At 62.0% G+C, this 185575-nt stretch carries 176 protein-coding genes, 3 tRNA genes and 2 pseudogenes; 84 read left to right on the forward strand and 97 right to left on the reverse strand.

Annotation, left to right across the window (positions count from 1 at the left end):
• Positions 1-147 precede the first annotated feature (147 nt).
• Positions 148-531 carry a hypothetical protein gene (locus NKJ80_RS26555; protein WP_502902230.1) on the forward strand — a complete coding sequence of 128 codons (384 nt, stop codon included), beginning with the start codon at positions 148-150 and terminating at the stop codon, positions 529-531.
• A gap of 9 nt (positions 532-540) precedes the next feature.
• Here NKJ80_RS26555 and NKJ80_RS26560 read toward each other — a convergent pair whose 3' ends face one another.
• The 3 genes from NKJ80_RS26560 to NKJ80_RS26570 form a co-directional block, all read right to left on the reverse strand.
• A complete protein-coding gene (locus NKJ80_RS26560; protein ID WP_023740923.1) occupies positions 541-1098 on the reverse strand; it encodes a TIGR02281 family clan AA aspartic protease in 558 nt (185 codons plus the stop codon).
• A 129-nt stretch (positions 1099-1227) separates the two neighbouring features.
• Positions 1228-1857 (reverse strand): uracil phosphoribosyltransferase, encoded by a 630-nt coding sequence (gene upp / locus NKJ80_RS26565; protein WP_023671129.1) that lies wholly within the window; start codon positions 1855-1857, stop codon positions 1228-1230.
• A 149-nt stretch (positions 1858-2006) separates the two neighbouring features.
• The gene (locus NKJ80_RS26570) at positions 2007-2978 is read right to left on the reverse strand and encodes an adenosine deaminase (protein WP_023671130.1); all 972 of its coding nucleotides are present in this window, start codon (positions 2976-2978) and stop codon (positions 2007-2009) included.
• Between the two features lie 134 nt (positions 2979-3112).
• Between NKJ80_RS26570 and ubiE the strand changes: the two genes are divergently transcribed.
• The 3 genes from ubiE (at position 3113) to coaBC (ending at position 7029) form a co-directional block, all read left to right on the forward strand.
• On the forward strand, positions 3113-3889 hold the full coding sequence (gene ubiE / locus NKJ80_RS26575; protein WP_023671131.1) for a bifunctional demethylmenaquinone methyltransferase/2-methoxy-6-polyprenyl-1,4-benzoquinol methylase UbiE: 777 nt from the start codon (positions 3113-3115) through the stop codon (positions 3887-3889).
• Between the two features lie 31 nt (positions 3890-3920).
• The gene (gene ubiB / locus NKJ80_RS26580) at positions 3921-5495 is read left to right on the forward strand and encodes a 2-polyprenylphenol 6-hydroxylase (RefSeq protein ID WP_352498607.1); all 1575 of its coding nucleotides are present in this window, start codon (positions 3921-3923) and stop codon (positions 5493-5495) included.
• Between the two features lie 67 nt (positions 5496-5562).
• Positions 5563-7029: a bifunctional phosphopantothenoylcysteine decarboxylase/phosphopantothenate--cysteine ligase CoaBC gene (gene coaBC / locus NKJ80_RS26585; RefSeq protein ID WP_352498608.1), complete on the forward strand. Its 1467-nt coding sequence runs from the start codon at positions 5563-5565 to the stop codon at positions 7027-7029.
• Positions 7030-7151: 122 nt separating this feature from the next.
• Here the strand turns inward: coaBC and NKJ80_RS26590 are convergent, their stop codons facing one another.
• From NKJ80_RS26590 to NKJ80_RS26625, 8 genes are all read right to left on the reverse strand, one after another.
• Complete coding sequence (locus tag NKJ80_RS26590) at positions 7152-8588, reverse strand: MFS transporter (protein WP_352498609.1); 1437 nt, start codon at positions 8586-8588, stop codon at positions 7152-7154.
• A gap of 193 nt (positions 8589-8781) precedes the next feature.
• Positions 8782-9261, reverse strand: coding sequence for a DUF992 domain-containing protein (locus tag NKJ80_RS26595; protein WP_352498610.1), 480 nt, complete (start codon positions 9259-9261; stop codon positions 8782-8784).
• A gap of 89 nt (positions 9262-9350) precedes the next feature.
• Entirely contained in the window at positions 9351-9824 is a 474-nt protein-coding gene (locus NKJ80_RS26600) for a DUF992 domain-containing protein (RefSeq protein ID WP_023671136.1), read from the reverse strand.
• Positions 9825-10083: 259 nt separating this feature from the next.
• The gene (locus tag NKJ80_RS26605; RefSeq protein WP_352498611.1) at positions 10084-10938 is read right to left on the reverse strand and encodes a tetratricopeptide repeat protein; all 855 of its coding nucleotides are present in this window, start codon (positions 10936-10938) and stop codon (positions 10084-10086) included.
• A gap of 203 nt (positions 10939-11141) precedes the next feature.
• Positions 11142-11420: a 30S ribosomal protein S21 gene (rpsU, locus tag NKJ80_RS26610; RefSeq protein ID WP_023671138.1), complete on the reverse strand. Its 279-nt coding sequence runs from the start codon at positions 11418-11420 to the stop codon at positions 11142-11144.
• A 176-nt stretch (positions 11421-11596) separates the two neighbouring features.
• Positions 11597-11983 carry an SET domain-containing protein gene (locus NKJ80_RS26615; RefSeq protein ID WP_023671139.1) on the reverse strand — a complete coding sequence of 129 codons (387 nt, stop codon included), beginning with the start codon at positions 11981-11983 and terminating at the stop codon, positions 11597-11599.
• 105 nt (positions 11984-12088) lie between these two features.
• Entirely contained in the window at positions 12089-12847 is a 759-nt protein-coding gene (locus NKJ80_RS26620) for an SDR family oxidoreductase (RefSeq protein ID WP_023725218.1), read from the reverse strand.
• A gap of 135 nt (positions 12848-12982) precedes the next feature.
• Positions 12983-13255 (reverse strand): DUF2568 domain-containing protein, encoded by a 273-nt coding sequence (locus NKJ80_RS26625; protein ID WP_352498612.1) that lies wholly within the window; start codon positions 13253-13255, stop codon positions 12983-12985.
• Between the two features lie 297 nt (positions 13256-13552).
• Here NKJ80_RS26625 and NKJ80_RS26630 point away from each other — a divergent pair, with 297 nt between their 5' ends.
• Genes NKJ80_RS26630 through NKJ80_RS26655 form a run of 6 tightly spaced genes read left to right on the forward strand, consistent with a single transcriptional unit; the run spans position 13553 to position 19402 of the window.
• Positions 13553-14806: a sarcosine oxidase subunit beta gene (locus tag NKJ80_RS26630; RefSeq protein WP_023686460.1), complete on the forward strand. Its 1254-nt coding sequence runs from the start codon at positions 13553-13555 to the stop codon at positions 14804-14806.
• Complete coding sequence (locus NKJ80_RS26635) at positions 14806-15228, forward strand: hypothetical protein (RefSeq protein WP_023686459.1); 423 nt, start codon at positions 14806-14808, stop codon at positions 15226-15228. The genes NKJ80_RS26630 and NKJ80_RS26635 overlap by 1 nt, the downstream gene beginning before the upstream one ends.
• Positions 15229-15240: 12 nt before the next feature.
• Positions 15241-15552 carry a sarcosine oxidase subunit delta gene (locus NKJ80_RS26640; protein ID WP_352498613.1) on the forward strand — a complete coding sequence of 104 codons (312 nt, stop codon included), beginning with the start codon at positions 15241-15243 and terminating at the stop codon, positions 15550-15552.
• The gene (locus NKJ80_RS26645; RefSeq protein ID WP_352498614.1) at positions 15549-18542 is read left to right on the forward strand and encodes a sarcosine oxidase subunit alpha; all 2994 of its coding nucleotides are present in this window, start codon (positions 15549-15551) and stop codon (positions 18540-18542) included. The genes NKJ80_RS26640 and NKJ80_RS26645 overlap by 4 nt, the downstream gene beginning before the upstream one ends.
• Complete coding sequence (locus NKJ80_RS26650; RefSeq protein WP_023691852.1) at positions 18535-19119, forward strand: sarcosine oxidase subunit gamma; 585 nt, start codon at positions 18535-18537, stop codon at positions 19117-19119. Before NKJ80_RS26645 ends, NKJ80_RS26650 begins: the two co-directional genes overlap by 8 nt.
• 52 nt (positions 19120-19171) lie before the next feature.
• Positions 19172-19402: a hypothetical protein gene (locus tag NKJ80_RS26655; protein WP_023691851.1), complete on the forward strand. Its 231-nt coding sequence runs from the start codon at positions 19172-19174 to the stop codon at positions 19400-19402.
• Between the two features lie 140 nt (positions 19403-19542).
• On the opposite strand, the gene NKJ80_RS26660 is transcribed toward NKJ80_RS26655, so the two are convergent.
• Both NKJ80_RS26660 and NKJ80_RS26665 read right to left on the reverse strand, forming a co-directional pair.
• Positions 19543-19776 (reverse strand): DUF680 domain-containing protein, encoded by a 234-nt coding sequence (locus tag NKJ80_RS26660; protein WP_023671148.1) that lies wholly within the window; start codon positions 19774-19776, stop codon positions 19543-19545.
• A 186-nt stretch (positions 19777-19962) separates the two neighbouring features.
• Positions 19963-20607, reverse strand: a complete 645-nt coding sequence (locus NKJ80_RS26665; protein ID WP_023671149.1) for a TetR/AcrR family transcriptional regulator — start codon at positions 20605-20607, stop codon at positions 19963-19965.
• Here NKJ80_RS26665 and NKJ80_RS26670 point away from each other — a divergent pair.
• On the forward strand, positions 20601-21557 hold the full coding sequence (locus NKJ80_RS26670; RefSeq protein ID WP_156932556.1) for a hypothetical protein: 957 nt from the start codon (positions 20601-20603) through the stop codon (positions 21555-21557). The genes NKJ80_RS26665 and NKJ80_RS26670 overlap by 7 nt on opposite strands.
• A 240-nt stretch (positions 21558-21797) precedes the next feature.
• Here the strand turns inward: NKJ80_RS26670 and NKJ80_RS26675 are convergent, their stop codons facing one another.
• From NKJ80_RS26675 to NKJ80_RS26685, 3 genes are read right to left on the reverse strand one after another with little or no spacing between them, the layout of a single operon-like run.
• Positions 21798-22832 carry a phosphotransferase family protein gene (locus tag NKJ80_RS26675; RefSeq protein WP_023686454.1) on the reverse strand — a complete coding sequence of 345 codons (1035 nt, stop codon included), beginning with the start codon at positions 22830-22832 and terminating at the stop codon, positions 21798-21800.
• Entirely contained in the window at positions 22829-23344 is a 516-nt protein-coding gene (locus tag NKJ80_RS26680; protein WP_280940371.1) for a MaoC family dehydratase, read from the reverse strand. Before NKJ80_RS26680 ends, NKJ80_RS26675 begins: the two co-directional genes overlap by 4 nt.
• Positions 23341-24156, reverse strand: a complete 816-nt coding sequence (locus NKJ80_RS26685) for an SDR family oxidoreductase (protein ID WP_023671153.1) — start codon at positions 24154-24156, stop codon at positions 23341-23343. Before NKJ80_RS26685 ends, NKJ80_RS26680 begins: the two co-directional genes overlap by 4 nt.
• Before the next feature lie 127 nt (positions 24157-24283).
• Between NKJ80_RS26685 and NKJ80_RS26690 the strand changes: the two genes are divergently transcribed.
• Genes NKJ80_RS26690 through NKJ80_RS26700 form a run of 3 tightly spaced genes read left to right on the forward strand, consistent with a single transcriptional unit; the run spans position 24284 to position 26776 of the window.
• The gene (locus tag NKJ80_RS26690; protein WP_352498615.1) at positions 24284-25522 is read left to right on the forward strand and encodes an acyl-CoA dehydrogenase family protein; all 1239 of its coding nucleotides are present in this window, start codon (positions 24284-24286) and stop codon (positions 25520-25522) included.
• A complete protein-coding gene (locus NKJ80_RS26695) occupies positions 25425-25727 on the forward strand; it encodes a zinc-binding dehydrogenase (protein ID WP_084558271.1) in 303 nt (100 codons plus the stop codon). The genes NKJ80_RS26690 and NKJ80_RS26695 overlap by 98 nt, the downstream gene beginning before the upstream one ends.
• Before the next feature lie 11 nt (positions 25728-25738).
• Positions 25739-26776: a zinc-binding dehydrogenase gene (locus NKJ80_RS26700; protein WP_023755046.1), complete on the forward strand. Its 1038-nt coding sequence runs from the start codon at positions 25739-25741 to the stop codon at positions 26774-26776.
• 181 nt (positions 26777-26957) lie between these two features.
• Here the strand turns inward: NKJ80_RS26700 and NKJ80_RS26705 are convergent, their stop codons facing one another.
• The 3 genes from NKJ80_RS26705 to NKJ80_RS26715 all read right to left on the reverse strand — a co-directional run bounded on the left by NKJ80_RS26705 (position 26958) and on the right by NKJ80_RS26715 (position 32245).
• A complete protein-coding gene (locus NKJ80_RS26705) occupies positions 26958-30089 on the reverse strand; it encodes an efflux RND transporter permease subunit (protein WP_023704042.1) in 3132 nt (1043 codons plus the stop codon).
• Complete coding sequence (locus NKJ80_RS26710; protein WP_023691844.1) at positions 30086-31249, reverse strand: efflux RND transporter periplasmic adaptor subunit; 1164 nt, start codon at positions 31247-31249, stop codon at positions 30086-30088. The genes NKJ80_RS26705 and NKJ80_RS26710 overlap by 4 nt, the downstream gene beginning before the upstream one ends.
• Positions 31250-31420: 171 nt before the next feature.
• Complete coding sequence (locus NKJ80_RS26715; protein ID WP_023671160.1) at positions 31421-32245, reverse strand: MurR/RpiR family transcriptional regulator; 825 nt, start codon at positions 32243-32245, stop codon at positions 31421-31423.
• 147 nt (positions 32246-32392) lie between these two features.
• On the opposite strand from NKJ80_RS26715, the gene NKJ80_RS26720 reads away from it, so the two are divergent.
• From NKJ80_RS26720 to NKJ80_RS26790, 15 genes are all read left to right on the forward strand, one after another.
• Positions 32393-33211 (forward strand): N-formylglutamate amidohydrolase, encoded by an 819-nt coding sequence (locus NKJ80_RS26720; RefSeq protein WP_023671161.1) that lies wholly within the window; start codon positions 32393-32395, stop codon positions 33209-33211.
• A 17-nt stretch (positions 33212-33228) separates the two neighbouring features.
• Complete coding sequence (locus tag NKJ80_RS26725) at positions 33229-34773, forward strand: amino acid permease (protein WP_352498616.1); 1545 nt, start codon at positions 33229-33231, stop codon at positions 34771-34773.
• 78 nt (positions 34774-34851) lie between these two features.
• Positions 34852-36408: an amino acid permease gene (locus tag NKJ80_RS26730; protein ID WP_023691841.1), complete on the forward strand. Its 1557-nt coding sequence runs from the start codon at positions 34852-34854 to the stop codon at positions 36406-36408.
• Positions 36409-36488: 80 nt separating this feature from the next.
• Positions 36489-37859 (forward strand): glutamine synthetase family protein, encoded by a 1371-nt coding sequence (locus NKJ80_RS26735; RefSeq protein ID WP_023701008.1) that lies wholly within the window; start codon positions 36489-36491, stop codon positions 37857-37859.
• Positions 37860-37949: 90 nt separating this feature from the next.
• Positions 37950-38405: a DUF7662 domain-containing protein gene (locus NKJ80_RS26740; protein ID WP_023671165.1), complete on the forward strand. Its 456-nt coding sequence runs from the start codon at positions 37950-37952 to the stop codon at positions 38403-38405.
• Positions 38402-38821 carry a type II toxin-antitoxin system VapC family toxin gene (locus NKJ80_RS26745; RefSeq protein ID WP_023804693.1) on the forward strand — a complete coding sequence of 140 codons (420 nt, stop codon included), beginning with the start codon at positions 38402-38404 and terminating at the stop codon, positions 38819-38821. The genes NKJ80_RS26740 and NKJ80_RS26745 overlap by 4 nt, the downstream gene beginning before the upstream one ends.
• Before the next feature lie 13 nt (positions 38822-38834).
• Positions 38835-40220, forward strand: a complete 1386-nt coding sequence (locus tag NKJ80_RS26750; protein WP_352498617.1) for an aldehyde dehydrogenase family protein — start codon at positions 38835-38837, stop codon at positions 40218-40220.
• Between the two features lie 18 nt (positions 40221-40238).
• Complete coding sequence (locus NKJ80_RS26755; RefSeq protein ID WP_352498618.1) at positions 40239-41411, forward strand: iron-containing alcohol dehydrogenase; 1173 nt, start codon at positions 40239-40241, stop codon at positions 41409-41411.
• Positions 41412-41650: 239 nt separating this feature from the next.
• The gene (locus tag NKJ80_RS26760) at positions 41651-42757 is read left to right on the forward strand and encodes an ABC transporter substrate-binding protein (protein ID WP_023814634.1); all 1107 of its coding nucleotides are present in this window, start codon (positions 41651-41653) and stop codon (positions 42755-42757) included.
• Between the two features lie 63 nt (positions 42758-42820).
• Positions 42821-43735, forward strand: coding sequence for an ABC transporter permease (locus NKJ80_RS26765; protein WP_023671170.1), 915 nt, complete (start codon positions 42821-42823; stop codon positions 43733-43735).
• Positions 43732-44523 (forward strand): ABC transporter permease, encoded by a 792-nt coding sequence (locus tag NKJ80_RS26770; protein WP_023671171.1) that lies wholly within the window; start codon positions 43732-43734, stop codon positions 44521-44523. Before NKJ80_RS26765 ends, NKJ80_RS26770 begins: the two co-directional genes overlap by 4 nt.
• Positions 44524-44553: 30 nt before the next feature.
• Complete coding sequence (locus NKJ80_RS26775; RefSeq protein WP_023701013.1) at positions 44554-45618, forward strand: ABC transporter ATP-binding protein; 1065 nt, start codon at positions 44554-44556, stop codon at positions 45616-45618.
• A gap of 148 nt (positions 45619-45766) precedes the next feature.
• Positions 45767-47320, forward strand: coding sequence for a cation:proton antiporter (locus NKJ80_RS26780; protein ID WP_023814633.1), 1554 nt, complete (start codon positions 45767-45769; stop codon positions 47318-47320).
• Positions 47321-47408: 88 nt separating this feature from the next.
• Positions 47409-48317 carry an endonuclease/exonuclease/phosphatase family protein gene (locus tag NKJ80_RS26785; RefSeq protein WP_023814632.1) on the forward strand — a complete coding sequence of 303 codons (909 nt, stop codon included), beginning with the start codon at positions 47409-47411 and terminating at the stop codon, positions 48315-48317.
• Positions 48318-48324: 7 nt separating this feature from the next.
• Positions 48325-49170, forward strand: coding sequence for an EamA family transporter (locus NKJ80_RS26790; RefSeq protein ID WP_023683217.1), 846 nt, complete (start codon positions 48325-48327; stop codon positions 49168-49170).
• A gap of 12 nt (positions 49171-49182) precedes the next feature.
• On the opposite strand, the pseudogene NKJ80_RS26795 reads toward NKJ80_RS26790, so the two are convergent.
• The 14 genes and pseudogenes from NKJ80_RS26795 to NKJ80_RS26860 all read right to left on the reverse strand — a co-directional run bounded on the left by NKJ80_RS26795 (position 49183) and on the right by NKJ80_RS26860 (position 65302).
• Positions 49183-50400: pseudogene (locus tag NKJ80_RS26795) on the reverse strand (MFS transporter).
• 89 nt (positions 50401-50489) lie between these two features.
• A complete protein-coding gene (locus NKJ80_RS26800; RefSeq protein ID WP_023683219.1) occupies positions 50490-50807 on the reverse strand; it encodes a Dabb family protein in 318 nt (105 codons plus the stop codon).
• A gap of 20 nt (positions 50808-50827) precedes the next feature.
• Positions 50828-52456 (reverse strand): GMC family oxidoreductase, encoded by a 1629-nt coding sequence (locus NKJ80_RS26805; protein WP_023671177.1) that lies wholly within the window; start codon positions 52454-52456, stop codon positions 50828-50830.
• 12 nt (positions 52457-52468) lie between these two features.
• Positions 52469-53230: a 3-ketoacyl-ACP reductase gene (locus NKJ80_RS26810; RefSeq protein WP_023671178.1), complete on the reverse strand. Its 762-nt coding sequence runs from the start codon at positions 53228-53230 to the stop codon at positions 52469-52471.
• Positions 53227-54729: a GMC oxidoreductase gene (locus NKJ80_RS26815; RefSeq protein ID WP_352498619.1), complete on the reverse strand. Its 1503-nt coding sequence runs from the start codon at positions 54727-54729 to the stop codon at positions 53227-53229. Before NKJ80_RS26815 ends, NKJ80_RS26810 begins: the two co-directional genes overlap by 4 nt.
• 5 nt (positions 54730-54734) lie before the next feature.
• Positions 54735-55850 carry an ABC transporter ATP-binding protein gene (locus tag NKJ80_RS26820; RefSeq protein ID WP_023671180.1) on the reverse strand — a complete coding sequence of 372 codons (1116 nt, stop codon included), beginning with the start codon at positions 55848-55850 and terminating at the stop codon, positions 54735-54737.
• Positions 55851-55870: 20 nt separating this feature from the next.
• A complete protein-coding gene (locus tag NKJ80_RS26825) occupies positions 55871-56830 on the reverse strand; it encodes a carbohydrate ABC transporter permease (RefSeq protein WP_352498620.1) in 960 nt (319 codons plus the stop codon).
• Positions 56827-57777 carry a carbohydrate ABC transporter permease gene (locus NKJ80_RS26830; protein WP_352498621.1) on the reverse strand — a complete coding sequence of 317 codons (951 nt, stop codon included), beginning with the start codon at positions 57775-57777 and terminating at the stop codon, positions 56827-56829. Before NKJ80_RS26830 ends, NKJ80_RS26825 begins: the two co-directional genes overlap by 4 nt.
• A gap of 252 nt (positions 57778-58029) precedes the next feature.
• Entirely contained in the window at positions 58030-59283 is a 1254-nt protein-coding gene (locus tag NKJ80_RS26835) for an ABC transporter substrate-binding protein (protein WP_027049809.1), read from the reverse strand.
• 58 nt (positions 59284-59341) lie between these two features.
• Positions 59342-60853: an aldehyde dehydrogenase family protein gene (locus NKJ80_RS26840; protein ID WP_352498666.1), complete on the reverse strand. Its 1512-nt coding sequence runs from the start codon at positions 60851-60853 to the stop codon at positions 59342-59344.
• Between the two features lie 10 nt (positions 60854-60863).
• The gene (locus NKJ80_RS26845) at positions 60864-61640 is read right to left on the reverse strand and encodes an enoyl-CoA hydratase/isomerase family protein (protein ID WP_023671185.1); all 777 of its coding nucleotides are present in this window, start codon (positions 61638-61640) and stop codon (positions 60864-60866) included.
• The gene (locus NKJ80_RS26850; RefSeq protein WP_352498622.1) at positions 61633-63234 is read right to left on the reverse strand and encodes an acyl CoA:acetate/3-ketoacid CoA transferase; all 1602 of its coding nucleotides are present in this window, start codon (positions 63232-63234) and stop codon (positions 61633-61635) included. The genes NKJ80_RS26845 and NKJ80_RS26850 overlap by 8 nt, the downstream gene beginning before the upstream one ends.
• Positions 63231-64247, reverse strand: coding sequence for a Gfo/Idh/MocA family protein (locus tag NKJ80_RS26855; protein ID WP_352498623.1), 1017 nt, complete (start codon positions 64245-64247; stop codon positions 63231-63233). The genes NKJ80_RS26850 and NKJ80_RS26855 overlap by 4 nt, the downstream gene beginning before the upstream one ends.
• Positions 64244-65302 (reverse strand): LacI family DNA-binding transcriptional regulator, encoded by a 1059-nt coding sequence (locus tag NKJ80_RS26860; RefSeq protein ID WP_352498624.1) that lies wholly within the window; start codon positions 65300-65302, stop codon positions 64244-64246. Before NKJ80_RS26860 ends, NKJ80_RS26855 begins: the two co-directional genes overlap by 4 nt.
• Positions 65303-65530: 228 nt before the next feature.
• On the opposite strand from NKJ80_RS26860, the gene NKJ80_RS26865 reads away from it, so the two are divergent.
• The 7 genes from NKJ80_RS26865 to NKJ80_RS26895 all read left to right on the forward strand — a co-directional run bounded on the left by NKJ80_RS26865 (position 65531) and on the right by NKJ80_RS26895 (position 70885).
• Positions 65531-66685, forward strand: a complete 1155-nt coding sequence (locus NKJ80_RS26865; RefSeq protein WP_352498625.1) for a dihydrodipicolinate synthase family protein — start codon at positions 65531-65533, stop codon at positions 66683-66685.
• A gap of 104 nt (positions 66686-66789) precedes the next feature.
• Entirely contained in the window at positions 66790-67860 is a 1071-nt protein-coding gene (gene gmd / locus NKJ80_RS26870) for a GDP-mannose 4,6-dehydratase (RefSeq protein ID WP_352498626.1), read from the forward strand.
• A 9-nt stretch (positions 67861-67869) separates the two neighbouring features.
• Positions 67870-68838, forward strand: coding sequence for a GDP-L-fucose synthase (gene fcl, locus NKJ80_RS26875; RefSeq protein WP_352498627.1), 969 nt, complete (start codon positions 67870-67872; stop codon positions 68836-68838).
• A gap of 81 nt (positions 68839-68919) precedes the next feature.
• Entirely contained in the window at positions 68920-69126 is a 207-nt protein-coding gene (locus NKJ80_RS26880) for a hypothetical protein (protein WP_081731494.1), read from the forward strand.
• Positions 69127-69531: 405 nt separating this feature from the next.
• On the forward strand, positions 69532-69996 hold the full coding sequence (locus NKJ80_RS26885) for an Hsp20 family protein (RefSeq protein ID WP_023671192.1): 465 nt from the start codon (positions 69532-69534) through the stop codon (positions 69994-69996).
• Positions 69997-70059: 63 nt separating this feature from the next.
• On the forward strand, positions 70060-70485 hold the full coding sequence (locus tag NKJ80_RS26890; protein ID WP_352498628.1) for a DUF982 domain-containing protein: 426 nt from the start codon (positions 70060-70062) through the stop codon (positions 70483-70485).
• Between the two features lie 112 nt (positions 70486-70597).
• Entirely contained in the window at positions 70598-70885 is a 288-nt protein-coding gene (locus NKJ80_RS26895; RefSeq protein WP_245260022.1) for a DUF982 domain-containing protein, read from the forward strand.
• A gap of 207 nt (positions 70886-71092) precedes the next feature.
• Here the strand turns inward: NKJ80_RS26895 and NKJ80_RS26900 are convergent.
• Positions 71093-71167: transfer RNA gene (locus NKJ80_RS26900), tRNA-Val, on the reverse strand.
• Positions 71168-71539: 372 nt separating this feature from the next.
• On the opposite strand from NKJ80_RS26900, the gene NKJ80_RS26905 reads away from it, so the two are divergent.
• The 3 genes from NKJ80_RS26905 (at position 71540) to NKJ80_RS26915 (ending at position 75562) form a co-directional block, all read left to right on the forward strand.
• A complete protein-coding gene (locus NKJ80_RS26905) occupies positions 71540-73651 on the forward strand; it encodes a phage/plasmid primase, P4 family (protein WP_352498629.1) in 2112 nt (703 codons plus the stop codon).
• Positions 73652-73922: 271 nt separating this feature from the next.
• Complete coding sequence (locus tag NKJ80_RS26910) at positions 73923-74465, forward strand: hypothetical protein (protein ID WP_352498630.1); 543 nt, start codon at positions 73923-73925, stop codon at positions 74463-74465.
• A 146-nt stretch (positions 74466-74611) separates the two neighbouring features.
• Complete coding sequence (locus NKJ80_RS26915) at positions 74612-75562, forward strand: HNH endonuclease (RefSeq protein ID WP_352498631.1); 951 nt, start codon at positions 74612-74614, stop codon at positions 75560-75562.
• Between the two features lie 556 nt (positions 75563-76118).
• On the opposite strand, the gene NKJ80_RS26920 is transcribed toward NKJ80_RS26915, so the two are convergent.
• From NKJ80_RS26920 to NKJ80_RS26930, 3 genes are all read right to left on the reverse strand, one after another.
• Entirely contained in the window at positions 76119-76337 is a 219-nt protein-coding gene (locus NKJ80_RS26920; protein WP_352498632.1) for a hypothetical protein, read from the reverse strand.
• Positions 76338-76348: 11 nt separating this feature from the next.
• Positions 76349-76516: a hypothetical protein gene (locus tag NKJ80_RS26925; protein WP_352498633.1), complete on the reverse strand. Its 168-nt coding sequence runs from the start codon at positions 76514-76516 to the stop codon at positions 76349-76351.
• Between the two features lie 205 nt (positions 76517-76721).
• On the reverse strand, positions 76722-77276 hold the full coding sequence (locus tag NKJ80_RS26930; RefSeq protein WP_352498634.1) for a recombinase family protein: 555 nt from the start codon (positions 77274-77276) through the stop codon (positions 76722-76724).
• A 122-nt stretch (positions 77277-77398) separates the two neighbouring features.
• On the opposite strand from NKJ80_RS26930, the gene NKJ80_RS26935 reads away from it, so the two are divergent.
• From NKJ80_RS26935 to NKJ80_RS26960, 6 genes are all read left to right on the forward strand, one after another.
• The gene (locus tag NKJ80_RS26935; protein ID WP_352498635.1) at positions 77399-79156 is read left to right on the forward strand and encodes an ATP-dependent nuclease; all 1758 of its coding nucleotides are present in this window, start codon (positions 77399-77401) and stop codon (positions 79154-79156) included.
• A 41-nt stretch (positions 79157-79197) separates the two neighbouring features.
• On the forward strand, positions 79198-79605 hold the full coding sequence (locus NKJ80_RS26940; protein ID WP_352498636.1) for a hypothetical protein: 408 nt from the start codon (positions 79198-79200) through the stop codon (positions 79603-79605).
• Between the two features lie 81 nt (positions 79606-79686).
• The gene (locus NKJ80_RS26945) at positions 79687-80019 is read left to right on the forward strand and encodes a hypothetical protein (protein WP_352498637.1); all 333 of its coding nucleotides are present in this window, start codon (positions 79687-79689) and stop codon (positions 80017-80019) included.
• Positions 80012-80884 (forward strand): lysozyme inhibitor LprI family protein, encoded by an 873-nt coding sequence (locus tag NKJ80_RS26950; RefSeq protein ID WP_352498638.1) that lies wholly within the window; start codon positions 80012-80014, stop codon positions 80882-80884. Before NKJ80_RS26945 ends, NKJ80_RS26950 begins: the two co-directional genes overlap by 8 nt.
• 81 nt (positions 80885-80965) lie before the next feature.
• Positions 80966-81601, forward strand: coding sequence for a hypothetical protein (locus tag NKJ80_RS26955; RefSeq protein WP_352498639.1), 636 nt, complete (start codon positions 80966-80968; stop codon positions 81599-81601).
• 2 nt (positions 81602-81603) lie between these two features.
• Positions 81604-82146 carry a hypothetical protein gene (locus NKJ80_RS26960; protein ID WP_352498640.1) on the forward strand — a complete coding sequence of 181 codons (543 nt, stop codon included), beginning with the start codon at positions 81604-81606 and terminating at the stop codon, positions 82144-82146.
• 23 nt (positions 82147-82169) lie between these two features.
• On the opposite strand, the gene NKJ80_RS26965 is transcribed toward NKJ80_RS26960, so the two are convergent.
• Together NKJ80_RS26965 and NKJ80_RS26970 are read right to left on the reverse strand one after the other, a co-directional pair.
• Positions 82170-83441 carry a hypothetical protein gene (locus tag NKJ80_RS26965; RefSeq protein WP_352498641.1) on the reverse strand — a complete coding sequence of 424 codons (1272 nt, stop codon included), beginning with the start codon at positions 83439-83441 and terminating at the stop codon, positions 82170-82172.
• Between the two features lie 217 nt (positions 83442-83658).
• Complete coding sequence (locus NKJ80_RS26970; RefSeq protein WP_352498642.1) at positions 83659-84453, reverse strand: hypothetical protein; 795 nt, start codon at positions 84451-84453, stop codon at positions 83659-83661.
• A gap of 303 nt (positions 84454-84756) precedes the next feature.
• Here NKJ80_RS26970 and NKJ80_RS26975 point away from each other — a divergent pair, with 303 nt between their 5' ends.
• The 4 genes from NKJ80_RS26975 to NKJ80_RS26990 all read left to right on the forward strand — a co-directional run bounded on the left by NKJ80_RS26975 (position 84757) and on the right by NKJ80_RS26990 (position 87882).
• Positions 84757-85224, forward strand: coding sequence for a UPF0149 family protein (locus NKJ80_RS26975; RefSeq protein WP_352498643.1), 468 nt, complete (start codon positions 84757-84759; stop codon positions 85222-85224).
• A 208-nt stretch (positions 85225-85432) separates the two neighbouring features.
• Complete coding sequence (locus NKJ80_RS26980; RefSeq protein WP_352498644.1) at positions 85433-86173, forward strand: hypothetical protein; 741 nt, start codon at positions 85433-85435, stop codon at positions 86171-86173.
• A 185-nt stretch (positions 86174-86358) separates the two neighbouring features.
• Complete coding sequence (locus NKJ80_RS26985) at positions 86359-87429, forward strand: hypothetical protein (protein ID WP_352498645.1); 1071 nt, start codon at positions 86359-86361, stop codon at positions 87427-87429.
• A gap of 84 nt (positions 87430-87513) precedes the next feature.
• Positions 87514-87882: a hypothetical protein gene (locus NKJ80_RS26990; RefSeq protein ID WP_352498646.1), complete on the forward strand. Its 369-nt coding sequence runs from the start codon at positions 87514-87516 to the stop codon at positions 87880-87882.
• 618 nt (positions 87883-88500) lie between these two features.
• On the opposite strand, the gene NKJ80_RS26995 is transcribed toward NKJ80_RS26990, so the two are convergent.
• From NKJ80_RS26995 to cpdR, 3 genes are all read right to left on the reverse strand, one after another.
• Complete coding sequence (locus NKJ80_RS26995) at positions 88501-89493, reverse strand: site-specific integrase (RefSeq protein WP_352498647.1); 993 nt, start codon at positions 89491-89493, stop codon at positions 88501-88503.
• Positions 89494-89601: 108 nt separating this feature from the next.
• Positions 89602-89676, reverse strand: a tRNA-Val gene (locus NKJ80_RS27000).
• A gap of 115 nt (positions 89677-89791) precedes the next feature.
• Positions 89792-90154 carry a cell cycle two-component system response regulator CpdR gene (cpdR, locus tag NKJ80_RS27005; RefSeq protein ID WP_023671195.1) on the reverse strand — a complete coding sequence of 121 codons (363 nt, stop codon included), beginning with the start codon at positions 90152-90154 and terminating at the stop codon, positions 89792-89794.
• Positions 90155-90318: 164 nt separating this feature from the next.
• Between cpdR and NKJ80_RS27010 the strand changes: the two genes are divergently transcribed.
• Positions 90319-91260 carry an N-formylglutamate amidohydrolase gene (locus NKJ80_RS27010; protein ID WP_023733490.1) on the forward strand — a complete coding sequence of 314 codons (942 nt, stop codon included), beginning with the start codon at positions 90319-90321 and terminating at the stop codon, positions 91258-91260.
• A 335-nt stretch (positions 91261-91595) separates the two neighbouring features.
• A complete protein-coding gene (gene hisN / locus NKJ80_RS27015; protein ID WP_023671197.1) occupies positions 91596-92369 on the forward strand; it encodes a histidinol-phosphatase in 774 nt (257 codons plus the stop codon).
• 12 nt (positions 92370-92381) lie between these two features.
• Here hisN and NKJ80_RS27020 read toward each other — a convergent pair whose 3' ends face one another.
• From NKJ80_RS27020 to NKJ80_RS27035, 4 genes are all read right to left on the reverse strand, one after another.
• The gene (locus NKJ80_RS27020) at positions 92382-93212 is read right to left on the reverse strand and encodes a helix-turn-helix domain-containing protein (protein ID WP_023714041.1); all 831 of its coding nucleotides are present in this window, start codon (positions 93210-93212) and stop codon (positions 92382-92384) included.
• Between the two features lie 126 nt (positions 93213-93338).
• Positions 93339-93578, reverse strand: a complete 240-nt coding sequence (locus NKJ80_RS27025) for a DUF1127 domain-containing protein (RefSeq protein ID WP_023686421.1) — start codon at positions 93576-93578, stop codon at positions 93339-93341.
• 3 nt (positions 93579-93581) lie between these two features.
• Positions 93582-93752: a hypothetical protein gene (locus NKJ80_RS27030; protein WP_023683236.1), complete on the reverse strand. Its 171-nt coding sequence runs from the start codon at positions 93750-93752 to the stop codon at positions 93582-93584.
• 161 nt (positions 93753-93913) lie between these two features.
• Positions 93914-94873, reverse strand: a complete 960-nt coding sequence (locus NKJ80_RS27035) for an alpha/beta fold hydrolase (RefSeq protein ID WP_023686420.1) — start codon at positions 94871-94873, stop codon at positions 93914-93916.
• Between the two features lie 458 nt (positions 94874-95331).
• On the opposite strand from NKJ80_RS27035, the gene NKJ80_RS27040 reads away from it, so the two are divergent.
• Both NKJ80_RS27040 and NKJ80_RS27045 read left to right on the forward strand, forming a co-directional pair.
• The gene (locus NKJ80_RS27040; protein ID WP_023671202.1) at positions 95332-95799 is read left to right on the forward strand and encodes an Hsp20 family protein; all 468 of its coding nucleotides are present in this window, start codon (positions 95332-95334) and stop codon (positions 95797-95799) included.
• A gap of 203 nt (positions 95800-96002) precedes the next feature.
• Positions 96003-96722 (forward strand): sulfite exporter TauE/SafE family protein, encoded by a 720-nt coding sequence (locus NKJ80_RS27045; protein WP_502902231.1) that lies wholly within the window; start codon positions 96003-96005, stop codon positions 96720-96722.
• Here NKJ80_RS27045 and NKJ80_RS27050 read toward each other — a convergent pair.
• Entirely contained in the window at positions 96719-97615 is an 897-nt protein-coding gene (locus NKJ80_RS27050; RefSeq protein WP_352498649.1) for an MBL fold metallo-hydrolase, read from the reverse strand. The genes NKJ80_RS27045 and NKJ80_RS27050 overlap by 4 nt on opposite strands.
• An 18-nt stretch (positions 97616-97633) precedes the next feature.
• Positions 97634-98683 carry a threonine aldolase family protein gene (locus tag NKJ80_RS27055; protein ID WP_023710937.1) on the reverse strand — a complete coding sequence of 350 codons (1050 nt, stop codon included), beginning with the start codon at positions 98681-98683 and terminating at the stop codon, positions 97634-97636.
• A gap of 509 nt (positions 98684-99192) precedes the next feature.
• Here NKJ80_RS27055 and gltB point away from each other — a divergent pair.
• Together gltB and NKJ80_RS27065 are read left to right on the forward strand one after the other, a co-directional pair.
• On the forward strand, positions 99193-103944 hold the full coding sequence (gene gltB / locus NKJ80_RS27060) for a glutamate synthase large subunit (protein WP_352498650.1): 4752 nt from the start codon (positions 99193-99195) through the stop codon (positions 103942-103944).
• 140 nt (positions 103945-104084) lie between these two features.
• The gene (locus NKJ80_RS27065; protein ID WP_023686414.1) at positions 104085-105539 is read left to right on the forward strand and encodes a glutamate synthase subunit beta; all 1455 of its coding nucleotides are present in this window, start codon (positions 104085-104087) and stop codon (positions 105537-105539) included.
• Here NKJ80_RS27065 and NKJ80_RS27070 read toward each other — a convergent pair.
• Both NKJ80_RS27070 and NKJ80_RS27075 read right to left on the reverse strand, forming a co-directional pair.
• On the reverse strand, positions 105536-106741 hold the full coding sequence (locus tag NKJ80_RS27070; protein WP_023686413.1) for an SGNH/GDSL hydrolase family protein: 1206 nt from the start codon (positions 106739-106741) through the stop codon (positions 105536-105538). The two genes, NKJ80_RS27065 and NKJ80_RS27070, sit on opposite strands and share 4 nt — an antisense overlap.
• A gap of 104 nt (positions 106742-106845) precedes the next feature.
• The gene (locus tag NKJ80_RS27075; protein ID WP_023686412.1) at positions 106846-108069 is read right to left on the reverse strand and encodes a lytic murein transglycosylase; all 1224 of its coding nucleotides are present in this window, start codon (positions 108067-108069) and stop codon (positions 106846-106848) included.
• A 207-nt stretch (positions 108070-108276) separates the two neighbouring features.
• Here NKJ80_RS27075 and galU point away from each other — a divergent pair, with 207 nt between their 5' ends.
• Positions 108277-109182 carry a UTP--glucose-1-phosphate uridylyltransferase GalU gene (galU, locus tag NKJ80_RS27080; protein WP_023671956.1) on the forward strand — a complete coding sequence of 302 codons (906 nt, stop codon included), beginning with the start codon at positions 108277-108279 and terminating at the stop codon, positions 109180-109182.
• Here galU and NKJ80_RS27085 read toward each other — a convergent pair whose 3' ends face one another.
• A complete protein-coding gene (locus NKJ80_RS27085; protein ID WP_352498651.1) occupies positions 109183-110967 on the reverse strand; it encodes an outer membrane beta-barrel protein in 1785 nt (594 codons plus the stop codon).
• A 150-nt stretch (positions 110968-111117) separates the two neighbouring features.
• On the opposite strand from NKJ80_RS27085, the gene NKJ80_RS27090 reads away from it, so the two are divergent.
• Complete coding sequence (locus tag NKJ80_RS27090; protein ID WP_023671954.1) at positions 111118-112113, forward strand: KpsF/GutQ family sugar-phosphate isomerase; 996 nt, start codon at positions 111118-111120, stop codon at positions 112111-112113.
• Between the two features lie 87 nt (positions 112114-112200).
• On the opposite strand, the gene NKJ80_RS27095 is transcribed toward NKJ80_RS27090, so the two are convergent.
• From NKJ80_RS27095 to NKJ80_RS27150, 12 genes are all read right to left on the reverse strand, one after another.
• The gene (locus NKJ80_RS27095; RefSeq protein WP_352498652.1) at positions 112201-112665 is read right to left on the reverse strand and encodes an NfeD family protein; all 465 of its coding nucleotides are present in this window, start codon (positions 112663-112665) and stop codon (positions 112201-112203) included.
• A 96-nt stretch (positions 112666-112761) separates the two neighbouring features.
• A complete protein-coding gene (locus NKJ80_RS27100; RefSeq protein WP_023701037.1) occupies positions 112762-113712 on the reverse strand; it encodes an SPFH domain-containing protein in 951 nt (316 codons plus the stop codon).
• 158 nt (positions 113713-113870) lie between these two features.
• On the reverse strand, positions 113871-114935 hold the full coding sequence (hemH, locus tag NKJ80_RS27105; RefSeq protein ID WP_023828224.1) for a ferrochelatase: 1065 nt from the start codon (positions 114933-114935) through the stop codon (positions 113871-113873).
• Positions 114936-115091: 156 nt separating this feature from the next.
• Positions 115092-117119, reverse strand: a complete 2028-nt coding sequence (locus tag NKJ80_RS27110; protein ID WP_023832932.1) for a bifunctional metallophosphatase/5'-nucleotidase — start codon at positions 117117-117119, stop codon at positions 115092-115094.
• Positions 117120-117316: 197 nt separating this feature from the next.
• Entirely contained in the window at positions 117317-117694 is a 378-nt protein-coding gene (locus NKJ80_RS27115; protein WP_023683250.1) for an Omp10 family outer membrane lipoprotein, read from the reverse strand.
• Positions 117695-117882: 188 nt separating this feature from the next.
• Positions 117883-119328 (reverse strand): homospermidine synthase, encoded by a 1446-nt coding sequence (locus NKJ80_RS27120; protein ID WP_023804714.1) that lies wholly within the window; start codon positions 119326-119328, stop codon positions 117883-117885.
• Positions 119329-119454: 126 nt separating this feature from the next.
• Positions 119455-120693, reverse strand: coding sequence for a hypothetical protein (locus NKJ80_RS27125; RefSeq protein WP_352498653.1), 1239 nt, complete (start codon positions 120691-120693; stop codon positions 119455-119457).
• A 2-nt stretch (positions 120694-120695) separates the two neighbouring features.
• Positions 120696-121619, reverse strand: coding sequence for a heme-dependent oxidative N-demethylase family protein (locus tag NKJ80_RS27130; RefSeq protein WP_023671946.1), 924 nt, complete (start codon positions 121617-121619; stop codon positions 120696-120698).
• A 52-nt stretch (positions 121620-121671) separates the two neighbouring features.
• Complete coding sequence (locus tag NKJ80_RS27135) at positions 121672-122334, reverse strand: aminotransferase class IV family protein (protein WP_031201292.1); 663 nt, start codon at positions 122332-122334, stop codon at positions 121672-121674.
• On the reverse strand, positions 122283-123428 hold the full coding sequence (locus tag NKJ80_RS27140) for an aminodeoxychorismate synthase component I (RefSeq protein WP_023671944.1): 1146 nt from the start codon (positions 123426-123428) through the stop codon (positions 122283-122285). Before NKJ80_RS27140 ends, NKJ80_RS27135 begins: the two co-directional genes overlap by 52 nt.
• Before the next feature lie 163 nt (positions 123429-123591).
• Positions 123592-124308, reverse strand: a complete 717-nt coding sequence (locus tag NKJ80_RS27145) for a helix-hairpin-helix domain-containing protein (protein WP_023671943.1) — start codon at positions 124306-124308, stop codon at positions 123592-123594.
• A 412-nt stretch (positions 124309-124720) separates the two neighbouring features.
• The gene (locus NKJ80_RS27150) at positions 124721-126559 is read right to left on the reverse strand and encodes a M3 family oligoendopeptidase (RefSeq protein ID WP_023671941.1); all 1839 of its coding nucleotides are present in this window, start codon (positions 126557-126559) and stop codon (positions 124721-124723) included.
• Positions 126560-126704: 145 nt separating this feature from the next.
• On the opposite strand from NKJ80_RS27150, the gene NKJ80_RS27155 reads away from it, so the two are divergent.
• The 3 genes from NKJ80_RS27155 (at position 126705) to NKJ80_RS27165 (ending at position 130653) form a co-directional block, all read left to right on the forward strand.
• Positions 126705-128243, forward strand: coding sequence for a sigma-54-dependent transcriptional regulator (locus NKJ80_RS27155; RefSeq protein WP_023825450.1), 1539 nt, complete (start codon positions 126705-126707; stop codon positions 128241-128243).
• Positions 128244-128632: 389 nt separating this feature from the next.
• On the forward strand, positions 128633-130459 hold the full coding sequence (gene mepK, locus NKJ80_RS27160; protein ID WP_023817275.1) for a peptidoglycan L,D-endopeptidase MepK: 1827 nt from the start codon (positions 128633-128635) through the stop codon (positions 130457-130459).
• Positions 130460-130579: 120 nt separating this feature from the next.
• Positions 130580-130653 (forward strand) — tRNA-Gln (locus NKJ80_RS27165).
• 138 nt (positions 130654-130791) lie between these two features.
• Here the strand turns inward: NKJ80_RS27165 and NKJ80_RS27170 are convergent.
• Entirely contained in the window at positions 130792-131430 is a 639-nt protein-coding gene (locus NKJ80_RS27170; RefSeq protein ID WP_023817276.1) for a 2-dehydro-3-deoxy-phosphogluconate aldolase, read from the reverse strand.
• A 174-nt stretch (positions 131431-131604) separates the two neighbouring features.
• On the opposite strand from NKJ80_RS27170, the gene trhO reads away from it, so the two are divergent.
• Positions 131605-132531 carry an oxygen-dependent tRNA uridine(34) hydroxylase TrhO gene (trhO, locus tag NKJ80_RS27175; RefSeq protein ID WP_352498654.1) on the forward strand — a complete coding sequence of 309 codons (927 nt, stop codon included), beginning with the start codon at positions 131605-131607 and terminating at the stop codon, positions 132529-132531.
• Positions 132532-132554: 23 nt separating this feature from the next.
• Here trhO and NKJ80_RS27180 read toward each other — a convergent pair whose 3' ends face one another.
• Positions 132555-132917 carry a YybH family protein gene (locus NKJ80_RS27180; protein ID WP_023817278.1) on the reverse strand — a complete coding sequence of 121 codons (363 nt, stop codon included), beginning with the start codon at positions 132915-132917 and terminating at the stop codon, positions 132555-132557.
• Between the two features lie 205 nt (positions 132918-133122).
• On the opposite strand from NKJ80_RS27180, the gene NKJ80_RS27185 reads away from it, so the two are divergent.
• Complete coding sequence (locus NKJ80_RS27185; protein WP_352498655.1) at positions 133123-133860, forward strand: tellurite resistance TerB family protein; 738 nt, start codon at positions 133123-133125, stop codon at positions 133858-133860.
• A 357-nt stretch (positions 133861-134217) separates the two neighbouring features.
• Entirely contained in the window at positions 134218-134979 is a 762-nt protein-coding gene (locus tag NKJ80_RS27190) for an SDR family oxidoreductase (RefSeq protein WP_023710952.1), read from the forward strand.
• 12 nt (positions 134980-134991) lie between these two features.
• Here NKJ80_RS27190 and NKJ80_RS27195 read toward each other — a convergent pair whose 3' ends face one another.
• Positions 134992-136176, reverse strand: a complete 1185-nt coding sequence (locus tag NKJ80_RS27195) for a pyridoxal phosphate-dependent aminotransferase (protein ID WP_023701048.1) — start codon at positions 136174-136176, stop codon at positions 134992-134994.
• 83 nt (positions 136177-136259) lie between these two features.
• Here NKJ80_RS27195 and NKJ80_RS27200 point away from each other — a divergent pair, with 83 nt between their 5' ends.
• From NKJ80_RS27200 to denD, 4 genes are read left to right on the forward strand one after another with little or no spacing between them, the layout of a single operon-like run.
• Positions 136260-136946 carry a GNAT family N-acetyltransferase gene (locus tag NKJ80_RS27200; RefSeq protein WP_023701049.1) on the forward strand — a complete coding sequence of 229 codons (687 nt, stop codon included), beginning with the start codon at positions 136260-136262 and terminating at the stop codon, positions 136944-136946.
• 15 nt (positions 136947-136961) lie between these two features.
• Positions 136962-137933, forward strand: coding sequence for a cation diffusion facilitator family transporter (locus tag NKJ80_RS27205; RefSeq protein ID WP_023695719.1), 972 nt, complete (start codon positions 136962-136964; stop codon positions 137931-137933).
• A gap of 58 nt (positions 137934-137991) precedes the next feature.
• Positions 137992-138198 carry a hypothetical protein gene (locus tag NKJ80_RS27210; protein WP_023701051.1) on the forward strand — a complete coding sequence of 69 codons (207 nt, stop codon included), beginning with the start codon at positions 137992-137994 and terminating at the stop codon, positions 138196-138198.
• 12 nt (positions 138199-138210) lie between these two features.
• Positions 138211-139194, forward strand: a complete 984-nt coding sequence (denD, locus tag NKJ80_RS27215; RefSeq protein WP_352462019.1) for a D-erythronate dehydrogenase — start codon at positions 138211-138213, stop codon at positions 139192-139194.
• 10 nt (positions 139195-139204) lie between these two features.
• On the opposite strand, the gene NKJ80_RS27220 is transcribed toward denD, so the two are convergent.
• The 4 genes from NKJ80_RS27220 to NKJ80_RS27235 all read right to left on the reverse strand — a co-directional run bounded on the left by NKJ80_RS27220 (position 139205) and on the right by NKJ80_RS27235 (position 143245).
• On the reverse strand, positions 139205-140377 hold the full coding sequence (locus tag NKJ80_RS27220; RefSeq protein WP_502902232.1) for a nickel/cobalt transporter: 1173 nt from the start codon (positions 140375-140377) through the stop codon (positions 139205-139207).
• Between the two features lie 8 nt (positions 140378-140385).
• Positions 140386-141054: a DUF1007 family protein gene (locus tag NKJ80_RS27225; protein WP_023804726.1), complete on the reverse strand. Its 669-nt coding sequence runs from the start codon at positions 141052-141054 to the stop codon at positions 140386-140388.
• Positions 141055-141143: 89 nt separating this feature from the next.
• Complete coding sequence (locus NKJ80_RS27230; protein WP_023671925.1) at positions 141144-142043, reverse strand: LysR family transcriptional regulator; 900 nt, start codon at positions 142041-142043, stop codon at positions 141144-141146.
• Between the two features lie 2 nt (positions 142044-142045).
• The gene (locus tag NKJ80_RS27235) at positions 142046-143245 is read right to left on the reverse strand and encodes an amidase (RefSeq protein ID WP_023820666.1); all 1200 of its coding nucleotides are present in this window, start codon (positions 143243-143245) and stop codon (positions 142046-142048) included.
• A 539-nt stretch (positions 143246-143784) separates the two neighbouring features.
• On the opposite strand from NKJ80_RS27235, the gene odc2 reads away from it, so the two are divergent.
• Together odc2 and NKJ80_RS27245 are read left to right on the forward strand one after the other, a co-directional pair.
• Positions 143785-144918, forward strand: a complete 1134-nt coding sequence (gene odc2 / locus NKJ80_RS27240) for an ornithine/lysine decarboxylase (protein WP_023703997.1) — start codon at positions 143785-143787, stop codon at positions 144916-144918.
• 144 nt (positions 144919-145062) lie between these two features.
• Entirely contained in the window at positions 145063-145605 is a 543-nt protein-coding gene (locus tag NKJ80_RS27245) for a GNAT family N-acetyltransferase (protein WP_023804728.1), read from the forward strand.
• 72 nt (positions 145606-145677) lie between these two features.
• On the opposite strand, the gene NKJ80_RS27250 is transcribed toward NKJ80_RS27245, so the two are convergent.
• From NKJ80_RS27250 to NKJ80_RS27265, 4 genes are all read right to left on the reverse strand, one after another.
• Positions 145678-145962, reverse strand: a complete 285-nt coding sequence (locus tag NKJ80_RS27250) for an SCP2 sterol-binding domain-containing protein (RefSeq protein WP_023683274.1) — start codon at positions 145960-145962, stop codon at positions 145678-145680.
• Between the two features lie 195 nt (positions 145963-146157).
• The gene (locus NKJ80_RS27255; protein ID WP_023703995.1) at positions 146158-146706 is read right to left on the reverse strand and encodes a hypothetical protein; all 549 of its coding nucleotides are present in this window, start codon (positions 146704-146706) and stop codon (positions 146158-146160) included.
• Between the two features lie 28 nt (positions 146707-146734).
• The gene (locus tag NKJ80_RS27260; protein ID WP_023671919.1) at positions 146735-147151 is read right to left on the reverse strand and encodes a hypothetical protein; all 417 of its coding nucleotides are present in this window, start codon (positions 147149-147151) and stop codon (positions 146735-146737) included.
• 13 nt (positions 147152-147164) lie between these two features.
• Positions 147165-147737, reverse strand: a complete 573-nt coding sequence (locus NKJ80_RS27265; protein ID WP_023686383.1) for a rod-binding protein — start codon at positions 147735-147737, stop codon at positions 147165-147167.
• 281 nt (positions 147738-148018) lie between these two features.
• On the opposite strand from NKJ80_RS27265, the gene NKJ80_RS27270 reads away from it, so the two are divergent.
• Positions 148019-149269: a glycosyltransferase family 4 protein gene (locus tag NKJ80_RS27270; protein WP_081727269.1), complete on the forward strand. Its 1251-nt coding sequence runs from the start codon at positions 148019-148021 to the stop codon at positions 149267-149269.
• Here NKJ80_RS27270 and NKJ80_RS27275 read toward each other — a convergent pair.
• The gene (locus tag NKJ80_RS27275) at positions 149211-150293 is read right to left on the reverse strand and encodes a glycosyltransferase (RefSeq protein WP_023814603.1); all 1083 of its coding nucleotides are present in this window, start codon (positions 150291-150293) and stop codon (positions 149211-149213) included. The genes NKJ80_RS27270 and NKJ80_RS27275 overlap by 59 nt on opposite strands.
• A gap of 237 nt (positions 150294-150530) precedes the next feature.
• On the opposite strand from NKJ80_RS27275, the gene NKJ80_RS27280 reads away from it, so the two are divergent.
• From NKJ80_RS27280 to NKJ80_RS27295, 4 genes are all read left to right on the forward strand, one after another.
• Entirely contained in the window at positions 150531-151334 is an 804-nt protein-coding gene (locus tag NKJ80_RS27280; protein ID WP_352498656.1) for a hypothetical protein, read from the forward strand.
• Between the two features lie 21 nt (positions 151335-151355).
• Entirely contained in the window at positions 151356-151871 is a 516-nt protein-coding gene (locus tag NKJ80_RS27285; RefSeq protein WP_352498668.1) for a glycosyltransferase family 4 protein, read from the forward strand.
• Between the two features lie 202 nt (positions 151872-152073).
• Positions 152074-153177 carry a glycosyltransferase family 4 protein gene (locus NKJ80_RS27290; RefSeq protein ID WP_352498657.1) on the forward strand — a complete coding sequence of 368 codons (1104 nt, stop codon included), beginning with the start codon at positions 152074-152076 and terminating at the stop codon, positions 153175-153177.
• Positions 153178-153257: 80 nt separating this feature from the next.
• Positions 153258-153935 carry a polysaccharide deacetylase family protein gene (locus NKJ80_RS27295; RefSeq protein WP_023804733.1) on the forward strand — a complete coding sequence of 226 codons (678 nt, stop codon included), beginning with the start codon at positions 153258-153260 and terminating at the stop codon, positions 153933-153935.
• Here the strand turns inward: NKJ80_RS27295 and NKJ80_RS27300 are convergent.
• A complete protein-coding gene (locus NKJ80_RS27300; RefSeq protein WP_352498658.1) occupies positions 153865-154824 on the reverse strand; it encodes a glycosyltransferase family 2 protein in 960 nt (319 codons plus the stop codon). The genes NKJ80_RS27295 and NKJ80_RS27300 overlap by 71 nt on opposite strands.
• A 231-nt stretch (positions 154825-155055) precedes the next feature.
• Between NKJ80_RS27300 and NKJ80_RS27305 the strand changes: the two genes are divergently transcribed.
• Positions 155056-155820, forward strand: coding sequence for a Stf0 family sulfotransferase (locus tag NKJ80_RS27305; protein ID WP_023814599.1), 765 nt, complete (start codon positions 155056-155058; stop codon positions 155818-155820).
• A 140-nt stretch (positions 155821-155960) separates the two neighbouring features.
• On the opposite strand, the gene NKJ80_RS27310 is transcribed toward NKJ80_RS27305, so the two are convergent.
• From NKJ80_RS27310 to flhA, 3 genes are read right to left on the reverse strand one after another with little or no spacing between them, the layout of a single operon-like run.
• Complete coding sequence (locus NKJ80_RS27310; protein WP_023814598.1) at positions 155961-156344, reverse strand: hypothetical protein; 384 nt, start codon at positions 156342-156344, stop codon at positions 155961-155963.
• A 1-nt stretch (position 156345) separates the two neighbouring features.
• A complete protein-coding gene (fliR, locus tag NKJ80_RS27315) occupies positions 156346-157098 on the reverse strand; it encodes a flagellar biosynthetic protein FliR (RefSeq protein ID WP_023691740.1) in 753 nt (250 codons plus the stop codon).
• A complete protein-coding gene (gene flhA, locus NKJ80_RS27320) occupies positions 157095-159182 on the reverse strand; it encodes a flagellar biosynthesis protein FlhA (RefSeq protein WP_023671908.1) in 2088 nt (695 codons plus the stop codon). The genes fliR and flhA overlap by 4 nt, the downstream gene beginning before the upstream one ends.
• Positions 159183-159305: 123 nt before the next feature.
• On the opposite strand from flhA, the gene NKJ80_RS27325 reads away from it, so the two are divergent.
• The gene (locus tag NKJ80_RS27325) at positions 159306-159605 is read left to right on the forward strand and encodes a putative quinol monooxygenase (RefSeq protein WP_023691739.1); all 300 of its coding nucleotides are present in this window, start codon (positions 159306-159308) and stop codon (positions 159603-159605) included.
• A 39-nt stretch (positions 159606-159644) separates the two neighbouring features.
• On the opposite strand, the gene NKJ80_RS27330 is transcribed toward NKJ80_RS27325, so the two are convergent.
• Entirely contained in the window at positions 159645-159959 is a 315-nt protein-coding gene (locus tag NKJ80_RS27330; protein ID WP_352498659.1) for a hypothetical protein, read from the reverse strand.
• Between the two features lie 170 nt (positions 159960-160129).
• On the opposite strand from NKJ80_RS27330, the gene NKJ80_RS27335 reads away from it, so the two are divergent.
• From NKJ80_RS27335 to NKJ80_RS27370, 8 genes and pseudogenes are all read left to right on the forward strand, one after another.
• Positions 160130-160399, forward strand: coding sequence for a hypothetical protein (locus tag NKJ80_RS27335; protein ID WP_023740977.1), 270 nt, complete (start codon positions 160130-160132; stop codon positions 160397-160399).
• 90 nt (positions 160400-160489) lie between these two features.
• On the forward strand, positions 160490-161143 hold the full coding sequence (locus tag NKJ80_RS27340) for a helix-turn-helix domain-containing protein (protein WP_027049833.1): 654 nt from the start codon (positions 160490-160492) through the stop codon (positions 161141-161143).
• Positions 161144-161180: 37 nt separating this feature from the next.
• Positions 161181-162257 carry an extracellular solute-binding protein gene (locus tag NKJ80_RS27345; RefSeq protein WP_023728389.1) on the forward strand — a complete coding sequence of 359 codons (1077 nt, stop codon included), beginning with the start codon at positions 161181-161183 and terminating at the stop codon, positions 162255-162257.
• Positions 162258-162279: 22 nt separating this feature from the next.
• Positions 162280-163153: pseudogene (locus NKJ80_RS27350) on the forward strand (ABC transporter permease).
• On the forward strand, positions 163153-163950 hold the full coding sequence (locus tag NKJ80_RS27355) for an ABC transporter permease (RefSeq protein ID WP_023695739.1): 798 nt from the start codon (positions 163153-163155) through the stop codon (positions 163948-163950). Before NKJ80_RS27350 ends, NKJ80_RS27355 begins: the two are co-directional and overlap by 1 nt.
• Positions 163947-165062 (forward strand): ABC transporter ATP-binding protein, encoded by a 1116-nt coding sequence (locus tag NKJ80_RS27360; protein ID WP_352498660.1) that lies wholly within the window; start codon positions 163947-163949, stop codon positions 165060-165062. Before NKJ80_RS27355 ends, NKJ80_RS27360 begins: the two co-directional genes overlap by 4 nt.
• 50 nt (positions 165063-165112) lie before the next feature.
• A complete protein-coding gene (locus NKJ80_RS27365) occupies positions 165113-166498 on the forward strand; it encodes an NAD(P)/FAD-dependent oxidoreductase (RefSeq protein ID WP_352498661.1) in 1386 nt (461 codons plus the stop codon).
• A 58-nt stretch (positions 166499-166556) separates the two neighbouring features.
• Entirely contained in the window at positions 166557-166925 is a 369-nt protein-coding gene (locus tag NKJ80_RS27370) for a cupin domain-containing protein (RefSeq protein ID WP_081725355.1), read from the forward strand.
• A 23-nt stretch (positions 166926-166948) separates the two neighbouring features.
• On the opposite strand, the gene NKJ80_RS27375 is transcribed toward NKJ80_RS27370, so the two are convergent.
• The 17 genes from NKJ80_RS27375 to NKJ80_RS27455 form a co-directional block, all read right to left on the reverse strand.
• The gene (locus NKJ80_RS27375; RefSeq protein WP_023671898.1) at positions 166949-168592 is read right to left on the reverse strand and encodes an MFS transporter; all 1644 of its coding nucleotides are present in this window, start codon (positions 168590-168592) and stop codon (positions 166949-166951) included.
• Between the two features lie 223 nt (positions 168593-168815).
• Positions 168816-170684, reverse strand: a complete 1869-nt coding sequence (asnB, locus tag NKJ80_RS27380; protein ID WP_352498662.1) for an asparagine synthase (glutamine-hydrolyzing) — start codon at positions 170682-170684, stop codon at positions 168816-168818.
• A gap of 71 nt (positions 170685-170755) precedes the next feature.
• Positions 170756-171022 carry a flagellar biosynthesis protein FliQ gene (gene fliQ, locus NKJ80_RS27385; protein ID WP_023671896.1) on the reverse strand — a complete coding sequence of 89 codons (267 nt, stop codon included), beginning with the start codon at positions 171020-171022 and terminating at the stop codon, positions 170756-170758.
• A gap of 24 nt (positions 171023-171046) precedes the next feature.
• Positions 171047-171454 carry a flagellar hook assembly protein FlgD gene (flgD, locus tag NKJ80_RS27390; RefSeq protein WP_023671895.1) on the reverse strand — a complete coding sequence of 136 codons (408 nt, stop codon included), beginning with the start codon at positions 171452-171454 and terminating at the stop codon, positions 171047-171049.
• On the reverse strand, positions 171454-171897 hold the full coding sequence (gene flbT / locus NKJ80_RS27395) for a flagellar biosynthesis repressor FlbT (protein ID WP_023671894.1): 444 nt from the start codon (positions 171895-171897) through the stop codon (positions 171454-171456). Before flbT ends, flgD begins: the two co-directional genes overlap by 1 nt.
• On the reverse strand, positions 171894-172241 hold the full coding sequence (flaF, locus tag NKJ80_RS27400; protein ID WP_023671893.1) for a flagellar biosynthesis regulator FlaF: 348 nt from the start codon (positions 172239-172241) through the stop codon (positions 171894-171896). Before flaF ends, flbT begins: the two co-directional genes overlap by 4 nt.
• A gap of 30 nt (positions 172242-172271) precedes the next feature.
• Positions 172272-173315, reverse strand: coding sequence for a flagellar hook-associated family protein (locus NKJ80_RS27405; protein ID WP_023671892.1), 1044 nt, complete (start codon positions 173313-173315; stop codon positions 172272-172274).
• A 3-nt stretch (positions 173316-173318) separates the two neighbouring features.
• Positions 173319-174773, reverse strand: a complete 1455-nt coding sequence (gene flgK, locus NKJ80_RS27410; protein ID WP_023686357.1) for a flagellar hook-associated protein FlgK — start codon at positions 174771-174773, stop codon at positions 173319-173321.
• Positions 174774-174949: 176 nt separating this feature from the next.
• Entirely contained in the window at positions 174950-176203 is a 1254-nt protein-coding gene (locus tag NKJ80_RS27415) for a flagellar hook protein FlgE (RefSeq protein WP_023691731.1), read from the reverse strand.
• Between the two features lie 91 nt (positions 176204-176294).
• A complete protein-coding gene (locus tag NKJ80_RS27420) occupies positions 176295-176963 on the reverse strand; it encodes a response regulator transcription factor (protein WP_023683295.1) in 669 nt (222 codons plus the stop codon).
• A gap of 220 nt (positions 176964-177183) precedes the next feature.
• Positions 177184-177771 (reverse strand): transglycosylase SLT domain-containing protein, encoded by a 588-nt coding sequence (locus NKJ80_RS27425; RefSeq protein WP_502902233.1) that lies wholly within the window; start codon positions 177769-177771, stop codon positions 177184-177186.
• Complete coding sequence (gene fliK, locus NKJ80_RS27430; protein ID WP_023695746.1) at positions 177704-179086, reverse strand: flagellar hook-length control protein FliK; 1383 nt, start codon at positions 179084-179086, stop codon at positions 177704-177706. The genes NKJ80_RS27425 and fliK overlap by 68 nt, the downstream gene beginning before the upstream one ends.
• Positions 179083-180513, reverse strand: a complete 1431-nt coding sequence (locus NKJ80_RS27435; protein ID WP_023695747.1) for a MotC family chemotaxis protein — start codon at positions 180511-180513, stop codon at positions 179083-179085. The genes fliK and NKJ80_RS27435 overlap by 4 nt, the downstream gene beginning before the upstream one ends.
• On the reverse strand, positions 180510-181856 hold the full coding sequence (locus tag NKJ80_RS27440) for a MotB family protein (RefSeq protein WP_023683299.1): 1347 nt from the start codon (positions 181854-181856) through the stop codon (positions 180510-180512). Before NKJ80_RS27440 ends, NKJ80_RS27435 begins: the two co-directional genes overlap by 4 nt.
• A gap of 31 nt (positions 181857-181887) precedes the next feature.
• Positions 181888-182514 carry a hypothetical protein gene (locus NKJ80_RS27445; protein ID WP_352498663.1) on the reverse strand — a complete coding sequence of 209 codons (627 nt, stop codon included), beginning with the start codon at positions 182512-182514 and terminating at the stop codon, positions 181888-181890.
• Positions 182515-182517: 3 nt separating this feature from the next.
• Positions 182518-184158, reverse strand: coding sequence for a flagellar basal-body MS-ring/collar protein FliF (fliF, locus tag NKJ80_RS27450; protein WP_352498664.1), 1641 nt, complete (start codon positions 184156-184158; stop codon positions 182518-182520).
• A 192-nt stretch (positions 184159-184350) separates the two neighbouring features.
• On the reverse strand, positions 184351-185235 hold the full coding sequence (locus NKJ80_RS27455) for a flagellin N-terminal helical domain-containing protein (protein ID WP_352498665.1): 885 nt from the start codon (positions 185233-185235) through the stop codon (positions 184351-184353).
• Positions 185236-185575 lie beyond the last annotated feature (340 nt).

Raw genomic sequence — 185575 nt, forward strand, 5'->3', positions numbered from 1 at the left:
ATTTTTTTTTTACACCCCCCAGCCGCAAACCCACCTCCCCCGCGGTCTGGGGGGTGGGGATATGTTTATAAGACCCATAATCCGCCCGGTCTCCGGCGCGCGCCCGACCCGCGGGCGGGCGGCCGCGCGGCGGCCGCCTTCGCACGTATGGTCGCAGCCCTTGGCGGTCCCGCCGATTTCGTCGAGAAGCCGGAAAAATACCTGCCGAAAGCGGCGGTGGAGTTTGCGGTCAAGGCGGCAGGCAACGGCTTTGCCACCGGCATTGCCACCCGCGATATCGGCCTTGCCGTGGTCGGGCTCGGTGGCGGGCGTACGCGGCCGGACGACAGGATCGACCATGCGGTCGGCATCACCAGGCTGCTGCCGCTCGGCGCCGAGGTGCGGACCGGCGAGCCGCTGGCGCTCGTCCACGCCCGCACGCAAGCGGAGGCCGAAGCGGCCGCAGCCGCCGTGCTTTCGGCCTATACGATCGGGGCGTCGAAACCAGCCGCCGACAAGACTGTCATCCGGCGCGTGCTGCCGCGCGGGTAGCGGAAGGCGCTACTGCACCAGCAACAGTGTGCCGTTTTCGACCTGGTATTTTGCCAGCCGCTGCAAAAAGCTCATGCCGATCAGGTTGGTGCGCAGCGCCTTGTCGTCGAGGACCACGGCCTGGATGTTGTCGACGCTGATCTTGCCGATCTGCAGGCGGTCGATGTTGACCACAGCGGCCCTGATCGCGCCATTGGCGGTGTTGACCTGATGGCTGAAATCCGACGGGTTGAGCGAGATGCCGATGCGGCGCGCCGTCGAGGTGTTGATGGCGACCAAAGTGGCGCCGGTGTCGATCATGCCGTCGACCTGGCGGCCGTTGAGCTTGAAGGCGGAGGTGAAATGGCCGCGCTCGTCGGCCGCCACCAGGACCTTGCGACCGGTGGGCAGCGGTGCGGCCGGCTTGTCGGGAACCGAGGCGAGGCTCAGCTCGGGCTGCGGTTGCGGCTTGCCGGCGACGGTCGACTTCAACAGGTTGTCGAGAATCTGCGGGTTCGACTGATAGACGATCGGGATCGATGCCGACGTTCCGGCGAACACGCCCAGAATGAGAAGCTTGCGCAGCATGAATGGACCTTCGTGAAGGCCCATTTTTGCCCACGTATGGTGTGTGCCGCTTTAACGCCAACCCGAAACCGCGGCTTTGCGTAAACGGGCGGTAAACGACTGGATGCCAGCTGGCCTTGCCAGCCGCCGTCATTTGGTTCCGTACATGCGGTCGCCGGCATCGCCGAGGCCGGGCATGATGTAGCCCTTCTCGTTGAGCTGGCGGTCGATGGAAGCGGTAAAGACCGGGACATCCGGATGCGCCTTGGTGAAGCGCTCGATGCCTTCTGGCGCCGCCAGCAGGCAAAGGAAACGGATGTTGGTGGCTCCGCGCTCCTTCAGCTTGTCGATGGCCGCGATGGCCGAGTTCGCGGTCGCCAGCATCGGATCGACGACGATCACCAGCCGGTCGGCGAGATCGCTCGGCGCCTTGAAGAAATATTCCACCGCCTCCAGCGTTTCGTGATCGCGGTAGAGGCCGACATGCGCGACGCGGGCCGCCGGGACCAGGTCGAGCAGGCCTTCGAGCAGGCCATTGCCGGCGCGCAGCACCGAGGCGAAGACCAGCTTCTTGCCCTCCAGCGTCGGCGCTTCCATGGTTTCCATCGGCGTTTCGATGGTCGTCGTCGTCAGTTCGAGGTTGCGGGTGACCTCGTAGCCGAGCAGGAGCGAGATCTCGCGGAGCAGTCGCCGGAAGCCGGCGGTCGACGTCTCCTTCTTGCGCATGATGGTCAGCTTGTGCTGGACAAGCGGGTGGTCGACGACGGTGACGCCCTGCATGGGTTGCTCCAGTGAATGGTGAATGGTGAATAGTGAATAGTGAATAGTGAGCAGGTTTGCGAGTCCCGATGGATCGATCATTGCCGTTGACAGGCCGAACCGCCGGCAAACCAATCACCAATCACCAATCACCAATCACCAATCACCAGTCACCTCTTCGCATCGAGCCGGGCAAGCAGCGCGCTTTTCGTCTTCCTGTCGACGAAAGCCGCTTCGATCGCCGTCCTGGTGACGGCGGTCAAAGCTTTTTCATTCATGGAGAAATGCTCGGCGGCGATGTCGTATTCGCGCTTCAGCGAGGTCCAGAAATAGGGTGGGTCGTCGGAGTTCAGCGTCACCTTGCAGCCGGCCGCCTGCAGGGCAGGCAAAGGGTGATCGGCGAAACTGTCGTAGACTTTGAGCGCGATGTTGGAGCCGGGGCAGCATTCGAGCACGATGCCCTCATCGGCGATGCGGCGCACCAGGTCGGGATTTTCGATGGCGCGCACGCCATGGCCGATGCGCGAGGGGCGGATGTGGTCGAGTGCGGCCTGCACCGTCTCCCACCCGGTCAACTCGCCGGCATGGATGGTGATGCCAAGGCCGGCTTCGCGGGCGATCTCGAAGGCCCTTACATAATCCTCCATCTCGCCCATGCGCTCGTCGCCGGCGACGCCGAAGCCGGTGACCAGCGGATTTCCGCAGCGCGCCGCAAAGCGCGCCGCCTGCTCGATCGACTCGACGCCGACATGGCGTACGCCGGTGACGATCATGCGGCCCTCGATGCCGGTCTTGGCTTTGGCGCGCAGCATGCCTTCGCCGAGCGCATCGGTATAGGCCTTGGGCGACAGGCCGGCCCTGACGGCATGGTCGGGCGAGGTGAAGACCTCGGAATAGATGGCGCCGTCGCGGGCAAGGCTGGTCAGATAATGGTCGGCGAGGCGGGCATAATCCTCCTCGGTGCGGAACAGGTCGGCGGAAAAATCATAAGCCGCCAGGAACGAGGTGAAATCATGCCAGACGAAGGAGCCGTTCTGGATATAGGGCGAGGTGTCCTTGCCGTATTTCTGCGCCTGACGGATGACGAGTTCGGGCGCCGCTGCCCCCTCGATGTGGCAGTGCAGTTCTGCTTTCAAAGGCATGCAGTTATCCCGTCTCATCAGTCCAGGCCGTAAAGCCCACCACCTGGAAGCGCGGCCGAACACCGCGCCTTAAACAATAGCGCCCGCACCATCGATCGGCTATGGTCCCGCCGGTTTTATGACGGATCAAAATAATGTCAGTTGAGAGAACCACGGCCGCGGGCGGCATGGAAACCTCCTATGGTTTCAAGAAGGTAGGGCCAGGCGACAAGCAGCCTCTGGTCAACGATGTTTTCCACAAGGTGGCGAACCGCTACGACCTGATGAATGACCTGATGTCGGCCGGGCTGCACCGGCTGTGGAAGGATGCCATGGTGACATGGCTCAATCCGCCGAAACGTCCGGGCTGGAAAGTGCTTGACGTGGCGGGCGGCACCGGCGACATCGCCTTGCGCATTGTAGACGCCAGCCAAGGCAACGCGCATGCCACGGTGCTCGACATCAACGGCTCGATGCTCAGTGTCGGCCGTGACCGCGCGGAGAAAAAGGGCCTGTCCGGCAACACCGATTTCGTCGAGGCCAATGCCGAGGAACTGCCTTTCACCGATAGCACCTTTGACGCCTACACCATCGCATTCGGCATCCGCAACGTGCCGCGCATCGATGTCGCGCTGACGGAAGCCTTTCGCGTGCTGAAGCCCGGCGGACGGTTCCTGTGCCTGGAGTTTTCCGAGGTCGAGATGCCGCTGCTGGACAAGGTCTACGAAGCCTGGTCGTTCAACGCCATTCCGCAGATCGGCAAGATGGTGACGGGCGAGGGCGAACCCTATTCCTACCTGGTCGAATCGATCCGCAAATTTCCCAATCAGCAGAACTTTGCTGCCATGATCACCCGCGCGGGCTTCGAGCGCGTGTCGTTCCGCAACTATTCCGGCGGCATTGCCGCCCTGCATTCGGGCTGGAAGCTTTGAGGCACCACAGTTTGCAGCAGCAGGGTAGGCGATGAGCAGCGTCGGCGCCGCCTTTCGGCTCGCGCGGGCCGGCTGGGTGCTGGTCCGCGAGGGCGTGATCGCAGCACTGCCGGGCGACGAACTCGGCGGCCTGCCGAAATTCGGCTGGCGCATGGCCCGGCTCTTCACCCGCCGCCGCGCACTCGCTTATGAGCGCAGCGACCGGCTGGCCAAGGCGGTGGTCCGGCTCGGACCCTCCTACGTCAAGCTCGGCCAGTTCCTGGCGACGCGGCCTGATGTCGTCGGCAACGACATGGCGCTCGACCTCGCCATGCTGCAGGACAAGATGCACACTTTTTCGCAGGCGGAAGCGGTGGCGGCGATCGAGGGCTCGCTCGGGCGCAAGATCGGCGAACTCTATACGCAGTTCGGCGGGCCGGTCGCGGCGGCCTCCATCGCCCAGGTCCATCCCGCGCAGGCCATGCATGACGGTGTCGATACCAAGGTGGCGGTGAAGGTGATCCGGCCTGGCGTGCGCCGCCGCTTCTTCCAGGATCTCGAAAGCTATTTCCTCGCCGCCCGGCTGCAGGAGAAATACATCCCGTCGTCGCGCCGGCTGCGGCCGGTCGAGGTGACCGAGACGCTGGCGCAGACCACCAAGATCGAGATGGATCTTCGCCTCGAGGCGGCCGCACTTTCGGAACTGGGCGAAAACACCAAGGACGATCCGGGCTTCCGCGTGCCGTCGGTCGACTGGGAGCGCACCGGGCGCGATGTGCTGACCATGGAATGGGTCGACGGCGTCAAGATGAACGACATCGCCGGGCTCGCTGCGGCGGGGCACGATCTGAAGGCGATCGCCACCAACCTGATCCAGTCGTTCCTGCGTCACACGCTGCGGGACGGCTTCTTCCATGCCGACATGCATCCAGGCAATCTGTTCGTCGAGGCCAATGGCAATATCGTCGCCGTCGATCTCGGCATTGCCGGACGGCTCGGCAAGAAGGAGCGCCGGTTCCTCGCCGAAATCCTCTACGGCTTCATCACGCGCGACTATCTGCGCGTCGCCGAGGTGCATTTCGAGGCCGGCTACGTGCCGCGCCAGCACAATGTCGCGGCTTTCGCGCAGGCCATTCGCGCCATCGGCGAGCCGATCCATGGCCAGCCGGCTGAAACCATCTCGATGGCGAAGCTTCTCACGCTGCTGTTCGAGGTCACCGAACTGTTCGATATGGCCACGCGGTCGGAACTGATCCTGTTGCAGAAGACCATGGTGGTGGTCGAAGGCGTCGCGCGCACGCTCGACCCGGCCTTCAACATGTGGAAGACGGCCGAGCCGGTGGTCGGCCAGTGGATCGCCGGCAATCTCGGGCCGAGCGGCCTGCTGATGGACGCACGCGACGGCGCCAAGGCGCTGCTGGCGCTGGCCCGCCAGGCGCCCGATCTTGCCGCCCGCACCGAACGGCTGTCGCGCGAGATCGATTTTATGGCCGAACACGGCCTGCGCTTCGACGAAGCGACATCGCGCGCCATCGGCAAGGCCGAAGCGCACTACTCCCGCTCCGGCCGGATGGCGCTGTGGGTCATCGCGCTGACGCTGGTGTATATCGCGTGGAAGTTGCTCTGATCGCTTGCAACGCTAGCAATTGTGGTGCTAGCGTTGCAGTCGCGCTATTGATGTCGCGGAGCAAGTCATGGGCACCATTACTGTCCGCAATCTAGCTGACGACGTGAAGCAGAAATTGCGTGAGCGCGCTGCGGCGCGCGGGGTGTCGATGGAGGAAGAGGCGCGTGATGCGCTTGCCAAAAGCGTGCTGTCGGCGGAAGCCGGCATGCCCGAGAGCGAAACCCTCCATGCAACAATCCGCCGCTTGGTTGAGCCTCATGGAGGTTTTGACATCGATCTGCCCCAGCGTGGTCAATCCACAAAAACGCACAAAACCCTCGACGGCAAGCGCATCCTGCTGATCATCGGCGGCGGCATCGCCGCCTACAAGGCGCTGGACCTGATCCGCCGGCTGCGCGAGCGCGGTGCGGCGGTGCGCGTCGTGATGACATCGGCGGCGCAGGAGTTCGTCACCACGCTTTCGGTCGGCGCGCTTTCGGCCGACCATGTCTTCACCGAACTGTTCGACCGCAATGACGAGCACGATGTCGGCCATATCCGACTGTCGCGCGAGGCCGACCTTCTGGTGGTGGCGCCGGCCACTGCCGATCTGATGGCCAAGCTCGCCAACGGCCATGCCAACGATCTGGCCTCGACGGTGCTGCTCGCCACCGACAAGAAGGTGCTGATGGCGCCGGCGATGAACCCGAAAATGTGGTCGCATGCCGCGACGAGCCGCAACCGGGCGACGCTCGCCAAGGATGGCATCGCCTTCGTCGGCCCGGCCAAGGGCGAGATGGCGGAAAGCAACGAGGCGGGCGAGGGCCGCATGGCCGAGCCGCTGGAGATCGTGGCAGTGATCGAGGCACTGCTCGACAGCAGGCCGAAGCCGCTGGCCGGCCGCAGGATCATCGTCACCTCGGGGCCGACGCATGAGCCGATCGACCCGGTGCGCTACATCGCCAACCGCTCTTCGGGCAAGCAGGGCCATGCGATTGCGGCAGCGCTGGCAAGACTGGGCGCGGATGTACGCCTGATCTCCGGTCCGGTCAGCATTGCCGATCCGGCCGGCGTTGTGACGACACATGTCGAGACCGCGGCCGAGATGAAGGCGGCCGTCGAACAGTTGTTGCCGGCGGACGCCGCGGTCTTCGTAGCTGCCGTCGCCGACTGGCGCACCGCTGGCACGGCCGGCGAGAAGATCAAGAAGGTGGCGGGCCAGGGCCCACCGGCGCTGCAAATGGTCGAAAACCCCGACATTCTCGCCAGTGTTGGTCATCACGGGCAACGGCCGGGGCTGGTTGTCGGCTTCGCCGCCGAGACGCAGGACCTGATTGCCAACGCCGAGGCCAAGCTGAAGAAGAAGGGCGCCGATTTCATTGTCGCCAACGATGTCTCGCATGAAAGCGGCGTCGGCCCCACCGGCGTCATGGGCGGCGACCGCAACAAGGTGCGCATCGTCTCGAAGGACGGTGTCGAGGAATGGCCTGAGATGGGCAAGGACGAGGTGGCGGCGCGGCTCGCCGCGCTCATCGCCGAGCGTTTGCAAGCCTGAGCGGCCGCCGGTTCCGCAATCAGGCACGGGCCATGGTCTTGCAAGCAGCCTTGTGGTCGAGGGCATTTGACGCCGACAGCGCCGGCGGAATGCTGTCGCCAAATTCTCCATCCGCCGTGCCCTCAGCCTGTCGCCAATTGCGGCCGGCGTGCCTCCAAAGCCATCTTCAACGCCGCCAGGCAACCGACAATGCCGAGTGGCACGAAGGCCAGGTACAGCCAGCCGGCGACGTGCGCTGCTGCCTCGCGGTTCAGCCCGTCCGAAAAGCCGCTGGCATTGGCGATGATGCCGGCCATGGCGGCGCCCACGGCGTAGCCTATGCGCTGCATGGTCGGCACGGCGGCCGAGGCGATCGTCTGCTCGCCGTCGCGGGCCGAGGCGACGATGATGCGGGTCAGGAAGGGCCATGACACGCCGAAGCCACCGCCTTGCAACAAAGCGCAGAGCAGGATCAGCGGGATCGAGCCGGCGGGGATGGCATAGGCGAAACCTGCGAGGCCGGCTGCAATCATCAGCGCGCCGATGACGAGGATCTGCCGTTCGCGCTGCAGCGGCGCATTGGCGACGGCGATCGACAGGATCGACCAGGCGATCGATTCGGCGGCGATGATGTAGCCTGTGGTCAGGATCGGGATGCCGTGCAGCGTGGTAAGCAGAAGCGGCCCGTAGATGGAAAAAGAGACTGTCGCCACCGAGAAGGCGGCAACCATGCTCATGCCGCTGCCGACCGGCGAGCGCCATGAGAACAGGCCCGACGGGAACAGTCGCGATTGCGGCTTCATGGCGTCGACGAAAACGAACAGCGCCAGGCCGGCGAGGCCGAGGACCAGCAGCAGCGACGATCGAAGCAAGGCGACGTCGACGCCTGCGGTGGCGATCAGCACGACGGCGATGGCGAGGCAGCCAAGTGCTGCATAGGGGAAGGGCGGCGAGGTGCCGGCGGCGGCTTGCGGCTTCGTCGCTTCCGGCGTGTTCAGGACGATGAAGCTTGCCGATGCCATGGCGATGCCACCCAGCACGAAGACGCCGAAGGCCCAGCGCCAGGACAGGAGCTCGACCATGATCGCGCCGAGCATCGGGCCGCTGAAGGCGGCGACGCCCCAGATCGCCGACATGATGCCGAACAGCTGTGGCCAGATGCTGCGGTTAAACAGCCGCTCGACCGAGACGAAGGCCAGCGACACCAGCGCACCGCCGCCGAGCCCCTCGACCAGACGGCCGGCAAGAAACACCGGCATGGACGGCGCGGTGGCGCAGATCAGGGCGCCCACGGCATAGAGCAGGGCGGCGACCGTGACGTTGGAGCGTAGAGCGACATAGCTGACCAGCCGCCCGGCCGCAGCGCCGGCGACAATGGCGCCGAGCTCGTAGACGGCCAGCGACCAGCCGACGAACTGCACACCGGCGAGGTCTCCGACCATGGCCGGCATGACCGTCGCCACCATCGTCTCGTTTGTGGCGTGCAGCAGGATGCCGAGGCTGATGAAGCAGAAGCGCGCCAGGTCGCCGCTTGCCCACAATGCCCGCCAGTCGACCTTGTTGCTGGTGATTTCAGTCATTCTTTTACCCTGCCTTTGCATATCTCGATCCCGGCGCATGGCGCCAGAAGCCAGTCGGGCTTTCCGGCGGGGCCATGCGCGCTGTTTCAGTCAGGCGAGTTGTAAAACCTCAAGCGCAGTTGAGCTCAAGTGGCTTTTTATCGAAGTGCAGACGGGCGAGATTGGCCGGAAGCCTCTCCGCTTAATGCGCCGGTCAGTTCTCAATGCTGCGCAGCTGGAATTGGCTGACGCCGATCGCAATGTTGATGCCGGTCTGCGTCTGCAGGCTGAGCGGCTGCAGGGTGAAGGCCTGCGAGGAGCCGCCGACCAGGAGATTGGCGCCGGCGCCGACCGCCGCCGTCACTTCGGCGCTGGCGCCGACATAGTCGCCGGCCAGCGCGCCGGGCGCATAGATGTTCCTCAGCGGCGTCAGCACCAGCCATTGCATGACGGTCTGCTTGGTGGTGCCGATGTCGAGCCCGTATTTGTTGACGGCGCCGAAATAGGCTTCCGGCGAAAAGCTCTTGTCGGCCGGCGTGAAGGTGCAGCTCAGATCCTTGCTGGAGCCGAAGATGAAGCCGGTGCCGCCGCCGATGGCGCAATCGAGCACGCCGAGTTCGATGCCCTGGTCTTGCGCTTGGGCCTGGGCGGTACAGATGATGGTGATAGCGGCGGCGATGGCTGGTTTCAGCACGGCGGATCCCCCAAAAAGCATGCGGCGCGAAACAGTAACCTGTTCCGCGCCGCGCGTAGAGGGATCAGTCGATGCTTATTTGCCGATGCTTATTTGAACGAGTGGATCAGCTCCAGGGAGGTCACGGCGACCGCTACATTGACGCCGGTCTGCGCCTGGACGCTGAGCGGCTCCAGCACAAAGGCGCCGTCCAGCCCGCCGACCAGCAGATTGGCGCCGCCGCCGGTCACCACGCTCGCCTCGGCGTTGACGCCGTAATAATGGCCGGCAAGGTCGCCCTCGTCATGGCCGCGGGTGGCGGCCAGAACCGCCCACACCAGCTGGCCCTGATGCGTCTGGCCGAGATCGACGCCGAGCTTGGAGATCATCCCCGTGTATTTCTCGGACGGCCCATGGTGATAAGGGCGGAACGTGCAGTCGACGCCCTTGTTCGACGTGATGACGTAACCGACGCCGCCGTCGATGGTGCAATCGAGCGTGCCGAGCTGAAGCTTGCCGGCGCTGGCGGGAACGGCAAGCAGCGTCGTGGCAAGTGCCGCGGCACAGATGATTTTCTTGATCATGGGTCAGTCCTTTCGAAAATGCCTTCAACAACGGTTGAATGGCCCGGAGCGTTCCGCTGAAAACTTGGCGCGATCAAGGCAGGGGTTAGCGCTTTGCCCCCGGTGGTTAAGATTGGGTGATAGTGGGGTTTTCTGGATACGCAATCCCTAGGGGAAGGGCTCTGCGCTTTCCCTTGGGAGAAACCGCTCACGCGGCGCACTGCATCAGGAATGGAACGTTGTTATAAAAGGCCGCCGATGGCGGCGCGCCGGCCGCATCTCAGCCGGCCGTGGCGCCCGATGTGCGCGACAGGCCGTCCTTGGCCGGCTGGTAGGTCGGGTCGAGATGGACGGCTTCGCGGTAGGCCTTCGAGGCCTTGACCTTGTCGCCGCGGCGCTCGTAGATCAGCGCCTGGTTGGACCAGGCTTCGGCGTTCTTGCCGTCGAGCTTGATGGCCATGTTGAAGTCGGAGAAGGCGTTGTCCTCGTCATTCATGGCGAGATAGGAGAGGCCGCGGCCGTTGTAGGGTTCGGCGGCGTCCGGCGCCAGCGAGATGGCGGTCGAGAAATCCTCGATGGCAAACTTGTGCTGGCCCTGGCTCTGATAGATCAGGCCGCGATTGTGGTAGGCACGGGCATCCGTGGTGTCGAGCTGGATCGCCTTCTGGAAATCGTTGAAGGCCTGCTGGGTCTGGCCGGCCTTGCGATAGAGGTTGCCGCGGCCGATATAGGCGGCGTCATAATTTGCATTGATCTGGATCGAGCGGTTGTAGTCGGCAAGGGCGGCCGCCTGGTTGCCGAGGAAGCGCTGGATCAGCGCCCGGTTCGAATAGGCCTGGTAGAAATTCGGGTTGAGCTGGATGGCGGTGTCGAAATCCTTCAGCGCCGCGTGATACTGGCCGCCACGGCCATAGGCCGAGCCGCGCACATTGTAGCCTTCCGGATCCTGCGGATTGCGCTGGATCACCGCCGACAGCGAGGAGATGTTCTCGCTCGAGCCTTGCGCCTTGTCGATGTTGTTGAATTCGCCGGTCGGAACGCTCTGGCAACTGGCAAGCACCAGGCCGGACATCAGGGCTGCCGCCAGGGCCAAACCGCGCATTGTGGTTCTGCGCTCTACGCCGATTGCGTTCATGTCTGCCCTGTCCTCACTTCAGCCGCGCCGTCCAGGTCCCCCTCCGGGCCGGGTCACAGATTGTCGTAACAAAATCTAGAACGCCGTTTGCGCGTTCAAGGGAACGGCCTCCAACAGAATGGCGGCGCTCAAAACAAAAAGGTGGCGGCGATTCCGCATCGCGCCACCTCTGAGTATCCTTCGAAAAGGACGAAAAATTGGCGTCAGAACCGCGGCGGACGCGGAGCACCACCAGGACCACCGGCGGCGCCGGCAGCAACCGGGCGCGGCGTCATCGGCAGCAGGCCTTCGCGCTGGGCGCGCTTGCGGGCCAGCTTGCGGGCGCGGCGAACGGCTTCGGCCTTTTCACGGGCGCGCTTCTCGGAAGGCTTCTCGTAATGGCCGCGCATCTTCATTTCGCGGAAAATGCCTTCGCGCTGCATCTTCTTCTTGAGAGCGCGAAGCGCCTGATCAACGTTATTGTCGCGGACGAGTACCTGCACGGGCAATCCTGTCTTTCGGGTTTGATATCAACAGGCAAGTGGCCATAGCCACATGCCTCCGCGGCGCTTTACACCACGAATTGTGGCGGCTGATAGCAGAATCAGGCCGCGCTGTCCACACTGGAAATGAAGGACAACCGCCAATTTGCCACGGCAGCCCCGAGATAGGGCGCCAACTAGGCGCTGGCCAGATGGAGCCGTGCGAAATCCTCGAAGAATTCGCCGTAATCGCAGGTAATTTCCTCGCCGGCTGATATATCGCGAGTGGCGGTGGCGCCGCCATATTGCGAAAAATCCGTGTTCGGCCGCTCGGCGTGGTTCATGAAGCGGCCATTATCGACTTCATAGACCATGAAGCCGGGACGGTCGGGGCTCGGATAGGCATAGCGGTCGAGCAATTCCTTGAGGTGCGGCGGCGCCGCCTCGTATTTGTCCATCGGGATCAGCCGGTCGAAATCCGGATCGAGCCGCCAGATCGAGGCGCCCTTCCTGATCGGCTCGGCGGCGAACACGCCGACGCCTTCGATTGCGCTCTGGGCGACATAGGTCCTGATCAGCAGCATGTCCGTCCTCCTCACCCGAAACCGAATCGCCAAATCGCGTGGAAAAAGCAAGTCCGGTTTCGGGTTCTATGGCTGATCGGCGCGGGCGATGACCCGCGAAATGCTTCACGTCCGGGTGATCGAGACGCCGCCATCGGCAAACAGCGCCGATCCTGTGGTGAAGCTCGACGCATCCGATGCCAGGAAGAGCGCAGCGCGGGCGATCTCTTCAGGCACAGCGACACGTTTCAAGGCATGCAGGTTTTCCACGAAAGCGCGTGATTCCGGCGTCTTGAATGTTGCCGACGGGGTGTCGGTGCCACCCGGCATCAGCGCGTTGACCCGCACGCCCCTGGGGCCGTATTCGGCGGCCAGTACCTGCGTCAGGCCGATCAGTCCGGCCTTGCTCGCGGCATAGCTGGTCATGCCCGGCATGCCGACTGTGTGACCGACGAAGGTCGAGGTGAAGATCAGCGATCCGCCGCCGCGTTCGACCATCGCCGGCACCTGGTATTTCGCGCCAAGAAAGGCGCTGGTCAGATTGGCGTCGAGCGTCTCGCGCCATCCGTCCAGCGACAGTTCCGAAATCGGACCCATCGTTCCGACGGAGCCGACATTGTTGAAGGCGATATCGAGCCCGCCGAATTTTTCGACGGCGAGATCGACGAGGGCTTTTGCATAGGCTTCGTCGCGGACATCGCCGGCAAGCGCGACTGCCGTGCCGTCGGCGTCCTCGATTTCGACGACCAGCGCATCGAGTTCGGCCTGGCGGCGGGCGGCGATGACCACCCTGGCGCCTTCTTCGGCGAAGAGTTTTGCGGTGGCGCGGCCGATGCCGGAACTGGCGCCGGTGACGATCGCTATTTTATTGGTGAGTACGAACATTTTTCTTACATCCTTTCATCGCGCCGGCTGTGCCGGCAACCGGGATGTTGATCGCAGTTCGGGACGGTGCTAGCCACCCGATACGTGCTCGACTTGCTGAATGGCTTCGCAGCGGCACAAGCGCGGCGCGCCGGACTATTGCTTCAGCAGCCAGCCGAGGCGGTCGAGCGAAAATGCGTAGCTGATGGCGATGAGCAGCGTGATGACAACGCCCGTGGTTGTGTGACCGGCGGCATAGAATCCGGCTGCACCGCCAAACAGGATGGCCAGTTCAAGCACCAGCCTGACTGCGCCTGGTACAGGAACCGGCGCGCGTCCGGACCGGCTTGGGTCGCCGCGCACCGCGAAGGTTCCCCACAGCGCAGCTGCAATGAACGGCAAGGCCATGGCGAGACCCAGCGCCACCATCCGCCGGAGAGGCTCCAGCCGGCAAAGCCGAGGCCAAGCAAGGCGGCAAGTTCCAGCAGGAAACGCAACGTCAGATTCCACCAGGCGTTGCCCATATTCGTCCTCCAGAGTCTCGCGATCGCCAGTGTGTCCGAACGCAGCCATGCCTGCCAGCCCGGGCAGGTCTTTTCCACCGCGGCGCAAAACGGCAAGCGCCGTCGCAAACAGCGCAAGGGTGGAAGCGCCGTTTCGCTAGTGATACACCTCGCGCGCCGGGGCTGCGTAAAATACCCCATCGCCATTTGCGAGGCTGGAACGTTGAAAAAATATTCGGTATTCGCCATCGCCCGCGAGGCCATGCGCGGCCACAAGGGCTGGGAGGAACAATGGTCCTCGCCGGAGCCGAAGAAGGAATATGACGTCATCATCGTCGGCGCCGGCGGTCATGGCCTGGCCACCGCCTACTATCTCGCCACCGTGCACGGCATCACCAATGTCGCGGTGCTGGAAAAGGGCTGGCTAGGCGGCGGCAACACCGGGCGCAACACCACCATCATCCGCTCCAACTACCTTTACGACGAGAGCGCCGGCATTTACGACCATGCGCTGAAGCTGTGGGATGGGCTCTCCCAGGAACTCAACTACAACGTCATGTATTCGGCGCGCGGCGTCATGATGCTGGCGCACAATGTGCACGACATCCAGGTGCTGAAGCGCCATGTCCATGCCAACCGTCTCAATGGCATCGACAATGAATGGCTGACGCCTGAGCAGGCGAAGGAATTCTGCCCGCCGCTCAACATTTCCAGGCAGGCGCGCTATCCCGTCGTCGGCGCCGCCTTGCAGCGGCGAGGCGGCACGGCGCGTCACGATGCGGTGGCCTGGGGCTATGCGCGCGGCGCTTCGGCGCGCGGCGTGCACATCATCCAGAATTGCGAGGTCACCGGCGTCAAGCGGGCGGCCAATGGCGCGGTCATGGGCGTCGACACGACGCGCGGCTTCATCGGCGCCAAGAAGGTCGGCGTGGTGGCTGCAGGCCACTCCTCGGTGATCATGAACATGGCGGGCGTGCGCATGCCGCTGGAAAGCTATCCGCTGCAGGCGCTGGTGTCGGAGCCGGTCAAGCCGGTGGTGCCTTGCGTGGTGATGTCGAACACGGTGCACGCCTACATCTCGCAGTCCGACAAGGGCGAGCTGGTGATCGGCGCCGGCACCGACCAGTATGTCTCCTATTCGCAGACCGGCGGCCTGCATATCCTGCAGCACACGCTCGACGCCATCTGCGAGATGTTCCCGATCTTCACCCGCATGAAGATGCTGCGCTCGTGGGGCGGCATCGTCGACGTGACGCCCGACCGTTCGCCGATCCTGGCCAAGACGCCGGTATCAGGCCTCTATGTCAATTGCGGCTGGGGCACGGGCGGCTTTAAGGCAACGCCCGGCTCAGGCCATGTCTTTGCCCACACGATTGCCAAGGACGATCCGCATCCGATCAACGCGCCCTTCACCATCGAGCGCTTCCGCACCGGGCGCCTCATCGACGAGGCAGCAGCGGCGGCGGTGGCGCACTGATGATGGTGGAACTGGCTGTAGCGGTGCCGCTGGTGCTGGCGGGGGAGCAGGACCTGTTCCATTTTCCGTCACCGGACGAGGTGCGGACGCAGCCGATCAGCCGCGCCGGCAACGAAGCCAATTGGCCGTTTTCGATCGACGCCGGCATTCTGGCATGCGTGTGGAGCGGTGGCCAGAAGGTGGTCATCTTCATGGAGAACAGGCCCTCCGATCTCGGCGAGGACGACACATTCGATGCGCGCAGCGTCATCGTAACGACCGATCCGTTTCAGCTCACGATCGGCAACATGGCGTATCGCGAGCTGTTTCGCCCCGCCGCAAGTGTAGAGGAGCGCATTCGGCTCGTCGCGCCTTTTGCGGCGATGGGCCAGAGGCTTTGCAACCAACCGGCCGGCGCGCATGTCGGCCACGGCGAATTGTAGGAACGAACGATAATGCTTCTCATCCGCTGCCCCTATTGCGAGGAAGAGCGCCCGGAGCTCGAGTTCCGTAACGCCGGCGAGGCGCATATTGCGCGTTCGGCCAACATGGCGGGCGAGAGCGACGACGACTTCGAAAAGTTCTTCTTCATCCGCTCGAACCCCAAGGGCATCATCTATGAGCGCTGGCGCCACATCCATGGCTGCGCGCGTTTCTTCAACGCGGCGCGCGACACCGTCACCGACAAGTTCGTCATGACTTACAAAGCCGGCGAGCCGAAACCGTCCAAGCTGCCCAAAAACTCCAACGAAATGGCTTCCAAATGAGCGGCGCGTTCCGCATTCCGAGCGCCGGCCGTCTCAGCCAGGCCAAGACCGCGCGGTTCTCTTTCGACGGCCAGTCTTACACCGGCATCGAAGGCGACACGCTGGCCTCGGCGCTGCTTGCCAATGGCGTGCATCTGGTGGGACGTTCGTTCAAGTATCACCGTCCGCGCGGCTTCCTGTCGGCCGGAGCGGAAGAGCCAAATGCGCTGGTCGAGGTCAAGCGCGACGCGGCACGCAAGGCGCCCAACATCCGCGCCACGGTGCAGGAGCTCTATGACGGGCTCGTCGCCAACTCGCAAAACCGCTGGCCGTCGCTCGCCTTCGACGTCGGCGCGGTCAACGATCTGGCATCGCCGCTGTTTTCGGCCGGTTTCTACTACAAGACCTTCATGTGGCCGAAGGCGGCCTGGAAGAGTCTCTACGAGCCGAAGATCCGCGCCGCGGCGGGTCTCGGCGTTTCGCCCGACAAGCCAGATCCCGACCATTATTCCTCGCGCTATGCGCATTGCGACGTGCTGGTGCTGGGCGGCGGTGCGGCCGGCATCGCGGCAGCGCTTGCCGCTGCCGAAACCGGCGCGCGTGTCATCCTCGTCGACGAGCAGGCCGGCTTCGGCGGCAGCCTGCGTTTCGAGAGCGGCGCCAGGATAGACGGCCATGACGGCTTTGGCTGGGCGCAAGCAGCGGTAGCCAAGCTTGCCGCCATGGACAATGTCCGTGTGCTCTCGCGCACGACGGCGTTCGGCTATTACGCGCAGAATTTCGTCGGCCTGGTCGAGCGGGTCAGCGACCATCTGCAAAACCCCGGCCACGATTTGCCGCGCGAGCGCCTATGGCAGGTACGCGCCAAGCGCGTGGTGCTGGCGACCGGCGCCATCGAACGCCATATGGTGTTTGCCGACAATGACCGGCCCGGCATCATGCTGGCCTCGGCGGCGCGGACTTATCTCAACCAGTACGGTGTCGCGGTCGGCAAAAATGTCGGCGTCTACACCGCCAATGACTCGGCCTACTCCGCCGCGATCGACCTGAAGAAGGCCGGCGTCAACGTGGCGGCGATCGTTGACCTGCGCGACCATCCGACCGGACCTGTGATCGACGAGGCGAGGGCGCTCGGGATCGAGGTCAATTTCGGCCGCGCGGTGATCCGCGCCGGCGGCAAGTTGCGCGTGACCTCGATGACGGTGCAGCCGAAGAATGGGGGCGGCGAGCGCACCATTCCGGTCGACGCCATCCTGATGTCGGCCGGCTGGACGCCGTCGGTGCATTTGTTCTCACAGTCGCGCGGCAAGGCCGCCTTCAATGACGAGACCAAGCGCTTCGTGCCGGGCATCTATGCGCAGGACTGCGTTTCGGTCGGCGCCTGCAACGGTACGGATGGGCTCTCGGCGTCGATCGACGAAGCCTATGCGGCCGGCGCCAAGGCGGCGAAGGATGCGGGCGGCAAAGTGGCCAAGGGCGTTAAGCCGAAGGTCGACGCGTCGGAAAGCTGGTCGCGCGGCATGCTGGGCGCGGCGCCCGGCGCCGGGCCGGACAAGACGGTCAAGGCCTTCGTCGATTTCCAGAACGACGTCACCGCCAAGGACATCCGCCAGGCGGTGCATGAAGGCATGCGCTCGATCGAGCACGTCAAGCGCTTCACCACCAACGGCATGGCGACCGACCAGGGCAAGACCTCCAACATGCACGGCCTGGCGATTGCCGCCGAGACGCTGGGCAAGCCGATCCCCGAGGTCGGGCTGACCACGTTCCGCGCACCCTATACGCCTGTCACTTTCGGCGCGATCGTCAGCCATTCGCGCGGTCCGCTGTTCGACCCGACACGCAAGACCGCGATCCATCCCTGGGCGGAAGCTCAAGGCGCGGTGTTCGAGGATGTCGGCCAGTGGAAGCGCGCCTGGTATTTCCCCAAACCCGGCGAGGACATGCACAAGGCGGTCGACCGCGAATGCGTCGCTGTGCGCAGCAATGCCGGCCTGTTCGATGCCTCGACGCTGGGCAAGATCGAAGTGGTCGGACCGGATGCGGCCAGGTTCATGGAACTGCTCTACACCAATCCATGGGAGAAGCTGGAACGCGGCCGCTGCCGCTATGGCATCATGCTGCGCGAGGACGGCTTCATCTATGATGACGGCGTCGTCGGCCGACTGGCGCCGGATCGTTTCCATGTGACGACGACAACCGGCGGCGCGCCGCGCGTCATGAACCACATGGAGGACTATCTCCAGACCGAGTTCCCGCATCTCAATGTCTGGCTGACGTCGATCACCGAACAATGGGCGGTCATCGCCGTGCAGGGGCCGAAGTCGCGCGACATCATTGCACCGCTGGTCGAAGGCGTCGACATGTCGGACGAGGCGCTGCCGCATATGTCGGTGCGCGAAGGCAAGATCTGCGGCGTGCCGACCAGGCTGTTTCGCATGTCGTTCACCGGCGAGCGCGGTTTTGAAGTCAACGTGCCGGCCGATCACGGCCAGGCCGTCTGGGAAGCGCTGTGGGCCGAGGGCCAAAAGCATGGCGCGACTGCCTACGGCACCGAGGCGATGCACGTGCTGCGCGCCGAAAAGGGCTACATCATCGTCGGGCAGGACACGGACGGTACGGTGACGCCGAACGATGCCGGGCTCGACTGGGCGGTCGGCAAGAAGAAGACCGATTTCGTCGGCATTCGCGGCCTGACGCGGCCCGATCTGGTCGCCAAGGGCCGCAAGCAGCTGGTCGGCTTGAAGACCAAGGACCCGAAAGTGGTGCTTGAGGAAGGCGCGCAGATCGTCGCCGACCCGAAGCAGGCGATCCCGATGAAGATGATCGGTCACGTCACATCCAGCTACTGGTCGGAAAATTGCGGTCGCTCGATCGCGCTGGCGCTGGTTGCCGGCGGGCGCGACCGGATGGGCGACACGCTCTATGTGCCGATGCCGAACGGGATGATCGAAGTGGAGGTTACCGGCATGGTGTTCTTCGACGAGACGGGAGGGCGCCTCAATGGCTAAGGCTGCTGCAAAGAAGACGGCCCCAGCTGCAGCGCCGTCGGTCGAGCGCCGCCCGGCCCTGGCTGAACGCGTCGTTTCCGCAACGGATGTCAAGGTCGAGGTGCTGCCGCCGGCGGAGCGCATGTCGCTGCGCGCGCCGGAGGCTTCCGTCGCGGCGCTGTCGAAGGCGCTCGGCCTGACCTTGCCGAAGCAGCCGAAAACTTCGGCGTCGAAGACAGGGCGCACGGCGCTGTGGCTTGGCCCTGACGAGTGGCTGGTTATCGATGAGGCTGGCAAGGATCCGCTGGCCGATCGTGCTGGGGTTGCCGCATTGCATTCGGCGGTCGGCATCTCGCACCGCAACGTCGCCTTCGCCGTCACCGGCCCGGCGGCTGCCGCCGCGATCAATGCAGGCTGCCCGCAGGATTTGTCGCTCGAGGCTTTTCCGGTGGGCGCGGCGTCGCGCACCATTCTCGGCAAGTGCGAAATCCTGCTGTTGCGCACGGCAGCCGACGCTTTCCGGGTCGAGTGCTGGCGTTCCTTCTCGGACTATGTCTTTACTTTCCTGTCGGAAGCAGCCAGCGACGCGGCGGCGTAGGAACGTTTGACGGGTCAAGCCGTTCTGCTTCCCCCATCAGGGAGAACATACGATGCCGTCGAAAGCGCCGCCGAAGTCAGCTGGCAAGACGTCCGCCGTGCGCTCACTCGAACATGAGCAGCATCACGAGGTGACTGCCGAAGAAGAGGAACTCGAGGAAGGCCTCGAGGACACGTTTCCGGCCAGCGATCCGGTGTCGATCACCTCGACCGCCATCCCAGGCGCGCCGGCAAGACCCGGCAAGGCCAAGACGGTGCCGGGTCGCAAACCGCGCAAGAAATAACCCGTTCGGCTACGCCAGGTTTGAACTCAGGAAAAGCCGGCTTGCGCTGAGGAAATGGGGGCGCTGAGGAAAAAACGGGCGGCCGGGATTATCCTGCCGCCCTTAAATTAATCGTTGTGCTGTGGTCGAGCCCGATCAACTTAGAACGTGCTCGGCACGATCCATGGGTTGATCTCGATGCCGAGACGCGGGCTCTTGGCCTTGACGTCGGACTTTTCGACCGAGCCGGTCACGGCGCAATCGAGCTTGGCATTGGTCGTGGTGTCGACGCAGGTGGCGGCGGGGGCCTGCTTGGTCGAGTGTGTGTTGTTGGCGGCGAAAGCCGAGCCGGAGAGAGCCAGCACGGTGGCGAGAGCGAGAAGGGTCTTGTTCATGTCTGTCTCCATCGGTTAAATTCTTTTCGTACATGTACGATACAACGTACACATACGCCCACCGAGATGGGTTTTCAAGTCGAAAAGCGTACGCGTACGACAAATTTTTTTGAATGCCGAAAATTGCGGCGCACTGACACAGCCGAAGCTGTCAGGCCGGACGTTGAATTGGAGGGGCGGGGATGCTCAGCAGTCGACCGGGGTCTCGGTCAGCGGCGGCACATTCTGAGTGCTGAGCGTGGCGAGTGTGAAATCGCACATCCGCGTCACGAAAGCCTGCGGATCCCCGAAGGGGTAGAACGGGAACGTGATCAAAAGCGAGATGGTGCCGTGGCCGACTGCCCAAAGCATGGTGGCGATGGCGCGCGGATCGCCCTGCAGCTTGCCTGCAGCAACGCAGGCCTCGACCCTGGATATCAGCGCTTTCATCGCCGGGTTGGCCTCTTCCATGTCCTCATAGCTTCTGCCTTCCGGCAGCTTGGTCTTTTCGGTCATGAACACGGTGCGGTATTCGTTGGGGTTGCCGAGCCCGAAGGCGGCATATTCGGTCATCACCGCACGCAAGGCCTCGATCGGATCGTCGGAAGGATGCTCCTCGATGCGGCGGGCAAGTGTTTCGAAGGCATCCTCGGCCAGCGCAAACAGGATGTCCTGCTTGTCGGCGAAGTAGGAATAGACCGACATCGGAGCATAGCCGACCCGCTTGGCCAACTTGCGGATGGTCAGCCCTTCATAGCCTTCTTCCTTGACGAGCTTGTGGGCTGCGTCGAGCAATTCGGAACGCAGTTCGGCTTTTTGTTTTTCGCGGCGTTTCTGGACGCTCAGTGGCAAGACCCGGTGCCTTTGGTTGGTTGTGCATGGCTAAATATATACGCTGTACGGAAACGGGCAAGGGCGCTGCCAGGGACATCAAAAAGCGACCTCAAGCTTTCTCTCGAATAGTCGTGTCCGTTCTGGTCTATTTCGCCAGCATCTATGTCACAGCATGTGTAACATGGGCGCTCGCAGGCAACATCGGACCGTTACAAACAAAGCCTATCTGGCGGCTCTGCAAGAAATTTCGGTTTTGGGGGGCCTCTATGGCTGCGATAGAGCTTTCGTCCGGGCTGCCGGGCGCTCATCCACTTTCTCATGGCGCCAGGCTGGCGCTCAGGCGAGTCGTGATAGTCGCATGGCTGGCGATCGCAATCGGCTTCGCCATGGAAGCGCTTATTCTGACTGCCGGATTTGCGGCAGGTTCGCACCCGGCGCCAACCCAGGTTCTGATCGACTTGGCGCAAGGCGTGACCTGGTCATTCTTCGTCTGCGCCGGCGTCAGCCTCGGCACGGCGATCACCAAGGTGCGAGCCTCGCTTGGCGGCCTGATCGCCATGATCTCGGGGCCGCTGGCCATGGGCATCGCCAAAGGTACGCAAAAGGTGATGGTGAGCGCGCTTGATGTATCGGCAAAGCCCGTGATCCTGTCGCTCACTACGCTCGGTATGTTGCGGGCGATCGAGTATGGTTTGCTGGGCTGGATGCTGGCTTCGCTGGCATCCAAGGAAGAACCTCGCTCGCTGCATTTCATGCTGGCGGGTGCCTTGGCCGGCGCGGTGTTCGGCGGCGGGATCACGGCGCTGACGATCGAGACTGCCGCAGCCAAGGACATTGCGCTGGCATTGCCGCAGGCTGTCGCCACCGGCCTCATTGAGATCGTGTTTCCGATCGGATGCTCGCTGGTCGTCTACATCGCCCTGCAAGTCAGCCGGCACATGAAGTTCATTTCCAGCGATGCGCGCTAGATTTCAGGTCGAATTGACCTGAAATCTGAATCCGGGTCTAATCAAATTGATAGAGCATGATGTCGTCCGAAAACCGCTTCACACTTTCGGCATCATGCTCTTTCTACAGACGGTGATCGGTTTGCGTACTGTTTCCAGGCCGGTTGCCACCACCTCCGTATGGGCTTGCTCCCCGGTCGGGGAACGGAACTGATCCGATCTGTCATCAAATCGCGCCGACCACAATATCTCATTGTCTACTCAGGTTCGGTCGATCAGCTTGGCGGCAAGGTGCGACAGCAGCTTCACCGCTTCGCCATAGGTCCTGGCCTTTTCGGGATTGGAGGCGTTGCCGTCGAGCGCCCGCTTGTAGACGCCCTGACAGATGGCCGCCAAGCGGAAGAAGGAGAAGGCGAGGAAGAAGCTCCAATTGTCGATGCCGGCCAGCCCGCGCCGACGGCAATACGCCGCGACATAGGCTTCCTCCAAGGGCAGGCCGAGGGCGGCGCGGTCGACGCCGCCAAGACCGCGAAAGCCCGAGGCGTGCGGCAAGCGCCATTGCATGCACTGGTAGGCGATGTCGGCAAAGGGGTGGCCAAGCGTCGACAGTTCCCAGTCGAGCACGGCCAGCACTTTCGGCTCATTGTGCGCGAAGATCATGTTGTCCAGCCGGTAGTCGCCATGCACGAGAGATTTTCGGCCGTCATCGGCCGGCATATGCGTCTCCAGCCAGGCGATCAGCCGGTCCATGTCGGCGACCGTGCCGGTCTCCGAGGCGCGGTACTGGCTGGTCCAGCGTGCCAGCTGGCGTTCGAAGTAATTGCCGGGTTTGCCGAAATCGCCGAGCCCGACCGCCTCGACATCGACATCGTGCAGGGCCGCCAGGGTGGCGTTCATGGCATCGTAGAGGGCGGCGCGCTCATCGTTGCCAGCGGCCTCCGGCACTGCCGGATCCCAAAAGATGCGGCCGTCGAGAAAATCCATGACGTAGAACATGCGGCCGATCGGCGTCGCCTCCGCCGACAGATGCAGCATCGCCGGCACCGGCACGGCGGTGCCGGCCAGCGCCTTCATGACCGTGAATTCGCGGTCGACCTGATGCGCCGATTTCAGTAACTGGCCCGGCGGCTTGGCGCGCAGGACATAGCGGCCGCTGGCCGCAGTCAGCAGATAGGTAGGGTTCGACTGGCCGGATTTGAATTTTTCGATTGCCGAAAGCCCGGCAAAACCCGGGATGTGCCCCTCGAGATAGAGCGCTAGTGGCGTCTGGTCCAGCGCGTTGGCGTCGCCACTCATGCGGTCTCCGGCTCACGCTCGATCAGCGTCAGCGTCAGCCAGCGCGCCGTCAGCGCCGGCTTCTTCGAGCCTTCGATCTCGATGGTCACGTCATGCGCCGTCTGCACCCAGCCCGACGGCCTGACCTTGACGTCGGCCAGCACGAAGCGGGTGCGGATGCGCGAACCGGTCTTCACCGGCGCCAGGAAGCGCAGCGAATCGAAACCGTGGTTGACGCCCATCTTGCCCTTTTCCAGCGGCGGCATGGTCTCGAAGGTCATCGCCGAGAGCAGCGACAACGACAGGAAGCCATGCGCGATGGTGCCGCCGAACGGCGTCTCGTTTTTGGCCCGCTCGGGGTCGCAATGGATGAACTGGTGGTCGTCGGTGGCGTCGGCGAACTGGTCGATCATGGTCTGTGTGACCTCGCGCCATGGCGAGACGCCGACTTCCTTGCCGACGCTGGCCAGAAGCACATCGAGACTGATCGGTTCCACTGCGGTGTCCTCCCCTTGCCGCCGACCGCGGCTCATTCCTTGAACAATGTCAGCCCATGCTGCACCGACTGCCCGCCGTCGATCGGCAGGATGGCGCCGGTGACATAGGAACCGGCACGGCTGCACAAATAGAGCGTTGCGCCGCCGATGTCATCCGCCACGCCGATACGGCCGATGGGGACATGGCTGCCGACATGTCTGGCCTTTTCTTCGGTGCCGGTAGCAAAGGCGGTCATCCGGCTCTGGAAGGGGCCGGGGGCGAAGGCGTTGACGGTGATGCGCCGCGCCGCGAGTTCGATCGCCAGCGTGCGCGTCAGGTGGTGAACGGCGCCCTTGGACGCGGTGTAGGAATAGGCGTCGTCGGCCAGCGGCTGCGTGCCCATCACCGAGCCCAGGTTGATGACGCGGGCCGGATCGGCATCGCTCGCGGCGGCTTCCAGCAGCGGCAGCAATTCGCGCGTCAGATGGAAGACGGCGGTGACGTTGACGGCGAACACCTTGGCCCAGCCGCTATAGGGAAAATCCTCCAGGGAGGCACCCCAGGATATGCCGGCATTGTTGACCAGAATATGCAGCTTCTCGGTGCGCGCCTTGACCTCGCCGACCAGCGCGGCAATGCCTGCTTCGCTCGAGACGTCACCGGCAAAGCCTTCGGCACTGCCGGAGCCGCCGAGCCCGTTCAACTCAGCGGCGACCTTGATGCAATCCTCGCCCTTGCGTGAAGCGATCATCACGGTGGCGCCGGCTTGGACCAAAGCGGTCGCCACCATGCGGCCGATGCCGGTCGCGGCTCCCGTCACCAGCGCTGTCTTGCCGGCGACTGAGAACAGTTCTTCCAGATAGCTCATCGGAATTCCTCCGCGCTTTTCTGCTCACGGTCCGGGGCGAAAGGGGCTCGCGTTGACAAGGCTACCCGAAGTACGGTCATCCTTGCCACGGGTAAAGTGCCCAGATGCGTGAAAGGGTTGGAGACCGATGGCGGACATGAATCTCGGCATGACCGAGCGGCTGAAGCCGATCCACGCCCGTGTCGCCGCCATGTTGCGCGATGAGATCATGCCGCTCGATCATGATTTTTTGAGTGAGGTCGGCAAGGGCGGCGACCGCTGGGTCTATACCGCGCGGCAGACCGAAATCCTCGAAGGGTTGAAGAAAACGGCCAAGGATCGCGGCCTGTGGAATTTCTGGCTGACCGGCTCCGAGCGCGGCTATGGGCTGTCAACCGTCGAATATGCCTATCTGGCCGAGGAGATGGGCAAGGCGCATCTCGGCGCGGAGACCTTCAATTGCTCAGCGCCCGACACCGGCAATATGGAGGTGCTGGAGCGCTATGGCTCGGAGGACCACAAGCAGGCATGGCTGGCGCCGCTGCTCGAGGGGAAAATCCGCTCGGCCTATCTGATGACGGAGCCGGATGTCGCCTCCTCCGACGCCACCAACATCGCCATGCGCTGCGAAAAGCAAGGCGGCGACTATGTACTCAACGGCGAGAAATGGTGGGCGTCGGGGGCCGGGGACCCGCGCTGCGCCATCTACATTGTCATGGTTCGCACCGGCGAAGCCGAGACGCAGCACCGCCGCCATTCGATGATCCTGGTGCCGTCCGGCACCAAGGGCGTGACCAAGCTGCGGCCGATGCAGGTCTATGGCGACGACGACGCGCCGCATGGCCACATGCATCTTCGCTTCGACAATGTCAGGGTGCCGGCCGGAAACCTGATCCTCGGCGAGGGCAGGGGGTTCGAGATCGCCCAGGGGCGGCTTGGCCCCGGCCGCATCCACCATTGCATGCGCGCCATCGGCCAGGCCGAAATGGCGCTGGAGCTGCTGTGCCAGCGCTCGGTGCGCCGCGAGGCCTTCGGCCAGCCCTTGGCCAAGCTCGGCGCCAATTTCGACATCATCGCCGAATGCCGCATGGAGATCGAGATGGCGCGGCTGCTCTGCCTCAAGGCGGCGTGGATGATCGACCAAGGCGATGCGCGCGCAGCCGCGCCCTGGATCAGCCAGATCAAGGTCATCGCACCGCGCGTCGCGCTCAAGGTCACCGACGAGGCCGTGCAGATGTTCGGGGCGCAAGGCATCAGCCAGGACACGCCGCTGGCACGCTCATGGACGCATCTGCGAACCCTGCGCCTCGCCGACGGGCCGGACGCCGTGCACCGCCGGCAGGTGGCGCGTACGGAGCTCAGGAAATACACGCAGGAAAAGGTCTGAGCGGATGAAGGCCATTATCGCCCGCGATTTCGCGCCGCTCGGCCAGCTCGTCCATGCCGACAATCTGAAGGAACTGGTCGGCTGGCATCTCGCCGGCAAGGTTTGGCCGGTCATCGAAGGCACTTATCCGCTGGCCGATGCCGCCGCCGTGCTGACGCGCGTGCTTGGCCGTGGCGCATCCGGCAAGCTCATCCTCAAACGTTAAGGAGCCCCGCCATGGCGATACCTTCAGACATGAGAGCACTGCTGCTGATCGGCGACGGCTACACCAGGACGCCCTCCGGCAGCGTGCTGGAGGCGATGGAGCCGTATCTCACGCTGGGCAGCATCGGCGTGCCGACGCCCGGACCGAGCCAGGTGCTGATCAAGGTCAGCCTCGCCTCGATCAACCCGTCCGACGTCATGTTCATCAAGGGCCAGTACGGTCAGCCGCGCGCCAAGGGCCAGCCGGCCGGCTTCGAGGGTGTCGGCACGGTCGTTGCCAGCGGCGACGAGCCCTATGCGAAAAGCCTGATCGGCAAGCGCATCGCCTTCACCACCGGCGTCACCAATTGGGGCGCGTGGGCGGACTATGCAGTTGCCGAAGCTGCCGGCTGCATTCCGCTGCTCGACACGGTCCGCGACGAGGATGGCGCGGCGATGATCGTCAACCCGCTCACGGCGCTCGCCATGTTCGACATCGTCAAGCAGACGGGCGAAAAAGCCTTCATCATGACCGCCGGCGCCAGCCAGCTTTGCAAGCTGATCGCGGGTCTCGCCAAGGAGGCTGGGTTCCGGCCGATCGTCACCGTGCGCCGCGACGAGCAGATTCCGCTGTTGAAGGAGATCGGGGCTGCCCATGTGCTCAACGAGAAGGCGCCGGATTTCAAGGCAGCACTACGCGATGTGGTCAAGGCCGAGCAGCCGCGCATCTTCCTCGATGCCGTGACCGGGCCGCTGGCCTCGGCGATCTTCGACGCCATGCCGAAGCGCTCGCGCTGGATCATCTATGGACGGCTCGATCCGGACACCACTGTCATCCGTGAGCCCGGCCAGATGATCTTCCAACACAAGCACATTGAAGGCTTCTGGCTGGTCGAATGGATGCGCCAGTTCCGCGACAAGCGCGGCCCGGCGATCATGGAAGCACAGAAGCGCTTTTCGGATGGGCGCTGGTCAACCGACGTGACGGCGGTGCTACCGCTGGATGAGGCGATGGCGAAGGTCCCGGCGGAGCTGGCCAAGCCGAACGGGAAGGTGTTTATCAGGCCGTGACTTTCTACCCTCCCCCTTGTGGGGAGGGTCGACGAAGAGCAATTTTGCTCTTTCGTCGGGGTGGGGGTCTTGGCTCCTACCTCTGTTATTCGCGGGAGCGCTGGACCGACGTTAGTTGGCGCTGCACCCCCACCCCGGACCTGCGGTCCGACCCTCCCCACAAGGGGGAGGGTAAGCGGAGCTACTCCGCCGGCTCGACATTGGCGTACGCCGCTTCCTCAAGCTCCCGCTTCAGCCTCGCTTCCTCATGCGTCTTCGGCGTGACGAAGCGGCCGAGCAGGAGGTAGGCGACCGGGGTCAGGAAAAGCGTCGAGACGGTGGCGAGACCCAGCCCGCCGACGATGACCCAGCCGAGCGCGATGCGCGCTTCGGCACCGGCGCCGGCGGCCAGCACCAGCGGGACCCCGCCGAGGATGGTGCAGATCATCGTCATCATCACCGGCCGCAGGCGGATGATCGAGGCCTGCTCGATCGCCTCGCGCACGCCGAGGCCGCGGTCGCGCAGTTGGTTGGCGAATTCGACGATGAGGATGCCGTTCTTGGCCATGACGCCGACCAGAAGCACGAGGCCGATCTGGCTGTAGGCATTGAGGCTGGTGCCTGACAAAAGCAGCGCAAAGATTGCGCAGGCAAGGCCGAGCGGGACCGTCGCCATGATGATGACGGCGCTGACGAAGCTTTCGAACTGGGCGGCAAGCACCAGGAGGATGATGACCAGCGCGAAGCCGAAAATGGTGATCATGGCGCTGTTGGTCTCGCCGAGCGTCGCGGCTTCGGCCAGCGGCAGGACGCGGCTGCCCGGCGGCAGCAGCGGGGCGGCGATCTGCTCGGCAACGCCGAGCGCGTCACCCAGTGCGAAATTGCCGTTCAGGTTCGAGGTGATCGCCACCGAAGGCTGCTGCTGTTCGCGGGTCAGCGACGGCGGCACGGCGCGCTCGGTCAGCGTGGCGATGGTCGACATTGGCACGAAGCGGCCGTCGGCGGTCTTCAGGAAGATGTTTTCCAGATCGGTCGGATCATTGATCGGGTTGGTGGTCGAGACCAGCTTCACGCCATAGCTGCGGTCGGCGATGTAGACATCGACGACATCGTTGCCGTCGAGCATCGCCTGCAAGGTGTTGGCGAGCCCTGATATGTCGATGCCGAGATCGGAGGCGCGCTCGCGGTCTATGGCCACCGCCAGCTGCGGCTGCGTCGGGTCGATGGAAAGCCGCGGCGTCTGGAAGCGCGGATCGGCCTGCATCCGGGCGATGATCTTCACCGCCGCGTCGCCGAGCGCCTTGCGGTCGTTGCCGACCAGCGCGAATTGCAGGCCGTTGCCGGCGCCGCGAATGCCGAGGCTATTGGCCTGCACCGGGAAGATGCGCACGGATGGCACCTGCCGGGTCAGCTGGCTTATCTGCGCCATGATCTCCTGCTGGCTGCGCGTGCGCTCGTCCCACGGCGCCAGCGTCATCACCATGAAGCCGGAATTGTAGGCGCCGTTCTGGCCGGCGTTTTCGAAGGTCGAGACGATCTCGCCGGAATCGCGCAGCGGCTGGATCAGCCGCTCGATCTTCTGCATCTGCTGCGTGGTGTAATCGAGGCTGACGCCTTGCGGCGCGTTGATGCGCAACAGCACGACGGCGCGGTCCTCGCTCGGCGTCAGTTCCTGGCGGATGGTGCCGAACAGGCTGAAGGCGACGCCCGCAAACAGCACCGCAACCAGCAGCACGATCCACGGCGCGCCGAGGCAGGCATGCAGGGCGCGCTTGTAGGCCGCGTTCAGCGCGCCACCGACGCGCGCGCCAATGCCGTGACCGCCTTCATGGTGGAGCGATGCGCCGGTCAACATGCGCGAGGCCAGCATCGGGCACAGCGTCAGCGCCACCACGCAGGAGAGCAGCACCGACATGGCGAGGACGAAGCCGAATTCGCGAAACAGGCCGCCGGTCTGTCCCGGCAGGAAGGAGATCGGCACGAAAACGGCAACGAGCGTCAGCGTCGTGGCGATGACTGCGAAGAACACTTCTTGGGCGCCGAGCACGGCGGCGGCACGAGGCCCCATGCCTTCGTTGCGCCGTCGCACGATGTTTTCCAAAACGACGATGGCGTCGTCGACGACAAGGCCGGTCGCCAGCACCAGCGCCAGAAGCGTCAGAATGTTGATGGAGAAGCCTGCGAGATAGATGGCGGCGATGGTGCCGATCATGGCGACCGGCATTGACAGACCAGGGATCAGCGTCGCGCGCCAGTCGAGCAGGAAGATGTAGATGACGATCAGCACCATGGAGATCGACAGGCCGAGCGCGATCTCGACCTCGTGCACGGCGCCGTTGACGAAGACTGCGTCGTCGCTGGTGATCTTGATCGACATGCCCTTGGGCAGGTTTTCCTGCAGCTTGGCGACGGCTGCTTTCACTCCGGTGGAAATATCCAGCGTGTTCGATTCCGCCTGACGGATGATGCCAAGGCCAATGCCGGTCTTGCCGTCGGAGCGCAACGAGGTCTGGCCGATGTCGGGACCGAGCGTGACGGTGGCGACGTCGCGGATGCGCGTCGTGCCGCCGATGATGATGTTTTCGAATTCTTCCGGCGTCGTCACATCGGCCGTGGTGCGGACGATGAGATCCTGGTTGGTGGTGGTGATCGAACCGGCTGGTGAATCGAAAGCGACCGAGGCAAGCGCTGCCCTCAGATCGGCGACAGTGAAGCCGAGGCTGGCGAGCTTGTTCTGGTCGACATCGATGCGGAAGATCTTGTCGCGGTCGCCATAGACCTGAACGTCGGCGACGCCAGGCACGGCAGCCAGTTCGTCCTCGATCTGGTCCTGGACGATCACCGTCATGTCCTGCACCGACATGGTGTCGGAGGTGACGGCCAGTCGCATCACGGCATCGGAATTGGCATCGGCCTTGACGATGCGCGGCGGGTCGGCGGTCTCCGGTATCATGTTGGCGACACGGCCGACCGCGTCGCGCACGTCGGAGGCGGCGACGTTCAAATCGACGCCGTCGTTGAACTCGATGGTGACGCGGCTCTGGCCGAAGGAAGAGGTCGACGAGATCGACTTGACGCCGGAGACGCGGGCGACCGCGCCCTCGATGGTGTCGGTCAGTTCACGGTCGACGGTTTCGGCGGCGGCACCCTCGAAGGCCGTCGACACGGTGACCACGGCGCGGTCGACATCGGGCAGTTCGCGGATTTCGACGCCATAGAAAGCGGCAAGGCCGGCCACTGCGATCAGCGTGTTCAGCACGAAGGCCATAACCGGCCTGCGGATGAAGAGTGCGGTGAAGCCGGTTTCGCTGGCGGTGCTGACGGGTGCAGTCATGAGCCTTCGGCAGCTTCCGCGGCGCGCTGATCCTGGCCGGCGATGCGGACCGCGCCGCCTTCGCTGACGCTCTGGGTGCCTTCGGTGACGACCATGTCGCCATCCTCGATCTCAGCGTCGATCAGCACCGTCTCAGTGTTGCGCTGGATGATGCGCACGGGAACGCGCCTGGCCTTGCCGTCCTCGACCTGCCAGACATAGGCGCCGTCGGAACCCCACAGGATTGCCAGCGGGCTGACGGCCGGATAGGTGTCGCCGGGGAAGCGCATGGTGATGCCGAACGACATGCCGGCGCGCAGCGAATCCGCCGGATTGGCGATTGCAGCCTTGACCAGCAGGGTGCGGCTCTTTTCGTCGATGTGGTTGTCGATGGCCGACACAGTGCCGGTATAGGCCTTGCTCGGATTGGCGATCGGCGTCGCCGACAGTTGCGCGCCGACCTTGACGGCGGCGGCGAAGCGCTCGGGCACCAGGAAATCGACCAGGATGGAGGAGCGGTCGTCAAGCGTGGCGATCGCCGACTGGCTGGTGACGTAATTGCCGGCCGATATCGGCAGGATGCCGACCGTGCCGGCGATAGGGGCGACGATCGAACGACGCTGCAAGGCGAGTTCGGCATCCTGCAGCGCCAGTTTGGCGCCGGCCAGCACCACTTGGGCATCGGCGACGGCGACCGGGGTCGCGGCGTTGGAGGCCCTCAATGATTTCACCCGCTCGAGCTTGTCCTGGGCATCCTGCAAGGCAAGCTTGGCACGATCTTGCGAGATCACCTCGGTCTCGGAATCGAGAACAGCGATGATCTGCCCCTTGTCGACGCGGGTGCCGGATTGGACGAGAAATTCAACGAGGCGCCCAGAGCTGTATGGGTTGACCGTCACCGAGGCGTTGGCGCGGCCGGTGCCGATCGCCTGCAGGCGATCGTTGATGGTGGCGGTGGTCGCCGGCAAGGCGACGACATTTGCCGGGCGGCCGGCAGCGTTGCGGCCGCCTGCCTGTTTTGTCGTGTCGACCGCACCGGTTGTGGCGGGCGCCGAAGCATAGGTCCAGTCGATGCCCCAGCGTGCTAGAACCTCCGGCGCGCCCGGGAAGAATCGCGCCCAGGCGAGGACAGCCGCGACCAGGATCACAAGCGCAAAAACGATCTGTTTCCAGGCGGCCATCGACACTCCGGTTGGCAAAACGTCTACCGGTTTCGCCAAGCAAAAAAACGCGCAGCGACGCACCCGGTATGTGCGAAGCCGCCGCAATATCATGGCTTTATGGCAATTCTGCCGCTTCCATGCACATTAAATCTGCGTAATTTTGCGCACTTGCGGCGGGGATTGAGCGTGTCAGCGCAGGCTTTCGAGGTCGCGGATGCGCCTGGCGCTGTCGGCCTCGAGCTGCCTGGTGACGGCGCCGATCAGCGTCTCGGCGACAACGAACAGAGCGGCGGAAGAGTCCCACGCCGAAGGCACGGCGGTGCGTCCGGCAATGACATGGCGGGCGAAGCGGGCGATCGGCGATAGCCACTGGTCGGTGAACAGCACGATCTGAACGCCGCGCTGATGCGCGGTCTGGGCAAAGCGGACCAGACTGTCCTGATAGCGCCTGATGTCGAAGATCACCAGCACGTCGCGCTTGCCCATGTCGATCAGCCGGTCGCGCCAGATGCTCTCCTGGCCGGCAAGGTGATAGACATCGGGCTGGATGATGGCGAGATGGGCGGCCATGTAGCGTGCCAACGGATCGGTGAAGCGGCCGCCGATCAGGAATGTCTTGCCGCGCCGGTCGGCAAGCCTTGCGGCGATGTCGGCAAGCTGTCTGTCGGAGAGATGCCTGAAGGTCTCGCGCATATTGTCCAGCGTCGCCTCCAGCATTGGCGATACTGCACCGCTTGGGGAGGCCGGGTTGAGCGTGCGCGATGCCGGCGACTGCAATTGCGCCGCCAGTTCGTCCTGCAGCGCCGACTGGAATTCGGGATAGTTCTGGAACCCCAGCCTGGAGACAAAGCGCAGGATGGTCGGCGACGATACGCCGGCGGCGGTCGAGAACTCGGCGACCGTCTTCAGCCCGATCAGCGGATAGTTCGCAATCAGTGTCTGCGCGGCGCGGCGCTCGCCGGCCGGCATCGTGCCGATGCGGTCCGAAATCAGTTCGGCAATGCTGGAAATCATCGTTTTCCCCACCCCTGAGCCCGTCCAGACCGCTTCCCCGAAATCGCATTTGACAAAGCCGGACAAACTGTATGAAATCATCCACAGGGACGCAATGAGGCAAAATACGTAACATAAGATACAGCGCTCCCCAGGGGACGGCAGACTATGGAGAGAGCACGGCCCGCCAGCCTTGCATCGTCTGATACCGTAGGGGTGACGAACCCCGGCGGGTCCAGCCCTTTCGTGCTGACCTGCGACCACGCTTCCAACTTCCTGCCGTCCGAATTCGGCACGCTTGGCCTGCCGGCCGAGGACCTCTCCCGCCACATCGCCTGGGACCCCGGCGCGCTGCCGGTGGCGCGCCGCATCGCGACCGCCCTCGATGCGACGCTCATCGAAACCCGCATCTCGCGCCTGATAATCGACTGCAACCGTCCGCTCGACGCACCGGACCTGGTGCCGCCGGTCAGCGAGACGACGGCCATTCCGGGCAATGCCGGCCTGTCGGACAGTGAGCGCGCCGAGCGCATCGCTTTGTCGTGGCGGCCGTTCCACGACACGATCGCATCGATCATCGACGACCGGCAGGCGCGTGGGCAGGACACCCGGCTGGTGTCGGTGCATTCCTTCACGCCGGTCTACAAGGGCAAGAACCGGCCCTGGCATATCGGCATCATCCATGATGACGACCGCCGGCTGGCGTCGCCGCTGATAGCGGCGCTGCAGCGGCTCTCCGGCGTCACTGTCGGCATCAACGAGCCCTATTCGCCGGCCGACCGCGTATATTTCACTTTGGAGCGCCATGCACGCTCGCGCGGCCTTGCCTGCGCAATGATCGAAATCCGCAACGACGAGATCTCCGGCGAGACCGGGCAGCGGAAATGGGCGGATCTGCTCACGGGCATTTTTTCTGACCTGGAACCCGAGGAGGCCAAGGGTTCCCGGCGACACGCAATGGGAAAGTCAGTTCAATCGGCCAGCTAGAAAAACAGGGGACGAAAATGGCAGGACCGGACAAATCAGACGCTGAAAGATCGGAGGATGTAAAAACCCTCCATAGCATGGGCTATGCCCAGGAGTTGGCTCGCCGCATGAGCGGCTTCTCGAATTTCGCAATTTCCTTTTCGATCATTTGTATTCTGGCGGGCGGCATCACGTCCTTCCCGCTGGCCATGGCGACCGGCAGCGGCTTCGAGGCGACTGTCGGCTGGGTCATCGGCGGCGTCTTTGCACTTGTCGTTGCCGCGTCCCTTGGCCAGATCGGCTCGGCCTACCCAACGGCCGGCGGTCTCTACCACTGGTCGTCAATTCTCGGCGGGCGCGGCTGGGGCTGGGCCACGGCCTGGATCAACTTGCTCGGCCTGGTCTTCGTCGTCGCCTCGGTCAATGTCGGCGTCTACGCGCTGTTCAAGGACCTTGTCTGGTCCGGCGTGTTCGGCAACGACGTCTCCGCGTGGGACTATCAGGAGCAGGTGATCGGCGTTGTGATCATCACGGTCGCACAGGCGCTGATCAACCATTTCGGTATCAGGCTCACCACCATGCTGACGGATTTCTCGGGCTACCTCATTCTGGTCGTCGCCGTCGTGTTGACCGCGATGTTCCTGATCTGGGGCGCAAGCTGGGATTTCTCGCGGCTCACCACCTTCGTCAACAACACCGGTGATCCAGGCGCAGGCTACGTTCCGACCGCACGGACGGCACTCGTCGCCTTCCTGATCGGCCTGCTCTACCCACTCTACACCATCACCGGCTTCGACGCTTCGGCCCACACGTCCGAAGAGACCCACAACGCCCGCGTGGCGGTGCCGCGCGGCATGATCCATTCGGTCCTGTGGTCGCTGGTGTTCGGCTTCGTCATGGCCGTTTCGTTCGTACTGGCCAGCCCCGATCTGGCAGCGACGGCCAAGGATGGCGCCAATGCCTGGTTCAATCTCTTCAACAAGCTGCCGGCACCATTCCTGCTGAAGAGCATCATTGCCATCGCAATCGTGCTGGCGAACTTCATCTGCGCTCTCGCCGGACTGACGTCGACCTCGCGCATGATCTTTGCCTTCGCGCGTGACGGCGGCCTGCCCGGTTCGTCGGTGTGGAAAACCGTCAGCCCGACATGGCGCACGCCGGTGGCGGCAATCTGGCTCGGAGCGGTGCTCGCGGTCGCAGCGACATTGTACTCGCCGGCTTTTGCCGCACTGGCGGCCGGCTGTGCATTGTTCCTCTACGTGTCCTACGCCATGCCCGTGGCCGCCGGCCTGCTTGCCGAGGGCAAGAGCTGGACCGAATTCGGCCCGTTCCGCCTCGGCATCTGGTCCAAGCCGTTCGCCGTCATCACGGTGCTTGGCGTTCTGGTGCTGATGTATGCCGGCATCCAGCCGCCCTTCGACATCCTGATCAACTATGCCATCGGCCTGATCGTTCTGCTCATGGTGCTGTGGTTCGGCATCGAATCGCGCCGCTTCAAGGGCCCGCCGATCGGCGCCGACATTGCTCGCCGCGCTTCCGAGATCGCGGCCGCGGAAGCAGCCGTCGGCCAGACGGCAGGCTAACAGCAAAGACTAGATGCTCCGGCCGGCGCAAGCCGACCGGGGCAGGGCCGGCCAGTTAAGAATGCAAAGGGGACTACAATGGCAGCACCGGGTTATTCAGACACAGACAAGGCGGAAGACGTAAAGCACCTCCATTCCATGGGCTACGCCCAGGAACTTGAGCGGCGGCTAAGCCGCTTCTCCAACTTCGCCGTTTCCTTCTCCATCATCTGCATCCTGTCGGGCGGCATCAATTCGCTGGCGCAGGCAACGTCGGGCGCCGGTGGCATCGGCATCGGCATCGGCTGGCTGGTCGGCTGCTTCGTCTCGCTCACCTTCGCGGTCGCCATGTCGCAGATCAGCTCGGCCTATCCGACGGCCGGCGGCCTCTATCACTGGGGTTCGATCCTCGGCAATCGCGGCACCGGCTGGGTGACGGCCTGGCTCAACCTGCTCGGCCTGATCACCGTGCTCGGCGCCATCAATGTCGGCACCTGGACGTTCTTCATCGGCGCCTTCGGGCCGACGCTCGGCATCGAGGGTACGCTGACCAATCAGATGATCTTCCTGGTCATCATCACCGGCGCCCAGGCCCTGATCAACCATCTCGGCATCAAGCTGACTGCGAAGTTGACCGACTTTTCGGGCTACCTGATCTTCTTCGGCTCGATCCTGATTGCTGTCGTCTGCCTGTTCTCCGCCGAGACCTGGGATTTCAGCCGGCTCTTCACCTTCCACAACTACTCGGGTGAGGCCGGCGCCAGCGTCTGGCCGTCCGTCTCGAACGCCTGGGTGTTCGCTCTCGGCCTTCTGCTGCCGATCTACACCATCACCGGCTACGATGCTTCGGCACACACTTCCGAGGAAACCATCAAGGCGGCCTCATCGGTGCCGCGTGCGATGGTGATGTCGGTTATCTGGTCGGCGGTCTTCGGCTATTTGTTCCTGGCCGCCTTCGTACTGATGATCCCCAACATGGACGACGCCGCCAAGCAGGGTTGGAACGTGTTCTTCTGGGCCTTCGACCAGCGCGTCAGTCCCGGCCTCAAGGAGTTCGTCTACCTCGTCGTGTTCATCGCCCAGCTGTTGTGCGGCCTCGCAACCGTCACCTCGGCTTCGCGCATGATCTTTGCCTTCTCGCGTGACGGCGGCCTGCCGGGCTCGTCTGCACTGGCCAAGGTCAGCCCGACCTATCGCACGCCGGTGGCGGCGATCTGGACGGCGTCGGTCCTGTCGGTGCTGTTCGTCTGGGGTTCGACGCTGGTTTCGGTCGCCGGCACCTCGGCCTACACCATCGTCGTGTCCTGCACCGTCATCTTCCTGTTCCTGTCCTTCACCGTGCCGATCGTGCTCGGCATGGTGGCCTGGGGAACGCCGAAGTGGGACAAGATGGGACCGTGGAACCTGGGCCGTGGCATCTTCATGCTGTTCGGCGTTCTCTCGATCGTGTCGATGATCCTGATCTTCATCATCGGCATCCAGCCGCCGAACGACTGGGCGCTGTACATCACCGTCGGCTTCTTCATCCTGACGGCGATTGTCTGGTTCGCCTTCGAGCGCAATCGCTTCCAGGGCCCGCCGCTGGGGGACATCATCGCGGCACGTCAGGCAGCGATCAAGGCCGCCGAACAGGCGGTCGGCGAAACCGGCCACTGACGTCACCATCATGGCCATGGCCGGCGTGCAGCCGGCTATGGTTTCGTCCTCAACGACCAAGCACTGGAGTGCCAAAGGAAATGGCCGGAAATTTCTCGTTCGATCAGTTGAAGAAAGCGGTCTCCAGTGGCGAGATCGACACGGTGCTGGCCTGCATCGTCGACATGCAGGGGCGGCTCGCGGGAAAGCGTTTCCTGGCGCAGTACTTTGTGGATTCTGCTCATGACGAGACGCATGGCTGCAACTATCTGCTCGCCGCCGACATCGATATGGAGCCGGTGCCGGGCTACAAGGCGGCAAGCTGGTCGAAGGGCTATGGCGACTTCGTCATGAAGCCGGACCTTGCGACGCTGCGGCGGATTCCGTGGCTGGAAAAGACCGCGCTGGTGATCTGCGACGTGCTCGACCACCACACCCATGACGACCTTCCGCATTCGCCGCGCGCGATGCTGAAAAAGCAGGTCAAGCGGCTCACCGAACGCGGCTATATCGGCTACTTCGCCTCCGAGCTCGAATTCTACCTGTTCAACGAGACCTACGATTCCGCCCGCAAGAAGCACTGGCAGGGGCTCGACACCGCGTCGCCTTATATCGGCGACTACCAGATCGGCATCACCACCAAGGAAGAAGGCGTCATGCGCCGGCTTCGCAACGAGATGGAAGCGGCGGGCATCCCGATCGAAAACTCCAAGGGCGAATGGGGCCCGGGCCAGGAAGAGATCAATGTGCGCTATGCCGAGGCGCTCGACATGGCGGACCGCCACGTCATCCTGAAGAACGGCGCCAAGGAGATTGCCGAGTCCGAAGGCAAGTCGATTTCCTTCATGTCGAAATACAATTACGGGCTCGCGGGCAACTCCAGCCACATCCACAATTCGCTGTGGAGCGCCGATGGCAAGACGCCATTGTTCTTCGACAAGAAGGCGGACTGGACTTTGTCCACGCTTGGCCAGCAATGGGCGGCTGGGCAGCTCAAATACGCCAGGGAGTTTACCTGGTTCCTGGCGCCCTACATCAACTCCTACAAGCGCTTCCAGGCCGGCACCTTCGCACCGACCAAGATCATGTGGAGCGAGGACAACCGCACCGCCGGCTTCCGCCTGTGCGGTGAGGGCACCAAGGGCATCCGCATGGAATGCCGCATCGGCGGCGCCGACCTAAACCCCTATCTCGCTTTCGCGGCGCTGATCGCCGCCGGCCTTGCCGGCATCGACGAGAAGCTCGAACTGCAGAAGCCGTTCGTCGGCGATGCCTACCAGGCCTCGCGCCTGCCGGAGATCCCGAAAACGCTGCGTGACGCCACCGAGACGCTGGCCAAGTCGAAGATGCTGAAGCAGGCGCTCGGCGACGATGTGCTCGAACATTATGTCCACACCGCAAAGTGGGAGCAGTTCGAATACGACCGCCGCATTACGGATTGGGAACTGCACAGAGGGTTCGAGCGGTACTAAAACTTTATACAGCTTTAATGTTGACAATGTGGTGAAGTTAGTACCATATGGTACCTGTAAACTGCAGTGCGCTACATTGAGGAGTTTGCAATGTCCAAATATGCGCCGCTCAAGGACTTTCTCATTGCCCAAAATGTCGATCGCGTTCCGATGTCATTCGCCGAAATCGAGAGAGTGCTCAATCTGCCGCTGCCCGCATCGAAGCAATACCCTGCATGGTGGAGCAACAATCCGAGCAACAATCCCATGACAAGGGAGTGGCTTGAGGCTGGGTTCGAGACCGAATCCGTCAATATAGGGAGTGGGAAACTGGTATTTCGCCGCGTTCGCAAAGAGCCCATTTCGGCGCCGCCCAGTGGTAGCGTGCCTGCCGCGCCAAAGGAGGCGCGCGCGGATCGCCACCCCGGTTTTGGTTTCATGAAGGGCCTAATAACGATCGAAGCCGGATTTGATATCACCAAACCTTTCGATGACGAGCCATGGGACCGGGGCTATCTGGGCGGTGAGGCTGACGCGCGTGACGGCAAACTTGCGGTGCGTAAATGAGCGAAGGGCCAAACCTGCTTCTGGATACATGTGCGATGATCTTTGTCGCCAACGATAGTCTGATCGATCCGCACGCAAGCCGGGAGATTTCGGAAGCGGCCTATGACGGCCGTCTGTATCTTTCGCCGATGTCGGCATGGGAGATCGGAATTGGCGTAGCCAAGGGCCGGCTCAATCTGCCATTGGCGCCACTCGACTTCGTGGAGCGATTCATCGAGCGAATGTCGGCAAAGCTCAGCGCTATCTCACCAGCCATTCTGATTGCGTCATCCAACCTGCCCGGTCCGCCTCATGGTGATCCCATGGATCGGATACTGATGGCAAGTGCGAGAGCGTTGGACATGGTTCTGGTGACGCGTGACGAGCCCATCCTTCGCTATGGCCGCAACGGCCATCTGCGTACGCTAGCCTGCTAAACTGGAGCATCCTTTGGAAACCGTAAAACTCAAATCGCCCATCGATGGTTCGATCTATGCCGAGCGACCGATCGCGACCGACCAGGCGATCAATGCCGCGGTCGAGCGCGCCAAAGCGGCGCAGGAGAAGTGGGCGCTGACGCCGATCGTCGAGCGCGGCAAATTTATGCTGGCGATGCTCGAAGCGCTGGTCGCGATGACCGACGAGATCGTGCCGGAGATCGCCTGGCAGATTGGGCGACCGGTGCGCTATGGCGGCGAGTTCGGCGGCGTCAGGGAACGCACCAATTACATGGTCGAGATCGCTGAAGCCGCGCTGAAATCCGTGCCGGCATCCAACCCGAAGGACGGCTTCCGACGCTATGTGAAGAAGGATCCGCTCGGCGTCGTCATGGTGATCGCGCCGTGGAACTATCCCTATCTGACCGCCGTCAACACCATCGTGCCGGCACTGATGGCCGGCAATACCGTTATCCTCAAACATGCGGCGCAGACGCTGCTGGTCGGCGAACGGTTCCAGCAGGCGTTCGACAAGGTTGGGCTGCCCAAGGGCGTGTTCCAGAATGTCGTGCTGAACCATGCCCAGACCGAGAAGCTGCTCGGCTCGGGCAAGATCGACCATGTCAATTTCACCGGTTCGGTCGGCGGCGGCCGCGCCATCGAGAAGGCGGCGGCCGGCACCTTCATGACGCTCGGGCTCGAACTCGGCGGCAAGGATCCGGCCTATGTGCTGCCCGACGCCAAGCTCGACCATGCGGTGGCCAATCTGGTCGACGGCGCCTTCTACAATTCCGGCCAGTGCTGCTGCGGCATCGAGCGCGTCTATGTGCATGAGAAGGTCTACGACCAGTTCGTCGAAGGTTTCATCGCCGAGACGAAGAATTATGTCGTCGGCAATCCGCTGGAACAGGAGACGACAATGGGGCCGATGGCGCAGGCGCGCTTTGCCGACCTGATCCGCGAGCAGAAGGCCGAGGCGCTGCGCAAGGGTGCAATCGCACACATCAATATGAAGGTGGCTAACGACAAGGCCGGCTCGCCCTATCTGGCGCCGGAAGTGCTGACCGGCGTCGACCACCAGATGAGCGTCATGCGCGAGGAAAGTTTTGGCCCGATCGTCGGCATCATGAAGGTGCGTAACGACGAGGAGGCGATCGCGCTGATGAACGACAGCCCCTACGGGCTGACCGCTTCGATCTGGACCGGCGATATCGAGCATGCGGTGGCGATCGGCGACCGCGTCGAGACCGGCACCGTGTTCATGAACCGCTGCGACTACCTCGATCCGGCGCTGGTCTGGACCGGCGTCAAGGACACCGGCAAAGGCGTCGCCCTTTCGGCGCTCGGCTACGACAATCTGACCCGGCCGAAATCCTTCCATCTGCGCGAAGCCATCTGATTTTTTGAAAGACAAGACATGTCCAAGCTGATCTCCAAATGGAACTACCCGACCACCGTCCGCTTCGGTGCCGGGCGCATCAAGGAACTGCCTGAGGTGCTCGCGGCCACCGGCATTAAGCGGCCGCTTTTCGTCACCGATCCGGGGTTGGCGAAACTGCCGGTCGTCGCTTCGACGCTGAAAATCCTCGACGACGCCAAGGTATCCTATGGCGTGTTCTCCGAGGTGAAGCCGAACCCGGTCGATTCCAACCTCACCGCCGGGATCGCCGTGTTCAAGAAGGGCAAGCATGACGGCGTCATCGCCTTCGGCGGCGGTTCAGCGCTCGATCTCGGCAAGCTGATCGCGTTCCAGGCTGGCCAGACGCGGCCGATCTGGGACTTTGAGGATGTCGGCGACTGGTGGACGCGCGCCAATTCGGATGCCATCGCGCCGATCATAGCCGTGCCGACCACTGCCGGCACAGGCTCGGAAGTCGGGCGTGCCGGCGTCATCACCAATGAGGCGACGCACACTAAGAAGGTGATCTTCCATCCGAAGCTTTTGCCGGCAATCGTCATTGCCGATCCGGAACTGTCGGTCGGCATGCCCGGCTTCATCACCGCCGGCACCGGCATGGATGCGCTGGCGCACTGCCTCGAAGCCTATTGCGCGCCGGGCTATCACCCGATGGCCGACGGCATTGCGGTGGAAGGTGTGCGCCTGGTGTTCGAGAACCTGCCCAAGGCCTACGCCAACGGCAAGGACCTTGTCGCGCGCGCCCACATGATGAGTGCGGCCGCCATGGGTGCTGCCGCCTTCCAGAAGGGTCTTGGCGCCATCCACTCGCTGTCGCATCCGATCGGCGCGCTCTACGACACCCATCACGGCATGACGAATGCGGTGTTCATGCCCTATGTCTTGGCCTTCAATCGCGACTCCATCGAGGAGCGGATTGCCCGGCTCGCTGCCTATTGCGGCATCAAGGGTGGCTTCGACGGCTTTGCCAAAGCGATCATCAAGCTGCGCAAGGAATTGAAGGTGCCGCATGCGCTGCCCGATCTGATCAAGGGGCTCGACATGGACAAGAAGCGCAAAGGGCTGATCGCCGACATGGCGGTGGTCGATCCGACCGCCGGCGGCAACCCGGTCGGGCTGACCAAAAAGGCGGCGCTGACGCTGCTCGAGAACACTATCGCCGGCACTGTCTGAGGCGGTTTCTGCGCCGGACGTGATCTAAAAACGAAGGGAAAGGAAGGGCAAGGGGGCAAAAAGCAAGGCTATAAACCATTAGCCGGGAAATTAAGTGCAGGCTAATTGCTACAGCCTGTTAAAAAGAGTTAACTTTTCGTGCCGCCGGGCGCCTGTTTCAAAAAGCTTTCATCTGGCTGTCACACGAAATCGATACCGCATCGCAGGCGTCCAGGACGCCAGTTCAACGGAGAGAACACATGTTCAAGTTTACAGGGAAAGTGCTTTCCCTTTCGGCCGTCGCCCTCATGGCGACTTCTGCTATCTCGTCGGCCCAGTCCATGGACGAACTGGTTGCCGCTGCGAAGAAGGAAGGCCAGCTCACCACCATCGCGCTGCCGCATGACTGGTGCGGCTACGGCGCCGTCATCGACGGGTTCAAGGCGAAGTATCCTGAGATCACCATCAACGAACTCAACCCCGATGCCGGCTCCGGCGACGAGGTAGAGGCGATCAAGGCCAACAAGGACAACAAGGGCCCGCAGGCGCCCGACGTCATCGACGTCGGCCTGTCCTTCGGTCCGACCGCCAAGGCGGATGGGCTGCTGATGCCCTACAAGGTGTCGACGTGGGACTCGATCCCGGACAGCGCCAAGGATGCCGATGGTTACTGGACCGGCGACTACTATGGCGTGCTATCCTTCCTGGTGAACAAGGACCTCGTCAAGGAAGCGCCTGCTGACTGGGCTGACCTGCTGAAGCCGGAATTCGCCAACACCGTGGCGCTTGCCGGCGACCCGCGCGCCTCGAACCAGGCCATCCAGGCCGTCTACGCGGCCGGCATTTCCGGTGGTGCGGCTGCCGGCGAAGCTGCTGGCACTGCTGGTCTCGACTTCTTCAAGAAGCTTAACGCCGCCGGCAATTTCGTGCCGGTCATCGGCAAACCGGCGACCCTGGCACAAGGCCAGACGCCGATCCTGGTGACCTGGGATTACAATGCACTTGCCGGTCGCGACACGCTGAAGGGCAATCCGCCCGTCGACGTCGTCGTGCCCAAGACCGGTGTCGTTGCCGGCGTCTATGTGCAGGCGATCAGTGCTTTCGCACCGCATCCGAACGCTGCCAAGCTCTGGCTGGAGTATCTCTACTCCGACGAAGGCCAGATCGGCTGGCTGAAGGGCTATTGCCACCCGATCCGCTTCAACGATCTTGCCAAGAACGGCAAGCTCCCGGCGGACGTGATGGCCAAGCTGCCGCCGGCCGAGGCTTACGCTGCCGCGGTGTTCCCGACGCTGGACGAGCAGGGCAAGGCAAAGGAAGCCGTCACCAAGAACTGGGATGCCGTCGTCGGCGCCAACGTCAAGTAAGGCTTGAAACCAACCGGGCGGCCTCGCGGCCGCCCGGTGTTCCTCGGAGACGGTAGCCGGCGCATGACAGATATCTCGCTTTCCGATCACGCAGTTGCCGGGAAGACCGCGCCCCCCAGCGAGGCGCGTGCAATGCGACTGCCGACGCAATGGCTCGGCGTTGCGCCATTCTTCATCTTCGCCATCATGTTCCTGATCCTACCCACGCTCTATCTGATGCTGGGTGCATTCCAGAACGATGCCGGCGAATTCACGTTCGAAAACATAGCAGCACTGGCGCAGCCATCGATTGTCGCCGCCTACTGGATCTCGCTCAAGGTCAGCCTTTCCTCGTCGCTGATCGGCGCCTTCGCAGGTCTCGGCATCGCCATCGCCATCGTGCGCGGCGGCCTGCCGGAGTGGATACGTTCGGCGACGCTGACATTCTCCGGCGTGGCTTCCAATTTCGCCGGCGTACCGCTGGCCTTCGCCTTCATCGCCACGCTCGGACGCCTCGGTCTCGCCACGGTGCTGCTCAACACCGTGTTCGGCCTCAACATTTATGCGCACGGCTTCAACATCCTATCGTTCTGGGGCCTGACGCTGACCTATGTCTATTTCCAGATTCCCCTAATGGTGGTCATCATCACGCCGGCGATCGACGGCTTGAAGAAGGAGTGGGGCGAGGCTGCGGCGACGCTTGGCGCCACCCAGACGCAATACTGGCGCATGGTGGTCATCCCGGTGATCTGGCCGAGTTTCCTCGGCACGGTCATCCTGCTCTTCGCCAATGCCTTCGGCGCCATCGCCACCGCCTATGCGCTGACCGGCTCTTCACTCAACATCGTGCCGATCCTGCTCTATGCGCAGATACGCGGTGACGTGCTGCACAATGCCCATCTCGGCTATGCGATCGCCTTCGGCATGATCGTCATCACCGGGCTGGCCAATGTCTTCTACATTTGGTTCCGGACGCGCTCGGAGAGGTGGCTGAAATGAAGTCCGGAAAATTCTGGGCCTGGGTCGTCTTCGGGCTGGGCGCGGCCTATTTCTTCATTCCGCTGATCGCGACGGTGGAATTTTCCTTGCGCATGCGGCGCGGCGCTTATTCCTTCGACGCCTATCAGATCGTGCTTGGCGACCCTCGTTTTCAGGCGACCTTTGGCTACTCAGTGCTTGCCGCCATCTTCACCATCATTCTGGGCGTGTTGATCGTGGTGCCCGCCGCCTACTGGATTCGACTGCGCCTGCCGCAACTGCGGCCGATCGTAGAGTTCATCACGCTGCTGCCGCTGGTCATTCCCGCCATCGTCATCGTCTTCGGCTATATCAGGATGTACGGTTCGAATTCGCCGCTGCCGTTCCTGGCCACCGACATGGGCACAAATGCCTTGCTGGTCATCGGCTATGCAATGCTGGCGCTGCCCTACATGTATCGCGCGGTCGATACCGGACTGCGCACCATCGACGTCAGGACGCTGACCGAAGCGGCGCAGATCCTTGGCGCCGGTTGGGGCACGATCATTGGTCGTGTGATCCTGCCCAATGTGCTGATCGCCGTGCTGTCGGGCGCCTTCCTTACCTTCGCCATCGTCATTGGCGAATTCACCATGGCCAGCTTGCTCAACCGGCCCGCCTTCGGCCCCTATCTGCAAAACGTTGGCGCCAACCGCGCCTATGAGCCGGCGGCGCTTGCCATCATCGCCTTCGCCATCACCTGGGGCTGTATGTCGCTGATCCAGATCCTGTCCCGTTTCGCGCCGAGATCGGCGAACCGCCCGAACTGATCGACAAAGTACTGATCGAAAGAAAAAGCCATGGCCGAACCATTCCTCTCCATCCAGCATGTGCGAAAATCCTTCGGCGCCACCACCGTGGTCGAAGATTTCAATCTTGATGTCGAGCCGGGCGAGTTCGTTTCCTTCCTTGGGCCATCGGGTTGCGGCAAGACCACCGTGCTGCGCATGGTCGCCGGTTTCGAAGAGCCGTCGGCGGGCAAGATCGTCGTCGCAGGCAAGGACATCACGAGGCTAAAGCCCAACCAGCGCAATGTCGGCATGGTGTTCCAAGCCTATGCGCTGTTCCCCAACCTGACGGTGGCGCAAAACATCGGCTTTGGCCTGAAGGTCGCCGGCATGCCCAAGGCGGACATCGACAGACGCGTGGCCGAGATGCTCGACATCATCAAGCTGCCGCAGATGGCCGACCGCTATCCCTACCAGCTCTCCGGCGGCCAGCAACAGCGCATCGCGCTGGCCCGCGCCATCGCGCCGAAGCCGAAGCTGCTTTTGCTCGACGAGCCGCTGTCGGCGCTCGACGCCAAGGTGCGCGTCTCGCTGCGCGAGGAAATCCGCTCGATCCAGAAGAAGCTCGGCATCACTACCATCTTCGTCACACATGACCAGGAAGAGGCGCTGTCGATCTCGGACCGCATCGCGGTGATGTATGGCGGCAAGGCCGAGCAGGTCGGCACCCCGTTCGAGATCTACAACCGGCCGGCGACCAAGTTCGTCGCCAATTTCGTCGGCACGCTGAACGTGCTCGAAGGCACTGTCACCGATGCCGCGTCCGGCAAGGTGCGCGTCAACACGCAGGAAGTCTCGCTAATGGGCAAGCTCAACGGCTCGAAGTCCGGTGACACGCTGTCGCTGGCGCTGCGACCGGAGGCGATTTCGCTCGGACGCCAACCCGGGCGCGATTCAAGCCTGTCGGGCGAAATCTCCGAAGTGCACTTCCTCGGCTCAGTCATTCGCGTTCGCGTCGGCATCGGCGGCAACACGGTGTCGCTCGACACCTTCAACAGCCCGGCAACGCCACCGCCCGCGGTCGGCGAGAAGGCCGACATATCGTTCTCATCAAGCGATATGCTGGTGCTGCACTAGCAAGCAGCATTTTGGCGCGACCGAGGCGGTCGATTCGAGCTGGCGCGATGAACGGCCGTATCATTGCCGGACCCCGAGTGCTGGATAATCAACAGCATCTTGCCATCCAGCCACTGCCCATGATGCCGCTTCGCCGCTACGATAGGCCATGGCGCTATTCGAACTTACCCTCATCCTGCTTCTGGCTGCCGTCGCGCTGACGGCGCTGTCGCGGCGGCTGGAAATTCCCTATCCGTCCCTGCTGGCTCTGGCCGGGGTCGCGATCGCCTTCGTACCCGGTGCGCCGACGATCGAGATCGATCCGGAACTGGCGCTTGCCCTGTTCATCGCGCCGGTGCTTCTCGACGCCGCCTATGACACGTCGCTGCGCGACCTCAAGCGCTACCGGCTGTCGCTCGCGCTGCTGGCGCTAGGCGCAGTCGTCTTCACCACCGTGGTGGTTGCCTTCGTCGGCTGGAAGATGGCCGGCCTGCCGATCGCGGCGGCAATCGCGCTTGGCGCCATCGTCGCGCCACCGGATGCGGTGGCCGCATCCGCCGTGCTCAGCCAGTTCAAGGTACCGCACCGCATCACCGCCATCCTGCAGGGCGAGAGCCTGCTCAACGATGCCACGGCGCTGCTGATCTACCGGCTGGCGGTTTCGGCGGCGCTTGGCACGATCATGCTCAGCAACGCCGTTCCGGTGATCCTGCTGGCAACGATCGGCAGTGTGATCGCGGGCTATCTGTTTGGCCGCGTCTCGCTGCTGGCGCTCGGCCGCATCGAGGATGCGGCGAGCAGCACGGTGGTGCAGTTTGCCGGAACCTTCGCCGTGTGGATCATCGCCGACAGGCTGGGCCTTTCCGCCATCATCACCATCGTCGTCTATGCCATGACCATTGCGCGCAGGGCGCCGCGCCAGTCGTCGGCGAGACGCCGCGTCAGCACCTATTCGGTCTGGGAGTCGGCCGTGTTCGTGCTCAACGTGCTGGCTTTCGTGCTGATGGGCCTGCAGGCACGCACGATCGTTGGCAGGCTGGCCGGCGACGGGCAAGGCGAAGCATTCCTTTTCGCCGCAACGGTGCTGGTCGTCGTTATCGTCGCGCGCCTTGTCTGGGTGGCGAGTTACGTCGCGATCATCCGGTGGCTTGCCCGCTTCGGCAGCCAAGAGGCAAGGCGGGAATTGCCGACGTTCGGCGGCGCCGTCATTGTCGGCTGGTGCGGCATGCGTGGGTTGGTGACGCTGGTGGTGGCCATTGCGCTGCCGGCCGATTTTCCCGGCCGCGACCCGATCGTGCTTGCCGCCTTCGCGGTGGTGCTGGGCACGCTGGTACTGCAAGGCATGACGCTGAAGCCGCTGCTGCGCTGGATCAACTTCGACCCCGATAGAACCGTCGACAATGAGGTGGCGCAGGCGCGCGTCGCCATCATGCAGGCAGCACTGGACGTGCTGAGCCGCAAGACATCTGCGGCCGCCGCCGTCGTGCGCGAACAGTATGAAGCGCAGCGCCTGATTGCGGAAAACCCGGAGGACGCTCAGGCCGCGACCGAATACGACCGGCTGCGCCTCTATGCCATCAACCGCCAGCGCGACACGCTCGAGGAGTTGCGCAGCAACGGCACGATCGGCGACGAAGCCTACCACCGGCTGGAGGAAGAGATCGACTGGGCCGAACTGGCGGCATCGCCGGCGGGCCGGTTCCAGCCGCTGACCACATCATAGACGCTGGCCCAGTTCCGCCGTCGTGCCGGTACATTGCAACCCATCTGCCGAACCGCTACTGCCAAAGCGAAATTGAGCCGGATAAGCAATGAAGCTGGTCAGCTACAACATCCAGTACGGGTTCGGCGGTGATGGCCGTTACGATCTTTCGCGCTGCACCAAGCTGGTCGACGGCGCCGATATCATCGCGCTGCAGGAGGTCGAGCGGCATTGGCAGCGCACCAATGAGGACGACCAGCCGGAGGTCCTGTCCAAGCTGCTGCCTAGCTATTACTGGGTCTATGGCCCGGCCTTCGACATGGACGCCAGTGAGCGGCGCGACGGCCGGGTCGTCAACCGCCGCCGCCAGTTCGGCACCATGCTGCTGTCGAAGCTGCCGATCGCCTGGTCGCGGCTGTACGCGCTGCCCATGCGCCGCACGCTCAAGCCGCTCAACACCCGCAATGCGGCGCTCGAATGCATGATCCGCACACCCGCCGGACCGGTAAGGGTCCTGTCGCTGCACCTCGCCCATGTCGCGGCGGAGGAGCGGCTGGAGCAGATCGACTATCTCTTGGCCGAGCATCGCCGCGCGCCGTCCGAGGGCGGCCCGTGGAGCGGCGCGGACGATGAGCCTTCGCGCAACTGGACCAGCGGCGAGGCCGAGCCGGAGAACCCGACAGCTGCGATCTGGATGGGCGATTTCAACATGGAGCCGGGCAGCGCCGAATACAGCCGCATCGTCGGCAGCACGCCCTATCATCGCGGGGCAGCTTATCTCGACGGATTTGTTGATGCCGCTGCCGTCGCTAGCGAGCCGGCTGCCGATTTCCACACCCATGTGAAAACGATCGACGGGAAAGTGGCAAAACGCCGGCTCGACCATTGCTTCGTCGGCGGTATGTTCGCGGACCGTGTGCGCTCGGTCAGTGCCGATATAGGCGAGATCGCTTCAGACCATTTTCCGGTCCGGATCGATATCGATCTCGAAACGCCTTTGAGCTCGGGAGATCGGTGAGCCCTCGATGACGCTTTTCGTCTTTTTCGCGGTGCTTGCCGCCGCCGCCATGCACGCGATCTGGAACGCGCTGGTCAAGGTGCATCTCGATCGCTTCCTGTCGATCACGCTGATGACGCTGGGCATGGGTTTTGCCGCACTGTTCGTGCTGCCCTTCGTCGAGTTTCCAAAGGCCGCGGTATGGCCCTTTATCATCGCCTCGGTGCTCTTTCACATGGGCTACCGGACCTTCCTGATCGGCGCCTACAAGGCCGGCGATTTCGCCCAGACCTATCCGCTGGCGCGCGGCACGGCGCCGCTTTTGACCGCGCTCGGCGGCGTTGTCGTGGTGCAGGAGATGCCGGCGCCGTTCGCCATCCTCGGCATCCTGCTGCTGTCGGCCGGCACGCTGGTGATGTCGTTTCGCGGCGGCGCGCATCTGGAGCGGATCAATGTGCGGGCGGTCGGCTTTGCGCTCGGCACTTCGATCTTCATATCCAGCTATACGCTCTCCGACGGCAGCGGCGCGCGGCTGGCCGCAACGGCAACGAGCTATGCCGCATGGCTGTTCATCTGCGATGCCACGTGGGCGCTGGTGCTGTGCCTCATCTTTCGCGGGCCCAAGGCGCTGCCCGTGCTGGCGCGTGACTGGAAAGCAGGCCTGTTCACCGGCGTGCTCAGCGGCGCGGCCTACTGGATCGTCATGTGGGCGATGACCAAGGCGCCGATCGCCTCGGTGGCGTCGTTGCGGGAGACGTCGATCCTGTTTGCCATGATGATCTCGGTTTTCGCGCTCGGCGAGAAAATGACAGGCTGGCGCGGCGCCGCCGCGCTCAGCATCGTCGCCGGTGTCGTGGCCCTCAGACTGGGCTGAGAGCCTGATACTTCAGCCGAGCACCGTCATCACCTGTCCGCGCCGTTCCGGACTGAAGCGGATGACGAGGATGATGCAGACGGCGACCACGCCGGCAAACAGCGCCAGCGCGTAGCCATAGCTGCCTCCAGACGCCTCGGCGATGCCGGCCTGGTAGGGACCGCCATAGGACGCCGCGAGATTGCCGGCCTGGTAGATGAAGCCGGGCAAGGTTGCCCGCACGGCGCCGGGCGACAGCTCGTTAAGATGCACCGGGATGACTCCCCAGGCGCCCTGCACCGCGACCTGCATGACGAAGGCGCCGATGGCCAGCATGAACGGTGTCGAGCTGAAGGCCCAGAGCGGAATCGAGGGCAAGGCAATCAGGCAGGCGAGCGTTATCGCGTTGACGCGGCCGATCTTCTCCGACAGTGCGCCGAACGCCAACCCGCCGACGATGGCGCCGATATTGGCGACGATGGTGATCCAGCTCACCGTGTGCGGGTCGAAGCCATGCTGCTTCTTGAGGAAGGTCGGGTAGAGGTCCTGCGTGCCGTGGCTGAAGAAATTGAAGAACATCATCAGCACGACCGCATAGACGGCGACGCCCCAGTGCTTCCGCAGCGTTTCAAGAAGGTCAGGTCTGACGGATTTCTGCGCCTCGACGAAGGCCGGCGATTCCGGCACATGCGAGCGGATGAAGAGCACGATCAGTGCCGGCAGGAAGGAGAGCAGGAACATGGCGCGCCGGCCGATCGTGTAACTACCGATCGTCTGCTGGTAGAGCACGCCGTAAACCACGGCCGCCAGAAGGTAGCCGGTGGGATAGCCGCATTGCAGGATGCCCGAGACCATGCCGCGGGCACTGGGCGGAATGGACTCCATGGCGAGCGAACTGCCCAACCCCCATTCGCCGCCCATGGCGATGCCGAACAGAGCGCGCAGCGCGAGGAAAATGCCGAGATTGGGCGAGAAGGCAGCCAGCGCGCCGATCACCGAATAGCTGACGATGTTGAGCATCAGAATGGGCTTGCGGCCATATTTGTCGGCCAGCCTGCCGAAGAAGAAGGCGCCGATGAAGCGTGTCGCCAGCGTCAGGAACAACGCTTTGGAGACTGCCGGGACGTCAGTGTTGAATCAGGTTGCGATATCGGTGAGCAGGAACGTCAGAAGGAAGAAATCAAAAGCGTCGAGCGTCCAGCCGAGGAAGGAGGCAAGGACGGTTTTCTTCTGCTGCGCGGTGAGAGCCACGACGTTCCTCCTAAACGCCCCCGGGGAACGATATGTTCCTTGGGGCGCAAAAGAGAACAGGCGTCAGCCGGCTTTCGAAAGAAGCGCGGTCACTTTTTCGTAATGTCGAGATCGAACACCATCAGCCCGTCGGTGCCGCCTTCGAGCGCTGCGACCAATCGGGCGCCGGCGCGCTGATGCGCTTCATGCACGAGATAGGCGTCGCGGGCGGCGGCATCGCGGAAGTCGATGGTGAAGGCATGGCTGAAGCCGCGCGCGAACGGCTCCGGGCTGACATTGGTGCTGAAATGGACCGTGTCCATGCCGTCGACGACGGAGCGCAGTGCTTCGAGATCGGCGTGGATTGCCGTGCGCTCGGTGGCGGGCACATCGCTGCGGAAGCGTACGAAGACGCAGTGTCTGATCATTGGTTCGTTCTCCTAAGTGGCTATGCGGCCCGATTGCCGGAGAACACCGCCGGCGGAAGCGGCTCGCGGCCGAGGATGATGTCCGCGCCTTTTTCGCCGACCATGATGGTCGGCGCATTGGTGTTGGAGGAAGGCACGCGCGGCATCACCGAGGCATCGCAGACGCGCAGGCCCTCGATGCCGCGCAGGCGCAGGTCCGGTGTGACCACCGCCATATCGTCATGGCCCATGCGGCAGGTGCCCACAGGGTGATGGTCGGTCTTGGCGGTGCGGCAGGCATAGTCGATCAGCTCGTCATCGCTGGCGAGCGATGGTCCGGGCAGCACCTCGCGCAACACGTAAGGTGCAAGCGCCTTCTGCCGCATGATCTCGCGCGCAAGCCTGAGGCCCTTGATCGACATGGCGCGGTCATAAGGGTCCGACCAATAGTTGGGATCGATCAGCGGGTGGTCGGCCGGGTCGGCGCTGCTCAGCCGCACCGTGCCGCGCGAGCGCGGGCGCAGGAAGGCCGAGTTCAAGGTCACGCCGGGGTTCTTCAACCTCTCGACGCCGGCCTCGATGCCGGAGCCGAGTCCCAGATGGAACTGGATGTCGGGCGAGGCGGCGGTCGGATCGGCGTACCAGAAGCCGCCGGTCTCGAACAGGCTGGAGGCGACCGGCCCTTTCTTCAGCAGCAGATACTGCAAGCCGGCCCACGCGGTGCGGTGCAGCTTGGCGTAGTTGTCATAGGTGTGGTCGCCGGTGCATTCGGCGATGACGAACAAATCGAGATGGTCCTGCATGTTGGAGCCGACACCGGGCAGATCATGCACCGGCGTCACGCCGACCGATTTCAGGTGATCAGCCGGGCCGATGCCCGACTGCATCAACAGCTTCGGCGAACCGATGGCGCCGGACGAGACGATCACTTCGCGCTCGGCGCGCATGATGGTCTTCTCGCCGCCGGGTTTGTCGACGATCTCGACGCCGGTGGCGCGGCCTTTCTCGACGACGATGCGGGTGACCAGCACATCGGTTCGGACCGTCAGGTTCTTGCGGGCGCGGATGGGCTTCAAATAGGCGACCGAAGCGGATGAGCGCCGGGCGTCCTTCTGGGTCAGCTGGTAGTAGCCGACGCCTTCCTGGCTAGCGCCGTTGAAATCCGGGTTGAAGGGGATGCCCATCTCTTGGCCGGCGCGGAAATAGGCTTCGCAAATCGGCAGCGGCGAAATAGGGTTCGACACGCCGAGCGGCCCCTGGTCGCCGTGAAAATCGTTGGCGAAGCGCTGGTTGTTCTCGGCGCGCTTGAAATAGGGCAGCACGTCGCGATAGCCCCAGCCCGCGAGGCCCTCTTCCTTCTCCCATGCGTCGTAGTCGCGAGCGTTGCCGCGCGTGTATATCTGGGCATTGATGGACGAGCCGCCGCCGACCACCTTCGCCTGCGTATACCAGAAGACGCGGTCCTGCATGTGCCTCTGCGGCACGGTCGACCAGCCCCAGGAAGCGATGCCCTTGGTCATCTTGGCAAAGCCCGCCGGCATGTGGATGTAGGGGTGCCAGTCCTTGCCGCCGGCCTCGAGCAGCAGCACGGAGTTCGCTGGATCCTCGCTCAGCCGGTTGGCCAGAACGCAGCCGGCCGGGCCGGCACCTACGATGATGTAGTCGGTCATAACCCTATCCACCTACAGTCGAGGCACGGAGAGCGCGCCGTCGACATTGATAATCGAGCCTGTGGAAAAGCCGAGCTTGCCGGCGGCAAGCGTCGCCACCACGGCGCCGATGTCCGATGCTTCGCCCCAGCGTTTTGCCGGCACCAGGCCGCTGTCGATAAGCGCGTCGTATTTGGCTGATACGCTCGCGGTCATGTCGGTGCGAATGATGCCCGGCCGCAGTTCGAACACGCCGATGTTTTCCGGCGCAAGCCGTAGCGCCAGGTTCTTCACCCACATCGAAAGGCCGGCTTTCGAGATGCAGTAGTCGGCGCGTTCCGGCGAGGCCATATCGGCGCTGACCGAGGTGATGGTGATGATCGAGCGCGGATGATTGCTGGGAGCCGCCAGCATCGCCTTGGCGACGGCCTGGCTAAGGAAGACTGTGCCGCGCAAATTGACGTCCAGCGCACGGTCGAAATTCTCGGGCTTCAGCTCCAGCAGATCGCCGCGCACCACGGCGCCGATGCCGGCATTGTTGACGAGGCAGTCGATGCGGCTGAAGGCACGTATGGCGGCGTCGACGAGGGCCGTGTGATCCTCGAGGTTGGCGATATCACAACGGACATAGGCGAACTCCGCACCCCGTGCGGTGATGTTGGCGGCCAGTTCGTCCGGCGCTTGTTCGGCAAGGTCGGCGATCAAAATGTCGAAGCCGTCCCCGGCCAGCGCCTCGGCGCAGGCGAGCCCAATGCCGCGCGCACCGCCGGTGACGATTGCTGCGGGGCGGGTCATGCCGCGAGGTCCGTTCGGCGAATATGCTCGGCCACGCGCAGCGCCTGTGCCGCAATCGACAGCGCCGGATTCACGGCGGCCGAGTTCGGCAAAAAACTGGCGTCGACAACGAACAGGTTCGGGTGGTCGAAGGCGCGGCAGAAAGGGTCGAGCGGCGACGTCGCCGGATGGTCGCCCATTTTCACCGTGCCGCACTGGTGCGAGGGCGTGCGCTTGTCGAAGGGACGCGACAGCACGATGGGATAACCGCAGGCGCGGAAGTTCTCACGCATCACCCTGGTCAGCCCGTCCAGCGACTGCATGTTGGAGCGCCGCCATTGCATGACGATGTCCTTGCCGTCGACCATGATGCGGCTTTCCGGATCGGGTAGATCCTCGCACATCAGATACCAGTCGACGGCGTGACCGGCCATGTAATCGAGCGCGAATTTCGGCACGCGTTTGACGTTGGCCTTCAACATGTTGCCGTCGATCTTGCCGAGCAGCTGGACGTTGCCGAGCGGCTTGCCGCCTTTGCCGTCGGAGAGATAGTAGTCATTCAGCATCAGCGTCTTCTGGTAGACGCTGTCGTTCCTGCGGCGCGGATCGATCGCCAGCATGGCGCTCGAATTATGGTTCATGAAATTGCGGCCGACCTGGTCGGAGCTGTTGGCGAGGCGTTTGCCGTCTGATGAAGGCGAGCGCAGCAGGATGACGGCGGAATTGACCGCGCCGGCGGACAGGATGACCAGCTTCGGCGCGACTTTCTTCAGCTCGCCATTCTGACGGTAGTGAACGGCAGCGATGCTTTTGCCGTCGGACGACGCTTCGAGATATTCGACATGGCAGCCGGTTTCGAGTCGGATATTGCTGTCCTTGAGTGCAGCCGTCAGCGGTCCGGTCTGCGCATCGACCTTGCCCTGGGCGGTATTGGGGAATGCGTCCCAGCCGGTCTTGCCCTCTTTCAGCCAGTTGTCGATGTCGACGCCGAGCGGCAGCGAGGCCGGATGCAGGCCGAGGGCTTTCAACTCAGCGCGGGCGCGCGCAATCGGCGCTTCGTCGGGCACCGGCTTGAAAGCATAGGGGATCGAGTGGAACGGTTCGGTCGGGTCCTCGCCGAGCGAGCCGCGGACGCGAAACAGCTGCTCGGCTTTCGAATACCAAGGCTCGAATTCATCGTAGGAAAACGGCCATGCCGGCGAGACGCCACCGAAGTGCTCCATGGCGGCGAAATCCTCTTTGCGGTAGCGGATCAGCACCGCGCCGTAGAATTTCGAATTGCCGCCGACATAGTAGTAATTGCCGGGGTTGAAGGCCGCACCGCCGGCCTCGCGCCACATCTCCTTCGGACGGTAGTGGCCGTCGACGAAGATGGAGCGCGTGTCGCGGGCATGCGGCGTTGCCGTCAAGGGCTCACCGCGCTCCAGCATCAGGATCGAGGCACCGCTGCCCGCCAGACCGGATGCGATCGTAGCGCCGCCGATACCGGAGCCGATGATGACGATATCGGGGCTGACCATCTCGATCAGCGGATGCGGTGTTCGGTCGCCGGATCGAAGAACACGGCCTTGGTCAGGTTGAAGGCGAGCGGCGTGCTGGTGCCCGGCTGGATGTTGGCGTCGGCCCGCAACCGCGCCACCACGCCCTTGCCGCCGAGGTTGGTCACCGCGAACGTGTCGGACCCTGCCGGCTCGACCACTTCGATGTGCAGGTCGGCAGTGGCAATGTTGGAGGCGTTGCGTTCCGCACCTTCCGGATCGGTCAGCGCTTCCGGGCGCACGCCGAAGATGATCGGCTTGCCCTGGAATGCCGAAAGACCCGCCGGCGCGTTGGCCATCGGCAGCGTGATCGGCTCGCGCGCCTCGCGCTCCAACACGACGGACAGCGCATTGCCCGACGTGGCAATGGTCGCCGGGATCAGGTTCATCGCCGGGGAACCCATGAAGTCGGCGACGAACAAATTGGTCGGGTTGTTGTAGATTTCGGCCGGGGTGCCGAACTGCTGCACCTCGCCGTCGCGCATGACGGCGATCTTGGTCGCCAGCGTCATCGCCTCGATCTGGTCGTGGGTGACGTAGACGATGGTTGTGCCGGTGGTGGCATGCAGGCGCTTGATCTCGATGCGCATGTCAACGCGCAATTTGGCGTCGAGGTTGGACAAAGGCTCGTCGAACAGGAACAGCTTGGGGTCGCGCACCAGCGCCCGGCCCATGGCGACGCGCTGGCGCTGGCCGCCGGAAAGCTGGCTCGGCTTGCGCTGCAGGAGGTGGCCGATCTGCAGGACCTTGGCCACCTTGTCGATCGCCTTTTGGCGTTCGTCGGCCGGCACGCCGCGCATCTCCATGCCGAAGGAGATGTTTCCGGCCACCGTCATGTTCGGATAGAGCGCATAGCTCTGGAACACCATGGCGATGTCGCGCTTGGATGGGTGCAGATCGTTGATGGCGCGGCCGTCGACGCGGATTTCGCCCTCGGTGATCTGCTCCAGGCCGGCAATCGTGTTGAGCAAGGTGGACTTGCCGCAGCCGGACGGGCCGACCAGCACCAGGAAGCCGCCCTTTTCGAGCTCGACATCGATGCCCTTCAGGATCTCGACATTCCCGAAGCGCTTCTTCAGCCCATCAATTTCCAGAAAAGCCATGGTCGTTCCTTCCGAATTGATCAGCCCTTGACCGCGCCAGCCATCAGCCCGCGCACGAAATAGCGGCCGGCGACGACATAGACGATCAGGGTGGGCAGAGCCGCGATCATCGCGGCCGCCATGTTGACGTTGTATTCGACGACGCCGGTCGAGGTGTTGACGACGTTGTTGAGCGCCACCGTCATCGGCATGGAGTCGCCTGTGCCGGCGTAAGCCGAAGCGAACAGGAAGTCGTTCCAGATGTTGGTGAACTGGTAGATGACGGTGACGACGAAGATCGGCATCGAGTTCGGCAGCATGATGCGGCGGAAGATCTGGAAGAAGGAGGCGCCGTCGACCTGTGCGGCCTTGATCAGCTCGTTCGGGAATGCCTCGTAATAGTTGCGGAAAAACAGTGTGGTGAAGCCGATGCCGTAGACGACATGGACGAAAACCAGGTTGACCGTCGGATTGCCGAGACCGAAACTCGTACCCGTCGCATTCTGCAGCTTCACGCCGAAACGTCCCAGGCTGCCGAGGATGGTCGCCATCGGCAGCAGCACCGACTGGAACGGAATGAAGCAGGCAAACAGCATCAGCCCGAACACCAGCGTGGCGCCGCGAAAACGCCATTTGGTCAAGACGTAGCCGTTGAGCGCGCCGAGCATGGTCGAGATCAGTACGGCTGGAACCACCATCTTGATCGAGTTCCAGAAATAGCCCTTGATGCCGGCGCAGGTTAGGCCGACGCAGGTCTCGCCCCAGGCCTTCAGCCACGGGTCGAAGGTCGGCGCCTTGGGCAACGCCAGCATGTTGCCGTTCTGGATCTCGTCCATGGTCTTGAACGAGGTCACCAGCATGACGAACAGCGGCATCAGATAGAACAGCGCAAACAGCGCCAGAAGCCCGTAGATGACGATGCGGTTGAGGGTCTTGGTGCTCATGCCGCCGGAGGCCTGTCGGGAAGCAGCGGGACGGGCAGGGGTGGCGACAGCGCTCATCGCGGCTTCTCCCGCAGTTCCGAATAGAGATAAGGCACGATGATGGCGACGATGGTCATCAGCATGATCACGGCACTGGCCGAGCCGACGGCCATTTCGTTGCGCTTGAAGGTGTACTCATACATGAAGTTGGACGGCAGCCAGGCCGAGCCACCGGGGCCGCCGCTGGTCAGCGCCACCACCAGATCGTACGACTTGATGGCGAGGTGGGCGAGCACGATGAAGGCCGACAGGAAGATTGGCCGCAGCAGCGGAATGACGATGCGGCGATAGAGCTGGAAGGTGGTGGCACCGTCGATCTGCGCCGCCTTCATGATCTCGCCGTCGATGCCGCGCAGGCCGGCCAGGAACATCGCCATGATGAAGCCGGAGGCCTGCCAGACGCCGGCAATGACCACCGTGTAGATGACGAAATCCTTGTTCTTGATCCAGTCGAAATGGAAGCTCGTCCAGCCCCACTGATGCAGGGTCTGCTCAAGACCGAGGCCCGGGTCGAGGAACCATTTCCAGGCAACGCCGGTGACGATGAAGGACAGCGCCATCGGGTAGAGATAGATCGGCCGCAGCACGCCTTCGCCGCGGATCTTCTGGTCGAGCAGGATGGCCAGGAACAGGCCGAGCGCCAGGCAGATGGTGATGTAGAGAAAACCGAAAATGCCCATATTGACGATCGACGTGTACCAGCTCGATGGCGGGTCGGAGTCGAACGTCCAGCCCCATAGCCGTAGGTAGGCGCGCGGTCCGGTGATGACATAGGACGGAAAAGTCTTGGAATTGGTGAAGGACAGATAGACCGTCCACAGGATGAAGCCATAGACGAAGACGATGGTGATGGCGAAGCTCGGCGCCAGCACAATCTTCGGCAGCGCGTCCTGCAGTCGCGCGCGCACGGAGGGGCGAGACCGCTCGGGCGTCAGCTTGATCTGGGTTGTCGCTACACTGCTCATAGGGCTCCTCCCGTTCGGGTCGTCCGTGCCTGCCGTCAGGCGGCAAGGCGGCCCCGTGCATACGGGTCTCTGGTCGGCATGGTGTTCAAAAGGGTTTCACCGTTTCACGGAAACGGCGAACCTCTCTAACTCTTTCGTTCACGCAATTCCGGCCGGAAAACCGCTCACACTTTTCCTGGAATTGCGCCAGCCGGCCAATCCTGAGGCGAACCTTCCCCGCCGAAGCGGGGAAGGTGTCTTGCTGGCCAGCGCTTACTTGGCGTCGTCGATTGCCTTGACCAGTTCGGTCACGGCTTCGTCCGAGGTCTTGATCTGACCGTGGACGAACTTCGAAACGACGTCCTTGTAGGCATTGGCGACCGCCGGAGGCGCGCCATAGCCCTGGGCAAGCGAGCCGAACAGTGTGCCGCCTTCGTTGGCAGCCTTCAGGTCGGCGATGCCCTTCTTGCCGCACGCGTCGAAGTCGGTGTCCGGAACGTCGGTACGGGCGGGAACCGAACCCTTGACGACGTTGAAGGCGGACTGGAAGCTCTTCGACAGGGTGGCGGTGGCCAACGCGACCTGGGCGGCCTTGCGGTCGTCCGGAACGTTGAACATGCCGAACATGTCGGAGTTGTAGACCACCGAGCCTTCCGTGCCCGGGAAGCGATAGCACAGGAAGTCGGTGCCCGGCGTTTTCTTGGCGGCGTTGAACTCGCCCTTGGCCCAGTCACCCATCACCTGCACCAGGGCATCGCCCTTGATGACCATGGCGGTGGCAAGGTTCCAGTCGCGGCCCGAGAAGTTCGGGTCGACATAGGTGACGAGCTTGGCGAGGTTGTCGAACGACTTCTTCATCGTGTCCGACTTGAGGGACTCGTCGTCGAGGTCGTTGAAGGCCTTCTTGTAGAACTCAGGTCCGCCGGTCGACAGCACGACCGAGTCGAACATGGTGGCTTCCTGCCAGTTCTGGCCGCCAAGGGCGAGCGGAATGACGCCAGCCGCCTTGGCTTTGTCGAGCAGGGCGACGAAGTCGTCGAAGGTCTTTGGCTCGGTGCCGCCGATCTTGTCCATCACCGCCTTGTTGATCCACAGCCAGTTGACGGAGTGGACGTTGACCGGAGCAGCGACCCACTTGCCGTCATAGACGGAGAACTTCTGCAGGGCTGCCGGAACCGACTTGTCCCAGCCTTCCTTCTTCGCCGTCTCGGTCAGGTCGCCCATGACGCCGGCCGCCGCATAATCGAGCACGGTGTAGCCGAGCATCTGCGACGCGGTCGGGTAATTTCCGGCCGCGACCATCGCCTTCAGCGCAGTCATGGCGGCGTCGCCGCCACCACCGGCCACCGGCACGTCCTTCCAGGCATAGCCTTCCTTGGCAAGGTCGCCCTTGAGGACGTTGAGAGCAGCCGCTTCGCCGCCCGACGTCCACCAATGCAGCATCTGCACTTCCTTGACGTCCTCGGCATGGGCCGAGAAAGCAAAGGCCGTCGCAAGAGCCGTTCCGATAAGCAGTTTGCGCAACATGTACTACCTCCCTTGTTGCATTACACGACCGGTGGAAGCCCACCGGGTTCTTCCAAACTCAGCCGACCCACCAACCGGTGCGCTGGCCGCGATGAAACTGGATTGTCTTTTCCTCGGTATAATCCTCGACAGCGCGTTTGCCGAGTTCGCGTCCGATGCCGGACTGCTTGTAGCCCCCGAATGGCAACTCGGGAAAGCCTTCCATGAATGTGTTCACCCAAACGGTCCCCGAACGCACACCACGCGCCACCGACATACAAGTGTCGACGCTGGCGCTCCACACCCCTGCAGACAGACCATAGGGCGTGTTGTTGGCGATGTGCAACGCCTTTTCAATCGATCCAAAAGTCAGCACGGAGAGCACCGGGCCAAACACTTCCTCGCGCGCAATAGCCATGTCTTCGGTAACGCCGCGGATGATGGTCGGATCGAGGTACTGGCCGGCATTGGACGCCAATTGGCCGCCACCGGTATAGACATTGCTGCCGTCTTTTGCTGCCGCCACGACGTAATCCGCCACCTTGGTCAGATGGTCGGCGGAAATCATCGCGCCAACCTTGGTTCGGTCGTCGAGTGGGTCGCCGACCGTTACCTTGGCGGTCAGGGCCTTGACAGTGGAGAGGAAATCGTCGGCGATGGCTTCATGCACGATCAGCCGGCTGCCGGCATTGCAGCATTCGCCGGCGTTGAAGAAGCCGCCGAACACTGCTGCGTCAGCGGCCGCCTCGAGATCGGCATCGGGGAAGACGATCTGGCCGTTCTTGCCGCCGAGCTCCATCGAGACTTTCTTCAGCGACTGCGCGGCGGAAGCCATGGTCATCTTGCCGACGCGGGTAGAGCCGGTGAACGACACCATCTCGACCAGCGGATGGCTGACCATCGGCCCCCCGACATCGGCGCCGAGGCCGGCCAGGATGTTGACGACGCCCGCTGGCAGGCCGGCCTGCATCAGGATGTCGCCGAGCACGAAGGTCGAGGCCGAGGTCATTTCGCTCGGCTTGACCACCGCGGTGCAGCCGGCGGCGAGCGCGAAGGGCAGTTTCTGGCTGACGATCAGGAACGGGAAATTCCACGGGGTGATGATCGAGACGACGCCGATCGGCTCGCGCAGCACCACGCCCAGCATGGCGTCGCCGAGATTGGCGTAACTCTCGCCGTGCAGCGTGCGGGCGAGCGAGGCGGCATAGCGCCAGATGTCGACGGCGCCGCCGATCTCGCCGCGCGCCTGGGCGATCGGCTTGCCGGATTCCAGCGCATCGAGGCGGGCGATGTCTTCGAGCTGGGCCTCGATCAGGTCAGCCGTCTTGAGCAAGATCGCGGCGCGCTCGGCCGCCTTCGTGCGCGGCCACGGGCCGGTCTCGAATGCCTTGTGCGCGGCCTGCATGGCCGCCTCCACCTCGGCCTCGCCGGCCTGCGCATAGCGCGAAACGGTGAAGCCATGGCCGGGGCTGTTGCGCGCAATCGTGCGGCCGTCACGGGCATCGACATGCTTGCCGTCGATCAGGAGCTTGTAAGCCTTCGGCGCCTTGGACGCCTCGGCCGGCATGGAAATGTTGAGCGGTGCGTTCATCATGCTTTCTCTAGGATCTTGAAAAGGCCGGCTTCTGCTTGGCCTTGAAGGCGCTCACGCCGGCTTTGAGGTCGCCGGTCAGCGCAACGAAGCCGCTGGCGAGCGCCTCGGTGGCGGCCGCACTTTCCTCGCCTTCGGCGACTGCGATCATCAGCTTGGCGGCTTCGGTTGCGAGCGGCCCGCGCCCGGCGATTTTTTCGGCCCAAGTCCTGGCCTCTGCCAGCGCCTGGCCGGTCTCGACCACGCGGTCAACGACGCCGAGGGCAAGCGCGTCGGAGGCGGCAAAGAGCTCGCCGCCGAGTGCCATGCGGCGCACGATCTGGGCCCCAAAGCGGCGCACGGCGCGCTGCGTGCCGGACCAACCGGGGACGACGCCGATCGATGTCTCGGGAAAGCCGAGCTTCACCTGCGTTTCGGCGACACGGAAGTCGCAGGCGACCGCCAGCTCCAGCCCGCCACCCAGCGCATGGCCGGAAAGCACCGCGATGGTCGGCTGCCGCAGCCGCGCCAGTCGGTCGAAGACACGGTGGCCGTAGCGCACCCATTGCACCTGAAAGTCGGCAGCGCTCATTTGTGCCCAGGCCTCGACGTCGCCGCCGGCGCAAAAGCCTTTGCCTTCGCCGCGGATCAGCACGACGCGCACGCCTTCAGCCATTTCGGCTTCGTCGAGCGCTGTCTCGAGCGCGCGCAGCATCGGAATGTCCAGCGCGTTGAACTTCTCCGGCCGGCGCAGCGTGACGATGCCGATGGCGCCGTCCTGCTCGAAGGTGACGAGGCGCTCAGCCATGCGCGCCTCCGAGCGAAGCGCCACCATTCAGCGACAGGCCGATCGGCCGGTCCTGATAGAGAGCCGCCGGCGTGACCTTGAGATCGTTGGCGATGCCGAGCGGAATCTCTGACTGCGCCAGCACATCGCGTTCGAGGTCGATGCCGGGCGCCAGTTCCGTCACCATCAGACCGTCCGGCGTCAGCTTCATCACGCAGCGCTCGGTGACGTAGGTGATGTCCTGCCCTTGCGCGACGGCGCGCTTGCCGGAGAAGGAGATGTGTTCGACCTCGTTGACCACCTTCTTGACCTTGCCTTCTGCATCGATGCGGATGCCGCCATCGGCGAGCGACAGTTTTGCGCCGGCATTGAAGAAGCCGGAGAAGACGATCTTTTTCGCCCGTGCCGTGATGTCGACAAAGCCGCCGGCCCCGGCGGTGACATGTGGCCGGGCCGAGAGTTTCGACACGTTGACGGAGCCATGGCGGTCGATCTGCAAGAAGGAGAGCAGCGAGGCATCGAAGCCGCCGGCCTGGAAATAGATGAACTGGTGCGGCGAGGGCATGATCGCCTCGGCGTTGGAAGCGCAGCCGAACTTGAAGTCGAGCAGCGGCACGCCGCCGACCGCGCCCTGCTCGATCACCCAGGTGACCTTGCCGTGCTGGCCTTCCTCGAGAAGGATACGCGGCACATTGGCCGAGATGCCGAAGCCGATATTGACGGCCATGCCATCGCGCAACTCCATGGCGACGCGGCGCGCGATTACTTTCTGGATGTTCATTTCGGCGTTGCGAAAGCTTGACAGCGGGCGGAAGATCTCGCCCGAAATCGCCGGGTCGTAAGGCGTCAGCGTCGTCTGCAACTGGTCCGGCGCCACCACGATGTGGTCTACCAGCACGCCGGGCACGCGCACGTCATGCGGCTTCAGCGTGCCGTTCTCGACGACGCGCTTGACCTGCGCAATGACGATGCCGCCATTGTTGCGCGCGGCAAGCGCCTGTTCGAGGCCGCCGAGATAGGCGCCCTCATGTTCATAGGTCAGGTTGCCGCGCTCGTCGGCGGTGGTAGCGCGGATGATCGAAATGTTGGGCACGATCGAGCGGAAATAGAGCCATTCCTCGCCGTCGAACTGCTGCACCGAGACGATCGGCTCGCTTGCAGCCGCGTTCATGGCGCAGCCCTGGTGGCGCGGGTCGGCAAAAGTGTCAAGGCCGACCTTGGTCAGCACGCCCGGCCGCTTGGCGGCGGCCTCGCGGTGCATGTCGAACAGGATGCCCGACGGCACATTGTAGGCGGCGACCGAATTGTCGCCGATCATCTTCCAGATCTGCGGCGGCTCGGACGAGGAGGGGCCCGAGGGATAGGAGCCGCAGAGCGTGCGCTTCAACAAACCGGGCTTGGCCAGATGGTCGATGCCCTTGATGCCATACATGTCGCCGGCGGCGATAGGGTGCAGCGTGGTGATATTTTTCGGATGGCCTTCCGCGTCGAAACGCCCGCCGATGGCGGCGAGCACGGCGTCCGGGCAGCCGAGCCCGCTCGACGACGAGACCGACACGGTCATGCCGTCCTTGATGAGGCTGGCGGCCTGCTGAGCGGAGACGAGCTTGCTCACTTGGCGCTCCCGAGTTTCGGCTCGATGGCAACCGCCTTGCCGGATTTCCCGGACAGCAACGCTGCTTCGGCCGACGCCAGGGACCAGACGCCGTCCTCGCCGGTGGCGGAGGGCTGGCCTTCTCCACGCATGGCGGCATGGAACTGGCGCAGCGACCTGGCGTAGAGGTCTTCTCGGTCGAAGCTCAGTTCTTCCTCGCCTTTGGCGGTGCGTAGCAGCACCGAGCCGACTGGCTTCTGCGTCATCACATTTTTTGCGATCAGCGAACCTTCGGAACCATGCACCTCAAAGCCGGTATCGGCGAACTTGGTTGTGAAGCCTTCATGCGACTGGGCGATGATGCCCGACCCGAAGCGCCAGATGCACATGGCGCCGTCTTCCAGCCCGCTGCCGGCCATGCCGGCCGACTGGGTGAAGGCCGAAATCTCGATCGGGTCGTCGCCGAGCACGAAGCGCAGCGTGTCGGCATCGTGCACGGTGATGTCGAGCACCACGCCGCCGCCGGCTTCCGGTCTGGTGATGCGCCAGCCCTGCAGGTTCTCCGGCAGATAGACGGCATGGAACACACGCGCGGCAATCGGCTTGCCGATGCGGCCGGCTGATATGGCGTCGCGCATGGCGTGGTGGGCGCCGGCATTGCGCAGATGATGGTTGGTGCCAAGCACCACGCCGGCTTCCTTGGCGGCGGCGACCATCGTGCGCGCATCAGTGCTGTTCAGCGCCAGCGGCTTTTCGCACAGAACATGCTTTCCCGCCTTTATCGCGGCCAGCGCCTGTTCGAGATGCAGTTCATTGGTGGTCGAGATGTAGACGGCGTCGATGTCGGCGCCGAGCAAATCGTCAAGCGTCGAGACGGCGAGAGGAATGTTGTTTTCTGCGGCATAGGTCTTGGCGCGCTCCGGGTTGGAGCTCATCACCGCTGATATCTCGCCATCCTTTTGTGCGCGGATGGCGTTGATCATGAACTGTTTGGCGATCGTGCTGGCGCCGATCAGTCCCCATCTGACGCTCATGCCGCGTCTCCCATTCCTGCTGATGTGTTCTGGGCGCGGCGACCGGGACCGCAGCTGTCCCTGACGACCAGATTGACGGCGCCGGTATGGTCCTCGGCATGCGTGGTGCGCGACTGGATCATCTTCAGCATGACGTGGGCGGCGCGTTCACCGAGGCCGGGTGTGTCGACCGAGACGCTGGTCAGCGCCGGCATATAATGCTCGGCCTCGACCACGTCGTCGAAGCCGACGACGGCAAAGTCCGCGCCGGGCTCCAGCCCGCGCTTGCGCAGCGCCAGCATGACGCCGAAGGCGACGGCATCGTTGAAGCACAGTGCCGCCGTCGGCGGCTCGGCCATGGCAAGGGCGGTTTCCAGGCACGCGATGCCGCCCCTGCGGCTGGTCTCGCCTTCGACGACAAGCACGTCGCGCCTGGCAATGCCCAATGTTTCGCAAGCTTCACGAAAACCGCCCAGGCGCTCCTGATAGACGACCAGGTCGGAGGTGCCGCCGAAGAAGGCCAGCCGGCGATGGCCCTTGCCGATCAGATGGGCGGCGGCGAGATACGCGCCGCGATGGTTGTCAGGAGCGATCACCGGGATGCGGCTGTCCGGCAGGCGGCGCATGGCGAAGACGACCGGCACGCCCGCCATCTCGAGGCGACGGAAGGCGCCCGGCGTGGTGCCGCGTGCCGGTGACACGATCAGGCCTGCGACGCCCTGTTCCATCAGCGACTTCAGCACTTCTTCCTGGCGCACCGGGTTCTCCGCCGTGTTGGCGATGAAGGGCACGATGCCGGCCGACTGGAAGACGCGCTCCATGCCGACCGCCAGCTCGGCGAAAAAGGGGTTGGTGAGATCGTTGATGACCATGCCGATGACGTTGGAATGGGCTTTGCGCAGATTGGCGGCGCCGCGGTTGTAGACATATCCGACATCCTCGATCGCCTTGCGAACCTTGACCGCGGTTTCAGGCCGGATCAGCCCTGAGCCTTGCAGCACAAGCGACACCGTCGATTTGGACACACCAGCCTCGCGGGCGATGTCCAGGATCGTTGCCTTGGCCCGGCTGGCCATGTCGGTGGTTCCTCCGCCTAAATGGGCAAATCTATTGGAACGTTCTAACCACTCTGCCAAACGAGAGTCAATCAGGATTCTTGCGGAGATCGAAAAGGTGACGAATGTGGTTTCCCGCAAGGACTATTAGCCTTCTTCGGCAGTTGGACCGGTTCAATCGCCGGAATCATAAAGGTTCTTGATTTATTGGAACGTTCCATTTATAGGGTGCCGAAAACGGAGGTTGCCATGGATATCACCCTGCCTACGCAGAATGGCGGCCGCGTCAGCTACAAGCTCGCGGGCAGTCCGGTCGAGCCCGTAATCGGTGCAGTTTTCCCGCGCATCGCCTATGCCGCGGCCCATGTCGTCGCCGACCCTTTCGCGATGACCGACCCCTGGTCGAAGCCTGCGGTCGACTGGGACAAGACGATGGCGTTTCGGCATCATTTGTGGCGGCTTGGCTTCCGCATCGCCGAGGCGATGGACACCTCGCAGCGCGGCATGGGTTTCGACTGGGCGAATGCGCAGGAATTGATCCGGCGCTCGATCGCCGAGGCGCGCAGCGTCGAAGGCGTAGACCTCGCCTCGGGCGCCGGCACCGATCATCTGGCGCCGGCCAATTCGAGATCACTCGAAGATGTGATCGCCGCCTATGAGGAGCAGTTCGCTTTCATTGAAGGCGAGGGCGGCAAGGCGATCATGATGGCCAGCCGGGCGCTGGCGGCGGTCGCAAAAGATCCGGACGACTATATCAGGGTCTACGATCGCATCCTCAGCCAGGCATCCGGCAAGGTCATCCTGCACTGGCTGGGCGACATGTTCGATCCGGCGTTGCAGGGATATTGGGGCAGTGGGAATTTCGAGGCTGCGCTCGACACCGTCGTCGCCATCATCGAGCGCCATGCTAATAAGGTCGAGGGGATAAAGATATCGCTGCTCGATGCCGGCAAGGAAGTTGCCTTGCGCAACCGGCTGCCGGAAGGCGTCGTCATGTTCACTGGCGACGATTTCAACTATCCCGAACTGATTGCCGGCGACGGGAAGCGGCACTCGCACGCTTTGCTCGGCATATTCGATGCCATCGCGCCGGTCGCCAGTGCGGCGCTGGCGAAACTGGCTGAGGGCGACCGCGCCGGCTATGACGCGCTGATGGCGCCGACAGTGCCGTTGTCGCGCAAGATCTTCGAGGCGCCGACGGAGTATTACAAGGCCGGCATCGTCTTCATGGCCTGGCTCAACGGCCATCAGGACCATTTCGCCATGGTCGGCGGCATGCAGTCGGCGCGCGGTATCCTGCACTATGCCGACATCTTCCGCCTTGCCGACCAGGCAGGGTTGCTCGCCGATCCCGAGCGTGCGCTGGCCAGGATGAAGCATTTCTGCGCGATTGCAGGTGCCTGAGAACGACACAATCGCTGGCTGAAACCTGTCCCCCGTATGGGGGATTTGCGTTCTCGCGCCAAATCTGTATTCGGTTGCCGGGATTGGATGCGGACGGAGCGGCAATGACGGAAAAAGTGGCGCTCATCACCGGTGTAACCGGGCAGGACGGGGCCTATCTCGCAGAATTGCTTCTGCAGAAGGGCTATATTGTCCATGGCGTCAAACGCCGCTCGTCCTCGTTCAACACCGAGCGCGTTGACGACATCTATGTCGATCCGCACGAGCGCGGTGCGCGTTTCTTCCTGCATTATGGTGACCTGACCGACGCCACCAACCTTATTCGCCTGGTGCAGGAGACACAGCCCGGCGAGATCTACAATCTCGGCGCCCAGAGTCATGTCCAGGTGAGTTTCGAGACGCCGGAATACACCGGCAATGCCGATGCGCTGGGAGCACTCAGGCTGCTCGAGGCGATCCGCATCCTGCGCCTGGAGAAGTCGGTGCGCTTCTATCAGGCATCGACGTCGGAGCTTTACGGCAAGGCGCGCGAGGTCCCGCAAAGCGAGGCGACGCCCTTCCATCCGCGCTCGCCCTATGCCGCGGCCAAGCTTTACGCCTACTGGATCACGGTCAACTACCGCGAGGCTTACGGCATGTTCGCCGCCAACGGAATCCTGTTCAACCACGAAAGCCCGACACGCGGCGAAACCTTCGTCACCCGCAAGATCACGCGGGCCGTCGCCTCGATCCATCATGGCCTTCAGGCCACGCTCTATCTCGGCAATCTCGACGCCAAGCGTGACTGGGGCCATGCGCGCGACTATGTGGAGGGCATGTGGCGCATTCTGCAGCACAGTGAAGCCGACGATTTCGTGCTGGCGACCGGTGAGGCGCATTCGGTGCGCGAATTCGTCGAACTGGCTTTTGCCGAGACCGGACGCACCATCCGCTGGCAAGGCGAGGGTGTCGATGAAGTCGGTGTCGATGCCGGTTCGGGCACTGTCCTGGTGCGCATCGATCCGCGCTATTTCCGGCCGACCGAGGTCGACCTGCTGCTCGGCGACCCCGCCAAGGCCAAAGCCAGGCTGGGGTGGTCGCACACGACCGGCTTCAGGGATCTGGTGGCGGAAATGGTGCAGGCCGATCTGGCGCGCACCGCCGGCGGCACGCGGCAGAACAGCCGTTCTGCGTGAGGCAGGTTCATGGACGCGACATTTGATCTGAAAGGCAAGCGTGTCTTCGTCGCCGGGCATCGCGGCATGGTCGGTTCGGCCGTCGTGCGCCGGCTGGCGAGCGAGGACTGCGAGATACTCACCGTATCGCGCGACAGGCTCGACCTGCTCGACCAGGCAGGGGTGCAGCGCTGGATGGCCGAGCACAGGCCGGATGCGGTGGTGATGGCGGCCGCCAAGGTCGGCGGTATCCTGGCCAATGACCGGTTCCCGGTCGATTTCCTGCAGCAAAACCTGGTCATGCAGGGCAATGTCATCGACGGCGCCTTTCGCAGCGAGGTCGGCAAGCTTTTGTTTCTCGGCTCGTCCTGCATCTATCCAAAGCTCGCGCCGCAGCCGATCAGGGAAGACGCCCTGCTGACCGGGCCGCTCGAGCCGACCAACGAATGGTACGCGATCGCGAAGATCGCCGGGCTGAAACTGTGCCAGGCCTATCGGCGCCAGCATGGGGTCGACTATATCTCGGCGATGCCGGCCAGCCTCTACGGACCGGGTGACAATTTCGACCTGCAGAGCAGCCATGTCGTGCCGGCCCTGATGCGAAAGGCGCATGCGCTGGCGCTGAGCGGCGGCAACAGCCTCGAGGTCTGGGGCTCGGGCACGCCACGGCGTGAATTCCTGCATGTCGACGACGCCGCCGATGCCTTGGTCTGGCTGTTGAAGAATTATGCCGGCGACGGCCACGTCAATGTCGGTTCGGGCGAGGATGTCACCATTGCCGAGCTTGCCCAGACCGTCGCATCGGTCGCCGGCGTCGAGGCTAATATCGCCTTCGATACGACCAAGCCAGACGGCACGCCGCGCAAGTTGATGGATGTTTCGCGGCTGTTTGCAACGGGATGGCGCCCGCGCTACGCACTTCGCGGTGGATTGGAACAGACATATGCGTGGTTTCTCAACCATATTGGGAAGGGTGGTGTCCGCCTCGGCGCCGCCTGATTCCAATTTTCCTTGAACCATTTCGCTGCCGCCCGCGACCAAGCGGTGTGTAGCAAACACGGTCCATCAAGGAGAACGTCAATGTTTATCACTTCAAGAAACGTCTTTCTCGCCGCCATCGCGGTTTCGGTGCTGGCAGGGTGTCAGACGGCACCGCCGAGGGAATGCGAGAAGACCAAGCCCGGTGTCACCTACAACGGCAAATGCTGCGGCATCGGCACACAGTGCCGTGAAGGCAACAACACCCCTCATGACAAGCCCGACAGGCCCGATCCGCGGCCACAGTGATCCGCGAGCCAGAAACGTCCCGGCACGTGCCGGGACGTTTCGTCCCCCGACAGGGTGGATTTACGGATTGGAAGGCCGCTACCCGGTTCCTTGCTGGCCGGCATTTGAATACGAAACGGGACGGCAGGGCAGTAGACGATGCGGTCGCGCAGATCGCGCGAAAACTTCCCGCCGGACCTGTACTTCAACGGGCTGTTCGACTGTTCGGAGGAGGTCCCGGAGAAACTCAGATTTCGCTTTCCGTCGATGCGAAGGATGCCACTAAAAAAAATTCGAGATGCTCTTGAACTCATTTGGGGCGCCTCCTAATTCGATTTCCGCCAAGGCCATAAGGCTCGGCAAAAAATGGCGGCGCCGCACGGGGCGGCGTCCTTGTACCCATGTTGCTTCAAGGAGGATGTGGCTATGAGAACCTTTGATACCCTCTATCGGACCACCGTCGGTTTCGACCGGCTTTTCGACATGCTCGACAGCGGCACGCGTCCGGACTGGCCGCCCTATAACATCGAGAAGGTCGACGAGAACGATTACCGTATCTCGATGGCCATCGCAGGCTTCAGCCAGGATGAGGTTGAGCTGACCCAGCATGGACCCGAACTGGTCGTGGTAGGCCAGAAAGCTGATGATCAGAGCGGACGCCAACTGCTGCACCAGGGCATCGCCTATCGCAGTTTCAGGCAGACGTTCAAGCTTGCCGACCATATGAAGATCAAGGCAGCCAAACTGGAGAATGGCCTCCTCTCGATCGACATCGTCCGCGAGATTCCCGAAGAGCTGAAGCCGCGCCGCATTAGCATCGGCGTCGGCGACACGCCGACGGCCGCCACTCAGATCACGCAAGACACGGACCGCGCGCGTAAAGCCGCGTAATCCTGTCGATCTGTCACTTTGAACTGCGGGTTCCGCCTCCCGGTTCCGGCCGGGAGGCTGTGATTGCGGAGAAACGAAGATGATCACTGCAGGACGTACTGGCGCGCCTCTGTCGCGCGCCCGCAGTTGGCCTGGACCGCGCAAACCATGAAACTCAATGGTTCGTTCGATTTGGAGGATCATATGAACGATCGGATGTTTGACAGCGCCGTTTTCGTGAAAAGCGGCGACAACCTTGTTCAGGAAATCACGTGTCTCGAGGACGCTCTGGAGTTCCTCTATGAATGGCCGAAGGACAGGCGCGGCCCCATTCACCAAACCGCATTGCGGGCCTGCCAGCGAGCTTTCGATAGCGATTATCCGCTTTCCGCAGCCAGAGACGCGTTCAGCGGTTTTGCGAAAGCAGCCAGAATCCTTGAGGAAGAAGTATCCACGACAATGCCGTGGATGATGGGCAGAGGTGGCGAAGGCGGAGGAGTGACTGCCTAAAGCGCGTCGCGAAACGGATTCATGCGACACGCTTTAAGTCTTTGTTTTGATGCATGTCGTTGTCCCAGAACCGCGGAATACTTCTGGGTGACATGCATTAGGAAAGGAGGTCATGATGCTATCGAAACCTTTTGAAAAGCCAGTCCGGGTGTGGGTGGGATTGGGCTTCCCCCGCCAACTCAACACGGTCGCGGATGCTTATCAATTCGCAGCCGAATGGTGTGGCAACAGCCCGGAGCAGAGAGCTGCTATTCGCGCTTGCAAAGCCGCTCTGATTGGTGATGTGGAACCCGAGACAGCACGAGGCGTCTTCGTCGCGTTCGCTCGCAAGAAGGATATTCTTATGGAGGACGGCATCGAGCCTGCGCCTTCAAGGACGCTAAGCCCGCACCACGTCTAAAGCGCGTCGCGTTTGAACGGACTCAGACGACGCGCTTTAGGTCTTTGTTTTTATGCATGTCGTCGTCTCAAAACCGGGGCCACTTTTGAGCGCCAAGCATTAGAATGTCCACAAACACGAGGCGGCTGCCACTAGCGGTGGCCGCCTTACCGGCTAAGTCGTCGAAGGGGTGCGCCAAAAACGGGCTTGGCTAAGTTATTGAAAGGATGGTGGGCGTGACAGGGATTGAACCTGTGACCCCTGCAATGTCAATGCAGTGCTCTCCCGCTGAGCTACACGCCCATCCGAAGCCAAAATGCCTAAAAAGCCAACAAATTCAATGCCACGGCAATCTTATAGGTTGTCGCTTTCGAAGCCAATAGGCACTCCAAACTGATACCGTCTGTGACGCCATTGTGACAGCAGTCATCGTGCCAATACACAGCAGTTGCTGCCCCATCGGGACAGCCCATACCTTTCTAAAATAAAATCATAATATAATGGTAATATAGAGAAATACCAAATTGCCCCTGTTCCATTTTTTACTTGACATTAATGGCAAAGCATGCGATATGAACTAAATGGCAAAAAAGCCAGTCAACCGATGAACGCTACATTATGTTTTTGTGATAGTTCGCAGATAGCGAGATTATCAAATATATGAATTTTAATTGCATGAAAGATTACATCAATTTTTACAAACGAAAGAAGTTTTCACTTACTCCGCTAAATGGAAAGATCCCAATTTTACAGGCTTGGACGACGGAGCAAATCTCGGAGCAGCAGATACAAACCTATTTTTTCGAACTAGGCCACAATATTGGTGTTGTCCTTGGGGAAGCGTCGGGTGGCATCGTTGATGTAGACTTAGATAATGACGTTGCACGTCAGCTTGCGCCGGCAATCCTTCCGGCGACAGGAATGAAATTCGGGCGCAGTTCGGCTCCAGCGGGCCACTACATTTATCGGGTCTCAAGCCCCGGTAAGACGCAGCGGTTTTCCAGCAACGCACACGGGACTCTCATAGAGTTGCGGTCTGAAGGAGGCCAGACAATGTTTCCGGGATCAAGGCATCCGGAGACGGAGGAGGCGATTGAATTTGAGTTCTCTGAGCAGCCGGCGACGATTGCATGGGCGGATCTGAAACAGTCCGTGGAAGAAGTGGCGGTGGCAACCATTTTGGTGAACTATTGGCGAAAAGGCGCTCGGCATAATTTGGCGCTCGCAATCTCCGGGATGATGGCAAACGCAGGTAGAAACTTGGCCAGTGTGAAGCGACTGGTTTCGGCAGTGTCCAGACACTGCCAAGACGATGAGCCTGAGGATAGGGACCTATGTGTAAGCACCACTTTTGAAGCTCATGCAGAGGGGAAGCCGATTGCAGGGTACGCCGCTCTAACGGATCTAGTCGGAAGCGAAACTGCAAAACTGACAGCAAAATGGATCGGCTTAACGGCGCTCGCACCGGGCAACAACAACGTATCTGCCGATTCCGACGCTGGCCGAGCAAAGATCTTTGCCGACGAGAATCGTGGTTCGATCTACTACGCCTCGCTAGGCAAAGAGTGGTATAGGAAAGAGCGAGGAATCCTAGAAATTGTCACTATTGAAGGCATGCAACGTCAGGTCGTTAACACGGGTTGCTCGCTGATTGTCAAAGGAAAAATACCGTTTCCGAACGCAAGCAAATTTTCCTCCGTTTCTGGGATTGCAAACATCCTCACGCTGGCTCGCTCCGAACTCGCAGTTGATAGCGGATTGTTTGATATCGATGACGATCTGGCAGGATGTCGGGATGGCGTTCTTTCGCTAGACGAAAGCCGATTGATTGAACCGGGTGCTGCCCTGATCACAAAGCGGTTGGGAGTAAACTTTAGGTCTGACGAAAAGTGTCCCCACTTCGAGGGCTTTTTAGGATCGGTATTTCAGGGGGACGTTGAGGTGATCAAATTCGTTCAGCGAGCGGTCGGCTACACACTCTCCGGCGAAACATCGGAGCAATGCCTTTTTGTCCTTGTCGGGAATGGTGCGAACGGCAAATCGACACTCATGAACGTGCTTGCTGCCCTATTCGGCGACTACAGCGGCACAACCCCTATGCAGATGTTGATGGTCCAAAGATATGGCAATCAGGCTTCCAATGATTTGGCGGCGCTGGTGGGAAAGCGATTTGTCTCGGCCTCAGAAGGGGAAGCCGGAGCGAAGTTGGCTGAGGCGAAAATCAAATCTATGACGGGTGGTGACCCGATAACGTGCCGAAAGCTATATCAGGACTTTTTTGAGTATCAACCCCGGTTCAAGCTTTGGCTAGCAACAAACGATTTGCCCCGTATCGACGGGACAAGCGAGGGCATTTGGCGGCGGTTTAATGTGATCGAATTTCCTGTGACATTTGCCCCAAATGAACGTGACAAGACCCTGCCGGCTAAGCTTAAGCGTGAGCTTTCTGGTATCTTGAACTGGGCGCTGGAGGGACATAGAAATTGGAAGGCGGAAGGACTAAATCCGCCGGCCAAAATTATGAACGCAACAGCGGCCTACCGGGGTGAAAACGACACTATTTGCCAGTTTATTGACGCTTGTTGTGACCTTAATCCAACCGCTGGCCAGTCTACCGCTGAGCTTTTTGCAAAGTATGAGCAGTGGTGCAGTCTAAGCGGAATTGACCCTCGACCCAAAGTTTTGTTTGGGAAAGAGCTCGGTCGGCAAGGGCTAATCAGCTATCGGCATGCTGCGGGAAATGGATGGAAGGGGATTGCTCTAAAAGACGAAGCCATTTTGTACTAGCAAAACGATGTATGAGGTGTATGTCGATGTCATGATTTATCTTATACGAATGGGGATATATTTATTATTACGTTGACATACACTACCTACATCCAAGTGTTGCTTTTTTTAGTACCGAAATGTAATTACGTCTTATATTAAAGAACCGCTGATCCGACGCTGTGTTCAATCGATTGCATTCACCCATAAAGTCTGATGCATATCCTATCACCTCTTTCGCCAACAATTCTCTCTACGACGATCAAGCCGTTTGGTCCCCCGGGTGTTTCTCATGCTTTGGCTGTTCAGAAATGACCGCTATTACGAAACAATTGCACAGGATTTTGTGCGTGATTTTGACTCTCGCTTTCGGCTTGGGGTCGCCAAGCACGTCGCATACATCCACACTGCACTAACTCAATTTGGCAAATTTAACGACGATGTAACCGAAACTTTGCTGTCCCAGCCGAAGATTGTGGAAAGCCTTTTCGTCGCCCTTCTCGCCGAGAATTGCACAGCGTGGGCGAACGCAATTTCATCGAAGACCGAGCGACGATTTGTCGAGGCCGTGGTTGGGGAAGGAAAGCGTATCTATCCCAAACTGCTGTCCGATGCCTCGGAATTCTACTTCATGTTTCGGGAATGTAAGTCCGACCCATTGAACACCCGGGTCAGGATTGCGTGTTTTGCGTTGTCAAAACTAGGGTCCGTCACACAATCGATGATGAATCATCTCGCTTCCGACCCCGTCGCACAACTTGTCGTACAGGGTTCACTCATCGAGGATGGGATTGCGGGCATTCTCGCCGATATGAAGGCGGGCAAACGTGTTTGATATTCATTATTCTAAAGGAGACTGTCAGGGGTGCTCTGCACCAGTCAGTCGACAAAGGAGTATCCACGACCTACAATTTCGGGAAGACAATCATTGGCAAAATCCGTGCACTGAATGGTTGCTAGTGCTCAGAGTCGGAGACAACGATGCGCAGTTGGTGGGTTAATCACAAGCAGACCTTTAGGGAAGAAACTGTGGGCGGCTACATTTGGTCACCAAAGCAGAACCAAAACGGTGCTCGCAACCAGACGTATGACAATATGGCGTCCGTCGAACCCGGCGATTTCATATTCTCCTATGCTAACCAACTTATCCGACAAGTCGGTGTCGCTTCCGATCGTGGAATTGCCAGCACCAAACCAGCCGAATTCGGCACCAAAGGCGAAAATTGGAATGCTAACGGCTGGCTTGTTCCTGTGGAATGGCAAGCGCTTCAACAGCCATTGCGTCCCAAAACCTTTATTGCCGAATTGGTATCGCTACTCCCCGAAAAACATTCACCGTTGTCGGCTGACGGTGACGGCAGGCAGAACGTATATCTAGCGGCGATTTCAGATCAAATGTCCCGGTTGCTGCTTTCCAAGATTCCCGAACGGGTGACTCTCGGATCTGCAAGTGCGCACGTGCAAATCCAGAATCCAATTGTGGAGGGCGAGGAAGATCAAGTTGAACGGACGATCCTAAACAACACGGCTATCAGTTCGACCGAAAAATTTGAGCTTATCAAAGCACGCCGTGGACAGGGGAGGTTTAGGCAAAATCTTGAAGGCATCGAAGGTTCCTGCAGGATAACAGGGGTGACTGATCGGCGCCTATTGAGGGCGAGCCATATAAAACCTTGGCGCCTTTGCGAAACCAACCACGAGCGACTAGATGGTCACAACGGGCTGCTACTAACGCCCACAGTCGATTTGCTCTTCGACCACGGATACATATCTTTCAGCGACGAGGGTACTTGCCTTATTGCAGATAGGATCGCCGCATCGGAGCTTGCGCTTATCGGCTTATCAAGCGGCAGATTTCCGGCAAAAGCATTCAATGAAACGCAACGTGCGTACCTGCGATACCACCGGCGCCTGTTTTCATTCGCCGACTGAGGATCCAAGCCAATGTGGCTGAACAGATTTCAATTGGTAAGGCTCTCGGCTCGCCTCCTAGCTGTCGTTATATGTTTGTTGAGCGCTACAGACCTCGGCTCATCGCAAGAGCAATGCGATCCAAATTATGACCCATGTGTCCCGATTGCCAGCGATGTAGATTGCGCCGGCGGTTCGGGAAACGGCCCTGCTTACGTTCGAGGTCCAGTGCGAGTCATTGGCACCGATATTTATGATCTGGACCGGGATGGCGATGGCATCGGCTGCGAGGGGTAGCCCCGCTGTAGCCTGCATATTAGCGCTCCCGGTATGACAGGTAGGCGAGTTCGCTCAGACCGTTGTCCGAAGGACCTTCAGCATTGGCAACTATTGCCTGCAGGAAGACCGGATAAGCGCAATCGCCCGCTCGTGGGCACCAAGCGTTAGATTCCATCCACTAGCAGTCCAAACGACGCTGCGACGCCGATTCTCCACCGCCAGTGGAGACGTTTTTGGGTTCTTGAGCACTGGTTCCGTTAAGTGGCAGTGTAATCAAAACTTGCTGCGGGGGAGTGGTTTATTTGCCCTTACGCTGGTGGTTCTCGCAGACAAAATCCCTCGACGGGATGATCGGCAAATCCAGTGCCTTGCCAGCCGGATCATATCCACTCGGAATAATGGGAAGGCCACGGTTTTCCGGATGAGTGCAGCGAGGGCCCAATCCCAGCGCCACCAGCCAAGCCAAATGCTGGCAGTTTCCGCAATTCCTGACTTCATCGAGCTGGGCGGCACTCATTTTCATTTCCATTATGACGAGTCATTGACCTTGACGGCCTTGCGTTCCTCGCTGGCGAGATATTTGTCGAGGGGTTCCATCAGATCATCGAAGCGCTCTAGGCCATCCCTTTGGTCAACGTCTGCCAGCGTGCCCCGGGAAATGTCCTTCCTTTTTCGCTTGGTCGACTTGCTGTTCAATTAGCCTTCGCTGCGTTTTGCTGATTGTCCATTATATCCGAGATAACCCTGCGGACCGTGGATCGGCTCAACCCCGTCACAGCAGCAATTCGGCCCGGGCTTTTTTCACCCAAATGCATCTCGATGATCCGGAGCGTCTTCTTCTGGGTGGTTGGGCGACGATACATCAACCGATTTTCAGGCATTGGGGCTTCCTCTCAGTAGCTTAGGCGGCTTCCGCCAAAATTCGATAGACGGATGACCGACCAACCTTGACGATTTTTGCAATTTGGGATGCGCCTTGCCCGGCCAAATGCATTTCGAGGATTTGGGACGCCTTGCGCCGGGCAGTGGGTGCTCGCCCCTTGAACTTGTGCTCAGCCTTTGCTTTTGCAATGCCTTCCCGTTGACGAGCAAGCATGATTTCACGTTCAAACTGCGCAATCGATCCCACGAGGTTCATCAGCAGCCGGCCAGTAGGAGAGGTTGTATCAATGTTCATGTCGAGGATCTTCAGACCGACCTGCTTGGCTTCGAGTCTGGCAACAATTTGACTCAGGTCCGATACGGAACGGGCAAGGCGATCCAGTCGGGTAACAACCAGCACATCGCTCTCACGAGCAAAATCGATCGCCCGCTCTAACTCGGGACGATTGGAATTGACGGAAGAAACCTGCTCGCTGAAGACCTTCTCGCATCCCTGCAACTTCAAGTCCCTTAACTGGGCCTGATAGCCTGCCATCTGTTCGATCGAACTTGTGCGGCAATAGCCAACCAACATGTTGAATCCTTCCCAATAGCCTCCAAGAGATTGTGGGGCAAGATGCCCAAAATGTCAATACGACCCTTGTGGGACACGGATCGTCGGATACAGTCATTCCCATAAGGGCAGGGGCTGTGGGAATGATAAGACTGCCGATTTATGGTTTTAAAATTGAAGGTTTTCGAAGTGTCTATCGGGAGGTCCAAGAGATCGGGCCGCTTGAAAGGATCAACATTTTCATCGGTCAAAACAATTCCGGTAAATCTAACGTAATTCGTTATATCAGTCGCTATCTATCTGCCACGTTGGGTAGCAAAAAGGTAACGGTTGCTCCGACGGATATACCACGTTCTGGGTACACGACCGCAAAATACACATGGATGTTATTTCCAATAGATGTAGAATGTGCTGAGATCGCCTTTGGAAAAAGTAAGTGGGCACCCCACGTCATAGACGTGATGAAGAAATTATTGACGAGCATTGATGCTGGAACAATGATATGGCTGCCGATATCCCCTAACGAAGGTAAATATTTCAAAGATCCAATTTTGCTGCGTGCGATGATTGGAAAGATCAACGATGAGCAACAAAACCAAATATATAGAACGTGGGCAAATCTGAGCAATTCCAGAGACGGAACTATTGATGACTGGCTTCCTTGGATTATACAATCGTACGTGAAGCAGTTTATCAACCCTGTAGGTGTTGTTGTGATCCAAGCTCTGAGGCGAATTGACACCAGATTAGACGAATTCAGACCTGAATTCGGGCCGTCTGCAGGTCACGACGAAATTATCGACAAGCTTGCTGCTTTGGCTAGCCCCCCTTGGAATAAGCAGGAAGATCGTGTTAGATTCTCTGCAATCGAGCGATTTATAAATACGGTCCTCTCTAGAAATGATGTCAAGGTCGAGATACCGTACGATAAGCAAACAATAAACATTAGTATGGACGGGAGAGTTCTACCCGTCGAAGCTCTTGGAACAGGCCTTCATCAGATAATTCTTATGGCGGCGAATGTCATTTCCGTTACAGACTCAGTGGTATGTATCGAAGAGCCTGAAATTCATTTGCATCCTGAGCTTCAGCGCCAATTCATGAGGTTTTTGGAGACGGAGACCACCAACCAATATTTTATCACGACTCATTCCGCACACGTTATGGATGCTGTTGATGCTGCAGTGTTTAGCGTCGAGTTGAAGGAAGGAAGCACCTACTTCCGGCGTGCGATTGGTCGGCAGTCTAGACGTGCAATATGCGACGACCTTGGCTATCGCCCCAGCGATCTTCTACAAAGCAACTGCATAATCTGGGTCGAGGGACCATCGGACAGGCTATATCTGAATCAGTGGATTTCCAAAAAGGATCGAACATTGGTTGAAGGAATTCATTACTCCATCATGTTTTACGGCGGGCGACTTTTAAGTCATCTAAAGGTGGAGGACAGTGAGGTTGACGAGTTCATTCAATTGCTGCCGATTAATCGCTTTCCGTGCATCGTGATTGACAGCGACAAGCGGTCAAAGCACGCAAGAATGAACGAGACAAAGAAGCGCATCGTCCGTGAGTTTGATGGTGCCTCAGCCTTTAGCTGGGTGACAAAAGGGAAAGAGATCGAGAATTATCTTTCCGACGAAACCCGAGACAGTGTCTCGAAATCGATCCACAAGGGCTCTGTAGGTGCAACCTACAAGGGCGACGATTATTCGAACGGTTTAGCCTACACGACATCAAAAGGGACGGTCATCGAAAAAGTGGATAAGATCAGGTTTGCAAAGGCGGCTTTGACAGAGGAAGTGGATTGGACCCGGCTCGATTTGGAAGAGCGGATTAGCCAGCTCGTTAAGTTCATCAATAGAGCCAATCGCATAATTCATGAGAGTGTTGCCGGGCGGTAGCCGCTCCGGGACGGGGTGTTCTGCACCTTGCGGAGTAGAGCGTGCCGAACGCTGACGAAGACTTCATTGGGGGTAGTGGATTGACGAGCCAGATTTCCGCCGCACATTTTCTCAAAATGAAGAACAGCTTTCGCTTGGATGTCGCACGATTCCTTGCTGGCCTTGCGCTCGGGAAGGCAACGATCACTTATGGTGAGCTATCCAAGAAGTTCGGAATTGCCACACGTGGTTGGGGTGACATCCTTGGTGGAATTGCCATACGGTGTCATGAAGCGGGCTACCCATTGCTCTCGGTTGTGGTCGTGAACGCTGCCACGAGGATGCCGTCAGAGGGCGCTGTTTTATACATCGATCTTGGGCTGACATCCAAGGCGGGCATCGTCGAAGAACAATCAAAATGCTTCGAGTTCGATTGGTCTCAAACGGCCCTGACACCAGTTCGGCCCTAGATGGGTGGAATGACGCAATGCAGGGGAGTGAATATGAATAGAAATAAGGTAGTCCGTGCGCTTTTTCTTTTGGCGTCTCTAATGCCATTCTCCGCCATCGCAGCCGACAAACTGCCTTTTCCCGATGGTTCGTATGCCTCGAAAGCCAAGTTTTGTAAAATGAGCAGGGAACAAGCCTACGCTGAGTCGGAATTTGCCCTTTATGACGTCAGGGGCAGCGAACTTTCGAACTACGAGACTTCCTGCACCGTGAAAAGCGTTTCAGTCAAAGGGAGCGCCGTAAAATTCAAACAGGTATGCGAGACTGAGGGCGAAAGCACGGTTGACAAAGTCACTTGGAAGAGACTCGACGCAAATAGCTTCTCGGACGAAAAAGGCCAAGTGTGGATAGGGTGCGGACGCTTTGTTGAATGATCCGATCCATCCGTCTCGGCGAGTGCTTCTGGGTGCGGTTCTTGCGTTCTGTATCATGCCGATGGGCATTGGCGCTGCGGCAAGCTTCGATTGTCGAAAGGCTTCAAGCAAGGACGAGCGCCTGATTTGCTCGAACAAAAACCTGTCGGATCTTGACGCCCAGATGGCAGACGCATTTAAGGCGGCTCGCCGAAAATCCAACGATAAGGATGCTCTTCTGGCTGATCAGAAGGACTGGCTGGAAACACGAAGCATGTGCGTACTTCGTGGCGATAAGGCGATGCAGATCAGTTGCCTGATCTCTGCAACCGAAAATCGCCGGGATGAGTTGCTGAACCTCACAATGAGTGGCGAGTTGGCACCGGAAGGTAGCGCCGCCACGATGTCGAACTCCATCGTCGGGCGACGAATCCAAGGCCGTTGTCACATGGATTATTGCGGCTGGTTTAGCATTGAAAAGCGCAGCATCGCCGCTCGTGCGCCAGATGGTGTACTTTACAAGGTGGAAAGTCGGTATTGGGAATCTAAACATCCCGAAGGCACCTATGACACGCCGGCTCCTTTGAAAGAAAACGGACGAGGCGACTGGTATGCGTTCTGCTCGCTGACACGTCCGGCGACGCTGTTTCACGACAGCACTGAGAAGAACTGGGTTGTTTCGACGCTCTCCCCTAGCGATCAAGGTGGGATCTTTGGCTACAACGAGTCGTCATACACTGAATATTTTGCGGCCTGCCACGATATCGAAATCACTGATGTCTATGGTCAGATGGTCTCGAAGGCAAAGCGGTTGGGTTATCGGGTTGATGCTGAAGCGGTAAAGCAGGAGCGGTTGCCTGATCCAATGGATTATTTGCCAGAATAGAGTATCCGAGCGGGAACCTGCGCTGGAAGTGAGCCGAGCAAATCTAGGCGATCCGCAAGCGCACATCTATAAGAGGGGGCGATGGCAGGACTCGAAGCCGCTCTGGAGCGGTTCAACAGAAAAGAGAGATATTGGCTGCTGAAAGAGGCATTTGGTTTGCAGCCACTCAGCCAAAATTTCCGGACAAAGCTAGGCACCGTCTTCGGACCAGATGCCGGCGTCAATATCCCAGAGAACGCATGGTGGGCGATTGACTATCATGTGGATTGGTTGTTCGGCGCCTTATCGACCACATTAACGTCTGACGAAACATTCCCGGCGTACCCAAATGAGTTGGGTCAGGTTAAGGGCACGCAGGAGGATTTCGACCTCGTAGTCGCCTACAACCGAACGCTGATTATCGTGGAGGCGAAGGCGGGGCAGCATTGGGGCAATAAGCAGGTAAAAAGCAAGCTTGCTAGGCTGACAGCGCTGGTGGAGTACAATAGCCGTCTTCCCGAGTCGCTCAGGCTTTATTTTGTCCTAGCCTCGCCAAGGCAACCGACCAAACTGGATGAATCCTCGTGTCCTCCTGCGCTCCAGACAAAAGAAGGCAGGGTGCACTGGATAGAACTCGGCTACGGGTCGCCCGATGCTAAGCACTTAGCCGTCACTCGGTGTGACCATGGCGGGAACCGAGATGCGAAGGCTGATCACTGGCGGGTGCGAGAGGTTTAACAATGCGTAGATTGGTAAATCTAGGTCTGGCAACGCTCTTTCTGGCCGCCTCCGTTGTAAACGTATTTGCCTTCGATGACGTCCCGGTGTTGAGACAATTGTTAGAAGTTGTGAGCGACCGAGGGCAGACGAATGAAACTGAATTTTTTGGGCGTATCGGTATTGTTTCTGGCAACGCCTTAGCTTTCGACGAGAGGTCGTATAAGAAAGGTGGCCCCACAAAAATAGAAAAGTTTTTGGATCGATGTTATGGTATTGCCAAGAATTCAGGTCAAATGAGGAACTTAATGGCATGCTTTATTGCCGACTTCGAATTAACAAGTGTTATGAGTCGAAGTCTAAAAAGCCCAACGATAGTCGACACGACGACTGATCGATTCAAAAAGTTCTTCTCTGAATTGGGCATCAATAAAAATATGCAACAGAAGATTTATGAAAAGTTTAAGGAAGGCTATACCCATGCTTCGAAATGGAGGGAAACTAGGACTATAGCAGAAATAAGCAGTTGCATTCAGGCAGGAATCGGTGGGTTAGATTGCCCATAGGTCCATTACCTAGGTTCGGCAGATCAGGCTCGGCTTGCCTGCTTAATGCCTTCATAAAAGTTGTGCAAACCAAAACCGGCTTTGTCCCGGAACTCATTCTCTGCCGCTTTTAGCTGCTGGGAAACCGGCCCGTAATCTTTGATCTTATCAATTGCATAAAGGCAGCCGGCGAACAGCGTGGCGGCAGCACCGATGCCGCTCTGCAACTGAGATAGCAGTCCAGTTATTTCGGCTCCTCCACCGCTTCCTGATAATGCTACCGCTTTCGCCACTTCGCATTTGATTTGGAATCTTAAGTTGGCACGTTCCTGCTCAAGCTCCTCCGCCTCCTTTCGATAAGCCGAGATACTCGCTTGTGCCTTCTCTTGGAACTCTGCCGTGTCGCCTATGTCCGCTGAAATAGCAGCGATAGACTGTAGCATCTCGTCCCTAGCTGCAGCTTGATGACCCCACGCACGGGTGCGCAGTTTTAACACTTCCTCTACAGGCATGGTCGCTAGCACCGCCTCGTCAATGTATTCGCTATGGCCAATTCGCATCACTTGTGAACGTGTCGCCCAGAACGGATCAAACTCTGTAACTTTGTCCATGACTGAGTTGGCTCGGCTCGCAATTCGATTGGCGATGTTTCCTGTCGATGCCTGTCCGAGAAATGGAACCATGTTTCGTGAAGCACAGAAGCCAATTGTCTTCATTACCGATGCTATTCTCGCCCGTCCAATGCGGGAAAACTCCTCTCGAAGATTCTCTCGATTTAGTGGGCGCTGGATCGGCGCAATCGCCGGATCGTCATTGATTCCGCCGTCGGCGGCAGACTGGATAGCCAGTTCCTGAACAGTCTCATCCGGCAAAGAGAAGAGCCATTCATCGCCTTCCAGCGCTGTGGAAACCACCTCTTCGTCCCGAGCGATGTTTCGAAAGGCCCACAGAAGGAATCGTGGGTTGAGAGGGTAGCCACCCATTTGAACGGCACCAATTGTGAATAAATCGGATGAAGACCGATCATAGGATGACACCACGTCAACGAGCCCTTGGCGACCTGCAACTGAGAACTCATCAAGGAGTTTTTGAAAAGCATCATCATAGCCGGGAGCCTTTCCCAAAGGCTTGACTGGGCCGGTATTCATCCCAACGAATGGCGGTGCGCCCATCGCTACAAAAAATGATTGGGGGGGAAAGAATTCTCGATCGTCGGGGTCGAAAAGTACAACCCGATCAAAGGTGAGGAGCGCCCTTTTAAGTTCAAGTGAGTTACTAACCCGCTCTGTTGGGGCAACTACGGTCTCGTAAATCACGGACGCCACCTCAATGCCTTGTTGATCAACTGTATCAAGCCCATAGCGTGTCACGGCACGAGAGCGGTAGGGGTTTTCCGAGTCGTCCTATGCGTCGATGAACATCAACAACAAGCTGACATGCGCCAAACTGTTTACCGAATACGCATTCAGCCTAAGTTCCATCTAGCGGTTCCACCTTTAGAGAGCCTCGGCAAGTCCGGGTTTTTGTTATCCGCTACGGTGACATCTGGATGTATTTGCAATTGGCGTAAAACTTGCCGGTCTGCCACGTGTACCGGTGTTCTATTTGATCGGTTGCCATACAGGCGACGCCAACAATGTTTTTCCCGTTCGTATTGGTGACAATGGATTTCGTGGTGTAGTTCCAGAAATAGTTAGCCTTCGGATCATCCGGCTTTGCAAACTCGCTGTACTCAATCGTGCCACATGAATCGTTGGTCTGGATGGTCGACTGCCAGCGCTTGGTTGAATAGTTCTGCGTGAAGGTTTTATCGAATGACCAATTGCTAATGTTGCACGTGGCACCTTGCAGTTCGTCAGCGGCTCTCGCTACCGCTTCGGCGCTGGCGGCGTCACGGGTTTGGCAAAAACTGGCAAAGGCTCTCATTAGCCTGATGGTGTCGGCTTTAGACTCCGGTGCCTCTTTTGCCCAATCTGCTTCAAACTGTTTTCTGTCAGTCACTTCGGGTGGCGCTTTCCCGCTTTCCACTGCCTCTAGAAATGCAGCGAACTTGTCACAATCCTTAAACTCAGAGGCCGGGGCTTTCAGCATGTCGGCGGCGCCTTTTGCAATGCGTTCTTGAGCTTTCGTTTCGTCGGGTTTGCCGACCGACATTTGTGTAAAGTGACAATGCATCCCATCCGCAACGGGAACATCGCATGTAGCGACGATGGCGCTCTTTGCATCCTTGTTTTGGACGTACACGGTGGTTGGGCGTTCAACATCGTCGGCTGCGACGGCGCTGGATATCGGCAAACTGGCCAGCGCCAGCAATCCGAACTTGCGCATTCTAGTTCCCCTCCCAAACCGCTCCATTGCGACCATGGGCACACAGATAAGGTGCTGTCGATCTTCCTGCACCAGCACGAACGCAGGACTGGTAGGGACCGAAATAGATGGTCATAGCGGTAGCCAACAAAATAGCAGCGGCGATGATGAAAGCGGCTTTGGTTTGTTCGCCCACAATGAAATCCCCCAACGAACATCCATAGCACCAACTGGACCACGCTGAAAGTTAGGAAAATCCAAGGAACCCATAATGTTCAATTGACTGTTGACGGGGGCTACTCTGGTGAGGCGTATTGGGAGAGAATGCTAAACAATCGGCGCATTGACTTGCGTAGCTATTTAGAGTCGGGCAACGCTCCCCAATGGGGCATGGGGATTAGTGTGCTGGATGGTTTTCTAGCGGGTGTGGCTTGCTCGCCCGAAAAAATAGATGCCACCCAGTGGCTTCCTTCGGTTTGGGGAGAACTCACTCCGGAGGATAACATCCTTCGTAGCCTCTGGCCTAACAACGATCCCGTTGACCAGCGAATGCACGAGGTGACGGCTGAGCAGGTTCTCGCCAGACACAACGAAATTGTTCAATTGCTAGAAAGCGACGTGTCCACAATCGAACCGATTTTTTCGGAACAGAAAGAGGGACATGGAAGGGCGGAAAAGTGGTGCTTTGGTTTCATGGAGGCCATCCAAACTTCCACCGGACTCTTGGAGCGATATGATGGAAAGCCCGGAGGGCAAATACCTGCTCTTCCCAATCACTGCGCACCTGCGTGACAGAAGGGGCGGGACCGGTTTTGGCGATCACAGAGGACGAGCGAGATGCTCTTTTGGAGAGGGCTGCGGTCGAGATTCAGCATGTGTCCCGTAAAATTCACCAGTGCGCTGACACGAAGAAATAGCGAATGCGACGGAAAGCTAATTCCGACAATCAAGTTGGCCAAGGCGGCAGCGCCGCTAGGCAACGATTTTGTGGGGGGAGCAAATGCCAAATCACTTTGAGGCAAGCCGCTACACGGCTAAAATAAAGCAGGTGGCTAAAGAGGCGCTTGAGGAATGCGCCAGCAAGCTTGGCGAGGCCCTGACACTCGCTGAAACTGGCGATGGCAAAATGTCTGGGACAGAACGACTTTTTGACGAAGCCTTTCAGAATGCCGCCAATCGCCAAAAGGTTTTTTACAAAAAGGAGGCGACCACAACGGAAATGGGAGTTCCGGAACGGGTGTTGTTGGCTTCTAAAGGTACGACCCGTGGCAAGATTGATTGCGTACTAAAATTTCAGGGGCATTTGATCGGATTTGAGCACAAGGTTGTTCGAATGCCACGGGTTAAGAACGTGCTCTACGATATTTGGCAGATAGAAGCAGATCACTATCGGATGGAATGGGCTAGCAAGCTGTCGGGCGGCTATTGTACCGTAGTGCTGTACGGCCCCTTGGTTCGAGACGCTGGTAGTCCTGAAACTGTGTACAAGCATTTTCTCAATGCCATGTTTGTGGACTACTCCACTTCCATCAAATGGGGCCAGTTAGGCGACACAAAACGAGGATTGAAACACATGGACCCGCTGAAGTGGATGCTGGGAAGCACCAAGCGATTGGGTTTTGACCTTCCCTATGGAGCTGACAGACCGCTGGACTTTTGCGTCCGAACCAAGGACAGGACTCTTGCTCTTGTAGGGCTTTGGGCTGAACGGCGTGGCCGACTACCCTCTGTGTCTGATTAATCGAAGTTGGGTGTTGATGGCGCATCACGCTTAGCCCGCAACGGCGCTATTTGCGGGGTCGGTAGCCGCCTGTCGCTTCAAGCGTGGCCATATATTTCTCGGCAACGTTTCGTGCCGACCTGTGACGCTTTGTCTGCTTATGGCGCTGACAGGAAGTCCTGTCAGCGCAAAACCGGGGTGACGCCATGTTCAAAAAGAAAACGGTTTTGATCCTTGGGGCAGGGGCTAGCTACGAAGCTGGTTTGCCCGTGGGCGATATGTTGAAAACACAGATTGCTGACGGTTTGAGAGTCCGCAAAACCGATGAATGGTATGGTTCTTGGGCGGTAGCAGACAAAGGTTTGGTGGAAGCGATAAGGTCTCTGGATAAATCCGGACATTATAAGACTGGCGAAATTCAAGATACCTGCAAACGCATCAGCTCAGCGCTCCCGCTAGCCCGCTCGATAGACAATTACCTTCACTCGCATAAAGACTCGAAGGCTATCGAGAAATGCGGGAAGGTGGGCATCGTCGGTTCCATCTTGAATGCTGAACGAGAAAGCAAGTTGAAGGTGGATGACGAGAACGGAGCTAGCCCCAAAGTCGATTTTCCAGAGCTTGCTGGCACTTGGTATAACCGGTTCGCCAGCCTCATGTTCGAGCCAACGTTCGATGATTTGAGACACTCGCTCGAGAACCTAACGGTCATTATCTTCAACTATGACCGGTGCTTTGAACATTTCATGTACCACGCCATCATCACCTATTACGGCTGCTACGCACTGGATGCTGCCAATGTGGTGAAATCGATGAAAATCTATCATCCATATGGAAGTGCCGGGTATCTCCCATGGATGGAACAAAAACCCGCCGCAAAATTTGGAGAAGTCGTTGATGGTGGTCGGCTGTTGAGTTTAGCCGACCAAGTCAAGACCTACACGGAAGGCGTGGACAGGGAATCCAGTGAAATCAAAGCCATCCACAGCGCCATGCGAGAAACGAACAATGTCGTGTTCCTTGGTTTTGGATATATCCCTTTGAACATGCAACTGTTGCGGCCACCGGCAGACGGTGCCGAAAAGCATGGAAAAACTCGACCAGAAAAATTCTTTCTAGGTACTGGCTATGGGATTTTCCCAGAAGACAGGGAGATTGTGTCAAGCCGGGTAGCCCAAATGATCCCATCGGAGTATGGCCAAGTGACCATTGGCGACAAAGAAACGACATGCGCCGGGTTGTTCGACAGGTTCGGATTCACGGTCTCGGACCTGTAAGAATCTAACCGCAATCCATCTTCCATTATTCTCTGAATCGATCTATTGAATTCCATCGGCTCACAACAAGGGAGACACAAACCGATGGCAATTTCTTTTGTGGAACAACGTAAGAAGCTGGACGAACAAATCAGGAAGCTAGAAGCCGACAGGCAGGCGCTAGAGACACAGGCGCATGATGAAGCCAAGAAAGCGGCAATGATCGCTATCGAACAGCTAAACGATCTTGGTTATTCATACGTGCTTTCCGAAACCAAGGGACCAAAGTTGGTGACGCCAAAGAAGGGAAGCGGAACCAAGGGAGCCCGAACCCCTTCATCGGGACCGTGCCCAATCTGTCAGTTCGAAACAACACCGCACCATGACGCACGGAAACACCGTAGCCAGCCGGAAGGCCAGAAGAAGCCATTCACGGCTTCCGAGTTGTCGGCAATGAGTTTGACCAAGGTCTGACCACATGAAGCCTAAGCGGGAGACTCTAGAAATGGTGGATGGAAGAAAATATTTCTCCACCGACAATTGGCAGACCATATGGCAGGAAATGCCCAACGGGAGTCCCTGCAAGATAACCGGCAAACAGGAAGCTGACACCATTCGCTTTCTGGTGATTGCCCAAGGCTAGGGAACCATCCACATCACAAACTGCAGAGAAGCCCGGTTCCATCCGGGCTTTTTGTTGCCGTTGTTCTACCGGCCTTGGGCACAGTGATAAGGCGCATCCGGGTTTCCGGGGTATGCACGAACGCACGACTGATACGGGCTGAAATAGATGTACATGGCCATTGCAACCACGATGGCAGCGGCGATCATCAAAGCCGCCTTTATTTGAACGCTCATTGCAAAACCCTCCGCCCAACACCGTCATACCATCCAACGTGACCGGCTGAAAGTTGAGGAAACGCAAGGCTTCTGGCCATCTGAAATCTTTCTGGAATTGACGAAACCATGTTCATGGTGATTGCCGGCGAGGGCAAGCTTGCCGGCGGCCTGCTGGTTTCGGCAAGCACACACCGTCGGTTATGGCCAATCTCTGGGGTAAGGCGGAGAACGGTCGGCTCAAGCGACTTTTCGCTAGTCTTGAATTTTCTGACCATTCAGTTTCGACAAGACCGCTCGCCGGTTAGCGTGTGCGTAGCTGTATAGCATCCGCATATCTTTGTGCCCGGACATCGATTGAACCTCGGGCGCAGTCAGCCCAAGTTCGAAAAATCGACTTATGGCTTCGTGACGGAGATCGTGGAAACGCAGATCATTCACGCCGGCCCGTTTGGCCAGCCGTCGCCAAGCCTGAGTAAGGGCACTCGGCGAGATTGGAAATACCCGACCGTCGATCTTCGCAACGGAATCCAAGATTGCGATAGCGGTGTTCGACAAGGCTATGGTTCGAGATTCGCCATTCTTCGATGTGCGAATGAGAATATGGTCCTTACCGATCTGGTCCCATCGCAGAGCAAGGAGTTCTCCTCTGCGCATTGAGGTCTCTTTGGCGAGCAGGAGAACGGGCAAGAGGTATGGGTTTCGACTTGCCTTAACTGCAACGAGAAGCTGGCAGCCCTCCGCTCCTGTCAGTCGGCGTTGCCGTCTGGCTGAAGACACAGGGATTGCCAATTTCCTCGTGAGATTGTCGATTGGTATATGCCAAATTGAGTGAGCTATCTCGAAGATATGACTGAGGATGGCAAGTTGTCGCCGCACGGTGCTGGCGCTGACTTCTTTGAGCCGTTCGTCACACCATTCTTGAAGGTGCTCCCTGCGTAATTCGCTCAGTTTCAATCGAGCCATGGGATGTCGGAGAAATCGTTCTAGAACCCACCGCTCCATATTCAGATGGCCACGTTTTGCAGCGGAGATAGTGTCCCGATACCGGGCCAAAAGCTCAGCAAGTATCGTGGTCTTTAGAATTGATCGATCCGGGATCAGGCCCTCTCGTTCAATTTCCAGTTCGGTGGCTTGAACCCAGCGAACGGCATCGCTGCGACGGGTGAAGGTCCGGCCAATCGACCTGTGTCCGCTTCTGCGAACCATGGCCTGCCATTTCTCGCCCCGCTTTCGAATTGTGCCCAAGGTCTCTCTCCGTGTGACAAGAGTGTGACATCGAGCGGCTGGCACCTTGGATGACAGGGCGAAGCCTTACTGCTGTCGCCAGAAACCAAGTGATTTCAAGGGGTCGGATGGTGGGCGTGACAGGGATTGAACCTGTGACCCCTGCAATGTCAATGCAGTGCTCTCCCGCTGAGCTACACGCCCATCCGAAGCCGCGCATACACCATTTTTGGTCCAGCGCGTCAATAGCCGGAAAAGGGAAAGAAAGGCTCGTTTTGTCGCGCCGCCGACGAAGCGGCGAGATCACACTGTGCGCGCTTCAGGCGGCCTGAAGCATTTTTTCGACCTCGTTGACGAGATCGCGCAGGTGGAAGGGCTTGGACAGCACCTTGGCGTCTTTCGGCGCCTTGGAATCGGGGTTGAGCGCGACGGCCGCGAAACCGGTGATGAACATCACCTTCAGGTCGGGATCGATCTCGGTGGCGCGGCGGGCGAGTTCGATGCCGTCCATCTCCGGCATGACGATATCGGTCAGCAGCAGGGAGAAAGGTTCTTCGCGCAGCCGCTCGTAGGCGCTGGCGCCATTGTCGAAATCGCTGACGTGGTAGCCGGCCCGCTCCAGTGCCTTGACCAGGAACCGGCGCATGTCGTCGTCGTCTTCCGCCAGCAGAATGCGTGCCATCTTGTCCCGTCCGAATCACCCCAGCCAAGCCTGCCGTCCGGCAAGCCCGTTAACCATCCTGTATATGAGGAGCTGACGGTAAACATCAAGTGAACGTTGGCGGCATTAATCCTGATTTGACGGGGTTCCTGACATGCCGAAATGCTGGACATGCGGCCGATGAGGTGGCAGTTTCCCATCATGATGCATTGCTGTTTCCGGGTTCGTTCAAATTGACGACGGCAGCCGAAGATTTTTCGGTCGTTCCACCCTTCGAAATCCGATCGGGCGCCGAGCAGCGCGTTCCGTTCGTCTTCAACTCACCGCATAGCGGCCGCTATTATCCAGACCGCTTCCTGGCCATGGCGCGGCTCGACCGGAGCGCCATCCGCCGCTCCGAGGATTGCTATGTCGACGAACTGTTCGGCGGCGCGGTGGCGCTGGGCGCGCCGATGCTGGCGGCGAATTTTCCGCGCGCCTACCTCGACGTCAATCGCGAACCCTGGGAACTCGACCCGCGCATGTTCGCCGAGCCGGTGCCGTCCTTCTGCAACATCCGCTCGGCGCGCGTTGCCGGCGGGCTCGGCACCGTGCCCAAGCTGGTGGGTGAGGGGCTCGACATCTATTCCGGCCGTCTGCCGCTGGCGGAGGCCGTCCAGCGCATAGAGGCGGTCTACAAACCCTATCACGAGACGCTGAAGCGGCTATTGACCAGAACCCATGCCAGGTTCGGCTATGCCGTGCTGATCGACTGCCATTCGATGCCGGCGAGCATCAGGGTGGGCGACAGCGGCCTGCGGCCGGATTTCATCGTCGGCGACCGTTTCGGCATCTCGGCCACGGCAGCCCTGACCGAGACGGCGATCGGCCTGCTCATCGGCATGGGCTACACCGTCGCCCACAACAAACCCTATGCAGGCGGCTTCATCACCGAGCATTACGGCCGGCCGGCGCGCCATCTGCATGCGCTGCAGATCGAGGTCAATCGCGGCCTCTACATGAATGAGCGGACGTTCCAGAAATCGGCCGGCTTCGATGCGCTGGCCGACGATATGGCGCGCTTTTCGGCCGACCTGATGGCGATGCCCGACCACCACTTCATAGACCTGCCGCTGGCCGCCGAATGACACGGAGCGGCGGCTGTTCATGAGATCCCCGCGCTGGCCATCCCGCAGCGTAAAAAAAGACCGCATCGTTTGCACGACACGGTCGAAGTCTAGGGAGGAAACGCCCAAGGAGGGCATGGACAGGAAAACCTGTCCGAGAACAAATTTATTGTGCGATGCACAAATGTCAATCGATCCCACGCTTTTTTAATTCACTCTGATGTGAAAATGCGTTTCGATGGCGCCGATGTGTGACATTTCGGCAACGCTGATGTCTCTAAAATCGATAAACCGGCTTGTTTTGGCGGGAAAGTGCCTGCAGACCGGGTTGGCACTCTGCAATGCGGGAGAATCACGTGGACATCAGCATCGATTTCATGCGCCGGATCGCGCAAGCGGCGGCGGCTGAAACCTTGCCGCGTTTCCGCGCACAGGGCGCGGTGGCCAACAAGGAAAAAGGCAGTTTCGACCCGGTCACCGAGGCCGACCGCGAGGCCGAGCGCGCCATTCGGGCGCTGATCTCGGCTGAGTATCCCGATCACGGTATCCTTGGCGAAGAACATGGCAGCGAAAACATCTCCTCAAGGCATGTCTGGGTGATCGATCCGATCGATGGTACCCGCGCCTTCATCTCAGGCTTGCCGGTGTGGGGAACGCTGGTCGGATTGACGGTCGACGGTGACGCCGTCGCCGGCATGATGGCGCAGCCGTTCACCGGCGAGCTGTTCTACGCCAACGCTTCCGGCTCCCACTACGAAGGCCCCGGTGGGCCGCGGAAGCTGTCGACCCGCAAGAGGACGAAGCTTGACGAGGCGACCTTGTTCACCACCACGCCGGCGCTTTTCAAGGGCGAGGCGCGCACCCGCTACGACGCGTTCGAGAAACAGATCCAGCTCGCCCGCTACGGAGCCGATTGCTACGCCTTTGCCATGATCGCGTCCGGCAGCGTCGACATCGTCGCCGATCCCGGATTGAAACCCTACGACATCGTGGCGCTGATCCCGATCATCGAAAAGGCCGGCGGCGTCGTCACCACATTCGAGGGCGGTCCGGCGGAAAAGGGCGGCGACATCCTGGCCGCCGCAACGCCGGAGCTTCATGCGGCTGCAATGGCAGCCCTGCGGGGCTGATAGTCGACCCGATCAGCGCGGCTTGATCGAGCGCTGGAATTCCGCCGGCGTTCGCCCGTAGACCTGCCTGAACGCTGAGCTGAAATGGCTGTGGCTGGAGAAGCCGAGGTCCAGGCCGAGCGTGGTCAGATTGTCGTAGCGGCCAAGCAGGTCGAGCGCGCGCGCCAGCCGCAGGCGCAGATGGTAGCGATAGAGCGGCATCGCCTCGACCTGCTGGAAAACCTGCGTGAGATAAACCGGTGATACCCCGACTTCAGCGGCGATCTCGGCCAGCGTCCAGCGCCGCGAAAGATCCGAGGACAGGACGAGCTTGGCGCGATCGACCAGCTTCTGCCGGCCAGCGCTGGCGCCGGCGGCATGCGAGGTGCGCTCGCCGAGGGAGCGCCGCACCAGCGTCAGCGCCAGGGTTTCGGCCTCCAGCGTTTCGGCAATGTTGCGGCTCAGGCTGTGGCGCAGCACCGCCACCAGCGCCTGAGCCCGCGGGTCGATGCGGCGGCGCTGACGACGAAACGCCACGGCGCTGCCCGAGCGCAACTGCTCCTTCGGCGTCAACTCCTGCAGTTGCGCCTCCTCGATAACGAGATCGAGGCAGGAATCGCCACCCTCGACGGGATGGCTGATCCGGTAGCCTTCGGCGTTGTTGAAGAACAACAACTGGTTGGCTTCGGCGACCGCATCGTTGCGGCCGACATGGCGCACGAAGACGCCGCGATAGGGAAACACAAGATGCGTGGCAGCGGTGCACTCTTCTTCGCTCTTGTGCCGGCATTCGCCGCTGCAGAGGACATCCCTCACCCTGACGGTGCCGGTGTCCAGAAGCGTCTGTACCGTGAACTGCGACATGGTGAGCTGAGACATGGCCGTTGCATTCTACCCTTGCGCCGAAAGCTGCTCCGGCACATTAGGCGATTGGCTTGTCCAAACCTGTCAGGAGACTTCACCTGTCGGGCCCTTCGTAACGGCCATGGCTCAGTCCCACAAACGGCGCATGTATTCGCAGTGAGCGTCGCTGCGCGACAGGCCGATGTCCTTGAGCTGTTCGTCGGTCATTTCGAGCAAGGCAAGGCGGCTTCGGCGCCTTTCCAGTTGACGGCCGATCCAGTTGGCCGCCGCGATGCCTTGTGTCCGCAAGGACCGCCGGAACGTCGCGGTTTGAGTTGTCGGCTGATGTGCGAGGCATTGCGCCGCCGCTGCATGATCGGGGCGCATCGCTCAGGCTTCCCCGTTGCCGGCCACTGATGCGCCGGCCACTGAGGCGCCGGCTTCGTTCAGCGCAATCGCGCATTCCTCGCAGCAGACCTCGACGGTCTTGCCGCCGACCTTGACGCGGATCGGGTTGGCGTCCAGCTGGCAATCGCAGGCAGCGCAGGTTTTCTCGGTCATGACGTCATCCCCTTGGCGTTCAGTATGCGGAGAGATGAGCATTCCGGGGCGGCACCGGCTGTCAGAATCTTTAGCTCTTTGGGTGCTGCCGGCGCTGCTCCTGACAGAAGGCTGTCAGCAGGCGCAAGCTCAAGGCGCCGCAACATGCAGCGCCGGCGGCATCAGGCTGTTGGGTCGTCGTTGCCGGGTATGAAGGCGTCGAAGGCGGCGAGCAACTGCTCGCGATAGACATCGGCCTCCTGCAGGATCTCGTGTTTCGAGCCATCGATCATCAGCAGCGAGCCGAGGCGCAGACGCCTGGCATAGGCTTCCACGGCCTTGGTCGAGACGACCTGATCGGCGCCGGCGGCGATCATCAGCAGCGGCACCTGGATCCTGGCCATGAAGTCGGGCTCACTGATGGCTTCGCCTGCCTTGATTGCCGCCTGCAGCCAGCGGATCGTCGGCCCGCCGAGCGCCAGTTGCGGATAGTGCTCGTAGATTTTCGTGTTGCGCTGATAGCGCCCGGGGTCCGATGTCACCTTGTTGAGGGCGAAGGGCAGGGTTTCCCTGGGACGCGGACCCCAGGCGGCGTAGAGCCGGCCGAGGCCGAGAAAGCACAATATCGAGCAGACGCGGCGCGCGGTTTTTGCCGACACGGGCGAGTCGGGCACCGTCAGGAAAGGCGCAATCAGCACCATGCGACGCACCCGGTTGACCATCGACGGCGCCGCGAGCAGCGCGATCACGGCGCCCATCGAATGGGCGAGGATGTAATACGGGCCGCGGCAGTCGGGCAGCACGATATCCTCGAAGAACTGTTCGAGGTCGCCGGTGTAATCGTAGAAAGAGCGGACATAGCCGCGTTGCGGATCGGCGATCAGCCGGTCGGAATCGCCCTGGCCGCGCCAGTCGAGCGTGGCGACGCCGAGGCCGCGGTCGGTCAGGTTGCGGATGGTTTCGAAATACTTCTCGATGCACTCGTTGCGGCCGGGCAGCAGCACGACGGTGCCTTTCAGCGGCCGGGTGATCGCGGCAAACAGGCCGTAGCGGATCTTCTTGCCGTCGCGCGTGGTGAAAAAGCCGCCGGCGACATTTTGCGGCGGCGGATTGCCTGGCGTGGGATGGAAGAGATCCGTCATTAGGCGCTTGCGTCTTCGTGGTGTCTCACCCGGCAGGGCGTCGGCATGGTGATAGACGCCAATGGATGAAAAGCAAAGGGAGGACGCCAAGGGGGCGGACGAACGACAAGCAAGGCCGGAAGCAGCCTGCGGCGGCGTGCTTCCGGCCTCTGTCGATCCGGGAGGAAGGGACGTTACACCCGGTCGGCCTCGTCGCGGCGCTTTCATCCGGCGCCGCCTGGTTCTTTATCCTGGGGGCACTCTAGCGCCGGCCGGCTGAACGGGCGCCGAAGCAGCGGTTCATCTGCCGTTCATCGACGCCTCGATTGGCGCTCTTCAAAAATCCTTGAAATGCGCTTTTGCGCTCCCCAAATGTCGGATGCAGCCGCCGATGTCGGGGCTGCTGGTCCACCCGAAACGCCTTTCCAGGGTTTCGCACCGGCCACACGCAAACATGTTGCTCAACAGGAGAACACCTCATGCGTCACGTTGATTTTTCCCCGCTCTATCGCTCGACCGTCGGCTTCGACCGCCTGTTCACCATGCTCGACTCGCTGGCCCAGCCCGATGGCGCGCAGACCTATCCGCCCTACAACATCGAGCGCACCGGCGAGGACGCCTATCGCATCTCGATGGCGGTTGCCGGCTTCTCGGACGAAGAGATTTCGATCGAAGCCCACCGCAACGTGCTGACCGTCAAGGGTGAGCGCAAGGAAGAGGGCAATGGCGAAGGCTCCGAGCTGCTCTACCGCGGCATTGCCTCGCGTTCGTTCGAGCGCCGCTTCCAGCTTGCCGACCATGTCGAGGTCGTCGGCGCCACCCTGAAGAACGGCCTGCTTTTCGTCGACCTTAAGCGCAACATCCCCGAGGAGCTGAAGCCGCGCAAGATCGCGATTACCGCCTCTTCGGCCAACGCCAAGCAGATCGAGGCCAAGAACGCCGCGTGATCAAGACGGCGGCGTCACAACGCCCAAGGTTGAAAGCGTCTCCTCCCGAGACGAAAGCGGCGCCGCGAGGCGCCGCTTTTTTTCGCCGCAGCCTCTGTCACCCCAACCGAAGAGTTCTGGCTCTTTTGCGGCGGGCGCCGTCTTCCCATGAAGGGCGATGTCTGATCTTTCGGCTGATTTTTTCCCTGGCCCTAACGGCAACCATTGCGGTGACCTTCCTGCTGGCCGGCATCGTCAAGGGCGTTACCGGTATGGGACTGCCGACGTTGGCGATGGGGCTGCTGGGCACAATCATGCCGCCGGTCGCCGCGGCTTCGCTGCTGATCGTGCCGTCCTTCGTCACCAATATCTGGCAGCTGTTTGCCGGCCCGAGCTTCGGATGGATCCTCAGGCGGCTGTGGCTGATGATGGTCGGCATCGTCGCCGGCACGCTGGCCGGCTCATGGCTGCTGGCCAGCGACAATGTCAAATGGACGACGGCCGGCCTCGGGGCGGCGCTGATCGTCTATGCCGTCTATACGCTGCTGGCGCGGCAGTTGACGGTTCCCGCGTCAGCCGAGCGCTGGTCGTCGCCCATCGTCGGTTTCCTTACCGGCATCGTCACCGGCGGCACCGGCGTGTTCGTCGTGCCCGCTGTACCTTACATTCAGGCGCTGGGCTTGAGCCGTGACGATCTGACCCAGGCGCTCGGCCTGTCCTTCACCGTGTCGACGATCGCGCTCGCTGCCGGCCTTGCCTCGCACGGCGCGTTCCAGGTCGGGCATGTCGCCATGTCGTCGCTGGCGGTTGCGCCGGCCTTGCTCGGCATGTGGCTCGGACAGTTGCTCCGGCAGCGGATCAGCCCGGCGACCTTCCGGCGCTGGTTTCTGATTTTCCTGATCTTGCTTGGCCTCGAGCTTTTGGCGCGGCCTTTCCTTGCTTAGCCACCGGTGCCGGTTGCGAGAACGGCCTCGACGTTTTGCCGGTGGACGGGCTCGTACAGCGCGAAGTACTCGACCTCGCCCGTGGCGAACATGTCGGCGCCGAAGGTTTTCAGATCCTGCCTCGCAAGATCAGGCTCATGCCGGCAGCGAAGCAGTTTTTGAACGTAGGCTTGCGTGGCGGCGATGAGGCCTTTGTCGTAGCCGCCTCGCTCAATCGCTTCGAGCGAGCCGTGATTGGGCAAGATGCGGTCTATCGGCCACCCGCTCATGCGTTCGAGATCGACCAGATGTTGCGCCAGCCGATCCGCCTCGCTGACATAGGTGATCGGATCCTCCAGCGTGTCGCCCGCCAGCAGCAGGCCGTTCCCAGGCATGAACAGCACGGTGCCGTCATGGCTGTGGATTTCGACCTGACGCAGCTCGACGGCGATCGATCCAACGGTGAGGTCAAGACTGCCTTCGAAGGTCCTGTTCGGCAGCACGAGAGGCTTGATCGGTGGAACACCGCTTTCGATCTCGGCCCGGTTGGTCGCGAGCGCCGAGGCGGTGAGCGTGTTGGCGATAATCTCGCAATCCTGAAACACCTCATTGCCGGCAATATGATCGTCATGCCAGTGGCTGAGCACCACCCGGATCGAGCTGACCCCCATGTCTTCGAGCGTCTGCCTGATGAAGCGCGCGTGAGGCAGCGAAATATGCGTGTCGTAGACAAGCGCCTGCGAGCCATCGACGATCGCATAGCTGCAGATGCCGAGGGCATAGGCGCCGTCGTCCAGCCAGTTCGGTTCGTCCGACCAGGCGCGAACGCCGTCGGTGCGGCCATCGTAGAAGCCGAGCACGTTTGGCGCCGGGCGAACCAGCCGCATGGTTGAGCCGAGAAGTGGCTTTGTCATTGGCGCGGTCTCGCGAGTTCAGGCGATCATCTGGCCGAAGCGATCGACCTCATCTGAAGTCGTGGCAAAGCTGGTGACGAAGCGATAGAGCAACTCGTCCTCGCCGACATGGCCATCGAAGCCGTGCGGCCTGTGCCAGTCGTAAAAGGCGGCGCCGGCCGATTGCAGCCTTTCGGCTTCCGCCTTTTTCATCACCGCGAACACCTCGTTGGCCTGCGGCAACCAGGCGAGCTTCGCCGTTGCCGAATCCTCGATCGCAGCCGCCAGGCGCGCGGCCATGGCATTGGCATGACGGGCCGTGTCCAGCCACAGGCCGTCCGTGAAGTAGGCGTCGAACTGCGCTGCGATGAAACGCGACTTGGAGAACAGCTGTGCGGCGCGCTTGCGCAGGAAGGACAGCTCCTTGGCGCGGTCTAGATCGAACAGCACCACCGCTTCGGCGCACCAGCAGCCGTTCTTGGTGCCGCCGAACGAGACGATATCGACGCCGCGCTTCCAGGTCATTTCGGCCGGCGTCGTCTCAAGCGCGACCAATGCGTTGGCAAAACGGGCGCCGTCCATATGCAGCGGCAGGGAAAAGCGTTTGGCGATCTCCGAAATGGTGGAAATGTCGTCGAGCCCGTACACTGTGCCGACTTCGGTCGATTGGGTGATCGAGACGGCCGTCGGGCGTCCCCAATGGACGATTTCGGGTGCGAAACGGGCGACGGCGCGTTCAAGATTGTGCGGATCGATCTTGCCCAGGGCGCCGTCGACAGCATGGAGACGCGAGCCGCCGCTGAAATATTCCGGCGCGCCGCATTCGTCCTCGATGATGTGCGATTCGCGGTGCGCAAAGGAAATGCCGCCGGGCTTGTTGTAAGCGGCCAGGGACAGCGAGTTGGCCGCCGTGCCGGTAGCGACGAAGAACACCGCGACCTCGCGTTCGAAGATCTCGCTGAAACGCTGGTAGACGGCCCGGTCGAGATCGCCATCGCCATAGGCGGTCGAAAAGCCGCCAGCATTGGCTGACAGCCCGGCGGCAATGTTGGAATGGACGCCCGCCCAGTTGTCGGATGCAAAGAACATCAGGAAAGTCCCTGCCTGGTTAAGAAAGTCTGGTTGCGACAAGAGCGCGACCATGGCCGTTTCGGGGTTTGACGCGCAAGGGCCAAGGGCTGAAAAAGCGGTAAAGCCAAAGGCGATCACGAAGGAGTGCCGGGACCGAAATTTCGTTTCAACAGCGCCCGACGTAATTTTCTGTCGCCAAACGTCCAAGAATTTGGTGAATCGGTCTTGTGTGCGCCCAGGATTTCTGCCATAAAAATTTAGGACAGTAGTGCTGTCTTATTTTGTCGTACAAGTCAGGCTGGATTGGCGTATCATTTGGGCCACTCCGGCCGTTGCCGCGAGCGACGGGTAGACGGCTCGGCTGTGGCCTGTACGATACCGGATACGAACCGGCGGTGCACCGCACGGTCCGCCAAGGATTTCGAAAAGACGTGCCGCAAGAATGAGAGCGGAAGCCAGTCGCTTCCCAAGGTAGACCAGCGCCCCAAATGCTAGACGTGCAAGGGGCCGGATCGGAGGACAGGACGATGACGGAACTGACGCCCTCTGCGATTATCGGCCAGGCCGCGCAGACGAAAGCGGCAGCCGTTAAAAATACCGTTCTGACCAAAGAAGGCCGAACCACCAACGGCCTGACCGGCAACGGTATGGCCGCGCAGGGTCTCTACGATCCGCGCAACGAGCATGACGCGTGCGGCGTCGGCTTCATCGTCAACATGAAGAACGTGAAGTCGCACCAGATCGTCAAGGACGGGCTCTTCGTGCTCGAAAACCTGACGCATCGCGGCGCTGTCGGCGCCGATCCGCTGATGGGCGACGGCGCCGGCGTGCTGGTGCAAATCCCCGATCATTTCTTCCGCGAAGAGATGGCGGCCCAGGGCGTCGAACTGCCGGCGGCAGGCCAATACGGCGTCGGCCACTGGTTCATGCCGCAGGATGCGGCACTGCGCGCCCATATCGAAGAGATCATCGCCGAATCGGCGCAGTCAGAAGGGCTGCCGCTGCTCGGCTTTCGCGACGTGCCGGTCGACAATTCATCGCTGTCGAAGGCGCCCGATATCGCGGCCTCCGAACCGTTCCATCGCCAGGTCTTCATCGGCCGCACATCAGACATTCCAGATGACGAGGAATATGAGGCCAGGCTGTACCTGCTGCGCAAGGTGATTTCCGGCCGCATCTACGCCGAGAACAACAACAAGGATATCGGCGCCTACTGTGTGTCGCTATCGGCGCGCACCATTGTCTACAAGGGCATGTTCCTGGCCTACCAGGTCGGCGCCTATTACAAGGATTTGTCGGATCCGCGTTTCGAGACCGCGCTGATCCTCGTCCACCAGCGCTTCTCGACCAACACCTTCCCGTCCTGGAAGCTGGCGCACCCCTACCGCATGGTCGCGCATAATGGCGAGATCAACACGGTGCGCGGCAACAACAACTGGATGGCGGCGCGCCAGGCCTCGGTCGATTCCGAACTGTTCGGCAACAACATCTCCAAGCTGTGGCCGATCTCCTATGACGGCCAGTCCGACACGGCGTGCTTCGACAATGCGCTCGAATTCCTGTTCCAGGGCGGCTACAGCCTCAGCCATGCCATGATGATGCTGATCCCCGAAGCGTGGGCCGGCAACAAGCTGATGGATGCCGACCGCAAGGCTTTCTACGAATACCATGCAGCCCTGATGGAGCCGTGGGACGGGCCGGCCGCGGTCGCCTTCACCGACGGCCGCCAGATCGGCGCCACGCTCGACCGCAACGGGCTGCGGCCGGCGCGCTACATCGTCACCGACGACGACCGCGTCATCATGGCGTCAGAGGCCGGCGTGCTGCCGGTGCCGGAGGAGAGGATCGTCAAGAAGTGGCGGCTGCAGCCCGGCCGCATGCTTCTGATCGACCTCGCCAAGGGCCGCATCATTTCCGACGAGGAGATCAAGTCGGAGATCGCCACCAGGCATCCCTACAAGACCTGGCTCAACAACACGCAGCTGATCCTCGAGGATCTGAAGCCGGTCGAGCCGCGCGCGCTGCGCAAGGATGTCAGCCTGCTCGATCGCCAGCAGGCTTTCGGCTACAGCCAGGAAGACACCAAGCTGTTGATGTCGCCGATGGCGACCACCGGCCAGGAAGCGGTGGGTTCGATGGGCACGGACACGCCGATCTCGGCGATGTCGGACAAGTCGAAGCTGCTCTACACCTACTTCAAGCAGAATTTCGCCCAGGTCACCAACCCGCCGATCGACCCAATCCGCGAGGAATTGGTGATGAGCCTTGTCTCGTTCATCGGGCCGCGGCCGAACATCTTCGACCTGGTCGGCAATTCGCGCCGCAAGCGGCTCGAAGTGCGCCAGCCGATCCTGACCAATGGCGATCTGGAAAAGATCCGCTCGATCGGCCACACCGAGGACCGTTTCGACACCAAGACCATCGACATCACCTACGGGTCGAGCGAGGGCGCGGCCGGCATGCAGGGCGCCGTCGAGCGTCTGTGCGAGCGGGCGGAAGCCGCTGTCGCCGGCGGCTACAACATCATCATCCTGTCCGACCGCCAGGTCGGTCCCGACCGTATCGCCATTCCGGCACTGCTGGCGACGGCTGCCGTGCACCACCATCTGATCCGCAAAGGTCTGCGCACCGCGGTCGGCCTGGTCGTGGAATCCGGCGAGCCACGCGAAGTGCATCATTTCTGCTGTCTCGCCGGCTACGGCGCCGAGGCGATCAACCCCTACCTTGCCTTCGATACGCTGCTCGACATGCACAAGCGTGGCGAACTGCCGGCTGAGGTTGACGCCTACGAGGTGGTCTCGCGCTACATCAAGTCGATCGGCAAGGGCATCCTCAAGGTGATGTCGAAGATGGGCATCTCCACCTATCAGTCCTATTGCGGCGCGCAGATATTCGACGCCATCGGGCTGAAGTCGGATTTCGTCGAGAAGTACTTCACCGGCACAGCGACGCTGATCGAAGGTGTCGGCCTGGACGAGGTCGCGGCCGAGACGCTCAGCCGCCACACCGACGGTTTCGGCAACGATCCGGTGCTGCGCAACAGCCTCGAGGTCGGCGGCGAGTACATGTACCGCATGCGCGGCGAAGCCCATATGTGGTCGCCCGACGCCGTCGCCACCTTGCAGCACGCCGTGCGCCAGGGCTCGTGGGAGACGTTCAAGGAGTATTCCGCGCAGATCGACAGCGAGACGGCCCGTGCTCAGACCATACGCGGCCTGTTCAGGATCAAGCTTGCGGAAGAGACCGGCCGCAAGAAGGTGGCGATAGAGGACGTGATGTCGGCGGCCGATATCGTCAAGCGCTTCTCGACAGGGGCGATGTCGTTCGGCTCCATCTCGCGCGAGGCACACACGACGCTGGCGCGCGCCATGAACCAGATCGGCGGCAAGTCGAACACCGGCGAGGGCGGCGAAGAGGCCGACCGCTATCTGCCGCTGCCCGGCGGCGGCAAGAACCCCGAACGTTCGGCGATCAAGCAGGTCGCCTCGGGGCGGTTTGGCGTCACCGCCGAGTATCTCGTCAATTCCGATGTCATGCAGATCAAGGTCGCGCAGGGCGCCAAGCCCGGTGAGGGCGGCCAGCTGCCCGGCCACAAGGTCGACGCGACCATTGCCAAGGTCCGGCACTCGACGCCCGGCGTCGGCCTGATCTCGCCGCCGCCGCACCACGACATCTATTCGATCGAGGATCTGGCGCAGCTGATCTATGATCTGAAGAACGTCAACCCGGCGGCCGACGTATCGGTCAAGCTGGTGTCGGAAGTCGGTGTCGGTACGGTTGCGGCCGGCGTCGCCAAGGCACGCGCCGACCACATCACCATATCGGGCTATGATGGCGGCACCGGCGCGTCGCCGCTGACCTCGCTCAAGCATGCCGGCAGCCCGTGGGAAATGGGCCTAGCCGAGACGCACCAGACGCTGGTGCTGAACGGGCTGCGCTCGCGCGTTGCGCTGCAGGTCGATGGCGGCTTGCGCACGGGGCGCGACGTCATCATCGGTGCGCTGCTCGGCGCCGACGAGTTCGGCTTCTCGACCGCGCCGCTGATCGCGGCCGGCTGCATCATGATGCGCAAGTGCCACTTGAACACCTGCCCGGTCGGCGTCGCGACGCAGGATCCGGTTCTGCGCAAGCGTTTCAAGGGCACGCCCGAGCATGTCATCAACTTCTTCTTCTATGTTGCGGAAGAGGTGAGGGGGCTGCTGGCCGAGATCGGCTACACCCATATCGACCAGATCATCGGCGACAGCGACCTGCTGGAAAAGCGCGAGATGATCCAGCGTTGGAAGGCGCGTGGGCTCGATTTCGGCAAGATGTTCTTCAAGCCGGACGCGCCGCATGAGGCGGTGCACTGGACCGAACGGCAGAAACACCCGATCGACGATGTACTCGATCGCAAGCTGATCGAACTGGCGAAGCCCGCGCTCGAAAGCAAGCAGCCGGTCAAGATCGAGGTCGACATCCGCAATGTCGATCGCTCCACGGGCGCCATGCTGTCGGGCGAAGTCGCCAAGCGCTTCAGGCACAAGGGCCTGCGCGAGGACACGATCCAGGTGAAGCTGACCGGCACCGCCGGCCAGTCGTTCGGCGCCTTCTTGGCGCGCGGCATCTCGTTCGATCTCGTCGGTGCGGCCAACGACTATGTCGGCAAGGGCCTGTCGGGCGGACGCATCGTCATCCGGCCGCCGGAGGAGTCCAGGATCGTCGCGGCGGAATCGATCATCGTCGGCAACACCGTCCTCTATGGCGCGACCGAGGGCGAGGCCTATTTCGCAGGTGTCGCCGGCGAGCGCTTCGCGGTGCGCAATTCGGGCGTCGCCGCCGTCGTTGAAGGCGTCGGCGATCATGGCTGCGAATACATGACCGGCGGCATCGTCGTCGTCATCGGCCAGACCGGTCGCAACTTCGCTGCCGGCATGTCGGGCGGCGTGGCCTATGTTCTGGATGAGGCCGGCGATTTCGCCGCGCGCTGCAACATGGCGATGGTCGAGCTGGAGCCGGTTCCGGAAGAAGACGATCTGATGGAAAGGCTGCTGCATCATGGCGGTGACCTCGACCACAAGGGTCGCGTCGACGTCTCGGGCGACATGACCACCCATGACGAGGAACGGCTTTACCAGCTTATCTCGAACCACGTCCATTTCACCGGTTCGGTACGCGGCCGCGAGATACTCGACGACTGGACGACCTTCCGGCCGAAATTCCGCAAGATCATGCCGGTCGAATACCGCCGCGCGCTGATCGAGATGGAACGCATGCGCATGGGCGTGGCGGCGGAATAGGTTTTTCGACTTGCCGGGAGGCGCAGGCTTCCCGGCGGAACTTTCAGCGACAGTTTGACCTCGGATGCAAGGTTGCCACGGCTGCCTCAAGGGGTTAACGGGTGCGAAAACCGCACCATCTGGACAGCAGGAACTGGACTATGGGCAAGGTAACAGGCTTTCTCGAAATCGACCGGCAGGTGCACAAGTACCAGCCGGCCTCCGACCGCATCCGGCATTTTCGTGAATTCACGCTGCCGATGTCGGACAAGGAGGTCGAGAAACAGGCGGCGCGCTGCATGGATTGCGGCATCCCGTTCTGCCACGGGCCGACCGGTTGCCCGATCCACAACCAGATCCCGGACTGGAACGACCTCGTCTACAATGGCGACTGGGACAATGCGATCCGCAACCTGCATTCGACCAACAATTTCCCCGAGTTCACCGGCCGCATCTGCCCCGCGCCCTGCGAGGAAGCCTGCACGCTGAACCTCGAGGACATTCCGGTTGCCATCAAGACTGTCGAACAGGCAATCGCCGACAAGGCTTATGAAACCGGCCATATCCGGCCTTATCCGCCAGAGAAGAAGACGGGCAAGCGGGTCGCTGTCATCGGCTCCGGCCCGGCAGGGATGGCGGCGGCGCAGCAGCTTGGCCGCGCCGGCCACGAGGTCAGCGTTTATGAGCGTGAGAGCCGTCCCGGCGGGCTGATGCGCTACGGCATTCCCGACTTCAAGATCGAGAAGCACTATATCGACCGCCGCATCGAGCAGATGCAGGGCGAGGGCGTGACCTTCCATTGCGGCGTCAATGTCGGCGTCGACAAGCCGGTGGCAGAGTTGCTCGCCGGATATGATGCGGTGCTCTATTGCGGCGGTTCGGAATCGCCGCGTCCGGCCAATATTCCGGGCGACGATCTCGGCGGCGTCTATGACGCCATGCCCTATCTGGTGCAGCAGAACCGTCGCGTCGGCGGCGAGCCGATCCAGTCGGTGGCCTGGCCGTCGCATCCGATCATCGCCGGCGGCCAGCATGTCGTCGTCGTCGGCGGCGGCGATACCGCGTCCGACTGCGTCGGCACCGCCTTCCGCCAGGGCGCGGTGCGTGTCACCCAGCTCGACATCCGCCCGCAGCCGCCGGAGAAGGAAGACAAGCTTTCGGTCTGGCCTTACTGGGCGACCAAGATGCGCACCTCGTCCTCACAGGCCGAAGGTGCGGAGCGCGAATTCCAGGTGGCGACGCTCGAATTCATCGGCGAGGACGGCCAGCTGACCGGCGTCAAATGCTGCGAAGTCGACGAGAAGCGCAAGCCTATCCCCGGCACCGAATTCGTCATCCGTGCAGACCTCGCCTTCATCGCCATCGGCTTTGCCGGACCGGCTGCCGCCGGCGTCGCGAAAGAGCTGGACGGTGAGATGAAAATCACCACCGACAGCCGCCGTTCCCGCAATGTCGAAGCCAACGATCGCGACTACAAGACCAGCGTCGACAAGCTCTACGCCGCAGGTGATGTGCGCCGCGGCCAGTCGCTGGTTGTGTGGGCGATCCGCGAAGGCCGCCAGGCCGCGCGCTCGATCGATGAAGCGCTGATGGGGTCGACGGTACTCCCCCGTTAACGGTTGATCGCCGTCGTCGTATCCGTCGCGGCAGCGGCCTTGGGCGGCCAGGAGAAGTCGTCGGCGCGACCGGGCGAGGCCTCGGGCGCCTTGCCTTCGAGGATTAGTTTTTCGCCGGGCAGATCCGGATTGGCTTTCGGCGCCGCCGCCGCACCGAGAAGCTCGGTCCCGCCGTCGAGCGCCGGATCGTTGAGCAGCATTGGAACGGTGCGGTCGACCACGATCGGGGCGGCGGGCAACGACGGCGCCTCGACCGGGGCGCCGGCCGGTGCGGCAGCCGTCACCACGCTTCCCGGCGCTGCCAGGCCGAGGATCTTGGCCAGCGGCTTTTCGGTGTAGAAGGCGAGCTTTCGCTTGCCGGCTTTCGAGACGTTGATGCCGTCGTCGGAGCGCAGCCGCACGGCCTGGCCGTTAATGTCGGGGCCGGTCGAGACAAAGGCGCCGTTCTCGTCGACGAACCCATCCCAGACATCGACGAATTCGCCGCCGTTCTTCTCGGCAGCCGAGTGGTAGATGTCGTTGAATGCCAGCATGTCGGAGGTCATCTTCGGCGTCTTGAAGGCTGGCATGCCGACCCACAGATAAGGCACCTTGGTCGCCGCCAGTGCCTTTCCCAAGGCTTCGGTCCGGCGTTCGTATTCCTTGGTCCAGTTCTCGGAGCGCGGCTGCTCGCGCACATCGTTGACGCGCATCTGCTGGCGGTCGTTGGAGCCCAGCATGACGACCACGGCGGCGGGCTTCTCGGTCTCGACCAGCGATTTGACCTGTTCGGGCCAGTTGTAGACATCATCGCGCACGAAACCCGAAGAACCGTTGGCGCGCTCGACGATCCTGACGTTGGCATTGTCGGCAAAGGCTGTTTCGAGGCCTTCGGCCAGGCCGTTGGCCATGAAATCGCCGATCACCAGAACGACGCGGGCATCCGGTGTCTTCTCGACAATCGGAGCGGAAGGTCCAACGGGTGCACGGGGCTTCTTCTTGACCTTCGGCTTTGCCTTGCGGACGTCGAGCGGCGGCTCGATGCGTTCGCTGCGGCGCGGGAACAGAAGGTCGCGCAGCGACCAGCCGCGGTTCTGCGGTTGTTCCTGCGCCAAAGCCGGTGTGTGGAAAGTGCCGGCGAGTCCCGTCGCCAGGACAACGATGGCCAGAACGAGGATCGGCAAGCGGAAAACGATCACACGGATACGCGTTGCCGAAACCAAGCACCCTCTCCATCCCTTGGTGCATGGCCCTCGCAGGGGATCATGCACAGACCGATGCTACGGCATCCCTTGCGCGTCACAGATGCGCGCTGCCGTCGCCGGCTCTATTTCTTTCTGAGCCATTTGAGCACTTCCATGCTCGGATACCCGTCCTGGGTCAAGCCGACCGTTGCCTGATAGGTCATGATGGCGGTTTTCGTGCCGTCACCGATCTTGCCGTCGAACTTGCCGTCGTAAAGTCCGTGCTGCGAAAGCCGCTTCTGCAACTCCTGCCTTTCCTCGAAGGACAGTTTGGTGAAGGGCCGCTTCCAGTCCTGCACCAGACCATTAGAGCCGGCGATTTCGTCGGCAAGAAGGCCGACGGCCAGGGCATATTTGTCGGCGTTGTTGTAGGCCTTGATGACGGAGAAGTTCTTGATCATCAGGAAGGCCGGTCCGCCGCGGCCGTCCGGCACTTTCAGGGTCGCCTTGTCGGTTGCGTTCTTGAACGGCTTGCCATTGGCCCTGGCGACGCCGAGCGCCTGCCACTGCGCCAATGTCTTCGAGCCGGCCGGCAGTTTGCCCGCCGGAATGGTGACCTCGTAGCCCCAGGTCTTGCCGCCCTGCCAGCCATTCTTCTTCAGCAGATTGGCTGATGTCGCCAACGCATCGGGGACCGAATTCCAGATGTCGCGCTTGCCGTTGCCGTCCATGTCGACGGCATAATGCTGGTAGCTGGTCGGGATGAACTGGGTCTGGCCCATGGCGCCGGCCCAGGAGCCCATCAGGTGGCTTTCGTCGATGTCGCCGGTCTGCAGGATTTTCAGCGCGGCGACCAATTGGGTGCGGGCGAATTTCGAACGCTTCGGGTCGCCATAGGCGAGGGTTGCCAGCGAGCGGATGACATTGCGCATGATGTCGTCGCGCTTGAGGATCTCGCCATAATTCGATTCCATCGACCAGATGGCGAGCAGGATGTAGCGGTCGACGCCGAACCTCGCCTCGATCCGTTCCAGCCACGGCTTCCATTTCTTGGCCATCTGCTGGCCGACGGCAACGGACTGGTCGTGGACGCGGTTGTCGAAATAGTCCCAGGCAGGTGCGGTGAATTCGGGCTGGGTGCGTGCCTTTTCCAGCACCACCGGGTCGGGCTCATTGATGCCCCGGAACGCTCGGTCGTAGACCCCGCCGGAAACGCCGCCCGCCACGGCCGTGGCGCGGAAGCCGGCGACCCATTGCCGAAAACCGGCATCGGCGAAGGCCGGTCCGGCCGGCATCAGCAAGGCGAGCGAGAGGCTGGCCGCCGTCAGCACGCTGGTAAAGAGTTTTGCGGCACTGCGAACGGACATATTTTCCCCTTTCTCTATCTCAGGAAAGACCATTCATCGCCGAACCGGGTTAGCAATTGGTTTACCATAGGCGGCGCCTGGAACGAAAAGACACCTGGATGCTTTACCGGTTGATGTTTCCCTCAATGGCCCGATAATCCACAATTCCGGCGCGAAAATGTCGCGAGGCGGGATTGCCGGGCACGCCCTCAAACGGATAATTGACGCATGAAGCGAGTTCGCAAGGCAGTTTTCCCGGTCGCCGGTCTCGGCACACGGTTTCTCCCGGCCACCAAGGCCATTCCCAAGGAGATGCTGACCGTCGTCGACCGGCCGGTCATCCAGTATGTCGTCGATGAGGCGCGCGAGGCCGGCATCGAACATTTCATCTTCGTCACCGGCCGCAACAAGGCGGTCATAGAAGACCATTTCGATATCCAGTTCGAGCTCTATGATACGCTGGCACAGCGCGGCAAGGACGATCAGCTGGCCCGCTTGCAGCGGCTGCAGCCGGCGCCGGGGCAGACCTCGTTCACCCGCCAGCAGGTGCCGATGGGGCTCGGCCACGCCGTCTGGTGCGCCCGCGAACTGGTCGGCGACGAACCCTTCGCGCTGTTGCTGCCCGACATGATCATGCAGTCGGAGAAGAGCTGCACGAAGGCCATGGTCGAGCTCTACGAGGAGACCGGCAACAACATCATCGCGGTGCAGGAATGCGATCCGGCCGAAACCCACAAATATGGCATTGTCGGCCGCGGCGAGGACACGCATCACGGCTTCCGCATCACCGAGATGGTCGAAAAGCCGAAGACCGGCACCGCGCCGTCCAATCTCTACATCAACGGCCGCTACATCCTGCAGCCCGAGATTTTCAAGATCCTCGAAAGCCAGGAAAAGGGCGCCGGCAACGAGATCCAGCTCACCGACGCGATGCTGAAGCTGGAAAAGCAGCAGCCCTTCTTTGGCTACCACTTTCAGGGCCGCACCTTCGATTGCGGCTCGCCGGAAGGCTTCGTCGAGGCCAATGTCGCCTTCGCGCTGTGGCGCAGCGACATGAACGAGAACATGGCCGGCGTCATCCGCACGCTGCTCGATGAGATGAAGCCGTCCGAGCGTCGCGGCGCTGCTTTTTAGCTACCGCTGCAGCTTCAGCCCCAAATAGATGCTGTTGGCGGTGTAGTTGCGCCCGGGCAGATTGCTGGTCAGCTTTTCGGTGCGGGCGCGGCTGGTGAGGCCGACATAGCGGTTCAGCCACCAGGTCAGCCCGGCCTCTGCACTCAGCGTCATGTCATGGCCGTCGGAGCCGGTGTAATTGCGCCAGTCGAGCCCAAGGGCTGCGTTGCCGGTCAGGTCGGCGCGGATCTGCCGCTCGCCGGTGAGGCGGCCGGAATAGAGGATGTCGCCGCTCTTACCGGCATTCGTCGTGCCTTCGACCGTGGTTCGCCCGGTGAGGCCGATGATGGTACCGCGCTCGGGCGACCATTTGAGGTCGGCATTGATGGTGGCTCCCGAAATCGCCTCCAGGTTCTTGTCGTCGATCGCCTCCCTCAGCCAGCCGGCCGAGAACTCACCCTTGAGCTTCTCGCCCATGTCGACTTCGATACCGGCGCGCGCGCCAAGCCGGGTCGAAGAGCGCTCGAAGCCCTTGTTGTCGATCCGTTGGTCATATACCCGGCGGCCGAGCTCAATCTCAGCAAAGGGCGTCAGAGCCGGGGAAATTTCATAGCCGGTCCGCAACGTTGCGGTGTAGAGCGTGTTGTCCTGGTCCTTCTGCGACAGCGAGGTGCCATCGGTAAGTTCGGCATCGCCATAGATGTCGTGGGAGACGGCGCCGGTCAGCGCAAAGCGCATCTTGCCGACGTCCTTCTCGACGCCGAGGCTGCCGTCGACCGTCTGGCGGATCGGCTGCGATTTGACGCCGGCAATGGCGTCGGGCGCGGAGGCCGATTCCGGTGCAATCTCGTAGCCGAGCTTGGCGATGGCGCGCAGTTCATTGTCGAGGTCGACATTGTACGTGCCTTGGATACGGCCGCGTGCCTCATTGATCTTCTGGCCCGAAATGGTGTTGCGGAAATTACCGTAGCCGTCGATGACCGCCGAATTCTCGCGCCAATCGGAGGCGGCGGAGAAACGCAGCGCCGTTTCGGACAGCACCGCCGACTTGCCGCCAGCGCTGGAATCGGCGTTCGACGTGACGGCAACGCCCTGCTCGAGCGCCGGCCGCAGCAGGAACGAGCCGACCTTGATGCCGGTTGCCGCGTACGGGTCGTCCTCGAGCTTCTTCTTCAGGCCCTCGATGGCGTCGGTGCGCTCGGCGCCGGGGTCGAGCTTTCGTCGGTCGACGCCGTCGACGGTGAGGACACGGCGGTTGGCTATGTCCTGATCGGCGTCGCCTGCCGCAGTGCCGTCCGGAGTCGTTCCGGTGGTGGTCTGGTCCGTGGCTTTGCCAGGCTTCTTCTCGTCGGCAGCCTTGGTTTTGTCCTTGGCCTTGTCTGCATCCGCGTCGGCGCGTTGCTTTGCCGTCGACGGGCGGCGTGGCAGGACGGTTGGCGGCTTGTCGGCGAACGAATCGTCGATGGTCGCCGGCGGGTCGAAAATGCTGTTTGCGCCGGCCTGTGACGGGTCGGTGTCATCAGGCAAGGCGCCATCGCTGGCCGGCACATAAGCGGTTGGCGTGTTTCCCGTGGGGGCGGTGTCGGCAGGGGCGGGCTTGACCTGCGTGTTGGCCTTGCTCAATTGCCTGGCCCGGCGCTGCTGGTCGGACAGGATCGCCGATTCCGAAACTTCGCCGCGCAGCTCGGTCTCCTGGGCATGAAGCGCAGTTGGCCGCAGCAAAGCGAGCACGCTCGTCGCCAGAAGCAGAGCGCAAAACGCTCTGCCCGTTCGACCTTTTTTCTCTTGAGGTTGGGCCCGCGACATCGTCACCACTGCTTGCGCGGCGCAAGCGCGCCATACTTACCGAACCGTAAACGGGGATGGTTAACGGAGGGTTGAAGGGGTGCCTGTCGGACATGGCTGGACGGCAATTCTGTTGGACAGGCGAACGGCAAAGCGCTAATCGCATCAGCCATGCATGCGGGATCCCAAGAAAAGAAGCCTTTGGAGGCTTCGATCGCCTCGGCGCTGAGAACGGTAGCCACGGAACAGGCCGGCGTGGCGGCATTGGCCGCCGCGCTGGAGAACGAACTGGCCGAACCTTTCGCCCGCGCCGTCGACATGGTGTCGCGCATCAATGGCCGCGTCATAGTCACCGGCGTCGGCAAAAGCGGCCATATCGGCACTAAGATCGCGGCCAGTCTGGCTTCGACCGGCACGCCTGCCTTCTTCGTCCATCCGGCGGAGGCCAATCATGGCGACCTTGGCATGATCGCCAGAGACGATGCCATCATCGCCATGTCATGGTCCGGCGAGAGCAGAGAATTGATGGGCATCGTCGCCTATTCCAGGCGCTTCTCGATCCCGCTGATTGCGATTACCGCGGGCGCGGCCTCGGCGCTGGCGCGCGCGGCCGACGTGGTGCTGCTCCTGCCGTCCGTGCCGGAAGCCTGCCCGCACGGCCTGGCGCCGACGACATCGACCCTGCTGCAACTGGTGGTCGGCGATGCGCTGGCTATCGCGCTGCTCGAAGCGCGCGGCTTCACGCCCGACCATTTCCGCACATTCCACCCCGGCGGCCAGCTCGGCGCCAATCTCACGCAGATCCACGAGATCATGCATGTCGGCGAAAGGCTGCCGCTGGTGGCTTCCGGCACGGGCATGCGCGAGGCGATCCTCGAATTGTCGAACAAGGGCTTCGGCTGCGTGGCGATCGCGACGGCGGATGGCGCGTTGGTGGGCATCATCACCGATGGCGACATCAGGCGTCACATCGGCAGCAATCTCATGGAAATGAGCGTCGATCAGGTGATGACGAAAAAGCCGAAGACGGCCACACCGGACACGCTGGTGGCGACGGCGCTGCAGATTATCAACAATTCGGCCATTACGAGCCTGATGGTGGTCGAAGGCAGGCGGCTCGTGGGACTGGTTCATCTGCACGACCTGCTACGCATCGGCGCCGCCTGAAAAAATCAAAGGACGCGTCGCGTTCGGGAAGCCCTACGCGACGCGCCCTGATTTTCCGGATCGAAAGCGCCATGCGCTTTCGAAATGTCAAACAGCCTCGACGGTCAGTTCCAGATCGGTGTCGGCCGAACTGACGACGCGCACCTGCGTGCCGGCCGGCAGGTCGGGACCGGAGACGCGCCACAGCGTGTCGCCGAGCTTGATGCGGCCGCGACCGTCCTTGATCGGCTCGGCCAGCGTTGCCATCCTGCCGACCAACTGCGCGCCGCGCCGGTTGAGCAGCGGCTGATCACTCGGGACATTACGCCCGCCGACTAGTTTCTTGCCGACGAGGGCCGAGACCAGCGACAGCGCCAGGAAGGCGAGGACCTGGACTTCCCAGGCCCAGAAGCTTGCGTCCCAGATGAGCAGGGAAATCACACCGATTACCAATGCGGCGATGCCGATCCACAGCATGAATATTCCTGGCGCGATGACCTCCATCACCAGGAGGACGAAGCCCAGAACCATCCAGTTCCACGGACCAAGTTCGGAAATGATGCGGTCGAACATGGGCGTGCGCTCCTACTTCCTGTGGAGCATGATCTTTTCCGAAAACCGGTTCCCACTTTTCGGGATCATGCTCGCGACCTCAGTTCTCGTCAGGTCTCAGTTCTCATTCGGGCGAACCACCGGAGGGCGGCCTGCCTGCCTGGCGGCGCCGGCGGTGCCTTCGCTGCGGAACACCTCCCTGGCGATCTCGCTTATGCCGCCGAGCGTGCCGATCAGCGCCGAGGCTTCCATCGGCATCAGCACGACCTTGCTGTTGTTGGCGGTACCGATCTTGCCCATCGCTTCGGTGTATTTGAGCGCCACGAAGTAGTTGAGTGCCTGCACGTCGCCCTTGGAGATGGCTTCCGATACAACCTGGGTGGCTCGCGCTTCGGCCTCGGCCGAGCGTTCGCGTGCCTCGGCGTCGCGGAAGGCGGCTTCCTTGCGGCCTTCGGCCTCGAGGATCTGCGACTGCTTGAGGCCTTCGGCGGCGAGGATCTGCGCACGCTTGTTACGTTCAGCCGTCATCTGACGACCCATCGATTCGATGAGGTTGGCCGGCGGATTGATATCCTTGATCTCGACGCGGGTGATCTTGATGCCCCACGGATGGGCCGCTTCGTCGACCACGCGCAGCAGCCGTTCGTTGATGGCGTCGCGGTTTGACAGCAATTCGTCGAGGTCCATCGAGCCCATGACGGTACGGATGTTGGTCATCGTCAAATTGAGGATGGCGTTCTCCAGGCCGGCGACCTGGTAGGCGGCCTGCGCCGCATTGAGGATCTGGTAGAAGGCGATGCCGTCGACGCCGACAATGGCGTTGTCGCGCGTTATGATTTCCTGGCTCGGAACGTCGAGCACCTGCTCCATCATGTTCATCTTGGCGCCGATGCGGTCGACGAACGGCACGATGAGGTTGAGGCCGGGGCTTAGTGTTTTGGTGTAACGACCAAAGCGCTCCACCGTATAATTATAGCCTTGCGGGATTGTCCGGATGCCTTTGATAAGAAGCACCAATACCAGAAAGGCAAGCGCACCAATCGCAATACCGAAACCACTGAAGTCCATTTGAATCTCCCTCAGATGCCGGCCATGGCGTTGATTCCATGCAACCGACTTCACCAAACACTTAGGTGTGTTTCAATAATGTTACAATCAGGTGATCGTTGATTATTAGTGCATGGAATAGCGCAACTGCGGCGGTCGATCGCCGCAACGTGGCGGCCTCAGACCCAGCCCGACAGCTCGCGCCGCACCATCGCCTCGATCACCGCCATGCCTTCTGCACTGTCGTTGAGGCACGGGATGTGGGCGAATTTCTCGCCGCCGGCGTGATGGAAGGTCTCGGCCGCCTCGCGGCCGATTTCGTCCAACGTCTCGATGCAGTCGACGGAAAAGCCTGGATTGACGATGGCGATCGATTTGACGCCGTCCTTCGCCAGTTTCTCGATCGTCTTGTCGGTGTAGGGCTGCAGCCATTCCTGGACGCCGAAGCGCGACTGGAAGGTGATGATCAGCTTCTTTTCATCCCACCCCAGTCGTTCACGCAACAGTCGTGTCGTCTTCTGGCAGTGGCAGTGATAGGGATCGCCCTTTTCGAAATAGGGCTTCGGGATGCCGTGATAGGAGGTGATGACCACCTCCGGCTCGAAGTCGAGCGTTGCCAGATGCCGTTCGATCGAATGGGCGAGCGCCTCGATGTAGACCGGCTCGTCATAGTAGGGCGGCACGCTGCGGACCGCCGGTGCGCGACGCATTTTCATCAGCGCGCGAAAAAGCTGGTCATTGGCGGTGGCGGTCGTGGTCGCGGAGTATTGCGGGTAGAGTGGGAACGACAGGATGCGGTCGCAGCCTTGCTCGACCAGCCTTTGAGCGACGCTCGCGGTCGAGGGGTTGCCGTAGCGCATCGCCCAGTCGACCACGACATCGGGTAGGTCGATGAGCGCTGCGGCCAGCTTTTCGCCCTGCGCCCGGGTGTAGGTGCGCAGCGGCGACTCGTTCCTCTCGCGGTTCCATATCCTGGCGTAATTGGCGCCGGACTTCTTCGGTCTGGTGGTCAGCACCAAGCCGTAGAGGATCGGATACCAGATCGCCTTGTTGAGTTCGATGACGCGCGGATCGGACAGGAATTCGCGGAGATAGCGCCACATCGGCTTGAAATCGGTACCGTCGGGCGTGCCGAGATTGACCAACATGACGCCGATCTTGCCTGCCTTTACCGGCGGATGTCCGGCCGGTAGCGGGTCGAGCGCTTTCGCGGCTTTGGGGTCGACAGGCGTGGAAAGCGTCATGAAGGTCTCCCGACACCGCGAAAACCGACGATGTCGGGCGAAACTAGCGATGCGGAGCAAGTTTTCAATGCTGCGTCTGGCCGCACCTTACCTTGAAAGCCAAAAACCCGTCCGGTTACCCGGACGGGTTTTGCTGGTCGCAAGTGCGAAGCGAGGTTACTTCGCCGGAATGGTCAAGGTCGCGCCGACAGGAAGCCGGCGTGGTTCGTAGCCTTTGTTGGCCTCGGAGATCACCTTCCACTTGGCGCCGTCGCCGTAGGCCTTTTTGGCGAGATCCCAATAGGTATCGCCGGCGACGATGACATGGCTGGCTTCGGCCGGGGCGGCGTCAGCCGGCTTTGCCGGAGCAGGTGCGGCTTCGGCCGGTTTTGCCGGTTCGGCCGGAGCCGGCGTTGCCGGGGCGGTTTCCGCCGGGACAGTCGGCGGCGTGGTGGTGATGTCGCCGGAGCCTGCCGGCAATGCGGGCATCGCCGGCTCCGCCGGTGCAGCCTCGGCCGGTTTTGCCGGTTCCGCTGGAGCAGGTGCCGGTTCGGCTGGTTTTGCCGGCTCGGCGGCCGGGGCAGCCGCTACGGTTGCGGCAACCTCGGTGATGCGGCCGTCGAGCTTGGGTGTGTAGGGCCGGTGCGCGGCGAGATAGTCGGCGACCACCTGTTCGAGGCCCGGGCCGTAATCATAGGCGTTCTTGGCCTTCTCGGCGAAGACCTTGTAGCCGTCGCCGCCCTGGCGGACGTAATTGTTGGTGGCGACCAGATAGTCCTTGTCCGGATTGATCGCCGCCCAGGCACCGTTCTGCATCACCTCGACCGACTTGACTCGGCCGGCATTGGGCGCGACCGACTTGTCGAAGGAGTATTTAAGACCTGCCACCTGCGGGAAGCGGCCGCCGCCGTCCTCGACCTGGCTGACGCCGTTTTCCAGCCCGGCAACCAGATCCTTGCCGGAAATCTGGAAGGTCGCCAGCGTGTTCTGGAACGGCAGCACGGTCAGCACCTCGCCCATGGTGACGGTGCCCTTGTCGATCGAAGCACGCAGGCCGCCGCCATTCGAGACGACGATCTCGACGCCCTGTCCCTTGACGCGGTCGAGGATGGCGTCGGAGACGAGGTTGCCCATCGCGCATTCCTTGGTGCGGCAGCTTTCGCGGCTGCCGTCGATGGCCTCGGTGGTCTCGGCCACTTCCTTGTTCTTCAGCGCCTCGATCGGCGCGCCAAGCTCCTTGATGCGGGCAAGAACGGCCGGATCGGGAGTGATCGACTTGTCGAGGAAGATCGGGTCGCCGCTGGCTTCCTTGACGTTGCCATTGTCGTCGAACACGACCTTGAATTCGCCGAGATATTTCGAATAGGACGCGGCCTGCACCACAGGCACCTTGGAGCCGTCGGGGTTGTCGACCATCGTCGGGTAGGGGCCTTCAGCCTTCGGGTCGGTGTTGGACAGAAGCGAATGGCTGTGGCCGCCGACCACCACATCGATGCCCGGGATCTTGGCGATGACATCGCGCTCGCGCCTGTAGCCGATATGGGTGACGGCAATTATCTTGTTGACGCCTTGCGCCTTCAGCTTCTCGACCTCGGCGGTGATCGACTTGACGTCGTCCTCGATGGTAATGTTGGGGCCGGGAGAGGCGAGTTCCGGTGTGTCGTTGGTCACGGCGCCGACAATGCCGATCTTCTGGCCGCCGACCTCAAGCACAATCGACGGCTTGATCTTGCCTGCGGCGCCGGACTTGTCGTTGGGCACGACATTGGCGCTGACGATCGGGAACTTCGCCTTGTCGAGATAAGGCACCAGCGCGCTCTCGCCATCGTCGAATTCGTGGTTGCCGAGCGTCACCGCGTCGGGCTTGATCTGATTGAGGAATTCCTCCTCCGCCGTGCCCTTGTAGGTGATGTAGAACAGCGATCCCTGAAAGCTGTCGCCGGCATTGAGCAGCAGCACGTTCTGGCCTTCGAGCTTCTTGCGCTCCTGTGCGATCGCGGTGACCAGCCGGCCGGCGCCGCCGATGCACTCACCCTTGGTCTCTTCCTCGGCCGAGCAGGTCGACTCGTATTTGTTGTTGCCTTCGATGCGGCTGTGCCAATCGTTGAAATGCAGGATGTTCAACGTGTAGTCGGCAAAGGATGGTGCGGCCGACAGGCCGAGTGTCGAGGCAGAGAGGGCGGCAATGGCGGCGAGCTTCTTCATCTTCGTCTCCCGGATATGATCAAAGGCGTTTAACGCTCTTGCCCGACTGCAGGATAACAGCCAGCATTTCGGGTATGTTCACATCGCGGTTGTGGCGATGCAAGAAGAATCAGGGCGGATAACCGGCATCGGTTTGCCGGCATAAAAAAGGCGGCGGCATCGCGCCGCCGCCATCCGCAAAGCCGCATGGGAAAGGTTCAGCCGCGCCTGGTCAGCACGAAGTTCTGCCCGGCGGAGCTGGTGCAATTCAGCTGGTTTATGGACACCAGCAGGCAGTTGAAAGCGATTGGCTGCTGCCGGATCAGCGAGGTTCCGTTGATCTCGACCGAGGTGGCGCCGGTCTTGGTGTAGCTGCCGTCAGCGAATTTCTCACCGGTCTCCGCCGAAACGGTGGTGAAGACGCCGCCGTTCAATGTCGAGACCGCCTTGCCTTCGGCGTTCAGCCATGAGCCTTCGACGCCTCGCGCCTGCGATGAGATCGGTGGCCCGTCGGAGCCGCCGGTGGTGCAGGCGGCAAGCATCGTCGCAAGAGCGCCCGCCGCGCCCGCAGAAAGAATTTTGCGCGCAATCGTCATATCAAATCCTCTCCTGACGCATCGGCCCAATCGTCAAACGACGTTTTGGAGCACACGATGTGCGTGGCCTCAAGTTTCCAGAGCCGTCCCTCGCGCGTCCAAATGGATGCACACTGCTCTCGTCCGCATCCCTTCAATCGCCCGATTTCCGGGCGATTGCAAGGCAGTGGGGCAGGGGTATGGAACCGCTATCGAACGAGGATGTTGCGGAATTGCCACGGGTCGCTTTTGTCGAGGTCCTCGGGAAACAGGCCCGGACGGTTATCGAGCGGCGTCCAGTCGGTGTAGTAGCCCTTGACCGGTCCGAGATACTGGGACTGCACTTCCAGGCAGCGCTTGTAGTCCATCTCGTCGGCCTCGACGATGCCGGCCTCCGGGTTTTCCAGCGCCCAGACCATGCCGGCGAGCACGGCCGAGGTGACCTGCATGCCGGTAGCGTTCTGGTAGGGCGCCAGCTTGCGGGCTTCGGCCAGCGACAGCTGCGAACCGTACCAGTAGGCGTTCTTGGCATGGCCGTAGAGCAGCACGCCAAGCTCGTCGACGCCGTCGACCAGCTCGTTTTCGTCGAGCACATGGTGGACCGGCTGCGGCTTGCCGGCAGCGCCGAACATTTCGTGGAGCGACAACACGGCGTCGTTGCAGGGGTGATAGGCATAGTGGCAGGTCGGGCGGTATTGCACCTTGCCCTTCTTACCGCGCACGGTGAAGAAGTCGGCGATCGAGATCGCCTCATTGTGCGTCACCAGGAAACCGTATTGCGCGCCCGGCGTCGGGCACCAGGAGCGCACGCGGGTGTTGGCGCCGGGCTGTTCGAGATAGATCGCAGCCTTGGAGCCATGCTTGTGCTCCTTGCCGTTCTTCGGCATCCATCTCTCATGCGTGCCCCAGCCGAGCTCGGCCGGCTGCAGCCCTTCCGAGATGAAACCCTCGACCGACCAGGTGTTCCAGAACACGTTCATCGGCTTCGGCTTCTTGGTGCGCTGGGTGTCGCGCTCGGCGATGTGGATGCCCTTGACGCCGGCCTTCTTCATCAGCTTCGCCCAGCCGTCACGGTCGTCCTGCGCCGGTTCGGAAAACTCGAGGCCGAGGTCGCCGGCAAGGTTCAGCAGCGCCTGCTTGACGAACCACGAGACCATGCCCGGATTGGCGCCACAGGTCGAAACCGCGGTAGCGCCGCCGGGCTTGTCGTGCTTCTCCTTGATCAAGGCTTCGCGCAGCGCGTAGTTGGTGCGGCTGGCATTGTCGGCCTTGGCGTCGAAATAGAAGCCGCGCCACGGCTCGACGACGGTGTCGATGTAGAGCACGCCGAGCTTGCGGCAGAGCCGCATCAGGTCGACCGAGCCGGTATCGACCGACAGATTGATGCAAAAGCCCTGGCCGCCGCCATTGGTCAAAAGCGGCGTCAACAGTTTCTTGTAGTTTTTCTCGGTCACGTGCTCCTGGACGAAGGCGATGCCGCGCTCGTCGAGCAGCTTGCGGTCGGTGTCGAGCGGGTCGATGACCGTCATGCGCGACTTGTCGAATTTGAAATGGCGCTCGATCAGAGGCAGCGTTCCCCGTCCGATCGAACCAAAGCCGATCATCACGACAGGGCCGGTGATTTCACCGTAAACGGGCCAGTTTTCATTCGCCATTTTATCGAGCACTCCTTCAAGCAACGCGCCAAACGGCCGTTCGACCGCCGCGCGACAAACCATAGATCATTGTCACAATAAAGCGAAAAGCAGGGATAAGGTTAGTTCCCGGCCGTGCAGATACGCCTACGGTTCGAGCAGTTTCGCGAATTCCGGTGTGAACAGCGCTTGTGCTTCGGAGACCGGCATTTCAACGAGATCGCCGCCGCAAGCCTGGATGACGTTGGGCAAACCTTGCAGGCCGAAGACCAGAACCTGCCTGTCGCCATCGCGCTTCAGGCTGGCGCCGAGATAGTCGCCGATCAAATCGTCGATGCCGCATTCGGCCTCGTAATCCACCTCGGTCTGGTCGCTGGGCTTCTTGCGGTTTTCCCTGACGAAGGCGGCCAGCGAGGGGCCTGGCTTGCCGTCGCCCGTATCGGAAAACATGTCCTGAAGGGTAAGCAAGGCGCCACGGCGCACGTCCATGACATAGGCGTCGGAATAGTTGTTCGGATGCGCACCGCCGCAATAGAGGCTGCCGGATTCCGACCAGCTCATCAGCTTCGGCGTCAATGACGTAACTTTGGACGTCGTGTCTTCATAGCCGCCAAGCGAATCGTCGTCCATGCCCTCCATCGGCGGCCCGTCGTGGAAACCGGCATATTGCAGCGCCGCGCACGTCAAGGCGCTGAGGCTGTCATGCCAATGGCGGTTCTGCAGCAAGGCATTGGCGGCTTCGATCGGCGCACTGCCGGCGAGATCGACGATGCGCGGCCTGGCGAATTTGGTGCGCGGATCGGTGACATAGTTGTAGGCTGCATCCGGCCAACCTTCCTTGGCGTCTGCCTTGGGCGCGAAATCCAGCTTGAGATAGTCGTAGGGCGATGCCGCCATGGTGATCGGCGCATCGTCGCCCGAGAATGTCATGTCGGTGAAATCATAGAGATCGCGTGGCGTCGTCGCCGGCGTCTCCGTCTGGGCACGGCTGGCGATCCTTGTCAGCTTCAGCGGCAGGGTCTTTTTGGCCGTCCAGGTGCCTTCCAGCGTCTTGCCCTTGTCGGCGGAACTCAACCGCCAGACGGCGCCGATGGGTGGAGCCTGGCCGTCGCCGCACTTCTTGGCATCGCAGGCTTCTTCCTCGGCCAATTGAAAGGTGGCGCCCTTGCTCGACTTCGCCTGCAGAGGAATATCGACGCCCTTGGAACGGTAGAAATAGCGCGCCGCCAGTGCCTCTCCAGCCGTCGCCGGATCACCGGTAAACTCGACGACGATGTCGATGTTGCCGAGCTTCCCCGCATAGGTCACCGGTTCCGCATGCGCTGTTGCCGGCAACGCCAGGAATGCACCGAGCAGGACGGCTAGCTTCAGAACATGTCGGACCATCGTCACTCCTGAGCCATGGTTTGCAGGCGTTGCACCAGCCGGTCACGGTCTGATGTCATCCCCTTGTAGTCGAGTTGAGCCTCATCCAGCGCCTGCAATTGCGCCGCGAAAGAGGCGGCAAGCGTTGCCCGGTCGGGATGCCGCGCCAGCACTTTCAACGGGTCGAGATGGATGCGGATGGTGAACAGGATGTCGCGCGAGACGGACAGTTTGCGCAGCGTCTGGCGCTCGACGCGGATGAAGGCGTGGGCGTTTACGTCGCCGTCGGGAAATCGCGAGGGGCGCCTGGTGGCACGGTCGATGCGCTCGACATTGGAGAGCGGATGATAGAGCGCGTCGTCGGCCTGGATCGACCAGTTGAAGCGTTCGACAGCCTGACCCTGCAGGCCGTCGAACATGCGGTTGATGAGCTCGGCCGGCCTGGTGCCCGGACCGAAGCCCGGCACCGGTGCGTGGATCTGCTGCAGCGGCCGGCCGAATTTCTCGACCAGCGACCAGGATGACGGGAAACACAGCGAGCCGGCGGCGAGCCGCCAGCCGGTGTCGTCACGGCGCATCAGGATCAGGTCTTCCTGGACGAGCAGCGACGCTGCGACCAGCGGGGCATCGGGGAAGGTGGCGTCAGAGTCGGCTTTGGCGCCAATGACCTCAACCCCGGCATTGGTGCGCCGGTACATCCCGGGAAATCTCGACAGCAGATGTGCTTCGAGGAGGCCGCGCACTTCGCGCTGGGCGTCGCGCGTGCCGTCTTCCTCGACAAACACCTTGTCGGGAATTTCGGCATACAGCCGGCGCTTTTCGGCGAGATGGTCGAAGAGATACCGGTCGACCTCGATCCACTTGTCGAGTTCGAGCGGCTTCAGCCCGATGGTGAAGAGCTTTGAGGAGCCATCATAGGGCGTGTGCGTGGGCTGACGAGAATTCATGCTTCGCTAGAAAGTGTCCAATGCCGGCGGTTATTCTCGCAGCCGCTTCGTATCAGGCCAATGTTGCCGGGATCAAGCCGCGCAGAGAATTGCCGACGAACAGTGTTTTGGCGGATTTCAACTCGTCATAGCTGTAGATCGCCTCTTGGGCGCGGCCTTCGTCCAGCAGCTCGGCGCGCAATACGCCAGGCAGCAGGCCGCAGTCGAGCCTGGGTGTCATCAGCATGCCATCACCGAAATCGGCGAAGACGTTGGTGATGGTGCCTTCGCAGATTTCGCTGCGCTCATTTGCGAGCAACACTTCGTCGGCCTGGGTGATCAGATATTCGGAGCGGGCGTGGGTGTAGATCTGTCGCCGGCTGGTCTTGTGGCGCAGCAGCGCGTCCGAGGAAGAGAGCCGCACCCGCGCCAGTCGCAGCCGCCAGACCTTGTCGGCGGCGAACGGCTCATAGGGCTGGACCGAGGCGGTCACTTCGCCATTGCGCTGCAGGGCGAGCCGGGTGCGCAGCGCCGTCTGCTGCGCCCCGATAGTATTCGCCAGCACCTCGCCGATCGGCTGCGGATCGCAGGCAAAGCCGAGTTCTTCCGCCGAGCCGTAAAGGCGCGCGAGATGGCGTTCGAAGCGCAGAAAGCCCTGGCCGGGCTCCCAGCGCATCGTCTCGATCAGCTCGAAATCGGCGGTGTCCCCGTCGCGAAGCGCGCCTTCAGCAGACACTCCTGATACTCCTCTTGCGCCGTCGAATCGAAGACGACGCCGCCGCCGACATTGTAAACGGCCTCGCCACTGGAAAAGAGCGATATGGTGCGGATCGCCACCGAAAAGCGCATCATGCCGCCAGGCGCGATCCAGCCGATGGCGCCGCAATAGACGTCGCGCGGTGTCTCTTCCAGCTCGTGCAGGATTTCCATGGCGCGGATTTTCGGTGCGCCGGTAATCGAGCCACAGGGAAACAGCGCGCCAAAGATTTGGCGGATGCCGAGATCAGGCAGAAGCTTCGCCCGCACACGGCTCACCATCTGATGGACGGTCGGGTAGCTCTCGATGCGGAACAGTTCCGGCACTTCCAGCGTGCCGATCTCGCTGATCAGGGAGATGTCGTTGCGCAGGAGATCGACGATCATCCGGTTCTCGGCCTGGTTCTTTTCGTCGCTGCGCAAGAAGGACTTCAACCGCGCGTCCTCGGCCTTGGTCGCGCCGCGCGGTGCGGTGCCCTTCATCGGATGGGTTTCGATCATGCCTAAGGCATTGATCTCGAAGAACAGCTCGGGCGAACGCGATAAGATGATGGGATCGCCGAGCGAAATCAGTGCGCCATACTTGACCGGCTGGCGTCCTGTCAGTGCGTCGAAGGCAGCAACCGGATCGCCCGACCATTGGGCACGGACCGGAAAGGTCAGGTTGCCTTGGTAGCAGTCGCCCTTGCGGATGTGGTCGTGAAGGCGCGCGAAGCGTTTGGCGTAGTCCTGAGCGGACCAACTGGCCCTGGCGTCGAAGATGGGGCCATTGGTGGCCGGCGCATCGTTGCGCGGCACGGCCTCTTCGGCCGGAGCATTGAAGACACCCAGACAAACCAATGGCGCGCGCCGGCCTTCAGGCAGCAGCGGCACGAGTTTCGGTTCGAGCAGATAGCCCGCTTCGTAGGAGAAATAGCCGGCCAGCCATTTGCCGGCATCGCTCGCCGCCTGCGCAGCCGCCAGCGCCGGCAGAAAATCCTTGGCATCATAGGCAATGATGATGTCGGCCGGGTGGTCGAAGACCAACTGACGGCCGCTTTCATCGTTGCGGAAAATGGCAGAGGGCAGGGGCATGGGGCTCGGGTACTGCGGTCGATGACGCCAGAACCGCTCTATATGGGGGCCGGGCGGCGTGCAATCGAGGGAGCGGCGTCGCAGGGCGCAAAGACAGTGGCGAATGCAAAAACAAAGACGGCGCCCGAGAGCGCCGCCTTCTGCTTATGTTGCCGATGACAGATCAGCTGTTGTTGGCGGTCCCGGCGCTCGGGAATTGGCGTGCGAACTCCTTTTCGTCGCCGGCGGCAAGCAGCTTGGCCTGCTCGACCCACTTTTCGCGAGCGATGCGGCCGTCGAAATTCAGCGTGTCCTCGATGCGCTTGACGTCGGCCGCGGTCCAGCCGGCGATCTGCGCGTAGGTCGTGACGCCAAGGCCCTTGAGCAGTTTGTCGTTGACCGGGCCGATACCGATCAGGCGACGCAGATTGTCGGCCTTTCCAGCTGCCGGGGCGGCCTTCTTCGGGACGGCGGCGGGCTTTGAAGCCGCGGCTTTGGGCGCGGCCTTGGCGGCGGCAGGTTTGCTGGCCGCTGGTTTTGCGGCCGCGGATTTGGCCGCAGCTGGTTTGGCCGCGGCGGGTTTGGCGGGGGTCGGTTTCGCGGCCGGGGCGGACTTGGCCGTTGCCGCTGTCGATACCAGGGCGGCCGGCGCCGAACTTGAAGGCTTGGCGGATGGAGCTGATGTTTCACGCAGCCGCCGTTCGAGATCGGCGCGGGTCTTGCCGCAGGCGTCGAGTTCGCCAGTCAGGCGATCGGCGTCGGCGCGCAGTCTGTCACGCTCGCTGCGGGTGCGGTCGAGATCGCCGCGCAGGCTGTCGAGTTCGCCGCGCAGCCGGCCCCAGATAAACCAGCCAACCAACACACCTACAAGGAACGCCAGGACAATGTAAAAGAAGGTCATCGTCTCTCTCCAGTCGGATCCGTCCGCCGCCGTCCCAAGTCATGACCTTGGCAGATCGGATCATCCAATGTGGTTCGGCGGCTCAGGGAACAGCCGGTCTGTCGTCGAGTGTCGGCGTTCGGCTTTCCGCCCATTGCCAACCGTCGCTGTCGCATTCGTCAGACCGCTGCCATGGGCCGGGATACTGTCCGGCCTTAAGCCGCGCGCCCGGCTGAGCTTCAGTCGGAAAGCTATCATACGGTTTCGGGAAAGCTAACGGAATTTTCGCCGGAGAGTTATTCAAGAACAGATATTTAGAACAAGAACAGAGCTGCCGTCACATGCATTCCGGCTAAACTGTTCTGCGATTCTGCAAAGTCGAGGCCGCTGCTGAACCTGCCACTCTGCGCCATCGGTCCAATGGGTGCGCGCATTAACTGTCGAGCGCTTCCAACTCGTCGATCAGGCCGCCGATCACGCCAAGCCCGATCTGCCAGAAGGCGGGGTCGGTGGCGTCGAGGCCGAAGGGCGCGAGAAGCTCCGAGTGATGCTTGGTGCCGCCGGCGCGCAACATCTCGAAATACTTATCCTGGAAGCCATGCTCAGCGTTCTGGTAGACCGCGTAGAGCGAGTTCACCAGGCAGTCGCCAAAGGCATAGGCGTAGACGTAGAAGGGGGAGTGGACGAAGTGCGGGATGTAGGTCCAGAAGACCTCATAGCCCTCGCGCAGCTTGATCGCCGGCCCCAGGCTTTCGGCCTGCACCTCGAGCCAGAACTGGCCGAGCTTGTCGGAGGTCAGTTCGCCGTTCTTGCGCTCTGCATGCACCTTGCGTTCGAACTCGTAGAAGGCGATCTGGCGCACGACCGTGTTGATCATGTCCTCGACCTTCTGGGCGAGCATCGCCTTGCGCTGGCGCTTGTCGGTGGTCTGGTCGAGCAGCGAACGGAAGGTCAGCATCTCGCCGAACACCGAGGCCGTCTCGGCCAAAGTCAGCGGCGTCGAAGCCATCAGCGCGCCCTGGCCGCCGGCCAGCACCTGATGCACGCCGTGGCCGAGTTCATGCGCCAGCGTCATCACATCGCGCGGCTTGCCCATGTAGTTGAGCAGCACGTAAGGGTGCGCCGAAGGCACGGTCGGATGGGCGAAGGCGCCGGGCGACTTGCCGGGCCTGACCGGCGCGTCGATCCAGTTGCGGTCGAAGAAGGTGCGGGCGATCTCCGCCATGTCGGGGGAAAAGCGCTGATAGGCCGATAGCACAGTGTTCCTGGCATCATCCCAAGGAATCACCGCTTGCGGCGTTTCGGGCAAGGGCGCGTTGCGGTCCCAGTGGTTCATCACCTCCATGCCCAGCCAGCGCGCCTTCATCGCGTAGTAGCGATGAGACAGGCGCGGATAGGCCTCGCGCACGGCCGATGCCAGCGCGTCGACCACGCTGCGCTCGACACGGTTGGCGAGATGGCGTGAGTCGGCGATGTCCTCGAAGCCGCGCCAGCGGTCGGAAATCTCCTTGTCCTTGGCCAGCGTGTTGGTGATCAGCGTGAAGGTGCGCAGGCTCTTGCGGAAGGTTGTGGCCAGCGCTTCGGAGGCGCGGCGGCGGACCTCCCCATCGGCGTCCTGCAGGCGGTTCAGCGCCGGCTCCAGCGTCAGTTCCTCGCCGTCTATGTCGAAACGCAGATCGGTCATCGTCTCGTCGAACAGCCGGTTCCAGGCACCGCGCCCGGTGATCGACTTCTCATGGAACAGCTGCTCGACCCGATCCTCGAGCTGGTAGGGCTTGTCCATTCTGAGGTCGAGCACCCAGGGCCGGTAATGGGCAAAGCCGGCGTCGGCGGCGAGGGCGGATTCGAGCGCCTTGTCATCGATCAGGTTCAGTTCCAGCGCGAAGAACAGAAGATGCGCGCTGGCGTCGGTCATCTTTTCCTGGATGTCGCCATAGAGCTTTGCGCGCTGCGGATCGGCGGTGTTGCCGGCATAGATCAGGCCGGCATAGGAGACGATGCGGCCGATCAGTTCCTCCAGCGCCTCATAGGCTGTCAGCGCCTCGCCAAGCCTGCCGGCGCTTCCGCGCCCGGCCTCCGCAGCCAGTGTGCCCTTCCAGCGGTTCTCGAAGGCGACGGCGTCGGCCGCCGCCTTGGCAAGGTCACGCTTCAGTTCGGGCGCCTCCATGCCGGAATAAAGATCGGCGAGATTCCATTCCGGCAGGTCGCCAAGTTCCGCCGCGCCCTGACCGGACGCTACCGCCGCAAGCTGCCGACCGAGAATCCTGCTCATCAACAATTACCTTCTGGAATCAAGGGGAAAGGACAAGCCGGTCAAATCCTAAGGAATTCGTTCACCGGGTTTTTTGAAACCTTGTTTAGAACCCTGTGCCAAGATGATCCATGGGAATTTCCCAGGCGGGCAACTCAAATCAGTCATGACAGGTTCCATTCTTATAGTCGATGACGATCCCGTGCAGCGCCGGCTGCTCGAAGCGGCGGTGACGAAATTCGGCCACAGCGCCATCGTTGCCGATGGCGGCGAGGCCGGTCTGAGCGCGCTTGACGGACCCAATGCGAGGGATATTTCGGCAGTCATCCTCGACCTTGTCATGCCGGGCCTCGACGGCATCGGCGTGCTGAAGGCGATGCGCGAGCGCGGCATCACTGTTCCCGTCATTGTGCAGACTGCGCAGGGCGGCATAGAAACGGTGGTCTCGGCGATGCGCCACGGCGCCTTCGATTTTGTCGTCAAGCCGGCGTCTCCCGACCGGCTGCAGACCGCGATCGGCAACGCGCTCAAGGTCGAGGCGGTCGAGGACGAGGTCAAGCGCACGTCGCGGCGTCGGGGCGGCCACCTGACATTCAAGGACATGATCACGCATAGCCCGGCGATGGACCGGGTGATCCGCCTCGGCCAGAAGGCTGCGGCCTCCAACATCCCGATCCTGATCGAGGGCGAATCGGGCGTCGGCAAGGAATTGGTGGCGCGCGCCATCCAGGGCAGCGGCGAACGCCGCACAAAACCGTTCGTCACCGTCAATTGCGGCGCCATCCCCGACAATCTGGTCGAATCGATCCTGTTCGGTCACGAAAAAGGCTCGTTCACCGGCGCCACCGAAAAGCATACCGGCAAGTTCGTCGAGGCGCATTCGGGCACGCTGTTCCTGGACGAGATCGGCGACCTGCCGCTCGACGTGCAGGTCAAGCTGTTGCGCGCCGTGCAGGATGGCGAGGTCGATCCGGTCGGCGGCCGTTCCACCGTCAGGGTCGACATCAGGCTGATCTCGGCCACGCACCGCAACCTTCTGCAGCAGGTCAAGGACGGCAAGTTTCGCGAGGACCTGTTCTACCGGCTCAACGTTTACCCGATCGTCGTGCCGCCGCTGCGCGACCGCCGCGACGACATCCCCTATCTGGTCAAGCATTTCATGGACAAGGTGGCGCCGGCGGGCAATCGCCTGCACGGCATCTCGGATGCCGCACTGGCCATGCTGCAGGCCTATGATTGGCCGGGAAACATCAGGCAGCTGGAAAACGCCGTGTTCAGGGCCTCGGTGCTTGCCGAAGGCGATGTGCTCACGACTGACGAATTTCCGCAGATCCGGGCGCAGGTCGACGGCACCGTCAATCTCGACGCCGATGCGTCCTTGTCGGACCCCGGCATGGCCTTGAGCACCGGATCGCAAGGCGATGGCGCGCAGACTGACGACGCCGGTACTGCAGCTGCCGAGCCCGCCCCTCCGGCGAGGCTGCTTCAGCGTTTCGGCACGCTGCGGGCGCTGGACGAGCGTGGCAATGTGCGTGCGCTGGCCGATGTCGAACTCGAAATGATCAAGCTCGCCATCGACCATTATAACGGCCAGATGAGCGAGGTCGCGCGGCGTCTCGGCATCGGCCGCTCGACGCTCTACCGCAAGCTCAAGGAATACGGCATCGACCCGGAAACCGGCCGCCTCGACCGCCTTGCCTCCTGAACGCCGAATTCCACAGCTTGCCAACGCAAGGCCGGGACCAGCTTGCCATGCCACATCCGGCGCTGCATAAGGGTTGGGGCGGGAATATGACTGATGCGGACAGCGTTGTTCACGCATTAAGGCCAGCGGTAACAGATCGTGTAGCGGGAAAAGGCTGAATCTTGATCTAAACCAGCAGTTTACCAAGAAATCCTGTGTATTATTTTTGACGGGATATCGCCACGGTGTTACCGCATTTCGGCTTCAATAAGCGATGATTAACCATTAGGATCGATATTCGGATGTAAGAACCACGCATCCGTTTGGACAAATCCGGGGACAAACGGCAGCCTGCAAGGCCTTTTGATTTGAACAAAGTCGAACGACACAGAAACGGGCGGCGCGATCACATGGGCGTCTGGCCGAGATGGCTGGCAGCGGTGATCGTTGCGTTCGCTTTCCTTGCCGCTACTGCTGCCGGCGCCAGCGCTGAAACGCGCTCGCTCAAGCTCTATCACCTCCACACGCACGAAAAGGCCGAGATCGTCTACAAGCGCAATGGCCGCTACGATCCGGCAGGCCTCAGGAAGATCAACATCATCCTGCGCGACTGGCGTCGCAACGAACCGACCAAGATGGATCCGCGCCTGCTCGATCTGGTGTGGGAAGCTTATCGGCAGGCCGGCGCCACCGACTATATCCAGGTCGTTTGCGGCTATCGCTCGCCGTCGACCAATTCGATGCTGCGCAGCCGCAGCCGCGGTGTCGCCAAGGAAAGCCAGCATATGCTGGGCAAGGCGATGGACTTCTACATTCCGGGTGTGCCGCTGAAGAAGCTGCGCAACATCGGCCTGAAGATGCAGGGCGGCGGCGTCGGCTACTATCCGTCGTCGGGTTCGCCCTTCGTCCACATGGACGTCGGCAATGTGCGGCACTGGCCAGGCATCAGCCGCCAGGAACTGGTCAGCCTGTTTCCCAATGGCAAGACGCTGCATGTGCCGAGCGACGGCAGGCCGTTGCCGGGTTATGACCAGGCGCTCGCCTCCTACAAGGCGCGCAAGGGCGCCGGTTCTCCTGCCATCATGATGGCCAGCGCAGGCGGCAGCACCAAGAAATCCGGTGGCTTCCTGTCCGCTTTCTTTGGCGGTGGCGGTGAAGACGAAGCCGACGACAGCGCCGATGTCGCTACCGCCGCGCCGCCGCCGAGAAGCGTGAAGCCGGTGCTGGCTGCCACGAGCAACAACAACAGCAATCTGCCTGGCATCGCGATCGTGTCGCCGCAGAACGCCAAGCGCGCCAACATTCCGCAGCTTGCCGACGACAGCGCTGACGATGCGGAGCCGCAGGACACGCCGGAGACGATCATCGCCGCGCTGCCCGCCAAGGAAGTGCCGCTGCCCGCTTTCGCACCGCGGCCGAAGGCCGATGTCGGCGCGCAACAACCTGAGACCGTGCCGTTCGGCGTGGCCGATGCCACCACCGAACAGACGGTGGCGACGGCGCAGGCGCCGGCCAATGTGCCGTTCGGCACGGCCGATGCGAGCAATGCCGACCAGGGGGCCGATCAAGCTGCCGCTCCGGCGCAGGTCGCGGTCAACGTCCCGTTGCCGACCTGGCGTCCCGACCGCTCTTCGCCGCCGGCTGAGCTTGCGCCGCAGGACAAGGGCGTTCTGCTGGCGCTGGCCGATACGGCTGCCCACAAGCAGACCGCAACCGACGCGTTCTCGGTGCTGCCGTCGCAGCGTCCGGACGAGGTCAAGGCGGTTCTCGAACAGGCCAGCGCCGCCGATACAGCCGGTGCTACCGACGACTATCAGGTTGCGTCGCTTGAGCCGCGCTCGGCGTTCAACGATCCGTCAGGTGTCGATGCCGCATCGCCGCGCGGCGCTATTGCTGCCCGTCCCGCCGGTACCGATCCAGCCTCGGTGATCGGCGCCGGCGTCAAGACGACACGCAAGGAAGCCAGGGCTTCGGCCCGCGACCTGAAGCCAGGACCGAAGGCAGTGGTGATGGCGGCCGAACCGCAGGCGGCCCGCTGGGCGCTGAGCAGCGGCGACAACATCGCCACCGTTTCCAGCCCGACGACAGCGCCGCGCTATGCCTACAACATCGTGCATACGCCGCCGAGCGAGGTCTACACCGCAGGCTTTCAGGCGGACAACCAGATGGCCGATGCCAACCGCTTCACCGGCAATGCCGTAAAATTCCTTTCGGTCGCCCGCTTCCAGACGAAGTAAGGGCGTGACCGGGGCGTTATCGACTCGAAGCCGCGCTGGGCAACCTGTGCGGCTTTTGTTTTTAGCGAGATCTCGAGCACTGGCTTCCATCGCCACAGAATGCTAACCACCAAGCTGCATTCCCGCTTCGTCTAATGGTAGGACAGCGCCCTTTGAAGGCGTGAATCGTGGTTCGAGCCCATGAGCGGGAACCAAAATCTCAACGCGTAGCAAACCCGGTCGGCGCAGCTGGCGGGTTTTTGTGCCGAGTGCAATTCCGGGAACACTGTGATTTTCCCGGAAAAGCGCGGAGCGCTTCCCTTGGGAATTGCGCAAAGACAAAGTAGCGGAGGTTATTTTCCGAGCTTGCTCGCGGTCTGTGCGAGCGCCTCGATCTCATCCCACTTGCCGGCCTTGACCAACTCGTCCGGCGCCACCCACGAGCCGCCGACGCAGATAACGTTGGACAGGCTGAGATAGTCGGCGGCGTTCTTGGCCGAGATGCCGCCGGTCGGGCAGAATTTCACGTCGGCCAGCGGCGAGGCAAAGGCCTTCAGCGAGGCGATGCCGCCGGATTGTTCGGCCGGGAAGAATTTCAGGAACCGCAGGCCGGCCTCGCGGGCAGCCATGATCTCGCCGGGCGTGATGGCGCCGGGCAGCAAGGGAACGTCGCTGTCCTTGGTCGCCGCCAGCAACTCTCGCGTGATGCCGGGGCTGACGATGAATTTCGATCCGGCGGCCGCTGCCTCGTCGAACTGCTTGGCATCGAGAATTGTGCCGGCGCCGACAATGGCGCCCTCGACCTCACCGGCGACGCGGCGGATCGCTTCCAGCGCATCGGCGGTTCTCAGCGTGATCTCGATCGCCGGCAGGCCGCCGGCGGCGAGCGCCCGGGCGAGCGGGACGGCGTCCGCGACATTGGCGATCTTCAGCACCGGAATGACCGGCTGGCCATTGAGCAGCGACAGGAGCTTTTCGGTCTTGCTGGGCATTGGCTTGTCTCTCCCTAGGTGATTTCAACCGATTAGCAGAAGGCCGATTCCGAGTCCACGAAACCCGGCCTGCCGCGATGTCACATGTCGGCCAACGAGCCTGCTGGCGAATACCGACAAGGTGTCTTTAGCTCTGCCTTGAATCCGCTTTGACCACGGTTTAGTGGCTTGGCGATGACCAACCGTGAACCCGTGCGCGTCGCTGCGCTCTACAAATTTGCGAGGCTGGGCGACTTCGAGGCGCTGCGAGAATTGCGCACGCCGCTTGCCGCCTTCTGCTGCGGGCGCGGCATCAAGGGCACATTGCTTCTGGCGCAGGAAGGTATCAACGGCACGGTCGCCGGCAGCGAAACCGACATAGCCGACCTGATCGCTTATCTCGAGGCCATCGAGGGTCTTGCCGATCTCGAGGTCAAATACAGCACTGCCGCCGAAATGCCGTTCCATCGCATGAAGGTGCGGCTGAAGCGCGAGATCGTCACCATGGGCGTCGAAGACCTCGACCCGGCGACGGGTGCGGGGACCTATGTCGCGCCGGCCGACTGGAACGCGCTGATCTCGGACCCCGGCACCATCGTCATCGACACACGCAACGCGTACGAAGTGTCGATAGGCACGTTCGAGGGTGCGGTGGATCCACGCACGTCGAGCTTTCGCGAATTCCCGGCCTGGGTGGAAAAACACCGCGACCAACTCGACGGCCGCAAGGTCGCGATGTTCTGCACCGGCGGCATCCGCTGCGAAAAGGCGACGGCCTATGTGAAGTCGCTCGGCTTCGAGGATGTGTTCCATCTCAAGGGCGGCATCCTCAGATATCTTGAAGAGGTCCCGGCCGAAGACAGCCTGTGGCAGGGCGAGTGTTTCGTCTTCGACGAGCGGGTCTCGGTGTCGCATGGGTTGACCGAAGGCGAGGCCGAACTCTGCCGCGCCTGCCGGCATCCGCTGACGCCGGAGGACCGGCTGTCGCCGCATTTTTCCACCGGCGTGTCATGCCCGCATTGTTACGAGGCACGCTCGGATGAGGATCGCACCCGCTATGCCGAGCGCCAGCGCCAGGTCGAACTTGCGCAGGCGCGGGGCAGGGGACATATCGGCAGTTAAGTGCCGCCGACGCCCTGACTGGATCACCACACGACAGAATAGCGGTCGATCACCCACAGCCATGTGCCGTCGGCCTGCCGGCGCGCGACCTCTGAGGTTATCGAGCCGTCGGCAAGCCTGGTCGACGTCAACGCGAGGTCGCCGTTAATGGCCGCCGGGCGCTGCTCGCCGCGCTGGAACTTTCGTCCGCTCGCGGCAAAGGCTTCGAGCAAAGCGCGGATCGCCTCGTGGCCACGCGTCAATTCGGCTGCTCCGGTGTCGATGGCGGCATCGGGTTGGAACAGCGCCACCATGCCGTCAATGTCTCCGGCCCACTGCCGGTCGATCAACAAACGTTCCAGATCCTGCGGATCGCGCGCCGGTTCCCGGCCAGGTTGATCGGTCACGGCAAGGTTCCTCCCTCGGCAATGCGGCGGCGACATTAGCGCAAGCCGAGGCCGGTATCGACACACCGATCACCGATTTGGGGCATTGCCGGCGCCGATAGCAAAGCGCGTCTCCGTCATTGTAATGTCAGTGTGCGGGACCTACCTCTGCAACGTCCAAAACCTGCCCGTTCACGTTTGGCGCGGGCCCTTTTCTGGAGGCACCATGTTCGACCCCAAGAAGCTTCTCGACAATCTGCTCGGCTCGCAAGTTCCCGGCACAACCGGCACCGTTCGCGACAAGGCCGGGCAGGCTGTGCAGATGGCCAAGGACAATCCGCTGGCCGCCGGTGCGCTGGCTGCGGTGCTGCTTGGAACCGGCACGGGACGGCAGTTCACCGGCACGGCCGTGAAGCTCGGCGGACTGGCTGCGATCGGCGGTCTCGCCTACAAGGCCTACCAGAATTACAAGGCCGGCAATGCACCCGAGCAGGCGCCGGCGGCCGGCCAGCCGGAATTGCTGCCGCCGCCCGCCGACACCGGCTTTCATCCTTCACAGGCGCCACAGGGGGAGGACGAGTTCACGCTGACCCTGGTGCGGGCGATGATCTCGGCGGCCAAGGCCGATGGCCATGTCGATGACGCGGAGCGCCAAAAGATCGCCGGCAAGCTCAGTCTGGCCGGCATCGGCACGGAAGCGGAAAAGTTTCTGATGGCGGAGCTGGACAGCCCGCTCGACCTCGATACGCTGGTCGCCGGCGCCAAGACCGATGAGCAGAGGCTCGAGCTCTACACGGCGTCCCGACTGACGATCGACCCCGATACGCGCGCCGAACGCGGCTATCTCGACCTGCTCGCCGGCCGGCTCGGCCTGCCGGATGCGCTCGTCGATCATGTCGAGGCGACGGTGTCGGCGGCCAAGGTGCCGGTTCCGTCAGGCACGGCGCCGAACCCGCGCTGGTAGACAACGCAGCCGCGCGCCTGGGGCAGGGGGGCCGAGGCCGGAAAAATGCGTTAACGTCTCGTTTACCGAGGAAGCGCATGATTTTAGTCAGTCGGATCGGCTTTTCCTCCTCCCAAGCCCGGTTCAGATCAGGGGGCGGTCGCCAATGACCGCCCTTTTTGTTGGACCGATCACATAAAGCGCGTGGCGCTTCATGTTTTTGTCCTGATGCATGTCGTTCTCTTAGAACCGGGGCCACTTTTGAGCGACATGCATTAGTGTCCGGCTTGCCATGATCGCCCTCATTTGCGATGGGTCGGTGCATTCGGATGCACCCCGATCTGTGCCGGGGATGCGCGGCGCGCAGGAGCAAAATCCATGACAGCCCTCACAGAGAAAACCGCCATCGTCACCGGCGCCGGCACCGGCATCGGCAAGAGCGTCGCCACGGCGCTGCTCAAGGCGGGCTGGAACACGGTGTTTTGCGGCCGCCGCAAAGCGGTGCTCGACGCCGCCATTACCGAAGCCGGGAAAGCGGATGCCAAGGCGCTGGCAGTTGCCTGCGACATCAGCAAGGCCGGCGAAGTCGATGATCTGTTCGAGACGGTGGCCGCAGCCTTCGGCCGCGTCGACCTGCTCTTCAACAATGCCGGCATGAGCTACAAGTCGACGCCGATCGACGAGATACCGGTCGAGGTTTGGAACGATATTGTCGGCGTCAATCTCACCGGATCCTTCCTGTGCGCCCGCGCCGCCTTCGGCGCCATGCGCAAGCAAAAGCCGATGGGCGGCCGCATCATCAACAATGGCTCTGTGTCGGCCTATGCGCCACGGCCGGGCTCGGTGCCCTACACCGCGACCAAGCACGCCATATCGGGGCTGACCAAGACGCTGGCGCTCGACGGCCGGCCCTATGATATCGCCTGCGGCCAGATCGACATAGGCAACGCGCTGACCGATATGGCGCATGCCATGACGGTCGGCGTGCCGCAAGCCAATGGCACCATCGCCGCCGAAGCGGTGATGGACGTCCAGCGCGTCGCCGACGCCGTCGTCCACATGGCCAGCCTGCCGCTCGACGCCAACGTGCTGTTCATGACGGTGATGGCGACCAAGATGCCGTTCGTGGGGCGTGGGTGAACAGCCGAAGGCCTACTTCTTCAAAAACGCCTCGATCCGCTCCAGCGCGTGCAAGATGTTCTCTTCGGAATTGGCGTAGGAAAGCCTGATGTAGCCTTCGCCGAGAATGCCGAAATCGGGGCCGCCGATCAGCGCCACGCCGGCCTCCTCGAGCAGTGCCGAGGCGAGCTTCTTGGCCTTCCAGCCGGTCTTCGAAACATTCGGGAAGGCATAGAATGCGCCTTTCGGCGTAATGCAGGAGACGCCGGGCAGCGCGTTCAGCCCCTCGACCACGATCTTCCTGCGGTTGTCGAAGGCGCGCATCATCTTGTCGACATCGTCCTGCGGGCCGTCGATGGCGGCGATGCCGGCGAACTGGCTCGGCGCGTTGACGCAGGACCAGCAATTGACCGCCAGCTTGCGGACCTTGTCGTAGAGATGCCCGCCCTTGTCGCCATTCGGCCAGATCGACCAGCCCATGCGCCAGCCGGTCATCGCCCATGTCTTCGACCAGCCGTTGAGCACGATCAGCCGGTCGCGAATTTCCGGAAAATTGAGCAGCGAAAAATGCGTCTCGCCGTCATAGGTCATGACGTCGTAGATTTCGTCGGAGAGGATAGCGACCTGCGGATGCGCTTGCAGCCCCTCCACCAACTTCTCGATCTCGGCGCGCGGCGTGACGCCGCCGGTCGGGTTGGCCGGTGAGTTGAGGATTAGCAGTCTGGTCTTCGACGTGATCAGCGCCAGCGTCTCTTCTGCCGAGAAGGCAAAGCCGTTCTCCTCGCGGATCGGCACCGGAATGGGCGCGGCGCCGGTGAACTCGATCATCGAGCGGTAGATCGGAAAGCCTGGGTCTGGATAGAGGATCTCGGCGCCGGGTTCGCCGAACATCAAGATGGCCGCGAACATGGTCGGCTTGCCGCCGGGCAGGATCATTACATTCTCGGGCGAGACTTCGACGCCGGTAGTGGTCAGCGTGCGCCGCACCACCGCTTCGCGCGTCGCCAGCAGGCCATTGGCCGGGGTGTAGCCATGGTGGCCGTCGCGCAGCGCCTTGATCGCGGCCTCGACAATGTGCTGCGGCGTTTTGAAGTCGGGCTGGCCGATGCCGAGATTGACGATGTCGCGGCCCTGTTGAGCCAGTGCAGTGGCGCGCGCCAGCACGGCAAAGGCGTTTTCCTCGCCGAGGCGGTCGAAGGCCGAAATCGTGTGGAGCATTTTTCCCGTCCGTGTGGTTCTTGCTGTTAGGTCGCGTTTTTGTGAGCGTCTGCTCACAAAAGTCAAACGGATTGGAGTTTTGCGTGTCGGAAAATCTCAAAGATTGGCAAGCGCGTCCGCGGCCCGAGCGCAAGCCCATTGACGGCCGCTATGTCCGGCTCGAACCGCTGAGCGCCGAAAAGCACGGCGATGGGTTGTACGAGGCGTCGTCCGTGCCCGACATCGATGGACGCTTTGCCTGGCTGCCCGACTACCCGCCGCAAACCCGCGCCGATTTCCAGCCATGGCTGGACAAGGTCGAGGCGAGCGAGGATCCGCTGTTCTTCACCGTCATCGACAAGGCCAGCGGCAAGGTCGCCGGGCGACAGACGCTGATGCGCATCGATCCCACCTATGGCGTCATCGAGATCGGCAACATCTATTGGGGGCCGCTGATCTCGCGCAAGCCGGCAGCGACCGAGGCGCAGTTCCTGTTCATGAAGTATATTTTCGACGGGCTCGGCTATCGCCGCTACGAGTGGAAATGCAACAACCGCAACGAGCCGTCAAAGCGCGCGGCGGAACGGTTCGGCTTCAAGTTCGAGGGCATTTTCCGCCAGCATCTTGTGGTCAAGGGTGAAAACCGCGATACCGCATGGTACTCGATCATCGACAAGGAATGGCCGGCGCTGCGCAAAGCCTATGAGGCATGGCTCGATCCCGCCAATTTCGATGGCGAAGGCCGGCAGAAGCGGCGGCTCGAGGATTTCCGCGCCGAGTTCGGCGCGTAACAGGAGTTTTTTCCGATGGCGCACAGCCATGATCATGGTTCGCATGCTGGGCATGGCGCCGGCCACGTGCATGGCTCGACCGACAAGAAGCGTGTGCTGATCGCAGCCTGCCTGACCGCCGGCTTCATGGTGGCCGAAGTGCTTGGCGGCCTTTTGACGGGATCACTGGCGCTGCTGGCCGACGCCGGCCACATGCTCGCCGACTCGATCGCGCTTGGCCTTGCCTGGTACGCCTTCCATCTTGGCGGACGGCCGGCGACAGTGCGCCTGACCTATGGTTTCGGCCGGGTCAAGACGCTGGTCGCCTACACCAACGGCATCGCCATCTTCGCCATTGCTTTGTGGATCGTCTACGAAGCCTGGGGCCGGCTGATGACGCCGGCGCCGGTGCTGGGCGGGCCGATGCTGGTGGTGGCGATCGCCGGCCTTCTGGTAAACTTCGCCTCGTTCTTCGTGCTGCATGGCGGCGACCACGACAGCCTCAACATGCGCGGCGCCATCCTGCATGTGCTGGGCGACCTGCTCGGTTCGGCGGCGGCGATCGTGGCGGCGCTGGTCATCCTGGCCACCGGCTGGACGCCGATCGACCCGATTCTGTCGGTGCTGGTCTCGGTGCTGATCCTGTCCACCGCATGGTCGTTGATGCGCGAAGCCGCCCACGTCCTTCTCGAAGGCGTACCGGCAAGCCTCGACCGCGACCTCATCGCCAAGGACATTGCCGGCACCGTCAACGGCGTGCGCGAAGTGCATCACATGCATGTCTGGTCGCTCGACGGGTCCAGCAACATGGCGACGCTGCATGCCTGCCTCAACGATGGCGTCGATCCGCACCAGGCGGTCAGCGCCATCAAGAAGCGGCTCGCCGCCGAACACGGCATCAGCCACGCCACGGTTGAACCGGAATTCGGCCAGTGCGCCGACAGCCATGACGAGCACGATCATGACCACGACCATGGTGCGCCACCGCATCACGGCCATTATCACTGACAGGGAATTTCATGGCATTGGCATCCGAGTTGACGAGTTCCCGCTGTGGTGGGACGGCATGATGGACCGCGACACGCGAAATGCGCTGATTGCCGCAGCCTGGATCATGCTGCTGTTCGGCATCGCGGCGTTCTATTTGCCGACCGTGATGCTGGCCGTCGGCAATGTCTCGACCGTACTTGCCGGCATCGTCGGCATCGCCTTCGTGCTGGCATTTTTTCTGGTGTTCTGGTTGCGGGGCCGCAACCAGAACAAGGGCAAATAAGAGGCTTTCGAAATGCGCATCCTGATTACTGGCGCCGCCGGCATGGTCGGCCGCAAACTTGTCGACCGGCTGGCCAAGGACGGCACGCTCAACGGCCGCAAGATCACCGGGCTCGACCTGCACGACATCGTGCCGCCGCAGGCGCCGGCGATGGATGGCGTCAGCATCGCCACGCATACGGGCGACCTTGTCGACGCCGGTGCTGCCGAGAGCCTGGTGGCGTCACGCCCCGACGTCATGTTCCATCTCGCCGGCATCGTGTCGGGCGAGGCGGAGGCGAATTTCGATCTCGGCTACCGCGTCAATCTCGATGGCACACGGGCTCTGTTCGATGCGGTCCGGCTGGCGGGCTTTTCGCCGCGTCTGGTCTTCACCTCGTCGATCGCGGTGTTCGGCGCGCCGTTCCCCGATGTCATCCCGGACGACTTTCATCCGACGCCGCTGACCTCCTACGGCACGCAGAAGCAGATGAGCGAAGCGCTGCTGGCCGACTATTCCAGGCGCGGCTTCTTCGACGGCATCGGCATAAGGCTGCCGACCATCTGCGTGCGGCCCGGCAAGCCGAACAAGGCGGCGTCAGGTTTCTTCTCCGGCATCATCCGCGAGCCGCTGAGCGGCCACGAGGCGATCCTGCCGGTGCCGCGCTCGGTGCTGCACACCCATGCCAGCCCGCGCTCTGCGGTCGGTTTCCTGATCCATGCCGCTGGGCTCGACGGTGCCGCTGTCGGGCCGCGCCGCAACCTCACAATGCCCGGCGTTGCCGTCACCGTCGGCGAGCAGATCGAGGCGCTGGAGCGCACTGCAGGCGCCGAGGTGGCGAGCCTGATCCGTGAGGAGCCCGACGAAACGATCTGGGCGATCGTCAAGGGTTGGCCGACGCGCTTCGAGGCGCGCCGTGCAAGGGACCTCGGCTTCAGCGCCGAAAACAGTTTCGATGAAATCATCCGCGCTCATATCGAGGATGAGCTGGGCGGAATGATCGCGGGTCAGGCCTGACCCGCCGAGGTCACACAGCTCCGGACAGGCTCGCCGACAACAGCAACAGCCCGAACAGGAAGACGAAGGCGGCGCCGCCGATTTCGACGACTGTGTGGATGCGGTTGCCCATGCGGCCGTCGCCGGCGAAATAGACCGCCCAGTTCTTGGCGGTGACTGCGATCGTTGCCAGCGCCGAGACTGTGATGGCGGTTCCAATCGACATCGCCAGCACCGACAGCAGGCCGCCGAGCCACAGGCCGTTGAGCAAAGCGAAGCTCAGCACAATCAGCGCGCCGGAGCAGGGGCGGATGCCGACGGCGGCTACAGCCGACCAGGCCGTGCGCCAGTCGAAGCGGTCGCCCGACAACAGCGCCGGATCGGGCGCATGTGAGTGGCCGCACGTACCACAGACCTCGCCGGCTGGGTGATCGTGAGTGGCGTGATCGTGATGAGCGTGGTCGTGATGGGAATGATCGTGTGTGTCGTGGTCGTGCGCAGCGTGATCGTGATGATCATGCGAATGGTCGTGATGCACATGCAAGGCGTGCGAATGCGCATGCGCCGCGTGGCTGTGAGCGGCATGCGAATGGCCGCTATGGGAATGACCGGCGTGGGCTGCCGACAGGCTGTAGGCGGGCGCCTTGCCGAACCAGCGCAGGACCGTAGGCCCGAGCTTGCGCCACAGCAGCCAGGCGCCGAACAAAGTGACGAAGACATAGCTCATGATCTCCATGAACCAGGCTGCGTCGGTCATCGAGATCGCGGTGCCGCGCAGGACGAAATAGGCAAGCAGCATCACCAGGATCGCGGTCAGGCCCTGCAGCAGCGCCGAGACGAAGGACAGCAGGATACCGCGCCTGAGCGCCACTTCATTGGCCACCATGTAGGACGAGATGACCGCCTTGCCGTGGCCGGGGCCCGCGGCGTGGAAAATACCATAGGCGAAGGACAGGCCGATCAGCAGCCACATCTTGCTGCCGTCCTCGCGCATCGCCTTCATCGCGGTGGCCAGTGCGCGGTAGAATTCCTGCTGGCGCAGATTGATCCACATCAGGATGTGGGCGAACGGGCCGGTGGTGGGCGCCATGCCGTCATTGACACCGATGCCGAGTGAACTCTGGGCATGGGCCTGCCCGAGAAAGTGCGTCATCAGCAGGGCAGCGGCCACGAGGCCGAATGCCAAACGCAGGGACGGTTTCATCACCGGATCTATCCTTCTGGCGGGCAATTCAGTTCGAGCTTGGTGGCGAAGATCTTGCTCATGTCGGTGCCTGTCGGGTCGTTGAAGAACGCGTCCGTCAAGGTCTTCTGGTTTTCCTTGATCGCCTCGTCCGGATCAGGCCGGATGACGCTCTTGGTGCAGTTCGAGGGCAGGCCTTCCACCGTGATGTTGCTATCCTCGGTGAAGTCGATCGCCGTATAGAAGGTTGGATCGTAGACGCCGAAATCGATCTTGCCGGCGAGCTTGATCGGCACCTTGGGTTCGGATTCGAACAGGATGATCAGCTGGTCGTTTTCGAAATTGGCCATAAGATGCGGTGGCGGCGTCATCGGCACGTCCTTGCCGTCGACGGTGACGAGCTGGAAATAATTGAACTCGGCCAGCGAGGCATGAACGGTGTCGGCGACATCCTTCAGCTCCTTGTCGTCAAGCTTCAGGTCGGAGTTCTTGTCGAACTCCATCATCACCGTACTCGAAAACAGATCATCGAAACGCCAGAGGTGACGCAGCGCTTTCACACTTTGGTGATCCGGAGAGAGGATCACGTCGAGGCGGGCCTCGGCGAAGACATGAGGATGCGCGCCAGCCGCTCCAACGGCGGCAAAAGGCGCCGCCAAGGCCGAAGCCAGCATGATTGCGTGCCGTTTCAGATGCATTCTCGGTCGCTGTTCCATCGGCCTCGGAGAGATTTCGAGAGGTTACCAGAAACGGGGCGAAATTGGGACCGCGGCACGGCAAGACCGGGTCAGGCGCTCTCGCGGTTCTTGAACCACTGCACCAGAAAATCGACGAAGACACGGACCTTGGCCGGCAGATAGCGACGGTGCGGGTACACGGCGAAAATCCCGCTGCCCGACTGGATGCGGTCGTCGAGCAACGACACCAGCAGCCCGGATGCGAGGTCGGGGGCGGCGATGAAATCGGGCAGGATGGTGAAGCCCAGGCCGGACACGGCGGCGGCTCGCGCTGCCATCGGGCTGTTGACCTCGATGGGACCCGATACGTTGACACTGACTGACTCCTCGCCATCGCCCCTGAAGCGCCAGTTGGCGAGCGAGCGGCCATTGGTGTCGACGATGCAGGGCAAGTTGGCGAGATCCTGCGGGCGCGTCGGCTTGCCGTGCTTGGCGATCAGCTCCGGCGAGGCGCAAAGCTTGATCGAAAACGGCCCCAGGCGGCGGGCGATCAGCGATGAGTTCTCCAGCCGCGAGATGCGCACGGCAAGATCGAAACCTTCCTCGACCAGATCGACAAAGCGGTCGTCGAGATGGATGTCGAGGACGATGTCGGGATGCTGCTTGGCGAAGTCGATGAGCGACTGGCCAATCGGCGCATCGGCGAAGGTGCGCGCCGCCGACAGCTTGATCCTGCCGCGCACGTCGCCGGAGGATTCGCGCACGGCGTCAGCCAGGCTGTCGACCTCGCGCACGATTTCCGAAGCGCGGCTGTAATAGGTATGGCCGGCCTCGGTTAACGAGAACTGCCGCGTGGTGCGGTTGAGCAGCAGCGCGCCGAGTTCGTCCTCGAGTTCGCGCACATATTTCGACAGCAGCGCCTTGGAGCGACCGATCTTGCGCGCGGCCGCCGAAAAGCCTTCGGCCTCGACGACGTCGATGAAGGCGCGCATGCGGGTCAGTGTATCCATCATCAGGCCTTTCGTGCCGCATCGAGAATTCGCCGGCCGAGCCGTATCAGGGCAATGTCGCTGCCGGGAGGGCCGAGCAGCGAGAGGCCGAAAGGGGCACCGTCAACCGAGCCCAGCGGCAGGGTGATTTGCGGAAAGCCTGAAAGACCCGAAAGGCACAAAAGATGCAAGGCCCTTTCGCGGTAGGCCTGGAGCTGCTGCGGCTCGCTTTTGACCAGAGGTGCGGGGCCTGGAACGGTGGGCAGGACAAGAAACCCGTCCTGGCCGAGCAGCGCGGCTAGCTCGGAGCGGAAGGTCAGGCGGCGCACCGCCTCGGCCCGCGCGGTCTTTTCGTCGATCGTGCGGCCAAAACCAAAGCGCTCCTCGACGCCCGGCCCGAGATCGCGCTCGCCAGAAATGATCCAGGCGCCATGCTGCTGCCAGGCCTCGGCGGCCTGGAGGCGGCGAAAGCACCAGTAGAGCTCGTCGGGGAAGGAAGCGAAGCTGTACTCCACCGGCGCCGGCTCACCGACAAGACTGGCGGCCAGCGCTCTCATCCTGGCGTATTCGGCTGCCTCGGCGGGGCCGGCCACGAAAGCGTCCAGCCAGCGGATCGAAAGCGGCCGGGTGAGCGGATACGGATGCGGGTCGCGGCCGAGCAGCAATTTGCCGATCGTCTCATAGGTCTCGATGTCGTCGGCGAACCAGCCGAATGTGTCGAAGCTCGGCGCCAGCTTCATCGTGCCTTCAAGCGAAATGCGGCCATGCGTGGTGCGCAGCCCGATCAACCCGCAAAAGCTCGCCGGGGCACGGATCGAGCCGCCGGTGTCGGAGCCGGTGGCGATATCGGCAAGCTTGCCGGCCACCGCCGCCGCCGATCCGGAGGACGAGCCGCCGGTGACGCGATCGGGAGCGGCCGGGTTCACCGGAAACGGAAAATGCGCGTTCTGGCCCATCAGCGAGAAAGCGAACTCGTCGGTCTGCGTCTTGCCGATGAAGCGCGCGCCGGCGTCGAGAATCATCTGCACGGCCGGTGCCGTGCTGGACGCGGCATGCGCCTCGTCGAACTTCACCGGATTGCCGCAACCGGTGCGGTAGCCGGCGACGTCGTAAATGTCCTTTACCGCCAGCCTGAGCCCGGCCAGCGGCCCCAGTTCCGCATTGGCGACCGGCATGCGGCGCAGGTCAAGAAAGGCGTTGAGCGGGCCGTGCGTGCCTGGCATCGTTCGATATCCGTATACAGTAGGCCCAGCATTGTTCGATGCCGGAAATTTTACAACCTGGGATACGATTTTTATTGATTGTGAAATCTTTCGATCTTATATCGCGCTTGCCCAAAGTCGCACGTGCCTGTGGGTGTCCGCCGATCCTCGAATGGTGAGGGAAATCGGTAAGGTAACTGGAGCTAACCCCTCCAGTCGGTCTAGCGGCCAACCGCCAGCCCGAGGACACCTTGAAGCAACGACGGTGCGGGCCTTTCTGGTGTTCTGCCGGTCGTCCAAAGACCGGGGTTACTGAAGAGGCACACCTTCATTGCCGGCAGTGCGGACGGGTCTCCCATCCAAGCCAAGGCAGACAAAGCGAACCGAGGCCGGGCAAGGCCATGGTTCACCGCCGCGAGACGGCGTTTCATGGTTCCGGGGTCTCCACCGGCTGGTTCCATGAATTTCCGTCCCGCCTTTGTTTGACCGCGCGTCGCGAGGCCGAGAGCCCGCGTCCGCAGCCTTATTGCGCGCCGCAAGGCGTTAATGGAGAGACCCCGATGGCCACTCAGCGCATCCTCGACTTCCTCGCCACCCGACGTCCGTCCGGCCCCTGCCTCGTCGTCGACCTCGATGTCGTGCGCGACAATTTCCGCGCCTTCGAAAAGGCGCTGCCCGATTCCCGGATCTACTATGCGGTGAAAGCAAACCCGGCGCAGGAAATCCTGCGCCTGCTTGCTGCGATGGGCTCGTCCTTCGACACCGCTTCCGTTGCCGAAGTCGAGATGGCGATGGATGCCGGTGCGCCGGCGGACCGCATCTCCTTCGGCAACACCATCAAGAAGGAGCGTGATATTGCACGCGCCTACCAGCTCGGCATTCGGCTGTTCGCCGTCGACTGCGTCGAGGAAGTCGACAAGATCGCCCGCGTCGCTCCCGGCGCGCGCGTGTTCTGCCGCGTTTTGACCGACGGCGAAGGCGCCGAGTGGCCGCTGTCGCGCAAGTTCGGCTGCGTGCCGGCGATGGCCGTCGACGTGCTGCGCCATGCCAGGACGCTCGGCCTCGACGCCTATGGCGTGTCGTTCCATGTCGGCTCGCAGCAGACCGACCTGACGGCGTGGGACCGTGCGCTGGCCGACGCCAAGAAGGTGTTCGCCACGCTCGCCGATGAAGGCATCGTCCTCAAGATGGTCAATATGGGCGGCGGTTTCCCGACGCGCTATCTGCGTGACGTGCCGGCGGCCCAGGCCTATGGCCAGGCCATCTTCTCGGCGCTGCGCAAGCATTTCGGCAATGCGATCCCTGAGACCATCATCGAGCCGGGTCGCGGCATGGTCGGCAATGCCGGCGTCATCAAGTCGGAAGTCGTGCTGATCTCGAAGAAGGCCGAAAACGACAATGTGCGCTGGGTGTTCCTCGACATCGGCAAGTTCGGCGGTCTGGCCGAGACGATGGACGAGGCGATCCGCTATCCGATCGTCACCCGCCATGACGGTTCGGAGACCGCACCTTGCGTGCTCGCCGGCCCGACCTGCGATTCGGCCGACGTGATGTACGAGAAGACGCCGTATCCGCTGCCTCTGTCGCTGACCATCGGCGACGATGTGCTGATCGAAGGCACCGGCGCCTACACGACCACCTACTCGGCGGTCGCCTTCAACGGCTTCGAGCCTCTCCGATCCTACGTGATCTGACGGCTTCGGCCTTCAGATCACCCCAGGCGGACGTTTGCGTCCGCCCGGGTTCGCCTGTGGAACAAGCTCCGCTCGTGAAGGATCGCGGAAATGGACATTGTAAATTACATTGACGGCATTGGATTCTCCCCCCTCGAGGGGGAGATGGCCGGCGCCATTCCCATCGTCGCCGAAACTGCGGCAGACATTGCATCGCGTGAAGCGTTGCTCGATCGCGCCATGGGGCCGATGCGGCGCAAGAAATCGTCGGAGAAGCTGCGGCGTGGCCGCCGGCCTTCCGAAGGCCTCGCTTTTATCGTGCGCGATGCAGCCGGCGCGGTTGCTGGTACGGTGCGGCTGTGGGACGTGCGTCTGGGCGAGGGTGGCCCGGGAGCACTTCTGCTCGGACCGCTCGCCGTCGATCCGGCGCTGAAGAACGCCGGCATCGGCTCGGCGCTGATGCGCCATGCTTTGGCCGAGGCCGCGCGTCTCGGCCATGCCGCGGTGCTGCTGGTCGGCGATGTGCCTTACTATGGCCGCTTCGGCTTCTCGGCGGAGAAGACCGGCGCGCTCGCCATGCCTGGTCCGTACGAGCGGCACCGCCTGCTGGCGCTGGAACTGATCGATGGTGCGCTCGACGGCGCGCATGGCACGCTGAAGGCTGCAGGTCGCAAGCTCAAGGCACAGAGGCTGTCGCTGGCCGCCTGATTGTCCAAAAACAAACGCCGCCGCCGGTCCTTTGCATTTCAGCGAGGGCGGCGTTTTGTTTTTGCGAAGGGCTCAGCCGATCAGTTGGCTGAGCGCCATGGCGACCGACATATCGCCTTCGACCTTTATCTTGCCGGACATGAACGCCATGGTCGGGTTGAGGTCGCCGGCGATCAGCGAATCCAGATCGTCGAGCGACAGCTTTATGGTGCAGTCGGTCGGCGCGTCGGTGGTCGAGACGGTTGCGCCGTCGATGACGATGACGCCGTTGCTGCCGGTATCGAACTTCACGGAATGTTCGAACCCGGCGCTCGCCACGCGCGACCTCATCTTCTCGGCAATATCCTGAACGCTCATGACTGTTCTCCTGGTCTCGTTGCGTTTTGCCGCGCTTCAGTGACCGGCCTCCGCCGAAGTCGCTGTCTCGCGCGTACCGCGATCCTGGTCGCTTGGCGCATATAGCTTCGAGTTGACGTAAACGTCAACGCGCGATGCGTCATCTCGTTTCAGTCGGAAGGAATGCGGCAGAGAACATTCGCCCTGCGACGAAGGTTAGTGTTCAGCAGCGGGCTTCGCCGCCTCGGCCTGGGCCGATTCCGCCGGGGCCGGTTCGGTCGGCGTGGCCGGATCCTTGCGGCGGCGCATGGCGTTGTCGCGGATTTCGTCCTTGGTCAGGAAGTTGACCTGGTCGATCAGCACTTCATGCACCAGGTCGGCGCCGACGCGGGCGTTGACGGTGTCGCGTATGGCCTTGCGGAAGGCATCGAGATCGATGGTTTCCTTCTTGGTGAAGTCGATCTGCGGATTGGAGTAGAGATAGGAATAGACCTGATCGGTCATCAGCGCTTCGGCCGGGATCGACATCTTCTTTATCTCGGCCGGCTCGACCGTGTAGACGAGCTTGGTGAGGAAATAGCCGTCGATCTTGGAATCGCGGACCAGCGGCACCGAGATGATGTCGGTCTTGACGTAGTCGAGGCCACCCAGCATCGGTTTCGGCGTCTCGCCGACGCCGCGCTCACCGGCCGCCTGGAACGAATAGAACACCGCGCCAAGCGTGGCGGCGCAGATCCAGATCGCGGCGGCGATGAATTTGATCACCGGTTGTTCCCGCCTGTTGCCGAAATCATCAGCTCGCCCAACCGAATTCGCCGGCCGAATAGGTGCCGTCGGCTTCGGCGCGCTGAATGGCGTTCTTCAACAGCGTGGCGACTTCGTTGACCGCGTTGAGGTGGGCGAGGATTGCAGCCTCGTTTTTCGCGAGCTTCTGGCGCAGCCGCGCCAGACTGTCGCGATGCTGTTCCAGGAATTCGATCTCGTTGGCGCCCTTCATGGCGCGGGTCAGCTCATAGAGGTAGCGGCTCTTGCGGGCGTTGGAGGCCTTGAGATCATAGCTGGTGTCGTTCTTCAAACCGGCCGTCTCTTCCTCGACCGCTTCCTCGATGCGGCCGATGATGGCGGCAAGGTTGCCCGGCCGTGCAAACGGGATCGGCGCTTCGGACGTACGCGCCGGCAGGTTGGAAGAGTATTTTGAAAAATCGGCCATTGAAAATCCTGGTCTAGATCTTGATTTCGGTTTTGATGGTCGTCTCGTCGCCGGTCATCGACCGTGCGGCCTTGCGCTGCAATTCCTCGACCAGCGAGGTGGACAGCCGGGTCTGCTGGTCGATCTCGGTCTTGTGCGGCCCGGTTGACACCGGGCCGATCGGCACGGTGCGCTTGCCGTCCTTGTAGTGGTCGGCGAGCAGCGATTTGGCGATGCCGATCCCGCCGCGCTCGGCCATGACGTCGGCGACACGCTCGGCAAGCTGCGATTTCCACATGTCGCCGGCCAGCCCCTTGCCGTAGACGCCCTCGGTGTCCTTGGGCAGCATGTTTTGGATGAAGGTCTGCAAGACCATCGCCTCGAACTTCTTGAACTTGCTGGCGGGATCGGCATTTGCGGCGGCCTTGTCAGCGGTAGCGCGCGACAGGATCGAGCCGGCATCGACCGAAGCAGCCATGTTGACAGAAAAATTACCGCCAACGCCGTTGGCCCGCTTGGCCAGCGCGGCACGGGCAGCCTCGATATGCGCCGGGTCGACGGCTCGGGCAACATCGAGAACGATGTCACTGGGTGGAGAAATCGCCAAGAAAGTCCGCCTCTTTGCCGGGTTTCCTGAGCGACCATGCCGCAACAAGCTTGTGGCAGGCTTGCGAGGGAGAGGGGAGGCGGAATGCTGTCAGCTCGTCTGCTACGCGCCAATAGCGGCCGTCCACACGGGTGGTCTTCAATGACCCCGACGGTGAAGGCCTGCTTACCGAAGCCTGTTCGACGAGGCGGCTATCCCACTTGTAATCCCGGCCCAATCCTTTACCGCACCCGTTGTGCGGTTTATCACCGCCAGAGTGGCGGATTCAGTGAGATCCCAAAGTGAAAAGAAGACGCCTCTTGTTTGTCGGCGGGAGCGGGGATCCTGGCGGTCTTCATATCCATACCGCCGACGTGGCCCACACCGCCGCTTCGCTTGGGTTTCCCGTCAAGATCATTTCAGTCAACACCGACTATTTTTCCGACCTTCTTCCCCCTGAGACAATCGATGTAGAGCTTGTCGAGGGCCTTTCTTATCAAAGGCTCATCGTCAAACCGAGACGGTTCCCGGTCTCAAGATACATCCTTTGGGGGTCTGTGCTGGTCAGGCATCCCGGCCATGACATCATTTTCTGCCGGGGGGCTTTCGCGGAAACGCCTGTCGTCGAGTTGCTCATGGCCAAGGCCGCGGGCCGGCGAATTTACACCATCGAACACAGGCCGCGCGAGGCCGCGTGGCGATCCATGTTTTCGAAGCGCAGATATGGCGCGGTCATGAATGCCTGCGTCCAACGCGCCATCGGCGTGTCGAGCGAATTGTCAGAGATCGCGACGAAAGAGTTTGACATGGCTCCCCATAAGGTCCGTGTCTGTGCCAATTGGGTAGACCCCAACTTCGCACCTCCGACTGCCAATGAAAGGCGCCAAGCGCGCGAACGGCTTGGACTGTCAAACGATGTGCGGACGATCGGCTATGTCGGCCGGTTCGGGCCGGAAAAAAATATCGACGTGCTGATTGATGCTTTCTCGGCTCTTCGCGCGAGTCGGCCCGCCGCCAACGTCGCTCTGATCATCGCCGGGGATGGCTGGTTTCGCTCCGAAGTGGAAAACAAAGTGCGCTCGTCCGGAGCTGCTGACCGGATCAAATTGCTCGGCTGGCAAAACGATCCGCGTGCGATCTACCATGCGCTTGACCTCTTCGTCCTGGCCAGCTCAGTCGAGGGTTTTTCCCTCAGCCTGCTCGAGGCGATGGCCACAGGCCTACCCTGTGTCGCCCATCCCATGGCGAGCGCGCTGGAGCTGATCAAAGACGGCAGTAACGGCTTTGTGTCCGACATATCGACGGCGAGCTTGTTGGGCGAAAAGCTGAAGGAATTTCTGGACGCCGAAGCAGCGACGGTGAGCCGTCTTGGTCAGGCTGCCGCGCAGACCGTGGCGACCAGCTTCTCACGCAGCGCACGCTTGCCCGCAGTCCTTAGGGCACTTGACATCCCGCTCGATGGCTCAGGCCTGCCGCAGCCATTTCCGCGCGTTCTCACCTATCGGAACGCACAAGCCCGATCGCCCGCCGCAGGCTCGAAATCCAGTGCTTGAGCCAGAGGGTTTTCCGGCCTGTCCGCCAGGCGGCCCTGGCACAATTTTTGTCAAAATAGTCGAGCCGGTCTTCCATCAGAGCGTTAAGCGCTGGAGAAAGTCGGTATTGTTTTCGAATGCGCAGCATGAGCGCGAGATGGTGCTTCCACTCCGTGTATTCGTCGTGATGTCGTGATTCTGAATGCGTCTGGTAGCGTTCGCCTTCTGCCGTATCGCGCCCAGTGACGTCATAGGTCGCCAATTGCCGGTCGATATAGACGAAGGGTCCGCGCGTGTTGAGCCGCAGCCAAAGGTCGATGTCCTCGGTGCGGGCGAGGCTTTCATCGAACCCTCCCGCCGCCAGTATCGCGTCGCGCCGAACCATCGTCGAGGAGGTGTGAATCCAAAGGTATCCGGCGATGGTCGTGGTCAGCACGACATCAGAGCGGGCCAGCAGAGAACGGTCCGCCTTGAGTTCCCGGCATGGCAGAAGAGATGCGGTCCGATCATAGGTTTCCCACCACGGCATCATGGTACCGAAGATCATGTCGCAGGCGGTCATGGACGTGTCGGCAAGCTCGTCGACCATGCGATAGTCGCTGCCAATCAGGATCGCGTCGGGCCGGGTGTTGGCCGCCGCAATGAATTGCGCCAGCTTGTCGTCGTCCCACCGATCATCGCTGTCCAGAAACGCGATATACCGTCCGCGCGCCTCGCGAATCGCGGCGTTGCGCGCGCCGGCCGGTCCGCTCGTGCCGGGGTTTCGCAGAATGCGCAGACGTGGCTCGGCCAGAGAGAGCGCAGTGATAGCGGCCAAGGTGTCGTCCGTGCTTCCGTCGTCGACAATGAGCAGCTCCCAGTCCCCGAACGTCTGAGCCGTAACCGAGGCGACCGCCTTCAGCAGATAAGGCAGGCGATTGTAGGTTGGAATGATGACCGTGCAGGCTCGCTCTGACATAAGGGCTCTTGCGTTGAAAGCCGGTGCCACGACGCGCTGTTGCGCCTTGCAGGCCCTGGACAGCAGGTTCACCGGCAGGCTTGTCACTCCTCGCGCCGCTTTGCAAGCCGCAGCGCCTGCCTACGGACCGCAGCGCTTTCTCCGCCTGCTGCGAAACCACGTTGCAACGGCGTCGGAAACGGGGGACCGCTCCCAGCGCCATCTTTACGAGACAATCGCCTTTCATGGTGGCGCTTCACAGGGTGGCTGGACGGCAGGGACAAGCGTCGCCTTTACTCGGCAAAGAGCCCGTAAACCTCAGTTCCGCAACCGGGCAAATTCGAAGTGACGCAATCAATCAAAACCCTGATCGTGTCGGAGTATTTTCCCCACCTGCCGGACCAGATGGTCCATGGCGTCTTCCAGAGGCTCCGGCGTCACGCCGATGCGCTGGGTAGTGTCGGTTCCGTCGATTTCGTTTTCATGTGGCCGTTGCACTGGTCCGAAAACGAAGACCGGCAACGTCAATCCGTCGAGGATTTTCGGCGGTCATGGTCTGTTGCCGGGCGGATCATACTGATTTCACCGCCCGCTCTGCCGTCTTGGTTCCGGCGCTGGCCGCGCGATCTTGGCATCCGCGACGTGATCGCCGCGACGCGCGGCGCAGTCAGTTTCACGGAGGGCCGGGTCACGATGCGGTCCAGCCGTATGGCGGAAGTTTCCCGGCTTGAGCGGGCGATCCGCGAATTGAAGCCCGACCTCATCCTGGCGCATCGATTGGCGTCGACAGCGGCTCTGATCCGCACGGTGATGGATTTGCCTCCGGTGCTGGTCGACTTCGATGACCTCGAACATGTCGCCCTTGGCAGGTCTCGCCAGATGGAGCGCTCTCCCGCGAAACGCCTTAAACTGAGCCTGGTGTCCCCGGTCGCGCGCCGGACAGAAAGACTCGTCGCGGGGTTTGCGACGGTGGGCCTCGTGTGTTCCGAGCATGATCGCAAAATCGTCGAAGAGCTTTCGCCGGGCGCCCGCATCGAAGTCGCACCCAATGCTGCCGTGATGACCGGCCGTTCCCCGATGCCTTCCGAGCCAACGGCTCTTTTTGTCGGCTACACCCGATATCCACCGAATGCCGAGGCTATCCTCTAGCTTGTTGGAAAGGTTTTTCCGCTGGTCCGGGCACGGCTGCCGCGAGCGCGGCTCCTCATCGCCGGTGATGGCGGCCGCGAACTTGGAATAGATGACGCCGGCGCAGGGGTAGAGACGCTAGGATTCGTCACGGATCTTTCATCTGCCTATGCGAGGGCAAGGGTTGTTGTCTGTCCGGTCAAGCGTGGCGGCGGCACACGGATCAAGATCATTGAGGCTGCGCTGTACGGCCGACCGGTCGTTTCAACTTCCATCGGAGCGGAAGGGCTCGGTTTCATCGATGGCAAGGAAGTGGTCCTTGCCAATGAGGAAGGGGCCTTTGCCGAAGCGATGGTCGAGTTGATGAGCAGCGATGAAAGGTCGGCCAGCATCGGCGCTGCAGCGGAGGAACGGGCACGCCAACTTTACGGCGCGGAACAGGTGCGATCCAATCTGGCAGCGTTGGCAAGGTCGATGGTCGATCCGGACACTGCGCAGACATCGAAATCCGAACTGGACATCGATGCAACAGTGAACACGCCGATAGCGTACCTATAAGCCAACGTGTTTCACGCAGTTGGTCGCGATCCACCATTGCATACCGGAGCCCCTCACAAGGCTCGAAAACTCCGAGGTTTTTTCACCAAAGCGTGAACGCTACATTCTTGTTTTTGTCGCATTCCTTGTTTTCAAAGCGTTTCGACTGTGGGGGCCAAATATAGTGTTTTGCCGGGATTACTTCCGTTCCGAGGGCTGGTGAATGCGCTTCGGGATAGCGATCAGCAACCTGTCGACTTTCGGCGGGCTGCAAAGGGATTGCCTCTCTATCGCCAGGAATATCGTGGCGGCGGGGCATGAGGTTACGATCTTGACCACGGAAATACGCGGGTCGATCGCAGACCCCGGCTGTTCGATCCAGATTGTAGAAGCCAACAATCGCACCAATCCCGGAAGGGATATCGCGCTTGGCGCCGCGCTGAAGGCGCATCGCCAGGGGTTTGACCGGATCATCGGTTTCAACAAGCTTCCGATGCTCGACATCTATTATTCCGGCGATCGCTCTTACGCGAAGATCAAGACAGGCGCGTGGCGCCCTTTTTCACCACGCCACCGAACCCAGATGCGGCTGGAGCAGCTTTGCTTTTCGCCAAGTTCGCGCACCAGCCTCATCATGCTGACCGAGCGCCAGCAAAATGAGTATCAGAGCGTCTGGAAAACGCCGGAGAGTCGGTTTCGACGCATTTCGCCCAATCTCGATCCGGCGAGGCGCATGCCGCATCTACGCACCGACGGAACGCGCGAACGCATCCGGGCTGAATTGGGCATTGCGCCAAACAGCAAGGTATGGCTGTCGATCGGCTCCTCGGCTTGGGTAAAGGGCTTCGACAGGGTGGCGGCCGCGCTGGAGGCATTTCCCGACTCGGTCTGGGTGGTGGTGGGCGTCGTGCCTGTCAGCGGCATGGGCAGCCGCCTGATCCAGAAGGTGACAATACACGCCCGGGGCCGAACAAAGATCATTGGAATCCGAGACGACATACCGGCTGTTATGGCTGCGGCGGATCTTCTCATTCATCCTGCCCGAATCGAAACCACGGGAACGGTCATCGTCGAAGCCCTTGCCAATGCACTTCCGGTGATCACCACCGATACGTGCGGGTTTGCTCCCTTGGTCGAAAAGGCCGATGCCGGCGTCGTCATCGCCGGCGCGTACTCTTTTCGGGCGCTCGTCGAAGCCATCGCCATGGCACGAGCACCGGGCCAGCAACCAGCATGGTCGTCACATGCCAAAGCTTTCGGCGGCGACCCCTCCTTATCCGATGGGCACGAGGAAGCGGCGCGCCTGTTTGTCGGAGAGCTTTGGTAGACACGGCCACATGCGCCGAGCCGAGGCAGTTGCTTTCAGCGGCTGGGCATTGGAACAGAAGCCTGACTATTTCGGGGTGCATGGCCGGCAAGATGAAAATCCCACGCTTCTCATCACCGTTTGACGCCCGGAAGCGTGACGCCGGGAAATTGCCGAAGCGCGTCTGGCTTACGCTCGACGATGGTCCGGAGCCCGGTCATACCGAGCAGATTTTGAAGGTGCTCGACCTTCATCGGATCAAGGCTACGTTCTTCGTGATTGGAGAAAAGGTGGCCGCTCATCCGGCCATCGTCCAGCGCGTCTTCGATGCGGGACACCGGATTGGAAACCATACGTTTTCGCATCGCCGTCTGACCGAGCTTAAACCAGCGGAAGTTCGCCAGGAGATCGAGAGCACCGGTAGTCTGATTTCCGCATTCACGCCGGGAGGGAAGATTTTTCGTCCGCCTTTCGGGGCTTTGAGCCGGGTCGTTTCAGAGATTGCGGATGAACTCGGGCATCGCACCCTTCTGTGGGATGTGGATCCAAACGATTGGGATCCTCACCGCCAGCCGAAGGGGTGGATCAGGAGCGCGCTTCGCGAAGTTCGAGCGAAGCGGGATTGCGTTATCCTCACCCACGATAGCCTGCCCACAACCGCTGAGAATTTCGACCTGTTCATCACGCTCCTGAAGAAAGCCGGCCCGATTACGTTCGAAGATCCGGCGACTCTTTGTGCGACCCACCTGGCCCTTCAGGCGTTCTCGTCGACCGATTGAGCCATAGCTTGAGCCGATACCGCCAGAACCGCCATTGCGTCCTTGCGGTCTTCGGCATAGGCCTGGCGATCATGAGAAATCGTTCGGCTGTGCGGAAACTGCCGTGGAGGTAATGGACGCGGGCAATCTTGATGGCCAGAAGAGCTTCCCGCCTGCGCAATGTATCCTCGTCGATCCGAACAGTGCCAAGCTCGCGCAATGCCTTGCGCCAAATGAAAAACTGCGTAGCGGGCTGGACCAAAAGCCGATTGTCGGCCCGTGCAGTCGATATTTGGTAGGTCAGCACCGGGTTGGGCACCTTGTCGACGCCGGCCTGGGTCAACAGCCTTGCCCAGAACAGTGTGTCCTCCTCGTAGGCGACGCCTTCGGGAAAGCGGACTGTGCCGATCGCCAGGCTTCTGATCAGGGCAGCGCCGACGTTGATCGTCTCGCATTTGTCAATGAGATAATTGCCTGCGTTTTCGAGCTTTGATGGACCATATCCGGCTGGCGCGTCGATGAGCCGGTCAACGCCATCTGTGCGCCTGATATAGGAGCCGACCACTATTCCGGTGCTCCCGTGCTCGGTCCCCTTGAGCAGCAAGTTGCGCAGCCCATCCTTCATATGGATGTCGTCGGCGTCGATGAAGTAGAGCCATGGCGAGACGGCTGTCTTTATGCCGACATTGCGGGCGGCGCCCGCCTGAAATCGGGCCACCCGTTTGACCAACACCGGAAGCCCGCTTTGCCGGCCGGTCTGCTCGGCGATTTCAGCGGTGCCGTCCGTCGATCCGTCGTCGACGATCAGGATTTCCTCGATGAGGTCGGCTTCCGAAGCCAGCGACCGGATCGTCGAAGCGATCGAACGCCCTGCATTGTGTGCAGGGATGATCACTGAAATGTCCTTCATCCGTATGCCCCCCACCCGACATCAGCAGTTGCGATTTGCAGGTTCGGGTCAAGCCGCAGTTTGGCGCGGGCGCCTTCTTGCGGCAACTTTCCGGTGAACAGGAGCGCGCCGGTTCGCTTTGCTCGCCGGCGGGCGACTGTTTTTCGGGCGTTCGGCTTTGCCTAACGGCAAATTGAGATTTGTTCTGCGAGGAGCGCCGTTATAAACCCATTGCTGTTGGAGGGGATACTCTTGAAGGGCGTTGCGCTTTTAACCGTACCGAGAAGCGGCTCCGAATGGCTTGGAAGCCTGGCGAACGCCACAGGTTCCATGGGGTGTTTCGGGGAATGGCTGGATCCAGACCATCTCAAATTCGTGGCCCGCTCCTATGACGAGCTGGAAAGCGCCGTCCTCAAGGCCGGATCGTCAGAAAACGGGCGTTTCGCCATCAAGCTGTTCCCTGGCCATCTGCGTGAGACGCGAGAAAAGTTTGAGAAAGACTTTCTGTTTGAAACGCTGAAGAAGCACGAAATCGGGTTGATTTTCCTTGAACGGCGAGACCGGCTCCGGCAGGCCATTTCGTACTATCGCGCCAGTGTTTCCAGGCAATGGACCAACAGAGCAAGGGGAACGGGAGCGAAAGCCGCCTACGATTTCGCGGAGATCTCCCGAGCCTGCATTTCTCTTGAAGATGGGTACTCGTTCTGGTCGAAATATCTCGACATGCTTGGGCTGCCCCACAAGCATGTCGTCTATGAGGAGATGTTTGAGGATCCGACACCTTTTTTGGAAGCGGTCGCTGAGCATATGGGTGTTGGAGCTCCAGCCGAGAGACCGGCTTCTTCGATTCAGATCCAGCGCGATGGCCTGACAGAAGAATGGGCAGAGCGTTTTCGATCGGATGCCGCAGCCAACGGGATTATTGATCTGCTGCTTGAGGAGAGACCAGCTGTAAGGACGTTGTCCAATCTTCGGCGGTTCTTCAAAAAGCGGCCACTAACCAAAGCCTATTCGTAGGATATCGGGCTGCGCAGATGCAGAGGTCATCTCGCTCGAAGCTGACGCGTTTAAGATCGCGGTAAACCGCGGAACGTCCAATGCGCGCAAGCCAGCCTGTCGACAGGCCGCCGGAAATGCTTGCATTTACTGGAACGCAGCTACTCGCCGCCTCGCCTCTGCGCGATCAGATCGAGCCGGTCGCGGTCGGAGCGTTCGCGTTCGTCCTGTCGGCGCACGTCCTTGTAGGCGCGCTCGACCATGTTGGTGCGCGCCGTCGCAGTGGCGATGAGCGTGACCTCCTGCCTGGCGCTTTCCAGGCTCGCTTCCTGCCGGACCAGCGCATTGGCGATGCGGCGATGGTAGAGGTCAGGGAACAGCACCGCCATCGACTGGTCGGCGTCGAAATGCTGGACAAGTTCCCTGGCCTCGGTTTCGGCGGTTGCCGCTGCCGCCAGGAAGGCCGCATGGCGCGTCTCGTGCAGGGCCTTCAACTGCTCCTGCACCTTGACCAGTTTCTTCAGCCGTTCCTTGCGCGTGCTCATCTCACCTCGCCAGCGTCAGGTCGACAAAGCCGTCGACGAACAGCGACAGCATGGTGCCGATGGCGAAGTAGAAGATGATCATGCCGCCGGCGATGACGAAAGGCAGCGAGATAAAATAGACCGGGATCTGCGGCGTCAGCTTGTTGACGAAGCCGATCGTCAAATTGACGAGAATGGCATAGGCGATGAACGGGCTGCCGAGCCGGATGACCAGGAAGAAGGCGTCCGACACCGTGTCGGTGAGATCGACCAGGGCGGCCTGGGGATTGAAGAAGACGTTGACCGGCGCCACCGTGTAGGAGGCGACCAGAGCGCGGATGATCTCGTGGTCGAAATCGAAGACGAAGAGCAGCAGCAACGCTGAAAACGAGATGATGGCGGCGAGAGCCGCCTGCGGTTCTGGCTCCTCGATGGCGGGGCCGCCGGTGCCGCCATAGCCGATCAGCATGGCGATGGCCGAACCCATGAAGCGCAGAGCCTCCATGTAGAGCCTCGTCATCGCGCCGATCAGCCCGCCGACCAAAAGTTCGGAGATGATCATCGGCGCCAGCACCTGCGGACGCGCATCGACGAAGGGAAAGATCTTGTCCCACAGGAAGGCGAGCAGGCCACCGGTGGCGGCGATCGACACGAACAGCCGGACCTGGACCGGCACGCGGGCGCTGGACAGGCCCGGCATCAGCATGAAGCAGGCGCCGATGCGACAGAAGGCGAGGAAGGCGGCGATGACGACGCCTTGCGACAGTATGTTCACGAGATCGTCCCGAGCACCTTGATCTCGACGCCCTTGGCGATTTCGACATGGGAGAGAACGGGAAGCGTCGTGAACAGGCGCTCGATGATCATGCGCACATAGGGGCGAGCATCGGGCGCGGTGACGAGGACAAAACGCTCGCCGGCCTCGAGATGCTTGCGGATCGCCTTGGTCGCGTCCTGGCCGAATTCCTCCAGCTGGCGCGGGTCGATGTCGAATTCGCGCACCTCGCCCTTGGCGTCGCGCTTGAGGCTCTGGTGGAAGGCGAGGTCCCAGCGGTTGCCGAGGCGCAGCACCTTGAGCATGCCGCCCTCGGAGAGATCGCCGCAGATCTGCTGGGCCATGCGGATGCGGACATGCTCGACGATCTGCTCGGTGCGGCGCACATGCGGCGCGATCTCGGCGATAGCCTCGATGATCAAATGCAGGTTGCGGATCGATACGCGTTCGGCCAGCAGCAATTTCAGCACCGCCTGCAGGCCGGGATAGGAGATGTGCGAGGTGCAGATCTCGTCGGCGAGCTTGCGGTATTCCGGATCCTGGCGCTCGAGCAGCGCCTTCATGTCCTTGTAGGACAGAAGCTGCGGCAGGTTGTTGCGGATCACCTCGGACAAATGGGTGAGCAGCACCGACATGTTGTCGGCAAAGGTATAGTTCTCGCGCTTCAGATCCTCGGCGAAGGTTTCGAGCACCGAGAAGGCGCGCATGCCGAAGGCCGGCTCGCGGATTTCCTCGCCGGGAACGTCGGGCAAATCCCGGTTCCCCAGCAGCACCATGATCTCGCCGACGCGCATCTGGTATTCGGCGACGACGGTGCCGTGGACCTTGATCTGATAGCTTTTCGGCGGGATGCCGAAATCGTCGGCGACGCGCACTTCCGGCACGACGAAGCCGTATTGCGTGGCAAATTTCTTGCGCATCTTGGCCATGCGGAACACCAGTTCCTGATGCGACACCAGCAGCCGCGTCGACAGCTGCTTGCCGATCAGAAGCTCGATCTCGGCGGTGGTCAGCGAAGCCTTGACCGAGTTCTTCTCTTCCTCGACTTTGTTCGCCTTCTCCAGATCCTTGATCGCTTCGGCGGCGGCAGCCTCGCGGTTGGCGCGCATCGGGATGACGTAGCCAAGACCGGCCATGCCTGCAGCCAGCGTGAAGAACGGGAAGAACGGCAGGCCGGGCATCAGGCCGAGCAGGACGAGCAGCGAGGCCGCGACATAGAGCGCGCGCGGATGCGCGCCGAGCTGGCCGAACACCGCCTGGTTGGTCGAGCCGCGCGTGCCGCCCTTGGACACCAGCAGGCCGGCGGCGAGCGAAACGATAAGCGCCGGGATCTGGGTGACCAGGCCGTCGCCGACCGACAGCTTGATGAAGACATCGGCGGCTTCGCCCATGCCCATGCCGTGCCTGATGTAGCCGATGGCGATGCCGCCGACGATGTTGATGGCGGTGATGATGAGGCCGGCAATGGCATCGCCGCGCACGAATTTCGAGGCGCCGTCCATCGAGCCGAAGAAGGACGATTCTTCCTCGAGTTCTCTGCGGCGCAGTTGCGCTGTCTTGTCGTCGATCATGCCGGCGGACAGGTCGGCGTCGATCGACATCTGCTTGCCCGGGATAGCGTCGAGGGTAAAGCGGGCGCCGACTTCGGCAATACGGGTGGCGCCCTTGGTGATGACGATGAAGTTGACTACGATCAGGATCATGAAGACGATCAGGCCGATGACGAAATCGCTGGCCATCACCAGTTTGGAGAAGCCGGCGATGACATAGCCGGCGGCGTGCGTGCCCTCATTGCCATGCGACAGGATCATGCGCGTGGTGGCGATGTTGAGCGACAGCCGCAACATGGTGGCGATGAGCAGCACGGTCGGGAAGGACGAGAAATCGAGCGGCCGCTGGATCCACAGCGCCACCATCAGGATCAGCACCGACAATGCGATCGAGAAGGCGAGGCCGATGTCGATGAGGAAGGCCGGGATCGGGAGGAACAGCACGGCCAGGATGATGACGATGCCGATGGCGAAGAAGACATCGCGGCCGTTCTTGGCCACTGTTCCTGTCGCTAAGCTTTCGCTGACTGCCATGTCGTCCCCAATCACAAGCCTGCCGAGCACGCGACAGCCCTTCGAGCCTAACCGGTCAAGCTTGCGCGAGGGTGGGAGGACTGGTTACTTGCCAGGACGACAGAGGCCTTGAGGAGAGAGATCATGCTGGTGATCATCGGCACCATTCGCTTGCCGGCGGAACGGCTCGACGAGGCAAGGCCGGCCATGCGGCGCATGATACTGGGCAGCTGGGCGGAGCCCGGCTGCATCGAATACTCCTACGCGCAGGACGTGCTCGACGCCGGGCTCATCCATGTAATCGAGGTGTGGAGCGACAGGGCCGCGCTCGACGCGCATTTCCGCTCGCCTCACATCGCCGATTGGCGGGCGAGCTGGGCATCGCTCGGCATAGGCGAGCGCAACCTCATGCTCTACGAGGCCGGCGAGCCGAAGCCGATCTGAGGACCGGGCACAGTCAAGAAGGCGTAGGCCCAAGAAAGTCTAGCAGGCGTTGACCTGTCTGCAGGACCATCCGCCGCCATCGGTATCGTGGCAGTCTTCATAGCTGCCGTAGCAGGTGTTCGTCGAATTGCGATACCAAGGGTAGCCGCCAGGACAGCAAACATCTTGTTGTGCAGTCTGGATAAATTCCTTTGCCGGCCGGCTTTGGTTTTCCGGATTGCCTCCCGCCAAAAAAAGAGACATCGGGTGTGACACAACAGACCTAACCGGCATATCCATGCTTGAATTGCTCACCGCAGACGAGCTCAAAAAAATCATGCCAACAGCTAATGAACAAAATCCCCGCGCACTCATCTTCTCCTCCTTGAGGGAAATGGAGACGGCCAAAAATAACACAGCTGCGTCGATTGCGTAAGCGATCGCTCATATACCTCGACACGCTCGCGGGGAATTGAAGCGGGGCGGCAAGCCTGACTGCGCCTCAGCGCCAGAATGGCGCCGCAAGCAGCCGGCATTATGTCGGCGTGCTGATCGTCGCCGAACTGCACAGCGATCCGTTCGATGGTGAGACGCCGGTGCTGGCGCCGGCCAAATTCCGGCATGCGGTGCTGGTGCCGACCATGAACGTCCAGTCCACCGCCGAAACCATCCAGCGCGCCGTCGCGGAGGAACTGGCGGTGGTCGAGAATTTCGACAACCGGGCCGTTGTCGGGCTTTTGACCGAGGGCCATCTGATACGGCGCTACGCCGAGGAACTCGACAAGGCGCGGCGCGACCTGTCGGGCGAAGACTAGGCCTCGGCCGGCATCTTAAATGTCCCTACTCGGCGCTTGCCACGTGTACAGTGTCACTGTACAAATTGTTCAGTGGGAGAAAAAGACGGGATGAGCACCGACCAGGCTCCGGTCAAGAATGGCGTCGCCTCGACGGCGACGCATGCCCATCAGATGCTGGGCCAGCGGCTGAAGAGCCTGCGTCTCGGCCGGCGGCTTTCGCTGCGCGAACTCGCCGAGCTGACCGGGACCAGCGCCAGCTTCATCAGCCAGCTCGAGCGCGGCCTGACCGGCGCCAGCACCGCCTCGCTCAACCAGATGGCCTCGGCGCTTGGGGTGAGCGTGGCGATGCTGTTCGAGGATAGTGCCGCCGGGCAGCGCGGGGTCTTGCTGCGCAGCGAGCGGCCGAGCCTGCCGCCCAGCGACGGCTGCCGCAAGATGCTGCTCTCGCGTCCCCCTTTAAGCGACATGGAAGTCTATGTCGGCGAGTTCGAAATCGGCGGCTCGACCGGCCCAGCGCTCTACACCCATGGCGACGCGCACGAGATGCTCGTCGTGCTGCGCGGCATCGTCGAGGTTTCGCTCGGCGATGTCAGGCATGTGCTGGAAGAGGGCGACAGCATCGAATACGCGACATCGACAGCACATCGCTCAGAGAACATCGGCAGTGGCCGAGCCGAGGTGATGTGGATCATTGCGCCACCGACTTCGGTGCGCGCCGAACTCGATCAATACAGGGCCTGGAAACCGCTCGCAGCCAGGTAGGTTCAATCCATGCGGGTCAAATGGGAGAACAATAATCATGCTGAAAACAAGACATCTTGGCCTTGGCGCCGTGCTGGCGCTCGGCGTTCTGGCAACCGCAGCGTTCGCGCAGGAAAAGCCTGTCGCGGGTGAGGTCAAGGAAGGCTCGCTCAAGGGCAAGACGCTGACGCTCGTCTCCTATGGCGGCATCTACCAGGACGGCCAGGCCGCCGCGCTCAAGGAGTTCGTCGAAAAGTCCGGCGCCACGCTGCTCAATGACGGGCCGACAGAGATCGCCAAGCTGCAGGCGCAGGTCGAATCCGGCAACGTCACCTGGGACGTCGTCGACACCGCCGACCTGCCGCCTTACGTCTATTGCGGCAAGCTGTTCCAGAAGCTTGATTTCAGCAAGCTTGACGTCTCCAAGGTGCCCGAGGGCCAGGTCGGCGAATGCTCGGTGCCGGCCATGAACTACGGCGTCGTGCTGATGTACAACAAGGAGAAGTATGGGGATAACCCGCCCAAGAACTGGGCCGATTTCTTCGACACGGCAAAATTCCCCGGCACGCGCGCGCTCGACGGTTCGGGCGACCCGACGGGCGGCCTGCTGGAGCAGGCGTTGAAGGCGTCTGGCGGCGACCCGAAGGCGATGACGGCGGCCGACATCGACAAGGCCATCGATGTCATCCGCAAGCTCGGTCCCGACACGATCTATTGGAAGACCGGCGCTGAGTCGCAGCAGCTTGCCGAATCTGGCGAAGCCGACATGCTGATGATGTGGACCGGACGTGCCATGACGGCGGTGAAGAACGGCGCCAAATATGCGCCGGCCTGGCAGGACTGGCTGGTGGTGATGGACCAGATGACCATTCCGGTCGGCGTCAAGGATACGGATGCGGCTTATGCGCTGCTCAATGCCTATCTCGGCAAGGGGGCGCAGGAGATCCTGGCGCAGCAGACCTCCTATACGCCGATCAACAATGACGCGCAGCCCAAGGTCGATGCGTCGGTCGCCGCCTTCCTGACCAACACGCCCGAGCGCCAGAAGCAGGGTTACAAGCAGAACATCAAGTTCTGGGTCGAGAACTTCCCGGTGGCGCAGGAGAAGTGGTCGGCGCTGATGGCAGGCAACTGAACAGCCAAGTGAGAGCCAGGCCGTGAGCGCGTCCGAACCCATCGCCCAACCCGCCGCCCATGCGCGGCCGGGTCGGGCATGGCGGCCGTTCGCGCTCACGGCGCCGGCGCTCATCCTGCTCGTCGCGGTGATCGGGTATCCGCTGCTCACCATCGTGCTGCGCAGCCTGTCGGAACCTGAGTGGGGGCTGCAGAACTATGCCTGGTTCTTCGGCGCGCCGGTCAACCTGACAGTGCTGCAGCGGACTTTCGTCATTTCGGCCTGGGTGACGCTGGTCTGCGTCATCGCGGCCTATCCCTATGCCTATCTGATGACCGCGGTCGGGCCGCGCGTCCGGCTGGTGCTTGTGCTTTGCGTGCTGATCCCGTTCTGGGTGAGTGGTGTGGTGCGAACGTTGTCATGGGTGATCCTGCTGCAGGATTCGGGCGTCATCAATTCGTTGCTGCGCTCGGTCGGGTTCGGCGGCGTCAAGCTGATCCGCACCCAGACCGGCGTGGTCATCGGCATGGCGCAGGTGCTGTTGCCGTTCATGATCCTGCCGCTCTATTCCGTGATGCAAGGCATCGACCTCAGGCTGATGCGTGCGGCGCAAAGCCTCGGTGCGCGGCCGTCGCGCGCGTTCTTCACCGTCTATCTGCCGCTGTCGCTGCCCGGCGTCTATGCCGGCGCGATCATCGTCTTCATCCTGTCGCTCGGCCTTCTACATCACGCCTGCTTTGCTCGGCGGCCCGCGCTCGACCATGCTGTCGACGCTGGTGCAGACGCAGGTGCTCAGCCTGCTGCAATGGGGCAGGGGCGGCGCCATGGGCGTCGTTCTGCTGGTCACCACCTTCGTGCTGCTGGCGCTGGCAGCACCTGTGATGCGGTCCAGTCATCGGGAAGCGGGGCGGCGCTGATGGAGATGAAGCCGCTCACCCGCGTTCTTCTCGGGCTCGTCTGCCTGCTGGTGGCGATATGGCTGGTGGCGCCGACGCTGGTCGTGGTGCCGATGTCGTTCAACGAAAACAAATCGCTGGCGTTTCCGCCGCAAGGCTTTTCCTGGCAGTGGTACCAGAATTTCGCCACCAATCCGGACTGGTCGAACAGCTTCCTGAACTCGCTGAAAGTCGCCTCCATCGTTGCCGTCCTGGCAACGGTGCTCGGCACGCTTGCCGCCTTCGGCCTCGACCGCATGAAGGCGCGGCCGGCGAACCTTTTGCGTATGCTGATGCTGACGCCGATGGTGGTGCCGGGCGTGGTGCTGGCGATCGGCATCTATGCCGTCTATCTCGACACGCAGCTCGTCGGCACGCTGCTCGGCTTCGTGCTGGCCCACACCATCCTTGCGCTGCCCTTCGTGCTGATCGCGGTCTCGGCCAGTCTCGAAGTGTTCGACCGCCGGCTGGAGACAGCCGCCGCGAGCCTGGGCGCCGGCGCACTGACCACGTTTCGCACGGTGACGCTGCCGCTGATCGCGCCGGGCGTGCTCTCAGGCCTGCTGTTCGCTTTCGCCACCTCGTTCGACGAGATTGTCGTGTCGCTGTTCATCACGAACCCCTATCTCAAGACATTGCCGGTGCAGATTTTTGCCTCGATCACGCGCGACGCCGATCCGACGGTGGCGGCTGTCGGCACGATCCTGCTTTTCGCGACCACGATCCTGATCGGCGGCGGCATGCTCCTTCTTGGCCGCGAGCGGAAAGGACGCCAATGAATCCGAAGCCGACAAGCAAGGGCGCGGCGATCGATCTCGAAGCGATCAGCAAGGCCTATGGCGGCTTCAAGGCGCTGGACGGCGTGTCGCTGCGCATCGAGCCCGGCGAGTTCGTGACGCTGCTCGGCCCCAGCGGCTCGGGCAAGACGACGACGCTCAACGTGATTGCCGGTTTCACCGATGTCACCAGCGGCAAGCTTCTGGTCGGGGAAAAAAGCGTCGTCGGCGTGCCGGCGCACAAGCGCAACATCGGCGTCGTCTTCCAGCATTACGCGCTGTTCCCGCATATGAGCGTCGGCCGCAACGTCGCCTATCCGCTGACGCTTCGCGGCGTCGACCAGGCGACGAGGCAGACACGCGTGGCAAGGGCGCTCGACATGGTCAAGATGGGCGATTTCGCGCATCGCTATCCCAGCGAATTGTCGGGCGGCCAGCAGCAGCGCGTGGCGTTGGCACGCGCCATCGTCTTCGACCCGCCGCTGCTCCTGATGGACGAGCCGCTCGGCGCGCTCGACAAGAAGCTGCGCGAATGGCTTCAGCTCGAGATCAAGCGCATCCATCGCGAACTCGGCACCACCTTCGTCTATGTCACGCACGATCAGGAAGAGGCGCTGGTGCTGTCGGACCGCATCGCCGTGTTCAACCGCGGGCGCATCGAGCAGGTCGGCACCGGCCGCCAGCTCTATGACGAGCCGGCAACGCTGTTCGTCGGCCGCTTCATCGGCGATTCCACCGTGCTGCGCGGCAAGGCGCGCAGCGATGGCAACAGCACCGCGCTGAGCATCGCCGGCGAGACGGTGACGGTACCGCGTAAGCTGTCGGGAGAAGCCAGTCCGGTGATGCTGCTGCGTCCCGAAAAGCTCGCGATCCGAAGAGCCGGCCAAAGTGCTGCCAATGGCGCCAACCGCCTGTCGGGGACGATCGCGGAAGCCATCTATCTCGGCTCGGAATCGAAATACGAAGTTAAGCTCGCCGACGGCTCGGCCGCGATCGTGCGCTCACCACTGACCGGCGAGAGTTTTGGCCTCGGCGACAAGGTCGAGCTCTGCTTCGACGGCAGCGATGCCAAGCTGCTCGCGGACGACGCAAGCGCCGACACCACACTCACCTGATTCCATCTGGCCTGATCCCATCTGGCCTGATCCCATCTGAAAGTCATTCCATGCAAGCCAAGCGCAACGGCGACATATCGTTCTGGTATGCGGATCTGGGGGCGGTTCCCGTTCCGCGCCCGTCCTTGCCTGGAAACATCGAGGCCGATGTCGCCATTGTCGGCGCCGGCTATACCGGCCTGTGGACCGCCTACTATCTGAAAAAGGCGAAGCCATCGCTGCGCGTCGTGATCGTCGAGCGCGAATTTGCCGGCTTCGGCGCTTCGGGGCGCAATGGCGGCTGGCTGTCGGGCGGCTTCAGCTGGTCGCGCGAAAAATATCTCAAGACATCGAGCCGCCAAGGCGTGATGGCGATGCAGGCGGCGATGGCAGGCTGCGTTGATGAAGTGATCCGGGTCGTGACCGAGGAAGGCATCGACGCCGACATTCGCCGCGTCGACAATCTGACGGTGGCCACCAACGCAGCGCAGTTGGAGCGCGTGCGCGAAGAATGCGAGACGATCCGTTCCTGGGATGTCGACCCGAACCGCGTCGAGATGCTGGACGCCGCCTCAACGCGCACGCGGATCAACATCCGTAACGTCATGGGCGGCTTCGTCGTCCATGGCCAGGCGCGGGTGCAGCCGGCCAAGCTGGTGCGCGGGCTTGCCGATGCCGTCGAGCGGCTGGGCGTGCCGATCTATGAGAAGACGACGGTGACAAGCATCGCCAAGGGCAGCGTGACGACAGACCGCGGTACGGTGCAGGCGGAGACGATCATCCGCGCGACCGAGGGTTTTACATCAGGCATCCCCGGCGAGGAGCGGACCTGGCTGGCGCTCAACAGCGCGCAGATCGTGACTGAGCCGCTGCCTGCCGACCTGTGGCGCGACATCGGTTGGGAAGGGCACGAACTGCTCGGCAATGCGGCGCATGCCTATTGCTATGCCCAGCGCACGCGTGAGGGACGCATCACGATGGGCGGACGCGGCGTGCCTTATCGCTACGGCTCGCGCACCGACGTCAACGGCCAGACGCAGCAGGCCACGATCGACCAGCTGCACACGATCCTGACGACGCTCTTGCCGCAGACCAAGGGATGCCGCATCGATCACGCCTGGTGCGGCGTGCTCGGCGTGCCGCGCGACTGGTGCACCACGGTCGGCCTCGATCCCGCGACCCGCATCGGCTGGGCCGGCGGCTATGTCGGCCTCGGCGTGTCCAGCTCCAACCTTTCGGGGCGCACGCTGGCTGACCTTGTTCTCGGGGCAAACACCGAGCTGACGAAGCTGCCCTGGGTCAACCGCAAGGTCAGGCCATGGGAACCGGAGCCCTTCCGCTGGCTGGGCGTGCATTCGATGTACCAGCTTTATCGCATTGCCGATGGCCGCGAGGCGGCAGGGCTTGCGCGCACCTCGAAGCTGGCCGCGTTGGCCGACAGCATCACCGGCCACTAAAGCCATTTGTTCTCACGCAATTCCGGGGCAGACCCCTTTCCTGGAATTGCTCTTATCCATGGAGCTAGACTTGATCGATCTTTCGACCTTCCACGATCTCGCCAAGGCCGAGATCGGCGCGTTCTCTCCTAAGCCAAGCTCGATTGAAGGCGATCAGGTCGAGGCCGTGCGCTCGTTCTTTCAATCGCCTGACGGGACTGTCGATGTCGGCATCTGGGAATGCACGCCCGGCCGCTTCACCGCCGATCGTTCGGACTCGTCGGAGATCTGCCACATCATTTCGGGGCGCGTGGAACTGAGCCGCATCGATGGCGAGGTGCGGGAACTCGGTCCGGGCGATCTCCTCGTCCTGCCGCAGGGCTGGAAGGGCGAGTGGCTGATACGCGAGACCACGCGCAAGCTCTACATGATCCAGAGCGCCGGCTGACCGGCGCTACGGCTATGGCGAGCTCAGTGGTCGATCGGCCCCTTCGGCGAGACCAGCGCGGTGCCGGCGGTCGTCGGGCGCTCGATCAGGCGGCGCACGCGCGGCGGTTCGTCGCCGCTGTGCAGCGCCCGCACCCGCTCGCCGACGACGGCGTCGGCATGGGTGGCGCGCCGGTTGTGGCGGATGTATTCCAGCCAGGTCGGCGTGTGGTAGTGTTCGATCCAGACTGCGGGATTTTCTAGGTCCCGAGCCAGCGTCCAGTTGCGGGCGCCGTCGCGGCGGCGGATGCGCCCGCGCTCGGCCATGGTGGCGAGGAATTCGGGTACATCTTCGTCGCGGATAATGTACTCTATCATGATGGCGATGGGGCCGCTGCGCGGCTTCAGGTCGAGGCCGAGATGCGGCTCCTTGAAGCGGTTGAGCGGGTCGAGGTTGAGAGTCGTCTGCTGCGGCAGCGGCAGGAACAGGCCGATGGCGCCGCCAACAAGCATCGCGATGGCCGCCGCAATCAGCGCGGTTTCGGCGCCATGCGCATCGGCAACGACGCCCCAGATCCAGCTGCCCAGCGCAATGCCGCCGAAGGTCGCCGTCTGGTAGACCGACAGCACCCGGCCGACGACCCAGCGCGGCGTCGACATCTGCACCGTGACGTTGAAATGCGACAGCGCGATCACCCAGCAGGCGCCGCCGATGAGCAAACCCGCCGCAGTCTGCCAGGCATTGAGGCTGATGGCGGCATTGAAGGCGCAGACGGCAAAGCCGGCGAAGGCCATCCGCACCATCGTCTCGCTGGACAGCAATTGTCTGAGACGCACGCTTATCAGCGCGCCGCCGACGGCGCCGATGCCGAAGGCGCCGAGCATGATGCCGTAGGTCAAGGCATCGCCCTTGACGACGTCGCGCGCCACCAGCGGCAGCAGCGCCAAAACCGCGCCGGCGCTGAAGCCGAAGGCGGAGCCCCTGACCAGCACCTTGCCGATGTTGGGCGACATGGCGACATAGCGCAGGCCGGCGCCCATGGCGGCGCCCAGCGTCTCGCGCGGCAGCGTCGAGACCGGCAGCTCCGGCTTCCAGCGGAAGAGCACGATGATGAGACCTATATAGCTCAGCGCATTGGCGGCGAACGCAGCAGCCGCACCAGCGGCGGCAACGATGATGCCGCCGATCGCCGGGCCGACGCTGCGTGTCAGGTTGAAGCCCAGTGAATTGAGTGCAACCGCGGCCGGCAGCTTGTTGCGCGGCACCATGTCGCCGACCGATGCCTGCCAGGACGGGTTGTTGAGCGCCGTGCCGCTGTCGATTAGGAAGGTGAAGGCAAGCAGCGTCCACGGCGTCATCCAGCCGTTCCAGGTGAACAGCGTTAGAAGTGCAGAGACGACCAGCATGAAGATTTGGGCGATCAGCATCACCTTGCGCCGGTTGAAGCTGTCGGCGATGGCGCCGGCGACGAGTGCAAACAGCATGATCGGCAGAGTGGCCGAGGCCTGGACCAGCGCCACCTGATAGGGCGACGTGGCGATGGTGGTCATCATCCAGGCGGCGCCGACGCCCTGGATCAGGCCACCGAAATTCGACACCAGGCTGGCCGACCAGACGGCGCGGAAGATGCCGTGCCGGAACGGCGCCAGCGCCGAAACGCGTTCGCTGTCCGGCTCGTCATCGATCATCAGACCTGTCCCACCTTAACGTGCTGGTTTCGTCCGCGGGGACGACAATCATGGCATCCGTTTGAAATAGAGCACGACATCCAAAAGGGCGAACGCGTCTTCGAAAAAGATCATGGTCCAACAACAGGATAGCAAGGCGAAAATACGTCAGCCGGGAATGGTCCGCTACCCAGAGCGATGTTCTCATTGGTCCACTGCGCGGGGCTGTCGGCCGCGCGCGAAGTCAGCTTCTGTCCCGGGCAGCGGTATGCAAGGCTTCGGTCAGCGTGCCTGTCGTCTCGCCGCCGGCGTGAAGGCGCAGGAAAAGCTCCATGCCGACAAGCCGCAGCCTGGACGGTTGCTCGCGCCGCGCCAACTGGACCATGTCCTCCAAATTCGCGGCGGGCCATTTCAAGGCATCGCGCAGGAAACCGCCGCGTAGCAAAGTCTCCGTGCCGGCCGAAAATTGCGACGACATCTCGAAGCCGATCTTGCGCGCCTGGACGTTCTGGCGCGGAATATGCTTTTCAGCGACCTTTCGCAAAAGCCATTTTCCTGTTTTGTCGCGGTATTTCTGCCGCCTCGGCAAATGGATGGCGAAGTCGATCAGGCGGTTTTCCAGGAACGGGACCCGCAGTTCCACGGACGCCGCCATGCTCAGCCGGTCGTGCCGGTGCAGGATGTCCTGCAGATGCGAATAGAGGTCGTAGAGGCAACAACCGAGAAAGGCGCGATCCGCGGGCGGCATAACCGGCTCCAGGCGGTCGAAGATCTCGGTTTGCAGAAAATTCAGCTCCGGCGACAAAGCACGCAGGACCATGCTGCGATCCATTTGTGAGTGGCTTCCAGCCGAGACCTTGTAGGGGGCATGACGCTGTTGCTCGAATCTCCGGTCGAGCGAGCGCTTCGAATGGACCAGGCGCCGGGGCCACGACCAGGAACGCCACTTCTTCATGCTCAAGGCCTGCAAGGGGTAGCCGCCAAACAATTCGTCTGCGCCTTCGCCGGTGAGCAGCACCTTGACGCCATCGGCCCGGCATCGTTCGGCAAGCGCCAGCAGTGCGACATGGCTGGCGTGCCAGCCATCGCTTTCAAGATGCCAGATTACCCTTGGCCAAAGTTCGAAAAACCGGTTCCTGTCGACCGGCACCCGGCGCAAGGGCACGCCGACATGGCGGCCGGTGCGTTCGGCGTCTTCGGCCTCGCTGTTGCCGAGCTGCGGGTCGACGACATAACCGTGGACTTCCGGCCTGAACCGCTTTGCCAGCGCCGTTATCAGGCCGGAATCGACACCGCTGCTGCAGGCGGTGGCAACGCTGGTATCGGCGATGCAGTGAAGTCCGACGCTGTCCTTGAGCAACGCCTCGAGCGTCGCCATGTGTTCAGCATCAGCGGATGCATCGCCGGTAATGCGCGCGGTCTCCAGCACGTCCAGCACATGCCAGAAGCGGCGCTTCTCGATAACGCCATCGGTGATCTTCCACAGGCCGGCGGGCGGCAGGCGCTCGATGCGGTCGAACAGGCTGTAGCTGGAATCGCGGCTCTGCCAGGCAAGCCGCAAGGTGATCTCGCGGCTGTCGATGTCGCGCGGAAAACCGTCGCAGGCGAGGATCGCCTTGTCCTCCGAGGCGAACAGGATTCGCTCCGGCGTGTCGGCCACCGACATCGGCTTGATTCCAAGACGGTCACGCGCAAGCCACAGCGCACTGCTGCGAGCGTCGAAATAGGCGAAGGAAAACATCCCGTCGAACAGCGGCACGGCTTTTTCGGGACCCCAGTGATGCAAGGCTTCGAGAACCACTTCGGCATCGCAGATGGTTCGAAAGACGACGCCTTGCGCCTGCAGCGTTTCGCGCAGCGAGCGGTAATTGTAGACCTCGCCATTGTAGACGAGAACGCCATTGCCGGAAGAAGTCAGCATCGGCTCACGGGCGGCGGGCGAGGGATCGATGATGGTCAGTCGGCGGTGACCGAGGGCCAGCCGATTGTTGTGCCAGCTGTCATGATCGTCGGGGCCGCGATGTACCAGCGCCTGCATCATGCTGGCGACATCCGACAGGTCGTTGGCGTCGATCGGGTTTCGTTTGCGCCAGACGCCGGCTATTCCGCACATGGCCTGCCGGTGAGTTCTGCCTGAGTCATGGCCTGCAATCTAGCCGGAACACAGCCGCCTGCAAGCGCTGCCTAGAACCCGTTTTCAATGCGCTCGAAAATGACGTTGGTGAAGGCCGAGATCTGGCTGCCGATGAACGGACCGGTCAGCGCCACGACCAGCATGATGGCGACGATCTTGGGCACGAAGGTCAGGGTGATTTCCTGGATCTGGGTCAGGGCCTGGATCAGGGCAATGCCGATGCCGACCACCATGGCGACCAGCACCACCGGCGCGGAAGCAACAAGCACCGTCCATACCGCGTACTGGACGATGTCGAGTGCGTCGGCCTCGTTCATGTGAGCGCGCCTCTATGGAACTGTCTAGCTGGCCGGCTTTATCGAAACGCCCGCGCCGACCGGCACTTCGGTGCCGTTCTGCAACACGGCGATCACGCCGTTGCTTGCAAGCTTGACCGAGGCCACGACGCCGGTCGTCTTGCCGTCGGCCGAGGTGATCGAGCGGCCGATCAAGGCATCGGCCTGCGACAGCGCCGACGACTGCATGATCTGGTCGAGCTTGGTGTTGGTCTGCACCGATTGCTCTACCTGCGAGAAGGTGGCGAGCTGGGCTACATACTGTGTCGAATCCATCGGTTTCGTCGGATCCTGGTTCTTCATCTCGGCGATCAACAGCTTCAGGAACGACTGGTAGTCGACCGCTGTCTTCGACGTCTGCTGGGTGCCCTGGTTGGCGCCCGTGGGGATCGTCGTCGTCATGTCCACATTCATCAGTATTGTGCTCCCACGGCCAGCGGGCGCTTCGCACCCTGAACATCGTCATTGCCGCCAAGTGCGCGGCGTTCGAGCGGATAAAGCGCACGGATAGCCTTCAGCGCTTCATAGATATGGTCTTCGCCGACCATGCGGTCGATCTGCTTCAGCGCGCCACTGATCTGCTCATCCTCGAAGCTTGCCAAAAGCAAGGGCAGCGAGCGGCGGAACATGGCGCGCGCCTCGATGGCGCCGGCCGGGTTCATCAGCATCACCTGCAGGATGAAATAGAGCTGCTTGAGCGGCGTCAAGGCATCGTCGGCCTGGATGACATGGTTCTCGAGCAGGAACTGTACGTCGTTCATCAGCTCGACGGTGACCTTGCGGTCGACGCGGATGACGGCGCCGTTGATGTAGATCTTCTCGTTCGGCTTCAGCGATATCTTCAGCGTGTTGGTCATTGAATGCCGTCCCGGATGATCTGGGACACTTCGATCAGCCCTTCGAAATTGTCGGTGCGGCCCTGGCGGATGTCCTCGGCCTCGCGCAGCAGCCACAGGCCGATGGAGATGAGGTTGGCGCGCAGTTCCTTGGGCAGGACATTGTCGCTGGAACCGAGATCCTCGACGAAGGTGGTCCAGACCCGGTTGGTGAAGTGCAGCGCTTCGACCGCCTCCATCGAGGTGTGGCCGACCGCCGCCGCCGCCGCCAGCATTTCGATCGAGCGGGTCAAAAGCTGCCGCTCGCGATCTTTCGCATCGGCAACGGAGTCGGTCTGGATGTCGGCGTAGGAGAATTGGTACATCGTTTGGCTCTACCGTTGCGGTTGAGATTGTCAGGTCAGGTAGTTCAGCAGGCTCATCTGCTGCAGGCGCGCGGTCAGCGCGAAGGACGTCTCGATATGCTGCGTCAGATCCGCGACGCGGGTGGCTGCCTCGGCGGGGTCGACGCCTTCCAGATCAAGGATATGGCGCTCGAACAGGTCGACCTGCGTCTTCATGCGGTCGCTGGCGTCGGAGACCCGCTTCTCGGCAAGGCCGGTCTCGGCCTGCAGTTGCCCTAGCCCGCCCAGCGCCTCGCCGACCATCGCCTGGGCGCGGCCGACAACGGTGGTCTTCGCCGCCTGGCTGATATTGCCGGAGAGCAGGCCGGTGATCAGGGCGGAAGCCATGGCGAGCTTGCGGATGCTGTCGTCATTGGCGCTGGCCGAGGTTTGGGTGGTTTCGCCCAGCGAAATGCGGCTGACGATCTGCTGGTCGGTGGCGTTCGACCAGTTGGCCTGCCAGCCGGAGCCCATGAACTGCGGCAAGACATTGCTGGTGATGAAGCCGTCCATCTGGGCGGCGGTGATGTTGGCAGCGAGCGGATCGGCCTGCGTGAAGCCGAAATACGACGAGAAGGAAGCGTCGAACGCCGCCTTGGCCGGCGAGCCCGCGGCGGTGAAATCGTCGATCGGCTTGACGTCGGTGTTGGTGCCGGCAAACAGATATTCGCCGTTGACGCTGGCGTTGAGGATAGAGGTCATCTGCTGCACGGCGGCCTTGCCGGCTTGCTGCGTGATGGTGCTCGAGGAATTGCCGGCGGCGGTCAGCGCGGTCAGCAAATTCTGCGCAGTGTCGGAAAGCTGGCCAAGCGCAGCCTGCGTCGAGGACAGCCGCGCGGTGACCAGCGAATTGGAATCGATGATGACGTTCAACCGGTCGAGGTCGCGCGAGAAGGTGACCGCCTGCGAGGTGCGCGCGCCGAGCGCCAGACCGACATCGGCGACGGTGCCGGTCGTCGATTCCTTGGTGGCTTTGACCAGTTCGGCCTGCATGCGCATCTGCTGATAGCGCGCGGCGTTGGAGAGGGCGGCTGATGAGACGGATGTGGCTTTCATGGCTTATCCTACGGCATCGAGCAGGGCCGACAGCATGTCGTCGACGGTTTTCATCATGCGCGCCGAGGCCTGATAGGTGTGTTCGAGGTCGAGCAGCAGCGACATCTCCTGGTCGACATTGACGCCGGTGTCGTTGGACAGCGCCTCGGCGGTGCGCGATGCCAGCGCTTCCTTGGCGTCGGCGTTGCTCGAGGCCTGCTGGCGCTGGCCTTCGAACCAGCCAATGGCATTGGCGGCGTAGTCGGACACGCTGGACGTGACGGTGATGCCGGCCGCAGCGTCGAAAGGCATCGGCTTGTCGAGCTTGTCGCCATAGCCGATCAAGAGCTGCGAATAGGAGGCGTTGCCGGCAGTGTTGGCGATATAGGCCGCACCATTGGCGCCGCCGTCGCGCAGCAGCACCGGATTGCCGCCGACGCTCGAGTCCATTGCGGCGTTGACCTTGATCGAGCCGGCAAGCCCGTCGATCAGCGTGCCGGCGGCCGGAATGGCGGGCGCACCCGACCAGGTGAACAGGCCGGTTCGGTCGGGCTGCGAAGGTGCTGTTTCGGCAAAGGCGGTGATGAGGCCGCGCGCCACTTCGTCGAGCTGGCTCTGCATCGTCGCCGCGACGCCGTCGCGCAAGGTGATGAGCCCGGCGAGCTTGCCGTCGGCGCTGGTGTTGCCGCCAGCCCCGGCGCTGACCGGCACATTGTCGATGTAGATGGTGTTGCCTGGTGTGCCGGCCGTGTAGCCCGCCGACGGGGTGAAACTTACCGAGCGCGGAATGGTCTCGAACAGTGTCGTGCCATCCTTGGTGGTGATGACCATGTCGTTGTCGCCACGCGTGAAGGTCGACACCGGCACATAGTCCGCGATCTTCTTCAGCAAAGCGTCGCGCTGGTCGAGCGCGTCGGATGCGTCGGTACCCGAACGGGTTGCGGAGATGACCGCCTTGTTGGCGTCCTGGAACTGACTAAGCAGCGAGTTGAGATCGTTAACCGCCGTTGATATCTCGCCATCGGCCTGGGTGCGGAAATCCTGGATCGCGTTGGTGCCGTCGTTCAGAGCGCGCACCACCTGCTGGGCCGCGTCGATGACGCTGGAGCCGAGGTTCTGGTTGGATGGCGTAGCGGCGTAAAGCTGCAGCGCGTTCTGCAGCTTGCCGATCGCGGTCGAGGCAGAGGAGGCGTTGTCGACGCCGTTGACGGCAACGGCGAGGCGGTCAATTCCGCTGTAAAGCGTGCTCTGGCCGCTCCATGCCGATTGCGCGCTAAGGTTCTGGCGAAACAGCAGGGCGTTGGTGGCGCGCTGGATCTCGACCGAGCGGGCGCCGGGCGCGCTGCTGACGACGACCGCCGTGCGGCGGGCATAGTCGGGGTTGCTGGCGTCGGCAATATTGCGGGAAAGGACGCTGGTCTGCTTCGATGTGGTCTGAAGCGACTGTTGGGCTATGGTCAATGCGGAAGTCAGCGACATGCGGGTCTTTCACGAGGCCAGTGGGGAGGGGATGACGTCTCTGCCCTGTCGGCGGCGTCGGCGTTCGGAAACCTGCAATTCCAGACCACCCCGGCCGGTTTGCCGGTGTGGCCTTGAATTCGAAATCCGCGCACCGCGCTGCTCTGGTTTGGGTTCATTCCCCTGGCGCCCGTCGTTTATCTCTTCAGGTTGACAAGGACATCCATGAGGTCGGAACCGGTCTGGAACACTTTCGAGTTAGCGGTGTAGCTGCGCTGCGCCGCGATCATGTTGGTCAATTCCTCGGCGATATCGACGTTGGAATTTTCCAACGCGCCGGAGATGATGCTGCCGAGCTTGCCTTCATTGGCGAAGCCGATGCGCACGGTGCCGGAGTCGGTGGACTGCGCATAGACATTGCCAGGCAGTGCGGTGAGGTTGTCGGCGCTCTGGACGTCGGCCAGTGGGATCTTGAACAGCGGCTTGGTCGAGCCGTCCTGATACTGGGCGTAAATGACTCCGTCCTCGCCGATCTGGATCTTTTCGATCGTGCTGGGCGCGTTGCCGTTGACCTTGGCTTCGGAGACCGTGAAGCCGGTGCCGAGCTGAGTCAGCTTGGACAAATCGAGGTCGAGCGACGCACCGCCCGGTACGGGGATGGTAATCGAATCGACGGCGCCGGTGAGTTTGCCGGTGGTGGTGTCGAAGGTCAGGTTGGCCGTGGCCAGCGCGCCGCCCGTATAGGGAAAGGATGTGCCCGGCGTCGCCTGGGACTGGTCGAACACAGAGACCGACCAGGTGCCGGTCCCGGTGTTGGTGAAATAGAGGTCGAGCAGCTTCTTGTTGCCGAGATTGTCGTAGGTGACCATCGAGGATTTCGACGTGTATTCCGCCGTCGGGCTGTTGGTGGACGGCAGCGGACCGGCGGGCGGCGTGGCGCCGGCCGGCAGATTGGCGTTGAAGTTGCCCGCGGTGCTGGGCGTCGCGGTCATTTCCTGGTCGGAGATCTGGACCGGCACCAGCCCTTCGAAACCGTTGGCGGTGGCAGCCGGTGTGCCGTTGGCGTAGCTGTAGGCCATCAGCTGGTAGCCGGCGGCGTTGACCAGTCTGCCCTGAGCGTCGGGAACGAATGCGCCGGCGCGGGTGAGGAAAGGCGTTCCGCTGGGGTCCTGGACGACGAAGAAACCGTTGCCGTTGACCGCAAGGTCGGAAACCGAGGTCGTGTACTGCAGCACGCCCTGGGCGCTGATGGCCGAGCGGATGGTGGTGTTGACGCCGCCGGAATTATAGGCGCCGCCGACCTGCGGCATGATCAGCGTCGAAAACTCGGCCGAGGATCGCTTGTAGCCGGTGGTGTCGGAATTGGCGATGTTGTCGGCTGTGGCCGAAAGGCGGTTGGCCTGCGCGTTCATGCCGGAAACGCCGGTCCGCATCATTCCGTAAAGGCTCATCGAACGTCTCCTCAATGCCCAACATCGTTGGGCCCATCTGTGGTCGCGAGGATATAATTTCTGTCTTGCGCGAGGCTGGCGCAGACCGCCATCAGAACACCAGCCGGTAGCCAAGGAAGCGCTTGGAATCTATCGGGTCCTGGCCGAGCTTTTCGCGCAGCTTCTTGCGCAATTTGGAGATGTGGCTCTCGACGACGTTCTCCTCGACCTCTTCGTCGAAGATGCCGTAGATGGCGTTGAAGACCTGGGTCTTGGTGACGCGGCGTCCGCGGTTGCTCGCCAGATATTCGAGGATGCGGCGTTCGCGGCGCGGCAGAGGCAACGGCTGGCCATCGATCTCGGGATCGCGGCCGTCCATGAAGATGCGCATGGCGCCGATCTCGGTGTAGCTGACGTCCTCATGGGCGCGGCGGCGGATGGCGGTGATGCGGGCCAGGATCTCCCGGATATGGACCGGCTTGCGTATGACGTCGTCGACACCGCTCTCGAACAGCCGCAGCGTATTCTCGAGCGAGTGCTGTTCGCTCAGCGCAATGACCGGAGCGCCGGTGCGGTCGCGGATCTGGCGTGGCGAGATGGCGCCTTCGCGGCAGTCGCCAATGAGGAAGGCTCGGACCGATCGCAAATCCGTGTCGGCGGCCGATGTCACCCACTCGCCGAATTCACCGGACGCGAAGCCTGCACAGGCAACGCCCTCACGATCGAAAAGTGAATTGTAGCCTTCAGTTACGAGCTCTCGCTCGTCAACGATTACAATCATCGGCCCCGCCCCCGAATCAGATCATCTGCCCCGTGGGAAGAGCCGTAACCGGTGCCGGGAATCCTGAACAACCATCATTTCTTGTAGCTATTTTCTTGGGAGTTATTTCGAGTTTCGAAATAACCGCAATCAGGAGGTTGTATCGTTGGTTGCCGAACGGGTGACGTGGCACGTCACCCGCCGGGCGTGGATTTGCAGCCGTTCGCAAGAGATGATTCACCTAAGGGTTGCAAAAGTTGCGGGCGTTCGGGGTCCATTTGCCGAAGCCGGTGGCGACCATATTGGCGATGACGCGGCAGACATAGAATTTCTGCGCGGGGTCATTGTCGGGGCCGGCGTGGTAGCGGGCGACGGCCATCGACCAGCTGACATGACGCGCATGCAGGCTGGCCAGGAAGCGCGCGGCATAGTCGACATTCTGGCGCGGGTCGAGCATGTCGCCGACGCTGCGGAAATGCGCGGCGTGATAGTGATGGTTGATCTGCATGCAGCCGAGGTCGATCAGCGTCTTGCCCTCACGTCGGGCTGCTTCGAAGGCGGCTAGGGCCTCAGTGCGGCTCCTTGGAAATACCGCTTTTCCCTCTATATTCATGACGTTAGGTTGCAAGCTACCCTTCTTGCCGGTCTCGGTCAGCCCGACCGCATAGAGGATGCCGGCGGGCACGCCATAGCGGTCGGCGGCACGCAAGATCTCGGGCTCGCAAGGGTTGGTGGCGGCGGTGGCCGGCTTGGTGGCGAGGCTAGATAAACATATCGTCGCCAGCGCGCTCGCGAGCAGGCGCGCCAGCGCGGCCGAATTCCTGGGCATCATCATTGCGGCTTCTTCCCGACTGCTGGCCGCCCGAACCCGTATTGTTGCCGCTCGAGTTTCCGGGCTGAAAAGCGGACTGGTCGCGGCCTTGCGGCATATGCGAGTTCGCTGCATCGCTGCGGGCCGCTGCGTGGATCGCTATCGAGGGTTGCAGGATGGTGACCTTGTCGACATCGAAGCCGAGCCCGCGCAACGACTTCACGATGGCGTCGCTGTCGGTGGCGAGACGGCGGTAAGCCTCATGGGTTTCGGGCTTCAATTCTATCGAAAGTTGTTCTCCGGAAAGCCTGAGACTGGCGGTGACCATGCCGAGCTCTGCCGGGTGAAGCTCGATCTTCAATATATGTGTCGGAACGGCAACAGAACCGGCCGTCTGGGCGGTCGTCGACGGCGTCGAAACCGCTTGCCGCAGGCCGCTATCCGAAGCCAGCGCGTCGATAAGCGCCGAAGTCGTCTGGTTCATCGGGCTTTGCGCCGGGGCCGGGAAACTCTGCTCGGCGACAATGTCGACGCGCGCAGCGAATGGCGGCTGTTTTCCCTGTGTGGACGATGCCGCGGAATGGGCTCCATCGACGGACTTCGCCGACGGCGCGGACCGTTTTGCCTCGGGTGCCGAAACGTCGCTTGCCGTCTGGTCCGCCGGTAGAGGAGGCGTCGGACCATCCTGATGCGGCAGTTTGCCGGACTGGAGCCCGATCGCGGGCAGCTTTTGCCCCTGATCCCGTGCTGATACGCTGGTACCGGTCTTGGCCCGTTCGGATCGCGTCGTCGTGTCGAGTCTGTCGTCAATGCCGGAAGCTGCGCGGTGTCTCTTCAGAGGCGACGTCTGTGCAGAAATGGCCTCGCCAGCGGGCGCCGGTTGCCCAGTCTGTCCATTCGTCGCGATGCCGTTCCCGCTTGTCCGGACCGTTGAGAAATGCCTGATATCGTGCAGCGCCAGCACCAATGGCAAATGATCCTGCAGCGGTCCTGCATCCGCGTCTCGTCCGGCCACTTCAGCGTCGTTGGATGGTTTGTCCGGGCGACTATCGGCATGTTCTTTTGCGGCCTTGCCGGCAGCGGATTTCGTCCCCGTCTTGCCAGACTGGGTGTGTGGGATTTCGCTTTTGCCGGGACCGGCAGGGCTGCGTTTGGCCCAATGCAGCTCGTGCGACGCGGCCTCAATTGCTCCCTGGCCTATCGGTGTCGGCGCATCGTCGTCGCCGCGCACCATGTCGCCGAAGCTTTTGTCGCCACCTTTGGCGTTTGAGGCCGACTGCTTCGATCCGGCGTGCGCGGGAGCCGGCAGGGCCTGGCCAACATTGGTGGTCATTTCGGGGCTGCTCCAAGCATCTGGTCGATCAAATCGAGCTGGTGACGCGTCCTCGCCATGGCGGCGTCGGTGGGATCGGTAGGCTCTACTGCGGCGGGGGCCGGCACCGATGCCGGCACGACCGGAGCCGCATCGCTGGCCGAGGCGACTGCAGGCGTTTCCGCCGCCTTTGCCTCTGGCGTGCTCGGTGCCTGCGCGGCCGGCTCACTTGCCGCCTTCGGTTGGTCGGTTGCGGGCTGTTCACTCGACGTTGTGGCGGCTGGCTGTTCCGGCATCGCGCCTTCGACCGGCGGCAGCTCTGGCTCGTCGGGTCTTTCCACGGCCGCGGTCTTGACCGGCTCCTGCCTGGCCGCGGCAGGTGCGGGCTTTTCGGCAGGCAGCGGCGCCGGCGGGGCGATGACTTCACCCGCCACGGCCTGCGCGGCATCGAGCAGGTCGCGGTCGCTTTGCGAAAGCTGGTTGCGATCGATCTTGTCCAGCTTGGCGCGGACCTCGCCGATGGTGCCGGACGTTACCGTGGACAGGCTGGAATAGAGCTGGGCGCGCGGATCGTCCTGATTGTGGATGCCGTCGCGGCCCCGTTCAGCCCTGGCCGAGGCAAAGGCGGAGAGATCGGCAAAGCCGTCGATCGCGGCGCGGCGGGCGATGCGCAGATAGATCACCTTCTCGCGTTCTGGATCCATCATTGCGGTGATGTCGGCGAGCTTGTCCTGGCTGATCGCCATGTGCAGCGTGATGACGCCGGAGACGAAGGCGTCGGCGAACTGGCTGGCATAGGGCGAATAGAGGTAGTCTTCGACGTATTGGGTTGAGGCAAGCGCGAAACGCGCACCGTCGCCTTGCGCGGCGGCGATGCCGACCGAGCGGCGCAGCGCTGCTTCCTCGACCAGCGTGCCGGGGCTGAGCAGGCGAGCATCGTCGAGCAGCGCAAGCGCGCTGACCGGTTGCTCGGTGGCGAGAAGCGAGCCCTTGACCAGCGCCAGAAAGGCACCGACATCGGGGGGCAGGGTCATCGGATCGATCGGCTTCAGCGCCTCGATCGCAGCCGCCTGCCGGCCGTTCAGATAATCGACAATGCCCTTGGCGATGGTCAGGCTTTGCGGGTCGGTCTTGGCGCGCGACACCGCCGCCTCGACGGTGACGGGGTTGCCGCCACTCATGCCATAGACCAGCAAGGCGCGAAAATTCTTCGGGTCGCTGAAATCATCTGCGTCCGCCGCGCGCAGCCTTGTGTCGGCCATTTCGAGCAGCTTGGCCTGCATCGGCAGCGCGGCGTGATCGCCGGCGGCGATGCGGTCCTGCACAAGCTGCAGCGAGCGCACCAGCTGATAGGGCTGCAAGCCGTCCTCGGCGAAGGCCGATGGCGGATGGACAGCGCTCAGCAGCAGCAGCCCGACGGCGCGGCCGATGATCGCGGCGCGCCTCATCCGTCGGTCGCCATCAGGATTTCGATGCGGCGGTTCGCGGCCGCCATCGGGTCGGCTGCAATTTTCGGCTCGCGATCGGCGAAGCCGGCGACCTCGGTGATGCGGCGCTCGTCGACGCCGCCGCGCACCAGCATGTAATAGGCGGAATGGGCGCGCGCCGTGGACAGCCGCCAATTGTCGTAAGTGTCGCTGCGGAACGGCCGCGCGTCGGTGTGGCCGTTGATGCTGATCGTGCCTTTCTGCTCGTTGACGATGCGGCCGATCTTTTCCATCGCCAGCACCAGTTCACGCCTAGGCACAGCCGATCCGATCTCGAACATGCCGAAATCGAACTGGTCCGTGATCGAAATGACGACACCCTTGTCGGTGGCTTCGACGGAGACGCCATCATGCAATTTGTCGCCTGGCTTGAAGGCCTCGGCCAGTTCCTGCTTGACCTGCGCCGCGGCTCTAACAGTGGCGGCCGTCGGCGCTTTTTCTGCGGCTTCGGGTTTGGGTGCGGGTTGTGCTTCGGCGGCTTCGGCCTTTGCAATTTCGGCCTTCGCTGCTTCAGCCTTGGCCTCTGCTTTGGCTTCAGCCTTGGTCAGCGGCTTATCGGAAACGGATTTCGCCAGCGGCTCGAGCGGCGCCGCGGCCACTGGCGGCGCGGCCGGCACGGCCTTCACCTCCGCCACTTGCGTCTGTGCCGCCTTGTCACCCGGCTTCAGGGGATCGCCTTCGATCTTGGTGCGTTCGGCGGTGGCTTCGGCGCCTGGTGCAGCCACCTGCTGCGACCAGAAATCCGGCGCGAACGGGTCGCGGTAGGATTGGCCGCCGGATGCGCCGGTAGCCGGGCCGGACGCCTGCGCGCCGCCATCGCCCTTCTCGCTGACATTTTGCATGACGCCGGTGTCGGTGGCGATTTCCGACAGCACAGCATAGGGATCGGCAAACAGATGCTCGTCGGAAAGATCGGTCTTCGGCGCCGATTCCTTCGATTGCTTCTTGTCCGAGGTGCCGGCGCCGCCGATGCCGTCCTGTCCGGCCTTGCTGGTCTTGTCCCGCGGGTCGTCGGCCGTCAGCCCGACCTTGCTCGGGCCATCGCCGAGGTCTTCGAGGCCCTTGCGGCTGGCGTTGCGATCGACCAGCTTGACCGGATTGAAGTAGCTGGCAACGGCCGCCTTGGTCTGCTCGTTGGCGGCGTTGATCAGCCACATGACGAGGAAGAAGCACATCATGGCGGTCATGAAATCGGCAAAGGCAATCTTCCAGACGCCGCCATGGTGGGCGTCGTCGTGGTCGTCGTGATTGCGCCGCACGATGATGATCTCGTGCCTGGCGTCTGCGGCCTCGACAACGCTCATGACGTCCACTCGTTCATAATAGGGCCCCCGCTCATGATAGGGCCTCCGACAAGGCGGCCGACCATTCGGCAATGCGGGTTTCGAACACCGCCTCGTCAATGGAGACGGTAAGGTCGAAGCCGGGCGCCTCGATGAAATCGAGATTGGCCGCGCGTGGGCCGAGCGAAGCCTTCAGCGTCTCGAACAATGACAGCGGTCCGCGCACGGCGATGCGCACCGCCTCGCTGTCGCCGACGGCTTCGCGGATCGTGCCGGCAAGGGCTTCCAGCGAACGCTTCTGCAGATCGTCGCTGACAAGGCCGCCAATGATGCGCGCAATGGTGGCGCCGACGAGGTCGCTGACCTTGGCCTCCATGATCTCGATACGGGCAGTGACGACCGCGCCGAGATCGCCGCCGAAACTTTCCAGAAAGGCCTTTGCTTCATCGGCATTGGCCTGTCTCTGCGCCTCGAGCGCTGCCTGGTGGGCGATGGCAAGGCGGGCTTCAAGGGCGGCTTCGGCATCGATGACCGCTTCGGCGATCAGCGCGCCGATGTCGGCCTGCGGCGCCGACGTCTCCGGCCTTGGCTCGGCCATGGCCGCGAGCGAGGGCTGGCCGGCACGCTGGCTGCGTGCGCCGAAATCCGGCAAAAGGTCGAAAAGCGCTGCCGAGGCCATGGTCTATACCGCTGCTTCCTGGGCCGCCCATTTGCGCAGGATCTGCGCGGTGCGCTCCTCATTGATGTCCACCATGCGGGCAAGCCGCTCCTGCGGCGCCGGCCTGATCTTCTGGCGAAGATCGTCGAGTGGAGTCGGGCCGGGGCGGCTGCCGGGCAAGGCAGCCGGCGCCGGTTCGGCGCTGGCGGCTTCGGGTGTCGGCAGTGAACGCTGGACGTCGTCGAAGCTCGGACCGGCAAGTGCCGGCGTCGGCCGCGCGCTCAGCGCGGTGGCCATTGGCCTCAGGCCGAAGAAGGCGACCAGGAACACCACGACGATGAACGCGCCGGCATTGATCATCGTACCGGCATGGGTTCCGATCGACGCCATTATGCCCGGCTGCTCGACCGCCTCGCCGTCGAGCCCGTCGATGAACTCGACCGCCGAGACATCGATGATATCGCCGCGCTTGTCGTCGAAGCCGGTGGCCGAAGCCACCATCTTCTGGATGTCGGCAACGCGCTTGGCGATCTGCTCGGGCCTTGCGTCCTTGCCGAGGATGGTCATCAGCCGCTGCTGATTGACGACGACGGCGATCGACATCTTGGTAACGGAATAGCCGTTCGATACTGTGGCGATCTTCTTGGAGTTGATCTCGTAATTGGTGATCTCCTCCTTGCGGTCGTTCGCCGATGACGTCTGCGGACCATCGGTGCTGGTCGCCTGGGTCTCGGGCAGGTTCTGCTCGACGGTGGCCGGGGTCGAGGCCTGCCTCTGATTGCTGTTTTCGTTGGCGCGCACCGACTGCACGGAACGCTCGACGCGCGACTCCGGATCGAAGATCGTCTCTTCGGTCTGGCGGGTGTCGGTATTGACGTCGGCTTTGACGCTGGCGCGGAAATTGTCGGGGCCGAGATAAGGCGTCAGCGCGCGGCGGATGTTGTCGCCGATCTGCGCCTCGACGGTCTGCTCGACGCCGAGCGTGCGGGCAGCACTTGTGTTGGAGGGATCGTCGCCGGCGGCGAGAAGATTGCCGTTGGAATCGAGCACGGTAACCTTGTCGGCCGACAGGCCCGGCACGGCGGCGGCGACGAGATGGCGGATCGACATGGCGCTCTTTTCAGCATCGATGCCGGAGTAGCGGATGACCACCGAGGCGGAGGGCTGCTGTTCGTCGCGGCGGAAATTGGCGCGCTCGGACATGACGATGTGAACGCGGGCCGCCTTGATGCCGGATATCGACTGGATGGTGCGGGCGATCTCGCCTTCCAGCGCGCGCACGCGGGTGATCTGCTGCATGAAGGAGGTCAGCCCGAGCGAGCCGACATTGTCGAACAGTTCGTAGCCGGCATTGGCGCTGGTCGGCAGGCCCTTTTCGGCGAGCAGCATGCGCGCCTGCGCGGTGGTGCCGGCCGGCACCAGCACGGAGGTGCCGTCGGAGCCGACGTCGAAGCCGATGCCGGCCTCGCCGAGCACCAGGCCGATCTGGTTCACGTCGGAGCGATCGAGCCCGACATAGAGCGTCTCATAGGCAGGGCGGTTGAGATAGACCGAGCCGATGCCGATGACGGCCATCACCAATGCGGCAATGCCGGCCAGCATGGCAAGGCGCCTGACGCCAAATGCCCTGAGATTCGAGATGATGCTCTGGATCTGTTGCGGCACGATTCAAGCGCTCCCAGCATGATATTCCGTGGGAACACTAGACCGCGAAGCTTGTGCGAAGATGATAGAGCATGTCGCCCGGAAGTGCAGCGGTTCCGTGTCAACGACATGCGTCAAAACACAGCCACAAAGCGAAAGGGGCGCGCTGTCGGCGCGGCCCTTCAATTCAAGAAGGAGAAAGCCGGGTCAGGCTTACTGCTTGAACAGCGCCAGGATCGACTGCGAGTTGCCGTTGGCGATCGACAGCGACTGGATGCCGAGCTGCTGCTGGACCTGTAGGGCCTGCAGCCGCGTCGATTCCTTGTTCATGTCGGCGTCGACCAGCGCGCCGACGCCCTTGTCGATCGAGTCCGACAGGTTCGACAGGAAGCTCTTCTGGGTATCGATGCGCGACTTGGCGGCGCCGAGATAGGCAGCGCCCGTGGACAGCTTGGCAAGCGCCGTTTCAAGGGCGCCAAGTGCGGTGTCGATGGCTGCCGGAAGGACCTGGGTTGTGCTGGGATCGAAGAAGGTCGTCGCCAGCAGAGCGCCGACGATGCCGCCGGTGCCGGGAAGATCGAGGACCTGCGTGTCGGCCGCCTTGACGTCGATGGTGTCGATGGCGACGGTCGTGCCGGTGCGGTTATAGGACGCGACGATCTTCAGGTCGGAGGTCGCGGCAGCGTCGTTCTGCAGCAGGTTCGAGCCGGCATAGGAGGCGTTGGTGACCGACGACTTGATCTGGTCCTGGATAGCCTTGATCTCAGTGGCGATCTTCTGCTGGTCGTCCTTGCTGGCGCTGCGTGCAGTGACCAGCTTGGCCTTGATCAGGTCGACCTGGTCCTTGATGTCGGTGATGGCGGTGTAGGCGGTGTCGACCTTGCCGGCGCCGAGGCCAAGCGCGTCCTGAACGGCCGAAAGCGCCTTGTTGTCGGACTTCATCGTGGTGGCGATCGACCAGTAGGCGGCGTTGTCGCTGGCGGTGGCGACGCGGTAGCCGGTCGAAATGCGCGACTGAGTGGTTTCAAGCTGCTTGTTGGTGTTGTTCAGGCTCTGCAGCGCGGTCAGAGCCGAAGCGTTCGTCATGATGCTAGCCAAGATATTTACCCCTTTTCAAACACTGGCGTGTCCCGCACACGCCGGATCAACTTCATCAAGGGGGTAGGCATAAGCCCATCGACCGTATGGTCTGCCCGCCATGGAATGGTTAACCATGACTACCGGGATATGGTTAATGGCCTGTTAAACCAAGCCATTCAGGGCGCTGGCCAGAAGCAAAAATCGGCCGCCATTTAGGAAGAAAATCAACAGCCGCAAAAAGAATCGGGGGGCCCGGGGTGGGGGGCGCCCCCCGGGGGGGTGGTAGTTAAATGGAGATATAAACCCCCGCAGGGCACCAGGACACCGAGCGAGGTGTGGTGGGGGGGGGCGAGCGGCG

Source organism: Mesorhizobium sp. M0030, assembly GCF_040323695.1.
Taxonomy (GTDB): domain Bacteria; phylum Pseudomonadota; class Alphaproteobacteria; order Rhizobiales; family Rhizobiaceae; genus Mesorhizobium.

What these genes read in the sequence shown, in the direction of transcription:
- NKJ80_RS26680 (WP_280940371.1), bottom strand. Translation starts at nt 23,344, where the DNA reads ATGAGCCGCGGTCGGCGGCAAGGGGAGGACACCGCAGTGGAACCGATC.
- NKJ80_RS26730 (WP_023691841.1), top strand. Translation starts at nt 34,852, where the DNA reads ATGGCAGCACCGGGTTATTCAGACACAGACAAGGCGGAAGACGTAAAG.
- odc2 (WP_023703997.1), top strand. Translation starts at nt 143,785, where the DNA reads ATGGCCACTCAGCGCATCCTCGACTTCCTCGCCACCCGACGTCCGTCC.
- NKJ80_RS26685 (WP_023671153.1), bottom strand. Translation starts at nt 24,156, where the DNA reads ATGAGCTATCTGGAAGAACTGTTCTCAGTCGCCGGCAAGACAGCGCTG.
- NKJ80_RS27020 (WP_023714041.1), bottom strand. Translation starts at nt 93,212, where the DNA reads ATGTCGCAGTTCACGGTACAGACGCTTCTGGACACCGGCACCGTCAGG.
- NKJ80_RS26825 (WP_352498620.1), bottom strand. Translation starts at nt 56,830, where the DNA reads ATGAGCGCTGTCGCCACCCCTGCCCGTCCCGCTGCTTCCCGACAGGCC.
- NKJ80_RS26600 (WP_023671136.1), bottom strand. Translation starts at nt 9,824, where the DNA reads ATGATCAAGAAAATCATCTGTGCCGCGGCACTTGCCACGACGCTGCTT.
- NKJ80_RS27365 (WP_352498661.1), top strand. Translation starts at nt 165,113, where the DNA reads ATGCAAGCCAAGCGCAACGGCGACATATCGTTCTGGTATGCGGATCTG.
- NKJ80_RS26840 (WP_352498666.1), bottom strand. Translation starts at nt 60,853, where the DNA reads ATGAACGCACCGCTCAACATTTCCATGCCGGCCGAGGCGTCCAAGGCG.
- NKJ80_RS27235 (WP_023820666.1), bottom strand. Translation starts at nt 143,245, where the DNA reads ATGCCAGGCACGCACGGCCCGCTCAACGCCTTTCTTGACCTGCGCCGC.
- NKJ80_RS26675 (WP_023686454.1), bottom strand. Translation starts at nt 22,832, where the DNA reads ATGAGTGGCGACGCCAACGCGCTGGACCAGACGCCACTAGCGCTCTAT.
- NKJ80_RS27150 (WP_023671941.1), bottom strand. Translation starts at nt 126,559, where the DNA reads ATGAGCAGGATTCTCGGTCGGCAGCTTGCGGCGGTAGCGTCCGGTCAG.
- NKJ80_RS26560 (WP_023740923.1), bottom strand. Translation starts at nt 1,098, where the DNA reads ATGCTGCGCAAGCTTCTCATTCTGGGCGTGTTCGCCGGAACGTCGGCA.
- NKJ80_RS26700 (WP_023755046.1), top strand. Translation starts at nt 25,739, where the DNA reads ATGGCGATACCTTCAGACATGAGAGCACTGCTGCTGATCGGCGACGGC.
- NKJ80_RS26845 (WP_023671185.1), bottom strand. Translation starts at nt 61,640, where the DNA reads ATGGCTGAGCGCCTCGTCACCTTCGAGCAGGACGGCGCCATCGGCATC.
- NKJ80_RS26880 (WP_081731494.1), top strand. Translation starts at nt 68,920, where the DNA reads ATGTTTATCACTTCAAGAAACGTCTTTCTCGCCGCCATCGCGGTTTCG.
- coaBC (WP_352498608.1), top strand. Translation starts at nt 5,563, where the DNA reads ATGGGCACCATTACTGTCCGCAATCTAGCTGACGACGTGAAGCAGAAA.
- NKJ80_RS26555 (WP_502902230.1), top strand. Translation starts at nt 148, where the DNA reads ATGGTCGCAGCCCTTGGCGGTCCCGCCGATTTCGTCGAGAAGCCGGAA.
- NKJ80_RS27220 (WP_502902232.1), bottom strand. Translation starts at nt 140,377, where the DNA reads ATGAAACCGTCCCTGCGTTTGGCATTCGGCCTCGTGGCCGCTGCCCTG.
- NKJ80_RS26985 (WP_352498645.1), top strand. Translation starts at nt 86,359, where the DNA reads ATGTTCAAAAAGAAAACGGTTTTGATCCTTGGGGCAGGGGCTAGCTAC.
- NKJ80_RS26865 (WP_352498625.1), top strand. Translation starts at nt 65,531, where the DNA reads ATGGATATCACCCTGCCTACGCAGAATGGCGGCCGCGTCAGCTACAAG.
- NKJ80_RS26740 (WP_023671165.1), top strand. Translation starts at nt 37,950, where the DNA reads ATGTCCAAATATGCGCCGCTCAAGGACTTTCTCATTGCCCAAAATGTC.
- NKJ80_RS27090 (WP_023671954.1), top strand. Translation starts at nt 111,118, where the DNA reads ATGCATGCGGGATCCCAAGAAAAGAAGCCTTTGGAGGCTTCGATCGCC.
- NKJ80_RS26605 (WP_352498611.1), bottom strand. Translation starts at nt 10,938, where the DNA reads ATGAACGCAATCGGCGTAGAGCGCAGAACCACAATGCGCGGTTTGGCC.
- galU (WP_023671956.1), top strand. Translation starts at nt 108,277, where the DNA reads ATGAAGCGAGTTCGCAAGGCAGTTTTCCCGGTCGCCGGTCTCGGCACA.
- NKJ80_RS26635 (WP_023686459.1), top strand. Translation starts at nt 14,806, where the DNA reads ATGATGGTGGAACTGGCTGTAGCGGTGCCGCTGGTGCTGGCGGGGGAG.
- NKJ80_RS26905 (WP_352498629.1), top strand. Translation starts at nt 71,540, where the DNA reads ATGAAAGATTACATCAATTTTTACAAACGAAAGAAGTTTTCACTTACT.
- NKJ80_RS26910 (WP_352498630.1), top strand. Translation starts at nt 73,923, where the DNA reads ATGCTTTGGCTGTTCAGAAATGACCGCTATTACGAAACAATTGCACAG.
- NKJ80_RS27190 (WP_023710952.1), top strand. Translation starts at nt 134,218, where the DNA reads ATGACAGCCCTCACAGAGAAAACCGCCATCGTCACCGGCGCCGGCACC.
- NKJ80_RS26775 (WP_023701013.1), top strand. Translation starts at nt 44,554, where the DNA reads ATGGCCGAACCATTCCTCTCCATCCAGCATGTGCGAAAATCCTTCGGC.
- NKJ80_RS27085 (WP_352498651.1), bottom strand. Translation starts at nt 110,967, where the DNA reads ATGTCGCGGGCCCAACCTCAAGAGAAAAAAGGTCGAACGGGCAGAGCG.
- NKJ80_RS27095 (WP_352498652.1), bottom strand. Translation starts at nt 112,665, where the DNA reads ATGTTCGACCGCATCATTTCCGAACTTGGTCCGTGGAACTGGATGGTT.
- NKJ80_RS27425 (WP_502902233.1), bottom strand. Translation starts at nt 177,771, where the DNA reads ATGCCCAGGAATTCGGCCGCGCTGGCGCGCCTGCTCGCGAGCGCGCTG.
- NKJ80_RS26930 (WP_352498634.1), bottom strand. Translation starts at nt 77,276, where the DNA reads ATGTTGGTTGGCTATTGCCGCACAAGTTCGATCGAACAGATGGCAGGC.
- NKJ80_RS27035 (WP_023686420.1), bottom strand. Translation starts at nt 94,873, where the DNA reads ATGACGGATCTCTTCCATCCCACGCCAGGCAATCCGCCGCCGCAAAAT.
- NKJ80_RS26980 (WP_352498644.1), top strand. Translation starts at nt 85,433, where the DNA reads ATGCCAAATCACTTTGAGGCAAGCCGCTACACGGCTAAAATAAAGCAG.
- NKJ80_RS27355 (WP_023695739.1), top strand. Translation starts at nt 163,153, where the DNA reads ATGGAGATGAAGCCGCTCACCCGCGTTCTTCTCGGGCTCGTCTGCCTG.
- NKJ80_RS27195 (WP_023701048.1), bottom strand. Translation starts at nt 136,176, where the DNA reads ATGCTCCACACGATTTCGGCCTTCGACCGCCTCGGCGAGGAAAACGCC.
- NKJ80_RS27040 (WP_023671202.1), top strand. Translation starts at nt 95,332, where the DNA reads ATGCGTCACGTTGATTTTTCCCCGCTCTATCGCTCGACCGTCGGCTTC.
- NKJ80_RS27370 (WP_081725355.1), top strand. Translation starts at nt 166,557, where the DNA reads ATGGAGCTAGACTTGATCGATCTTTCGACCTTCCACGATCTCGCCAAG.
- NKJ80_RS27435 (WP_023695747.1), bottom strand. Translation starts at nt 180,513, where the DNA reads ATGAGGCGCGCCGCGATCATCGGCCGCGCCGTCGGGCTGCTGCTGCTG.
- NKJ80_RS27360 (WP_352498660.1), top strand. Translation starts at nt 163,947, where the DNA reads ATGAATCCGAAGCCGACAAGCAAGGGCGCGGCGATCGATCTCGAAGCG.
- NKJ80_RS26805 (WP_023671177.1), bottom strand. Translation starts at nt 52,456, where the DNA reads ATGACCGACTACATCATCGTAGGTGCCGGCCCGGCCGGCTGCGTTCTG.
- NKJ80_RS26945 (WP_352498637.1), top strand. Translation starts at nt 79,687, where the DNA reads ATGCCATTCTCCGCCATCGCAGCCGACAAACTGCCTTTTCCCGATGGT.
- NKJ80_RS26660 (WP_023671148.1), bottom strand. Translation starts at nt 19,776, where the DNA reads ATGAACAAGACCCTTCTCGCTCTCGCCACCGTGCTGGCTCTCTCCGGC.
- NKJ80_RS27295 (WP_023804733.1), top strand. Translation starts at nt 153,258, where the DNA reads ATGGCCGGCAAGATGAAAATCCCACGCTTCTCATCACCGTTTGACGCC.
- gmd (WP_352498626.1), top strand. Translation starts at nt 66,790, where the DNA reads ATGACGGAAAAAGTGGCGCTCATCACCGGTGTAACCGGGCAGGACGGG.
- hemH (WP_023828224.1), bottom strand. Translation starts at nt 114,935, where the DNA reads ATGACGCTTTCCACGCCTGTCGACCCCAAAGCCGCGAAAGCGCTCGAC.
- flaF (WP_023671893.1), bottom strand. Translation starts at nt 172,241, where the DNA reads ATGTACCAATTCTCCTACGCCGACATCCAGACCGACTCCGTTGCCGAT.
- NKJ80_RS27440 (WP_023683299.1), bottom strand. Translation starts at nt 181,856, where the DNA reads ATGAGCGTTGTCGAGGCCGCAGACGCCAGGCACGAGATCATCATCGTG.
- NKJ80_RS27210 (WP_023701051.1), top strand. Translation starts at nt 137,992, where the DNA reads ATGATGGACCGCGACACGCGAAATGCGCTGATTGCCGCAGCCTGGATC.
- NKJ80_RS27330 (WP_352498659.1), bottom strand. Translation starts at nt 159,959, where the DNA reads ATGAGTGCGCGGGGATTTTGTTCATTAGCTGTTGGCATGATTTTTTTG.
- NKJ80_RS27145 (WP_023671943.1), bottom strand. Translation starts at nt 124,308, where the DNA reads ATGACCTTCTTTTACATTGTCCTGGCGTTCCTTGTAGGTGTGTTGGTT.
- flbT (WP_023671894.1), bottom strand. Translation starts at nt 171,897, where the DNA reads ATGACCAACACGCTGAAGATATCGCTGAAGCCGAACGAGAAGATCTAC.
- NKJ80_RS27260 (WP_023671919.1), bottom strand. Translation starts at nt 147,151, where the DNA reads ATGGCCGATTTTTCAAAATACTCTTCCAACCTGCCGGCGCGTACGTCC.
- asnB (WP_352498662.1), bottom strand. Translation starts at nt 170,684, where the DNA reads ATGTGCGGAATAGCCGGCGTCTGGCGCAAACGAAACCCGATCGACGCC.
- NKJ80_RS27140 (WP_023671944.1), bottom strand. Translation starts at nt 123,428, where the DNA reads ATGCCCCTGCCCTCTGCCATTTTCCGCAACGATGAAAGCGGCCGTCAG.
- NKJ80_RS26790 (WP_023683217.1), top strand. Translation starts at nt 48,325, where the DNA reads ATGACGCTTTTCGTCTTTTTCGCGGTGCTTGCCGCCGCCGCCATGCAC.
- NKJ80_RS27185 (WP_352498655.1), top strand. Translation starts at nt 133,123, where the DNA reads ATGTTCGACCCCAAGAAGCTTCTCGACAATCTGCTCGGCTCGCAAGTT.
- NKJ80_RS26625 (WP_352498612.1), bottom strand. Translation starts at nt 13,255, where the DNA reads ATGGTGGCGCTGGGTCTCGCCATGGCCTTGCCGTTCATTGCAGCTGCG.
- NKJ80_RS26570 (WP_023671130.1), bottom strand. Translation starts at nt 2,978, where the DNA reads ATGCCTTTGAAAGCAGAACTGCACTGCCACATCGAGGGGGCAGCGGCG.
- NKJ80_RS27110 (WP_023832932.1), bottom strand. Translation starts at nt 117,119, where the DNA reads ATGAAGAAGCTCGCCGCCATTGCCGCCCTCTCTGCCTCGACACTCGGC.
- NKJ80_RS27170 (WP_023817276.1), bottom strand. Translation starts at nt 131,430, where the DNA reads ATGCCCAGCAAGACCGAAAAGCTCCTGTCGCTGCTCAATGGCCAGCCG.
- NKJ80_RS27445 (WP_352498663.1), bottom strand. Translation starts at nt 182,514, where the DNA reads ATGGCCTCGGCAGCGCTTTTCGACCTTTTGCCGGATTTCGGCGCACGC.
- NKJ80_RS26755 (WP_352498618.1), top strand. Translation starts at nt 40,239, where the DNA reads ATGTCCAAGCTGATCTCCAAATGGAACTACCCGACCACCGTCCGCTTC.
- NKJ80_RS27415 (WP_023691731.1), bottom strand. Translation starts at nt 176,203, where the DNA reads ATGAGCCTTTACGGAATGATGCGGACCGGCGTTTCCGGCATGAACGCG.
- NKJ80_RS27025 (WP_023686421.1), bottom strand. Translation starts at nt 93,578, where the DNA reads ATGCGCCCCGATCATGCAGCGGCGGCGCAATGCCTCGCACATCAGCCG.
- NKJ80_RS27055 (WP_023710937.1), bottom strand. Translation starts at nt 98,683, where the DNA reads ATGTTCTTTGCATCCGACAACTGGGCGGGCGTCCATTCCAACATTGCC.
- NKJ80_RS27115 (WP_023683250.1), bottom strand. Translation starts at nt 117,694, where the DNA reads ATGACGATTGCGCGCAAAATTCTTTCTGCGGGCGCGGCGGGCGCTCTT.
- NKJ80_RS26720 (WP_023671161.1), top strand. Translation starts at nt 32,393, where the DNA reads ATGGAGAGAGCACGGCCCGCCAGCCTTGCATCGTCTGATACCGTAGGG.
- NKJ80_RS27345 (WP_023728389.1), top strand. Translation starts at nt 161,181, where the DNA reads ATGCTGAAAACAAGACATCTTGGCCTTGGCGCCGTGCTGGCGCTCGGC.
- ubiB (WP_352498607.1), top strand. Translation starts at nt 3,921, where the DNA reads ATGAGCAGCGTCGGCGCCGCCTTTCGGCTCGCGCGGGCCGGCTGGGTG.
- NKJ80_RS26990 (WP_352498646.1), top strand. Translation starts at nt 87,514, where the DNA reads ATGGCAATTTCTTTTGTGGAACAACGTAAGAAGCTGGACGAACAAATC.
- NKJ80_RS26970 (WP_352498642.1), bottom strand. Translation starts at nt 84,453, where the DNA reads ATGCGCAAGTTCGGATTGCTGGCGCTGGCCAGTTTGCCGATATCCAGC.
- NKJ80_RS27065 (WP_023686414.1), top strand. Translation starts at nt 104,085, where the DNA reads ATGGGCAAGGTAACAGGCTTTCTCGAAATCGACCGGCAGGTGCACAAG.
- NKJ80_RS26715 (WP_023671160.1), bottom strand. Translation starts at nt 32,245, where the DNA reads ATGATTTCCAGCATTGCCGAACTGATTTCGGACCGCATCGGCACGATG.
- NKJ80_RS27405 (WP_023671892.1), bottom strand. Translation starts at nt 173,315, where the DNA reads ATGAAAGCCACATCCGTCTCATCAGCCGCCCTCTCCAACGCCGCGCGC.
- NKJ80_RS27155 (WP_023825450.1), top strand. Translation starts at nt 126,705, where the DNA reads ATGACAGGTTCCATTCTTATAGTCGATGACGATCCCGTGCAGCGCCGG.
- fcl (WP_352498627.1), top strand. Translation starts at nt 67,870, where the DNA reads ATGGACGCGACATTTGATCTGAAAGGCAAGCGTGTCTTCGTCGCCGGG.
- NKJ80_RS26745 (WP_023804693.1), top strand. Translation starts at nt 38,402, where the DNA reads ATGAGCGAAGGGCCAAACCTGCTTCTGGATACATGTGCGATGATCTTT.
- NKJ80_RS26655 (WP_023691851.1), top strand. Translation starts at nt 19,172, where the DNA reads ATGCCGTCGAAAGCGCCGCCGAAGTCAGCTGGCAAGACGTCCGCCGTG.
- NKJ80_RS27225 (WP_023804726.1), bottom strand. Translation starts at nt 141,054, where the DNA reads ATGCATCTGAAACGGCACGCAATCATGCTGGCTTCGGCCTTGGCGGCG.
- NKJ80_RS27325 (WP_023691739.1), top strand. Translation starts at nt 159,306, where the DNA reads ATGCTGGTGATCATCGGCACCATTCGCTTGCCGGCGGAACGGCTCGAC.
- flgD (WP_023671895.1), bottom strand. Translation starts at nt 171,454, where the DNA reads ATGAATGTGGACATGACGACGACGATCCCCACGGGCGCCAACCAGGGC.
- NKJ80_RS27375 (WP_023671898.1), bottom strand. Translation starts at nt 168,592, where the DNA reads ATGATCGATGACGAGCCGGACAGCGAACGCGTTTCGGCGCTGGCGCCG.
- NKJ80_RS27050 (WP_352498649.1), bottom strand. Translation starts at nt 97,615, where the DNA reads ATGACAAAGCCACTTCTCGGCTCAACCATGCGGCTGGTTCGCCCGGCG.
- NKJ80_RS27230 (WP_023671925.1), bottom strand. Translation starts at nt 142,043, where the DNA reads ATGGATACACTGACCCGCATGCGCGCCTTCATCGACGTCGTCGAGGCC.
- NKJ80_RS27130 (WP_023671946.1), bottom strand. Translation starts at nt 121,619, where the DNA reads ATGAATTCTCGTCAGCCCACGCACACGCCCTATGATGGCTCCTCAAAG.
- NKJ80_RS26640 (WP_352498613.1), top strand. Translation starts at nt 15,241, where the DNA reads ATGCTTCTCATCCGCTGCCCCTATTGCGAGGAAGAGCGCCCGGAGCTC.
- NKJ80_RS26645 (WP_352498614.1), top strand. Translation starts at nt 15,549, where the DNA reads ATGAGCGGCGCGTTCCGCATTCCGAGCGCCGGCCGTCTCAGCCAGGCC.
- NKJ80_RS27245 (WP_023804728.1), top strand. Translation starts at nt 145,063, where the DNA reads ATGGCCGGCGCCATTCCCATCGTCGCCGAAACTGCGGCAGACATTGCA.
- fliK (WP_023695746.1), bottom strand. Translation starts at nt 179,086, where the DNA reads ATGACCACCAATGTTGGCCAGGCCCTGCCGGCTCCCGCGCACGCCGGA.
- NKJ80_RS26920 (WP_352498632.1), bottom strand. Translation starts at nt 76,337, where the DNA reads ATGAGTGCCGCCCAGCTCGATGAAGTCAGGAATTGCGGAAACTGCCAG.
- fliQ (WP_023671896.1), bottom strand. Translation starts at nt 171,022, where the DNA reads ATGAACGAGGCCGACGCACTCGACATCGTCCAGTACGCGGTATGGACG.
- NKJ80_RS26705 (WP_023704042.1), bottom strand. Translation starts at nt 30,089, where the DNA reads ATGACTGCACCCGTCAGCACCGCCAGCGAAACCGGCTTCACCGCACTC.
- NKJ80_RS26815 (WP_352498619.1), bottom strand. Translation starts at nt 54,729, where the DNA reads ATGGTCAGCCCCGATATCGTCATCATCGGCTCCGGTATCGGCGGCGCT.
- NKJ80_RS26915 (WP_352498631.1), top strand. Translation starts at nt 74,612, where the DNA reads ATGCGCAGTTGGTGGGTTAATCACAAGCAGACCTTTAGGGAAGAAACT.
- gltB (WP_352498650.1), top strand. Translation starts at nt 99,193, where the DNA reads ATGACGGAACTGACGCCCTCTGCGATTATCGGCCAGGCCGCGCAGACG.
- cpdR (WP_023671195.1), bottom strand. Translation starts at nt 90,154, where the DNA reads ATGGCACGCATTCTGCTGGCGGAAGACGACGACGACATGCGCCGGTTC.
- NKJ80_RS27420 (WP_023683295.1), bottom strand. Translation starts at nt 176,963, where the DNA reads ATGATTGTAATCGTTGACGAGCGAGAGCTCGTAACTGAAGGCTACAAT.
- NKJ80_RS27250 (WP_023683274.1), bottom strand. Translation starts at nt 145,962, where the DNA reads ATGAGCGTTCAGGATATTGCCGAGAAGATGAGGTCGCGCGTGGCGAGC.
- ubiE (WP_023671131.1), top strand. Translation starts at nt 3,113, where the DNA reads ATGTCAGTTGAGAGAACCACGGCCGCGGGCGGCATGGAAACCTCCTAT.
- NKJ80_RS27030 (WP_023683236.1), bottom strand. Translation starts at nt 93,752, where the DNA reads ATGACCGAGAAAACCTGCGCTGCCTGCGATTGCCAGCTGGACGCCAAC.
- NKJ80_RS26830 (WP_352498621.1), bottom strand. Translation starts at nt 57,777, where the DNA reads ATGAGCAGTGTAGCGACAACCCAGATCAAGCTGACGCCCGAGCGGTCT.
- NKJ80_RS26885 (WP_023671192.1), top strand. Translation starts at nt 69,532, where the DNA reads ATGAGAACCTTTGATACCCTCTATCGGACCACCGTCGGTTTCGACCGG.
- flgK (WP_023686357.1), bottom strand. Translation starts at nt 174,773, where the DNA reads ATGTCGCTGACTTCCGCATTGACCATAGCCCAACAGTCGCTTCAGACC.
- NKJ80_RS26690 (WP_352498615.1), top strand. Translation starts at nt 24,284, where the DNA reads ATGGCGGACATGAATCTCGGCATGACCGAGCGGCTGAAGCCGATCCAC.
- NKJ80_RS26725 (WP_352498616.1), top strand. Translation starts at nt 33,229, where the DNA reads ATGGCAGGACCGGACAAATCAGACGCTGAAAGATCGGAGGATGTAAAA.
- NKJ80_RS26650 (WP_023691852.1), top strand. Translation starts at nt 18,535, where the DNA reads ATGGCTAAGGCTGCTGCAAAGAAGACGGCCCCAGCTGCAGCGCCGTCG.
- NKJ80_RS26770 (WP_023671171.1), top strand. Translation starts at nt 43,732, where the DNA reads ATGAAGTCCGGAAAATTCTGGGCCTGGGTCGTCTTCGGGCTGGGCGCG.
- NKJ80_RS26955 (WP_352498639.1), top strand. Translation starts at nt 80,966, where the DNA reads ATGGCAGGACTCGAAGCCGCTCTGGAGCGGTTCAACAGAAAAGAGAGA.
- NKJ80_RS27205 (WP_023695719.1), top strand. Translation starts at nt 136,962, where the DNA reads ATGGCGCACAGCCATGATCATGGTTCGCATGCTGGGCATGGCGCCGGC.
- NKJ80_RS26895 (WP_245260022.1), top strand. Translation starts at nt 70,598, where the DNA reads ATGATGCTATCGAAACCTTTTGAAAAGCCAGTCCGGGTGTGGGTGGGA.
- NKJ80_RS26860 (WP_352498624.1), bottom strand. Translation starts at nt 65,302, where the DNA reads ATGGCCAGCCGGGCCAAGGCAACGATCCTGGACATCGCCCGCGAGGCT.
- NKJ80_RS26785 (WP_023814632.1), top strand. Translation starts at nt 47,409, where the DNA reads ATGAAGCTGGTCAGCTACAACATCCAGTACGGGTTCGGCGGTGATGGC.
- mepK (WP_023817275.1), top strand. Translation starts at nt 128,633, where the DNA reads ATGGGCGTCTGGCCGAGATGGCTGGCAGCGGTGATCGTTGCGTTCGCT.
- NKJ80_RS26735 (WP_023701008.1), top strand. Translation starts at nt 36,489, where the DNA reads ATGGCCGGAAATTTCTCGTTCGATCAGTTGAAGAAAGCGGTCTCCAGT.
- denD (WP_352462019.1), top strand. Translation starts at nt 138,211, where the DNA reads ATGCGCATCCTGATTACTGGCGCCGCCGGCATGGTCGGCCGCAAACTT.
- NKJ80_RS27300 (WP_352498658.1), bottom strand. Translation starts at nt 154,824, where the DNA reads ATGAAGGACATTTCAGTGATCATCCCTGCACACAATGCAGGGCGTTCG.
- NKJ80_RS26620 (WP_023725218.1), bottom strand. Translation starts at nt 12,847, where the DNA reads ATGTTCGTACTCACCAATAAAATAGCGATCGTCACCGGCGCCAGTTCC.
- NKJ80_RS26710 (WP_023691844.1), bottom strand. Translation starts at nt 31,249, where the DNA reads ATGGCCGCCTGGAAACAGATCGTTTTTGCGCTTGTGATCCTGGTCGCG.
- NKJ80_RS26615 (WP_023671139.1), bottom strand. Translation starts at nt 11,983, where the DNA reads ATGCTGCTGATCAGGACCTATGTCGCCCAGAGCGCAATCGAAGGCGTC.
- NKJ80_RS26810 (WP_023671178.1), bottom strand. Translation starts at nt 53,230, where the DNA reads ATGACCCGCCCCGCAGCAATCGTCACCGGCGGTGCGCGCGGCATTGGG.
- NKJ80_RS27125 (WP_352498653.1), bottom strand. Translation starts at nt 120,693, where the DNA reads ATGGTCCGACATGTTCTGAAGCTAGCCGTCCTGCTCGGTGCATTCCTG.
- NKJ80_RS27100 (WP_023701037.1), bottom strand. Translation starts at nt 113,712, where the DNA reads ATGGACTTCAGTGGTTTCGGTATTGCGATTGGTGCGCTTGCCTTTCTG.
- NKJ80_RS26935 (WP_352498635.1), top strand. Translation starts at nt 77,399, where the DNA reads ATGATAAGACTGCCGATTTATGGTTTTAAAATTGAAGGTTTTCGAAGT.
- trhO (WP_352498654.1), top strand. Translation starts at nt 131,605, where the DNA reads ATGACCAACCGTGAACCCGTGCGCGTCGCTGCGCTCTACAAATTTGCG.
- NKJ80_RS26855 (WP_352498623.1), bottom strand. Translation starts at nt 64,247, where the DNA reads ATGAGCGTCAGATGGGGACTGATCGGCGCCAGCACGATCGCCAAACAG.
- NKJ80_RS26835 (WP_027049809.1), bottom strand. Translation starts at nt 59,283, where the DNA reads ATGTTGCGCAAACTGCTTATCGGAACGGCTCTTGCGACGGCCTTTGCT.
- upp (WP_023671129.1), bottom strand. Translation starts at nt 1,857, where the DNA reads ATGCAGGGCGTCACCGTCGTCGACCACCCGCTTGTCCAGCACAAGCTG.
- NKJ80_RS27310 (WP_023814598.1), bottom strand. Translation starts at nt 156,344, where the DNA reads ATGAGCACGCGCAAGGAACGGCTGAAGAAACTGGTCAAGGTGCAGGAG.
- NKJ80_RS27340 (WP_027049833.1), top strand. Translation starts at nt 160,490, where the DNA reads ATGAGCACCGACCAGGCTCCGGTCAAGAATGGCGTCGCCTCGACGGCG.
- NKJ80_RS27290 (WP_352498657.1), top strand. Translation starts at nt 152,074, where the DNA reads ATGCGCTTCGGGATAGCGATCAGCAACCTGTCGACTTTCGGCGGGCTG.
- NKJ80_RS27120 (WP_023804714.1), bottom strand. Translation starts at nt 119,328, where the DNA reads ATGGCGAATGAAAACTGGCCCGTTTACGGTGAAATCACCGGCCCTGTC.
- NKJ80_RS26760 (WP_023814634.1), top strand. Translation starts at nt 41,651, where the DNA reads ATGTTCAAGTTTACAGGGAAAGTGCTTTCCCTTTCGGCCGTCGCCCTC.
- NKJ80_RS26820 (WP_023671180.1), bottom strand. Translation starts at nt 55,850, where the DNA reads ATGGCTTTTCTGGAAATTGATGGGCTGAAGAAGCGCTTCGGGAATGTC.
- NKJ80_RS26765 (WP_023671170.1), top strand. Translation starts at nt 42,821, where the DNA reads ATGACAGATATCTCGCTTTCCGATCACGCAGTTGCCGGGAAGACCGCG.
- NKJ80_RS26800 (WP_023683219.1), bottom strand. Translation starts at nt 50,807, where the DNA reads ATGATCAGACACTGCGTCTTCGTACGCTTCCGCAGCGATGTGCCCGCC.
- NKJ80_RS26975 (WP_352498643.1), top strand. Translation starts at nt 84,757, where the DNA reads ATGCTAAACAATCGGCGCATTGACTTGCGTAGCTATTTAGAGTCGGGC.
- NKJ80_RS26780 (WP_023814633.1), top strand. Translation starts at nt 45,767, where the DNA reads ATGGCGCTATTCGAACTTACCCTCATCCTGCTTCTGGCTGCCGTCGCG.
- NKJ80_RS26590 (WP_352498609.1), bottom strand. Translation starts at nt 8,588, where the DNA reads ATGACTGAAATCACCAGCAACAAGGTCGACTGGCGGGCATTGTGGGCA.
- NKJ80_RS27075 (WP_023686412.1), bottom strand. Translation starts at nt 108,069, where the DNA reads ATGTCCGTTCGCAGTGCCGCAAAACTCTTTACCAGCGTGCTGACGGCG.
- NKJ80_RS26960 (WP_352498640.1), top strand. Translation starts at nt 81,604, where the DNA reads ATGCGTAGATTGGTAAATCTAGGTCTGGCAACGCTCTTTCTGGCCGCC.
- flhA (WP_023671908.1), bottom strand. Translation starts at nt 159,182, where the DNA reads ATGGCAGTCAGCGAAAGCTTAGCGACAGGAACAGTGGCCAAGAACGGC.